We start from the raw sequence: 223,327 nt of genomic DNA, 5'->3' as shown, positions 1-223,327 counted from the left end.
AAGACCGCGCCGGCGATGCCGCGACTGGTGGGCACGTGGATGCCGCGCGTCTCGACCCCGTCGGCATAGAGGGTGAACAGCTCCTCGGCCTTCTCGTCGTAGACGAAGAGGCTGGCCCGCTCGGCGTTCAGGAGGCCCGTGGTCGCGTGCATGATCCGCTCGATCAGCACCTCCAGCAGCAGTTCGCCGGCCAGGTCCTGGGTGACCTCCAGGATCTGCTGCTCCTCGCGCAGCGACGCCAGCATGAGGCCGAAGCCGCGGTTGATCTGGGCGTACTCGTCGGCGGTCAGGACGGCCACATCGGCGTCGTCGAGGCGCCCTCGCTCGACCTGGCGCATCGCCTCAACCAGTCGGGCGGCCGACCGGGAGACTTCGTTGGAGGTCAGCACGGCCATGGCCACAGCGCCCATGATGCAGACGGTCACCACCGCACCGCTCCAGATGTAGAGCTGGGTGAGTTCGCCGGCCGGCAGGACGAACCCGTGCCCCGCGACCATCCGGTCGAACTTGTAGAGGAACGACCCGGCCGCGAAGATCAGCGGCAGCGCGCAGACGAAGACCGCCAGGAACAGCAGCTTGCTGCGCAGTGGCACCTCGATCAGCGCCGCCTGCTGCTCGGCGGGGATCAGGCCGCCCAGTTCGCGCGACAGCCGCTGGACGATGGGCTCGATGGTCCGGCTGACCGCGAAGTACTCGAAGATCGCGTGCGCCGGCGAGGCGAACACCAGGATCAGCACCGCCAGCCCGATCTGCTGCCAGTTGGCGACCCCCGCTCCCATCAAGGTGTTCATCACGTAGACGGCTATGAACAGCGACAAGGTCGCCATGGGACCGTGCAGGACGGTGACCCGGACCGCCGAAATCTGGGGTAGGTTCAGCGCGCGCACCACCGCGGCGGCCAGAACCGCATCCGGCGGGCGCTCACCCCGGTCCAGGGCGCTGAGCACCGGAGCCAGCGGCTTGAGGTGCCACCGGATCACCACCACGTCGATCGACGTGAAGAACGCGGTGGCGAAGGGCACGCAGATCCAGAACTTCAGCCACTGCATGGGCGTGAACTCAAGCCCGAGAAGGCCCAGGCCCATCGACACGGTGACCGCGGTGCCGGTCGCCAGCATGTAGATCCAGATCAAACGCCAGAAGAGCGCCCGGCCGGAATCCACGGCGCGGGCGGGCGACCCCTCGAAAGGCGGCGCCGCTGCGGTCACCCGCGCTCCAGCCCTGATGCGTCCACCCCAAGGCGCATCGCCCGCACGCTCCGTACTCTGCGTTCCCCGATCCGCGGCACTCTAGCCCGCGTTCGTCGCAACCGACAAACTGCGTTACGCAGAACCTCAGTCGTGGAAGGGGTCGCGCATCAGGATGGTGTCGTCCCGCTGCGGGCTGGTCGAAAGCAAGGCGACCGGCGCCCCGATCAGTTCCTCGATGCGCCGGACATACTTCACGGCGCTGGCCGGCAGATCCTTCCACGAGCGGGCGCCTTGCGTGGTCTCGCTCCAGCCCTCCATCTCTTCGTAGACGGGCTCCAGCTGGCCCTGGGCCTTCAGGCCGGCCGGCAGATAGCCGATGTCCTGGCCGTTCAGCCGGTAGCCCGTGCAGATTTTGAGGGTGGGCAGGCCGTCCAGCACATCCAGCTTCGTCAGCGCGATGCCCGAGATGCCGTTCAGCGCCACCGACTGGCGCACGAGGGCGGCGTCGAACCAGCCGCAACGGCGCGAGCGGCCGGTGACGGTGCCGAACTCGCGGCCCACCGTGCCCAGGTGCTGGCCCACTTCGTCGAACAGCTCGGTCGGGAACGGGCCCTCGCCGACCCGCGTGGTGTAGGCCTTGACGATGCCCAGCACGTAGCCGGGCCCCTTGGGCCCCAGGCCCGAGCCCGCGGCGGCCTGGCCGGCCACGGTGTTGGACGAGGTCACATACGGATAGGTGCCGTGGTCGACGTCCAGCAGGGCCCCCTGCGCGCCCTCGAACAGCACGCGCTTGCCCGACTTCACGATGCCGTCGAGCTTCAGCCATGCCGGCTGGGCGAAGGCCAGGATCTTGGGCGCGAGGTCCTCCAGCTCGGCCAGCAGGGCTGCGGCGTCCACCGGCGGCAGGCCCAGGCCCGCCCGCAACGGCGCGTGGTGCGCGAGCAGGCGGTCGATCTTGGCCTCCAGCGCCTCGCGGTCGGCCAGGTCGGCGACGCGGATCGCGCGGCGGCCCACCTTGTCCTCGTAGGCGGGACCGATGCCGCGGCCCGTGGTGCCGATCTTGTTCGTCGCGGCCGCCTCGCGCGCCTGGTCCAGGTCGCGGTGGATGGGCAGGATCAGGCAGGCGTTGTCGGCCAGCACCAGCAGCTCGGGGCCGATCTTGATGCCCTGGGCGCCGATGCCCTCGATCTCCTTCAGCAGGTGCCAGGGATCGACCACCACGCCGTTGCCGATGATCGAGAGCTTGCCCTGGACCACGCCCGAGGGGAGCAGGCTGAGCTTGTAGGTCTGATTGCCCACCACCAGCGTGTGGCCCGCGTTGTGGCCGCCCTGGAAGCGCACGACCACGTCGGCGCGGTTGGAAAGCCAGTCGACGAGCTTGCCCTTGCCCTCGTCGCCCCACTGGGCGCCGATCACGGTGACGTTGGCCATCTGGATACGATCTCCCGACCTGCCCGGAGAACACATCGCGGCCCTTCGACAGGTGCTCGACCGGATGCGGAGATCGATTGTAGCGCGGGCGGACGCCCGGCGCGGCGCCGATGTAGACGAACTGGCCCTCGCCCTCAAGGGCCCTGTCTTGCTATCAGCCGATCATGGACATTCCGCGCTTTCACCTGGCCTTCCCGGTTCGCGATCTGGGCGAGGCTCGCGCCTTCTACGGCGACCTTTTGGGCTGCCCCGAGGGTCGATCCAGCGACGAGTGGGTCGACTTCGACTTCTATGGCCATCAGATCGTGGCGCACCTGTCGCCGGACGAGGTGGGGCACAAGGCCACCAATGCGGTCGACGGCCACGACGTTCCGGTCCGCCACTTCGGCGCGATCCTGACACTGCCGCAATGGGAGGCGCTGGCCGCCAAGCTGAAGGCTGAGGGCACGGCGTTCGTGATCGAGCCCAACATCCGCTTCAAAGGCCAGCCGGGCGAGCAGGCGACGATGTTCTTCCTCGACCCCTCCGGCAACGCGCTGGAGTTCAAGGCCTTCGCCGACGACAGCATGGTGTTCGCGAAATGAGTGAGCTGGCCATTTCCTTCGCCGACGTCGAGGCCGCCGCCGAACGCCTGAAGGGCGTCGCGGTCGAGACCCCGCTGATCGAGAGCCCGGCGCTGAATGAGCGCCTGGGCCTGCGGGTGCTCCTGAAGCTCGAGACGCTGCAGCGCGTGGGCGCGTTCAAGTTCCGCGGCGCCTACAACCGCCTGGTGCAGCTGAGCGAGGCCGAGCGGAAGGTCGGCGTCGTCGCCTTCTCGTCGGGCAACCACGCCCAGGGCGTGGCGCTGGCGGCGAAGCTCCTTGGCATGCCCGCGCTGATCGTGATGCCGGCCGATGCGCCGAAGGTGAAGGCCGACGCCACCCGGGGCTACGGCGCCGAGGTGAAGTTCTACGACCGCCTCACGGAGAGCCGCGAGAAGATCGCCGCCGCCATCGCCGCCGAGCGCGGCGCGGTGATGGTCCCGGCCTTCGACGACCCGCACATCATCGCAGGACAGGGCACCGCCGGACTTGAGCTGGTTCGGCAGGCCGCCGCGCGCGGCGTCGACAAGCTGGACGTGGTGATCACGCCCTGCAGCGGCGGCGGCCTGCTGGCCGGCGTGGCCACGGCGGTGAAGGCGCTGTCGCCCTCGACGGCGCTGATCGGCGCGGAACCCGCGGGCTACGACGACACCCTGAAGTCGCTGCAGGCCGGCGTACGCACGCCGATGACGCCCACGCACCGCACGTTGTGTGACGCGCTGGAGACCCCCTGCCCCGGCGAACTCACATTTCCGATCGTGCATCGCCACGTTTCCGACGTGGCCGTGGTGACCGACGCCGAGGTGGCCGAGGCTGTGCGCTATGCGTTCTCGGTGCTGAAGCTGGTGGTCGAGCCCGGCGGGGCCGCCGGCCTGGCCGCTCTGCTGGCCGGCAAGGTCAACATGTCAGGCGGCAAGACCGTGGGCCTGGTGCTGTCGGGCGGCAACATCGACCCCGACCAGATGGGCCAGATGCTGCGGGGCGAACTGTAGGCGACGCCAGCCTGTTTCGAGCCCGGGGCGCGACTCAGCCGCGATCGCGCTAGACTGGCGCCATGAGCGTTGGTCCGACCCCACCGGTCGGTGGCCCGCCCCCGGGGCCGCTCGCGACCGGTCATGCCGTCTCGGCGGCCGCAGCCGCCACGCCGCTGGCGCAGGCGCCGGACCCTGTCGCCCCCCTCATGCAGCGCGCCGTGGAGGCCGCACGCGCCGACGGGGCGATCCGCCAGTCGGGCCAGGGGCCGCTGCTGGCCGACCTGAGCCGGGCGCTCGAGTCACCGCATCTGCCGGCCAACCTGAAGGCCGCGATCCGGCAGCTGCTCGCGTTCGGCCTGAACGCCGGCGCGCCGCCCGACGCCGCCGCGCTGCGGGCGGCGGTCGCCCGCTCGGGTCTGTTCCTCGAGGCGCGACTGGCGCAGACCCCGACGGCTCCGCCCTACGACATGAAGGCCGCCCTGCTGGCGCTCTCGCAGGCGCTCACCGCAGCGGGCGCGACCAGCCCGGGGCGACCCGCCCGGGCCACCGCAGCCCCGCCCACGCGCGGCGGCGCCGTCGCCGGCCAGGCGGCTCGCGCAGCCATCCTGAAGGCCGACGATCCGCCCGAACAACAGCTGGCCATCCTGCGCGACGAGACCGACCAGGCCCTGGCGCGCCAGACCCTGCATCAGCTGACCTCGCTGCCCGACGACTCCGGCCAGCGCTGGATGTTCGAGCTGCCGATGATGACGCCGCAGGGCGCGGCGGTGGCCCAGTTCGCCATAGAGCGCGACGACCCAGGGCCGGGCGGCGGGCCCGACGCGGCCCCTGCGTGGCGCGCCCGCTTCGCGCTTGACATTCCGCCGCTGGGGCCGGTGCTGGTCCACGTCCGGCTGCAGGGCGAGCGCAGCACTGCGGTGCTGTGGGTCGACCGTGCGGAGAGCCTGGCGCACCTGCGCGAACAGGCGCCGCGGCTCGCGCAGGCGCTGTCGGGCGACGTGGTCATCCATCCGGGCGCCCCGCCCAGTGCGCCGACACCGGCGCCCGGCGCCCTGGTGGACCGCAGCTCATGACCGACGAGACCTCGCGCCCGCTGGCCGTGGCCCTGCGCTACGACGCCCCCGACGCGCCCCGGGTGGTTGCCGTGGGCCGCGGCGAACTCGGCCAGCGGATCATCGACACTGCCCGCGAGCACGGCGTGCCTGTGGAAGCCAACCCGGCCCTGGCCGAGGCGCTGTCGACCATCGAGCTCGACACCGCGATCCCCGAGGCCCTCTACGAGGCCGTCGCGGTGGTGATCGCCTTCATCCTGCAGGCCGCCCGCGAGCCGCGCGGCGCGGCGCCGATGCACCGCTAGTCGAAGGTCGACGCCATCGAACCCGGGCGCAACTGGCGATACATCTCGGCCCAAGGCGCTATGAACATCACGAGGAAGCCAACGTAGGCGACGCTGATGACTGCGGAGGACACGAGCCTCGCCGCCGCAGACATCTGCGAGATCTGGCCCAGGATCGCCAGGCCCGCGTTCGGCTGGGTGGTCGAACCGGCCGCGAGGCCACCTAAGATGACGCCGAACAGCACGACGAACACGACGAGGGCCGCGATCCCCAGCGCGAGGCTGACGAGGAAGAACGCAAGGGCGTGGCCTTTGGTGAAGCGCCACGACGCCAGAACCCGAAGGCGGTTCTCGGCAAAGCTCATCACCGTCGCCATCGACAGCCGCAGCGACGCCCACACGAGCGCCCATAGCAACACCGGAACCAAGACGATCATCACGATGCCCACGGCCAGGGCGCCACCCTCTCCCGCCGCCTCCCCGACCAAACCGATGCCCAGCCCGATGACCATTGCGCACACGATGTAACCCACGAACCACAGCAAGGTCGCCAGCACGGCCGACAGGGCGACCCACAGTTCGCGCATGCCCAGCCGCAGGTAGAAGAACCGCCGCTCCTCGGGATACAGCACGGCCCGGACGACCGCGGTGTAGACCGCCAGGAAGAGCACGAGGCTGAACAGGAGCGACAGCCAATAGGCCGGGCCGAAGGCGCCCGCCGGAATGGTCGCGGCGCCGTTTCCGGCCGCGAGCGCATCATAGTAAGCGGACGTGTCGTCCCAGTTCACGAACATCGACACCGCGCTGACCGCGAGATACGCAGCGCACCACGCCGCAAAGGCCAGGGGCTCGCGCCCGATGAGGCGGAATCCCGCGCCGAGCGCTTCGCCCACTGAGATCTTCTGGTTCATGCATCCCCCCGGAACTGCCGGGACGATGGCAAGGGTTTGGCTTCAGGACAACTCCCGGTCAGCCAAACGCTGTGACTCGCGTCTTTCGATCTGCCAGAGGCCTACAGCCGGTCCTCAGGCAGGGGCTGGCGGGGGTCGAGCCGGGGGGTGGTCATGCGGGCCAGCTTGGGCTTCAGCCAGTTCTCGAAGTCGTCCACGAACCGATAGACCACAGGCACCAGCACCAGCGACAGCACCGTCGAGGTGATCAAGCCGCCGATCACGGCGACCGCCATCGGCTGGCGGAACTCGGCGCCCTTCTCCAGCGCGAAGGCCGTGGGCAGCATGCCGGCGGCCATGGCGAAGGTGGTCATGACGATCGGGCGTGCCCGTTCGCGGCAGGCCTCGATGATAGCGTCGTGCTGGCTCATGCCTTCGCGCTCGCGCTCGATGGCGTACTCGACCAGCAGGATCGAGTTCTTCGCCGCCAGACCCAGCAGCATCAGGAACCCGATCAGCGACGGGATCGACAGCGAGAGGTTGAAGGCCAGCAGGCCGGCGAAAGCGCCGCCCACCGCCGTCGGCAGGGCCGACAGGATGATGATCGGCTTGAAGAAGCTGCGGAACAGCAGGACCAGCACGCCATAGATCATCGAGACGCCGGTGAAGATCGCCATCCCGAAGCCGCCGAACAGCTCGGCCATGGCTTCAGCCGTGCCGATCGAGGCCGGCCGCACGCCCTCGGGCAGCTTCTTCATGATCGGCAGGTTGTTCACCGCCTTCTGCGCCTGGCCCAGCTGATAGCCGCCGTTGAGTTCGGCCTGGATGGTGATCCGGCGTTCCCGATTCAGTCGGTCGATCCGCGCTGGGCCGGCCTTGAAGTCGATGTCGGCGACGCTCTCCAGCGTGGTGACGCCGCCGGACGCCGTCGGCACGCGCAGCGCCTTCAGCCGCTCCAGGTCGGTCCGGGCGTCTTCGGGCAGGCGGACGCGGATGGGGATGCGCCGTTCGCCCTCGTTGAACTTGGCGACGTTGGCGTCGATGTCGCCGACGGTCGCGATGCGCACGATGTTGGCGATGGCGTCCGACGACACGCCCAGGCGAGCCGCCTCGTCCGGCTTGGGTCGGATCACGATCTCGGGGCCCACAGGCGGCGTCGACTGCTTGGGGTCGGCCACCTCGGGCAGCGAACGCATCTGGCGCTCCAGCTCCAGGGCCGCGGCCTCCAGGTTGTCGGGGTTGGTGCCGGTCAGGATCTGTTGGAAGCCGGCCCCGCCCTCGAAGTCGAGGAAGCCCAGGCGCACATCGGGAATTTTGCGCAGTTCCTCACGCAGCCGGTCGCGGATCTCGGCGCCGGGGACGCTGCGGTCCTCCCGTAGAAGGATCGTCGCGGTGCCCTTGCGCAGGTCGCCGCCGCCGCTGGCGCCCGAGCCCGGGCCGAAGCTGGACACGGTCGAGCCGATCTGGATGAAGACGGCGGTGACCTCGGGCTGGTCCTTGAACAGGTTGTTGATCCGCTGGGCGGTCGCTTCCATGTCCGCGACGGTCGCACCGGGCGGGCCCTGGATGTCGACGTACATGTAGTCAGGGTCGCCCGCGGGCTGGAACCCAGCCGGCAACAGCGGCACCAGGGCCAGCGACCCGATGAAGAACACGCCGCCGATGATCGCCGAGATGATCCGGTGGGCCAGCGCCCACTCCAGGGCGTTGCGGTAGAAGCCCTCGAACGGCTTGCGCGGATGCGGATCGGGCGTCGCCTTCAGGAAGTAGGCGGCCATCAGCGGGGTGACGAGGCGCGCCACCACCAGTGAGAACAGCACCGCCACCGAAACGGTCAGGCCGAACTCGCGGAAGAACTGGCCGGGGATGCCCGGCATGAACGACACCGGCGTGAACACCACGACGATCGAGAAGGTGGTCGCCACAACGGCCAGACCGATGGCGTCGGCGCCTTCCAGCGCGGCCTGGAACGGTCGCTGACCGCGCGCCACCCGTTTCTCGATGTTCTCGATCTCGACGATGGCGTCGTCGACCAGGATGCCGATGACCAGGGTGAGCGCCAGCAGCGTCACCATGTTCAGCGAGAAGTCGGCCAGCTTCATGACCAGGAAGGTCGGGATCAGCGAGATGGGCATGGCCAGCGCGGTGATCGCCGTCGCCCGCCAGTCGCGCAGGAAGAACAGCACCACCAGGGCCGCCAGCAGCATGCCCTCGCCCAGCACGTTCTTGGTGGCCTGGAAGCTGGCGCGCGTCTCAGTGACCGACGAGAAGATCGTGGAGAACTTGACCGCCGGATAGGCCTTCTCCAGCTCTGCCACCTTCTTGAGGACCGCGTCCTCGGTGTCGACGTCACTGGCCTCCTTGGTCTTGGCGACCTGGAAGCCCACGACAGGGCGGCCGTTGAGGCGCGCGAAGCCGCGCACGTCCGAGGCGCCATCGCCGATCTCGGCCACGTCGGCCAGCCGCACGAACTGGCCGCCGCCGGTGGGGATCGTCATGTCGCGCAGCTTGGCCACCGTATCGACCGTCCCCAGCACGCGGACCGTCTGCTCGCGACCGCCGATGGAGACCCGGCCGCCGGGCGCATCGACCTGGAAGCCGCGCAGCGCGTTGTTCACCTGACTGGCCGTCAGGCCGCGGGCGGCCATGCGGTCCGGGTCGATGATGATGTTGATTTCGCGCGCCACGCCGCCCACGCGGGAGACCTGCGAGACGCCCTTGGCCGCCTGCAGCGTGCGGGCCACCGTGTCGTCGACGAACCAGGACAGCTCGTCGTCGCTCATGGTCGGCGCCTCGACGGCCATCGTCATGATGGGCGCCGCGTCGTCGATCTCGAGCTGGTTGACCTGGGGCTCGTCGATGTCGCGCGGCAGCTGCGCGCGGGTCTGCGCCACCTTCGACCGGATCTCGTCGGTCTTCTTCTGGAGGTTCGTCCCGATCTCGAACTGCACCGAGGTGGTCGAGACGCCCTGGGTCACCACCGACTGGATGTTGCGCACCCCGGTGACGCTGGCCACCGCGTCCTCGACGGGACGAGTGATCTGGGTCTCCATTTCCCCCGGCGCGGCGCCGGCCTGGGTGACCGTCACCGCGATCACCGGGAACTGGATGTTCGGGTACATCTTCACCGCGAGCGCCTGGTAGGCGATCAGGCCGGCCATGATCAGGCCGATGAAGAGCACCGCGACGGGGATCGGGTTGCGGATCGCCCAGGCGGAGATCGCGAAATGGCGAGGCTGTTCGCTCATTTGGCGACCGCGGTCTTGGCGGCGGGTTGCGCCGGGGCGTCAGAGGGGCGGACCAGGTCGCCGTCCAGGAACAGGGCTCCGGCGTTGGCGATGATCCGGGTGCCCGCGGGCGGGCCCTTGAGGATCTGGACCACGCCGCCGCCGCGGGCGCCGGTCTGCACGGGCACGCGCTTCACCTTGTTGTCCGGGCCCACGACCATCACCTTGGCGCCGTCGGCGTCGTAGCGAATGGCCGCTTCGGGCGCGCCGAGCACATTGGCCGACGCGTCGTTGAACACCGCGCGACCGAAGCCGCCGGCGCGGATGTCGCTGCGGACCGGGAGCGTGATGCGCACCTCGCCCAGCTTGGTCTGCGGGTCGATCTGCGGGCTGATCAGACGCACCCGGCCGTTGGCCACCGCGCCCGAGGGCAGAGTGACGGTGGCCTGCTGGCCCACGCGGATGCGCGACAGGTCGTCCTCGGCCACGTCGGCCGAGAGCTCGATCTGGCCGTCACGGGCGATGCGGAACCAGGGCGTGGCGCTGGGCGTCGAGATATCGCCGGGGCGCGCGTTCTTTTCGAGGATGACGCCCGAGACCGGCGCCGAGACCGACAGCTTCTGTCGCTGGGTGGTCAGCGCGCGCAGGTTGGCGCGGGCGACCTCGGCCTGGAAGCGGCGCGAAGCGATCTGTTCCTGGCTGATGACCCCCTGGTTGTCGAGGTCCTTGACCCGCTGGGCCTGGTCCTCGGCCTGAGCGGCCTGGGCGCGGGCCTGGGCGACCTGGGCGTCCAGCAGGGCCGGATCGATCACCGCCAGCGTCTGGCCGGCGCGCACATAGTCCCCCACGTCGGCGAGCACGCGCGTGACGCGGTAGCCCGAGACCTCTGGGGCGACGGCGGCCTCTTCGCGGGGCACCAGGTCGCCAGACGCGGCCAGCGATCCGACGATGGCGCGCGGGCCGATGGTGACGACCGTGACGGCGCGAGCGCGCTGGGCCTCGGTCTGCTTCTCGGGGGGCTTCTTGCAGCCGGCCACGGCGAGCATGGCCGAGAGGATGGCGACAACGCCAACGGAGGAGGGGGCGAGCTTCATGGCGCGTCTCATTTTGCGGCGTAGGCCTGGGCGGGCCAGCCGCCGCCAATGGCCTTCATGGCCTGGACGGAGCGGCGGAGCGCCTGGACCTGGGCCGAGGTGAGCTGGGCGCGCACGCTGCGCCAAGCCTGCTCGGCCGAGAGGGTGGAGGAAAGATCGGTGAGCCCGCGGCCGTAGCCAGTGCGGGCGGCTTCATAGGCGCGCCGGGCGCGGGCCTCGCCTTCGGTGAGCAGCGCCACGCGGCGGCGGTCAGCGTCCAGGCTGACCAGCGCGCTTTCCGTTTCCTGGAAGGCGGTCTGGACAGTCTTCTCGTAGGCAGTGACGGCCTGCTCGGTGCGGGCGTTCTGGACCTTCAGGTCCGACAGCAGCCGCGGGAGCGACAGCACCGGCTGCATCACCGAGCCGGCGATCGACCAGTTCTGGGTCTCGGAAGAGAAGCCCGGCTGCTCGATGCGCGACCACCCGATGCCGGGCGAGAACGTGAAGGACGGGAAGAAGGCCAGGCCCGCCAGCTTCTGCTGGGCCGCGGCCGAGCGCAGGGCGGCCTGCGCCTGACGCACGTCGGGCCGGCGCTGCAGCAGCTCGCTGGGCAGCACCTGGGGCACGGCCGGGGCCTGGCCGACTTCGGGCGTGGCGTTGATGTTGGCCGTCGGCTCGACGATACGGCCCGCGAGGATCAGGATCGCGCGCTTCTGCACCTGCAGTTGGGCTTCCAGCGCCGCGACCTGGGCTCTGGCCTGCGAGAGGTCGCCCGCGATGCGATCGGGCTCGGTCCCGGCGGCGAGGCCCCGCTCGGCGCGCTTGGAGGCGATCTCGTAGAGGTCCTGCTGGATCCGCGTCGTCTCGCGGGCGTCGGCCAGCTGGATGGCCAGGCCCTTGGCCTCGAACCAGCTGTCGGCCGTCTCGGCGGCGAGCTGGGCCCGCGCCACCTCATAGGCGTAGCGGACGCGGTCGACCTCGGCGTTGGCGGCGCGGTAGGCCACGAACCCGCGCCCCCAAGGATCGACTTCCCAGTTCACGGTGAAGGCGGACTGGTATTGCTTGGACACGCCGGCCGTCGAAAAGCCCGGGATGTTCGCCGCCGTGCCGCCGATCTGGTCGGTATCCGTGCGGCGCCCCTGCAGGGTTGCGTCTCCCTGGGGCAGGTACTGCAGGATGGACCCGGTGCGTTGGGCCTTGACCTCGTCGAGGCGCGAGCGGGCGGTGCGGATGTCGGGGTTGCGGGCCAGCGCCTGCTCGATCAGGGCGGTCAGCTCTGCATCGTTGTAGGCGGTCCACCAGGTATCCAACGCCAGCGCGCCTGGAGGCGGCGCGGCGGCCGATGCTCCGGCCGGCGCTTCGAAGGCGGCGGGCAGGCGCAGATCAGGGTCCCGCGGGCTGGCGCAACCGGCGAGCGCGAGGGTGGCCATGACGGCAAGGTAGCCAGGGCGACGAAGCATGGGGTTCAGGGTTCTGCAGATCGGCGTTGTTGAACAGGACTCGCACGCCCGGCGCAATTGAAGCGTGGGCCCATATTCCGGATGTCGCCTCCGCCGGCGACTCTTGCGGCCACCGTGCGACGGCCCGTCTCGCTCAAACTCTGTATGATGTAAAGTGTTTTCTCTGTAATGTACGGACCAGCATGACGAAGGATACGACGGTCGGGGTGGACCCCAAGCGCAGCATCGACCTGCTGTGGGGCGACGCCGAGCCCGGCCGCCGCGGACCCAAGCCTCGCCACTCGGTGGACAAGGTGGTCGAAGCTGCGATCGCGGTCGCCGACGCCGAAGGACTGACCGCCATCTCCGTACGCCGGATCGCCCTGGAGCTCGGCGTGTCGGCGATGTCGATCTACACCTACGTCCCCTCGAAGGCCGAGTTGGTCGAACTCATGTTCGACCGTGTTCTCGGCGAGATGGCTGCGCCGCCTTCGGCGGACGTGGGCTGGCGCGAGGCGCTCACGGACGTGGCCCGCGAACGCTGGCGGATGAGCGAACGCCACCCGTGGATGCTGGACCTGGCCATGCACCGCCCGCCCCTGGGGCCCAATCTGGTGCGCCGCCACGAGTCGGCGCTGGGCGCGCTCGACAGCACGGGCCTGGACGACCTGACCAAGGACCTGGTCATCGACGTGCTGCACAACTTCCTGCTGGGAGCCCTGAAACAGGCGCGCGACGCCCGCGAGGCCGAGCAGTTGAGCGGGCTGACCGACGAGCAATGGTTCGCCGTGGCCGAGCCCGCCATCACGGCGCGGTTGGATCCGGCGCGCTTCCCTCACCTGCTTCGCCTCAGCGAGGCCTGGCGGGCGGCGGACAAAAGCGTGGTCGCCGATCCGCTGTGGCGCTTCGGCTTCGGTCTGAACGTGGTGCTGGACGGCATCGAGGCGTTGATCGCGGCGCGTCGGGCCGCAGCCTAGCCGAAGGGCCGCGAACCTCTTACGGTCGCGGGAACATCCCCCCATTCCCGAGTACATGCATGCATAAGCTTTTCCTGAGCGCGGCGGTCATGGTCCTGGCCGCCAGCTCGGTCTCGGCCGCGCCCTCGGTCATCGATGCGCAACGGGTGTTGCGCGACACGCAAGTGCTTTCCTCCGACGCCTATGAGGGCCGCGCGCCCGCCAGCGAGGGCGAGAAGAAGACCGTCTCCTATCTGGTCGAGCAGATGAAGGCCGCGGGCCTGCAGCCCGCCGGCGATCCGCTCCCGGGCGGCGGCCGCGCGTGGACCCAGGACGTGCCGCTGGCCCGCTTCGCCACCAAGGGCCCGATCGCCGTCAGCGCCAATGTCGGCGGGACGGTGGAGACCTGGACCCAGGGCGAGCAGATCGCCATCCGCGCCGCCCAGACGGGGATCGATCGGTTGACCATCAAGGACGCCCCCGTCGTGTTCGTGGGCTATGGCGTCAAGGCGCCCGAGCGCAACTGGGACGACTTCAAGGGCATGGACCTGAAGGGCAAGGTCGCCCTGGTCCTGGTCAACGACCCTGACTTCGAAACGGGGTCTGGCGACTTCGGCGGCAAGGCCATGACCTACTATGGCCGCTGGACCTACAAGTACGAGGAGGCCGCGCGCCAGGGCGCTGTGGGCTTCCTGGTCATCCATGAGACGGCGCCCGCCGCCTACGGCTGGGCGACGGTCAAGAACTCCAACACCAACGAGATCTTCGACGTCATCCGCAAGACCCCCTCAGAGGCGCACGCCCCGCTGGAGGGCTGGGTGCAGCGCGACGTGGCCGCGGGCCTGCTGAGGGCCGCCGGCTTCGATTTCGACGCCCTGAAGAAGCAGGCCCAGACGCGCGCGTTCAAGCCGGTGGAGCTGAAGGGCGTCACCTTCTCGGCCGACTACGCGGTCGACGTGCAGAAGGTGGTCTCGAAGAACGTCGTGGGCGCGGTGATCGGGAGCAGGCGCCCGAACGAGCGCGTCTTCTACACCGCCCACTGGGATCACCTGGGCGTGGGCCAGCCCGACGCCAAGGGCGACACGATCTACAACGGCGCGCTCGACAACGCCTCGGGCACGGCGATGCTGCTGGAACTTGGCCGCGCCTTCGCCAAGGGCCCAAAGCCGCAGCGGACGATCGTGTTCCTGTCGGTGACCGCCGAGGAGAAGGGCCTGCTGGGCTCGGAATACTACGCCCGCAACCCGCTCTATCCGCTGGGCACGACGGTGGGCGTTCTCAACATGGACGGCGTGGGCCCGACCGGCCTGGCGCGCGACTTCACGACGTCGGGCAACGCGCCACTGACCCTGCAGGACGAGTTGATCGCGGTGGGCAAGACCCACGACCGATACTTCACGCCCGACCCGCGGCCGGAGGCCGGCAGCTTCTTCCGTTCGGACCACTTCCCGTTCGCGAAGGTGGGCGTGCCGGCCATCAGCTTCGGCGGCGGCCAGGATCTGGTGACCGGAGGCAAGGCGGCCGGCCTCGCCAATCGCACCGCCTACACCGCCGACAAGTACCACCAGCCGGCCGACGAATTCGACCCGGCCTGGGACCCCAAGGGCTTCGAAGCCGACGGCGCGCTGTTGTTCGACCTGGGCCAGAAACTGGCGAACAGCCGCATCTGGCCCGATTGGAAAGAAGGCGCCGAGTTCAAGGCCGAGCGCGACAAGACGAAGTCGCAGCGGAAGTAGGAACTCCCCTCCCCCGAGGGCAGTGAGAAGGGGGGAGGACGAAACGGAACATGTTGAGAACCTGCACGACAACCGCTACCTAAACGACGGCAACTTCGGAGACGGCACATGGCCGGCGCAGGCAGGATCCGGTGCGGGATCGGCGGATGGACGTTCGAGCCTTGGCGGGGGGTATTCTATCCCGCCAAGTGGCCGCAGGCGCGCGAGCTGGAGTACGCCAGCCGCCACCTGACCTCGATCGAGATCAACGGGACCTACTACTCGTCGTTCAAGCCCGACAGCTGGGCCAAGTGGCGCGCCTCGACGCCCGAGGGCTTCAAGTTCTCGGTCAAGGCCTCGCGCTTCTGCACGAACCGCAAGGTGCTGGCTGACGGCAAGGCCAGCATGGACATCTTCCTGGGCCAGGGTCTGACCGAGCTGGGCGACCGGCTGGGGCCGATCCTGTGGCAGTTCATGCCGACCAAGAAGTTCGACTACGACGACTTCGCGGGCTTCATCGACCTGTTGCCGGAGAAGGTGGGCGACCTGCCGGCGCGGCATGTGCTCGAGGTGCGCAACGGCACCTTCAACGACCCCAAGTTCATCGGCCTGTGCCGCGATCGGGGCGTGGCGATCTGCAACTCTGACAATGAGAACTACCCCTTCATTCCCGACATCACCGCCGACTTCGTCTACCTGCGCCTGCTCTCGGCCAATGACGAGATCCCGACGGGCTACGAGGCCAAGGATCTCGACCTGTGGGCCGGTCGATTCCAGAGCTATGCGCGAGGCGAAGTGCCGGGAGATTTCACGCCGGTGGACCGCACCGGTCCTCCAGAGGGGCCTCGCGACGTCTATGCCTATGTGATCCACGAGGGGAAGGTGCGCGCCCCGGCCGCCGCGATGGAGTTCATCCGGCGGGTCGATCCCGACTTCGAGATCCCCTCCGACTGAGCCGCCTAGTGCGCCGCCGTCAGGTCGTCGCCGACCGCGGGCCGCGGCAGGTCGGGCGCCTCGCCGGGCTCGGGATCGAAGGGGGCGACGATCTCGCAGCGCACGCCGGCCGCCAGAAACCGGATGGCGACGTTGCCGCCCAGTTCGTGCGCGAGCCCACGTTCCAGCAGCCGCGCGCCAAAGCCGCGGGTGGCCGGCGGGGTCACCCGTGGGCCGTCCCTCTCGCGCCACTCCAGCCGCAGCATCGGAGGATCGGACGTCTCGTCCAGCCGCCACGCGATCTCAACGCGCCCCACGTCGACCGACAGCGCGCCGTACTTCACCGCGTTGGTGGCCAGTTCGTGCACGCCCATGGCCAACGCCAGCGCCATCTTGGGTGAGATCCGCAGGTCCGGACCCGAAAGCGTCACGCGGCCCGGCCCGTGCGGCGTCATGGTGCGGGTGAGGATCGTCGTGAGCGAGGCGCCGGCCCAGCGCTCGCGGGTCAGGATGTCGTGGGTCCAGGCCAGCGCCATCAGGCGGTTCTCGAAGTCGGCCAGCGGTCCGGCCCCGCCCGCGCGGCCCAGGCTCTGACGAGCCACCGACTGGACGGTGGCCAGCATGTTCTTCACCCGATGATTCAGCTCGTGGATCAGAAGCTGCTGGCGTTCCTCGGCGCGCCGACGCTCGCCCACCTCGCGCCGCAGCTTGGCCTCGGCCAGCTTGGACGGGGTGACATCGAGCGTGACGCCCACCACGCGGCCTGGCGCGCCGTCGGCGCGGCGGTCGACAACCGCACAGCTGGAGCGGAGCCAGCGATGGCGACCGTCGGCGGCGGCGACGCGGAACTCGAAGGACGCCTCGTCGCGGTCGACCAGCCCCCGCAGGGTGGCCATCACCCGTCCGATGTCCTCGTCGACGACGAAGGCGCGCCAGTCCGCAACGGCCTCGTCGGCTCCTTCCACGGCGGACAGCCCGATCAAGGCGCGGGCGGCCGACACATCCAGCCAACGCATCGCCCCGCCCGTCCGCCATTCCCAGGTGGCCGCGCGCGCGGCCTGATGTGCGAGCCGCAGGGTTTCGTTGGCGGCGCGGAGGCGGCGCTCGTTACGACGCAGAGAACGCTCGCTGCGTTCGCGCTGAGTCACGTCGCGCAGGATGAAGATCATGCCGCTGGCGATCGGAAGGCCGACGATCTCGACCCACTCGTCGCTGCCGCCGGGCCGCTCGGCCACGAACTCGACCGCGGCATTGTCACGCAGCGCGCTGCGCAGGCGCAGCTCCAGGGTCTGGTCCTGCAGGCCGGCGAGCACCTCGCCCAGCGGCCGGCCGACGGCCTCGCCTGAATTCGCGCCCAGGAACCGCGCGGCGGCGGCGTCGCAGAAGCTGAGCACGGCGGACCGGTCACAGGAGAAGAGGCCGTCGAGGCTGGCGCCCCGCAGCAGAGCCTCGCCGATTTCCGTCGCGAGGCTGCCCGGATCGCCGGGCGAACGAATTTCGGCCGCCATCAGCTCCTCGATGCGGCCCCCCGACCCAGAGTCAGGATGACGCAACGCGCGTCGCGGCGCTGGACGGCGCAGTGTCGCAGGGCCCCCGCCATTGACGCCCCCTGCGTCATGGGGCCGCATGCTGGGTAAAACGGAGGAAGACTGCCGCCATGACCGAATTCACCCTCGACGACCTGATGTTCAAGCCGGGCCTGATGAAGGGCCAGCGCATCCTGATCACCGGCGGCGGCACCGGGCTGGGCAAGGTGATGGCCGAAGGCTGCTCGATGCTGGGCGCCGACGTCATCATCTGGGGCCGGCGCGGCAATGTGATCGAAGAGACGGCCAAGGAGCTCTCGGACCATGCCGCCAAGGTGGGCGGCGGGACGGTCACCGGCATGGCCTGCGACATCCGGGTTCCGGAGGCGATCCACGACGCCATGGATCAGGTCTGGGCGGGCGGCGCGCTGACCGGCCTCGTCAACAACGCCGCCGGCAACTTCATCAGCCGCACCGAAGACCTGTCCCCCCGTGGCTTTGACGCCATCGCCAACATCGTCTTCCGCGGTTCGTTCTTCGTGACCCTGGACGCAGGGAAGCGCTGGCTGGCCGAGGGCAAACACGGCTCGGTGGTCTCGATCCTGACCACCTGGGTCTGGCATGGCGGGCCGTTCACGGTGCCCAGCGCCATGTCGAAGGCCGGCCTGAACGTGATGACCCAGTCGCTCGCCGTCGAATGGGGCGGTCGTGGCATCCGCTTCAACGCCATCGCGCCGGGGCCCTTCCCGACCGAGGGCGCCTGGGCGCGCCTGAACCCCGGTGGCGGCGTCGGCGCCGATGGCGAGAAGCCCGACCCGACCATCCCGCTGGACCGCAATGGTGAGATGCGCGAGCTGGCGAACCTGGCGGTCTATCTGCTGGATCCGGGGTCGGCCTATGTGAACGGCCAGACCATCGCCATCGACGGCGGCGGCCACCTGAAGGGCGGCGGCGGCTTCGGGCGCCTGTCGGAGTGGGGCGACGCCGAGTGGGCGGCCGCACGCGACGCCATCAAGGGCGCCAACGAGAAGGACCGGGCGCAACGCACGGTCTAGCGGCGCGACCGCAAACGAAAAGGCGCCCCAGGGAGGTGGGGCGCCTTGATGTTCTTTGTTGATTTCAGCCGGGTCTTGCGCCCGGCCGCCACCGCCAGGGCTGGTGCTTACGCACCACCGGGGAAGCGCATCGGGATCTTCACGTCGCCCGACTTGTCGCCCATCGGCATGGCCGCGGCCACGCACAGGGCGGCCTTGTCGAAGCCCTTGCCCGGCGCGCTGTCCGAGAGAACGGTGCAGCCGTCCAGCTTGCCGCCGTTCGCAGTGCACTGAAGCATCACGGTCGCGGCGTCCTTGGTGTTCGCATTCTTAACAAGGCATTTAGCCATGTTCTCTTGGAACGACGCGGCGCTGACGCCCGACGCCAAAGCCAAACTCAGAACAACACCACCGAAAAGAGAGACAGCTTTCTGCATCCCCACCTCCTGTTGAAGAAACGATGGTGAGAGGAATACCCGGCGGCGGTGAATCATCTCTAAATTTCTCACCAAAGTGGGAAAAGTGAGAATCCGTTAGGGACCTTCGTTCATTGTGAACAGGCTCGCGGAGCCTCTCCCGAGTGAGAAAAAGAACTTCGGGGGATCCCTCGCATGAAACGCTTTCGACTGGATGACCTGCCGTTGCTGGTGAAGGTCGGCTTCGCGCCCGCGCTCGCGCTGGTGATGATGGCCGTGCTCGCGGCCGGAACGGTGGTGCTGCAGCAAAGCCAGACGCGGGAGCTAGAACGCGTCGTTCAGACCGACATGCCAAACAGCCTGCGGATGCAGAAGATCTCGGAACGGATCACGGCCGTTCACGGAGATCTTTATTTCCTGCTCACCCACCAGGCGGCATCCATCGAAGCCGAGAAGATCCCGGAGCAGAGCAAGGCTCTGATGGCCGAAGTCGACAAGATCGCCAAGGACGTAGGCGTGGCTCGCGCAGCGGCGCCAGCCTCGCAGCGCCCCGCCTACGACAAGCTGATCAAGGACCTGAAGGAAACCCGCGAGGCCCTCGACATCATCGTGGCCATGATGAGCGCTGACTTCGCGTCGGCCGCCGGCTTCGCCGCGCCGTTCGAAGACCAGTATGCCAAGATGACCGGCAACCTGCAGGCCATCGTGGCGCAGGCCCAGGCCGAGACCGACAAGAAGGCGCAGGCCGCCAGCGACGCCGCGAAGGCCGCGCAGATGGCCACGATCGGAGCCGCCCTGGCGACCTTGCTGGTCGTGGGCGCGATCGCCGCGTTCCTCGTTCTCAACATGAAGAAGGCGGTGCAACGCATCGCCGGCGCCACCGAGCGCCTGTCGCGCGGCGATAACGACGTCGATGTCGAGAAGCTCGAACGCAAGGACGAGCTGGGCGCGATCGTGAAGTCTCTGGCCGTCTTCCGCGAGAACCAGCTTCACCTCGAGCAGATGCGCGCCGAGCAGGAACAACAGCGTGCAGCCGCCGAGGCCGCGCGCCGCGAGAACGCCGCCCTCGCCGAAGCTTCGGCCGAGGAACAGGGGCGCGTGGTCAACTCGCTGGCCACCGGCCTGGAACGCCTCGCCATGGGCGACCTTACGGTGCGCCTCCGGGAGTCGTTCCCGGGCGGCTACGAGAAGCTGCGCAACGACTTCAACGACGCGGCCGACAAGCTGGAAGTCGCGCTGGCCGCGATCGCCAACTCGACCTACGCCATCCGCTCGGGCGGCGGCGAGATCGCCTCGGCCACCGACGACCTGTCGCGCCGGACCGAGCAGCAGGCGGCAACCCTGGAGCAGACCGCCGCCGCGCTGGACGAGATCACCGTCACGGTCCAGCGCTCGGCGCAGGGCGCCAACCAGAGCCGCGAAGCCGTGGCTTCGGCCAAGGCCGAGGCTGAGCGTTCGGGCGACGTGGTGAGCCGCGCCGTCGCCTCGATGACCGAAATCGAGCGCTCGGCCCGCGAGATCAGCCAGATCATCGGCGTCGTGGACGAGATCGCCTTCCAGACCAACCTGCTGGCGCTGAACGCCGGCGTCGAAGCGGCGCGCGCCGGCGACGCGGGCAAGGGCTTCGCGGTCGTGGCCTCGGAAGTCCGGGCCCTGGCGCAGCGGTCGGCGGAATCCGCCAAGCAGATCAAGGGCCTCATCTCGACGTCCACCTCGCAGGTGGCGGAGGGCGTGAGCCTGGTCGGCGAGACCGGCGAGGCCCTGCACCGGATCATCAGCCACGTGGACGAAATCTCGAAGCTGGTCAGCGAAATCGCCCAGTCGGCCAAGGAGGAAGCCACCGGCATCGCGGAGGTGAACACCGCCGTGAACCAGATGGACCAGGTCACTCAGCAGAACGCGGCCATGGTGGAAGAGACCACCGCGGCCTCGCGCATGCTGGCCGGCCAGACCGAAGAGCTGTTCGGCCTCGTGCAGCGCTTCCAGGTCAACGCCTCGACCCATCAGGCCGAACGCCCGGTCGCCCGCGAGGCGGCTCCGGCCCCCGCGCCGCGCGCCAGCGGGGGAAGCGCGGGCAGCTTCCGGACCCAGGGCAACGCGGCGGTCGCCGAGGACAACTGGACCGAGTTCTGACGGTCAAGAGGACCCGGACGCGGGCGTGGGACCATACACGCTCGATTTCGGAGGGCCGGCGTACGGGACCATACGTGCGCCGGCCCTTTCGCATCCGGAGGCCGCGCGGCGACGCGCGGCCTTTCCGTTTGCGGAAACCATCCTTGGCCTTCTAGAATGACACCCGTCACGTTTTGAGTTGCGTCGGGAAGAGAATGTCTCAGGTCGCCTATCTTCCTGCGGGCAAGCGGGAGCAGACGAAGGTCCAGAACCGCCAGGCCATCCTGGACGCGGCGCGAGAGGTGTTCGGCGAGCTGGGCTACGAAGCCGCGACCGTGCGCGACATCATCCGCCGCACCGGCCTCGCGGCCGGGACGTTCTACAACTACTACCGTTCCAAGGAGGAGGTGTTCGCGGCTCTTGCCGACGACGGCGCCCGCCGGTTCGCCCCGATCCTGAAGGCCCTGCGCAGCAAGGGTGGCCCGCTGGATGGTTTCGTCCGCGAGGCCATCGTGGCCTACTTCGAGTTCATGGCCGACGAGCACGTGAGCTGGATGGCGCGTCGGCCGGCCGGCGAAATGCAGCCGCATATCCAGGGCGAGACGCCCGAGATGGCCGCTGTCTTCAACGAGGTGAAGGACGCGCTGGAGCACGCCATCAACGAGGGCCGCGGGCCCTTGGGCGACACCGAATACATGACCGCCGCCTGCATCGGCGTGGCCCGCGAGGTCTGCGACAAGATGCTGATGCGCCGCCCGATCGACGTGGGCGCGGCCGCCGACTTCACGGTCGAGATGATCCTGGGCGGCCTGCGCGGCCTGCCCGGCGCGAAGTGCTGACGCCGCCTTCCGTCCCCTTGCGGAACGCCATCTACGGTATCGGCTCCGCCCTCACGGAGTAGCCGCATGCGCGCCCTGGTCGTCGAGAAACTCCTGCCGGACTACGGCGGCTGCGTGGTCAAGGACATCCCCACCCCCGAGCCCGGCCCCGGCCAGGTGCGCATCAGGGTGCGCGCGGCCGCGGTGAACTTCCCCGACCTCATGCAGACGCGCGGCGAGCACCAGCACAAGCCCGAGATCCCATTTGTGGGCGGCATGGAGCTGGCGGGCGACGTGGACGCCTTGGGCGAAGGCGTGACAGGCTTTGCGATCGGCGACGCGGTCTGCTCCGGCGGCCGCGGCGGCTTCGCCGAGTACGCCATCCTGCCGGCGGCGACCCTCCGGAAGAAGCCTGCGAAGCTGAGCTACGGCGAGGCCGCGGGCTATCCGGTGGCCTACCTGACCGCCTACGTGGCGCTGAACCGCGTCGCCAATGTCCAGCCGGGAGAGTGGGTGCTGGTGCATGGCGCGGCCGGCGGCGTCGGCCTGGCCGCGGTCGACTACGCCAAACTCCTGGGCGCGAAAGTGATCGCCGCCTCGGCGTCGGACGACAAGCTGGCGACCATCGAGAAGGAATACGACGTCGACGCCACCGTGAACGTCACCCGCGGCTTCCGCGAGCGGGTGAAGGAGCTCACCGGCGGCCGCGGAGCTGACGTGATCTACGACCCCGTGGGCGGCGACGTGTTCGACGAGAGCATCCGCTGCATCGCCTTCGGCGGCCGCATCCTCTCCATCGGCTTCACCAGCGGCCGGCTGCCGACGCTTCCGGTCAACATCGCGCTGATCAAGGGCTTCTCGGTCCACGGCGTGCGCGCCGGCGAGTACGGCCGCCAGTTCCCGGACAAGGGCCGCGAAAACAACGAGGCGATCTGGAAGCTGGCCGAGGAGGGCAAGGTCCGCCCACGCGTCGACCACGAGTACCCGCTGACCGAATGGCGCGAGGCTTTCGAGACGCTGGCCCAGCGCAAGGTGGTGGGCAAGACGATCATCCGGCCGGATCTCTAGGGAACCGGAAAGCCCGTCAGATCCCAGGTCGCCTTGCGGCCGCCAGGCAGCACGATGATCGCATCATGGGCGTGGATGTAGTCGCGCAGCTCGGCTTGCCGCGCTGGCTCGAGTTGGTTGGCGAAGGCGCGCGCCCAGGGCTTCAGGGGTCGCAGGTCGATCATCACAGGGGTTGCCGGCGGGCCATCGGGGAACAGCGGGGCCAGGAACGGCGCGTCCTCCAGCCAGGCGAAACCCTCGCCCACCGGGATCACGTCGACGCCGTAAGCCTCCATCCCACCCGCGATGGCGAACTCGTGGGCGAAATTGCCGATGGTGTAGGCCCCGCCCGGGCTGCGGCCGCGGTACATGTGCCAGCTGCCGAACTTGAACATCACCTTGGGCAGAACGCCGGCCTTCGCCGCGCGGCGATAGTTCTCCAGGAACGTCCGCTTGAAGAGCGCCTCGCGCTCGGTGTTGTTGTAAAGGCCCACCCGCTCGCCGGCGTTGGCGCGGCGGTTGTACGAATAGATCTCGGCGCTGGTGATCAGGCCGGTGAACAGCCGGTCGGCGCGCGAACCGGGCTCGGGATCATAGGCCGCCTCCAGCGCCTGCAGCCGCGCAAGCGTGGTCGGATCGTCGTGCAGGAAGGCGCCCTGGTTGGCGCGGGTCTCCTTGCTCTTGGCCTCCTGGTATAGCTCCTGGGCCGTGGAGCGGGTCTGGGGGGGCGCCAGGCCAACCAGCTCCTCCAGATAGCGGGTCGCCCCCTGGGCCTGCTCCAGGCCCCACAGCACAGGATCGCCGGGTCGCGAGCCCTTGCTCACCTCGGCCAGCAGCCGCAGGTCGTCATCCGAGGCGAAGCCGATGTGCGACGGATAGCGCCTGGCCAGCGCCGCGATCTTGCCGAGGTCGCCCTTCATGCCGTTGACCGCGTCGATGGCCAGCGGGTCCTGCTCGACCGCCAGATAGCGGAAGCCCCGTTCGCGCTGCAGCCGGTTGAACAGGGCGCCGGCGAACCGCGGGGTGTCGCGGTCGTGATGGTTCTCGCCCATCAGCAGAAACTGGGCCCGCTCGGTCTGAGCCAGGAGGAAGTCCGCGCCCGGCCCCTTGATCCCTTCCGCCGTGAGCTCGAACGCCCGGGTATTGGCCGCCAGCAGCGCGCGGGTGTCAGTGGGCGTCTGGGCCAGGGCCGGCGCGGCCAGCCCCAGCACCGCGGCCAGGATCAGAAGGAATCGCATCGCCATCTCCGGCTTTTCCGGGCGTGACTATGGAAGCCGCGGCTGCGACGGCAAGCGGGCTTGGGCCGCGGGCCGACTTGCGTCAGGATCGGACCATGACGATCGAGAATGAAGATCAGCTCGACAAGCTGAAGGCCGCCGGACGCCTCGTGGCGCGTACCCTGAAGGCGATGGGCGAGGCGCTGGAGCCCGGCATGACCACCCGCGAGCTGGACCAGCTGGGCCGAGCGATGCTGGAGGCCGGCGGCGCCCGCTCGGCGCCCGAGCTCACCTACGACTTCCCCGGCGCCACCTGCATCTCGGTGGGGCCCGACGTGGCGCACGGCATCCCGGGAGACCGGGTGATCCAGGCCGGCGACCTGATCAACATCGACGTCTCGGCCGAGCTGGACGGCTTCTTCGGCGACACGGGGGCCTCGTTCGCCGTGCCGCCGGTGACCAAGCGGGTCGAGCGCCTGTGCCGCGACGGTCGGCGCGCGTTGTGGACCGGCATCCGCGCCGTGCGCCCAGGCGCCGACCTCAACGCCCCCGGCCGCGAGATCGAGGCCTTTGCGCGCCGCAACGGCTACAGCCTGGTCCGGAACCTCGCCAGCCACGGGGTCGGCGCCTCGCTGCACGAGGAGCCCACCGAGATCGCCACCTGGGTCGACCGTTCTGACCGCCGCAAGATCACCGAAGGCCTGGTCTTCACCCTGGAGCCGTTCCTGTCGCTGGGCGCGGACTGGGTCGATGAGGTGGGCGACGGCTGGACCCTTCGGCCTCCCGGCGGCGAACCCACGGTCCAGTACGAGCACACGCTGGTGGCTACCCGTCGCGGACCGCTGGTGATGACTCTGGCGGAGTAGCCGGCCCGAGGTGGTTGACAGCCCCCCGCCCTTCCACTATCCACCGCCGCTCGATTTTCGACCCGGAGCTTTCCTCGTGAAGCGCACTTTCCAACCGTCTCGCCTGGTGCGTGCGCGCCGTCACGGCTTCCGCCTGCGCATGTCCACGAAGAATGGTCAGAAGATCCTGGCGCGCCGTCGCGCCAAGGGCCGCAAGCGCCTGAGCGCCTAAGCTCAAGCGTTGCCCTAAGGTGTCCGGGTGACGGACGCCAAACCGACCATTTCCAGATTGACCAAGCGCAGCGAGTTCCTCGCCTGCGCCAAAGCCCCCTCGCATGCGAAGGGGGCTGTCGTCGTTCAGGCGCGCCCGCGCGGCGACGATGACCCCCGGGTGCGGGTCGGGTTTACCGCCACCAAGCGCATCGGAGGCGCCGTCGAGCGCAACCGGGCCAAGCGTCGGATGCGTGAGGCGGCGCGCCTCATGCTGCCCCTCCACGGGGCTCCCGGCGTCGACTATGTGATCATCGCCAGGGGCGGCGCCATCAGCCGGCCGTGGGACCGTCTCCTTGACGATGTGAAAACCGCGCTGATAAGGCTCGCCCCCGACCGTGCGGCTCACCACCTGTAGCCCGGCCTCGCCCTTCTCTCCGACGGAAACCTGCGTTCCATGCGCGACGACAACACCCGCAACACGATCATCTTCTTCGTGGCGGCGGCGCTCCTGCTTCTGGTCTACCAGATCTTCGTCATCGAGCCGCAGACCAAGCGGGCCATGGAGGAGCGCGCGCGCCAGGCGCCCGCCGCCGCCGTCTCGACCGCCGCGCCCAATGCGCCGCAGATGTCACAGGTGGTCACTCGTGAGGCCGCCGTGGCCGCCACGGCCCGTGTGCCGATCGACACGCCGGCCTTGAAAGGCTCGCTGTCGCTGCGCGGCGCGCGCCTCGACGATCTCTATCTGGTCCAGTACCGCCAGACGCTCGACAAGAACTCGCCGCCGGTCGAGCTGCTGCGGCCCGACGGCACGCAGTACGCCATGTTCGCCGAGCTGGGCTGGGTGGGCGCCAATGTCGTCGGCATGCCTGGGCCGAACACGCTCTGGACGCTGGCCAGCGGCTCGAAGCTCGCGCCCGGCCAGCCCGTAACCCTGACCTACGCCAATGGCCAGGGCCTGACCTTCACGCGGGTGATTTCGGTCGACGACAAGTACATGTTCACGGTCGCCGACACCGTGGCCAACACGTCGGGCATGCCGGTCACGCTGCGCCCCTATGGATCGGTCCAGCGCCAGGGCGTGCCGCCCAGCCTGGGCAAGAACGGGGTGATCCACGAGGGCGGCGCCGGCTGGCTGGAAGGCAAGCGCCGGCCGCTCAAGTACGCCAAGTGGCAGAAAGACGGCTCGAGCCCGACCTACACATCCACGGGCGGCTGGGTCGGCATCACCGACCACTACTGGCTGACGGCGCTGATCCCCGATCAGAAGAGCCAGATCGACGGCCAGTTCCGCCTGACCAAGGCCCCCACCGCCAACATTCTCGACGCCAAGTTCGACGGCCAGGTGCGCACCATCGCCGCAGGTCGCCAGATCACTGAGACCACCCGAATCTTCGCCGGCGCCAAACAGCGCCCGGTGCTGGAGGCCTACCAGGACAACCTGGGCATCGCCCACCTGGACGAGGCGCTGGACTGGGGCATGTTCTGGTTCCTGACCCGCCCGATCTTCGGGCTGCTGTCGTGGCTGTACGGCTACGTCGGCAACTTCGGCCTGGCCATCCTGGCGCTTACCGTCATCGTGCGTCTCGTCTTCTTCCCGCTCGCCAACAAGCAGTACGAGTCGATGACGAAGATGAAGAAGGTGCAGCCGGCGATGGAGGAGCTGCGCGCCAAGTACAAGGACGACCCGCAGAAACAGCAGCAGGAGCTGCTGGCGCTGTATCAGCGCGAGAAGGTCAACCCGCTGGCCGGCTGTCTGCCGATCTTCCTGCAGATTCCGGTGTTCTTCGCGCTCTTCAAGGTGCTGCAGCTCGAGATCGACATGCGGCACGCGCCGTTCGTCGGCTACATCAAGGACCTGTCGGCGCCCGACCCGACGACGGTGTTCAACCTGTTCGGCCTTATCCCCTGGGATCCGGGCACGCTGCCGCTGATGGGCAGCCTGTTCGCCTACGGTTCGCCCCCCGGCTTCCTGCACATCGGCGTGCTGCCGATCCTGTACGGCTTCACCACCTGGCTCACGACCTCGATGAGCCCGCCGGCGCCCGATCCGGTGCAGCAGCGGATCTTCCAGTTCATGCCGCTGCTCTTCACCTTCATCATGGCTCAGTTCGCCATCGGCCTGCTGGTCTACTACACGTGGTCGAACTGCCTGACGGTGCTGCAGCAGTACGTGATCATGCGCCGGTTCAAGGTGGACAACCCGATCGACCAGATCATCCGCAAGGTGACGGGTAAGCCCAAGCCCGAGGGCGTGGGGTGACCGACGCCCTCGCGCCCGAGCCGACGTTCGACGACGAGGCGCTGGAGGCGGCGCGGGTGTTCTTCGCGCACCCGGTGACCTTCATGATGGGCGCGGTGGCCATGACCGGCCTGCCGCCCGCCGACCTGCCCGAGGTGGCGTTCGCCGGCCGCTCCAACGTGGGCAAGAGCTCACTCATCAACGCCGTCACCGGCCGCACCCACCTGGCGCGCGCCTCGACCGCGCCCGGCCGCACCCGCGAGATCAACTTCTTCGTGGCCGACGAGACTCTGCGGCTGGTCGACCTGCCCGGTTACGGTTTCGCCAAGGTGGGCCGCGGCGAGAAGAACAAGTTCCAGAACCTGGGTCGCGCCTATCTGCGCGGGCGCCCGAACCTGAAGCGCGCCTACCTGCTGATCGATAGCCGCCACGGACTGAAGGACGTCGACCTGGAGGCCATGGAGGCGTTCGACCTCGCCGCCGTAAGCTATCAGATCGTGCTGACCAAGACCGACAAGCTGCGCAGTCAGCGCGACGTCAACCAGGTGGTGGCCGAGACCCTTCGAAAGATCGCCAAGCGCCCGGCAGCCTTCCCGCGGGTCGCCGCCACGTCCTCCGAGAAGGGCACGGGCATCCCCGAACTCCGCGCCGAGATCCTGGCGGCGTGCGAGGTTTGATCCCGCCTTCCCACTGGGTGGGAAAGGACGTTTCCGTCCCCAACGTCACCGCGTTAACTGACGGCTGAACACCGGGATCCGCCTCATGATCGACATGTCCGCCCGCCCCGTCTTCGACGAGGACCTGAACCTCTTCCGCGACCAGGTGCGGAAGTTCTACGAGCGTGAACTGACCCCCAACCTCGACCGCTGGGAGAGCGAGGGGATCATCGGTCGCGAGTTCTGGCTGGCCTGCGGCGAAGCGGGGCTGCTGTGCCCCGGCGTGCCGGCCGAGTACGGCGGCCTGGGTCTCGACTTCCGCTACAACGCGGTGATCTCGGAGGAGCTGTTCTACGCAGGCTCCACGGCCGGCATCACGCTGCAGAGCGACATTGTCGCCGACTACATCGTCAACTACGGCTCGGAAGAGCAGAAGCGCGAGTGGCTGCCCAAGATGGTCTCGGGCGAGGCCATCACCGCCATCGCCATGACCGAGCCCGGCACCGGGTCCGACCTGCAGGCCGTGCGCACGACCGCGATCCGCGACGGGAACCACTATGTCGTCAACGGCTCGAAGATCTACATCACCAACGGCCAGCACGCCGACCTGATCATCGTCGTAGCGAAGACCGACCCGACCCAGGGCGGCAAGGGCATCTCGCTGATCCTGGTGGAAGCCAGCCGCGAGGGATTCAAGCGCGGGCGCAACCTCGACAAGATCGGCCAGCACGCCGCTGACACCTCGGAACTGTTCTTCGAGGACGTGCGCGTGCCGGTGACCAACTGCCTGGGCCAGGAGGGCAAGGGCTTCGCCCAGCTGATGACCCAGCTGCCGCAGGAGCGCCTGGGCATCGCGGCGCAGGCGCAGGCCGCCGCCCAGCGGGCGTTCGACGAGGGGGTGAAGTTCACCAAGGAGCGCAAGGCGTTCGGCCAGACGGTCTTCGATTTCCAGAACACCCGCTTCACCCTGGCGGGCCTCAAGGCCAGGCTGCAGGCGGGGTGGGCGCACCTGGACTGGGCGATCGCGCGCCACCTGGAAGGCAAGCTGACCGCCGCCGAAGCCTCGGCCGCCAAGCTGTTCCACACTGAGTTGCAATGGGAGGTCTGCGACGCCGCCCTGCAGCTGCACGGCGGCGCGGGCTATATGAACGAGTATCCCATCGCGCGCCTGTGGCGGGACGCCCGCGTCCAGCGGATATACGGCGGGACGTCCGAGATCATGAAGGAAGTCGTGGCCCGCACGATCTGACGGCCCGACGCAACAAGCGCGGCCGTTCGGGCGTTGTCCCCCCATGGTCAGGCCATGGGGATGTCCCGCATGAACACGTCCTTCGCCCCCGGGCGCGACATCGGCGCTCGCGACACGGGCCACCGCTCGAACCGGCTGCTGGCGGCGCTCGCGCCCCGAGACCTGGAGGTGCTCAAACCCCACCTGGAGCCCGTGGCGCTGAAGCGGGGCCAGGTGCTGTTCGAGCCCGGGGACGACGTGGTCACCACCTATTTCCCCTGCCACCGGACGATGGCCTCGCTGCTGATCGTCACCCGCGACGGCCGCGAGGTTGAGGCCGCCACCATCGGCCGCGAAGGCGCCGTCGGCGGGATCGTCAGCGAGGGCCACAAGCCTGCCTACGGGCGCGCCGTGGTGCAGCTTCCCGGCGACGCCTACGCCATCTCCACCAGCCACCTGGAGGCGGCCAAGACCGGCTCGCCGCGGTTCGGCGACCTGTTCTCCCGCTATGCCGACAGCCTGCTCGCCCAGATGATGCAGGGGGTGGCCTGCAACGCCCTGCACCGCGTGGATGAGCGGTGCGCCCGCTGGCTGCTGGCCGTCCACGACCGCGCCGGCCACGGCGTCATACACCTGACCCACGAGTCGCTGGCCGAGATGCTGGGCGTTCAACGTTCGACGGTCACCACGGTCACCGGCGAGCTCCAGGCCCGCGGCCTCATCCGTACACATCGCGGGCGCGTTGAAGTGGTGGACCGCCGCGGCCTCGAGCGGGTCGCCTGCGAGTGCTACGCCGCGGTGGAGCAGCACTTCGCGACGCTGCTGCCCGAGGTGGCCGAGTAGGCGTCCTGGCTAGCGCCGGGCCACCTCGCCGCCCTTCATCACGAACACCGGCTTCTCCAGCACCGTGACGTCGGCCAGAGGATCGCCCTGGACGCCGACGAGGTCGCCCCAGAAGCCCTTGGCCACCTGGCCCACGTCGTTCTGCCAGCCCAGGGCCTCAGCCGAATTCACTGTGGCCGACTGGATCGCCTGGAGCGGCGTCGCGCCGAAGCGGACCATCACCTCGAACTGCTTGGCGTTCAGGCCGTGCGGATACACGCCCGCGTCGCTGGAGAAGATCATCCGCGCGCCGGCCTTCAGCGCCTTGCGGTAGTTCTCGCGCTGGATCCCGCCGATCTCGCGGTCCTTGCGCAGGTTGTCCTCCAGCTCGCCGTTCTTCTTGCCCTCGGCCTGGGTGTAGTCGGTGTTGTAGATGTCGAAGCCCAGCCAGGTCCCCTTCTGGACGGCCAGCTTGATGCCTTCGTCGTCGATCAGGCTGACGTGCTCGATCGTGTCGATACCCGCGCGGATCGCGTCCTTGATGCCGGGCGCGCCGTGAGCGTGGGCGGCCACCTTCATTCCGGCCATGTGCGCCTCGTCGGCAATGGCCTTCATCTCCTCCAGGGTCAGCTGCTGGGCCCCGGGCTCGTCGCCGCGGGAGAAGACGCCGCCGGTCGCGCAGATCTTGATCGACCGGGCGCCGTACTTGCGCTGGGTCCGCACCATCTTGCGGCCCTCGTCGGGACTGTCGACCAGCGCCGGGCTCTTCTGCTCCATCGACGGCGGGAAGTAGGTCTCATCGCAGTGGCCGCCGGTGGCGCCCAGAGCGTAGCCCGACGCCATGATCCGGGGTCCCGCGATCCACCCCTCGTCGATCGCCTCGCGCAGGCCCACGTCGGCGTAGAAGGCCGTGCCGACGTTGCGCACCGTGGTGAAGCCCGCCTCCAGCGTGGTCTTGGCGTTGGCCACGCCGACCGCCGTCCAGAAGCTGTCGGTGAACTCGTAGGGTCGGTAGCCGCCGTACTTTCCGGCGCTGGTCAGATGGACGTGCATGTCGATCAGGCCGGGCAGCAGGGTCACGCCCGGCAGGTCCACACGCTGAGCGCCCGGAGGGACCGCATCGCCCGCCTTGCCCACCGAGGCGACGCGGCCATCGGTGATCAGGATCAGGGGCTTTTCGACATACTTGCCGGTCTTGACGTCCAGGAGCCGCTCAGCGCTCACGGCCACCGTCCCGGCCTGGGCGACCCCCGCGACCAGCATCGCGGCCAGCGCCGCCCCCACCCCCAAACAACGCATCGCCAACTCCCTGGATTGCCGCGCCTGGACTAACACGCCCATGCGCCCGTGACAGCGGGGGCCCCGTCCGCTATCGGACGCCCGGGTTTCTCTGGCGGGACGGCGACGTTGAGCGAAGACACGGAAGAGCAAGGTTGGGCGACGGCGAAGACGCTGGCCGAGTCCCTGCCGTTCATCCAGATCTACGACCGCGAGATCGTGGTCATCAAATACGGCGGCCACGCCATGGGCGAGGAGTCGGTGGCCAAGCTGTTCGCCGCCGACGTGGTGCTGCTGAAGATGCTGGGCGTCCATCCCGTGGTGGTGCACGGCGGCGGCCCGCAGATCTCGGCCTGGCTCGAGAAGGCGGGCGTGAAGTCCACTTTCGTCGACGGCCTGCGCGTCACCGACCAGGCGACCATGGAAGTGGCCGAGATGGTGCTGTCGGGCGCCATCAACAAGGAAATCGCCAGCTGGATCACCCAGGCGGGCTCCGAGGCCGACGTGCGCGGCGTGGGCCTGTCGGGCAAGGACGCCAAGCTGATCACCGTCGAGAAGGTCACGCGCACCACGCGGGCCGCCGACAGCGTCGAGGAGAAGATCGTCGACCTGGGCTTCGTGGGCGAACCCAAGCACATCGACACCACCCTGATCGAGGCCCTGATCAAGGCCGAGCACGACTACATCCCGGTGGTCGCCCCCATCGGCGTGGACGACAACGGCCAGACCTTCAACATCAACGCCGACACCGTGGCCGGCGCCCTGGCCGGCGCGCTGGGCGCCAAGCGGATGCTCCTGCTCACCGACGTGCCGGGCGTGCTCGACGCCAACAAGCAGCGCGTGGCCCAGATGACCATCGCCGAGGCGCGCGGCGCCATCGCCGACCGGGTCGCCACCGGCGGCATGATCCCCAAGCTGGAGACCGCCATCGCCGCCGTGGAATCCGGCGTCGAGGCCGTGGTCATCCTGGACGGCCGCCGCCCCCACGCCATGCTGGTCGAGCTCTTCACCGAGCACGGGTCGGGGACGATGGTGAAGCCGTGAGCGCAGCGAACTGGCTGACCTCCCCCGCGAAGCGGCGGGAGGGGGACCGACCGCCGAAGCCGCGCAGCGGCTGTAGAGCGGTTGGTGGAGGGGGCGGGCTCCCTCCACTGAGCCAGCGTGCGCAGATCGAACTGCGGAGCCTGAGGCCCGCCCCCTCCACCATCGGCTCTTCGCTCCGCTCGGCCGCCGGTCCCCCTCCCGCCGTTTCACGGGGGAGGTAAGGATGGCGGCCGACCTGAGCCACGTCGACACCTGGCTGTTCGACCTGGACAACACGCTCTACCCGGCGGAATCCGGCTTCATGGCCGAGATCGTCGACCGGATGACCGACTTCGTGGAGCGGGTGACCGGCCTGCCGCGCGAAGAGGCCTTCAGGCTGCAGAAGGTCTACCTGGCCGAGCACGGGCTGACCCTGAAGGGCATGATGCTGAACCACGGCGTCGATCCCAAGGAATTCCACGCCATCTTCCACGACATGTCGCTGGACGCCCTGGCCCACGACGCCGACCTGCTCAGCGCCCTGGAGCGGCTGCCAGGCCGCCGGTTGATCTTCACCAACGCCGACGACATCCATGCCGAGCGCGTGCTGAAGCACCTGGGTCTGGGCCACCTGTTCGACGATGTCTTCCACATCGGGACCGCCGACTACGAACCCAAGCCCAGCCTGAAGGCCTTCGAGCGCATGGGCGCGCTGCACGGCATCGAGCCCGCGACCACCTGCTTCTTCGAGGACTCCGAGCGCAACCTCGCGCCCGCCCACGACCTGGGCATGACCACCGTGCTGGTCGGGCCCTGGGCCCCCCAGTCCACCGCCGCCTTCGTCCACCACCGCACCGCCAAGCTCGCGCCGTTCCTCATGGACGCGCAGCTCAAGCCCGCCGCCTGAGGAAACCGATGTCCGAAGACCTGAAGTCCGTGATCGAGGCCGCCTGGGAGGCGCGCGACGGCATCAACATGTCCACCACCGGCCAGGTGCGCGACGCCGTGCACGAGACCATCGAGCTGCTCGACGCCGGCAAGGTGCGGGTGGCCCAGCGCGACGCCGACGGGACCTGGACCACGAACCAGTGGGCCAAGCAGGCGATCCTGCTGTTCTTCCGCCTGACCGCGAACCGCCTGATCGACGCCGACGCGCCGCATCCCTACTGGGACAAGGTCCCGCTCAAGTTCACCGGGTGGGACGCCCAGCGCTTCGAGGCCGCGGGCTTCCGCGCCGTGCCCGGCTGCATCGTGCGCAAGGGCGCGTTCGTCGCCCGCAACGTCGTGATGACGCCGTCGTTCGTGAACATCGGGGCCTATGTCGACGAAGGCACGATGGTCGACACCTGGGCCACGGTCGGCTCGTGCGCCCAGATCGGGAAGAACTGCCACATCTCGGGCGGCGCCGGCATCGGCGGCGTGCTGGAGCCGCTGCAGGCCAACCCGACCATCATCGAGGACAATTGCTTCATCGGCGCCCGCGCCGAGGTGGCCGAGGGCGTGATCGTGCGCGAGGGCTCGGTGCTGTCGATGGGCACCTTCATCACCTCCACCACGCCCATCATCGACCGCCGCACGGGCGAGGTCCGCACCGGCGAGGTGCCGCCCTACTCCGTGGTGGTCTCCGGCAGCCGCCCCAACCCCCACGACCCGACCCTGCCGTCCACCTACTGCGCGGTGATCATGAAGCAGGTGGACGAACGCACGCGGTCGAAGACGAGCATCAACGAGCTGTTGCGGGAGTAGCCGCGTCGGCGGCCGCGGGAGCCAACCTACCCCTCCGGATACGGCGTGCCGTCGTTGTGGCGGTAGAAGCTCTCTCCCGGCCGGGCGTCCATGTCGATGTCGGGATAGTGGCAGGCGTCTGTGGCCGGGCGGCGGGAGCCGATCTCCAGGTAGACGGCGTCGCGGTCGCTCAGGTTCTGCAGGCAGTGGGCGTTGGCGTCGCCGGCCTTCCAGGCCGCCACGTCGCCGGGTCGCAGGATGTGGGGGCCGTCGTCCTCCATCAGGGTGACCTCGCCCTCCAGGACGTAGACCAGCTCGTCTTCCTCGGAGTGCCAGTGCCGCTGGCTGGACCACTTGCCCGGCGGAAGGCGCACCAGGTTCACGCCGAAGTCGGTGAGGCCGGCCGCGTCGCCCAGCTTGTTCCACGCAGCCCCCAGGCAGATGTCCGTGTAGGGGGGCGGATAGTTGCAGCCGCTGCGGACCTCCAGGCTTGGGATGTCGATCTTGGGCATCAGCGCTTGCGGCCTCCATCCAGCTCGTAGGGCGTTCCGTCGCGGTGGCGATAGACGTCGTCGGGGGTCACGATCATGTCGAGGTCGGGGTAGTCGCCGCCGTCCACGCCCGGCATCCGCGACCCGATCTCCAGCAGAACGGCCTCGGCGTCGGAACGGTTCTGGATGTGGTGGCCGTTGGGGACGCCGGCCTTGAACCCGGCGCAGTCGCCGGCGCGCAACACCGTCTCGCCCTCGTCCTCGACCAGTACGACCTCGCCGGAGACGACGAATAGGAACTCGTCCTCGTGGCTGTGCCAGTGGCGCTGGCTGGTCCAGACGCCGGGCGCCAGGCGCATCAGGTTGACGCCGAACTGGGTGAGTCCCGCCACGTCGCCCAACTTCCAGCGCATGCGCTCGCGGCACGGCGCGTCGAACGGCGGCGGGTAGGCGCTGCCAAAGCGTGTCGGCGCCTTGTCGATATCGATCTTGGGCATGATCCCCTCGCCACTCTCGTGATTGCCAGATATGGCGGGGTCATGCCGTCCGAAAGCCCCCGCAACAGCCGTCCCATCGACGCCGTCGAGCTGACCCGCGACCTGATCCGCCGCCCCTCGGTGACGCCCGCCGATGCAGGTGCGATGGCGATCGTCGAGGAGATCCTGGTGAGCCTGGGCTTCACGACGCGGCGGATGAAGTTCGGCGAGATCGAGAACCTCTACGCCCGCTACGGGACCGCCCGCCCCAACCTCTGCTTCGCCGGCCATACCGACGTGGTGCCGGTGGGCGACGCGGCCGCCTGGTCGAAGGACGCCTTCGCCGCCGAGATCCAGGACGGCATCCTGATCGGACGCGGCTCGGTCGACATGAAGAGCGCCATCGCCGCCTTCGCCGCAGCGACCTCCGACGCCATCTCGGCAGGGACGGTGACGGGCTCGATCTCGTTCCTGATCACCGGCGACGAGGAAGGCGTGGCGACCGACGGCACCGTCAAGGTGGTTGAAGCTCTGGCCGCCGAGGGCGAGGTCATCGACCATTGCATCGTGGGCGAACCCACCTCGGCCGAGACCTTCGGCGACATGGTCAAGGTGGGCCGGCGCGGCTCGATCAACGCCGAGATTGTCGTGGAAGGCGTCCAGGGCCACGTGGCCTATCCGCACCGGGCGGCCAACCCGGCTCGGCCACTGATCAAGATGCTGACCGCGCTGCAGGAGCGGAAGCTGGACGAGGGCTATCCCGAGTTCCAGCCGTCGAACCTGGAAGTGACGATGATCGAGATGCCGAACACGGCGACGAACGTCATCCCGGGGGTGGCGCGGGCCCGGCTGAACATCCGCTTCAACCCCAACCACACGGGCAAGCAGCTGGCCGACTGGTTCGACCTGGAGGCTTGGCGCGCCTCGGTCGACTTCGGCGGCAAGATCACCGTCACCTCGTCCATCAGCGGCGAGGCCTTCCTCACCGAGCGCGGCGACTTCACCCAGCTGGTGGCTGACGCCGTCGCCGACGTGACCGGGGCTGCGCCCGAACTCTCCACCAGCGGCGGCACCAGCGACGCTCGCTTCATCCGCGCGCTGTGCCCGGTGATCGAAGTGGGCCTGGTCGGCAAGACCATGCACCAGGTGGACGAGCGCGCGCCGGTGGACGAGATCCGCCGCCTGCAGCAGGTCTATTCGCGGATCATCGCCCGCTACTTCGCCTGAGATCTCAGGCCGCGCCGAAGCAGTCCACGACCTCGCCGATCCAGTCCCGGAGGCGATCCTTGGACTCAAGCGGGGTGTCGCCGTTGCGCACGACGATGAGGTCGCGGTCGGGGCAGACGATGATGAACTGTCCGGCGTAGCCGTTGGCCGAGAACGAGCCGGGCCCGCCGATCCCCAGCCACCAGTGCGCGCCATAGGGGCCGTCGGTCACGCCTTCCTGCTGGAAGGTGGGCGTGCGCGCATAGTCGACCCAGCCCTCAGGCAGAAGACGCCGGCCGTCCCAGGCCCCGTCGCGCAGGTAGAGCAGCCCGAAGCGGGCGAAGTCACGCGGCGTGCAGAAGCAGTAGGATGAGCCGATGAACGTGCCGGCGGCGTCGAACTTGGGCGTGGCGCTGTCCATGCCCAGCGGCTCGAACAGGCGCGAGCGCATATAGGCCGCGAAGTCGCCGCCCTGGGCCTGGGCGGCCAGCCGGGCGACGATGTTGCTGGTCCCGCTGGCGTAGCTCCAGAACGACCCCGGCGGGTGGGCCAACGGCCGGCTGGCCGCATAGGCGGCCGCGTCCGCCTTGCCCGAGCCGTAGAGCATCTCCAGCACGTCCGAGACCGAACCGGGGACATAGTCCTCGACGAAGGCAAGCCCGCTCGACATCCGCAGCAGTTGGTCCAGCGTGATCGCGGCGCGCGGATCGTCAGCGCCTTTCCACTCGGGAACGTCAGCCGGCGCGTGGATATCTAGGCGACCGTCCAGCACCAGCATGCCCACCAGGGCCTGGGTCATGCTCTTGGCCATCGACCAAGACGGCTGTGTGGTCTCGGGCGTCGCCCCGAAGCCGTAGCGTTCGTAGGTCAGCCTGCCGCCCTGGATCGCCAGCAGCGCATAGGTCTTGCCCAGCGGCCCGTCGGGCGCGGCGTCGAACGCCCGGGCCAGCAGGGCCTCCAGCCGCGCGGCGTCGCGCGCCCGGGCCTCGCCCGTCGGCCACGCGCGTGTCGGCCAGGGTGTTCCCGGGGACTGGAGCGGAAGCGGCGGGAGGCCCGTCTGCATCAACGGTTGCCGCCGATCAGGTCGCCGAGACCGCCCAGGACCGACCCCTCGCCCTGGTTGCCGCCCGTTCCGCCCGCCGCCGCCAGCATCCGGCCGGCGAGACGCGAGAACGGCAGCGACTGGATCCAGACCTTCCCGGGCCCGGTCAGCCGGGCGTAGAACAGGCCCTCGCCGCCGAAGAACATGCTCTTCACGCCGCGCACCATCTCCAGGTCGAAATCGACGCTCGGCGTGTAGGCGGCGAGGCAGCCGGTATCGACGTGCAGCACTTCGCCCGGCGCCAGCTCGCGCTCGACCAGTGTGCCGCCCATCTGGACGAACACCCATCCGTCGCCGTCGAGCTTCTGCATGATGAAGCCTTCGCCGCCGAACAGACCGGTCATGATCCGGCGCTGGAAGGCGACGCCGATCTGCACGCCGCGCGCGGCGGCCAGGAAACTGTCCTTCTGGCAGATGAGCGTGCCGCCCACGCTGTCCAGCTTGATCGGCAGGATGGCTCCGGGCGTCGGCGAGGCGAAGGCCACCTTAGCCTTGCCGCGGCCCTGGTGGGTGAAGACCGTCGTGAACAGGCTCTCGCCGGTGATGAGCCGCTTGCCGGCGCCCAGCAGCGCGCCCATGAAGCCGCCGCCCTGGCCGCCGGACCCGTCGCCGAACATCGTGGTCATCTCGACCGAGGCGTCCTTCCAGACGAACGACCCGGCCTCTGCCACCGCGCTCTCGCCGGGATCCAGCTCGATCTCGACGAACTGCAGTTCCTGGCCCTTGATCTCGAAGTCGATGTCGTCAGACACGGCGGCGTTTCGGCTGTGGTGGCTCCAGGGGCCTTGGGACATGGGGGGTAAGTCTCCGGTTGAATCGGAGATGTTCTAGCGCGCCCTCGGCCGCGAGGGCATGACATCTTCTTCACAGACGCCGACGGATGCGCCCGACGGTTGATTGACGCCGCTCAACCTGCATGCGCCCCATTCCGCGGGGGCTTCACATGACGAAGAACGCGACGTTCCGGCCCTTCCACGCCTGGGATCGATCCTTCTTCCTGGGCTTCGTGGCGGTCTGCTGGCTGGGGGTGATCATGGGTTTCGCGCCCGCAGTCGCCGGTCGCCTGCAGGGCCAGGCCGACTATCCCGCACCAATCGTGCTGCACCTTCACGCCGCCGCCTTCGTGGGATGGTTGGTGCTGCTGACGAGCCAGGCAGCCCTGGTGCGCATCGGCCGGGTCGCCACCCACCAGGCCATGGGCTGGATCGGCGTCGTGCTCGTTCCCGTGATGGCAGTCACGGCCCTCGTCTCCGAAGTCTACAGCCAGCGCTTCTATGCGGACCGTGATCCCGAGAACCTCAAGTTCTTCATCATCCCGATCTACTACGTCGCGGCCTTCACCGTTCTGGCCACCGTGGCCCTGTTCAGCCGCCGTGATCCGCCGGCCCACAAGCGGCTCATCCTGCTGGCGACCGCTGTGATCGTCGGCGCCGCATACACGCGCTGGTGGGGAGAAGGTCTCGCCGCCGTGGCCGGCGCCGGATTCTGGGGCAAGATCGTGGAGACCTACACCGGCGCGAACCTCATCATTCTCGCGGCCCTCACCTACGACGCGCTGACGCGACGGAGGTTGCACGGCGTCTACCAGATGGCTGTCCCCGCCATCTTCGCCGCCGAGCTCGCAGTCTCGTTCATCTACCATACGCCCGGCTGGCCGATCCTGGCGCGGCGGCTCATCGGCCTCTGATCACCCGTAGCTGACGCCCGTCAGATACAGCCCCTCGGCCGGGGCGACGGGGCCGCAGGCCTTGCGGTCCCGTGCGGCCAGGGCGGCCTCCACATCGGCCTTCGTCCAGCGGCCCACGCCCACCTCGGCGAGAGTGCCGGTCATCGAGCGGACCTGCCGGTGCAGGAACGAGCGCGAGGCGAACTCCAGCAGCACCTCGTCGCCCTCGCGGCGGACATTGGCGACGTCCAGGGTCTTCATCGGCGACTTGGCTTGGCAGGCGAGGTCGCGGAAGGTCGTGAAGTCGTGGTGGCCCACCAACACCTGGGCCGCCTCATGCATGGCCTGGGCGTCCAGCGGCTTCTTCACGTGCCAGACTCGCCCCTGGTCCAGCGCGGGCGGGCTCATGCGGTTGAGGATGCGGTAGAGATACCGTCGCCCGGTCGCCGAAAAGCGGCTGTGCCAGTCGCCCACCGCCACCTCCGCCGACAGCACAGACACGGGGTCTGGCATCAGGTGGAAGTTGAGCGCGTTGCGCACGGTCTCGGCCGGCCAGTCCTTGGTCAGGTCGACATGCACCACCTGACCTGTGGCGTGGACGCCGGTGTCGGTGCGCCCTGCGGCGCCCACCCGCAGGTCCTCGCCGCAGAACTTCTTCACCGCCCGCTCGAGCGAGCCCTGCACGCTGGGCAGGTCGGCCTGGGCCTGGAAGCCGTGGAACGGCCGGCCGTCATACTCGATCAGAAGGCGGTAGCGGGGCATCAGCCGAGCTTGGTCCCGGCGGGCGCCGGCGTGCCCCGCAGGAAGACGTCGGCGTCCTGCGGGCCCTTGCCCTCGCGCTGCACCTTCAGCAGCCGCACCGCGCCCTCGCCCGTCCCCACCAGCAGGCGGTCGTCCAGGGTGACGCCGGGCGTCCCGGTCGCGTCCTCGTAGGTCGAGAGCAACGCCTTGACCCGCACGGGGCCCTTGTCGGTCGGCAGCTCGAACCAGGCGCCCGGGAACGGCGACATGCCGCGGATCTTGCGGTCCAGAACCCGGCCCTCCTTGGCCCAGTCCAGGCGCGCGAACTTGGGGCTGATCTTCTTGGCGTACGTGACGCCCTCCGCGGCCTGCGGCACGGCGACGGCGCGGCCCTCGGCGATATCGGCCAGGGTCTCGACGATCAGCTTGGCGCCGGCCGCGGCCAACCGATCGTGCAGGGTCGCAGCGGTGTCTAGGGGGCCAATGCGGACCGTCGCGGTCGACAGCACCGGGCCTTCGTCCAGGCCTTCGGTCATCCGCATGACCTGGACCCCGGTCACCGTGTCGCCGGCCATGATCGCCCGCTGGATCGGCGCTGCGCCCCGCCAGCGCGGCAGCAGCGAGCCGTGGAGGTTGTACGAACCCAGCGTCGGAGCCTCGAGCACGGCGCCCGGCAGGATCTGGCCGAACGCCACGACGACCGCAGCGTCAAGGTGCAGGGCGGCGAAGGCGGCGATCTCGGCGGGGTCGCGCATCGAGACCGGCGTGCGCACCGGGATGCCGTGCGCCTCCGCGAACGCATGAACCGACGAGGGCTTCAGCTCGTGGCCCCTGCCGCGGGGCGCGGGCGGCTGGGAGTAGACGCACGCCACCTCGTGCCCGGCCTCGACGATGGCGGCGAGGGCCGAGACGGCGAAATCGGGCGTACCGAGGAAGGCCAGGCGCATGGGCTGCGTCTTAGCGGTCGGGGCGCGGGAAGGGAACTTCGCGGCAAGCGGGACCGTTGGATGCCCGACACATGGGAGCTCTCAGATGATCCGTACGCTGATGATCGCCGCGGCCGCCGCCTTCGCCCTGTCGGCCTGCAGCGAGGCCGAACGCCGCGACACCGGCAACGACGTGGAAGCCGCCGCCGACAAGATCGCCGCCGAGGCCAAGGACGCCGCCAGCAGTCCGGAACTCAAGGAAGTGGGCGCCGAGATCAAGGACGCCGCGGGCGACGCCGGCAAGGTGCTCAAGGAAACCGCCAAGGGCGCCGTCGAAGGCGCAAAGGAAGGCGCGGCGAAGGTCGAGGCCGAGAGCAAGGACGCGGCGAAGTAGACTCCCCTCCCCTCCGGGGAGGGACAGGCGGCGCAGCCGCCAGGGTGGGAAAGTGTGGGCCGGAGTGCTGACGTCCGTGTGGATCGTCGCTTCCCCACCCGTCTCGCTGCGCTCGCCACCCTCCCCGGAGGGGAGGGAACGGCGGGAGCTACGCCGCCCGAACCAGCTTCTTGACCTTCTTGACCGCCTGTTCGCGCTTCAGCCGCGAGAGGTAGTCGATGAAGAGGACGCCCTCGAGGTGGTCCATCTCGTGCTGGATGCAGACCGCGTAGAGGCCTTCGGCGTCTTCCTCGACCTGTTCGCCCTGGTAGTTCAGGTAGCGCAGCTTGACCCGCGCCGGGCGTTCCACCTCGTCGTAAATCTCGGGCACCGAGAGGCAGCCTTCCTCGTAGGGAGCTGTCTCCTCCGACTTCCAGACGATCTCGGGGTTCACGAAGTACTGCGGCGCCTTCTCCTCGCCCTCGCGGGAGAGGTCCATGACGATCACCCGCTTGGGCACGCCGATCTGCACGGCGGCCAGGCCGATGCCCGGGGCGTCGTACATGGTCTCCAGCATGTCATCCATGAGCGCACGCAGCTCGTCGTCGACCTTGTCGACGGGCTGCGACACCTGCTTCAGCACGGGGTGCGGGACGGTCAGGATCTCTCGGATGGCCATGGCGGGGAGGTAAGGACCTCGTTCCTGGGCGTCAAGGCGGACCGTCCACGGGATGATGAGGCGCCAGCCGCGAGCGAGTGCGCTAGCGACTTCCGAGCAGCCCGCGCGTCGCGTCTGCGGCGGCCCGGACGCGCGAACCGTCGTGGAGGGCTTCGTTCTTGGCAAGGTGGGCGAACATCTGGATGCCAAAGCTGCCGTCGAGGTCATCCACGATACGCTTCTTCCAGGGGCGGCGGATGATCTGGGTGGTCAGTCGCCGCGTTACCCGAGGCTGGCGCATGATGTGGTCAGCCAAGCGCCAGGCCCGCTCCAAGAGTCCGGCGCGAGGCAGAATCTCGTTCACCAAGCCGTAGTCCAGCGCCAGCGCAGCGTCGATCCTTTGGCCGGTAATCAGGGCATAGGCTGCCCGCTTCACGCCCAGAAGCTCGATCAGGCAGCTGTGGATTCCGTCACCGGGCGCCGATCCCATATTGAAGTGCGGATCGAAGATCACCGCCTCCTCGGCGCACAGCGTCAGGTCGCACATCAGGCAGATTTCGGCGTGTGCGCCCGAGCCGTTCAGCACGCCAATGGTGGGTATTTCAAGGTCGTTGATCAGGGCGCTTACGTTGGTGCGGCCGTCCTTGTAGGCGTACTCATAGGTCCAGTGCCGCAGATCCTGATGCTCCAGCTCGAAGCCGTCGGGATCTATGGCCATCATGAAGTCGTCGCCCGACCCGGTAAGGATCAGTAGCTCGTTGTCCGGGTCTGAGCCGACCGTTTTCAGCATCTGACCCAGCGCACGATGGTTCTCGACGCTGAGCTGGATCGAGCCGCCTTGAGTATGGGCCTCGACCAGCAACACGCCGTCGCTCCTGCGCTGCATAAGGAAGTGATCCTTGAAGCGGTGGCTATACTCGGCGAAGTCGGGTGTGGACACGAAGGAACTGAGCGACATTCAGGCCTCCTGATGCAGGCGGTCGATGTCGGTCAGGCAGGACCAGTCCTTGCCGTCCCAGCCGCGCTTCACGGCCCCCGCAAGCTTCGCTTGCAGAGCCCGGGCGGTGGAGAGCTCGAGGTCCACGTCGCGACCGGCGGCGATCATGAGTTCAACGTCTTTCAGGCCGCCCGTGACCGTGAAACCCACGTCGTCGAAGTCACGGGCGGTGATCTTGTCGATATACTCGCGCGTGGCCTCGTGGCCGAAAAACCCGAACAGCATCATCCGCAGTAGTTCAGGCGCCACGCCCGATCGCTCGCCCAGAGCCAGCGTCTGGCCGATCAGGTCCAGCCCGGACGCACCGAGAAAATTGGCGATGAGCTTCGCGGCGTTGGCCTGGCGGGCGAAAGCGCCGCCCGGCAGTATCCCCGAGGCGTAGGCGGCGACCACCGGGCGCGCCCTTTCGATGACCCGGGCATCGCCGGCGAGGATGGTCGTCAGTTGGGCGGCCTCGGCAGCATTTGTTCGGCCGACTACCGGCCCGGCGACATAGAATGAGCCCTGGGCTTCATGGTCCTGCGCCAGCCGATCGGCGAGCCCTGGCGAGATGGTGCTTGTCCCGACATGGATCGCGCCCTTGGACAGCCCCGCGAGGATACCGGACGGCCCGCTGACGACGGCATTGACCACCGCATCATCGGCTAGGCTGGAGATCACAATGTCGGCTTGATGGACGGCGGCCTCAGGCGTGGGGGCACACCTCGCTCCCCTGGCGACGAGCGCCGCCGCCTTGTCGGCCGTACGGTTCCAGACCGTAAGCGGAAACCCGGCGCGCTGAATGTTCGCCGCCATGGCGACACCCATCTTGCCAAGCCCTAGAAACGCCACCTTGGGCAACGCCGTCGACATACGGAGATCTCCTGCGCCCGGCGCGGGGTACAATTTCCCCTCATATCCGTGCATTTTGCACGTATATGCGATGGCGACGACAGGTCAAGAATTTGTGTGTAAATTGCACGGATGATGAGCTGGGCCGACGAACTGCACGACATCCTTCTCCAGGTTAGCGGGGTTATGAACCGCTCGGATGTCGATGCCCGCTTCCTCACGCGCGCCGGCGTCAAACTCGACCGTGCACTGTTTCCGCTGCTGACGCGCATCGGTTCGGCCGGGCCGCTCGGCGCAGTCGAGCTAGCAGGCCTGGTGGGTCGCGATCACTCGACGGTAAGCCGGCAGGTGAGCCGGCTTGAAGAACTCGGCCTAATCCAACGAACGCCCTCACCCGCCGACGGGCGGATTCGCCTGCTGAGTCCCACCGCCTCCGGAAAGCAGATGCTGGCCGAGTTTGCACGGACGCGGCGAAGGCTGACGGAAGAGTACTTCGCGGACTGGAGCGACCACGAGCAGGCTGAACTCCTCCGATTGCTCAGGAAGATGGCGACCGGTATCGATCGGGCGGCCGGCCCCGACGGTTCTGGAGCCTAGCCGGGCGGACCACGTCGCGCCTACTCGCCCGCGTGCAACCGCACCGGCGGCACGGGTTCGTCCGCCGAAAGCTTGGCCAGCGGCCGGACGGCGGCCTCGAGCGCCTCCAGGCTGGGCACGTCGCGGCCTTCGTGGTCAACCTTCAGGTCCTCGAAGCGGCGGGCCTGGGTCAGCACCTGGGTCTCCAGCGAACCCACGAACTGGTTGTACTTGCTGACCGCGGTCTCCAGCGCCTTGCCCACCGAGCCGGCGTGCGCGCCCATCACGGCGATGCGCTTGTAGAGCTCGCGGCCCAGGTCGGCGATCTTGCGGGCGTTGGCCGCCTGCTCTTCGACGCGCCAGCCGTAGGCCACGGCCTTGCACAGCGCGAACAGCGTCGACGGCGTCACGATCACCACGCGGCGGTCCATCGCCTCGGTCATCAGGTCGGGCGCGCGGTCCAGGGCCGCGGCCAGCGCCGAGTCCAGCGGGACGAACATGGCGACGAAGTCGGGCGAGTTGTCGAACTGGTCCCAATAGGCCTTGGCCGAAAGCCCCTGGGTGTGGCTGCGCACGCTCTGCACGTGGCGCAGGCCGATCAGGTCGCGGGCCGCCTCGTCGGGGGCGTCCTGCAACTCAAGGAAGGCGTTCAGCGAGCACTTGGCGTCGATCACGAACACCCCGCCGCCCGGCATCTTCACCACCACATCCGGCCGCCGGCGGCCCTCCTCGGTGTCGGTGGACGCCTGTTCCTCGAAGTCGAAGCGGCCCGACAGGCCCGCCGCCTCGAGCACGTTGCGGAGCGTCTGCTCGCCCCAGCGCCCCTGCACGCCGGCGCCGCGCCGCAGCGCCGCCGACAGCTTGCGCGCCTCGTCCTGGGTGGCGGCCGAGGCGGCCAGCATCTGGGCGATCTGTTCCTTCAGGCCGCCCTGCTCCTCGGCCCGCTGCTTTTCGACGGCGGTGACCTGCTCCTGGAACTTCTGCAGGCTCTCGGCGACCGGCTTCAGCTGGGCCTCCAGCCGCGCCTGGGCCAGCTGCTCGCGGTTGCGAACCGCCTCTTCGTTCCGGCGCAGGAGCTCCTCGGCCACATTCGTCGCCGACTGGGTCAGTTGGGCCCGCACCAGTTCGCCCTGCTCGGCCATCAGCCTCATCTTGAGCTCGGCGTGGGCGGCGCGAGTGCGCTCGCGCAGCGCCCAGGCGAGGGCGCCGGCAGCGATCAGCACGCAGATGATCGACAGGAAGAGAAGTCCGTTCATGGTGCGTTCCTACCGCACCGTGTGAGTCGGCGGAAGGTTGATCCGCCACGTGCCTTTCGGCCGCCCTGACGCCGCCCTCTTCCGTCCCCCTGGCCACGCGCCAGGTTCGATGCGACGGTGCGCGCCGGTATTCGAGGGGGGAAGCGTAACGATGACCAACGGGGCCGTTGCGCCGACAACCAGGGCCGCTTTCGGGCCGCTGATCGTCCCACTGCTCGCGCTGGCGGTGTTCATCAACTACGTCGACCGCGGCAACCTCGCGACCGCCGCGCCGCTGATCAAGGGCGAGCTCGGCCTCGACGCTACACAGATCGGCCTGCTGATCTCGGCCTTCTTCTGGGCCTATACGCCGGGGCTGGTGCTGGCCGGCTGGCTGGCCGACCGTTTCAACGCCTACCTGACCCTGGCCGCGGGCCTCGCGCTCTGGTCGATCGCCACGCTGATGACGGGTTTCGCCAGCGGCTTCGCGGCGCTGCTCCTGCTGCGGCTGGTGCTAGGCGTGGGCGAGGCCGCGGCCTTCCCCTGCAGCTCGGCGCTCTTGGCCCGCCACGTGGACGCCTCGCGACTGGGCGCCGCCAACGGCCTGATCATCGTGGGCCTGTCGCTGGGTCCGGCGGTCGGCATCTTCTTTGGCGGCCACCTCATGGAGCAGCTGGGCTGGCGCGGGGTCTTCATCCTGTTCGGCGCGGTGTCGCTCCTGTGGCTGCTCCCCTGGATGATCGCCACCCGCCATCTGTCGGGCGCGGCCGCCCAGCCGACCACCCACGACGGCCCCTCGTTCGCCGCCATCCTGAAGCGACCCGAGCTGTGGGGCGCGAGCCTGGGGCACTTCTCGGTCAACTTCGGCTTCTACTTCATCGTCTCGTGGATGCCGCTCTACCTGGTCCAGGCCCAGGGCTACACGGTGGGGCAGATGGCCAACATCGGCGGCGCGCTCTACCTGGCCTACGCGGCCGCCTCGTTCGTCAGCGGCTGGATCTCGGACCGCTGGATCGCCTCGGGCGCGACGCCCAACCGGGTGCGCAAGACGTTCTTCGTGGGCACCCACGCGGTGGCCGCCACCGGCCTCCTGGTCGGCGCGCTGGCCCCGCCGCAGATCGCGGTGGCCAGCCTGTTCGTCGTCGCCATCGGCCTGGGCGCGGTGGGCCCGCACATCTTCGCCACCGGCCAGACGCTGGCCGGGCCCAAGGCCGCGGGCAAATGGGTGGGCATCCAGAACGGTTGGGCCAACTTCGCCGGCATCCTGGGGCCGATCTTCACCGGCGTCATCGTCGACCGCACCGGGGCCTGGGAAGGCGCCTTTCTGCTGGCCGCGGGCTTCACGGTGATCGGCGTGGTGGCGTGGTCGGTGATGATCCGGAAGATCGAGCCGATCGTGTGGGACGCTAGGCCGGGCGCCTAGCCCGCATCGCCTGGGCGATGGTTCCGTCGTCCAGCCAGTCCAGTTCGCCGCCCACCGGCACGCCCCGCGCCAGCATGGTGATGCTCACGTCGCACCCCGCGAGCCGGTCGGCGAGGTAGTGGGCCGTGGTCTGGCCATCGACGGTGGCGGGCAGCGCCAGGATCACTTCCTTCACGCCCTGCTGGCCGGCGCGGTCGACCAGCGGCGCAACGCGCAGCGCCTCAGGCCCCACGCCATCCAGCGCCGAGAGCAGCCCGCCCAACACGTGGTAGCGGCCCCGGAACGCCGAGGCTCGCTCCATGGCCCAGAGCGCGCCCACCTCCTCGACCACGCAGATCAGCGTGCCGTCGCGGGCCGGTTCGGCGCAGATGGCGCACGGGTCCTGGGTGTCCAGACTGCCGCAGAGGCTGCAGGTCTTCACCCGCGCCGCCGCCTCGGCCATGGCGTCCGTCAGCGGCAGCAGCAGCTGGTCGCGCCGCTTCAGCAGCGCCAGCGCCGCGCGCCTGGCCGACCGCGGCCCCAGGCCCGGCAGCTTCGCCAGGAGGCCGATCAGCCGTTCGATCTCGGGGCCGGCGGAGGCGGCCATTAGGCGGACGTCTTCGCTTTGGGCGAGGCGAGCCGCATCAGAACTTGGGCATGCCGGGGATGTTCAGCCCTGCCAGCGGCCCCGCCGCCTCACGCATCACGTCGGCCTGCTTCTCATCCAGCTTGCGCTTGGCGTCGGCGTGGGCGGCGACCATCAGGTCGGCCACCACTTCGCCCTCGCCGGGCGCCATCAGGCTCTCGTCCAGCTCGACGCGCGCCAGCTCGCCCGTGCCTTTCAGCGTCAGCCTGACCATGCCGCCGCCTGAGGTGCCCTGCACTTCCAGCGCGGCGATCTTCTCCTGCGCCTCGGCCATGCGCTGCTGCATGGCCTGGGCCTGCTTCATGATCGAACCTAGGTCTTTCACGGGGCGATACTCACTTCAAAAGGTGCGTGCAGGGATGTTGACCATGTCGGCCGCCATCACCGGGAAGCTTCGACGTCCTGACGATGTAGTGCGCCGGGCCTCCAATTTCAGATCCGCCGCGGTCAGTCCTCATCCTCGGCCTCCTCGGGCGGAGCGGCCTCGGCGGGCTGCGGCTGCGACAGCTGGCGGACGCCGACGATTTCCGTTCCAGGGAACGCCTGCATCACGCTCTGCACGAACGGGTGTTGCTCGACCTCCGCGCGGACCTCACGCTCCTCGCGCTTCTGCTTTTCCCACAGGCTTTCGGCGCCGCCGCCGCCCTGGGTCGAGAGCAGCCAGCGCTCGCCGGTCCACTCCTTCAGCCGGGTGACCAGCCGTTGCGCCAGGTCGGGCGGCGAACCCGGGCCCGGCTCGTACTCTATGGCTCCGGGCCGGAAGCTGATTGGGCGGATGAACCGCTCCACGTCCAGCTTGAGCCGGATGTCGCGGCGCCGGTCGATCAGGGCCAGCATGTCCTCGAAGGTCTTCAGGTTGGCCGCCGGCTCGGTCGACGGCATCGGCGCTGTCATCTGCCGCGCCACCGCGTTGGTCGCCAGCCCGCCCTGCCGCGACGCGGGGCCCCCGCCACCGCCGCCCGAGGGGCCGGCCGCCGGGCCGCCGCCGCTGACGGGCTCGCCCGACTGCAGCCGCTTCAAGGCCTCTTCCGGCCCAGGCAGGTCGGCCGCGTAGGCCAGCCGGATCAGCGCCATGTCGACCGCCGCCGCCGCGTCGGGCGCGCGGCGAACCTCCTCGTACGCCTTCAAGGTCAGCTGCCATACCCGCGACAGCATGCCGGCCGACACGGCCGCGCCGACCGCCGCCAGCCGCAGCGCCTGCTCCTTCGGCATCACCAGGGCGTTGGGTCCGATGGCCTTGGCGACCGAAGCGCCATGGGTGTGATCAAGCAGGTCCATCACCACCTGATCGGGGTTCGCGCCGTAGCCGTAGAGCTGGCGGAAGGTCTCGATGGCGGCGCCGGCCTCGCCGCGCATCACCTGCTCGAACAGGGTGATCGTCTGCGCCCGGTCGGCCAGGCCCAGCATGTCGCGGATCGACGCCGCCGAGACCGTCTGGCCCGGATCGGCCTGGACGATCGCCTGGTCCAGCATCGACTGGCCGTCGCGGACCGAACCCTCCGCGGCGCGGGCGATCAGCATCAGGCCCTCGGCCTCGACGCGAGCGCCCTCGTTCTCGCAGATCATCTCCAGGTTCTTGACCAGCACCTCCGGCTCGACCCGGCGCAGGTCGAACCGCTGGGTGCGCGAGAGGATCGTCACCGGAACCTTGCGGATCTCGGTGGTGGCGAAGATGAACTTGGCGTGCGGCGGCGGCTCCTCCAGCGTCTTCAGGAGCGCGTTGAACGCCCCCGTCGACAGCATGTGGACCTCGTCGATTATGTAGACCTTGTAGCGGGCCTCCACCGGGGCGTAGCGCACGCCCTCCAGCAGCTCGCGGATGTCGCCCACGCCGGTGCGGCTGGCGGCGTCGAGCTCCAGCACGTCCATGTGCCGGCCCTCGATGATCGAGCGGCAGTGGCGGCCCTCTTCGCGCAGCTCCAGCGAGGGCTCGCGGATCGTGTCGGTCTCGTAGTTCAGGGCCCGGGCCAGCAGGCGCGCGGTCGTGGTCTTCCCCACCCCGCGGACGCCGGTCAGCATGAAGGCGTGCGCGATCCGCCCGGTGGCGAAGGCGTTGCGCAGGGTGCGGACCATGGCCTCCTGGCCGTAGAGGTCCTCGAACGCCCGCGGCCGGTACTTCCGCGCAATGACGGTGTAGGCCGCGCCTTCGTCCTCGACGGGCGTCCGGGCGGGAGGCGCGACCGGCGCGCCGCCGAACATGTCCTGGGCGTTCGGATCCGGTTCGTGCGGAAGTTCAGAATCGTCGCGGTCGAAGTCGTCGCCCATGCCGCCATCTAACGGGACGGCAGGCGGCGGGCAAAGCGATAGCGCCAGAAAATGTGGGGAAGGTTGGGTGGAGACCGAACGACAACCCGAAGCGTGATTCGTTGTGGCTGCTGCCTTCCGGCCCTGACCAGGTTGGCGAGGCGCTCGTCCGCCGCCGATCTCCGAGGCGGCATATGGCGGATCGGAGGCCTGGGGGCAAGAGGCGGCCGCTTTCGCCGCAGGGGGGTGTCGCTAGTGCCCACCTTCGACCCAGGGCACGCCCGCCGCGCGGAAAGCCTCGGCCAGCGCCGCCTCGAGGTCCAGCGCCTCCCAGCGGCGCATCGGGTTCAGGTGGGCCACCAGGTCGGGCAACAGCTGCTGGCCGAACCGCCGCGCCGCCCCGCTGGCCTTGTAGCCGGCCTTGTGCTGGTCGAACCGCAGGTCGGGGTCGCGCGAGGTCTGGCCGACGTAGAGGCCCCAGGGATCGGACCGCCGCGGATCACGCAGCAGCACGACATAGACCGAATGCCCCGCGCCGCGGGTCTTGCGCGTCGTCGCCGTCAGCGACCGGGCCGCCCGCATCGCCTCGGTCATCCAGGACGGGCCCTCGTGGAACATGGCCAAGCCTAGGCGGCGGCCGGGCCGGCCTTCAAGCCGGTCACACGTTGGGACGCCCCGCAAAGCGGGCGCCGCCCTTGTTCGCCCGGCGTCAATCGGCGATCCGCGCATTCCTCCGCCTGCGGGGGCGCACGACGAGCACGTCGCGGGTCTCGGGGCTTCCGAACTGAGGGTCTTCAGGCCTGCGCCAGCTCGGCGCGATAGGCGTCGCGCCAGGCCTTGAACGTCTCGAACGGGAACTTGATGGGCACGCCTTCGAGGGCCGCTTCCAGCATCTCGAGGTGCGCCTCCCACCCGGCGCAGGCGCGGCCGGCGTCTTCGCCCTCAGGCACGCGCAACGTCAGGGTGAGCACGGTCCCGTCGCCATCGGGCGCCAACTGCCAGCGCACGGGACGCGTGGGCTCGCCCGGGCCGCTCCACGAGTATTCGAGAAGCCGCCCGGGCGCGTAGGCCGTGACCGTGCTGTCCACGATCGTCCCGCTGTCGGCGAAATCCAGCCGCACCGCGCCGCCCAGCCGAGGCTCGATCGCGCCCGGGGCGAGCCACAGCGGGAGCCGCGCGGCGTCGGTCAGCATCGACCAGACCGACACCGTGAGGTGGTCGAAACGACGGCGCATCAGGGCCTGCACCTGCCCATCCACGCGCGAGAAGGCCGCCTTCACGTGCTCTTCGTCCGACATCCAACGCTCCATCGACCCACCGCGCCAGCGTGGTGCTCGCGATGCTGACGGGCGTTGATCTGCATCAACGTCGGCCGATCGTCAGTAGCCCGCGGTTCGTCCCGTCGGCTGTCCGTCGACGATCTGGTCCAGGTATTCGCTGAGGCCATATCCCACCAGGTCGCCGCAGCGGTACTCGGTCATCCCCTCGGTGATGCGCGTCTGCAGGGTCTGGCCGTCGGGCGTCGTGCGCCGATTGCGCAGCGGAATCAGCGACACCACCTGCCCCGTGACCTCATAGGCCTTGCCGCCCTCGGTCTTCACCTTGGCCCTGAGCGCGGTCTGATAGCCGTGCTCGTCCCAGTCGCTGTCGATCACGCATTCCGAGATCAGGTCGTAGACTCCGTCGCGGAACACCATCCCGCCCTGTCGCGCGCCGCCCTTCCCGTCGCCGATGACGGACAGCATCATCCCGAAGTCGCGACCGAAGTTCATCGGACACCAACGGTACCAGTCGATGGCCTGCCAGTGACGAGGGCCCCACGACTTGTCGCGCAGGCCGTGGCCGTCGATCTCGAACCGCTCCTCGCCCACGGTGATCACGCCGCGCGCCGCGCAGTGCTGCTCGTAATGGGCCTTGGCGAAGGACTTCTCGGGGTCGATCTCGATCGGCGAGCCGTCCTCCTTCACGGTCTCCCCGCCGTACATCGGCGAGACGCCCTCGTAGTCCAGGTCCACCGTGCAGGGCAGGGTCGGGTTGTCGCGGAACGCCTGCTTGGGATCGGCCATCTCGAAGGGCCGTTCCAGCAGGAGCGCCTTGCCCGAATAGGTGACCTTCAGCCTCTTGAAGGGCTCGACCACGTCGACCTTGAGGCCGCCGGCGTCCATCGCCGTGTTGCCGCTGATGGCGGGACGTCCGAACATGAACGCCACCCGTCCGTCCGGCAGATAGATGCAGACGCTGATCTCGGCGTAGTTCTCGTTCGGCCGGTTACCGATGCGGAACCAGCCGCCCGTCTTCTTCCCGGGGTCGAAGACGTTGAAGTACATGCTTTCATTGTAATTTCCGGCGTCGCCGGGGTCGTGCGGATACTCGTCCTGCGGCTCCAGGCGGGTCTTGAACCCGGTGGGTGGCTTGGCCATGGGCGGCTCCTTTCGCGTCGCGGTCTGCGAACGCTACCCACCCTGACGTGGAGGCCGCCAAGCGCCTTGAGATGGCGCAAGGCGGCCCTCCAAAGCTACTTCGCCTTCGCCGCGTCCTGCTCGGCCAGGAACTTGTCGATGTCGGCGGCCGAATGGCGTTCCGGCAGCGCACGGTTGATCACCCGGCCGCGCTTCACCGCCTCGCGCCGGCCGATCAGGTCGGTCCAGCGCTGGACGTTCTTGTAGCTCTGGGTGTCCAGGAACTCGCCGGCCTCATAGGCCCCGCCCTTGGCCAACAGGCCGTACCAGGGCCAGACCATCATGTCGGCGATGGTGTACTCGGACCCGCCCAGGTACTCGGCCTCGGCCAGGCGGCGGTCCAGCACGTCGAGCTGGCGCTTGGCCTCCATGGCGAAGCGGTCGATGGCGTACTCGATCTTGAACGGCGCGTAGGCGTAGAAGTGGCCGAAGCCGCCGCCCAGGTAGGGCGCCGAGCCCATCAGCCACATCACCCACGACATCACCTCGGCCCGCGCCGCCGGCTCGGTGGGCAGGAATGCGCCGAACTTCTCGGCCAGGTGCAGCAGGATCGCGCCCGACTCGAACACGCGGAACGGCTTGTCGGGGTTCGAACGGTCCAGCAGCGCCGGGATCTTGGAGTTCGGGTTGATCTCCACGAAGCCCGAGCCGAACTGGTCGCCCTGGCCGATGTTGATCATCCAGGCGTCATACTCCGCGCCCTTGTGTCCGAGTGCGAGCAGCTCCTCGAACATCACCGTCACCTTCACGCCGTTGGGCGTGCCCAGCGAATAGAGCTGGAACGGGTGTTCGCCCACCGGCAGCACCTTGTCGTGCGTCGGCCCGGCGATCGGGCGATTGATGTTGGCGAAGCGGCCGCCGCTGCCCTTGTTCCACTGCCAAACCTTGGGAGGCGTGTAGTCCGCCGGGTGGTTGGGCGGCGGTTTCGCGGCGTCGTCGGCCATGGTCAGGCTCCGTTTCCTCTGGTCGTCTTCAACTTGGGGGTCGTGCGGCCGTTTGGCGAGACCCTAGCCCGCGAACCGGCGGTTCAGCTTGCGCATCCCGCCGATCCAGCGGCCGTAGTCGTTGGTCTTGTTGCGCATGTAGGTCAGCACCTCGGGGTGCGGCAGGATCAGGAACTCTTCCTTTTCCAGCGACTGGACCACCACGTCGGCCAGGAACTCAGGCTCCATCATGCCGTCGATCGAGGCCACCCCGTCCGGGTTGCCCGCAGTCATCGCCGTCTTCACCGCCTGGGGGCACAGAACGCTGACCTTGATGCCCTGGTCGCCGTGGGTGATCGCGAGCCATTCGGCCAGGCCCACAGCCGCGTGCTTGGTCACGGCGTAGGGCGCCGAGCCGATCTGGCTGAGCAGGCCCGCCGCCGAGGCGGTGTTCATCAGGTAGCCGCCGCCGCGCGCCGCCATCAGCGGCACCAGATGGCGCGCCGCCCAGACATGGGCCATGACGTTGATGTCCCAGATCCGCTGCCAGTCCGCATCGGGCGTCTCGGCCCCGCCGCCGACGCCGATGCCGGCGTTGGAGCAGAACAGGTCGATGGGGCCGACCTCGGCCTCCACCGTGTCGATCAGCGCGCGGATGTCGGCTTCCTTCGAGACGTCGGTCCTGAACGCGCGGCCGCCCACCATCTCGGCGGTCGCCCTGGCGCCCGGCTCGTCGCGGTCTGCGCAGATGATGGCCTTGGCGCCTTCCTTGGCGAAGCGGACGCACAGGGCGCGCCCGATCCCGCTGGCCGCGCCGGTCACCACCACGATCCGGTCCTTCAGTTCCATCCCCGTCCTCCAAACAAGCGTTTGAAGCACCTTAGCCGCCCGCCGCCGCACGGACACCCCCAAAGCATGCACGCGCCGCTGGCGAACCGCGGCGTCGACGTCCAGCGGCGCAACCTGATCTGGCTGGCCGTGCGCGTGGGCGGCGGCGGCCCCTGGACGCGCAGCGGGGCCGCCAAACAGCGGGTCGCGGCCGAACAGCACGTGTCCAACCGCTGAACCACGTGACGAGACGGCTCAGGCGCCATTAGAAAGGCGGCCATGCCGCTTCAGTCCTTCCAGAACACCTTCGCCGGCAACCCGCTCGATCGGGCGTCCGATCGCCGCACCGACGCCGAATGGCTCGCCGGACAGCTGGCCTCGTCCGAATCCCTGGGCGTCGCCCTGTGGAACGGCAAGCCGCTGGTCGAGAAGACCAAGGACGGGGGCATGCAGATCGCCTACCTGCCCGCCAGGATGGCCGACGAACTCGCCGGCGGCCGCGAGCGGCTGCTGTTCCTGGGGCTCTGGCAGGAGACGGCGGTGTTCGCCGTCGACCTCGAGGGCACGGCCGATCCCGCGCAGGGCCCGGTCCAGGGTCTGGGCGAATTCAAGGAGCTCCGCACCATCGCCGCGCAGCTGCCTGCCACCGACGCTGCGATCCTGGCCACCGCCAAGTCGATGTTCGAATGGCGCCGCCGCCACCAGTACTGCGCCGCCTGCGGCCAGCCATCCGAGACGATGGACGGGGGCTGGAAGCGCCAGTGTCCGTCCTGCCAGGTCGAGCACTTCCCGCGCACCGACCCGGTGGTGATCATGCTGGCCGTCCATGGCGAGCGCTGCATGGTCGGCCGCCAGGAGATCTGGCCCAAGGGAATGTTCTCGGCGCTGGCGGGCTTCCTGGAGCCTGGCGAGTCCATCGAGGAGGCGTGCGCCCGCGAGCTGGCCGAGGAAGCCGGGCTCAAGACCGTGCGCGTCCGCTATCACTCGACCCAGCCGTGGCCCTACCCGTCGTCGCTGATGATCGGCCTGATCGCCGAGGTGGAGGACGAGGACGCCACGCCCGACCAGACCGAACTCTCGGAAGTGCGCTGGTTCAGCCGCGAGGAGGCCCGCGCCCTGGTGCGCGGCGAGATCCCCGACACCTTCTGCCCTCAGCCGATGGCCATCGCCCACCAGCTGATCAAGGCCTGGGCGTTCGAGGAATAAAGGGCGCGCCGTCGCGGGTGCACACGACGGCGCTGCCCCGCCCCTTCACCGCCGATGGGTGGCGGACTCCGAGCGATGAAGGGACTTTGTCGACCCGGCTAGATCAGCGCGATCGCGCGACGCCGGCGCAGCAAGGCGCCGGTTCCAGCAAAGCCCAGGATCATCATCGCCCAGGTGGCCGGCTCGGGCACGACCGTGTCGGGGACGTCGAAGGTGATGTTGTCGATCACTTCGATGAGCCCGACGTTCACCGCCCCGCCGCCTGTGAAGACGCTCCCCGCGGCGTTGGTGAAGGCGAGGGTGAAGTTGTCAAACGACCCGAAGTTGAAGCCGATCGTCTGATCCATCACGTCGTTGCGGTTCATGATGACGAAGGTCTGACCCACCATCGCCGCGCCCAGGAAGACGGTCAGCACCGCGCGGTCGCCCGGATTGGTGAAGAACGGGTCGTCGTTGCCGAAGTCCATCGACAGGAATGAGTGCGGGCCGTCCGAGAAGACGCCCTTGATGAAGTTCCCGTTGCTGTCGTTACGCGCCAGAAGGCCTTGGCCGTCGCTCTGTACGCCGTAGTTCCCCAGTTCAAGGCCAGCGCCCAGGTCGGTGAAGAACTGAAGGCCCGAATAGTCGGCGGACGCGAAGCCCTCGCCCAGCACGCCGGGCGCATCAGATTCGAAGTCCAGAGTGACCAGCGCAGCCTGAGCCGGATTGGCCATCACGAAGGCTGCGGCCGCTGCGGCCGCTGCAGATAGTCTGAGTTTCATTGTGGCAGCTCCAGAAGGGTTTTCGTTCGTGCTCAGGGGTAGGCGTGCACCCATCGCCCTGACGGACTCCCCGTGGGGTGCGATCTCCAACGCTCACTCACGCTCGCGCGCCGTCCGCACGCGGGCGCTCCCCCGCGCACAGGGCGCGACGGAAGGGGTGATCTCTGTTCTGAGACGCCGAACGACCCCTACGCCTCACCCCCAGGTCGTTCAGGGGATCAACCAGCAGTGGCGCTCGAAAGTTTCCGGGGTCGGCAATGAAGCCCCTGCGACCAGCTGCCGCAGGCAGCGAGGGCGAGGGCTACCGGCTGCGGAACGGATCCGCCGGATAGACGCCCAGAATCTCGAAGCGCTCGGAGAAGAAGCCCAGTTCGTCGAAGGCGCGAGCCAGATTCAGGTCCTCGGGGCGGCCGTCGACCTCGGCGTAGAAGAACGTGGCCGTGAAGGCGCCGTTCTCCATGTAGCTCTCGAGCTTGGTCATGTTGACGCCATTGGTCGCGAACCCGCCCAGGGCCTTGTAGAGCGCGGCCGGCAGGTTCTTCACCCGGAATATGAAGCTTGTCACGCAAGGCTGGGTGAACGGCGGCGCAGGCGGAGTCTTGTCGGCCGTCATCACGAGGAAGCGGGTGGTGTTGTGGTGCTCGTCCTCGATGTCGCGCGCCAGGATGTTCAGGCCGTAGACCTGGGCGGCCAGCGCCGGGGACACCGCGCCGCGAGTGGGGTCGGGGTTCTCAGCCAGGTGCTTGGCGGCCCCGGCGGTGTCGCCCGCGGCCTCGGTCTTCAGCCCCATCGACCGCAGCGTGCGGCGGCACTGACCCAGCGCGATCGGCATCGAAACCGCCGTCTTTACCTGGTCGAGCGTCACGCCGGGGTTGGCCATCAGGTGGAAGTGAATCGGCTTGAACCGCTCGCCGATGATCTTCAGGCCGGACGACGGCAGCAGGTGGTGCACATCGGCCACCCGGCCCGCGATCGAGTTCTCCACCGGGATCATGCCCAGTTGGCAGTCGCCGGACCGCACGGCCTCGAACGCCTCCTCGAAGGTGGCGTGGCCCACAGGCTCCATGTCGGGAAACGCCGCCATGCAGGCCTCATGGCTGTTGGCGCCCAGCTCGCCCTGGAAGGCGATGCGTCCCGTGCTCATGAAAGTGTCCTTGCGTGGGCGCGCGCCCGTTCGAGATCAGAAGGGTTGTCGACGGAGATGGGGGCGTCGTCGGCGACGGCGGCCCAGATCGAGAGGCCCAGCTCCATGGCCCGAAGCTGCTCCAGCTTCTCGCGAGTCTCCAGCGGCGACGGCGGCGCGGCGTTGAACGCGGCAAGGGCTGCGCGGCGGTAGCCGTAGATGCCCACATGCCGCCAGACCGGCTGGTCACCGTAGAGGGTGGAGCGCGTGAAGTAGAGGGCGCGGCCATTCGCCGCCAGCACCGCCTTCACCACGTCGGGGTTCGACCGGTCCGCGGGCGAGGATTCCGGCGCCACGACGGTCGCGATGTCGCACTCGGCGCGTTCTGCCAGCAGACCTGCGCAGGCGCTCAGCACCGACGGCGCGACGAAGGGCATGTCGCCCTGCAGATTGATGATCGCATCGTGGACGCCCGCAGGGTCCAGCACCGCCAGCGCCGCAAGAATCCGGTCCGAACCCGAGGGCAGATCGGGGTCGGTCAGCACGGCGCGGCCCCCAGCCGCTTCGACGGCCGCGACGATCTCAGGATCGCCTGCGGCCACCGCCACGGGGCCCACGGCGGCCGCCTCAGCCTGGCGCAGAACGCGGACGATCATCGGTACGCCGGCGATGTCCGCCAGGGGCTTCCCCGGCAGGCGAGTCGCGGCCATGCGCGCGGGGATGAGGACGATCGGGTTCATGCGGCGGTCTGGAGGTTGCGCGAGCGCCGGTAGCGTGTAAGAGAGCCGCACGCAATAAGGGGCGGGATTCCCGCGCGTCCGCGGGCATTGATCCGTGGCCGATGAGAGGCGTGACTAGGGGACTATGAGCGACCTGACGTTCAACAAGATCGCCGGCGCCGTCCTGGCGACGGGCCTGGCCATCGTCGGCCTGGGACAACTGTCGGCCGGCGTATTCGCGCCTGAGAAGGTGACCAAGCCCGGCTACGCCGTGGAAGTCGCTTTGGAGGGTGGCGACGCCGCCGCCGGGCCTGAGCTGCCGCCCGACTGGGGGACGGTCCTGCCAGCCGCCGATGTCGCCGCGGGCGAGGCCACCTTCGCCAAGTGCAAGTCGTGCCACAACATCGAGAACGGCGGCGCCAACGGCACCGGCCCGAACCTGTGGGCCGTCGTGGGCCACAAGCCGGGCGCCCATCCGGGCTTCTCGTACTCGTCCGGCATGGCCACGTTCGCCGCGGCCAACCCGCAGTGGACCTACGACCAGCTCAACGAATTCATCAAGGCGCCGCAGAAGCACATCGCGGGCACCAAGATGACCTTCGTCGGCATCAAGAAGACCGACGAGCGCATCAACCTGATCGCCTACCTGGCGACGAAGGGCGGCACGCTGGCCACGCCGGCGCCCGATCCGTCGCGTCAGCCCGGCGCCGCTGCGGCCCCGGCCGCCGAAGGCGCTGCGGCTCCGGCCGCCGCCGCGGGCGAGCCCACCGCGACCGGCTCCACGGCCAACCCGACCGCTCCCGGCGGCGGCCCGGCCGGCCAGGCTCCGGCGTCCCCGGGCGCCAAGCCCGCCGCTACGCCGACCCCGGCGCCGGCCGCGCCCGCGAAGAAGTAGTCTCGCGAGCATCGCAATTCGGAATGGCCGGGCTCAGTCCCGGCCATTTTCGTTTTTGGGGCGGTGGCGCGCCAGCGCCGATTTTGAACCACGATCCACACGAACGTGGGGCGACCCTCCGAAGTGGTGCGCGGGGCAGACCTCATTCGTGTCGTTCGTGTTGTTCGTGGTCAGTAAGACAACGCCTGCGACGCGCAGAGCGGGAGGCCCCTTACCCGGTCAGACCCGTCGATACGCCGTCGGCTGGCCGGAACCGGCCGCATCGATTCGGGTGATGGCTTCAGCGAGAGGCTCGACCACGGTGGCCATGTGATAGCCGTTGGCGTGGACGATCTGACCGTCCCCGACACCCATTGCCACGTGGCCCTTCCAGAACACCAGGTCGCCGCGGCCGAAGGCGTCCGCCTCGATCGGCGCGCCCAGCGCCTGCTGCTGGTCGGTGTCGCGGGGGCAGGCATGGCCGCAGGCGAACAACGCCTGCTGTACGAGCCCTGAGCAGTCCAGGCCCAGGCTCTCGCGGCCGCCCCACAGATAGGGCGCGCCCACGAAGCGCTCGGCCACAGCCGCCCAGTCGTCCTCGAACATGCCGATCGGCTCGAGGTGCGCGGCCGTCATCCAGCCGGCCCCGGCCACCTTCGCCAGCTTGCCCTCGACGACGTCCACCGCCACCAGGCTGTTGATCGAATACGGGCCCGAGGCGCGCGACTTGATGCTGTTCTCAGCGAACGCGTAGGTGCGCAGCGCCGAGATGCGATGCGTCGGCAGCGCGCCGGCCGGGCCCATCGCCGCGGCCTCGACGAAACCCACGTAGCCGTCGCGTGCCGCCTGGCCGAACAGCCACGCGCCCTCCTCCTCGAGCACCTCGAACCGCTCGCCGAACAGCAGCTGGTCCATCTGCTCGGCGTTGGCGTCTGGCGCCGAGCGGATGCCGGTGGCGGCGGCCGTGCAGCTCATGGCCTTGGGGTCCAGATAGACCTCGGCTTCGATCACGCCTTCCAGGCTGCGGGCGGCGATGCCGTCGCGCCAGGGGGTGATGCGGGGATCGTGCTTCATGCGAAACGCTCGCGGATCATGCGGTAGAGGCCGCGGATGGCCTGGGCTTCCCCGCCCGACGGGAATCCGGGGCGCCCGCGGGGGTTCCAGGCGAAGATATCGAGGTGGACCCAGGGGCCCTTGGGCGCGAACCGCTGCAAGAAGAGCGCGGCGGTCACCGATCCGGCCTGCGCCCAGCCGTCGGGGTCGTTCTTGATCTCGGCGACGTCGCTGTCCAGCGCGTCGGCATAGGGTTTCCAGAGCGGCAGCCGCCAGACCGGATCGTTCTCGGACCTGGCGGCGGCCTCGATCTGGCCGGCCAGCTCATCGTCGTCGGTGAAATAGGGCGGAAGCTGCGGGCCCAGCGCGATGCGCGCAGCCCCGGTCAGAGTGGCCATGTCGATGGTCAGCGCCGGCTCCAGCTCGCAGGCGCGGGTCAGGGCGTCGGCCAGGATCAGGCGGCCCTCGGCGTCGGTGTTGCCCACCTCGATCGACAGGCCCTTGCGCGAGGCCAGGATGTCGCCCGGCCGCATGGCGTCGCCCGAGATGGCGTTCTCGACCACCGGCAGCAGGACCGACAGTCTCACCGGCAGCCTGGCGGCCATCACCATCCGCCCCAACGCCAGGGCGTGGGCGGCGCCGCCCATGTCCTTCTTCATGTTGCGCATGCCGGCCGACGGCTTGATATCGAGACCGCCGGTATCGAACACCACGCCCTTGCCGACGAGGCACACCAGCGGCTTGTCGCTGGCGCCCCAACTGATCTCGATGAACCGCGGCGCCCGGTGCGGATCGGCCGCCCGGCCGACGGCGTGGACAGCCGGATAGTTGGCTTCCAGCAGGCCTTCGCCCTCGATCACCGTGATCTGGGCGGCGTGCTGCTCGGCGATCTCGCGGGCGATGCTCTCGATCTGCCGCGGGCCCATGTCGTTGGCCGGCGTGTTGACCATGTCGCGGGCCAGGGCGCAGGCGTGCGCGATCTGGCGCGCCTCAGCCACGTCGGCGCCCTCGGCGAGCAGCCGGGGCCTCTCGCCCTTGGCGGGCTTGTAGCGATCGAACCGGTAGCTCCCCAGCGCGAAGGCCAGAGCGATCTGGTCGGCGCTGATCTCTTCGGGGGATTCGGCGATGCGATAGACACCCGGGGGGAGCTTTGCGGGCAGACCCCGAAAGGGGCTCGTATCGTTCGGATTGGGGCCCAGACCCATCAGGACACGCCCCGGCGTCCCGTCGGCGGCAGGGACCAGCAGCACCTGCCCGGCCTTCCCCTTGAACTCGGCGGACTTGGCCAGGGCGGCGGCGAAGGCGTCAGCGTCCAGCGCGGCCGCGCAGCCGGCCTCGCTCAGCGCGTGCACGGGCGTGACCGGCCCGTCCCAGGTTTCGAGGATTACGTCCGACATCATGGACGAGCCTGTCGCGATATCTGGTGAGTCCGCAAGCTAGAGTCCAACGCCGTGCATCAGCGCCGACTGGGGCAGCGCGACCAGGGCGCCGGCCGCGATGGCCACGCCGTAGGGGGCAGCCCCACCGGGCTCGGACAGTTTCACCAGCCAGCGCGGGCCAATCATCACCATCGGGCGGAAGGCGGCGGTGCGCAGCGACATCAGCGCCATGGCCAGCATTCCGCCGGTCAGGGCCGTCCAGAGGACGAAATCCATCACCGCGGGCCAGCCCATCCACAGGGCGGCGGCGGCGAACATCTTAGCGTCGCCCCCGCCGATCCAGCGCAGGGCGAACATCGCCATGCCGGCCGCCAGCACGGCGACACCGATGCCCACGTGCAGACCGATCGTCGAGAGCGGCAGTCCCGCGGCCAACGCCGTCACCGGGAACAGGCCGATGATGGTCAGCGAGATCCAGTTGGGGATCGTGTACGAGACCAGGTCCTTGATGGCGCCCGTCAGCAGCAGGCCTGCGAAGGCGGCGACGAGCGCTGGGACCACGAAAGACAGCATGGGCGAACCTCTTGGGGCGGCATTTTCGCCCCCACCCATGAACGGAGCGTTGCAGCAACGCTTGAATCCGAAAGGGCCCCGGCGTTTCCGCCGGGGCCCCTCGGGTCGTCTCTGACTGGCGTCGCCTTACGAAGCGGTCGCGGCGGTCACGTCCGTCTTGATCTTGTCGAAGGCGCCTTCCAGCGCGGTGCCGACGCCTTGCAGCGAGGCCACCAGCACGACGGCGATCAGGGCGGCGATCAGGCCATACTCGATGGCGGTGGCGCCGGATTCGTCCTTCAGGAAGCGGGTCACGAACTTCGACATGGGGTCATCTCCTTGGTTTCTGCGAGCAGACTATGAGGGGGCTTCAAGCTCGATTGCCTGCTCGCCCCTAAGAACATGACCAATGTCGCGAGGCGCGTTTAAGTTGGCATGAATTCAGATGCCTAAAATATCTACATCATTATTCGAAATTCATAATTAACGCTCGGAAACCATAACTTCGAAAACTTTGACTTCGCTGCAAAATTCTAGGACTCTGTACGCGCCAGGATCCAGGTCTTGCCACCGCCCCGGACCCACGCCAATCCCAGAAGTCCCACGCCCAGCAACACCAGCAAGGTCGCGAAGCCGCCCTGCTGGGTGCCCGAAACCCGGGTGCCCAGGTTGACCAGGGTGGGCGCCAGCCAGGCGGTGGCCACTCCCGACAGCGCATAGACCCCGAAGAACGCCCCCGTCTGGTCGGGCGGCGTCAGGCGGGTCAGCAAGGTTCGGCTCGAGGCGTATTGCGCTGTGATGAAGATCGCATTCGAGAAGCCCACCAGCACGAAGACCACGTCGGGCCAAGTCTGGAACACCGGCCCGTCCCAAAGGGGAGGATAGGCGGACGCGTCGTAGGGCCAGAAAAAGAGGATGGTGTCGGGCGACATCCCCAGAAACGCCGTCAGCCCCACCATCGACATCGCGATCTCGATGGCGACCGCGTTCTTCGGGCCCACCGCGGCGTCCAGCCAGCGGCCCACAAACCCGCCCAGCACCGCGAACATCGAGAGCAGGATGCCATACGCCAGCATCTCGAGCGCGCCCCACTTCATCACCCCCACGGCGAAGACGCCGGCGTAGACCAGCACACCGTTCATCCCGTCCACGAAGAACATCCGCGCGCCGACATAGACCGCCGCGTCGCGGTGATGGCTGACCGTCCGCAGCATCCGCCAGAGCTCGGCCGCCCCCTGCGCAAAGGCGCGGGTGATCGGCGTGCCGGTGCGCGGCGCGTCGGGGGTCCAGATGAACAGCGGGATCGACCCGAACAGCAGAAGGCCGGCCGCCAGCCATGCGACCACCCGCTCGGGTTCATGGGTCGCGGGATCCAGGCCGAACAGCGGCGTCTTGGGCACCCAGCCCCAGTCCACCGTCCCGGGCAGCGCGAACGCCCAGGCGGTGAACATCAGCGCCAGCACCGAGAACAGGTTGCCCAGCGAGAGCGCCAGGCCTGAGGCCTTGTGCGCCGCATGCATCCCCGCCGCCCGGATCAGCAGCGAGTTATGCAGGATCTCGTTATAGGCGAAGAGCACCTGCACGGTCATCGCGAACAGCATCGTGGTGGCCACCGACAGGCCGGTCCCGTCGGGCTTGGCCCACCACAGCGCCGCCGTCAGCGGGATCATCAGACCGACGATCAGCGCCAACCCGCCCTTGCGTCCGCCCAGCTTGTCGATCGAGGCGCCGATGAACGGCGCCGTCGCCATCACGGCCCAGCCGGACCACTGCTGCCACTGGGAGATGATCTCCTGGCCCTTCACCGGGTCGCCGATCATCGAACCGGCCACGTAGGGCATGAAGATGTAGATCGTGATCAGGATGACGAAGGGGTCGCGGCCCCCCTCGAAGACCGCCCACGACAGCGCGCCCCTGTTCAGCTTCCCATCCGTCGCAGGCGCGCGGACTTCCTCGGCGGCGTCGGTCACTGGCGTCTCTCCCCCGGCCGCTCTGTCGACGGCTTCGCAACCACCGTAGCGGCCTAGGGTAGGTTGTCGACGGTTAGCTAGCGTCGGATGCCCGCGGGTGCTAGCCCAGCTTCGCGTCGGCGGCCGCGAGCGCCTGTTCGACATCGGCCTTCACGCCCTGCGCCGCCAGCGCCTCGCACAGCGCGGTCAGGCACAGACGGACGTGCCAGGGGGTGGCCGATGCGCCCATAAGGCCGATACGCCAGACCTTGCCCTTCAGCGGCCCCAGGCCGGCGCCGAGTTCGAGGTCCCAACGCTTCAGCACGTGGGCGCGAACCGCCGCCTCGTCGACGCCATCGGGCACGATCACCGTGTTCAGCTGCGGCAGCCGCCACTTCGCGTCGACCAGGAACCTGAGCCCCGCCGCCTCGATCCCGGCGGCCAGGGCCTCGTGCATGCGCGCGTGACGCACCGAGGCCGCCTGCACGCCCTCCTCGAAGATCGCCACCAGCGACTCGTGGAGGCCATAGAGGGCGTTGATCGGCGCCGTGTGGTGATAGGTCCGCCCGCCGTCGCCGCCCCAGTAGGCCATGATCAGGTTGAAATCGAGGAGCCAGTTCCGGACCTTTTCCTTGCGGCCGGTGATCGCCGCCTGCGCCCGCTTGGAGATCGCCACCGGCGACAGTCCGGGCGGCGCCGACAGGCACTTCTGGGTGCCGGAGTAGACGAAGTCGGCGTCCCACGCGGCCACGTCCACCGCGACGCCGCCCAGCGAGGTCACGCAGTCCACCACCGACAGCGCGCCGTGCTTGCGGGCCAGGCCGCACAGCGCCGCCGCATCGCTGCGCGCGCCGGTCGAGGTCTCGGCATGCACGAACGCCAGCACCTTGGTCGGCGCCTCCGCCAGCGCGGTCTCGACCCGCGCCGGGTCCACCGGCTGGCCCCAGTCGTGATCCACCGTCACCACGGTTGCGCCCGCGCGGCCGGCCATGTCGGCCATACGCCCGCCGAACGCCCCGTTGACCGCCACCACGCAGCGATCGCCGGGCTCCAGCAGGTTCATCATCGCCGCCTCCATACCGGCGGTGCCGGGCGCGGGCAGCGGAATGCACGCATGGTCGGGGGCGTTGAACAGTCGCGACAGCGCCGCCTTGGTGTCCTCCATGAACGTCTGGAACTCGGGATCCAGGTGCCCGATCGTCGGACGCGCCAGAGCGGCCAGCACACGCGGACTGACATCGGAGGGACCCGGACCCATCAGGATCCGGCGCGGTGGTTGGAAGCTTTGCATGGCGGCGATCTCTAGAGAATGTGAGCCTGTCGGCGCAACCTTCGATCAGGCGACGAGACGATCGATCAGCGCCGTCTTCCGTCCCGCGTCCAGGCCCAGGACATCGCGCAGGTAGCCGTCCACCGAGCCGTTGCGCTCAATCATCGAACCGAAGGCCGCCTCCAGATAGTCCGGGCCCACTGACACCCGCGCCAGGAGTTCGTCGTCGCCCACCTCGCGACCGGCCGCCGAGCTGGCCAGCTTCCGTAGCCCGGGCAGGCGCGGACCCAGCAGCGCATTGGTGGCCAGGAAGTCGCCCATCAGGTCGTCCTCACGCACGCCGACGGCCCAGTGGGTCAGCGCTGCCAGGAGGCCGGTGCGGTCCTTGCCCGACGCGCAGTGGATCAGCACCGGGCCGTCGTCGGGGGCGACGAGGGCCTGGAAGTAACGCCGGAAGAGATCGATGTGCCGCGCTTCATACGCCGCGCGCGCGTAGAAGCCTCGTGAGCGGGCCCGATGCGCCTCGACGTCCAGGTGCATGGGGAAGCCCTGGTTCGGGGTCGGGCTGGGATGCAGAAACGCTTCCTCGATATCGTTCTCGATCACCTCGGCTCCGAAGCCGTTCCAGCGGCGGCAGGGCTCGACCGCGCGCTCGACGGCCCGGCGGAGGTCCACCACGGCGCGGATCCCGCAGCCCGCCAGAACCTCGAGGTCGGCATCGCTGGCGTGCGCCAGGTGCGCGGATCGGAAGAGCCGGCCCAGCCTCAGCCGCCCGCCCCGGGCCTCATAGCCGCCGAAGTCCCGGAAACTGCCGACGCCCTCCAGCGCAACCAGACGCGAGGTCGCCGGCGAGGTCATCTAGGCCAACAGGCGGTCGTGCAGCCGGCCGCGCAGGTCGGCGTCCAGGCCCAGCACGTCGTCGAGATAGCCATCGAGCGAACCGTGCTCGTCGCACATCACCTTGAAGGCCATGTCCAGGTATTCGGCCTCGACCCTCATGGCCACCATCAGGGCCTCGTCGGACGCCGTGCGGCCCGTCTGTTCGCGCACCACGTCACGCATCTGGGGCAGCCGGCGCTCCAGCCGCTCGGGATCGTTGGTCAGCAGGTAGTCCTCGCGGATGTCGTCGTCGTGCACGCCCGCCACGTGGTGGGTCAGCGCGCAGATGATCCCGGTGCGATCCTTGCCCGCCGCGCAGTGCACCAGGACCGGCCCCTCGTGCTCGACCAGCGCCCGGAAGTAGCGGCGGTAGAGGTCGATGTGCCGCCTCTGGTGCGGCAGGTGGCGATAGTACTCGAGCATGTAGTTGCGGAACGAGGCCGCGGTCAGGTCGGACGTCTGGATGAACGTCGCCCACTCGTCGGCGCTCTCCTGGCCGATGTCGTTCTCGATCACCTGGGCGCCAAAGCCGGCCCAGCGGCGCGACGGCTCGCGCTCGCGTTCATTCGCACGCCGCAGGTCGACGATCACCGACAGTCCCAGGCCGGCCAGCTTCTCCAGATCGGCGTCGGTGGCGCGCGACTGGCTGGCCGAGCGATACAGCAGCCCCCGCTTCAGCCGCCGCTGGCCGGCGGCGTAATCTCCGAAGTCGCGGAAGTTGTCGATGGCCTCGAAGGGGATGCGGCGGGTCATGCCGGCGTCATACCGGTCTTCCACGGATTTTTCGAGACAGCCGTAGGGGAAGGTCAAGACGCGCCCTTCTCCCCCTGCGGGAGTAGGTGGGCCGCGAAGCGGCTCGGATGAGGGGTCGCGCGAACCTGGCAGCCGCGATGCCGCGTCAGCGCCGATAAGATTGACCACGAACCACACGAACCACACGAACAGAGTTTGATGCTGTTGAGGCCGTGCGAACCCTGTGCATGTTCGTGTGGTTCGTGTGGTTCGTGGTCAAAAACGACAGCGCCTGCGGCGCGCGCTGATCTGACAAGTCCGGCGCGTCCACTCATACGTCACACTGCGCGCGACAGTGCAGGCGGTAAGGAGATCAGTCGGGCAAATCGCCGAGCTTCAGTCCGATACGGAACAGGCTGTAGCCGTCGCGCGCCACGTCCTCGCCGACCTGGTCATTGACGTCGGTCTCGTCCCGCACCCGGCTTTCGCGCCAGTCGGCCTCGGCCGCGCCCGCGGGGAACGGCCGGTCCTCGCGCACCACCAGCCGGTAGGTCGGATGGCGCAGGTGAACGAGGAACCGGTAGCGCGTCACCGGAACGGCGGCTCGTCGAAGCTGCGGAGTTTGCGCGAGTGCAGGCGGCTGCCTTCCTTGCGGAGCAGGTCGATGGCCGCCAGGCCGATCTGCAAGTGCTGGCCGATGGCGCGGTCGTAGAAGGCGTTGGCCTGGCCCGGCAGCTTGATCTCGCCGTGCAGCGGCTTGTCCGAGATGCAGAGCAGCGTCCCATAGGGCACCCGGAACCGGTAGCCCTGGGCCGCGATGGTGGCGCTTTCCATGTCGATCGCCACCGCCCGGCTCTGATTGAACCGCAGCGCGCTGGACGAATACTTGAGTTCCCAGTTGCGGTCGTCGGTGGAGACCACCGTGCCGGTCCGCAGCCGCTGCTTCAGCACATCGCCCGTCTCGCCGGTTACCTGCTCGGCCGCCGCGTTCAGGGCCAGCTGGATTTCGGCCAGCGGCGGGATCGGGATCTCGGGCGGCAGCACGCGGTCCAGCACGTGGTCGTCGCGCAGGTAGGCGTGCGCGAGCACATAGTCGCCGATCTTCTGGCTGCCGCGCAGGCCGCCGCAGTGGCCGATCATCAGCCACGCCTGGGGCCGCAGCACCGCCAGGTGGTCGCACACCGTCTTGGCGTTCGACGGACCCACACCGATGTTCACCAGCGTGATCCCGGCTCGACCGGGCGCCATCAGGTGATAGGCCGGCATCTGGTGCTTGCGCCACGTGCCGGCCGCCACCGCGGCCTCCGGATTGGGCGTATCGGGGGTGACGTAGACGTGCCCCGCCGCCGACAGCGCCGTGTAGGGGCCGCCAGACTGCAGCTGCTTGCAGGCCCAGGCCACGAACTCGTCCACATAGCGGTGATAGTTCGTGAACAGGATGAACTGCTGGGTGTGGTCGGCGGGCGCCCCCGTGTAGTGGGTCAGTCGGGCCAGCGAGAAATCGGTTCGCAGGCCGTCGAACAGGGCCAGGGGCCGCGGTTCGTCCTCAAGTCCGATCCAGGCGCCGTCGACGATCTCGTCGCCGATGTAGGCCAGCTCGGTCGTCGGGAAATGCCGGGCGATCTCCACCGAGCTGACGTCGGCCATCGCCATGTCGGCCGGATCCAGCACGTAGGGGAACGGGATCTCCTGGTTCGACCGCCCGACCTCGAGCGTGACGTCGAACCCTTCCTGCAGCAGCGTCAGCTGCTCGATCAGGTAGTCGCGGTACAGGTCGGGCCGCGTCACGGTGATCGCATATCGGCCAGGCGCCGGAATCCGCGCATAGGCGCGGCTGGTCCGCGGATACGGCAAGCCGGGCGGCCAGGTCAGGCGCAGTTCGGGATAGACGAAGGCCCCGCCGCGCCGCAGCGCGTCGTCGGGAGGCGGACCGCCCGCGAGAAAGGACTTCAGGGAGGTTCGGAGAGAGTCGACGCTATGGCGGTACTCAGTCTCCAGCCGATCAACGATGCCGGCTGCGTCTTGCTTCTTCATCACGCGGCTTATAGCGCCGCTCCGTGACGGTTGCGACTCGCCACGCTGGACGAAGCGCCGCTTCCCGGCGACAAAGACCCCTCAATTCCTCAGGACCGAGCATGAATCGTCTCTTCACCGCCTTCATCGTGGGCGCCATGGTCCTCGGTGTCCTCGTGGGCTGGGTCCTCAACACTGCCCTGCCGGCCGCCGAGGCTGCGGCGTGGGCGGGCAACCTCCAGATCATCACCGACATCTTCCTGCGGCTGATCAAGATGATCATCGCACCGCTGGTGTTCACCACCCTGGTGGCCGGCATCGCCCACATGGGCGACGCCTCCGAGGTGGGCCGCATCGGGGTCAAGACCATCGGCTGGTTCATCGTGGCCTCGGTCGTTTCGCTCACGCTGGGCCTGGTCATGGTCCACATCCTGCAGCCGGGCTCGGGGCTCAACCTGGCGCTGCCGACCGACGGCGCGGCGGCGGCCGGCGTCGACGTGGGCAAGTTCACGCTCCGCGAGTTCGTCACCCACCTGGTCCCCGCGTCGATCTTCGACGCCATGGCCCGCAACGAGATCCTGCAGATCGTGGTGTTCTCGGTGTTCGTCGGCACGGCGGTCTCGGCCATCGACGATAAGGCGCCCCAGGTGCTGGCTGTCGTCGAGCAGGGCGCCCAGATCATGCTGAAGGTGACCGGCTACGTCATGAAGACCGCGCCGTTCGCGATCTTCGCCGCCCTCGCCGCCTCCATCGCCACCAAGGGCATCGAGGTGCTGTTCACCTACGCCAAGTTCGTCGGCGGCTTCTACCTGTCGCTGGGCATCCTGTGGGGCCTGCTGATCCTGGCCGGCGTCGTCATCGTGGGGCCCCGGATCCTGAAGCTGGTCGCCCAGATCCGTGCGCCGACCCTGCTGGCCTTCTCCACCGCCTCGTCCGAGGCCGCCTACCCGCGCACCCTGGAAGAGCTGCAGAAGTGGGGCGTGAGCCGCAAGGTGGCCAGCTTTGTCCTGCCGCTGGGCTACTCGTTCAATCTCGACGGCTCGATGATGTACTGCACCTTCGCGACGCTGTTCATCGCCCAGGTCTACGGGATCGAGATGACGGTAGCGCAGCAGTTCACGATGCTGGGCCTGCTGATGGTGACGTCCAAGGGCATGGCCGGCGTGCCGCGGGCCTCGCTGGTGGTGATCGCGGCCACGCTCACCTACTTCGACCTCCCCGAGGCGGGCATCGCCCTCATCCTGGCTGTCGACCACCTGCTCGACATGGGCCGCTCGGCCACCAACGTCGTCGGCAACTCGATCGCCTCGGCCGTGGTCGCCAAGTGGGAAAAGCAGATCGATGTCCCTGCTGAGGAGCCGACCCCGGCGCGCGCATAGACCTCCTCTCGCCCCGCGAAGCGGAGAGGAGTCTCCAGGGCTACTCATTTTGAGCGGAGACGGCCGGCGCGTCGGAAATCACCGTGCGCCGACCGGCGCGCGCGCCCCGCGTCCTAACGGCCGGTAACCCTATCCCTCAACGCGGAATTAGCCCCGTTCACGGATGGTCGGCAGCGAGAGAGAAGCCGTTCCAGAGCATCCGTGGCGCAACTGTCCGAAAGACTTTCCGAGCTGGCCGCCCGCGTGGCCGAGCTGGAGGCCGAGCGAGAGCTGACGCTTCGGCTTGCGCAGACGGATTCGCTGACCGGGCTGGTCAATCGCGGCGCCTTCACCTCCGGTCTATGCGAGCGCCTGGACGAGGCCCGGGCGGCCGGCGGCCAGGTGGCCCTGTTCGTGATTGACCTCGACCGCTTCAAGAGCCTGAACGACAGCCTGGGCCACCACGCCGGCGACATGCTGCTGGCCGAGCTGGGCCACCGCCTGAGCGAGGACGCCCTCCCCGGCGAACTGGTGGCCCGCCTCGGCGGCGACGAGTTCGCCGTCATCTCCAGCACGACCGATGTCGCCGCCCGCGCCGAACGGCTGCTCCAGACGCTGGGCCAGCAGCATGTCATCTATGGCCGCACGGTCGCCTCGGGCGGCTCGGTGGGCGTCGCCGTCTTCCCCCGCGACGCCAGCGACGCCGTCGACCTGCAGCGCTTCGCCGACATGGCGCTCTATCGCGCGAAATCCGGCGGGGGTCGGCGGTGGCACTGCTTCGATTCCGACCTGCGCGCCGCCTCCGAGGCGCGCCGCACGCTCGAGGCCGAGCTGCGCCGCGCCATCCCGGCCGGCGAGATCGAGCCCTGGTTCCAGCCCATCGTCGACGCCATGACCGCCCGCATGGTGGGGGTCGAGGTTCTGGCCCGTTGGCGCCATCCGCAGAAGGGCCTGCTGGCGCCGGGCGCCTTCGTGCCCATGGCCGAGGAGCTGGGCTTGATCCGCACCATCGACGAGGCCGTCTTCGAGGCCGCCTGCGCCACCACGGCGCCGTGGGTGGCCGACGGGCTGATCGAGGTGGTGTCGGTCAATGTCTCGCCGCGCGACCTGTTGGACCCCGGCTTCTCGCGCAAGCTGATCGGCCGCCTGGGCAAGACCGCGCTGCCGGCCACGGCCCTGACGGTCGAGATCACCGAGACCTTCCTGCTGCAGGACCTGGCGCTGGCGCGGCGTCACATCGAGCGGCTGGCCGCGCGCGGCGTGAACGTGGCGCTGGACGACTTCGGCACCGGCTATTCCAACCTGCGCGCCCTGATGCACCTGCCGATCCAGACGGTGAAGCTGGACCGCTCGCTGATCGACGACGTCGGCCGCGACGCGCGCGTCTCCAAGCTGGTGGCCGCCATGCTGCACGCCGCCCGCTCGCTGGGCGTCCGCATCGTGGCCGAGGGCGTCGAGCACGAGAGCCAGGCGCTGTTCCTGCGCTCGGCCGGCTGCGAGCGCATGCAGGGCTATTTCTTCGCCAGGCCGATGCCGGCCGACGCCATGGAAGCCATGCTCCGCGAAGCCAACGGCCCCGCCCTGCCGCTGGCGGTGGCGAGCTAGCCGCCACCACACCCCGGCTCAGAGCCCCAGCTGGCGGGCGATGATGTTCTTCTGGATCTCGTTCGTGCCGCCGTAGATCGTCTGGGCGCGGGTGAAGAAGTAGCTGGCCGTGCCCGGCGCGGCGAAGGCCGGGATGTCCTCCAGCCCGGCGCGCCAGTCCGCGCGCTCGCGATCGGCGAAGAAGGGCTGGGCGTACAGGCCGGCCAGCTCCAGGTAGCGCTCGGTGATCGTCTGGGCCGTCTCGGTCGCGGCGATCTTGATGATCGAGGCCTCGTCGCCGGGCGCCTCGCCGTTGGTCAGCGGCGCCAGCGCGCGCAGCGTCGTCATCTCCAGGCACATCAGGTCGATCTCGGCCTCGGCCGTGCGACGCCGCAGACCCGAGCCCTCCCGCGCCAGCTCGTCGCCCCAGGGCGCGTCGGCCGAGGCCTCGCGCAGCGCCTCCAGTTGGCGCCGCTTGCCGGCCACGTGGGCGTACGAGGTCCGCTCATGGTTCAAGAGGTGCCGCGCATAGGTCCAGCCCAGGCCCTCGTCGCCGATGCGGTTCTCGACCGGCACGCGGACGCCGGTGAACGTGATGCTGTTCAGGTGGTGGCCGCCGTCGATGGTGATGATCGGCTTCACCTCGATCCCCGGCGTGGTCATGTCCATGCAGAGGAAGGTGATGCCCGCCTGCTTCTTGCCCTCGTCCGAGGTCCGCACCAGGCAGAAGATCCAGTCGGCGTAGTGGCCGTTGCTGGTCCAGGTCTTCTCGCCGTCCACGATGTAGTGGTCGCCGTCGCGCACGGCGCGGGTGCGCAGCGACGCGAGGTCCGAGCCGGCGTCCGGTTCCGAGTAACCCTGAGCCCAGAAAGTGCGCGACGACAGGATGTCGTCCAGCCAGCGGTCCTTCTGCGCCTGCGTGCCGAAGGTGTAGATGACGGGCGCCACGTACAGCAGCCCCATGGGCGACACGTTGGGCGCGCCGGCGCGTTCCAGCTCCTCGTCGAAGATGAAACGTTCGGCCACGGTCCAGCCGGTGCCCCCGTAGGCCTTCGGCCATCCCGGCGCGAGCCAGCCCTTGGCGCTCAGCGCCCGTTCCGAGGCGACAAGGTCGGCCTTGTCCAGCGTCTGGCCGTTGGCGAGCTTGGCCAGGATGTCCTGCGGGTACTCGGTCTGGAAGTACGCCCGGATGGTCGCCCGGAACGCCTCGTCCGCTTCGCTGGGTTCAAGGTTCACGCCGATCTCCCGTCCATCCGCAAGGTTGCGCGACTTGAGCCCACTCGCCCTTGCGTCAGGCCAGCGCGAACTGCCCGGCGCTTGCCGGTGGCCGGGCCAGGTCTTCGCCAGGCCGCTAAGCCACCCCCAGCTTCCCGCGCTCACCGTCGCGGGGCCTCGCCAGGTCTTCCGCCGTCAGGAAGTCCGTCAGGTCCTCGGGCTCCAGGAAGGGCCGGATTTCCATCATCGCCGGGGTGTCGCTCAAGGCGGGCGAGCGCTTGGCCCATTCCACGGCCTCGTCCATGTCCTTGACCTCCCAGATATGGAAGCCGGCGATCACGTCCTTGGTCTCGGTGAACGGCCCGTCGATGACGGCGCGCCGCGGGCCGTCGACCGCGACGCGCTTGGATTGCCGGGTCGGCTTGAGACCGGCCGCGGCCACCAGGACGCCGGCCGCGGCCAGATCCTCCATGAATCTGTCCATGGCCTCCCAGGCCTCGGGCGAGGGCGGCGCGCCCGCTTCACTGGCCGCGTCGGCGAACCCGAACACCATCACCCGCATCGCTTGTCTCCCTCGAACCTGTTTGCGTCTCGCTGGGACGACGAACCGGGGCGTTCGCAAGCCGACATCCTTGCCGCAGATTCTTTGCGCGTGCTCCCCAACCCCGGGCCCGCGAGCTAAGGAGGCCCCATGTCCGCCACCCCACCCCCTGGCGCCCGGGTCTCGCCGTCCACGGCGCGCAATCGCGCGCCGATCCTTGAGGTGCTGGCCCCGCGCCTGCCCGCCCTTGGCCTCGTGCTGGAGATCGCCGCCGGGGCCGGCGAGCATGCCGTCCACAACGCCGCCGCCCTGCCCCACCTGCAGTGGCGACCCACCGACCCGGACGCCGAGGCTCTGGCCAGCATCGCCGCCTGGCGCGATCACGCCGCTCTCCCGAATCTCCTGCCGCCCCTGCGTCTCGACGCATCCGACCCGGACAATTGGCCGGTCGCCCAGGCCGACGCGATCGTGAACATCAACATGATCCACATCTCGCCCTGGTCGGCGACACAGGGCCTGATGGCGGGCGCCGCGCGCGTGCTGCCGCCGGGCGGGCTGCTCTACCTCTACGGTCCCTACCTGGAGGCCGGCGTCGAGACCGCGCCCAGCAACCTGGCCTTCGACCAGAGCCTGAAGGATCGCAACTCCGCCTGGGGTTTGCGCCGCCTGGAAGAGGTCGCCGCGCTCGCCTCCGAGTGCGGCCTCAGGCTGACCGAACGGCTTGCGATGCCCGCCAACAACCTCTCGGTATTCTTCCGGAAGACCTAACCCAGCGCCTTCTTCGCCGCGGCCTCGACTGCCTCGCGCGGGATCAGGCGGATGGTCGAGCTCGCCTTGGCCAGCACCTTGCCCTCGGGGTCCACCAGCCGGCCCTCGGCGAAGCAGGTGGCGCGTCCGCGCCGCTCGATCCAGCCCTCGGCGGTCACGCGCCCCGGCCGCGCGGGGGCGAAATAGCTGACCTTCAGCTCCAGCGACATCGGGGTCATCTCAGGCATCAGCGAGATGGAGGCGTGCGCCATGGCCGCATCGATCCAGCCGCACACGAAACCGCCCTGCGCCACGCCGCCCGAGTGGCACATCTGCGGGCCAACCTCGTACTCGATAACCGCCTTGCCGCCCTCCAGGCTGACCACCCGCACCTGGCCCAAGGTCGACTGCAGCGTGGCGGCGACGGCGTCGGACATCTGGTTCTCTCCCGCATACGCGTACGCTCTTCCATACGCGTACGACTGATCCCATATGGTGGCCTAAGTTTAGAACCACTTCGCAAGGACCATGAAGAACCACCTTCGCACCTTCACCCTGCTCGCGGCCATGACGGCCCTGTTCCTGGGCGTCGGCTATCTCATCGGCGGGGCTACCGGCATGTTGATCGCCTTCGTGCTGGCGGCCGGCATGAACATGTTCAGCTACTGGAACGCCGACAAGATCGTGCTCTCCATGTACCGGGCCACCGAGGTGGACGCCTCGCACCCTGAGCCGCTGGTCCGCACCTATGTGAACGACGTGCTGGAGCTGGCGGCCCGCGCCAACATGCCGGCGCCCAAGGTCTATGTGATCGACCAGGACCAGCCGAACGCGTTCGCCACCGGCCGCGATCCGGCGCACGCCGCCGTGGCCGCCACGCGCGGCCTGCTGGGCATGCTGGACCGTCGCGAAATCCGCGGCGTGATGGCCCACGAACTGGCGCACGTGAAGCATCGCGACACTCTGACCATGACCATCACCGCCACCATCGCCGGCGCGATCGGCATGCTGGCCAACTTCGCGTTCCTGTTCGGCGGCCGCGACGAGGAAGGCCGCCCCACCGGCATTCTGGGCATGCTGGTGATGATGATCGTGGCGCCGATGGCGGCGGCCCTTGTGCAGATGGCCATCAGCCGCGGCCGCGAGTACGAGGCCGACCGCGAAGGCGCCGAGATGGCGGGCGATCCCCAGGCGCTGGCCTCGGCCCTGCAGAAGATCGACGCCTACGCCCGCGGCGGCTACTTCAATGCCGACGCCGAGCGCAATCCGGCCACGGCCCACATGTTCATCATCAACCCGCTGGCCGGCAGCGGCACGGACAACCTGTTCTCGACCCACCCGGCCACCGAGAACCGCGTCCGCGCGTTGTTGAAGATGGGCGAGCGGCCGGCGGTGAGCCGGGCGCGCCGCAGCGCCGTGCCCCTGACGGGCTCCCGCCGCCCCGGACCCTGGAGCTAGCGGGCTACTCCATCGCAGCCAGCGGCCGCGCCTTTTCGGCGCCGGAGATCAGAGCCCGGGCCTCGGCCGAGGCTCGGGTCGCGTCGATCCGGCCGTCGGCGATCTCGTCGGCCAGGCCCATGAGCTTCGGACCCGTCACCGATCCGGACTGAGCCTCCTCGGTCACCCGCACGCCACCGCCCTTGGCGATCGCCTGGTCCCAGGCGCCCCGCACGTCGGCCCAGTAGCCCTTGGTCTTGGCCCAATAGTCGTCCGCGGCGGCCACGTTGTAGGCGTTGAACCGCTCGTAGGTGTTGATCACCACCTCGTGCACGTAGGTCACCGGCTTGCCATCGCGCACGCCCACCTTCGCGTTGTCCTGCTCGTGAACCCAACCGCTTGGCGTCAGGGCATGGCGATTCACCCCGACGTACCAAGTGTAGACGGGGTGGCGCACGGCGTCGCGCCGGGCCAGGGGGCGCAGGGTCTGGTCGCTCTGCCAACGGGCCACACCGTGATCGTACGCCCATTTGCCGACGCCGCCGTAGCGGGGCGAGTCGTCGGTCTGCCATACCGTCTGGGACCAGGCGCCTTTGCGTTGGCCCGCCGGCACGGCCTTCTGGATCCAGCGTCCGGCGCTCTCATAGACCACCACCTTTGCCGGCTCGTACGTCCAGTCCTGACGCCAGTGCTTGACGATGACGGGCTTCCTGTCCTCGCCCTCGATGACCAGCATGTGCTGGAGGCTGATGAAGTCACCGCGATCCTCGACCACGCGCACCACCTCGTGGCCGCCGCTCCTCTTCGGCTCCAGCGGCTTGTAGTCGGGCACGAACGCCGCCGTCTCGCGCATATCGAAGCGCACCTTGTAGTCGCCGGCCATCGCCAGGATCGACTGCCGGTCCTGCTCGGGCGGCCTGCCGGCGGCCAGAGCGGGTGCGGCGGTGGTGATCGCAATGGCGAAGCTGAGGCAGGTTCGGCGCATCATCATAGACGTGTCCTCCGTCAGAAGTCGTAGGTGAGCGAGAGCGAGACGTTGCGCCCGGGCTGGGTGTAGGCGTCGCGGCTGGCTGCCGTCGACGAAAGGCCCCGCGCGTCGTTCCAGTAGGCGTATTTCGCGTCGCCGAGATTGAAGACGCCGGCCCGCGCGGTCAGGCCGTCGACCACACGCCAGAAGGCGGTGACGTCGACCACGGTCGAGGCGGTCGGGCGGAAGCAGGTCGGCGTGCAGGTCACCGCCACGCGATCGGCGTCCTTGCGCTCGGTGCGCACCACGGTCAGTTCGCCGCCGAACCGTCCTTCGGCGTCGCGATAGCTGACGCCGGCGGTGACCTTTACGGGGTCGACCGAGTCCAGCGGGGCCTTGTTCGGATTGTAGCTGTCGCCCTTGGCGTATGAGGCGCCCAGGAAGGCGCCCAGGCCGTTCTCCAGCCGCAGTCGCGCGCGGCCCTCGATCCCGTGGATCTTCACCTTGCTGAAGTTCACGTACTGGAAGACGCCAGGGTTGGCGGGCGTGAAGGCCCCCGCCACCTGCAGCTGCTCGATGAAGTCTCTGTACTCGCCTGAGAACCCCGTAACCTCGACCGACCACATCGGAGACACCCATCGGGCCCCCAGTTCGAACGCCTCGCTGGTCTCCGGCTTCAGGTCCGGATTGGGCAGCGAGAGGTAGTTCTGGATCGGGTTGGCGAAGACGTTGTTCACCTGGGCCGGCGCCGGCGCCTTGAAACCCCAGGCATAGTTGGCGAACAGCCGCGTCCGTTCGGTCGGCTTGAACACAACGCCCAGCTTCGGCGAGACCCGACCGTCCGATGAGTCGGCCGGCGCGAAGTTCGGCAGCAGCGGGTCGGTCTCCGGGTTCAGATCGTAGTGGTCGTAGCGGATGGCGGGGTAGATCATCAGCCGGCCGTCGGCGAAGGCGATCTCGTCCTGCACGAACGCGCCCACCAGCGTATAGTCGGTGAGCGGGAAGGCCCGGGTCGGGAACAGCTCGCCGGCTGGCGGGACAGTCCCGTCTCGCACGCCCGTCTGGCGGGTCTTCGAGGCGTCGACGCCGTAGATCAACCGGTGTTCCACACCGCCCAGCGCGAACCTGCTCTCCAGCTGCGCGGCCACGCCATAGACGCGGTTATTGAAGGTGTTCAGCCGGGTGCGGTCTGCCGAGACATTGCGGTCCTCGCCGGTGAACTGCACCGACTTCGAGTCCTGCCAGTAGGCCGACCACAGGATGCGGTCGACGGAGCTGCCCTCCAAGGTCAGGCGCTGGTCCAGGGTCACACGTCGGCGCGAGATGTCGTCGGCCGCCTTCAGCGCCAGCACGCTGGTCGCGGCCAGCGGCGGCTTGGCGATCCCGCTCAGCACCGTCGTCTTGATATCGCGATCGAAGTGCTCGGCGCTCAACCGGATGCGATTGTTGTCCGAGGGCTCATAGACCACCTTGCCCAGCACCGAGCGGGTCAGGACGTCCTGTGGGTTGGCCTTCGTGCGGTCGGTGTCGGCCGAACTGTTGCGGCCTTGCGTCTCGGTCTCGTGGCCTTCGCGGTAGGTGTAGGCGATCATCGCCGAGACCTGCCCCCGGCGTCCGGCCAACACCGTCGCGCCGCCGACGCTGCCGTCGGCCGAACCGTAGACGCCGCGCACCCGGCCCCCGAAGCTGGCGGGCCCCTCGAGGAAGTCGGCCGGATCCTTGGTGGTGAAGCTGACCGCGCCGGCGACACCGTCGCTGCCATAGAGCGCCGAGGCGGGACCCCGTAGAATCTCCACCGACTTCATCAGGTCGAGGTCCTGATAGTCGCCGCGACCCGCCGCCTGCGCGCCGAACGTGAACCCGTCGGGCACACGCACGCCGTCGACCTGGATCAGCACCCGATTGCCTTCCAGGCCGCGGATGTTGAACCCGGCGTTGCCGTCGCGGCCTGTCGCGCCCAGCGCCGCTCCGAACCGCGTCGGGCTGGACCGGGCCGAGACGCCGGGCTCCAGCTTCACAACGTCGCGGATGTCGGCCGCCAGCCGGTCTTCCAGGTCCTCGGCAGAGATCACGCTGACCGTCGCCGGGACCTCGCTCTGGGGCTTCTCGGTGCGGGCGCCCAGCACGGTCACAGGGTCGACCGAGGCGGCCTCGCCCTCCTCGTCTGCAAGGGCCGGCATGGCAGCGAGCACGAACGCCGAGGCGAAGCCGAACAGGGCAGGGCGCATGAGGGGCCGATCTCCTAGCTGATCCGGCTGCGCTCTTATTGCGACTGCTTCTGAGAATCAATCTCAATTTGTATCGAGACATGTTGCAGGTGCGACAATTTGGCGGCGACACGATTTCGCCGCCATAGGGCAGGCTACCTCCTGCGGGTTGAATCGCGCTGCAGTCCGATCGGGTGGAACTCCCAAGAGACCTTGGTTCGGCTCAACCTCCGCGTTTGGCAGGGTGCATCCAAACTCGGGAACTTCGTCGTTCCATAGAAGATTGGTTATCGAGTTGAGCACGCCCATGACGACTCTGAAGCACACCCTCGATATCGATGCGCCGCCCGGCGAGGTCTGGCGGGTTCTGACCACGCCCGAGTTGATTCGCGAGTGGGCGGCCGCCTACCAGGACGGCCTGCACATCCGCACGTCCTGGCGCGAAGGCGACGAAGTCACGTGGAAGGAGGCTGATGGCCGCACGCGCGCCCGGGGCGCCGTCACCGCGATCCGCCCCGAGAAACTGCTGAAGTTCGAGTACACCGAGGGCGCCGTGGCGCCCGAAGGGCGCTCGTTCTGCGACACCTTCGAGATCACCCAGAACGGCCGGATGACCCGGCTCGACTTCACGACCGGCCCCTACGTGGCCAGCGAGGCGCGGGTCCTCGAACGCCAGGCCGAGGAGGCCATCCGCGAGATCAAGAGCCTCGCCGAAGAATCCGCCCAGATCCACGGCGTCCGCTAAGGACGCCCCCTTCTCTCGGACCGGGAGAAGGGGATGCCGTATTTCGCGCCTAGAAGACCTCGCCCACCATCTCCTCGCTCCTGGCCCAGAGCGCCTTGGCGCGCTCTGCGTCGATAGCATACGGGCGGACGCCGCCGCGCAGGCTGTCGTCATCGACCACCTCGGCCACGTGGCAGTCCTCGCAGTAGCGGCCGCCCACAGCCTCGGCCGGGGCCACCACGCCTGCCCACACCGAGGTCGAGGCCCCCTGCGGGATGGTCTTCCAGCGGAACGCCGGGGCCCCGCCGGCCGGCGTCGCTTGGGTCGCGGCGGTCAACATCTGCTGGCGCACCTCTTCGGTCATGTAGCGGCCAAGCTCGGTCTGTATGCCCCCAGGATGCACAGCGGTCGCACGGACACCGCGGTCCCTGTTGCGCCGATCGAACTCCACCGCGAACAGCACGTTGGCAGTCTTCGAGCGGCCGTAGGCGATGAACTCGGCATAGGGCGTGCGGTCGAAGTTCGGGTCGTCCAGGTCGATGTCCGAGAATCGGTGGCCGGCCGAGGAGAGATTCACCAGCCGCGAGCCTGGCGCGAACAGCGAGGCGATCCGGTTCACGAACACGAAGTGGCCCAGGTGGTTGGTTCCGAACTGGGTCTCGAAGCCATCGACCGTCTTGCCGAAGGGAGTGGCCATGACGCCGGCGTTGGCGATGACCAGATCGAACGGCTTGCCCGCCGCGACCAGCCTGTCGGCCGCCGCCCGGGCGCTGGCCAGCGACGCCAGGTCCAGTTCGATCAGCTCGAGGCCGGGAATGCCTGCGGTCGCCGCCTTCGCCTTGTTCAGGTCGCGGGCCGCGCCGGTCACCTGCGCGCCATGCGCCGCCAACACGCGGGCCGTCTCGACGCCCAGGCCCGCCGACACGCCGGTGACCAGAACGCGCTTGCCGGTCAGGTCGACGCCCTCCAGCACCTCGTCTGTCGTGCTGTCGTGTCCGAAGGTCTTGCTCATGATGGTTCTCCACATCGTGACGCCGCCAGGGCCGCGCCGTTGTCCGTGAAGTTGGCGGCGCCCGCCAGCGGACGCGCGCCCGATCGCCTCGAACCGTTGCCTGATCCTCTCACCGATGTCCTTCGTGCGCGCGCGGCCCTTGCGCATCCAGGCATCCGATCCGATCATCGGAGCATGGCCGACCTGCTCGAACCCCTGCGCGCGACAGCGCTGCGCCACGCCACCGCCACCCGCAATGCGACCCCGCTGCCAGGCCTGTTCATCCATCGGGCCGAGGCGCCTTCAGGCCTGGCGTCGGGCGTCTATGAGCCGATGGTCTGCCTGGTGCTTCAGGGCGCCAAGGAGGTGCTGATCGGCGACCAGGTGCTGCGCTACGATCCGCAGGGCTACTTCATAGCCTCGCTCGACTTGCCGGCCGCGGGCCGGATCATCGAGGCCAGCCGCGAGCAACCCTATCTGGCGGTCAGCCTGCGCCTGTCGCGCGATGTGCTGGCCTCGCTCCTGCCCAGCGTCCCCGCCCCGCCCGAACGGCCGGATGTCCGGGCCCAGGCGTTCGCGGTCAGCCCTGTCACCCGCGACCTCGTCGATCCGTGGACCCGGCTGATCGCCCTGCTCGACACCCCCGCCGATCTGCCTGTCCTGGCGCCGCTGATCGAGCGCGAGATCCTGTACCGCCTGCTCCAGGGGCCGCAGGGCCCTGTGCTGCGCCAGATCGCCACCGGCGACAGCCGCCTGTCCCGTGTCCGCCGCGCCGTCGAGTGGATCCGCACCCACTTCGACCGGCCCATGCGCGTGGAAGACCTGGCCGACCTGGCGGGCATGAGCGCCGCCTCGTTCCACCGCCACTTCAAGGCGGCCACGGCCATGAGCCCGCTGCAGTTCCAGAAGACGCTCCGCCTCCAGCACGCCCGCAGCCTGCTGATCGCAAGTCGCGACGTCAGCCGCGCCGGCTACGCCGTGGGCTATGAAAGCGCCTCGCAGTTCAGCCGCGAATATGCGCGCCATTTCGGCGCGCCGCCGGCCCGCGACGCCGTGCGCTTGCGTGGCGAAACCGCGCCCCTCGAAGCCCTGACCTGACCGGGTTGACGCCACGGGCGGCTTGGCAGGGCCGACGCGGATGGGGCAAGGTCCGCCGCGATGCCTGACGAACGCAAGAGAGACCGCTACGCCATCCGCCCGGACAAGTCCGGTTTCACGGTCTTCGTCATCTGGACCAGCGAGCCGGCGATCGTCGGGGGCGCGCCCCAGGTGGGCCTGTCCGAGGAAGACGCCCGCCACACGCTGGGCCTGCTCAACGAACAGTCCCGGCGGGGCGACTCCTCGATGCGTCGCAATCCCTGAGGCGTGCGCTCAGCCCAGCGCCGCCAACTCGGCCTTCTGCTTCCTCGTCAGCCCGTCACAGATGAGCCGGTAGCTGGCCTCAGCCAGCCGCAGGATCTCATCGGCCGGCACGTCGCTGTCCAGGTCGATGCTGATCCAGAACCGCCGGTCCAGGTGCGAGCGGTGGCCGACGCCCGCGTACTGCTCGCGCAGGATCTCGGCGAGGTGGGGATCGCATTTGACGATCACGTTCTGGGGCCCGCGCGCCGCCAGGATCGCGAACATCTTGCCCATCACCTTGTAGAGAATCACCAGCGGCTCGCGGCCGCGCGAGGCGGTCATCGGCTCGCCCACCGCCCCCGGCAGCGCCTCCAGCCGCGCCTGCAGCGCCCGCGTCTGTGGACCCAGTTCCATGGCCGGAGCCTAGGACCGGGTTCAGGCCTTGGCCAGTTGCTCACCCATCAACCGGTGCAGCAGATTGATGGCCTTCAGCGGCCGGATCATCACCTTGAAGTGGGAGATCCGCTGGCCGTCCGGCGTGCATTCGATCAGGTCGACGCCGTTGATCGTGATCCCCTGAATCTCTGTCTCGAACTCCAGCACCACGCCGGAATCGTTCGCCCATTCACGGGTGTAGCGGAAGCCCTCGCCCCCGAGCACCGACAGCGCCCCGACCAGATACTTGAACGTGATCTCGCGCCCGCGCTGCGGCGTATGCACCACCGGGCTCTCGAAGACCGCGTCTTCATCCAGCAGCGCCCAGAGCGCCTTGGTGTCATGACTCTCCATATAGGCGCGCCAGCCGTCGATCGCAGGCAAGGTCATGCGATGTTCCCCCAGAGGCCAAAGACAATCAGGCCCAGGCTGACCGCATAGAGCGCCCAACCCGGATGGCGGCCGCGCGTGCCCCAGAAGTTGCCGACCACGGCGAACAGATACGACGATCCGACCAGCAGGCCCACCGCCAGCTTGGCCTGCGGCGCTACCGCCGTGACGGCCACCACCACCAGGGCTGCCCCGCCCAGCAGCCAGTTGAACGTGGAGTACTGCAGCAGCGCCGCCGTCAGCCGCCGGATCACCGGCGACAGCCGCGTCTGCGCGGTCACCGGCGCCACCATCAGCTTCTGGGTCAGCACGCCGTGGACCACCGCCACGCCGCCGCCGATAACCCCGGCCCAGAGGAGGGCCCAGTCCTGAATCTGCATCACCATACACACATGTATGGTGATGGCGCTTGGCGAGTCAATACACTCGTGTATGGTTTGTTCGATGACCCCAAAGCGGCTCTCCCGAAACGCGTGGTTGCGCCACGGCCTTCTCACGCTGGCGGGCGAGGGGCACAACGGGCTGAAGGTGGGCGCTATGGCCGCGGGCCTGGGCGTCTCGCGCGGCAGCTTCTACTGGCACTTCGCCGACATCGACGACTTCCGCACGCAGCTACTGGCCGCCTGGCGGAAGGCCACGACCGATCAGGTGATCCACGACCTCGACGCTCGCGCCGCCGGCGCTGGCGGCTTGCAGCGGCTGCTCCAGCGCACCATGCGCCCGGGCCGCAGCCTCGAGCGCGCCGTCCGCGCCTGGGCCGCCGAAGACCCGCAGGTCGCCGCCGCCCTCGCCGAGGTCGACAGTCGCCGCCTGGCCCGGGTCGAGACCCTGCTCACCGACGCCGGCGTCCCCGCCGACCGCGCCGCCCCCCGCGCCGCGTTCCTCTATTGGGCCTACCTGGGCCAGTCGGTCGTCATGGACCCGCGCCACAACGCCATCCCGCCCGAGGCGATCGATGACATCGCCACCCTTTTCGAGAGTTAGCGCCTTACTCCTTCAACATTGAAAGACCCAGTCGCGGAGGTCCGAGACGCCCTTCGGCTCTACCCGCGCAGCCCCGCCGCGACCGCCCGGTTCGCCTCGTTCTCGGCGCGCCGCCGCGCGATCTCCTCCGGCGTCAGAACGTCCAGGTTCATGTAGTCCCGCTTCCAGCCCGCGACCGGCCACGTCAGCGGCGTCTGCACGGTCGTCCGCGGCGCCGTCGCGCTCGCCAGGAGCGCCAGCGCCATCTCGATCACCAGGTCCTGCGAGCCGGCGTCACGCGGCAATCCTGCGGCGTTGCCCAGCGGCATATCCGAGAACAGGAACCGGGGCGCGCCCACGTGCTCCACGACGTCCCTCGCCGCGCCCACCACCACGGTGGCGACGCCCGCCGCCTCCAAGGTCCGCGCCACCAAGGTCATCGACTGGTGGCAGACGGGACAGTTGGCCACCAGAACGGCCGCGTCCGCGCCGTCCTCCCGGACCCGGGCCAGCACCTGCGGCGCGTCGACCTCCAGGGTGTGCCGCTGGCTGCGGTTGGTGGGCACGCCGTGAAAGCGCGCCGCCACCCCGCCGATCCGTCCGGCCGCCGCCGCCCTCTGCAACGCGGGCAACGGGAACCAGCAGTTCTGGTCGTCGGAAAGGTGCGCCTGGTCCACCGCCACGTGGCTGACCCGCAGGTCGTGCGCGACGTTCACGTCCCCCGACCACACGTCATAGAACTTGGCCGCCGCGTTGTAGGCCGCCCCCGGCCCCTGGTCGCCCAGCTCGGGCCGATAAGGCGCCGCCGTCGTCAGCAGCGCCACCCGCGCATCGGCCAGGCTTCGCCCCAAGGGCGCGAAGGGCGTCTCCTCGTAGGCCGCATAGCGGTAGGGCGGATAGCCCAGCGCCCCGTACCAGGCATGGGTGCGCGCGATGTACGCGATGGGCGGCTCGGGGGACGACATGCGCCCAGCCTATCACCAAACGCTCCCCCGGAAGGGGAGCGCCGGCTCGGCCCCTACTTCACCAACGCGTCGTAGATCCAGGCGCGGTTCTTCCGCTGATACTCCTGCGCGAGTTCGCGGGCCTGGATCATGAAGATCATGAAGGTCTCGTTCTTCGGGTCGACCCAGAACTCGGTCCCGGCGATGCCCCACCACGAGAACGTCCCGTTCCCCGGCCGCTGCAGCTTGTCGTCGTTGACCAGGCTGAACCCGAGACCGAAGCCCATCCCCGGGCCGGGGAAGAACACGCCGGCGCGGCGGATCTCGGGCGTCGTCTCGTCCTGGCGCATGCGCATCAGCGTCTCCTTCTTCAGGATCCGCACGCCCTTGTACTCGCCGTCGCCGGCCAGCATCAGCGCGAAGCGCAGATAGTCCTCCGCCGTCGACGAGAGCCCGCCGCCCGCTGACTGCATCACCGGCGGCTTGGTGTAGTCGTAGTACATGAAGGGGACGGCCGTCTTCGGCTCGGCGAACCGCGCCGCCTTGGACGCCGGCTGGAAGAAGCCCGTGTCGGTCATGCCCAGCGGGCCCGTCACCCGCTCCCGAACCAGGGCGTCCAGCGGCTTGCCGCCCGCCACCTCCACCACCGCGCCCAGCACGTCGGTCGAGCGCGAATAGTTCCACGCGGTCCCCGGCTCGGCCTTCAGCGGCAGCGCCGCGATCAGCCTGGCGTACTCGCGATTGTTCACGTCATTGCGGTTCTCGCCGCCCGCGGCCCAGGCCTTGGCGATCGGCGCGTTCGGCTGGATGAAGCCGTAGATCAGGCCCGACGTGTGGCTCATCAGGTGGCGCACCAGCATCGGCCGGGTCGCCGGGACGCTGGTCCCGTCGGCCTGCCACACCTTCAGATCCTTGTATTCCGGCAGGTACTTCGAGACCGGCGCGTCGATGTCCAGCTTGCCCTCTTCCACCAGGGTCATGGCCACGACCGACACGATCGGCTTGGTCATCGAGAAGATCCGCCAGATGGTCTCGGCGTCGGGCGTCTTCGTCTGGCCCGGCCCCTGCACGCCGAAGCCCTCCTGGAACGCCACCTTCCCTTTGCGGCCCACCAGGAGGTACGCGCCGGCGATCTTGCCGCTGGCGACGTCAGCCTTCAGCGCCTGTCGCGCCACATCCAGCTTAGCCGGATCGAACCCCAGCGCCGCGGCGTCGCCCATCACCAAAGACGACGCCTTGGCGTCCACGGCCTTGGCCGCGACCGCCGGCGATCCCGCGGCCACGGCCGCCGCCAACGCCCCGGCCAACAGCCCGGCCTTTAGAAGCCCCGCCATGTTTCCCCCTCATGCTCTCGAGCGCCAACGTAGCTCGCGCCCCTACATGTCTCCAAGATTTCAGGACGTCGCCGCCCTGTGCGGAACCGGCCTGCCGCCGCACGCCCCTTGGCCTCGCCGCCCGCCGTCGCCACACTCACGGGCGATGACCGCGCCGATTCTGCAGGACCTGGCCAGACAGTACGGGCTCAAGCCGGCGTCCGCACTCGACCCCCTGGTCGAGCCGCGCGACGGGCCGCTGCCGTTTTCCCCTGCGGCCGCGGCGCCCGACTTCGTGGTCATCGACGTCGAGACCGCCTGCCATCGGGCCTCCAGCATCTGCCAGATCGGCATCGTCGGCTTCGCGGGCGGTCGCGAAGTGTTCGCCTACGAGACCCTGGTCAATCCGCAAGACGCCTTCAGCCCGTTCAGCACGCGGCTGCACGGGATCGGGCCGCAGCACGTGGCCGACCAGCCCAGCTTCCCGCGCCTCTACGGCACGCTGCTCGAACACCTGGGCGGCCGCGTCACCGTGGCCCACTCCAACTTCGACCAGGGCGCACTCTCGGCCGCCTGCCGGATCGCCGGCCTGCCAATGATCCGCAGCCGCTGGCTCGACAGCGTGAAGGTCGCCCGTCACGCCTGGCCCGACCTGCCGACCCACCGCCTGAACGCGCTGGCCAGCCATCTCGACCTCGAGCACAAGCACCATGACGCCCTGAGCGACGCCAGGGTCGCCGGCTGGGTGGTTGTGCGCGCCATGGAGACGACCGGCCTCGACCTCGCTGGCTACCTGGCCGCGCCCTGGCGGGGCCAGACCTCGCGGGGGAGTCGAAAGCCCCGCCCCCGGCCGGCCGCCGAAGGGCCCCTCGCCGGCGAGAAGGTCGCGATCATCGCCTCGCCGCACGATACCGATCTACCCGCCCGCATCGCCGCCGCGGGCGGTCGCGTCATGGCTGGCGTCGGCCGCACCACCACGCTGCTGGTCATCGCAGGCGACCGGCCTTTCTCCTCGGGCGTCCGCGTCAGCGCAGACTTCCTCAAGGCCGAGGCCCTCGCCGCCGACGGCGGGAGCATCAGCATCGTCACGGCCGACGAGTTGCGCGACCGTATCGCAGCGGCGGCATAGCCCCAAGCCGATCGGGCGTTCGAGACCGCCGCGTCCTCCCGGCCGCGGCGTCCCGATCAGAAGTCGCGGGCGATCCGCAGGGCGAGGGTGCGGGGACGTAGAGGCGTCGCCTGGGCCTGGAGCCGGAGGGTGAACGGATTACCGAACGCCAGGGTGTCGCCGCGGCTGCCGAGGACGTTGTCCAGCGCCAGCCGAAGGCTGTAGTCGCCGGAGCGCACTGTCGCGGAAAGACGCAGCTCGCCATAGCCTCCCATGGCCGCAGCGTTCCGCGTGTCCATGTTGAGCCGCGAGCGTCCCGTGTAGGCATAGCTGGCGGCCATATCGAGGTCGCGGTCGCCGGCGAGGGCCACGCGATAGGTCGCCGACGCTGCGAAGGTGAGGTCGGGCACGCCGGGCAGGCCGGCGCCGGAGCGTCCCGGCGACCCTGGGGCCGGGCGCAGCAGGTCAGGGTCCTGCCAGACCAGGTTTCCCGCTAGCGACAGCCGGCCACGCTCGAAGCTGCCTTCGATCTCGACACCTCGACTGCGACCGTCGCCAAGGTTGGCGGTGAAGGGCAGTCCCGAGGGCAGGACGAGATCGGCCTGGATGTCGGTCCAGTCGGCCTGGAACGCGGCGGCGCGCACCGCCAGGCCGTCCCGACGCCAACGCAGGCCGGCTTCGTAGCTCCAAAGCTCATCGCCGACGTAGCGCCGCAGCGGCTGGGTGTCGCCAAGGCTTGAACCGAACACCTGCAGGGCCTCCCCGCTGGTGTTGAACCCGGCCGTCCGATAGCCCTCCGCCGCCAGCACATACAGGGTCAGGCCGGGCGCCGGTCGATAGGCCGCCAGCAGCTTCGGGGCGAAGCCCGTGTCGTGCGACACGCCGGTAAAGCCGCGGATCGGGACGCCGAGAGTTATGTCGGAGCGTGTGCGCAGGCGGGCGGCGTACAGACGCCCCCCGACGGTCAGAGTCACGTCACGGGCGACGTCGTAGGAAACCTCGCCGAAGGCCGCGCCTTCCCGCAAGCGGTCGCGACGCACCTCCGCATACGCTGGCGCGGGGTCGGCCGGACGAACCTCGCTGTCGAGGCGCTGGTCGCCGATCGCGTTGAAGACGCCGGCGGTCAGCCGCAGGCGCCGCCCATTCGACGACGAGACGCGGACCTCGGTCACCAGACTCCGGATCTCGTTGCCGTCTTCGAAGGTCGACGGACGACCGCCGGCCGCCACGAGGGTCGGCGGGGCCCGGGTGGCGTCGTAGACCGTGCCGACCTCATGATCGAGGGCGCCGATGCTGGCCGTGAGCTCGCCCCAGCCCGGCGACCAGCGCGCCGTGGCGAACACGGCCAGGAAGTCGTTGTCATGGGGCTCGGCGACCGTGGTCGTCCGCACCCGGGGGCCGTCGGCGGCGTTGACGTAGTGGGCGTCGCGGGTGGTGATCGCCTGATCCACAAGGGTCGCCTCCAGGACCAGGTCGTCCTGGGCGCGCCAAAGACCCGAGACGCGCAGGCCCCGCCGCGTCGAACGATCCACGTCGGTGCGTCCCTGTCGGGGATTGTCGAGGTAACCGCCGACGACCTCGTACCAGGCGACGGCGCGCGCGGCGCCTCGGCCACCCGCGAGCGGCAGATTCCAGACGCCCTCGGCCAGCCCGGATGGCGCGCCATGGGCCGTGACCGAGGCGCCCAGCGTCATCCGCCCCGACACCAGCGCCGTATCAGGCGCCCTCGGGACCAGTTGCAGGATGCCGCCGATCGAGCCGGCGCCATAAAGAGATCCCTGGGGGCCTCGCAACACCTCGACGCGGGCCAGATCGATCAGCGGCAGGTCGGGGTTCGGCGCATTGTAGGTAAGCCGAAGGTCCCCGAGATACAGACCGACCGTCGACTGCGTGTGTCCGGTCAGCGGCCCATCGGAGAGACCCCGCAGCAGGACCTTGTCCCGCCCCGGTCCCAGATTGGTGACAGTCACACCCGCCGCCAGCAGCGTCAGGTCGCGCACGTCGGCGACCCCACGCCGCTCCAGCTCGGCTCCCGAAGTCGCCGTCAGGCCGTAGGGCGAGGCCGACAGCAGAGTCTCGGTCTTGTCGGCCGTGACCACCACCTCGCCCACCTCGGTCGGCGCCTGCGGCGGCGGCTCGGCCGGCCGTTGCGCGCGCGAAGATGGACGGGCGCGGATGACCACGGTTCGCGGGTCCGGCCGGAAGGCGACACAGTCCGAGCCGTCCAGCAGTCGCGCCAGCGCCTGGTCCAGATCCATGCGGCCGGCGACGGCGGCCCGCCCACCACAGCGCGCGCCGGGCGCGAAGCCCATGGAAACACCGGCCTGCCGGGCGAGCGCCATCAAGGCCCCCTGGCGGGGCTGCTCCGGAATGGCGATCGACAGGGCGGTCTCTCGCGCCAGGGCGGTTTCCGGCACGGTTCCAAGGGCGACAAGAACTCCGGCCAGGCCCAGGGTCCGGCGGCGACTTTGCATGCGGGCAGCCGACTCAGCGCGCCTGGCGACGCAGGCTCAATCGGACACTATCGGGAAGCCGTTCGGCCTGCACGGGCAGGAACGCAGAAAGGGCCCGCAGCATCGCATCCTCACTGCCGACGGCGAGGGTCGCGGTGACGGGAAGGCCGGCGGCGTCAGGCGCCACGGTGATGGGCGTCGCGACATAGCGATTCAGGGTTGCGACCACGTCTCCAAGCGGCTCGCCGCGGAAGACCAGGCGGCCCTCGGTCCAGGCCAGCACGGCGTCGGGATCGGCCGCCGTCACCAGATCGCCGCGTCCACCCTCGCGGTGCGAAAGCGCCTGCCCCGCCGTCAGGCGGGCGAGCGGCTGCGCCTGCGGCGCCGCAGCGGGTCGCACCTCGACGACGCCCCGACGGACCGTGACGCGCACGACGCCGCCGTGCCGCAGGACGTTGAACTCGGTGCCCACCACCCGGATCTCGCGGTCGCCCGCCTGGATCAGGAAGGGGCGGCCCGGGTCCTTCGCCACGTCGAACACCGCTTCGGCGGCGTCGGCCATGACCACCCGCCGCTCGCTGCGCCCAAGCCGCGCGGTCAGCCGCGATCCGCCATTCAGCGTGATGTGGCTTCCATCCGACAGCGCGAAGACCTGCCGCTGGCCGGCCGCGGTCTCGAAAGTCTGGGTGCGGGGCATGCTCGTCCAGAGCATGGCGCCGAGGAAGATCACCGCGATCAGGCTGGCGGCGATCGCGCCCAGCCAGGGCAGCGGACGCCGTGCCGCGCGCGGCTTCAGGGTCACCACCGTTGGCGCGGGCGTCACCTGGTCCAGGTCGGACCAGACCTGCTCTACGGCCTCGTAGGCCGCCAGATGCTCAGGAGATTCCGCCAGCCAGGCCTCGAAGGCCAGCCAGTCGTCGCCGTCGGCTTCGTCGGACGACAGCCGGACATGCCACGCCACCGCACGGTCGCGCACGGTCTCCCCAAGCGGCGGGGTGTCGGACGGCAGGTTGTCGGATGGCGCGCTCATGGCGTGACGAAGGTCTCCTCAGCCATAGACGCCGCCGCGCGGTCAGGTCCGCAAATCATCGTTCGACCTCGGCCATCAGCGTGCGCAGCGCGGTCATGATGTACTTCTCCACCGAGCTGCGGGAGACGCCCAGGCGCTGGGCCACCTCGGCGTGGCTGAGCCCGTCGAACTTGTGCAGCCGGAACGCGGCGGCCACCTGCGGCGGCAGGCGCTCGACACCGTCCAACAGCCTCTGCAGTCGCTGGCGCGAGGCCACCGCCTCGTCGGCGGGCGGGTCGGGCGCAGCCGGCTCGGCGCCTTCACCGACGCTCTCACGGTTCCAGGCGTCATCGCGGGCGGCCTGTCGCCGCTGCTGCTTCGCCCGGTCCAGCATCAGGTTGGACCCGACGCGATAGAGGAAGGCGTCGGCGCTGCGGAGGTTTTCCGGAGGCTCCATGTCGCGGATCTTGAGGAACAGATCCTGGACCACATCCTCCGCCATGGCCGCCGAACCGGTGCGCAGGGTGAAGAACCGCACAAGGTCCGGCCGCTTTCGCAGGTAGGCGGCGATCAGCGGCGGCGGATCGGCCATGTGGTCGCAAGGCGTCCCGGTTCCAACGAAGTCCGACTGTTCCGGTATTTGCGCCGCCTGCGCAATCGACCCCTTCGCCGCGCCCCGGAAAAAAGATTCAGCGGCGATTGAGGAGGTCCATCCGCGGCGTCGTCAGCTCATCGGGGGCCGACGCCTGGAGGCCAGACTTGAGCGAACCGTTGCGTAACACCGAGCTGCCGCCGCCCGTCCAGCCGCCTCTGCAGGTCAGGGCGCAGATGGTGGTCGCCAATGCCTCCCATCCGCAGAGGCCGGACTTCGAGCGCTTCATCGAAGCGCGTTTCGAGCGGGCCTTCAGGGCCCGCGTCCCGCGCCACTATCCCCTGGTGACGGGTCTGCGCGCGCCCGATGGAACGGTGCTGGCCGCCGCCGGCGTGCGGTTCGCCGAGGCCGATCCTCTGTTCCTCGAGCGCTATCTGGACAGTCCGGTCGAACAGGCTGTCGCCGACGCGTTCGGTCGCCCCGTGGCGCGCGAGAGCATCGTGGAGATCGGGTCGCTGGCGTCCGATTCCCCCGCCGCCTCGCTGCAGCTGTTCAATGCACTGGCGACCTGGCTGGCTTCAGTCTGCGGCCGACGCTTCGCCGTCGCCACCGCCCGGCCGGATCTGCAGCGCCTGCTGGGCCGGGCGGGCTTCGGCCTGCGCCCCCTGGGCGACGCTGACCCGGCCCGCCTGGGCGAAGGCGCCCACGACTGGGGCAGCTACTATGACAACGCGCCGCGGGTGTTCGCCGGCGAGATCGGGGTTTCCAGCGCCCTGCCACAGCTTCGCGAACGCCTGCGCGCCCGGTCGACGGCCCGCGCGATCCGACGCCTGCGGGCGGTGGCCCCGTGAGCCGGGTTCTGTCGGCGATCGCCGACCACGCCCGGACATCCCCCGACGCCGCAGCCCTCGTGGGCGAGGGCGTCCAATTCACTTGGGTCGAACTCGGGCAGGAGATCGCGCGGACCGAGGTCTGGCTGCGTGAACGGCTCCGCGGATCGGCTCCGGGCGCCCCGGTCGGCGTCGCGCTCGACAACGGCCCGGCCTGGGTCGTCGTCGACCTGGCGCTGATGGCGCTGGGCCGGCCCAGCGTGCCCCTGCCGCCCTTCTTCACGCCCGAACAGCGCATGCACGCCCTCACCGACGCAGGCGCATGCCTGCTGGTGCGGCCCCCCGCCACGGCGACATCCCCCATCCTCGCCGTGGCGGGCTCGGCCATCGCAGCGGACGACCTGGCCCTGCCGCCGCGCACGCTGCACCCCGGCACGGCCAAGGTGACCTACACTTCCGGCTCCACCGGCGCGCCCAAGGGGGTCTGTCTCTCGCTGGCGCAGATGGAGGCCGTGGCCGCCTCGCTGGTCGAGGTGATCGGACGCGAGTTTGCGGGCCGGCACCTGGCGGTGCTGCCGCTGGGCGTGCTGCTCGAGAATGTCGCCGGCCTCTATCCGACCCTCCTGGCGGGCGGCTGCTACGAGGCGCGGGGGCTGGCCGACTTGGGCTTCGCCGACGGCCTGCGCCCCGATATCGCCCGCCTCGCCGAGGTAGTCGGGGACGCGGGCGCCAACAGCCTGATCCTCGTGCCGGAACTGCTGCGCGCGCTGACGGCATGCCTGGCGATCACCGGGCGGCGGCTGCCGGCCCTGAAGCTCGTCGCCGTGGGCGGCGCCAAGGTCGCGCGACAGCTCATCCTCGAGGCGCGGGCCGTCGGCCTTCCGGCCTTCGAGGGCTATGGCCTCAGCGAGTGCGCATCGGTGGTCGCGCTGAATACGCCGCATGCGGACCGGCCGGGCGCAGTCGGCCGCGTCCTGCCACATCTATCGGTCAGTCTCGCGGCGGATGGCGAGGTGCTGATCGGCCCGGCGCCCTTCCTGGGCTATGTGGGCGGGCCGCCGCACACCGGGGCGCTCGCCACCGGCGACCTCGGCGCGATCGACGCCGACGGCTTCCTGTCGATCACGGGCCGCAAATCGAACCTGATCATCACCGCCTTCGGCCGCAACGTGGCTCCGGAGTGGGTGGAGAGCGAACTCCTCGCGCAGCCCGAGATCGCCCAGGCGGCGGTCTTCGGCGAAGGCGCGGCGGAACTCTGCGCGGTGCTTGTCCCCTCGCGGGCCGATATCCCGCCCGCCGCCCTCCAGGCCGCCGTGGCCCGCGCCAACGACAGCCTGCCGGCCTACGCCCGCGTCGGCCGCTGGCGCGGCTCGGCCCCGTTCGATCCCGGCCGGGGCGAGCTGACCGGCAACGGTCGACCCCGCCGCGCAGTGCTGCGCGAAACCCACCACGCCTTCATCGATCAACAGACCTGAGGCAATGCCGATGTCCTTCTTCGAGCGGCTCGAGCGGGAAACCTCCGCCGAGCGCCTGGCCCTCTATTCCGTTCCGCAGCTGGTGGACGGCGTCGCCGGCCGGATCACCCGGGAAACCTACCTGGCCTACCTGGCCGAGGCCTATCACCACGTCAGCCAAACGGTGCCGCTGCTGACCGCCGCGCGCGATCGGATGGACGCGGCCCATGCGCCGTTCCGCGCCGCGCTCGACGAGTACATCGACGAGGAGACCGGCCACGAGAAGTGGGTGCTGAACGACATCGCCCGCGCCGGCGGCGACGCCGAGGCGGTGCGCGCCGGCGCCCCGCGCCCGGCCACCGAACTGATGGTCGCCTACGCCCACGACTACGTCGCGCGGGTCAATCCCATGGGCATGTTCGGCATGGTCTACGTGCTGGAAGGCACCAGCATCGCGCTGGCCACCCACGGCGCCGGCGCGGTGTCCAAGGCGTTGGGGCTCGGTCCCGAGTGCTTCAGCTATCTCAGCTCCCACGGATCGCTCGACCAGGAACACATGAAGTTCTTCGCCGGGCTCATGGACACCGTCGAAGACCCCGCGGACCAGGCCGCCATCCTGCATGTCGCCAAGCGGATCTTCGTGCTGTTCGCCGACATGTTCCGATCCATCCCCCACGAAGCGAGGCTCGCCCATGCGGTTTAAGGGTCAACGCATCGTCGTCACCGGCGGCGCTGGCGAGATCGGCGGCCGCATCGTCGAGCAGTTGCTCCGCGAGGGCGCGACCGTCGCCGTCCTGGACCGCCAGCCGCCCCAGGGCCTTCAGGCCCGCCATATCGCCTGCGACCTCTCCGACCCGCAGGGTCTGGAGGCGGTCGCCGCCATGCTGGCGGCCGAACCTTGGGACGCACTGATCAACCTGGCGGGCGTCCAGTACTTCGGTCCGATGGAGCGCGAGGCGCCGGAGAGCCTCCGGCGCACGCTGGCGATCAACCTGCTGGCGCCCATGCGGCTGGCCCAGGCGGTGACGCCCGGAATGCGGGCCCGCGGACGCGGCCAGATCGTCAACATCGGCTCGATCTTCGGGTCGATCAACTTCGCCCACTTCGCCAGCTATTCCAGCTCCAAGGCCGGCCTTCGCGCCTTCAGCCAGGCGCTGCGCCGCGAGCTCGCAGGCAGCGGCGTGGACGTCACCTACGTGGCCCCGCGGGCAGTGAAGACGGGCTTCAACAGCGCCAAGGTCCTGGAGTTCGCGGCCCTGACCAAAATGGCCATGGACCCGCCCGACCAGGTGGCGGCCCGCATCGTCGACGCCGTCGCCGCACGCCAGCGCGACGTCTACCTCGGCTTCCCCGAGGCCCTGTTCGTCCGCCTCAACGCCCTGTTCCCCGCCGTGGTCGATCGCGCGCTCGCCGCCGCCGACCGGCGTGTCGCCCAACTCTTCGCCTGATCCAAAGGACTGCTCCCCATGCGCAAGACGCTCATCGCCTTCACCGCCGTGGCCCTGTTGTCGGGCCCGGCCCTCGCCCAGCCCGCCGGGCTGGACGGACGCATCGACGCCCTCGCCCGCAGCTGGGACCATGTGAACTACGAGACGAAGGGGCCCGGCAAGGTGGACCAGCTCGCCGCCATCGCCGCCCAGGCCGACGCGCTGGCCAAGCAGTATCCCGGTCGCGCCGAACCCCTGATCTGGAAGGGCATCGCCCTCAGCACGGAAGCCGGCGCCAAGGGCGGCATGGGGGCGCTGGGCCTCGCCAAGGAGGCCAAGGCCAACCTCGAACGAGCCGAGAAGATCGACCCCAATGCCCTGAACGGCTCGATCTACACCAGCCTGGGCTCGCTCTATTATCAGGTCCCCGGCTTCCCCATCGGTTTCGGCGACAAGGATAAGGCGCGCGCCTATCTCAAGAAGGCTCTGGCCGCCAATCCAAACGGGGTCGATTCCAACTACTTCTACGCCGACTTCCTGTTCCACGAAGGCCAGTATGCCGAGGCGGAGCGGGCCCTGCAGAAGGCCCTGGCCGCGCCGGCGCGTCCGGGCCGCGAGGTCGCCGACAAGGGACGCCATGCCGAGGCCGCCGCCCTGCTGGCCCAGGTCCGCGCCAAGCGCGGCTAGCCTCGCGGACCGCAAGACCGGGCGGGGTGCTGGCGTCCCCCGCCCATGAGTCCGCCTGGCGCCGTTGACCGGCCCGTCGGATTGCCCCACCTCCAGCCGATGACCGAACTGACCCGCCTCACCGGCCCGATGGCCGCCCCCGCCAGCGGCCGCGATCCCCAGTCGATGGTGATCCTGCTCCACGGCTACGGCTCGAACGGGGCCGACCTGATGGGGCTCGTCCCCTACTGGCGCGCGATCCTACCCGACACGGTCTTCATGGCGCCCAACGCCCCGGACATCTGCCCCGGCGCGCCCGGCGGCTATCAGTGGTGGTCGCTCACCGACCTCGGTCGCGAAGCCCGCGCCGCGGGCGTGCGGCAGGCGGCGCCGCGGGTGAACGCCTTCATCGACATGCACCGCGCCGCCTACGACCTGCCCAACCGCAAGGTGGCGCTGGTCGGCTTCAGCCAGGGGACGATGATGGCCCTGCACGTCGGCCCCCGGCGGCCCGAAGTCCTCGCCGGCATCGTCGGCTATTCCGGCATGCTGGCCGACCCCGACGCCCTGCAGAGCGAGATCCAGACCCGCCCGCCCCTGCTTCTGGTCCATGGCGACGCCGACCCCATGGTGCCGTTCGCGGCCATGGGCCAGGCCCAGGCCGAGTGCCAGCGCCTGGGCTTCGACGTCGCCACCCACGCCTCGCCCGGCCTTGGCCACAGCATCGACGAGGCCGGCCTGCGCCTGGGCGGTGAGTTCCTGGCCCGCGTTCTGGCCGGCGCCGGCTAGGGTCTCGGACCCGTCCTAGCCCGGCCAGATCGCCGCCGCGTTGGCGCCCAGCACGCGGGCCTGCCGCTCCGGGCTCAGGCCCACGATCGAACCGCGGATCAGCTCTGCAGCGTCCATGCGCGAGTCGACGTGCGGGAAGTCGCTGCCCCACAGGATGCGGTCTTCGCCCACCAGCTCCAGCATTGCGCCCACGGTCCGTTCCTCGGGCTCGGCCACGAAGTAGACGTTGCGGCGCAGGTAGTCGCCGGGCCGCAGCGCCAGCGGGGACGAGGCCTTGAAGAAGTGGTGCTTCTCGTCAAGCCGGTCCATCAGATAGGCTGCGAACCCGCAGCCCGCCTCCACGCACACCACCTTCAGCGCCGGGAAGCGGTCGAACAGGCCGTCCAGAACCATCGAGGCCACCGCCGGGATCAGCTGCCCCGTCGCCCCCAGGCCGAAGCCGAAGATCGGGCCGGGCGCGGTCTCCAGCCACGACGCGAACGGCCGCGCCGAGCCCCCGAACCGTACGATCACATGCAGGCAGCCGGGCACGCCCGCCTCTTCGCACAGCCGCCAGATCGGATCGAAGTGCGCCTGCCCCGGTCGCTGGCCCGAGACGATCTCGGGGGGCACGAACACGCCGCCGAACCCCAGCGCCAGACAGCGGGCCAGCTCGGCCGCCGCCGCCGCCACGTCGCGCCAGTTGATCAGCGCCATGGGAACCACGCGTGGCCCCGCCTGCTGGCGATACTCGGCCTGCCAGGTGTTGTAGGCCCGGCAGTAGGCGTTCGCGAGGTCCATGTCCTCGGTGGGAAACGGCAGGATCCCGATCGTCGGGAACAGCACGCACCGGTCCACGCCCCAGTCGTCCATCAGGGCTAGGCGCGCCGCCGGCTCATAGCTCGCGGGCGGGCAGCCGTCGGCATAGCGAAGCTTGCCGCTGAACAGCTCCTCGCGCGGGATATGCGCCCCGCCCAGCCCGGCCAGGACGCCGGACAGCACCACCTGCTCGCCGATGATCAGGTGCTCGATCCCGTCGCGCTCTTCGATCCGGATCGCCCGGTCGCGGAACCGCGGCTCCAGGTAGCGCCGCCACAGATCGGCAGGCTCCATCACGTGGGAATCGCAATCGACGACCACCGCCATGCCCCGGCCCCCTCTTCGCTTAAGCCTCAGCCTCGCCGACTGCCCCGGGGGGAGGTCAAGCCGCAAGCGCCCGCCCCGGCCCGAGATGGAGATCGGCGCTAGGTCTGCCGGTTCAGGGCCCGCAGCAGCTCCAGTTTCGAATGCACGCCGAGCTTCTGGTAGGCTGACGCAAGCTGATTGCGGACGGTCGCTGGGCTGACTCCCTGGCGTCGCGAGATGTCGCGCTGTGACAGCCCTTCAGCGTAGAGCCGGACCACGCGCGTCTCCGCCGGCGTCAGACCAAAGGCGCCGACCTGCCTCGAGACGGCGAACAGCCGCCGATCATTGGCGCGCCGGGCCGTGAATTCGTATTCGCCGATGAAGAGCGCGCTGCTGTTCCCGGTCACCAGATCGTGCAGTTCCGGCGGGAAGAGCGGCCCTCTCCATCCCGGCGAGGCCTCCCTGAGCGCGAGGCAGAAATCCTCGCCCGCTGCGTGGACCAGGCCTTGCTGATCGGTGATCGCGTAGTTCTCGTGCCCTGACAGTCCCGCCCCGCCGCCCGCCACCGCCGCGCGGTAGTGGTGGGCCAGCTGCGCCTGTCGCCAGGCCGCCACCATGTGCGGGGCCAGGTGCTCAAGCAGAGCCGTCTCGTCCTGGTGGAATGGGGCGGCGGCGTTGGATCGGAACAGGCAAATGATCTCCGCCAGGTCGGTGATCGGATTGTGCTCGACGATCATCATCGCGTGCTCGACGCCGCCCGGGCTGGAGAATTCGCGGTGAATGGCGGTCTGGCGGAAATCGGCGGGGGGCCGAATGACGTCCTCGTTCCGGAGCGCCGTGCCCGGCCGAGCGACGGCCGCCGCCCTGAGGAAGTCCTCCGCCTGCCAGCGCGCCGCATACGTCAGCAGCCATTCGACCGGCCGATCGAGGGCGGTCAGGCTCAGCATCTCGTTCGTCGAATGGACGCCCGAACCCCACACGGCCGACGAAAACGGAACCAGCGTCGCGATCCCACGGAGGGTCGTCTCCTTGAAGGTCTCGATCGGTTCGCGCAATGCGGCCCGGTAGACCTCGGAGACAGCGTCCTGAACACGTCTTGGTACGCTTAGAGTCACCCTGAAAGGCAGCTGGACGCCCTGTCCGCTGTCAAGTTTTCAGGGCCCGGAATGTCCGTCATTCAGACCCAGGCGGCGCGCGACGTGCCCATTTTGGGGACGAGCCTCCCGACGCCCGGCGGCGCGCGGCAAAATGAACCCGATCCTCAAGCGCATAGGACGTCCGTACTATTGAGATGAGATCACCCCGGTGAGCAGGATTGTTCCGTGCGCTCCCATAGAGCGCGCGAAGGGGTGCAAAATGAAGTCCAAAGTCTTGCTTGCGGCAGGCGCCGCATTTTTTGTCATGGGATCGGCGGCTCAGGCCCAGACGGTCGACTTCGCCGGCGTCGCTGGCGGCGTCGTCACCGACGGCGTCAACAGCGAAAGCATCGGAGCGCCGGGGACGGCCTATCTCAACAACGCCGGCGTCGGGGGAAGCCTCCAAGCCGCCGCGGTCGTCGATTCGACCACCGTGTACTTCCGCAGCGGCGCGGCGGTCTCGGGGGTGGACGCCATCGCCAACGTCTCGACCGGGGTCGACATCCTGCTGTCGAACAACTCGCAGTCGGAATACTACCTTGACGACTTCGCCTCGACGATCATCCCGGCGGGGTTCGGCTTCTTCCTGCAGGACCGTAGCGCTGGCGGGGCGAGCGACATCTTCATGGACTACGGCCATGCGGCCGGCTCCAACTTCTCGGCCCTGAAGGACCTGGTGCCCGCCAATGTGAACTTCGCCGGCGCGAACTTCGACTTCGTGGTGAGCTCGGTCGAAGATGACAGCGTTCTCTACAGCGTGTTCGGCGAGATCGGCTTGAGGTTCAACGGCAGTGGCGACCTGATCGCCTCGTTCAATCTTACCGAGGCGCAGTCGAAGCTCACGACGTTCGAGACGCAGCTCGACGAAGCCGGCGCCAAGGCGTTCCGCTGGGGCGCTCAGGATATCGTCGTCCCGCTCAGCTCGCTGCCCATCTTCAACCCGAACGACGTCAAGCAGATCCGCTACCGCGCAAATGTTCAGACGTTCACGCGCTATGGCTGCCTGGCTGACGGGGTGACCTGCCTGGTGTCGTACGCCGCGTTCGGCGACCCCATCGGCCGCGGCGGCGGCCTCGACGATCTGGCCGCGGTGGAGACGCGTGGCGGGTTCAACCTGCAATACGCCAGCCTGGACGCCGGACTGTTTGACGGCCTCAAGTTCGACGACGTCGAGCTTTCGCGCGCCGATCTCTACCGCCCGCTGGACACCGCGGTTCCGGAGCCGGCGACGTGGGCCATGATGATCGCCGGGTTCGGCCTTGCCGGGGCCGCCTTGAGGAGACGTCGTCTCGCGTACGCCTAGGGCGATGGACCATCCTGACGAAGCCGAGCGCGCGAGCTTCGCGTACAGGGCGTTCCTCAGCTACAGCCACCGCGACAAGGTGATGACCCAGAGGCTTCATAAGTCTCTGGAGACCTATCGCATTCCATCGAAGCTGGTCGGGACGCGCACGCCTGTCGGTGTGACGCCCCGACGGCTGCGCCCGATCTTCCGTGATCGGGAGGAACTGCCCGCGTCCGGGGACCTGGGCGCGGAACTGAGCGCCGCGCTCCGTTCGTCGATGTTCCTGGTGGTGATCTGCTCGCCGGCGTCGGCCCGATCGCGTTGGGTCAACGAAGAGGTCCGACAGTTCAAGCTGCTGAACGGCGACCACCGGGTCCTGGCGGTGGTGGTCGCGGGCGAGCCCAATGCGTCGGATCACCCGGGTCGCGAGGCCGAGGAGTGCTTTCCGCCAGCGCTCCGCTATCGACTCACCGCCGACGGCCAGGTCTCGGACATTCCCGCAGAACCGATCGCGGCCGACGTGCGGCGCGAGGGCGATGGCTACCGGCTGGCGGTCCAGAAGCTGGTGGCGGGCCTCACCGGTGTGAAACTCGACGAACTGGTGCGGCGGGAGACGCAGCGCCGGATCGCGCAGATGACGGCGGTGGCGACGGGCGCCATTGCGGGCATGGTCGTCACGGGAGGGCTCGCATTCTACGCCAACGCCGCGCGCATCGAGGCCGACCGCCAGCGAACGATTGCCGAGCGGCAGCGGGTGATCGCAGAGCAGGAGTCGCGGGCCGCGCGGGCCGCCTCGGACTTCCTTGTCGGCACGTTCGAGCTGTCAAATCCGGCGACCGAGAATCCTCAGACCATCACGGCCCTGACCATCCTGGACCGCAGCGCCGAGCGGGCGCGGCGCGAGTTGGCCTCGCAGCCGGTGATTCAATCGCGACTGCTGGCCACCCTGGGCCGCGCGTACAACAACCTGGGCCTCCACGAACAGGCGACCGCGGCCTTCGAAGCCGGCATGCCGGCGATCCTGAAGTCCGGCCCGGATGGGGCCGAGGCGCTGCTCGTCCTTGCCACAACCAACGTCCGCAGAGGGCGGCTGGACGAGGCGACGAAGATTCTGGCGCGCGCCAACGCCCTGCTGGGACCCGATCCCAACGCGCATCGGCTCCTGCGGGCCAGCGTCGCGCTCACCGAGGGCCGGATCTGGACCTCGCGCTCCAACGTGCCCGCCGGCGTCGCGGCGTTCGACCGCGCGTTGGCGCATTATCGGGCGGTTCCCGATGCGCCGCGCATGTCCCTCGCCACCGCCTTGAACAACCGAGGTCTCCTGCTGTCGGACGACGGCCAGTACGCCGCCGCCAAGGCCTCGCTGTCGGAAGCCCTGGCCCTGGTGCAGGCGGAACTCGGTCCCGACCACCTCTCGACGGGCAAGGCCTGGTCGTCGCTGGCCCAGAACTCCTACAACGCCGGGGATCTCGCCGCCGCGAGCGTCCAGATCGCGAACGCCCTCAGGATCCAGCGCGCGGTCCTGGACGACCGCAACCCGCTCCTCGCCGACACCCTGTCGATGCGGGGTCAGATCCTCCACGGTCGCGGCGAACTTGGCGAATCCGAGCGGTCGCTGACCGAGGCGGTCGGGATCTATCGCCGCGCCTTCGGCGGGCCCCATTTCCTCATCGGCATCGCCGAAGTCTATCTGGCGCTCATCCAGTCCGAGAGAGGCCGGACCGAGGCGGCGCTTCGGACTCTGGACGACGCCAAGGCCAATTACGACGCCAGCTATGGCAAGCTGCATCCCAACCACGGCGACCTCCTCGTCAACCGGGCCCAGATCCTGGCGCGCGCGGGACGACGCGCCGAAGCGCGCCGCGACTGCGCGGCCGGCATCGCGATCCTCGTGGAGACGCTGGGCAAGGACGCCAGCTTCACCCGCTCCCTTTCAGAGACCTGCCGAAAGATCGACCAGCGGGGCGCCTAGACCCCGCCCGCGGCGTCGTCCGCGAAGCCGTCCGGGTCACGACCCGGCCTTCGCGGCCCGCTTCCATCCCGGCCGCTTGCGCAGCCGCACCCGCTGGGCGTTCAGCCGCGCGATCGCCTTGCGCGCGACCCGAACCGCATCGTCAGACACGCCCGCCGCCGCCGCGATCTTCACCGCCTGGTCCAGGTAGTAGTCCTCCCGGTCCTCGCACGCATACGCCACGAACTGTGCGAACTGCGGCCGGTCGCGACACCAGCTGTACAGGGTCCCCTGCGACGGCATCCCGGGCAGCCGGCTCAGGCTGCGCAGCGAATGCCCGCCCGTGATCGCCGCCAGGATGGCCTCCTGCAGGTCCTCGGTCAGCAACAGTCGTTTCCGTCCCCGCCGCCGCCATCCGCCGATCGCCACCTGCAGCATCGCCTCGAACGCGGGGTTCTCGCGCCGCCACCTGGCCAACACCGACAGCGACGGGAACGCCGGATCGGATCGCAGGATCTCCCTCAGCGTCTCCTCGCCCTTCCACAGCCGCACATAGATCCGCTCGCCGATCGCGGCGTCGTACTCGCGATACGCCCGCCCCCGCCGCTTCGCCGCCGCCGCGGCCAGCTGCGCCCGCACCTGCGCCACCGCCTCGGCGAACGCCGGCGACTGCGCCAGCCACGACCTGAACACCGCCCGGCTCGGCATCGCCGGATCGCGCAGCAGCGCCTCGATCGGACGCCCCGCCCGCGCCTGCGCCAGGAACGCCGCCGCCACTGTCTCGTTGAACGCCAGCCCGCGCCGCGCAAACTCGCCCCGACTCCGCGCCGCCCGCACCTCGGCCGCGAACTCGGGATCGGCCCGCATCCACCCCGTCACGCTCTCCGGACAAGGCCACCCCTCGTCCCGGCACATGTGCTTCAACGCCTCCCCCGCCGCGAGACGCGCCAACAGCTCTGCCCGCAGGCCGGGACGGTATCGGTCAGGAAGGGACATGGCGGGGATGCAAGAACACATAGGGAACAATCAAGGCCGCGATGGCCAGCGTGACCCCGCCTCGTCCGGCCTGCAGCGCGCAACACGGCCCGCGGCCGCGCCCGATTGCCAAGCTTGCAACAGTCTGCGCAAGTTGTGCTGGGGGAAACAACGCGGCGTGGAGGAGTTCCGGCTGCGCCCCCGTGTTGGCGAGTGAGGCGTGAACCCGGCGATCACCTCACCATCATGGCTGGGGGGCCGTCATGCCGTACGTGAGCTTCGCGCCGAACACGCTCTTCTCAAGGGCGATGTTCGACTTCGACTTCTCGGGCCTGTCGAACTTCTTCTTCAGCGGACCCATCCGGATATCGGTCTCCGACGGGTTCACGGTGGCGGACTACGACGCCCGGCGGGTGAACGACATCGACCTGACGACCGATCCTCTCTCGCCCGAGATCCCTTGGCCGGCCGAGGTCAAGGCCGGCATCTACGACACGTTCGGCGTCATCGGCGCCTTCGCCGGAATCCAGTACTCGACCCTGACCGACTACGATTCCGTCACGGGTGGCACGGGAGACCCGCTCATCGCCTCGCCTGCCGCAGTCGGCCTGGCCTCCGACATCAACATCGCCTTGATGAGCGCCACCGAAGATCGGCTGTCGGGCGTCAGCGCCCTGAACGGCGACTCCAGCTTCGGGTATCTCGGAGCGCGCGGCGACATATTCATCAACTTTACAGGGACCGCGTTCGCCGACGAAGGCGTCACCTTCGCCGACTTCACCAAGAGCCGGCAGGTGCTGATGCACGAAATCCTGCATTCGCTCGGGATGTCTCACCCGTTCGGCGGCGATCCGGACGGTCCTCTGAGCGCCGATTTCGGCGCGCTGGCCTCGGCGGGGTTCAACAGACTGGGATTCTCCATCGACAGTCCTCAGGACCTCAATCGGGAGTACTTCACCATCATGTCGTACGATGACGAGAGCAATATCTCGTTCATCAACGCCTATACCCCGATGATCATCGACATCATTGCCTTGCAGGACGTCTATGGAGAGGGCGTCGGAACTCACGGAACAGGCAACGATACGATCACGGCAGGCACGGTCGGCTACCGCAGCTACTTCGACAAGGGCGGCAACGACACCATTGATCTGTCTCTATACAACGGCGCCTACGTCAATCTCGGCACGACCATCACCGGGGCGCGACACCTGGTCGGCCTCGTCACCAACATTGCAGACGCCAATCGGATCGTGAACGACGTCGCCCCGGAGAGCCTTCGGTGGCTCTACGGCGAGTACGAAAACGTCCTCGGCTCGGCCGGCGGGGATCTCCTCATCGGAAACAGCCTGGGGAACACGCTGTTGGGCGGCGCGGGCAGCGACGTGATCCAGGGCGGCCCTGGCCGAAACTACCTGCGCGGCGACGACGGCAACGACTCGATCACGGGCGGAACGGGCTTCGACGACATCAACGGCAACATGGGCAATGACACGGCCGCAGGCGGCGTCGGCGACGACTGGGTGGTGGGCGGCAAGGACAACGACAGCCTGACGGGCGACGCCGGAAACGACCTTGTCTACGGCAACCTCGGCGCCGACACCTGCTTTGGCGGCGACGGGGCGGACACCGTCCGCGGCGGCCAGGGGGAGGACGTGCTGCAGGGCGGCGCAGGCGCCGACTACCTGTCGGGCGACCGCGAGAATGACACGCTGACGGGCGGCGGCGGCGCCGACATCTTCCACAGCCACAGCGAAGCCGGCGTCGACCGCATCACCGACTTCAACCGGGGTGAGGGCGACCAGATCCAGCTGCTGGCCGGGTCGACCTACAGCGTCGCCCAGGTGGGCGTCGACACAGTCATCACCATCGGCGGCGCCGGCGCCCAGTTGATCCTGGCCGGCGTCAGCATGTCGTCGCTGACGGGGGCGTGGATCACGGCCTGAGGCCGGACGCCTCGCGGCCGTCAGGTTTGGAAGACACAATGGCTGACAGCTCAATCCAGCCGAGGCTGAACGGCCTCCGGGACCTGGCGGTCGCGAACGTCCTGTGGCGCGGGCGCGCGTCGCGCAGGATGCTCTTCGCCTCGATCGGACTGATGTACGCCTTCGGTCTACTGTTACTCCCACTCAGCCTCGCCGAGGTCGTTGCGAGGCCAGGCACTCCTGCAGCGCTGGTCCTAAGGGGCCTCAACGTCATGATCGGTCTCGTGATGGGCGCCTTCTTCCTCGGCGCCATGGTGCGCCGCCTGCACGACCGCGGAAAGGCGGCTTGGTGGTTGCTGCTCTTCGTGGGCCCCCACGCCGCCCTGGTCTTTCTCGCGACACGCTTCCTCCCGACAACGACCCCCTCAATGCCGCCGCTCCTTATCGTCGGCATGGTCATCGACATGGCGCTGCTGTTCTGGTGGATGTCCGAGACCTTTTTTCTGAGAGGCGCCCTGGGCCCCAACCGCTTCGGACCCGACCCGCTGGCCGAGCGGCCATCACCAGCCACCGCCGCCACCTCGGACGCGAGTCCTTAGGCTCGACCTATCCGCTCCCCCCACCAATCATTCACCGTCGAACGCAGGGGATCGGCGGCGGCGCTTCAAGCATCTATCTCGTGGTCCCGAGCCTGCGTGCCGGGTCCGGTCAGTCCGCCGACACCGGCCTCCGGCCGGCCGCCCCGCGGCGAGCGCTGCGCGCTCGTCCTTGAGGTGAGGAGCGGTCGCGCGCCAGCGCGAGCGATCGGTCCGGGGGACCGATCGCAGCGACGAACGGATCCGGCAGGCTCCAATCCGCCCATGAGATCGAAGCCTTCCTGTCTCCAGGAGAGGAGCGTGACCCCATGCGCTCGTCCACTCTGCGCCAGGAGCGGCCGTTGGCCCCTGGGCCGAGAGGTGGGGGACCTATCGCCCTATCAAGTCCGACCGGGTGATTTGACCTGCCTTTGCCGGTCCTTCACTGTGGTGACGGGTGGTGACACAAGATGGCGGGCGTGACGGACGACGGCACGCCTCGGCGGCGGCGGGTAAGGGCCGGGCCTGCGCCGACCACACCAGACCCCATCGAAATCGCCATGGAGGCTGAGGCTTCCGGCGCGGCCCCTGTGGGCGTCGCTCAAGAGGTTCTTCGCAAACAGAGCACGCTGCTTTCAAGGCAGAGCACACTCACGGGCTGGCAGATCGCGAGCGAGCGGGCGGCGTTCGCGCTTCGGATCCTGACCATCGCGGTCGGTCTGACGGCCGTGCTGGGGCTTGCGCTGATGGCGTGGAGCGCCTCGCGCGATGAAAGCATCGTGGTCCAGCCCTTCAGCGCGCCGCCCACTTACGCGCAGCGGGGACTGGACGGCCGGGTGCTCGCCCAGCTGTTCACGGACCAGATCGTGGCCATCCGAGCGCAGTCGGCCCAAGGCTTTTTTGCTCAGCCCAGCCTGCGCGGTGCGACCGACGAGATCCGTATCGAGATTCCGCAGACCGGGGTGTCGCTTGGCGAGGTACAGCGCCTGCTGACCGTCTGGCTAGGACGGCAGAAAGAGATCTCCGGCACGCTCAGCGAGGAAACGCCGGGGCTCGTGACCCTGACGGTGCGGGTCGAGGGCCATCCGGCGGTTCGGCTCGAGGGGCGGCCGAGCGAGCTCGACGCGCTGATAGGCCAGGCTGCGGAACGCAGTTTCGCCATCGCTGACCCCCTGCAATGGGTATTGGCGCTTCGGCTTACTGGCCGTCCGGACGAAGCGCTGGCGCACGCTGGGGCTTATGCCCGCGCCATCGGACGCGACCACACAGATTCGGGCGTCGCCCACACCTTCTGGGCCGCTGATGAGCCTGATCCGTACGTGCGACTGCGGCGGATTCAGGAAACCGTGCGGACCAATCCAACCCTGATGACCGCGCACCTCACTCTGGCCCGGACATATAGCCGGCTAGGCCAGGAAGGCGCAGCGTTCGAGACGGCGCAGGCGACGCTGGCGCTTCGCGATCGGGACCAGCCCCGGCGCTATAGCGGTAGCGGCCTCCAGCAGATGCGCGCCGAGTCAGTGCAGCTTATGGCGACACTGCGTGGCGACTATGCGGCGGTCCTGGATGTCCCGCTCGCGGATCTGGCCCCCCGCGCCCTGGCTGCCGCACGCGGGCATGATGGGCTGAATGCGGCAAGATGGGCCAGCAGCGGCCAGGACGACGGCTCCATCGTACCTGTCGCGGCGGCTATCGTCGCCGTCTTCCGTGCCAACGCAATGCGCGATTGGCCGGCCCTGGCTGTCGCGCTGGATGCTCATGCGACAGCCAGGGCCGACTGGCTGGCGGCGTCAGCGGGTCCCGGCCAGCCGCCCCGTTCGCAGGTCGCCTACTACCGCGCCTTGGCCGCGTCTGAAGCGGAGCGGGTCACAGGGCCGCTGCGCGCCATCGCCATGGCCCGGGTTGGTCGGGTCGAGGAGGCCCGTGCGGTCGCGGCAGAGACGCCGCTGGACTGCGGCCCATGCCTGCGCGCCCGGGCGGAGGTCGAGGCAGCAGCCAGGAACTGGACCGCTGCGGACAGATGGTACGCCAAGGCGGCCGTTCTGGGTCCACAACTGCCGCTCACCGACACAGAGTGGGCCGAATCCCTGCTCGCGCGGGGAGACACCAGAGCCGCAATCATAAAGTTGAAGTCCGCCGCCGAGAATGGGCCGCGGTACGCCGATCCCCTCGAACTGTGGGGCGAGGCTCTGCTGGCGCAGGGCGACACCCGAGCCGCGGTTCGCAAGTTCGACGCCGCGGCCAAGCTCGCTCCCCGCTGGGGCCGCCTGCACCTGAAGTGGGGCGAGGCGCTGGCCAAGCTAGGCAAAACCAACGAGGCCCGCGTGAAATGGCGCGCCGCCGCGACGATGGACCTGTCTCCGGCCGACCGGGCCGCGTTGAAGGCGCATGGGGTCTGAGATGGCGCGCGCACCGGGCAACACGCCAAGACGGACACGGGTGAGAGCCGGGCCCGCGCCGACCACACCCGATCCTATCGAAATGGCCATGGAGGCCGAGGCCAAGGGCGTTGCGCCGGAAGGCGTCGCGCACGAGCTTCTAAGCAAGCAGAGTGCTTTGATCGGCTGGCAGATCGCCAGCGAGCGGGCCGGGTTCGCGCTGAAGGTGCTGACGGGGGCCGCAGGTCTCACCGCGGCGGGCTTGCTGGCGTCGATGGCGTGGCAGGCCAGCCGGGCGGACGGGCTGGTGGTCGCACCGTTCTCCACCCCGCCCAGCCTCGCGGCGCGGGGCATGACCGGCGAGGCCGTAGCCGCCCAGCTGATCGACCAGCTCGCCCTTATAGAGCCCTTCACCCGCGGCGCCTCGGAGGATTCGCGGCAGGTCTCCAGCGACTGGAAGCCCGCCTTCTCGGTGCAGATCCCGCAGACCGGGATCTCCCTCGACCAGCTACAGGCGTGGCTGCGCACCCAGCTGGGCCATGAGCACAGGATCGCCGGCGAGGTAGCGCTGCTGGACGACGGGCGGCTACGTCTGACGGCCCGCTCGGAGGCGACGCCGCTGCCGCCGGTCGTCGGCCGCGCCGACGAGCTGTCGGCGATGGTGCAGGCGGTCGCCGAGGCCATCTACGAGCGGGACCAACCGAACGCCTATGGCGTCTTCCTCGACAGCAAGGGGCGGCACGATGACCTAGCGCGCTTCGCCCGAGGCCGCTCCCAATCACGCGACGTCCGCACGCGGGCCTACGGCTACACGGGCCTGGGCGTGTCGCTGTTCGCGAAAGACACACTGGGGGCCAGGGAAGCTTTCCAGAGGTCGCTCGACGTCTTCCCAACCCGGATGGCCCGGCAGAACTTGGCGAGCATCGAGGAACAGCTGGGCCGAACCGACGCCGCCATGCGACTCGACCGCGACGACCTGCACGCGCTCAAAGAGCGGCTCTACGACAACCTCAGCGAGCGTCGGCGGCGGGAGCAGGTCAAAATCGTTGGTGGCTTTGTCGCAGAGGACGTTGGCGACTATGCGGGGGCGCTTGCCCTCTTCCGAGGCGGCTTCGCGACCCCGCGGGCGGGATTCCGTGAGAACATCGCCGCAACCCAGCTCGCCGCTCTGCATGAGATCACCGGGGCGCGGCGAGAGCTCAACCGCTTCGAGCCCCTGTCCGCCGCCGATATCCTGAGGCGCCGCGGCCCTGCGGCGCGTGTCGCCGAGGCGGCCGGGGACTCGTCGATGGCGCTGGCGGAATGGGACGCCTACGTGGCCGCCAGGACCCAGAACGCACCGGGCTTCGTAAACCACCGAGCAACGGCGCGGCGGGCGGAGGCGCTGACGCGCCTGGGCCGAACCGGTGAAGCGGCGGCTCTGGTCGCCGCAACGCCGCTGGACTGCGAACCCTGCGTGCAGGCCCGCGGCGCCGTCGCTGCGGCCCTGGGCCGGCGCGCCGAGGCCGACCACTGGTACGGCGAGGCGGTGCGGATGGCGCCGCTGTCGCCGTTCGCCGCCGAGGCCTGGGGCCGCGCCCGGCTGGCCCGCGGCGACCCCGACGGCGCGGCGGACGCGTTCCGCGTCGCCGTCGGCCGCGGCCCGCGCTGGGCCGACCCGGTCGAGGGCGAAGGCGAGGCGCTGCTGGCGAAGGGGGACGCCCGGGGCGCCGCAGCCAAGTTCGCAGCCGCCGCCAAACTCGCCCCTCGATGGGGGAGGCTGCACCTGAAGTGGGGCGAGGCGCTGGCGAAACTGGGCAAGGCCGACGAGGCCCGGGCGAAGCGGCGCGCTGCGGCGGCCATGGACCTGACACCGGCCGAACGGGCCGAACTGGCTGCTCTCTCCCGAGAGCGGACGATCTAGACGTCCGCTCAGGGGCGGAAGCGGTCCTTGGCTCCAAGCCCCCCGCAAGCGGACATGACGAGGGTCCGCAACGAGTCAGGAGCGCCCCCTCCCCCTCACTCCGCCGGCAGCTGCGCCCCCGCCTCTGCCCGCTTCGCCTGCATCGCGTCGAACGAGGCCCACACCCCATCCCCGCCGTGCCACTGACCCTTCGTCGCGGCCTTGGAGTATTCCGTGCTGCGCGCCTCGAAGAAGTTCGCGTGTTCCACGCCGCTCAGCATGCTCTGCAGCCAGGGGAGCGGGTTTTCCTTCACGCCGTAGACTTCGGGCAGCTGCAACTGCTTCAGGCGCCAGTCGGCGATGAAGCGGATGTAGCGCTTGATGTCCTCGGGCGTCATGCCCGTCACTTCGCCGGCGGAGAACGCCAGATCGATGAACTTGTCCTCCAGACCGACGACGGTCTTGCAACAATCGACGATATCGTCCGCCACCGCCTTGGTGACGCAGCCCGTCTCCTTGTTGAAGGCGTGGTACAGCTTGATGATGCCTTCGCAGTGCAGGCTCTCGTCGCGGACCGACCAGCTGACGATCTGGCCCATGCCCTTCATCTTGTTGTGGCGCGGGAAGTTCATCAGCATGGCGAAGCTGGCGAACAGCTGCAGGCCCTCGGTGAATCCGCCGAACATGGCCAGCGTTCTGGCGATATCGGCGTTCGTTTCGACGCCGAACTGCTGCATGTAGTCGTGCTTGTCGCGCAGTTCCTTGTAGTCGAGGAACGCGGTGAACTCGCTGTCCGGCATGCCGATCGTCTCGAGCAGCAGCGCGTAGGCGGCGATATGGATCGTCTCCATGTTGGAGAACGACGCCAGCATCATCTTCACTTCCGTCGGTTTGAAGACGCGGCTGTAGCGCTCCATGTAGTTGTCGTTCACCTCGACGTCCGACTGGGTGAAGAAGCGGAAGATCTGGGTGAGCAGGTTGCGCTCGCGGTCGGTGAGGTTCACCGCCCAGTCCTTCAGGTCCTCGCCCAGCGGCACCTCTTCGGGCATCCAGTGGACCTGCTGCTGCTTCTTCCAGAAGTCGTAGGCCCACGGGTAGCGGAACGGCTTGTAAGCGTAGGACGGGGTCAGCAGGCCCGGAAGCTGCTGGATGTTGGAAGACGCCATCGAACCCACCCTCGTCGTCGAATCAGGAGCCCCTCTCCCGTTAAGACAAAGGTAAGCCTGTTCCGCGCCGCGTGCAGCCGCAGTTTCGTCGCAGGCGGTGGATAATCTTGCTACAGATTGTGGACCAAGGATGACTGACCGCTACATCTTGTATTCCGCCGTAGGCTCGGGCGGGGTGGCCGTCGAGGCGGCGCTGACGCTGATGGGCCAGCCCTATGAGCTGGTCGAGGCGCCCACCTACGATCCTCACCAGGCGGCGGCCGGCGACGCGGTCCTGCCCGCGAACCCCCTGCGCCAGGTGCCCGCGCTGGTCTTCCCGTCCGGGGAGGTGATGACCGAGAGCGCCGCGATCCTGGTGCGGCTGGGGGAATTGCACCCCGAGGTCGGCCTCGCGCCCGCCGCCGACGATCCGCGCCGCTCGGCCTTCCTGCGCTGGATGGGCTTCGTCAGCTCCGCGATCTACGCCCACTACTGGCTGAAGGACGATCCGATGCGGCTGGTGTCGGACCCGGCGCAGGCGGCCGTCGTCGAGCAGCGCCTGAACGACCGCATCGCCGAATGCTGGGGCGTCATGGAGGCCGGGACCGCGCCGGGCCGCTACATCCTGGGCGAGGCGATGACCGTGCTCGACCTCTATGTGACGGTGGTCAGCCGTTTCCGCCCGCGCCGCCAGCGGTTCTACGATGTCGCCCCACGGCTGGGCGAAGTGGCGCGCCGCGTCGACGCCGACCCGCGCCTCGCGGCGTTCTGGCCGCAGCGGTATCCGTTCGACGCGGGCTGGGACCGGCTTTAGACGAAGCGGACGCTGCGCGCGCGGCGCAGGCCCGCGCCGGCTGCCCCGAAGCCCAGGATCATCAGCGCCCAGGTCCCAGGCTCAGGCACCAGGCCCCGCTCCTGATCGAGGAACAGGCGCGGCGCGTGGTCACCGACCGCCGACCAGTAGATGAACGGGTTGTCGCCGTCGATACGCATCAGGGCCAAGCCATAGTTGTCGGCCGCACCGGACAGCCACGCGTTCGCGAGGCTCGTGATCTCGGCGTAGTGAATGTCCGGCCCCGTGTTCAGCGGGTGCAGATAGATCGTATCGACCGGTGCGGCCGCCAGAAGCGGGCGGGTGTTGTAGGTCACGGTGTTCGGATCCCATGCTTCCAGCACCTGGAAGAGGCCGAACGTCGCCTCCTGCTGATTGAAGCGGTGTTCCAGCGCGATGATGGCGTGGTCGTAAGCGCCCGACACGCCTGTCAGGTCGAATTGGATCAGCCCATAGTTGAAGGCGGCGTCGGAGTAATTGACCGTCAGGAAGCCACCATTGCAGTCCCCGTTGGCGCAAGTGCTGTCCGCCGAGTTTGCCGCGACGGCGGCCGTGGCGCTGGCATTGAGCACGACCGGCGCAGCCAAGGCCGAGCCGGTAACAAACGACAGCGCGGCGATGGCGGCGGCGAAGGCGAATTTGCGGAACAGGCCCATGGTCAAAGCTCCCCGAACAACTGGGACGGACGATGACCGCGACGGGGTTGTGGATCAACCGTGTTCGCGTGCCGCGCGAACATTTCGGCGCACTACTTCTGCGGACGGAAGCTGAACGTGAAGGCGGCGACGGTGTCGTCTCGGGTGCGCTGGCCGAAGGCCATGTGCCGGCCCTTCACCTCGCGGTGGATGACGCCGAACGAGCTCTGAGTGTCGCCCTTGCGCCAGCCGACGCCCACCTGGACGTCGCCGACGAGGGCGCCGGTGGGGTCGGTGGTCCAGCCGCCGCGGTCCCAGCCGTTCTCGCCCCTCAGCATGTTGAGGCCCACGGCCCGGCCGCTGGCGGCGGCGAACAGGTACCAGCGGCCCGCGTCGCCCAGGCGGGCGCCGTCCTCGACCCCCATGTCGCGCAGCCGGTCCATCGCCTGCTGCTCGCGCGACTTCGACACCGTCAGCATGGCGCCGCCTTCGGCCTGGCCGCCGCGGCTTCCGACCCCCAGGCCGGCGTGCGGGGCGACGTCGAACTCCAGCCCGCTCTCGGACCGGAAGCTGAGGGCGCCCGGCCAGTTGCGCACCAGGGTCACGTCGATGCGGTCGTCGGAAAGCCAGGCGGGCGTGCGCACGTCCCGGTCCGTCTCGACCCGGACCGTGAAGGCGGCGCGGTTGAGAAGATCCGCCGTGATGTCGGGAACAAGGGTCTGGGCGCTCGCCTGGCCCGCGGCCCCGGCGGCGATCGTCAGCGCGATGGCGGCGCAGGCCACCCGACGCATGCACATCTCCCGATCCCCCACCCGCGCGGCGGGGTCCCGTACCCACACTTCCACGATTGGAGCGGGCCACAAGCCGATAATCGCGCCACGCGAATTGCGGCGTCGTTAACCGCCCCGCGACCGGGCGCCGCAGCCTTGCCTACTGGCAGGCCAGGCACTCTTCGTAGTCGGTCGGGCCCTGGGCCTGTATCTCGACCACAGCCGCCTCGTCGCCCCCGGCATGCGCCGCCCGCTGCACCGACTTGGAGCGCAAGTAATACAGAGACTTACAACCACGCTCCCAAGCCGTCCAATGCAGCATATGCAGATCCCATTTCTCAACGTCCCCTGGTAGGAACAAGTTGACTGACTGGGATTGACAGATATCGGGCGTCCGGTCAGCGGCCAATTCTACCACCCAGCGCTGGTCGATCTCAAAGGCTGTTTTGAAAACGTCCTTGTCGTCCTGGCTCAGGAAGTCCAGATGCTGGACCGAACCTTCGTTCTGGAGAATGGAGTCCCAGGTGGCCGAGGTGTTCTGGCCGGCCGCATCGAGCACCTTCTCGAGGAAGGGGTTCTTCACGGCGAACGTGCCCGACAGGGTCTTGTGCGTGTAGACGTTGGCCGGGATCGGCTCGATGCCGGCGCTGGTGCCGCCGCAGATGATCGAGATCGAGGCGGTCGGGGCGATCGCCAGCTTGTGGCTGAAGCGCTCCATCACGCCACGCTCGGCGGCGTCCGGGCACGGACCACGCTCGGCGGCCAGCTTGCGCGAGGCGGCGTCGCACTGGCGTCGCAGCGTCTTGAAGAGGCGCATGTTCCAGCTCTTCGCCATCGCGCTCTCGAACGGCACGTTCTGGCTCTGGAGGAACGAGTGGAAGCCCATCAGGCCGAGCCCGACGGACCGTTCCCTACGGGCTGCGTAGACGGCGTGCTTCATCTCGGGCGGCGCGCGCGTGATGAAGTCTTCCAGCACATTGTCGAGGAAGCGCATGACGTCCTCGATGAACGTCGGATGGTCGCGCCACTCCAGGAAGGTCTCGGCGTTGACCGAGCTCAGGCAGCAGACCGCAGTCCGCTCCAGGCCCTGATGGTCCTTGCCGGTGTGCAGCATGATCTCGCTGCAGAGGTTCGACTGGCGCACCGACAGGCCCAGCTCGCGCTGGTGCTGCGGCATGGCGCGGTTCACGGTGTCTGAGAAGATCAGGTAGGGCTCGCCGGTCTGCAGGCGGATCTCGAGGATCTTCTGCCAGAGCGAACGCGCGTCGACCTCACGGAGCACCTCGTTGTTCTTCGGGCTGCGCAGGCCGAACATGGCGCCGTCGCGGACCGCCTCCATGAACTCGTCGGTGATGTTGATGCCGTGGTGGAGGTTCAGGGACTTGCGGTTGAAGTCGCCCGACGGCTTCCGGATCTCGAGGAACTCCTCGATCTCGGGATGGTGGATGTCGAGATAGACCGCCGCCGAACCGCGGCGCAGCGAGCCCTGGCTGATCGCGAGAGTCAGCGAGTCCATCACGCGGATGAAGGGGATAATGCCGCTGGTCTGGCCCGCGCCCTTCACCTTCTCGCCGATCGAGCGGACGCCGCCCCAATAGGTGCCGATGCCACCGCCGTTCGAGGCCAGCGCCACGTTCTCGTTCCAGACGCTCTGGATGCCTTCCAGCGAATCCGGCACGGCGTTGAGGAAGCAGGAAATGGGCAGGCCCCGGCCTGCGCCGCCATTCGACAGCACCGGCGTGGCCGGCATGAACCAGAGCTGGGAGATGTAGTCGTAGATGCGCTGGGCGTGGTCGGCGTCGTCGGCGTAGGCCGTCGCGACCCGGGCGAACATGTCCTGGTAGCTCTCGCCTGGGAGGAGGTAGCGATCCTCCAGCGTGGTCTTTCCGAAGTCGGTCAGCAGCGCGTCGCGCGAACGGTCGACTTCGACCTTTCGGACCAGCTGCAGCTGCGGTCGATCCGCTCGGGCTGCAACCCGTTCAGAAGTCTCGGCAATCCCAACCTTGGCCGCTTCACTCATGTCCCGCCTAAGCCCCTCGAAGGAAGGCTCTACGGCCCTCCGCCCTACATATAGTGGTTCTACCCCCGAACCAGTCCACATATGGGGCACTGACACCGTCGACTCGTCAATGAGGCGGACCCCGCCGCACACAGACTTTTTCGCTAATGAGACGTTAACGCGCACCCCCTCGCTCTCGGCGGAATCCGTTACGCGAAACGCGGACTCACGGAACTGTGAACACCCACTAGGTCAATGGCCAAACCATCGCGATCAGCGATGTTCCCACCACCAGGACGATGAGAGAGAGCGGCGCGCCGAGGCGCGGATAGTCGATGAACCGATAGCCGCCCGGGGCCATGACCAGCGTGTTGCACTGATGCCCAATGGGCGTGAGGAAGTCGCAGGCGGCGCCCATCGCAACCGCCATCAGGAACGGATCGGGCCGCAAGCCCAGTAGCTGGGCCAGGCTGGCCCCGATGGGCGCCACGATCAGCACCGTCGCGGCGTTGTTCAGGAACGGTGTGGCCGCCATCGCGACGGCCATGACGGCCGCCAGCGCCAGGACGGGCGACTGTCCGCGGAACAGATCGGCCATCGTCTGGGCGATCAGCTCCGATCCTCCGGTCGCCCGGATCGCGTCCGAAACAGGGATCAGGCAGGCGATCAGAACCAGCAACGGCCCGTCCAGGGCCGCGTAGGCTTCGCGCATGCGGATGGCGCCCACCGCCACCATCAGCGCTGCGGCGCCGAAGAACGCGATCGCCACCGGAGACACCTTCAGGGCCACCAGGATCATGGCCCCGGCCAGGATCGCCGCCGGCGCCAGGGCATGGCGGATCCCGCCCAGTCGCACCGCCCGCTCGGCCAATGGCAGCAGGCCCAGGGTCTTCAGCACGCCGGGCAGCGCACGCTCGGCGCCCTGGAGCACCACCACATCGCCGCTGCGCAGCCGAACCGTGTTGAGCTCGGTGGTCATCCGATATCCGGCGCGGCTGACAGCCAGCAGGTTCACACCGTAGGCGCCGTGCAGGTCGGCCTGGCGCGCCGACTGACCGATCAGTATCGACTCGGCGCCCAGCACCGCCTCGACGACCCGGACCTCCTCGGTCGGGGCCTCCATGGCGATGGGCCGGTCCGAGCGGGTTAGCTTCAGTCTCAGCCGCGTGATCAGGGCGTCCAATTCGGCGTGGTCGCCCTCCAGCAGCAGGATGTCGCCGGGCTTGAGCCGGGTGTTGGCGTGCGGCGCGGCCCTGCGCTGGCCGTCGCGGAGCAGCGCCAGAACGGTGACGTCGCCGCCGGCAAGCCGGTCCAGCTTGCCTATGGTCGTGGCGCCAGGGTCCCAGGTCTCCGGCACCTGCACCTCGGTCATATAGGGATTGGCGGCCAGGGCCGCGTCCATCGTCTCGGGCGTCGGCCGCTGGGCCGGCAGCAGACGGAACGCCAGCGCCAGGAACACAAGTCCGACCGCCGTAACCCCCAGGCCGACGGGCGCGTAGTCGTACATCTCGAACGGCTTGCCCAGGATTTCCTCGCGCACCTGGCTCACGATGATGTTGGGTGAGGTGCCGACGAGGGTGACCGTGCCGCCGAGCAGCGCCCCGAACGACATCGGCATCAGGAGCCGCGATGGCGGCGTGCCGGTCCGCTTCGCCACCGACAGCGCGATGGGCATCATGATCGCCAGGGCGCCGACGTTCTTTGTGACCATCGACAGCACGGTCACCGCGCCGGCGAACAGCAACACCTGGGACGTGGCGCCCTTCAGGTGCGGGAGCAGCGGTCGCAGAACGAGTTCGACCACCCCCGACTTGGCGAACGCGGCGCTGACCACGAGCGCGCATGCGATGATCACCGTGATGTCGTTCTTGAAGCCGTCGAAAGCCGACTTGGCCGGTACGATGTTCAGGGTGACACCGACAAGCAGCGCCATGACGGCGATCACGTCATAGCGCCACCGGCCCCAGATGAAGCCGATGATGGTCACGCCCATCAGGCCAAAGGCCAGGGCTTGCTGCAGCGTCATTGTCCCTCGCCCGTCACCGGCTCGAAGGAGCTAAACGCCAAGCTGGGCCGGAGGTGGCGCCGCGGGAGAAAGTTCGGACGCTCGGCCGGCGAGGATAGGCAAGACTCTGATCGCCGATTTGCAGGACCGAAGATCGTCCGCAACGCGCGCCGCGGGGGCGTCCCGTCAGCGGCGCGGCCCCGCGATGGCCCATGGCCCAAATGCGGCGGATGTGCCCAAGTGGGATGGCGCGGATGCGCGCCGGTTCCCTGAGGAGTTAAACAACTGTCTGCGCAGGGAGCGGCTTCACCCGTCTGGCGGCCTGAGCACTTGCGCCTCGCGATCGACGCGGCAAGCGTCGCGCTGTGGTCGTGGCAGGTGGAGACCGACCGGTTCAAGATGGACGAGCGCGCCTTTGGCCTATGGGGTCTGGCCTGGGCCGACAAGGTGGCCTTCGAAGAATTGTCCGCCCATATCCACCCCGCCGATCGTGATCGCGTCCGCGCCGCCTTCACGGCGACCCGTTCCGTGACGGGCGCTTACGAGATCGACTTCCGCATCCTGCTGGGCGACGAGGTGCGTTGGATCTCCGCGCGCGGTCAGGGCGCGGACGAAGGCATCCTCGATGGCGTGATGTTCGGCATTTTCCTGGATGTCACCGGGCGCAAGCAGGCGGAGGAAGGCCACGAGCTGCTTGCTGGCGAGATGAGCCATCGAGTCAAGAACCTGCTCGCCATCGCCACCGGGCTGACGCGGATCACATCACAGTCCACGAACTCGATCGCCGAAATGGCCGAGGCCCTCACGCAACGCCTGACCGCGCTGGGACGGGCGCACGACCTTGTGCGTCCTTTGCCCGGTCACGAAGGCAAGGCGGCGCTGCTGGGCGACCTGTTCTCCGTGCTGCTCGCGCCCTACGACGATCCAGGCGCGTTCGCCGGACGTATCCGTGTGGCGGTTCCCCGGATGGGCGTCGGAGAGCGGACGGCCACCACCCTCGCGCTGGTCATCCATGAAATGGCGACCAACTCGGTGAAGCACGGCGCCCTGTCGACCGGCGCCGGCGTGCTCGACGTCTCCAGCACCACCGACGGGAGCGATGTCTCCGTGGTGTGGGCCGAAACCGGCGGTCCGGCGATCTCGGGGCCTCCGGACATGCTGGGCTTCGGCAGCAAGTTGATCTCCCGCAGCATCGCGCACGATCTGGGCGGCGTCCTGTCATACGACTGGCAGGAGACGGGTCTTGTCGCCACCCTGCGCATGCGAAAAGACAGGCTGGCGGCCTGAGGGCGACGGCCCGCGTCGGTCGCACCTCGGGAGGACGTTCGGGTCAGGCGTCAAGGTTGAGGAGCGCCGGGTCACCCCCCTGGGCCGCGATGTTGACGGACACGGCCCGTTCGACCGCGAAACGCAGCAGCGCATGCGGGCCGCCGGCCTTGGGGCCCGTACCCGACAGGCCTTCGCCGCCGAAGGGCTGGACGCCCACCACCGCGCCGATCATCGAGCGGTTCACATAGGCGTTGCCGGCCGGGACCGTGCGTTGGACATCTTCGGCGAAGGCTTCGATGCGGCTGTGCACACCCAGCGTCAGGCCGTAGCGGGCCTCAACCAGCGGGGCTGCGGCCTCGTCGAGCTTGGCGGGATCATAGCGGACCACGTGCAGGATGGGGCCAAACACCTCCTTGGCCAGGAACGAGGCGTCGGGGATCTCGGCGAGGGTCGGCGCGAAGAAGTGACCGCCCTCGGGCGTCGGCAGGCGGCCCAACACCTTGGCGTCGCTCTCCAGGCGCGCGAGGTGGGCGTCCAGCGCCGCCTTGGCTTCGGCGTCGATGACCGGGCCGATGTCCGTGCGCGGGTCGGCGGGGTCGCCCACCACCAGCGTCTGCATGGCGCCCTTCAGGCCGTCGATGAGCAGGTCGGCGGTATCGTCGGGCACGAACAGCATCCGCAGCGCCGAGCAGCGCTGGCCCGCCGAGCCGAAGCCCGAGGTCAGCACGTCGTCGATCACCTGCTCGCGCAGCGCGGTGGTGTCGACGAACATGGCGTTGAGGCCGCCGGTCTCGGCGACAAAGGGAACAATGGGGCCATTCCGCGCCGCGAGACTGCGGTTGATCGCCCAGGCCGTCTCGGTCCCGCCCGTGAAGGCCACGCCGTCGCAGCCCGCGTGCGCCGTCAGCGCGGCGCCCACCGTCGCGCCGTCGCCGGGCAGCAGGTGCAGCAGGTCGGCCGGCACGCCCGCGGCGTGGAACAGCCTCACCGCCTCGGTCGCGATCAACGGCGTCTGCTCGGCCGGCTTGGCCAGGACGCCGTTGCCGGCGGCCAGGGCGGCGGCGATCTGACCGGTGAAGATCGCCAGCGGGAAGTTCCAGGGGCTGATGCAGACGAACACGCCGCGACCGTGCAGGCTGAGCTGGTTGGTCTCGCCCACGGGCCCGCGCAGGGTTTCCCGGCTCGCGAACTGCCGCTCGGCAAGGTGGGCGTAGTAGCGGCAGAAGTCGGCCGCCTCGCGCACCTCTGCGATGGCGTCGGCCATGGTCTTCCCGGCCTCCAGCACGCAGATGGCGATCAGGCGTTCGCGGTGCGTCTCGAGCGCGTCGCCCATGGCGCGCAGCACCTTGGCGCGGCCCTCGCCGCCCCGCAGGTCCCAGGCCGGCTGCGCCTTGCGGGCGGCGGCGAAGGCGACGTCGATGTGCTCGGGCCGGGCGAACACCACCTCGCCCACCGGATCGCCGTTGGCCGGATTGCGGACCACCGCGTCGGTGGGCAGCTCGACCGCCGACAGGCCCGCGCCGACCGGACCGGCCCAGTGCGAGGCGGCGGCTTCGCGCTTCACTGCTTCGACCAGGGTCTCGCGGACGTCGGCGATGGACAGGTCCAGGCCCCCGGAGTTGCGGCGGCTGGGGCCGTAGAGGTCGCGGGGCAGCGGGATGCGCGGGTGCGGGCCGGCGCCCGCGGCCTCGACCACGGCGATCGGGTCGACGACCACCTTGTCCACGGGAGTCTTCTCGTCGAGCAACGCGTGGACGAAGGAGGTGTTGGCGCCGTTCTCCAGCAGGCGGCGAACCAGATAGGGCAGCAGGTCCTCGTGGCTGCCGACGGGCGCGTAGACCCGCAAGGGGAAGTCGCCGTAGCGTTCGTGGGCGGCGGCATAGAGCGCCTCGCCCATGCCGTGCAGCCGTTGGAACTCGGGCGAGAGACCCATCTGGCTGGCCATCAGGCGCACCGCCGCCAGGGTATGGGCGTTGTGGGTGGCGAACTGGCCGTAGAGGTGCGGCGCGGCCCCCAGCAGGGCGCGGGCGCAGACCAGGTAGCTGACGTCGGTCGCGGCCTTGGTCGTGTAGACGGGATAGCCCTCGAGGCCCGCCACCTGGGCGCGCTTGATCTCCGAGTCCCAGTAGGCGCCCTTGACCAGGCGCACCATCAGCCGACGGCCGCTGGCGCGGGCGATGTTGGCCACCGCCTCGATCGTCTGCGGCGCGCGCTTCTGGTAGGCCTGAACAGCCAGCCCAAGGCCGCGCCAGGCGCCGAGGGCGGGCTCGCGGGCCAGCCAGTCCAGGATCTCCAGCGAGATCGCCAGCCGGTCGGCTTCCTCGGCGTCGAGCGTGAGGTTGATGTTCACCCCGGCCGCCAGCTCGGCGAGCCGCTTGATACGCGGATAGAGATCCGTGAACACCCGCTGCGACTGGCGCGCTTCGTAGCGCGGCGACAGCGCCGACAGTTTTACCGAGACGCCGTGCCCCCGCTCGGGCCCCTGGTCGGCGGCGTGGCGGCCGACCACGAGGATGGCGTCGGCATACGCCTTCTCGTAGCGGTCGGCGTCGGCGTCGGTGCGGGCGCCTTCGCCCAGCATGTCGAACGAGCAAACGAAGTTGTCGCCCTTGGCGCGGCGGATCGCCTTCTCGATGGTGGCGCCCAGCACGAACTGCTCGCCCATGATGCGCACGGCGGCGCCAACGGCGCGACGGATCACCGGTTCGCCTAGCCGGCCAGCCAGCTTCTTGATGAATCCGGGCAGGTCGGCGCGCGCCGCGTCATCGGGATCAATCAGCTTGCCGGTGAGCATCAGGCTCCAGGTCGAGGCGTTGACCAGCACGGAGTCCGACTTCCCGGCGTGGCTGGCCCAGTCGGCCGAGGCGATCTTCTCGGCGATCAGCTTGTCCCGCGTTTGCTCGTCCGGCGTACGCAACAAGGCTTCGGCCAGGCACATCAGCGCCAGGCCCTCGCGGGTCGACAGGCTGAATTCCTGGAGGAAACTCTCGACCACGCCCTGGCGATTGGCGGTCTTGCGCGCCGCGCGCACCAGCGCCTCGGCCTCGGTCTGCACGGCTTCACGATCCTGCTGGCTCAACGGACGGGCCGCCAGGGCCGCGGCCAGCGCCGTACGTTCGTCGGTGAACTTGCCGTCGTCCAGGTGATCGAACGCCATCTGTGAGCCTCTCGTTTGAGCGCGTCCGGAGTAATCTACACTTCTCCGAATGTGCTACGTTAGATTTGCGAGTTCGCCGAACGATCGCGCCTGAGGACGAAGAATGCCGAATGCTCTACGCCTGGACGACACCGATCGCCGTCTACTCCGGATGCTGCAGGCCGATGGGCGGATATCGAACGCCGATCTGGCGGAGCGATGCAACCTGTCGCCGTCGGCCTGTTCCGACCGCGTCCGGCGCCTGCGGGAGAGCGGCTACATCATGGGCTTCGCCGCCCTCGTCGACCCCCAGATGGTCGAACGCGGGGTGCTCATCTTCGTGGAGGTGGTGCTGGACCGCACGACACCCGAGGTGTTCGAGACGTTCGCCGCCGCCGCGCGCCGCGCGCCGGATGTCCTGGAGTGCCACATGGTGGCGGGCGGCTTCGACTATCTGATCAAGAGCCGGGTGCGCGATCTGGCCGCGTGGCGGAAGTTCCTGGAGGACGTTCTGGTCCGGATCCCCGGCGTGCGGGAGACACGGACCTATGCGGTGCTCGAGGAAGTGAAGTCGACGACCCAGCTCCCAATCTGAGCGCGCGCTCCATTCCTCGCGGGGAAACGAAAAGAGCCCGGCCTCTCGGCCGGGCTCCAATCTTCAACGCTGTGGATCGACTTAGAAGTTGATGTCGATCGTCGAGCGGCGGTTCAGCGGTTCCTTCACGCCGTCGCCGGTGGCGACCGCGAGTTGGGTTTCGCCCTTCCAGTCGACCGACAGGGCCGTCTGGTTGACGCCCGAACCGACCAGCGCGTCGGCCACGGCCTTCGCACGGCGTTCCGAGAGACGAACGTTGTAGGCGGGCGAACCCGAGCTGTCCGTGTGGCCGACGACCACGACGCGGGTGGCGTTGCCGCCCTTGGCGTAGTTGGCCGCGTCGTTGATCACCGCCTGGGCTTCCGGCGTGATCACGTACTGATCAAACGGGAAGTAAACGATGAACTGCTTGGCCTCGTAGGCCGGCGGCGGCGGCGGAGGCGGCGGCGGCGGCGGGGGAGGCGGCGGGGGCGGAGGCGGGGGCGGCGGGGGCGGCGGCGGCGGCGCTTCCGGAGCGGCGAACAGGTAGCGCAGGCCCAGCGTCACCGACTGGTCGCGATACTCGCCCGAGAACACGCCCGGCTGCAGGTTGCTGGTGCCCACCGACGTGAAGTCCACGTCCGAACCACCGAGGTAGCGGTAGGTCAGGTCGACGCTCAGCTGCTCGGTGGCCTTCCAGGCCAGACCGGCGATCAGCTGGTAGGCGAACGCCGTGTCGCTGTCGTCGATCGTCAGGTTCTGGATCGCCGGGTTGGTCGCCGAAATGGCGCCCGGGATGTTCGAGAACTGGCCGACCGCATCCACCTTCACGTGGTTGGCGCCGATGCCGCCGCCGATGAACGGGTTGAGCACCGAACCGGGCAGGATGTCGTAGATGATGTTGCCCATCACGGTCCACGACGTCACGTCGCCGTCGGGGCCGCCGCAGGCCGGGGCGGCCGCGGTGCGGGTCACGCCGGGGGTGCAGAGGCCGACAACCGCCTGGTTGTTGATCCCGCGGATCGACTCGACGTCGCCACCGCGGTAGCCGACTTCCAGTTCGACGCGCCAGTGATCGTTCAGTTGATAGCCGAGACGGGCGAAGCCGGCCCAGTCATCTTCCTGATTGATTTCCCAGGCGTAGGGCTGGCCATTCGCGGCGTTGTTCGACGACGTCGTGTCGAACTCGACCGGCCAGTGGTAGCCAAGATCGACGGCGCCGTACCAGCCTTCTTGCGCGGAGGCGGCGGTCGCGGCGCAGGCCGCTGCCATCGCAGCCCCAGCCAGGAGTTTAAACTTCATAATCAGAGCCCTCTCGTTGCCCTCAGGTGGTGCGGCCGTTTGACCCAGCCGCCGTTATAACAGGGACCAACCGTTGCGAAAGTGTCGCTACGGCCACACCCCGGACGCTTTTCTGGCGAGCCTCTCCAAGCTCTACCAGGACGCGGGGCGACAAGTCGCCCGCAATTGACCGGATTTGCAGGGATGCGCAACGCGGTGTCGAGCATCCGTGCGGCGAGACAGACCGCTTCGCGGTCACGCTTCGCCCCTTAGACCTCGATGATGCTGCGGCGTACAGGTCAATCCGTACGTCGAGTTCTGACCGAAGTCCTTGGGTTTGTTTGTAAAGCGGCGGCTTGGTCGCAGGAGCCTCGCGTCGAAGATTCGTACGCGACGCCGCCTCCTTCATCCTTGCCGAAACCGCCATAAGAAAATCCCCGAGCGCCAGCGTTCGTCCGGCGTCCGCATGCAAACGGACACAAGTCACGCTTGGTTCCGCCGCCATGAACCCCCGATGAATTTTTTCGATCGCCGTGTTTCCGGCGCCGGTTGGACGCACTTGGGCCCGGTGCAGAACCCCGAGGTCACTCTTCCCGTTCCCGCTGGAATCGGCGGGAGCGGCCGCCCAGGGACTCGGGCCGGTTCAGCGCCTTGCGGAATTCGTCGCGTCGCTCGTGGATCGAGGCGATCACCAGGCCCATGGGCACGCCGATCTCCACCAGGACGGCCTCGGAGAGTTGCAGGCTGGCCTCGACCGTCTCGGGCACGGCGTCGGTGGCGCCCAGGTCGTAGAGTCTCTGCGCGTGGCGCGCGTCGCGCGCGCGGGCCACAATGGTGAGGTCCGGTCGCAGTTCCCGCGCCACGGCCACGATGGCCTCCACGCCTTCCGGATCATCCATGGTGACCACCAGCGCCGGCGCATCGGCCAGGCCGCATCGCATCAGGAACTCGGCCCGAGCCGCGTCGCCGAAGTAGATCTGTTCTCCGGCGCGGCGGCCCTGTTCCACCAGCCGGGGATCGAGTTCGGCCGCCACCCAGGCCAGCTCATGCCGCTTGAGCATGTCGCCCACCAGTCGACCGACCCGCCCATAACCCACCACCAGCACCCGCGGCTCTGCTGGCCGCTCGCCTTCGGCCTCCTGCGGCAGCTCGGCAGGCGTCACCTTGCGGCCGCCAAGGCGCAGGCTGAGCTGCGCCAGGAACGGGATCGAGAACATCGACAGCGTCGCCGCCACCAGCGCCGTCTGGCCGCTCGTGCGGTCGACGATGCCCTGGTCCATCGCCTGTCCCAGGATCACGAAGGCGAACTCGCCGGCCCCGGCCAGCAGCAGCGCCGCCTCGATCGCGCTGCGGCTCTTTAGCCGGAACAGCCGCGCGAGGCCGAAGACGATCGCGATGTTGAGTGTCACCAGCCCGACCGCCGAGCCGAGGATCACCAGGGGCCGCTCCAGCAGCAGCGGCACGTTCAGTCCGATCCCCACCGAAATGAAGAACAGCCCCAGAAGGAGGCCCTTGAACGGCTCGACCCGGGTCTGGACCTCGTGGCGGAACTCGGTTTCGGCCAGCAGCAGGCCCGCGACGAAGGCGCCCAGGGCCATGGACAGGCCGGTCAGGGCGCTCACCATCCCCGCGCCGATGACCACCAGCAGACAGGCGGCGACGAACAACTCCTCGCTCTTGGCGCGCGCCACCGAGCGCAGCATGGGCCGCAGCAGGATGCGCCCGAACAGGAACAGCGCCGCCATCCCCAGCACCGCCGGCAACAGCGACCAGAGCATGGTGGGCGACCAGGGCTCGTCCGAGCGCCGGCCCATCAGCGTCAGCGTGATCAGGATCGGGGCGACGGCCAGGTCCTGGAACAGCAGCACCGAGAACGTGGCGCGGCCGGCCATGGAGTGCTGGCGCTTCTGTTCGGCCAGAATCGGCATGACGATCGCCGTCGACGAGAGCGCCAGCGCCGCGCCGATGGCGATGGCCGCGCCCGGCGGCTGGCCCACCGCGTAGGCCGCGAGCGCGGTGGCCGTCAGGCACAGCAGCACCTGCAGCGCGCCCAGCCCGAACACGTAGCGACGCAGGCTGCGCAGGCGCTCCCAAGACAGCTCCAGCCCGATGGCGAACAGCAGGAAGACGACACCGAACTCGGCCAGCTGCGCCAGCTCGTCCGGATTTTCGATCGTGAAGGCGCCCAGCCACTGCACCTCGTGCGCCAGGCTGCCCAGGCCGTAGGGCCCCAGCACCACGCCGGCGCCCAGGAAGCCAAGGATCGGACTGATCCGCCATTGGCGGAAAATCGGGACGACCACACCTGCCGTGGCGAGGAAGAGAACGACATCCTTGTACGCGCCGGGCTGAACGTGGCCTTCCATCAGGTCTCCGATTTGACTGTGCCGGCACTATGCATCACGGCGGCCTCTTGCGGAATCCCGCGACGGGTTTAGGACCGCGCCCGTGGGAGCGTCGTCGACCAGACATGCGAGAGCCGAGCGCCGGGCGATGATCGCCCTGGTGGCGGTGTTCACGCTGCTGGTTCAGACGCTCATGCCGGCATTCGCGGCCGCAGGGCCGATGCCCGATGGCGGCGGCGTCATCTGCACCACCATGGGACTGCAGACCGCACCCAGCGATTCGGCCCCGCCCGCGGTAGATCACAGCTGCAAGCACTGCGTCTGCCCGGCGCCCGCCGCGGAGGCCCCACCCCCCGCCCTCGTCGCGCGGGTCGCCTATGTGGAAGGCCACGCCCCGATCGCGCCCACACCCCGCGGCCTCGTTCCGCAGGCCCGGGCGCCCCCGCGGCCGCCCGGCCAGGGTCCACCGCTTCCGAACGCCTGATCGATCCGTCGGCGCGCGAGCCCTCGCGCGCCCGTCTCATCACGTTCGGAAAGCCAGAAATCCATGTCTCTCTCTACCCGCGCGCTCGGTCGCGCGCTGCTGCTGGGCGCGTGCGCCTGGCCCGCTCTCGCGCTGGCCGACGAGGCCGCGCCCAACACCGTCGACAGCGTCATCGTCACGGGCGCACGCAATCCGGAGGACCCGCCCGTGGTCCAGGATGCGCGCAAGCGGCTGTCGGAAACCCCTGGCGCCGTTTCGGTCATCTCTCAGGAAAGCTACCGGAGCCGCTTCGCCGTCGGCCTCGACGACGTCCTGCGCGACGCGCCGGGCGGCTACGCCCAGAAGAAGTGGGGCGGCGACATCCGCATCTCGATCCGCGGGTCGGGGCTCGGCAACGCCAACCACAACCGCGGACTTCTGATCGCCCAGGACGGCGTGCCTCTGAACGAGGCCGACGGCTTCGGCGACAGCCAGATCGCCGATCCCCTGAACACGCGCTTCACCGAAGTCTATCGGGGCGGCAACGCCCTGAGGTTCGGCGGCGCACTGCTGGGCGGCGCCATCAACATGGTCACGCCGAACGGCCGCAACGCCGGGTTCGACAACCGCGTCCGCATCGACGGCGGCAGCTTCGGTCTGCACCGCGAGCATCTGGCGGCGGCCCGCGTGTTCGGCGACTGGGACGTCTACGTCGCGGCCACCAACCAGCGGGGCCAGGGCTGGCGGTCCCAGAGCCAGCAGAACATCCAGTTCGGCGCGCTCAACATCGGCCGCAGCTTCGGCGAGGACCGCGAGGTCCGGCTGGTGATCAACGGCTCAAACATCAACCAGGAGATCCCGGGCGCGCTCACCCGGACCCAGTTCGACGCCGATGCCCGACAACCCGCGCCCGGCAACTACGCCAACGACCAGGGCCGCAATTCGCGCGGCGTGCGCACCTCGCTGCGGACCACCTGGCGGCTGAACGAGTCGACCGTGTTCGAAGGCGCGGTCTACGGCGTCTGGAAGGATCTCGACCATCCGATCTTCCAGGTCATCGACCAGGAGAGCCGAAACTACGGCGCCTTTGGACGTCTGGACTGGGACGGCGAGATCGGTGGAAAGCGGGCCGACGCCTATGCCGGCCTTTGGCTCCGCTCGGGCGACCTGGACTCCAACTTCTACGTCAATGTGAAGGGCGCCCGGGGCGCGCCGACGTCGCGCACCCGCCAGAACGCGGACGCCGTGGACGTCTTCGCCGAAGGCCGGGTGTTCGTCACAGAGCAGCTGGCCCTCGTGACGGGCGGAACCTGGGGCCGGGCCGAGCGCGACTATCAGCAGTACCGGGTCCCCGGCGTGGCCTCGACCTTCGACCTTAAGGCGTCCAAGGACTACGAGTGGTTCGCGCCGCGGATCGGGGTCCTCTGGGAGGACAAAACCGGCACGCAGGTGTTCGGCAACGTGACCCGATCGGTGGAACCGCCGAACCATGGGTCGCTCTCACCGACCGGGACCGGCTTCGCGCCGGTGAAGCCGCAGGAGGCCTGGACCGCCGAGTTCGGCGCCCGGGGCCGTCGCGGGCCGCTGACCTGGGACGTCACGGTCTACCGCGCCTGGCTCGACAAGGAGCTGCTGCAGTTCACCGTCGCGCCAGGGATCCCGGCCTCGACCTTCAACGCCGACGAGACGGTCCACCAGGGCATCGAAGCGGCGCTGGACTGGGAGATCGCCAAAGGCCTGCGCCTGCGCCAGACCTACACCTACTCGGACTTCCGCTTCCGAGACGATGTGCAATACGGCGACAACCGCCTGCCGATCGCGCCCAAGCACTTCTACCGCGCCGAGCTGCGCTACCAGCACCCGGCCGGCTGGTTCATCGCCCCGTCGGTGGAGTGGTCGGCGTCGGACATCTGGGTCGACTACAGGAACACCACCCAGGCGCCCTCCTATGCCGTCTGGAACGTGGGCGCCGGCTATGCCGTCAACGAGCGGATCAGCCTGTTCCTCGACGTCCGGAACCTGGGCGACAAGGACTACATCTCCAACGTCCAGGCCCAGATCGCGGCGAAGGCGGCCAGCGCCGCCTACTGGCCCGGCGACGGCCGCTCGGTGTTCGGCGGCATCACCCTCGACTTCTGACCCAAACGGCCGGCGCGCAAGCGCCGGCCTCATCCCTTGAGGAGACGACGTCATGACGACTGAGATTCAACCCAACTCCCATCCGACCTCCGACACGCGCCGCGGCTGGATGACCCGCCTGGCGCTCGGCGCCGGGGTCGCGGCGCTGGCCTCGACGGCCGGCGCACAGGCCCAGTCGGGCAAGAAGACCGTGGGCGTGATCCTCTACCCCGACTTCGAAGTGCTGGACGTGTTCGGTCCGGTCGAGATGTGGGCCAACGTCCCGAACATGAAGGTGATCTTCGTGGCCCAGAAGGCCGGGCCCGTGCGCTCGGCTCAGGGCGTGTCGGCCGTCGCCGACTACGGCTTCGACACCTCGCCTGCCCTGGACATCATGATGGTTCCGGGCGGCATCGGCACCCTGCCGGAGCTGAAGAACGAAGGGCTGCTGCAGTTCATTCGCGAGCAGGACAAGCGCACCGAGCTGACGACCTCTGTCTGCACGGGATCGGCGCTGCTGGCGAAAGCCGGGCTGCTGAAGGGCCGCCGCGCCACGTCGAACAAGAAGTTTTTGTCGATCGCGCAGTCCCAGGACTCCAGCGTGACCTGGGTGAAGCACGCGCGATGGGTAGAGGACGGCAAGTACGTCACGTCTTCCGGCGTCTCGGCCGGGACCGACATGGCCCTGGCCGTGATCGCGCGGTTCCACGGCAAGGACGCCGCCCGCCGGCTCGCCCGCACGCTGGAGTACCAGTGGAGCGAAGATCCCAACAACGATCCGTTCGCGATCGGGTGAGGTCGTCGATGTCCGCACGGTCCGCCCCGGCCCCGCTGGGGTCCGAACTCCACCGCGCCTTCGTAGGCTTCGTGGCGTGGTGGAGGCGCATCGGCAGCGCGCTGGACCACTGTCGCCACAATTGCGCCCCTGGCCATCATCTATCCGCTGACGAGCGCTTCGTTCGTCATTGCTCTTGCCGTCGACTTCGCCATACCGCGGGCGCGCAGCGCCTCCACGCCTCACGAGATCACACCATGACCTATCGGGTTCTCCTGCCGCTCACCTTCGTCCTGGCCATCGCCTCGCCCGCCCTGGCCGCCCCCAAGGTCGAGGCCGCCTGGAGCCGGCCGGCCGCCCAAGGGGCCACGGGCGGCGGGTTCATGACCCTGGCCAACCCCGACAAGGCGGCCGACGCCCTGGTCGCCGCCGACTCGCCCGTCGCCCGCGAGGTGCAGATCCACCAATCCAGCATGAAGAACGGCATCGCCTCCATGCAGCGTCTGGAGCGTGTGCCCGTGGCGGCCGGCGGACGTGTCACCTTCGCGCCCGGCGGATACCACTTGATGCTGATGGGTCTGACGCAGGCGCTGAAGGCCGGCGACACCATTCCCGTCACGCTCACATTCGCCAGCGGCGCCAAGGTCAAGGCGTCGTTCGTCGTCGGCATGGGACCGCCTGTCGCAGCTCATCAGCACCACTGAGTTCCTGACAGAAATGTAACGGGCGTTACCGCCGGACCTGCGCACAAGGTCCGGCCAACATACCCATCCCGAACGAGACGAGTTCCATGAAAACCGCCTGGCTCGCCGCCTCCGCCGCCGCCTTGCTTCTGGCCGGCGCTCCCCCGTCCGCCTACGCCGCAGACGGCGCTGCGACCGCCCAGCAAGCGCCAGCCCGCGACCTGACCAAGGCGCCGCGCATGGGTCCGTGGGGCTTCGACATGGCGGGGCGCGACATCACGCTGACGCCCGGCCAGTCGCTGTTCGGCTACGCCAACGGCGGCTACATGAAGTCGCTTGAGATCCCGCCCGACCGCAACGCTTTCGGCGCCTACAATGTGCTGGACGACCTCTCGAAGGCGCGGCTGCAGGCCGTGATCGACAAGGCGGCCGCCAGCAATGCCAAGGACGGTCCCGAAGCCAAGGTCGGCGCGCTCTATCGCAGCTTCATGGACGAAGCCCGGCTCGAGGCCCTGGGCGCAACACCGCTGGCCGGCGACCTGGCCAAGATCCGTAAGGCCCGTAACCACGACGACGTCGCCCGGCTGATGGGCGCCACCGCGATGGGTTTCGGACAGAGCTTCTTCGGCCCCTTCGTCTACGACGACGCGAAGGACCCGCTGAAGTACACGGTCTACCTGGGCCAGGGCGGCATCACCCTGCCCGACCGCGACTACTATCTCGAGGCGCGTTTTGAGAAGGAGCGCGCCGCCTATCAGGCCTATGTCGCCCGGATGCTCACGCTGGCCGGCTGGCCCGAACCCGAGGCCCACGCCAAGGCCATCCTGGCCATGGAGACCGAGGTGGCCAAGGCGTCCTGGAGCAAGGTCGAGCAGCGCGACGACGACAAGACCTACAATCCCTACGCCGTCGCCGACCTGCCCAAGCTGGCGCCCGGCTTCAACTGGAGCGCCTTCCTGAGCGGCGCCGAGTTGTCGAACGCCAAGCGCGTCGTCGTGTCCGAGAACACAGCCTTCCCGAAAATCGCCGCGATCTACAGCAATACCGACATCGACACGCTGAAGGCCTGGCTCGCCTTCACAACCATCGACCAAGCCGCGAGCTACCTTTCCAAGGACTTCGACCAGGCCAAATTCGAGTTCCGCAGCAAGACGCTGTCCGGCACGCCGGCCCAGCAGCCGCGCTGGAAGCGGGCGGTGAACCTGGTGGACGGTAATCTGGGGGAGGCCGTCGGCAAGCTGTACGTCGACGCCTACTTCCCGGCTAAGGACAAGGCGGCCATGGAAGCCCTGGTCGGCGACCTCAAGAAAGCAATGGGCGCGCGCATCCAGAAGCTCGACTGGATGAGCCCGGAGACCAAGACCAAAGCCGCCGAGAAGCTGGGCAAGTTCACGGTCAAGATCGGCTATCCCGACAAATGGCGCGACTACGCCAAGCTGGAGATCAGGGACGGCGACCTGTACGGCAACGTCCAGCGGGCCTCGGCTTTCGACTGGCGCTTCCGGGCGGCGCGGCTGAACCAGCCGGTCGACCGCAGCGAGTGGGGGATGACCCCGGCCACGATCAACGCCTACTACTCTTCGACGAAGAACGAGATCGTCTTCCCGGCCGCCATCCTGCAGCCGCCCTTCTTCGACCCGGACGGCGACGCCGCGATCAACTACGGCGCCATTGGCGGGGTCATCGGCCACGAGATCACGCACGGATTCGACGACCAGGGCCGCAAGTCGGACGGCGACGGGCGTCTGGCCGAATGGTGGACCAAGGACGACGAGGCCAAGTTCATGGCCCAGGCCGAGCGGCTGGGCGCGCAGTACTCGGCGACCGAGATCCTGCCCGGCGCCAAGATCAACGGCGAGCTGACCATGGGCGAGAACATCGCCGACCTGGGCGGCCTGCTGCTGGCGCTCGAGGCCTACAAGATCTCGCTGCAGGGCAAGCCCGCCCCGGTGATCGACGGCATGACCGGCGAACAGCGCGTGTTCCTGGGCTGGGCCCAGGTTTGGCGCGCCAAGTACCGCGACGACTTCATGAAGCAGATCCTGGTCAGCGACCCACACTCGCCGCCGCTGGCCCGCGTCGATCTGCCGGTTCGCAACATCGACGCCTTCTACGACGCCTTCGGCGTGAAGCCCGGCGACCCGATGTACCTTCCGCCCGAGAAGCGCGTCCGGATCTGGTAGCGCCTTCGCGCGACCCAGTGGGAGGCGTCCGGGCCACCTTGGCCATGGAGGCGGCTCGATTCCCGCGATACGTCAGGGTCGATGCTGTCGCGAATGCAATTCAAGGGCGTCTGGCGTGACTACCAGGCCCGCATCCTGGACGAGATGGGCGACCACCTCGCCAACAGGCGTCTGCACATCGTCGCCGCACCAGGCGCCGGCAAGACGATGCTGGGGCTCGAGATCGTACGCCGTCTGGGCCGTCGGGCGCTGGTCTTCGCACCCACCGTGGCGATCCGCGACCAGTGGGCCGATCGGCTGACGCCGCTGTTCCTCGACGCGCGGCCGGCCGCCCATGAGGTCTCGCATCAGCTGTCCGCGCCGCGCATCCTGACGCTGGCCACCTATCAGGGCCTGGACGCCTTCCGCCGGGCCGACGAGATCGAGGAGCTGGCGGCCGCACTCAACGCCGCCGGTCCCCTCACACTCGTCCTGGACGAAGCCCACCATCTTCGGCGGGAGTGGTGGACCGGCATCGAGAAGCTGATCGCATGTCTGACCGACGTTCAGGTCGTGGCGCTTACCGCCACCCCGCCCTACGACGCCGCCTTCGCCGAGTGGGCGCGTTATGAGGCGATCTGCGGGCCGATCGACCTGGAGATCGGCATCCCAGAACTCGTGCGCAACGGCGACCTCTGCCCGCACCAGGACCACGTCCTCCTGTCTCAGCCGACCCACGAGGGGTTGCGGCTGCTGGAGGCGCGACGCCGGGAGATCGCCCAGCTTCAGGCCGACCTGCGGGCGGACGACGCTCTGCTGGACGAGCTCGAGCGTCATGCCTGGCTGACGGATCCCGAGGCGCACGCCGAAGCGATCCTGGAAGCGCCTGAAATGCTGTCTTCCGTCCTGCTGCAACTGGCCGGTGCGGGCCGTCGCCTCCCTTCTGCCCCGCTCAGACTGCTGGGCGTATCGGCGCGGGACCTTCCTCAGCCGTCGTTTGCCTGGCTGGAGACGTTTCTCGACGGCTTGACGGGTAGCCATGCCAAGGTCTTCGACATCGGCGCCGATCGGGTGAAGGCGTTGCGCCAGCGGCTCCAAACGCATGGGCTGGTGGAGGGCGGACGGGTCCGGCTGCGCGCGACCCGGTCCATCTTCCAGCTCATGACATCCAACCTCGCCAAGCTCGAGAGCGTCGCCGAGATCGCGCGCGCCGAGGAACAGGCTCTGGGCGGAGCCCTGCGGATGGTTGTGCTGTCGGATCACGTCCGCGCCGGCGAGCTGCCCCCGTCCCGGGACGGCGAGTTTCGACCGTCGCGACTGGGCGTGGTGCCGATCTTCGAACACCTTCGCCGCCGCGGCGCCGGCGCAGGGCGCATCGGCGTTCTGACGGGCGCCCTGGTAATCCTTCCCCGAACGGCCCTGCCTGATCTGGACGAACTGGCGGCCGAGCAGGGCCTCGATGCCTCGGCGTGGAAGGCCTTCGATATTCCCGCTTGCCCCGATCACGTGCGCGTGGAGCTCGGAGCGGCCGCAAGCGTGAGCCTCGTCCACCTTGTCACCGCGTTGTTCACCCGCGGCGCCGTGCGGATCCTCGTGGGGACGCAATCGCTTCTCGGCGAAGGCTGGGACGCACCGGCCCTCAACAGCTTGGTCCTGGCCAGCAATACGGCCTCGTTCATGCTGTCGAACCAGATGCGCGGGCGCGCGATCCGCGTCGACCCCGCCAGCCCGCAGAAGGTCGCCAACATCTGGCACCTGGCCACTGTCGAGCCTTCCCAAGGCCTGTTCGCCGAGGCCGTCGAGCGCCTGGAGTGGGGCCACCTGGCCGACGAAGGTGGTGGCGGCCTGACGGATGGCGCGCTGCTGGCGCGGCGATTTCGCGCCTTCGAAGGCATCTCCGGCGGAGAGTCGACCCTGATCGAGAGCGGTATCGGGCGGTTGGGCGTCGACCTGGCCGATGATATGCGCGCGTCGAACCATCGGACGCTGGCGCTTGCGGCGGACCGCGCGGGGACCGCGCGACGCTGGTCAGCATCCCTCGGAGCAGGCGGGCCACGAGCCAGGGTCCGGGAAACGGCGGCGCCCAACTACGCTCCGCGAGCGCTCGCCTGGACCGATACCCTGCAGGCCCTGATCTGGAGCGCCGCCAGCGCGGCGGCGTTCGCGGTCTTCGACGAATTGCGGGGCTGGGACTCGTTCGAAGGCCTCGGCCAGTTCGGGATGATCGCGGCGGGCGCCGCCGGACTGGCCAGCCTGCCGGGCTTGGCGAAGGCGCTGCGGCTGTTCTGGCGCAACGGTACGGTCGAACGCAGCCTGCATCAGGTGGGCCTGGTTGTGCTGTGGAGCCTCTTCCATGCCGGCGCTGTCACCGAGACAGAGCTGCGCGGCGCCCGCTTTCAGATCCGCGCCAGCCTGGACGGGCGCAAGGACATCGTCCTGCAAGGTGTCAGCCGCAGCACCGAGCGCCTGGTGATGCAGGCCATCTCCGAGGTCCTGGGACCGGTCCAGAATCCCCGCTACCTCCTCGCCCGACGGAGCCGTCTGGGCTGGCGCCTCCGCACCGACTATCACGCCGTTCCCATGGCGCTGGGTGCGAAGAAGGCGTCAGCCGAACGCTTCGCACAGCTCTGGAATCAGCATGTCGGCGCGTCCGACCTCGTCTACGCCCGGACACCGCAGGGCCGCCGCACGCTGCTTCGCGCCCGAGCGAAATCGCTGGCGGCGGGGTTCCAGCGATCGGTCGACCGTCGCTCAGCCTGGACCTAGGATTTTTGGCGATTCCGTCAAAAGCGGGCTCGCCACAAAAAGAATCGGCCTGCAGCGGGGGATAATCGCTGCAGGCCGCCTTGAGCAGTCGCTCTGATTGAGCGGGCGTTTCCTCCCCGAAACGCCGGAGACTTCAGGACTAGGCGCCTTCTTGTCTCTCGCCAGATGACAAAACGGCAATTTTCTGCCCGAGTCAACGGGCCAAAACCCCCTTCACGGCATGTCCGGGGCGAAATTTCGCGGCGGGAGGAAAATTTTACGCCGTCTTTTTACATTTGCGTCAAAATATCCTCGACCTGAGCGTGTCGCAGGGGGCGCACTTCACGTCAAAGACGAAGTCCGGCTTGGAAACCGTCACCGGCCCCAGACCGGCGGCGCTCAGCGCCAGACTCGCATCCGCGACCTGCGCCGAATCGACCAGCAAACCGTTCGGACGTCGTGTGGCGCCGGCGGCGACCAGCCCCTCGACCACCGCCGCCTCGGCCTTGTCGCCCCGCGTGGGCCACGCCAGCGTCGCGCTGCGCAGCGCGCCGGCCCGCGCCTCGACGATCCGCAACAGTCGCTCGGCCTGCGTCAGCGCTTCGGGGCTCCATTCGGCGCCCAGATTCGCCGCCAGCTGCGCCTGGCTCTTCAGCATGACGCCGTCGCTCAGCACCTTGAGCCCATTGGCCACCAGGGTCGCGCCCGTCGTGGTGATGTCGACCACCAGTTCGGCGGCGCCCGTCGCCGGCGCCCCCTCGGTCGCGCCCCCCGATTCGACGATCCGATAGTCGGCCACGCCGTGGCGGGCGAAGAAGCTGCGGGTCTGGGCCAGGTACTTGGTCGCCACCCGCATTCGCCGGCCCGTGCGGGCCAGGAAATCGTGGGCCACCTCTTCGAGGTCGGCCATCGTGTCGACGTCCAGCCAGCTCTTGGGCACCGCCGTCACCAGGTCGGCGCGGCCGAAGCCCAGCGGGCGCAACAGCAGGACCCTCGCGTCCAGGTCGTCGCCGCGCTCGCGCAGCAGATCCTCGCCGGTGACGCCCAGGTGCACGTCGCCGGCGTCCAGCGCCTCGGCGATGTCGGCGGCCGACAGGAACCGCACCTGAGCGCCCGGCAGCCCCTTAAGGCTGGCCACATAGCCACGCGCGCCGCCGGTGACGTCCAGCTTCAGGCCGCAGTCGACCAGCCAGCCCTCGACCTGCTCCTTCAGGCGTCCCTTGGAAGGGATCGCAATGACCAGCCCGCTCATTGTTCGGCTCCCGCCCAGGCCCGCCACGGCCGGACCATGCAGCCCACGGCACGGGCCTGGCCCGCTCCGCCCAGCCGCGCCAGCAATCCGTCGTAGCGCCCGCCCACGGCCACCGGCAGATCCGCGCCCAGAGCCGCGCTCCGCACCTCGAACGTCAGGCCGTCATAGTAGTCGAAGGCGTGCCCCAGCGCGGGGGTGAAGCGCATTCGGTCGGCAGGCGCCACGAGGGCCAGGTCGATCAGCCGCTGCTCCCACCCGGCCAGAGCCGCCTTCAGCGCCCCGTCGTTGGCGCCCGCCAGTTTGCGCATCCGGGCGAAGGCGTATGCGGGCTCGTCGTCGATCGCCATGAAGGCGCGCACCGCATCCGCCTGGGCCTGCGTCAGCGCCGGAGCCTGCGCAGCCTCGGCCTTGCGGACCAGCCGGGCCGCGATCTCGGCCGGGCCCCGTCCGCCCACCGGCTCCACGCCGGCCAGCGCCCAGACCTCCTCCAGCAGCGCGCCGGCCTGGGCCTCGGACAGGCCGGCCAGCAGGCCCGAAAGCGTGCCGACGCCGTCGGCCGAAGCCTCGCCCGTCCGCGACAGCTCGGCCCAGAGCAGACGCGGTCGGCCCGCAACGCGCTTCAGCCGGCCGCTGAGGCTCTCGGGAAGGTCCAGGCTTTCCACGAAGGCGCCGAACAGCGCCACGTCGCCCAGCCACAGCGAAAGGTCGTCGCGCCCGCCGGCCGCGGCGGACCGCCAGGCTAGCCCGGCGATCTCGGCGTCGGCCGCTTCCACGGCCCCGCCGCCCGGCGAGAACATCTCCAGCCCGATCTGCACGAACTCCTCGGGCCGGTCGGCGCCGGACGAGGCTCGGAACGCCGCACCCTGGTACCAGTAGAGCCCGGCCGCGCGGCCGCTCTCGATGTGCTGGCGCGCGATGGCGACCGTGAAGTCGGGGCGCAGGCAGCTTTCCGCCCCGCCCTCGGCCTGGACCACGAACAGCCGCGCGCGCATGGCCTCGCCGGCCAGGTCGAGTAGCAGGTTCAGGGGCTGCAGCAGCGGCGCGTCGGCCCGTTCGGCCCCGGACGTTTCCAGGGGCGCACGGACGGCGGCCAGCACCGCGGACGGAACGGCAGGCTCGACGCGCATCAACCGCCCGCCAGGATGCGTTGCAGCGCCGCCACCAGCTCGCCGCGCGGAATGGTCTGCTGGCCCGGCCGCTGACCGCGCCACTCGGCGTTGTCGGCCACCTTCGACGCCAGCTCGCGCCCGAGATCCAGATCCTTCACCGTCACCGTGCCGGCGGCCAGTTCGTCATCCCCGACAATGATGGCCGCGGGCGACAGCCTGCGGTCGGCGTACTTCATCTGCGCCTTCATGCCCGATGCGCCGAGATAGACCTCGGCCGGGATACCCGCGGCGCGGACTTCCCGGGCCACGGCGAAGTAGTCGGCCATGCGATCCTGCGAGAACGCGATCACCACGACCGGCCCGCGCGCCGCAGTCGCCAGGTCCTTGCCCGCCGCCTTCAGCGCCGAGGCCAGGCGCGAGACGCCGAACGAGAAGCCGGTGGCGGGCGTCCGCTCGCCGGTGAACCGCGCCACGAGGTCGTCATAGCGCCCGCCGCCGCCGATCGAGCCGAACCGCATCGGCTGGCCCTTCTCGTCCAGGGTGGACAGCAGCAGCTCGGCCTCGAAGACCGCGCCCGTGTAGTACTCCAGCCCGCGCACCACGGCCGGGTCGAAGGTCGCCCGGTCGGCGCCGACGCCCAGGCCCGCGAGCGCCGCGTCGATGGCCGCCAGTTCCGCCAGGCCCTCGTCGCCCTCGGCCGAGCCGCCCACGACATCGGCCAGCTTGGCGAGGGTCGAGGCCCGGTCGCCCGCGCCGGCCGCGGTGAAGGCCAGCACCCGCTCGGCGGCCGAGGCGTTCAGGCCGGCGCCCTTGGTGAAGTCGCCGCTCTCGTCCTTGCGGCCCTCGCCCAGCAGCAGGCGCACGCCTTCGGGCCCCAGGCGGTCCAGCTTGTCCACCGCCCGCAACACGGCCAGCTTCTGGCCCTCGTCGGTGACGCCGGCGGCGCTCATCAGGCCGTTCAGGAGCTTGCGGTTGTTGATCTTGATCAGCGCCGAGCCGGCCGGCAGGCCCGCGGCCTCCAGGCCCTCGACAGCCATGGCGATGATCTCGGCGTCGGCCTCCGGACGCGCCGAGCCCACCGTGTCGGCGTCGCACTGGACGAACTCCCGGAAGCGGCCCGGGCCGGGCTTCTCGTTGCGCCAGACGGGCCCGAAGGCATAGCGGCGGAACGGCTTGGGCAGGGTCTCCCAGTTCTGCGCCGCGAACCGGGCCAGCGGCGCGGTCAGATCGTAGCGCAGGGCCATCCACTGCTCGTCGTCATCCTGCAGCGCGAAGACGCCCTCGTTGGGACGGTCGGCGTCCGGCAGGAACTTGCCCAGCGCGTCGGCGTATTCGAACGCGCCGGTCTCCAGCGGCTCGAAGCCCCAGCGCTCGTAGACGCCGCTGACGGCGGTCAGGATCGCCCGCTCGGCGACCACGTCGCGGGCGCGACGGTCGTTGAATCCGCGGGGGGCTCGGGCTTCGGGTCGGCTGGGGGCATCGGCGCTCATGGCCGCGCGCTTACCGGCTGCGGCGTCCGCACTCAAGAAAAGGTCTGGGGAAAGGTCGTTCATCGGTCGTCTCGCTTCGGGAGAAGGGCGACGGACGAAGCTGGAAGAAGATCGAGCCCCGTCCGGATCGGCGGGGCTCGGGAGGGGTTCGCGTCAGGCCGCGCGCACCCGCTCCGAACCCGCCGGGGTCGGATGGTGGTGGCCGTGATGGTGCGCGATCCGCGTCATGACGGCGGCGCTATAGTACAGGCCGGCCTCGGAGTCACGGCCGCGCCCCGGCGTCGACGGCCACCAGGCCTCGGTAGGCCCGCCAGCTGGCAAGGCCCAGCCAGGGGAACACCACGACCAGGGCCATGAAACCCGTGGCGGCCGAGGCGAGCACCAGGGTCGCCACGATCGCCGCCCAGAGCAGCATGGGGCCCGGATTCTGCATGACGACCCGGACGCTGGTCACGGTCGCCATGAAGACGTCGAAGCGCCGTTCCAGCAGCATCGGCGCCGACACCACCACCAGGGTGTAGGCGACGAACGCGATCGCCCCGCCGATCACGCCGCCGATCGCCAGCATCCGCCGGCCATCCCCGGTCTTGAACGCGAAGTCGAGGAACTCCGGCAGCGTGGCGTGAAGCTGGTAGGTGGAGAGGCCGTAGACCACCTGCGCCGCCTGGATCCAGAACGAGAAGACCAGGAACAGGGCCAGTCCCAGGAAGAACGCATCCTGCCGCAGGGCGGAGCGCACCACGAAGATCTGCGCCAGCCGCGGACGTTCGCCCGCTTCCAGCCGGCGACCAGCCTCGTAGGGGCCCATCGCCAGGATCGGCGCGATCAGGACCAGTCCCAACGTCAGGATCACCACCTGAAACGCGAGGCCCGACGCGTATAGCGCGAAGGTCACCAGCGACAGCAGCGAAGCGATGAAGCCGCCGTACACGAAGCAGGGGCCCGGCGCCTTCCACAGGTCCGCCCACCCGCCGCCGAGCCAGCGCAGCGGTGCGCCATAGCCCACACGGTTCACGTCCGGCAGCCGCCCTGGCGCGCTCATCGCCGCCCTCCCTGCGGGCGCGCTGGCTCGCGCGCCTCTGCGTTGTTCGACGGCAAGCGTGGCCACGGCGCAGGGGCGGCGCTTTGCGCGAGATCAAACCTCCGAGGTTGAGGAAGCGGCCGCCGTCGCCCCCGCATCATCTCATCCAGAAGCCTCTAGGCTCGCTCCGCCAGCCAGCCTAAAACGCGGCCCATGCGAGAGATCACCCATTTCATCGACGGCGCGGCGTTCGCAGGCGCTTCGGGTCGCTACGGCGACGTGTTCAACCCCAACACCGGCGAGGTGCAGGCCCGAGTGCAGCTGGCGACGCCGGCCGAGGTGGATCGCGCCGTGCAGTCAGCGGTCCGGGCTCAGCAGACCTGGGCGCTGGTGAATCCGCAGCGGCGGGCGCGGGTGATGTTCGAGTTCAAGCGCCTGGTCGAGCGCGACATGGACGTGCTGGCCGAGATCCTGTCGTCCGAGCACGGCAAGGTCATCGCCGACTCGAAGGGCGACATCCAGCGCGGCCTGGAGGTGATCGAGTTCGCTTGCGGCATCCCGCATGCGCTGAAGGGCGAGTACACCGAGGGCGCGGGCCCCGGGATCGACGTCTACTCGATGCGCCAGCCCCTTGGCGTGGCCGCGGGCATCACCCCGTTCAACTTCCCGGCGATGATCCCGATGTGGATGTTCGGCATCGCCATCGCGGTGGGCAATACCTTCATCCTGAAGCCCAGCGAGAAGGATCCGACGGTTCCGGTGAAGCTCGCCGAGCTGATGATGGAAGCGGGCGCCCCGAGCGGCGTCCTCAATGTGATCCACGGCGACAAGACCGCCGTCGACGCGATCCTGGACCATCCCGACATCAAGGCCGTCAGCTTCGTCGGCAGCTCGGACATCGCTCACTATGTCTACTCGCGCGGCACGGCCAACGCGAAGCGGGTCCAGGCCATGGGCGGGGCGAAGAACCACGGCCTCATCCTGCCCGACGCCGACCTCGAGCAGGCGACGAAGGACATCATCGGCGCGGCCTATGGCTCGGCCGGGGAGCGGTGCATGGCGCTGCCTGTCGTGGTGCCGGTGGGCAAGAAGACGGCCGATGAAGTGCGTGAGCGCGTGCTCGCGGAGCTGGACACGCTGAAGGTCGGTCTCTCCACCGACGCCGCGGCCCAGTACGGCCCGGTCGTGAGCCAGGCCCACAAGCAGAAGATCAGCGACTACATCCAGCTGGGCGTGGACGAAGGCGCCGAGCTCGTGGTCGACGGCCGCGGCTTCCAGCTGCAGGGCTACGAACAGGGCTTCTTCATGGGCCCCAGCCTGTTCGACAAGGTGAAGCCCACGATGAAGACCTATCAGGAAGAGATCTTCGGTCCCGTCCTGCAGATCGTCCGGGCCGAGACCTTCGAGGAGGCGCTGGCCCTGCCGTCCAACCATCAATACGGAAACGGCGTCGCCATCTTCACCCGCAACGGCCGCGCCGCCCGCGAGTTCGCCGCCCGCGTGAACGTCGGCATGGTGGGGATCAACGTGCCGATCCCCGTGCCCGTCGCCTACCACACCTTTGGCGGCTGGAAGCGCAGCGCGTTCGGCGACGCCAACCAGCACGGCATGGAGGGCGTGCGCTTCTACACCAAGGTCAAGACCATCACCGCCCGCTGGCCGGAAGGCTCGGTCGAGGACTCGGCCTTCGTCATCCCGACGATGAAATAGGCGCTACCTCTCCATCAGGAGAAGGAATCTGCGCTGATCCGCGCGGCGAGCTCCTTGAGGAGCTTGGCCGCCAGGGTCGCGGTCATGCCGTTCACGTCCCGGCCCGGGTTCAGCTCGACGATGTCGCCGCCGATCACCGGGCCCGGCGTCTCCCAGATCACCCGCAGCACCTCGCGCGTCGTGAGCCCGCCGGGCTCATGGTGCGAGACGCCGGGCGCGTAGGCTGGGTCCAGGCCGTCGAGGTCGATGGAGATGTAGGTCGGCCCCGTCGGCAACGACGCCATCCCCGCTGCGTACGTCTCGGGAGAGAACACCCTCACCCCGAACCGCTTCGCCTGGGCGAGGAGATGTGCGTTGGGCGTTCGGATGCCCAGCTGGGTCAGTCCCGCCGCCAGCCCGCGCTCCATGATCCGCGCGAACGGCGAGGCGTGGCTGAGCGGGTCGCCCTCGAAGTCGTCGTAGAGGTCGGAATGGGCGTCGATGTGCACGATCTGCGGCGGCGCGAGACCGGCCGCGGCGATCCCGGCCAGCACCGGGTAGGTCACAGCATGGTCGCCCCCCAGCACCACCGCCGGCCCCGCCCGGAACGCCCCTGCCACCGCCGCCACCATGCGGTCGAAGTCGCCCTCATCCTCGCAGAGCGGAGCGTCGCCCAGGTCGGCCAGCACGGCGTCCATCTGGGCCCCGTTGGTGGCGGTCAGGTGCGAGTGGGCCGAATGCAGCGCGGCGCGGATCACGGCCGGCGCGGCCGCCGCACCCCGCAGGAACGACGAGTGGCGATCGGTCGGCAGCCCCAGCAGCCCGACGCGGCTCATGGCTTCACGAACACGCCCTGCCCGGTGGGCAGGGGCAGAATGTGGAGTCCACGCTGGGCGAACCAGGCCTTCTCCGCGTCGTGCTGCGCGCGCGAGACCTCCCAGCAGTAGTCGTCGAACAGGATCACGCCGCCCGACGGGATACGATCGAACACCAGGTCCAGCGCGGCGATCTCGGCCGTGGAGTTGTTTAGGTCCATGTGCAGGAACGCGATCTGCTCGGGCAACTCACCGGCCTGAAGGACTTCTGGCACCCGGCCCTTGATCACCTTGATGTTCGGATAGGCGGCGAACCGGGCCTGCACTTCTTCGAAGCTGAACGTGCCCTCGTAGGCCCGCGCATTGTTGTCGCGCCAGTTGGGGTCCAGCTGGTCCTCAGGAATGCCCTCGAAGGTGTCGTAGAGCCACCAGGTCCGCGGTATGTCCTGGAATTCCAGGTAGTCGGCTAGGAAGAGCGTGGTGTGCCCGCGGAACACCCCCAGCTCCATGAAATCGCCGGGGACCTTGGCCACCTGTTGAACCGCCCACAGCGCCGTCTGCAGGTTCCAATGCCAGTTGGGGATTGGCAGCAGGTTCTCGTGCCGCGCCGCCGTCTGCATGAAGCGCACATCTTCCATGAACGGCAGGAGCTTCATCCACGTCGCCAAGCCATCCGAGACGAAGGCCGACTTCTGGAACGACTTCAGCGCGCCCATCAGGTCCAGCAAGACGTTCGTGCGCACGGTCGGGTTGGCCACAATGCCCCGCCGCACGCGGATGTCGAGCCGAGACGGCACCGTCTGCAGCGCCGAGCGCAACAGCTGGTGAGCGCGCGCATGCGAACCGCGGCGCGCCAGGGCCTCGGCGATATCCGGGGTTTCTCCGACAGTCAGGTCTTCCAGGATCGTCTGCGGCAAGGTCGAGAACTCCTTCGTAACGCCGGGCTGCACAAGGCGTGCTCGGTAGCAGGGCGCGGAAGGGTTGGCGACCGGCGGAGGCTCCCGTTCCTTGCGCCGGGGCCACGACGCAGATAGGCCGGACGCCATGGCCTCCGCCCTGCAAGCTGCCTACGACGCGCGTGTCCGCGAAGGCCTGATCCGGCCCGATCCCGCGCAGGCCGCCGCGCTCCTGCCGCTGATCCGCCTGGAGCTGGATCTGGCCGAGGACGAGCCCGAAGGCGGCATCCTGGCCATGCTGCGCCGCCGTCACTACGAGCCCCCGCGCGGCGTCTACCTCATCGGACCCGTCGGCCGCGGCAAGTCGATGCTGATGGACCTGTTCTACGAGACGGCCACCGGCTTCAAGAAGCGTCGCACCCACTTCCATGTCTTCATGGGCGAGGTTCACCGGCTCATCGACGCCTGGCGCAAGGGCGACCGTGATGCGCGCAAGAAGCGCTTCGGCCAATTCAAGGGCGACGATCCGATCCCGCCCGTGGCCGACGTGATCGCGAGCGAGGCGCGGCTGCTCTGCTTCGACGAGTTCCAGGTCACCGACATCGCCGACGCGATGATCCTGGGGCGGCTGTTCGAGGCCCTGTTCGGCCATGGCGTCGTGCTGGTCGCCACCTCCAACCGGCTGCCCGACGACCTCTATCTGAACGGCATCAACCGCCAGCTCTTCCTGCCCTTCATCGATCTCCTGAAGCGGAAGGCCGAGGTCGTGGTGATCGCGGGCCCGCACGACTATCGCCTCGACCGTCTGCGGGCGGCCGGCACGTGGTTCTCGCCCCCGGATGCGGACAACCGCAGAGCTTTCGACGCGCTCTGGAAGGAGATGCTCGGCCCCGAGGCCGAGGATGGCGAGGCCATCGAGGTGCTGGGCCGCAAGCTCAGCTTCCCGCGCGCCGCCGGCGGCCTGCTGCGCGCCACGTTCGACGATCTGTGCAAGGCGGCCCTGGGGCCCAACGACTACATCGCCATCGCCCAGCGCTTCCACACCGTCTTCCTGGAGGGCCTGCCCAAGCTGTCGCCGGCGCAGCGACAGGAGGCGCGGCGGCTGGTGATCCTGATCGACGCCCTCTACGAGGCCCGGACCCGACTGATCGTGCTGGCCGACGCCGAGCCCACGAAGCTCTACCCCGAGGGCGACGGCGCCTTCGAGTTCGAGCGCACCGCCTCGCGCCTGCAGGAGATGCGCTCGGCCAGCTGGCTCGAGGAACGCTGATGGTCGACTTCGCCCGCTTTGACGCCCGCCACTATCCCACCCTCGGGGTCCGCGAGGGCTACGCCGCCTGGGCGCCGACATACGAGGACACGGTCGTGGACCTCATGGACCTGCGCCTGCTGGAACGGCTGCAGATCCAGTGGCGCGCCGCCGGCCGGGTGCTGGACCTGGCTTGCGGGACAGGCCGGATCGGCGCCTGGCTGCGCGCCAAGGGCGTGCAGCGGATCGACGGCGTCGACCTGACCCCGCAGATGCTGGCCCAGGCCCGGGAAAAGGGCGTGTACGAGGGCCTGACCGTCGGCGACATCACCGACACCGGGATCCCCTCGGACCGCTACAACCTCATCACGCAGTCACTGGCCGACGAGCACCTGCCCGACCTCGGTCCGCTGTATGCCGAAGCCTTCCGCCTGGCGCGGCCGGGCGGCGGTTTCGTGCTGGTGGGCTATCATCCCTGGTTCCTGATGAGCGGCATTCCGACCCACTTCGATCGTGCGCCCGGCGAGCCGGTGGCGATCGAAAGCCACGTCCATCTCTTCTCCGACCACGTCCGCGCGGCGCTCGGCGCGGGGTGGCGCCTAGCCACACTGGAGGAAGGCGTCATCGACGACGCCTGGGTGGCCCGGAAGGCCAAGTGGGACCAATACCGCGACCGCCCGGTCAGCTTCGCCTTCGTCTGGCTCAAGCCCTGAGGCTCTCCACCAGCTCGCGGGCATAGGGCCGCAGCTCGGCCTCGGCCCGCACGACGATGGTGAGTTCCCGCAGCGCCCAGTCGTCGGCCAGATCGATCACCGCCAGCGACATGGTCCTGGCCGCCCGACCCGCGGTCGTCTGCGGAACCACGCCGACCCCGACGCCGGCCTCCACCAGCCGGCACACCGCATCGAAGCTGCGGAGCTGCACCCGCGCCTTCAACGGCCGGCCCTCACGCGCCGCCTTGCTGACCAGGAAGCGCTGAAGAGAGCTGGAGCGCTCGAGGCCCACGACGTCGTATTCCAGAACCTCGGCGAAACTGACCCGGTCGCGCGCGGCCAGGGGATGGCCCGGCGCCGCCACCACCACGAACCGGTCGGAGCGGAACGGGTAAGTCTGCAGGGCGCCCACGTCGACCGTGCCGGCGACGATCCCCACGTCGCCGACGCCTTCGGCGATAAGGCCCACGATCTCGTCCGAGAGCCGCTCCTCCAGGTCGACGCTCATGTGCGGATGGGCGGCCAGGAACGAGCTCAGCGCCTCAGGCAGGAATTCGGTGAGGGCGTTGGTGTTGGCCAGCAGCTTCACCTCGCCCGACAGGCCGCCGGCGAAGGCCGACAGATCCTCGCGCATCCGCGCCGCCTGGCTAAGCATGTTACGGGCGTGCTTCAGCAGCATCCGGCCCGCGGCGGTCGGCGTCACGCCCTGGCGCGAGCGGATCAGCAACGCGGCGCCCAGGGTCGCCTCCATGTTGCGGATCCGGGTCGAGGCGGCGGCCAGCGCCAGGGCGCTCTTCTCGGCGCCCGCCGTGATCGAGCCTTCGTCCACCACGTCGCAGAACAGCCGCAGGTCAGTGAGATCGAACCGCATTCCTTCGCCTTTCGCGAAGGATCCCTAGCGCAACGACGCATTGCGCCGAAGCGAAATCGCGGCAGATTTCGCCCTGCTGTGGGTTATCCGCGCACCATTGGGCGAAGCTCACGCGTAACATGATCGCAGAGCGGGACCGCGGCGCGTTGACACACCCGAAGCGACGCCTAAAACCGACAGGGCTGAGGGCATTGGGGGCCTGTTACACATGACATCCGTTCCACGCGGTCCGGCCGACCGGCCCATGTCGCCGCATCTGCAGATATGGCGCTGGCACGTCACCATGCTGACGTCGATCCTCCACCGGGTGACCGGGGTAGGCATCTACCTGGGCGGGCTGATCGTCGCCGTCTGGGCGATCTCGCTGGCTAGCGGCCCCGAGGCCTACGGGACCTTCAAGGCGCTGCTGGGGTCGCCGCTGGGCAAGCTGGTGATGTTCGGGATGAGCGCCTCGGCGTTCTACCACCTGGGCAACGGCGTCCGGCACCTGATCTGGGACCTGGGCTACGGGCTCGACAAGGAACAGGCCAACAGCTCGGCCTTCGTGGTCTTCGGCTTCGCCATCGCCGCCACCCTCGCGGTCTGGGGCATCGCCTACATGACGGGAGCGCTCTGATGTCGTTCCGCACGCCGCTTTCCACAGCCCGCGGGCTGGGCTCCGCCAAGCACGGTGTCGGCCACTGGCTCTCCGAACGCGTCGCCGCCGTGGCGCTTGTCCCGCTGGTGATCTGGGGCGCCTTCGCCGTGATCCGGCTGGCCGCGCTCGACTACTATGGCGCCGTCGCCTGGATCAGCGAGCCGGTCAACGCGACCCTGATGATCCTCACCATCGCGGTCTCCTTCATGCACATGCAGTCGGGCCTGCGCGTGGTCATCGAGGACTACGTCTACACCCACCTGAACAAGGCGGCCTGCCTGCTGGCCAACCTGTTCATCTGCGGCCTCTTCGGAGCGCTCGCGGTCTTTTCCATCCTCAAGGTCGCGCTGGGGGGCGCCTAACCCATGGCGACGTACGAATTCATCGACCACAAGTTCGACGTTGTCGTGGTCGGCGCCGGCGGCTCAGGCCTGCGCGCGGCGCTGGGCTGTGCGCAGGCCGGCCTCAAGACGGCCTGCATCACCAAGGTCTTCCCGACCCGCTCGCACACCGTTGCGGCTCAAGGGGGGATTTCTGCATCCCTGGGCAACATGGGCGAGGATGACTGGCGCTGGCACATGTACGACACCGTCAAGGGGTCGGACTGGCTGGGCGACCAGGACGCCATCGAGTACCTGTGCCGCAACGCGCCCGCCGCCGTCTACGAGCTCGAGCACTGGGGCGTGCCGTTCAGCCGCACGGCCGACGGCAAGATCTATCAGCGCGCCTTCGGCGGCATGACCAAGAACTACGGCGAGGCCCCGATCCAGCGCACCTGCGCCGCGGCCGACCGCACCGGTCACGCCATGCTGCACACGATGTACGGCCAGTCCCTGGCCAACGACACCGAGTTCTTCATCGAGTACTTCGCCCTCGACCTGATCATGGACGAGGGCGTGTGCCGGGGCGTCACGGCGTGGAAGCTGGACGACGGCACCCTGCACCGCTTCCAGGCCCAGCTGGTGATCCTGGCCACCGGCGGCTACGGCCGCGCCTACTTCTCGGCCACCTCGGCGCACACCTGCACCGGCGACGGCGGCGGGATGACGCTGCGGGCGGGCCTACCGCTGCAGGACATGGAGTTCGTGCAGTTCCACCCGACCGGGATCTACGGCTCCGGCTGCCTGATCACCGAAGGCGCCCGCGGCGAAGGCGGCTACCTGACCAACTCCGAGGGCGAGCGGTTCATGGAGCGCTATGCGCCCACTGTGAAGGACCTGGCGCCCCGCGACATGGTCAGCCGCGCTATGACCATGGAAATCCGCGAAGGCCGCGGCGTGGGTCCGAAGAAGGATCACATCTTCCTGCACCTCGACCACCTGGATCCCAAGATCCTGGCCGAGCGGCTGCCGGGGATTTCCGAGAGCGCCAAGATCTTCGCCGGCGTGGACGTGACCAAGGAGCCGATCCCGGTCCTGCCCACGGTGCACTACAACATGGGCGGCATCCCCACGAACTTCTACTCAGAGGTCGTGACCAAGGCGGGGAAGAATCCCGACCAGGTCGTGCCGGGGCTGATGGCCGTGGGCGAGGCGGCCTGCGTGTCGGTCCACGGCGCGAACCGGCTGGGCAGCAACAGCCTGATCGACCTCGTGGTGTTCGGCCGGTCGGCCGCGCTGCGGGCCGCCGATATCCTGAAGGCGGGGGCGACCCAGCCCGAGCTGAAGCCCGCGATGACCGACGGCCACCTGGCGCGGCTGGACAAGTTCCGCCACGCCTCGGGCGGCACCAGCACGGCGTCGCTGCGGCTGGAGATGCAGATGGCCATGCAGGAGGACGCGGCGGTCTACCGAACGTCCGAAGCCCTGGCCTCGGGCGTCAAGCGGATGGACGCGGTCAACGCCAAGCGCGGCGACCTCAAGGTCACCGACCGCTCGATGGTCTGGAATTCGGACCTCATGGAGACGCTGGAGCTCGACAACCTGATCGGCCAGGCGGTCGTGACGGTGACGGGCGCGCATAACCGCACCGAAAGCCGCGGCGCCCATGCGCACGAGGACTTCCCGGATCGCAACGACAAGACGTGGATGAAGCACACCCTCAGCTGGTTCGACGACGCCACGGGCAAGGTGAAGATCGATTACCGCCCGGTCCACGACTACACGATGACCAACGAGATCGCGCCGTTCCCGCCCAAGGCGCGGGTCTACTAGGAAGGGATGAAGACAGATGGTCCAGCTCACCCTTCCCAAGAACTCGAAGATCAAGCCGACGGGTAAGCACTACCCGGCCCCGGCCGGCGCTTCGAAGGTCAAGACCTTCAAGGTCTATCGCTACGACCCCGACAGCGGCGAGAACCCGCGCTGGGACACCTACGACGTCGACACCAGCCAGTGCGGCCCGATGGTGCTCGACATCCTGATCCACATCAAAAACAACATCGACCCGACGCTGACCTTCCGCCGCTCATGCCGCGAAGGCATCTGCGGCTCGTGCGCCATGAACATCGACGGGCGCAACGCGCTCGCCTGCATCCAGGGCCACGAGGAGTGCTCGGGCAACAAGATCGCGATCAGCCCGCTGCCGCACATGCCGGTGGTCAAGGACCTGATCCCGGACCTGACGCTGTTCTACGCCCAGTACGCCTCGATCCAGCCCTGGCTGCAGACCGAGACGCCCGAGCCGCAGAAGGAATGGAAGCAGTCGCCGGAAGACCGCGAGAAGCTGGACGGCCTCTACGAGTGCATCCTGTGCGCCTGCTGCTCGACCAGCTGCCCCAGCTACTGGTGGAACCAGGAGAAGTACCTGGGCCCAGCGGCCCTGCTGCACGCCTACCGCTGGATCATCGACAGCCGCGACGAGCAGACCGGCGCGCGCCTGGACGAGCTGGAAGATCCCTTCAAGCTCTACCGCTGCCACACCATCATGAACTGCGCCCAGGTGTGCCCCAAGGGCCTGAACCCCGCCAAGGCCATCGCCGAGGTGAAGCTGATGCTGGCCGACCGCGTGGTGTGATCTGACGCTCAGCCGTCCGGCTCCTCACTCCTGGCTTCGCGACAGTGCCATAACCTCAGGATGAGGATGCTGGCGGCCGAGATCTCGTAGCGCAGCTCATAGTCGCCCACGACAATCCGGCGGACCTCACGCGGTGCGTAAGCGTCCAGGCGCTCGCCGATACGGGGATAGTCCACCAGACGGTCCGGCGCGCGCGCCAGCTGTCGAACCACCCGGGCGGCCGCATCCGGGGCCACCGGTCGCAGGTGCTCGTAGAGTCGGGCAAGGTCGGACGACGCCCTGCCGGTCCAGCGGACCTTCACGCGGCCGGGAGCGGCAGAGGCGTGTCTGTCTCCAGGCTGTCGGCCCACGCGACGATGGCCTGATGGTCGATCAGGCGGCCGGCGTCCACGTCGGCGAGGGCTTCGAGCGTCATTCGGTGACGCTCCTCTTCGAGGTCGACCCAGGCCGCCAGGGCCTGCTTGACCACCCAGCCTCGCGAGCGCTCAAGGCGTGCCGCCATGGCATCGACCTTCTCCGCCAAGTGCGTCGGGACATGCGCAGTCAGAACCCGAGTCTCGCTCATCACGCCTCGCAATCACTTCGACTAAGGAATAATCATAGTCAATCGGCACAGCAAGCCGGAGGCTACCCCCGGTTCGCCGGGAACAGAGCGCCGAGCCCGGTGATCACATCCTCGATGAGCTGGGGCTGGCCGGGGCGGGCGGCGCTGAGGCCGGCGGCGCCATGGGCCGCGGCCCAGACGGCCAGGGTGATCTTGTCGATCGGCGCGCCGTCGCGCCCCAGCGCCTCGGCGACTTCCTCCACCACGTGATGCAGGCGGCTAAGCGCCGCGTCGCGCGCCTCGGCGACGACCGGCGCCTCGGCGATGTCGGGATCGAACATCAGGGCGAACATCGCGGGCTCGGTTTGGGCGTACTCGAAGTACCCGATGGCCCAGGCCCTCAGGCGGGCCCCATCTGCGGCTTCGCGATCGGCATTCTCGAGGCTCCGCCGCAACTCCCCGAACCCCAGCGCCGCCAGCTCGGCCAGCAGGGCGCGCTTGTTCTCGTAGTGGTGATACATCGAGGCCGGCGTGAAGCCGGCGCGGGCCGCCAGGGCGCGCAGGTTCAGCTTCTTGAGCCCGCCCTCCTCCAGCATCTCGCGCGCCTCGCGCAGGAGACGTCCGGGCAGGTCGCCCGCGTGGTATCGGCGTCCTTCGATGGTCACGGGCTGAGTGTAGGCGCGATCCCTGCGCCCCCTCCACCACTTCGTGGTCCCCCTCCCCCATTGGCATCGGGGAGGAACTGCGGATCGATGGCCCCAAGTCCCTCACCCGCTTGCGGGGGAGGTGGCAGCGAAGCTGACGGAGGGGGCGTTGGATCAGTTCCGGTAGGGGATCACCACCGGCAGCGTTTCATAGCCCTTCACGAAGACCGAGTGGGTGCGCAGCGGTTCGCGGACCAGGCGGATTTCGGGGAAGCGGGCCAGGATCTCTTCCCAGATGATCGTGAGCTGCAGTTCGGCCAGGCGGTTGCCAACGCAGCGGTGGATGCCGAAGCCGAACGACAGGTGATTGCGGGGCCGCTCGCGCTCGATGTTGTAGCGGTTCGGGTCCTCGATCTGGGCCTCGTCGCGGTTGCCCGAGACGTACCACATGACCACCCGATCGCCGGCCTTGATGGTCTTGCCGCCCAGCTCGAAGTCGCGGGTCGCGGTGCGGGCCATATGGGCCAGCGGCGTCTGCCAGCGGATGGTCTCTGAAACCATGTTCGGGATCAGGGCCGGGTTGGCGCGCAGCTTGTCGTACTGGTCGGGGTTCTTGTTCAGCGCATAGACGCTGCCCGAGATGGTGTTCCGGGTGGTGTCGTTGCCGCCGATGATCAACAGCACGACGTTGGAGTGGTAGTCGGTCGCCGAGAGGTTCCGGGTGGCCTCGGCGTGGGCCATCATCGACACCAGGTCGAACTTGGGCGGCGCGTTCACCCGTTCGGCCCAAAGTTCGTCAAAGGCGGCGAAGCACGCGTCGGCCTGCTCGCGCTTGTGCTCCCAGCTCTTCGCCGGCCCGAAGCCCGGCGCGTTGGTGAACATATCGGACCAGAACGTGAGCTCGCGGCGCTTGGCCTGCGGATAGTCGAAGAGTGTGGCCAGCGTCATGGCCGTCAGTTCCTTCGACACCAGGTCGACCCAGTCGAACTCCTGGCCGATCGGGAGGCTGTCAAGGATCTTGCCGGCCTCGGCGCGGATGATCGGCGCCATGGCCTGCAGGTTGTGGGGCGCCACGGCCGGGCTGACCGTCTTGCGCTGGATGTCGTGGCCCGGCGGGTCCATGGCGATGAAGCTGTTGCCGCGCGGGCGCTTCTCGGACTCGGCCTTGGCTTCCAGCGACTGGAGCACGATGCCGTCGGCCGACGAGAACACCTCGTGATTGGTGTCGACGGCCATGATGTCCTGGTAGCGGGTGACCGACCAGAAGCCGTCGTATTCGTCGCCGCGGGGCGTCCAGTGAACCGGCGATTCCTTGCGCAGCCGTTCGAAGACCGGCCACATGGCGTCGTTGACGAAGAGGTCGGTCTGGGCCGGGTTCAGCGCCTCGATCGGCGTGGCCCACGCCTCGGCGGCGGCGGCTTCACGGAACTCGAGCGATCCGTCGTCCATGGCTGGTCCTCCCGGGCGCCGACGGCCCTTTGCAGACAGGACGCCTATCCAAACAGTGTTCGGCAAGCCCTTGTACGAACCGGCGAGGCGCGGTGGCGCATCAGCGCCGATGAGATTGACCACGAACCACACGAACCAGAGCCCCCCGACGCTGAGCCGAACGGAGTTCGTGTGGTTCGTGTGGTTCGTGGTTGCACAAATTGAGGGCCTGCGGCGCGCGCGGCGTCTCTGCGCTCGCGTTGGCCCTGGCGTTGGATTTGCCCTCCGTAGGGTGAGCGGGCAAAGAGAGGCAGTCGGTGGATGACGTTTCGCCATTGAAGTTGACGCCAGTGTCACTTTTGGGCATCGGAGAAGTATGAGCGGGTCGGGCGGACATGTGGTGATCGTGGGCGCGGGTCATGCCGGTGGCACGGCCGCGGCGTTGCTGCGCCAGTACGGCTTCGAGGGCCCGATCACGATGGTCGGCGACGAGCCGATCCCGCCCTATCAGCGCCCGCCGCTCAGCAAGGCCTGGCTGAAGGGCGAAGCCGACGCCGACTCGCTGGCCCTGAAGCCGCTCGAGTTCTACGCCGAGAACGGGATCGACTTCCGCCCCTCGGTCTCGGCCACGGCCATCGACCGGGGGAGCAAGACCGTCACGCTGTCGGATGGCTCCAGCCTCGCCTACGAGCACCTGATCCTGGCCACCGGCGCGCGCGCCATCGCGCTCCCGATCCCGGGCGCGGACCTGAAGGGCATCCTGTTCCTGCGCACTGCGGCGCACGCCGAGGCGCTGAAGGCCACCGTCGGCCCGGGCAAGACCCTGGCCGTCGTGGGCGGCGGTTACATCGGCCTGGAAGTGGCGGCGTCAGGCCGGGCGCTGGGCGCCGAAGTCGTGGTGCTGGAACGCGAAGCGCGCATCCTGGCGCGCGTGGCCTGCGAGGCGCTGTCGGACTTCTTCACCGGCTATCACCAGAAGCACGGCGTCCGCTTCGAGCTGGGCGCCAGCGTGACCGCCTTCGAGGGTCAGGATGGCCATGTCACCGGCGTGAAGCTGGCCGACGGCCGGATCATCGCCTGCGACGCGGTCGTGGTCGGCGTGGGCGCCACCCCCAACGACGAACTGGCCAGGGACGCGGGCCTGGAGTGCGCGCGCGGCGTGGTGGTCGATCTCGACGCCCGCAGCGTGACCGATCCGGCCATCTTCGCCATCGGCGACGTGGCCCACCGGCCGATGCCGATCTACGATCGCATGTTCCGCATGGAGAGCGTGCCCAACGCGCTGGAGCAGGCCAAGCAGGCCGCCAGCGCCATCGTGGGCAAGCCGCGCCCCGCCGGGGAATGCCCCTGGCAGTGGAGCGACCAGTACGACCTGAAGCTCCAGATCGCTGGCTATGCCTTCGACGTCGATGAGGTTCTGATCCGCGGCGAACCGGCCAGCGGCAAGTTCGCGGTGTTCCATCTGAAGGGCGACCAGGTCCAGTCGGTCGAGGCGATCAACGCCCCGCCCGAATTCATGATGGGGAAACTTCTCATTCTTAACCGCAAGCCCGTGGATAAGGCGAAGCTTGCGGACACTTCCGTTTCCATGAAAGAGGTCACCGTCTGAAAACAGGCGGTTAGTTACTCTTCGATTTTCAGGGGCGCCCATGGCCAAGATCACCTACGTCGAGCACAACGGGACCGAGCACGTCATCGACGTGAAGACCGGCCTTTCCGTCATGGAAGGCGCCGTGAAGAACAACATCCCGGGCATCGACGCCGACTGCGGCGGCGCCTGCGCATGCGCCACGTGCCACGTCTATGTTGACGAAGCCTGGCTGTCGAAGACGGGCGACCGCTCGGCGATGGAGGACTCGATGCTCGACTTCGCCGAAGGCGTCGAGCCCAACAGCCGTCTGTCGTGCCAGATCAAGGTGTCGGACGAGTTGGACGGCCTGCGCGTGACGATGCCCGAGAGCCAGCACTAGAGGCTCGATGCGAGGACCCGCGGCGGCAGCCGGCCTGATGGCCGCGCTGCTGGCGGGATGCCAGCACGGGGCGACTTCCGTCGTGCACGAGAAAGACCCCGCAGCCTGCGCCGAGATCGCGAAGGGCATGACGTTGCACGTCGCCCTCATCCGCCGACATCGCGACGGCGCCTGCAGCGTCAGGGTCGAGCACAACTCGTCGCGGCCGCGCCGAACCGCACTCTCCACGACAGTCGTTATGGCTGGGGGGGAGCCCCCTACCCGTGAATCACCACCGGCAGGGTCTCGTAGCCCTTCACGAAGCTGGAGCGGACACGGCGGGGCTCGCCGACCACCTCGATGTGGCGGAAGCGCTTGAGGATCTCTTCCCAGACGATCTTGAGCTGGAGCTCGGCCAGGCGGTTGCCCACGCAGCGGTGGATGCCGAAGCCGAACGACAGGTGCTGGCGCGGGCGCTCGCGGTCGATGAGCAGGACGTCGGGGTTGTCGATGACGCTGTCGTCGCGGTTGCCCGAGACGTACCACATGACCACCTTGTCGCCCTTCCTGATGGGCTGGCCGGCGATCTCGGTGTCTTCGCGGGCGGTCCGGCGCATGTGGGCCAGCGGCGTCTGCCAGCGGATGATCTCGGGGACCATGTTGGGGATCAGGCCGGGGTTGGCGCGCAGCTTGTCGAACTCGCCGGGGAACTTGTTCAGGGCGTAGAGGCCGCCGCTGATCGAGTTGCGGGTGGTGTCATTGCCGCCGACGATCAGCAGGATGACGTTCCCGAGGTACTCGTCCGGCGTCATGTTCCGGGTGGCCTCGGAATGGGCCATCATCGAGACGAGGTCGCCCTTGGGCGGCGCGTTCACCCGCTCGTTCCAGAGGTCGGTGAAGTAGGCCAGGCACTTCATCAGCTCTTCCTGGCGCTCCTCCTCGGTCTCCACCAGGCCGCCCTTGATCGGCAGGGTGGTGGCGATGTCGGACCAGTGGGTGAGCTTGCGGCGCTCTTCGAACGGGAAGTCGAACAGCGTGGCCAGCATCTGGGTGGTGAGTTCGATCGAGACGCGGTCGACCCAGTCGAAGGTCTGGCCCACGGGCAGTTCATCAAGGATGCGGCCGGCCCGCTCGCGAATGATCGGCTCCATCAGCGCAAGGTTGGCGGGGGCCACGATGGGGCTGACCGTCTTGCGCTGAATGTCGTGCTTGGGCGGGTCCATGGCGATGAAACTGGGGCGGCGCAGGTCGGGCCGCGCATCGCGGATGGTGATGCCCCCCAGGGCCGCTTCGGACGAGAACACCTGGTGGTTGGTGTCGACGGCCATGATGTCGTTGTAGCGGGTTACGGACCAGTACGGACCAAACTCGGAGTCCTTGCACCAGTGGACCGGCGCCTCGGCGCGGAGGCGCTCGAAATAGGGCCAGTGGCGGTCGGTGCGGAAGAGCTCGGGATCGCCGGGGTTCAGGTCTTCCAGCGGCAGCGCATAAGCCTCGGCCCGCGCCTGATCCCGAAGGGTGTTCGCACCGTCCGCCATCGCATGTCCTCCTCGCCTTTGTCGCTACCATGGACCCAACGGGCGAGTTCGCCAAACGCGGTATGCGGTGCGCGACGCTGGGGAAGCTGCGCTAGGCTTGCGGCATGGATGCTTTGCGGGTGCGGATCGAGACGAACCTGGCGGGGTTCGAGCGGGTGGCGCTGGACCCCACGGGCCGCCGGCGCGCGGCCGTGGCCATCGTCCTGAATCCGACCGAGACGGGGCCGGCCTACCTGCTCACCCGCCGGGCGCTGCATATGCGCCGGGGCGCCGGGAACTACGCCCTGCCCGGCGGCAATGTGGACATGGGCGAGGACGCCATCGACGCGGCGCGTCGCGAGACCGAGGAGGAGGTGGGCGTGCGCCTGCCGCGCGAGGCGGCGCTGGGCCTGCTGGACGATTTCCTGACGCTCGGCGGGCATGTGGTGACGCCGGTGGTGTTCTGGACGCCGACGCCGGTGACCCTGATCCCGAACCCTCAGGAGGTGCACGCCGCGTGGTTCGTGCCGCTGAGCGACCTGGACCATCCCCGCGCGCCCAAGCGGGTGAAGAACCCGGCCGGCGGGCCGCCCTTGCTGCGGATGTACGCGCGGGGCGGCTGGGTGAACGCGCCCACCGCCGCCTGGCTGTGGCAGTTCCGCGAGGTCTGCCTGCACGGCCGCCCGTGCCGCACCGACGCCATCGGGCAGCCCAGCTGGACCGCCCGATAGCGCCGGCCAGGATCTAGGCGATCGCCGTGCGGCGTCGACGCAGGCCCGCGCCCGCGAGCCCGAAGCCCATGATCATCAGGGCCCAGGTCGCCGGCTCCGGCACCGCCGCGCCGAAGCCCGCGGCGCGGATCAGGTCCAGCTCGGGCGCGCCGGTGATGCGGACCGCCTTCAGCGTGTCGCCGGCGCCGAAGCCGTAGTCGCTGAGGTCGAGGGAGGTGACGAACAGCTCGGCGCCGAACGGGCCGCCGCCGCCGTAGAAGTAGCTCTTGCTCACCCCGGTCGCGACCGCCTGGCCGGGACCCAGGTTGATCGGGGCGAAGAAGTTGATCCCGTCGAGCGAGAGCTCGAGCGTGATCGAGTCGCTGGTCGAGTAGCGGGCGGTGACGATGCCCAGGTCGAAGCCCGCGTCGTTGTCGACGCCGCCCGTGTAGCCGATCGTGTAGGTGGGCCGGCCGCCGAGGCCGATGTTGGCGATGCCGGTCTCGAAGCTGGCGCCCGTGAGATAGCCCGGGTTGCCCGGATCGGCGTTGCCGGTGTTCAGCCAGTTGGTGGCCGAGAACGCGCCGCCGTCGCTTTCCAGCAGCGTGTCGCCGAATTCGGTGTCGTCGAATTCGTAGGCGCCCAGCGTGATCGCCTGCGCCTGGCCAGCGAACGCCAGCGCAGCCGCGGTCGCACCCAGTGCGAGTGTACGAGAGAGTTTCATGTCAGCACCCCAAAGCCCATGACCAACGAATGCGTTGGCGCAGTTGGGGAGGAGTGAGGCCGAACCTCAGTTCGGCGAACAGCGACACCCCGCCCCGAACGGTAAACCCGGCGGCGAGGCGATTTGTTTCAGCGAACCGACTCGTTGACCTGAGCTTTTGCGCGTGAGGCCGGCACGACCGGGATTTCGTGGTCCTCCAACGGGGCCATCCAGCGCTTCCGCGCCATCGCCGCCTCCAGATAGGGCGCGAGGTCGGCGGCCTTCTTCGCCTCGCGCTCGGCGGCCTGGGCCTTGAAGGCCGGCATCACCTCGGCGGCGAACAGCTCCAGCGACTGACAGATGTGGTCGTGGCGGTTGCGGCCGGCCTGCTGGAGGAACACCACCTGATCGACGCCCGAGGCCTGGAAGGCTGCGATGTGCTCGCGGATATCGGCGGGCGTGCCGATGCCGTTGGCGTTGTGCTTGGCGGCGTTGCGGGCGGCGATGATCTCGTCATCGGACGCGGCTCGGCTCTTCTGGAAGTCCTCGAACAGGGTCGAGCGGCCGGGCAGCACGTCGTGCGCCACCAGGGCGTTGACGGCGTAGGAGAAGAATTCGAAGCCCTCCTGCCCGCGCCGGATCGCCTCGTCGCGGTCGGGGTGGACCGAGAAGTTCGACACCATGGCCAGGTTGGCGTTCACGAAGTGGCCGATCGGGCGGCATTCCTCGGACTTGATGATGCCGTAGTAGATGTCGGACCAGGTTTTCGCCTCCTCGGGATCGAGAAACGAGAAGGCCAGGGCGCCGACGCCGTTCTGGGCCGCCACCTTGATGGTGTCGCGGTTGGTGCAGGCCATCCACATCGGCGGGTGCGGCTTCTGCATCGGCTTGGGCAGCACGTTGCGGCAGGGGAAGGAGAAGCCGCGGCCCTCGTAGCCGGGATAAGGCTCCATCACCATCATGTTGGCGATCTGCTCGGCGGCCTCCAGCGCCAGCGCCCGCTTCTCGCGCGCCGGGATGCCGAAGCCGCCCAGCTCGAGCCGGGTCGCCCCCTCGCCGATCCCGAACTCGAGGCGGCCGTGACTGATGATGTCCAGCGTCGCCAGGCCCTCCGCGGTGCGGGCGGGGTGGTTGTAGTTGGGGATCACCTGGCGGATGCCGTGCCCCAGGCGGATGTTCTTCGTCAGCGCCGCACAGGCGGCCAGGAACACCTCGGGCGCCGAGGAGTGCGAGTACTCCTCCAGGAAGTGGTGCTCGACCTCCCAGGCGTAGTCGTAGCCCAGCCGGTCGGCCAGCTGCACCTGCTCGAGCGCGTCGTGGAACAGCCGGGCCTCGTCGCCGGGGTTCCAGGGCTTGGGCAGCTGGTGCTCGTAGAAGATCCCGAAGCGCATCGCCTGTCCTCCCGCCCGCCGGCTGTTTCGCCGATCATCTGCCGGCCACCTTCCCGCCGCCACCCCACGGAAGGCAAGCCGTTCCTGCACGACAGAGGGACCGCCCCTCATTCACAGGCGCCCCGACTCGGCGGCCTGATTCGCGCCCGATGGCGCACCCCTACGCGGATCTGTTGAAGGACCGGGATATCCGGGTCCTGTGGAGCGGCCTGTCGCTGTCGGCGGTGGGCAGCGAGCTGTTCCGCGTGGGCGCGATCTGGCTGGCGGCCGAAATGGCGGGCGCCAACGCGTCCCTCATGGTGACGGCGCAGGCCGCCGCAATGCTGACGGTGAGCCTGGTGTCAGGGCCGCTGATCGAGATGGTCCCACGCCGCACGTTCCTGGTCGTGGGCGAGATCGTCTCGGCCGTGGGCGCCGGCCTGGTCGTGCTCGCCGGCCTGACCTGGGGCCTCAGCCTGCCCATGCTGGTGGCCTCGAGCGCGGCCTTGAGCGCCATCGGGGTCATGGCGCGGCCGGTGTTCCTGTCCAGCCTGCCGCGGGTGGCGCCCGGCAAGGTGCGCGAGGTGAACGGGCTGTTCGATTCCAGCGTCCGGATCGCCCAGGCGGCCGGGCCGTTCCTGGCGGCGCTGGCGCTGAAGGTGATGGCGCCGATCCACCTGCTCACCGTCAACGCGGTCACCTTCCTGGCCTCGGCCCTGGCGGTGGCGATGATGGGCCGCCGGCTGGAGAGCGAGACACGCGCGCCGGCCGCCGGTCCGGACGTCCTGCGCAGGCTGGCGCGCGGCGTTCACGCGGCGAGCGCCTGCCCCGGCGTGTGGAGCGTGCTGATCGCCACCGGCGTGCGCGGCGGGGGCTATGCGTTGGGCTACACGGTGGCCGTGCCGTTGCTGTTCGTCCAGGGCGGCGTCGGGCTGCCCGGACTGGCGATCGTGATGGGCGTGGGCGCCACGACCGAGATCGTCTCGACGCCCCTGCTGGTGCTGACCCACCCGAAGCGGCCGCTGAGGCGGCTGTTCCAGGGCTATGTGATGATCGGGGCCAGCCTGTCGGTGATGGGCGCGGTCGCCATCGTGCTGGCCGGGGCGCCGACAGCGTGGCTGGTGGCAGGTCTGGCCGCGGCCGCGGCGCTGATGGGCGTGGGCAACAGTATCGCGACGCTGCAGATCACCACCTTCTTCGCCACTCGCCTCGCCAGCGACGACTACGCCGCGGTCCTGCGCCTGCGCATGGTGACGATCATCGGTTCGATGATGGCCGCCACCGCCGCCGGTCCCTGGATCCTGCGGGCGCTCGGCCCCGCCAACACCATTCTCGTCTGCGGCCTGGTCGCGACGATTGCCGGCCTGACGGGCATGCTGGGCGGGCCAGCGCGGCGATTGGGGCCCGGATTCGCCGAGCCCGGCCCGAAAGCCGTCTGACACGGGCTCCAGGGGTAGCGAGACCGCCGCGAAGCTGGTTTCGTGCGGCCAGCAAGGAATACGCGCCATGGCCTACGACCGCGACAACCGACCGGACCTGTCCAACCACTGGATGCCGTTCACCGCCAACCGCCAGTTCAAGGCGGCGCCGCGGCTGCTGGTGGCGGCAAAGGGCATGTACTACCGCTCGGAGGACGGTCGGGAGGTGCTCGACGGCACCTCGGGCCTCTGGTGCGTCAACGCCGGCCATGCGCGTCCCGAGATCGCCGCGGCGGTGAACCAGCAGCTGATGAGCCTGGACTACGCGCCCTCGTTCCAGATGGGCCACCCGATCAGCTTCGACTTCGCCCAGGCGCTGGCGGGGATCGCCCCAGCCGGGCTCGACCGCATCTTCTTCACCAACTCGGGCTCGGAGTCGGCCGACACGGCGATCAAGATGGCCATCGCCTATCACCGGGCGCGGGGCCAGGGTCACCGGAGCAAGATCGTCGGGCGCGAGAAGGGCTATCACGGCGTGGGCTTCGGCGGCATCTCGGCCGGCGGGCTGGTCAACAACCGGCGCATCTATCCGCTGCTGCCGTCGGACCACATTCGCCACACCCTGGACGTCGAACGGAACGCCTTCTCCAAGGGCCTGCCAGAGCACGGCGCCGAACGGGCCGATGACCTGGAGCAGCTGGTCGCGCTGCACGGCGACACCCTGGCGGCCGTGATCATCGAACCCGTGGCCGGGTCGGCGGGGGTCATCGTGCCGCCCAGGGGCTACATTGAGCGGCTGCGCGCGCTCTGCGACAAGCACGGCGTGCTGCTGATCTTCGACGAGGTGATCACCGGCTTCGGGCGGCTGGGCGCCCCGTTCGCCAGCCACTGGTTCGGCGTCACCCCCGACATCATGACGACGGCCAAGGGCATCACCAACGGCGTGATCCCGATGGGGGCGGTGTTCGCCAGGCGCGAGGTGCATGATGCGGTGGTCAACGGATCCGAGACCGCCATGGAGTTCTTCCACGGCTACACCTACTCGGGCCATCCGGTGTCCTGCGCGGCGGGCCTGGCGACGCTGGACATCTATCGCCGCGAGGGACTGTTCGAACGCGCGACCGAGCTGGGCGACACCTGGGCCGAGGCCGTGCACAGTCTTCGCGACGCGCCGTATGTCACAGACATCCGAAACCTGGGCCTGATGGCCGGCATCGATCTGGAGCCGAAGCCTGGAGAGCCCGTCGGCGCCCGCGGCTACGCGGCGATGGTGGCGGCCTTCGAGGCCGGCATCCTGATCCGCGCCACCGGCGACACGCTGGCGATGTCGCCGCCGCTGATCGTCTCCAAGGCCGAGATCGACCGGCTGGTCACCGTGCTGCGCAAGGTCATTTCGGCGCTCGACTGACCGCCTTGGCGATCGCCGCCACCAGCGGCGAGTTCGGAAGGTCGCGGCCGTCCACGCTGTCGACCGCGCGCACGCCGACCAGGCTGTTGGTGATGAACATCGGCGCGCCTGCGATTCGGCCGAGGTTGGTGAAAACCTCCTGCAGCGGCAGGCCCAGGGCGTGACAGGCGGCGATCACCTGGCGGCGCATGATCCCGTCCAGCACGCCGCATTCCAGGCTGGGGGTGAACACCTCGTCGTGGCGCACCCAGAAGATGTTGGCCGCCGCCGCGCAGGCCACCTCGCCTGCGGTGTTCAGCATCAGCGCCTCCTCGGCGCCGGCCTCGCGGGCCTCGGCGCGGGCGAGAACGTTGTCGATGTAGGACAGGGTCTTCAGGCGCGCGGCCGGCGAGCGATCGTTGCGGCGCACCCGCGCGGTGGCCAGCCTCACGCCCCCCTTCGGCAGGGGGGCGACCGCTACGGTGACGGTCAGGACCGGCTGCGGCGTCTCGGGAGGATCGAGGCCCCGGGCCCCTGAGCCTGCGCTCCAGTTCAGCCGCACGGCGGCGCGCGGCGGACTGGCCACGGCGTCCAGCGCGACCAGCGCGGCGCGGCGCATCGCCTCCCCGTCGGGCGCGGGCAGGCGCAGGGCGCGGCAGCCCCGGGCCATGCGCTCGACGTGGTCGTCCCAGTGCTCAAGCCGATCGTTCGCCCACAGCACCGTCTCGAACAGGCCGTGGCCGAGGGTGAAGCCGCGATCGTCGAGGGCGATCTCAGTCATGCAGGCTCCGTCAGCGCCCGCAGGATGGCGCCAATCTTGGCCGTGGTCTCGGCGACTTCGGCGTGTGGATCGCTGTCGGCGACGATCCCGCCCCCGGCGCGCGCTTCGAACGTCCACCCTGCCGCCGTTTCGAGCAGCGCCACCGTCCGGATCAGCACGCTGGCCTCCAGCGCCCCGTCGACGCCGGCCCAGAACAGGCTGCCGCAGTACGGACCGCGCGGGGTCTCATAGTCGGCGATCACCTTCATGGCCTGCAGCTTGGGCGCGCCGGTGACCGACCCGGGCGGGAAGGCGGCCAGGAACGCCTCCCAGGCCGAGCGGCCGGGCGCCAGGCGCGCGCGGACCCTGGAGACGAGATGATGGACGTTCGCGTAGCTGCGCAGTCCCCACAGCTCGGGCACGCGCACCGTGCCGGGCACGCTGACGCGCGCCAGGTCATTGCGCATCAGGTCCACGATCATCAGGTTCTCGGCGCGATCCTTTTCGCTGGCGGTCAGCTCGGCGGCGAGGGCGGCGTCGGCGGCCGGATCGGCGCCGCGCCGGCGGGTGCCCTTGATCGGATCGGTTTCGGCCCAGAGGCCATCGACCTGCGGGCGAACCGACAGGAACCGCTCGGGCGAGTTGGAGACCAGCGCACGGCCCGGCAGGCGCAGGTAGGCCGCGTAACCAGCGGCGCTCTGGTGGGCCAGCCGGCGGAAGAGGTCGAAGGGCGTCGCGCCGGCGGCGAGCGACCCGCGCCACGGCCGGGCCAGGTTGGCCTGGAACATCTCGCCGGCCGCGATGCGGCCCACGGTCTCGTGAACGGCGGCGGCATGCTGGTCGTCGGCCTTGCCCACGACGATCGCCCCGGCGAGCGCACCAAGGCGTGGCGCGGGTCTCGGCATGTCCAGCCAGCTCAGCGCGAAGTCGGCGGCCGCGGCCGCGGCGCGCAGGTCGGCCCCGCGACCGATGGCGAGCGCGCGGCGCTGGCTCGCATGGAAGGCCAGCAGCGCCGGATAGCGGATCAGGGTCAGGTCCGGCCAATCGCCGCCGCGAGCCTGCGGGGCTGTGGCCTCCAGCTGCGCCGAGAACTCGTAGGCCGCCAGGCCCACCACGCCGCCCTGGAAAGGGGGGTCGTCGGCCAGGGACGCGAACTCGCCCAGAAGGCCGGGCAGATCGGCCCCCTGCTCCGCCACGACGTCGGGCGCGCGCAGCACATAGCTCCAGCCGTCGGCCGACAGCAGGACGCAGGCGTAGGTCTCATCGGCGAAGGCCGCAGCCACCTCGACCGGGTCGGCCCAGGCGGTGGCGCGCATGGCGACGCAGGCGAGGTCGCGGCGGGTTGGGTCGGACGCTTTGGCGGGGCGGCTCCACATTCATCGCGGCCTATAGCGCATCCGCGCGCTGTTGACCTGCCGCCTCGTAAAGCGCGCGTGATGGGCCAAACAAGAGGGAGGACACCGTCGATGGCCTACGAGACGATCCTGTACGAGGTCGACGGCCCGGTGCTGACGATCACGCTGAACCGGCCCGACAAGCTGAACGCCTACACCGCGGTCATGGGCGCCGAACTGCAGCAGGCGTTCGAGCGAGCCGACGCGGACGACGACGTGCGGGTGGTGATCGTGACCGGGTCGGGGCGCGGATTCTGCGCCGGCGCCGACATATCCGGCGGCTCGGGCGCCTTCGACACCAAGGCGGAGGGCTCGGTCGCCTTCGCCGCGCCCAACGCCCCGCGGCAGAGCGGCGGCGGGTTCGTGGGCGCCATCTTCCACTGCCGCAAACCCTCGATCGCCGCGATCAACGGCGCGGCCGTGGGCGTGGGCGCAACGCTGACTCTGCCGATGGATATCCGCATCGCCGCCGAGGGCGCCAAGATCGGCTTCGTCTTCGCGCGCCGCGGGCTGGTGCCGGAGGCCGGCAGCGCCTGGTTCCTGCCCCAGCTCGTGGGCCTGCCCACCGCGCTCAAGTGGTGCTTGACCGGCAGCCTGCTATCGGCGGCCGAGGCGCAGGCCGGCGGCCTGCTGGCCGAGGTGGTCCCGCCCGACCAGCTGCTGCCCCGGGCGCGCGAGCTGGCGCTGCTGATCGCCGAGAACACCGCGCCGGTGTCGATCGCGCTGGCGCGTCAGATGCTGTGGAAGTTCGCCGGCGAGGACAGTCCGGACGGAGCGCTGGCGATCGACGGCCACCTGTCGATGGTGCTGGGCGCGGGTCCGGACGTGAAGGAGGGAGTCGCCGCTTTCCTCGAGAAGCGCCCGCCCAAGTTCCCTGGCAAGGTATCCACCGACATGCCCGAGGCGTGGACGAAGCTCGTGTAATCCCGAGGCCGCGCCGCGCGCGCCGCAGGCGCTGTCTTGTTTGTCCACGAACCACACGAACGGGACGCGCCATGGCGGCCCTGAGGCTCGCCGCGAGGCCGCCTTCTCCCGCGAGGGGAGAAGGGGCTCACGCGTGTGGTCGTTAGAACGTCTGGCCGACCTTCACGCCGATCGTGCGGGGGCGGATCGGGATCGTGTAGACCCGCGAGCACACCGATGCGGCGCACTGGACGAAGCGGTCGTTCTGGCCGTCGTCGTCGAACAGGTTCTTGGCGTAGGCTTCGACCCGCCAGCTCCCGCTGTCCACGCCGATCGCGAAGTCGAACGTGGTGGAAGCCGGCAGCTTGCCGATCACGGCGCGGTCGGCGGTCCGAAGATCCGGGAACGCCGAGCCGGTGTGGACCAGAGCACCCTGGACGTGGGCGTCCATGTCGTTCCACGTCCACTCGTAGCGGGCCGTCAGGTTGCCCTTGAACTTGGCGGTGACCGGCAGGGAGATTCCCTTCGGCGCCTCGATCGGAGACGTGGGCGACGGCCGGTAGTCCTGGTTGAGCTCGGCGTCCGTGTAGGCCATCCCGCCGTTCAGCGTGAAGCCGTCGGCGACCAGCCAGCTGATGTCGGACTCGACGCCCTTCATCTTGGCCTTGCCGCCGTTGCGGATCTCGGTGAGGCCGTTCGCGCCCAGGAACGAGAACTGATAGTCGTTCCACTTCTCGAAGAAGATCGCGCCGTTCCACCGCAGGCGGTTGTCCAGCCAGCTGGTCTTCCAGCCGACCTCGCGGTTCTTGAGGAAGTCGGCGTCGTAGGGCGGCAGCGTGCCGCGGCGGTTGATGCCGCCCGGCCGGAAACCCGTCGACAGGGTCGCATAGACCATGTGGTCGTCGGTCACCTTGTAGGTGGCGTTGATCCGGTAGGTGTGGCCGTCGCCCTTTGTGGTCTTGTCCACGTTGGTGCAGGGCCCGCCCTTCACAATCGCGGTGGGATTGAAGCAGGCCGCGACCCCGGTCCGGGACGAGAAGTCCTTGTCGAAGCCGAAGAAGCCCTCGAGCGAGTTCTTGTACTTGAAGAAGCGGATGCCGCCGGTGATGGCGAACTTGTCGGTGATGTCGAACGTGCCGTCGACGAAGGCGGCGTAGTCGCGGTCGGTCCGCAGCTGCTTGGTCAGCCACAGGGTGTCGGGCCACCCGGGCACCTCGATGAGGTCCTGCAGCTTGTCGATCCGGTAGCGCTGTTCGATGTTGTGGGTCTGCTTCTGATAGAACAGGCCCGCCACGACCTTGAAGCGGTTCTCGGCCGGGCTGGCGATCCGGAACTCGTGGCTGGTCTTCTTGAAGTAGTCGCGGCCCTGGATGTACTGCGACGTGTTGATGAAGTTGCCCGCGTTGTCGGTGGTGTAAGCCCCGTAGCCGGCGGTCACATCGTAGAAGTAGCTGTAGTCGGAATAGTCGCTGTCGGTGTCGATCCACCGGCGCATGTGGGCCCCGGCGTACAGGATGTCGAAGTTGGCGACCTTGCCTTCGATGGTCAGCGCGGCCTGGGCCCACTTGTCGTCCGAACCCTCGGGGTAGTAGCGGCGGACCTTGAGGTCGCCCAGGGTCGGGTCGGCCGCGAAGCCGCCGTCGGCCTCGGTGCGCTGGCCCATCAGGGCGGGCGTGACCGTCCAGTTGTCGTCCAGGTCGATCTTCAGCGCCGCGCGGGCGCCGTAGGTGTCGACCTCGTTGTAGTCGTTCTCGACCTGGCTGGCGTTATTCACGCGGATGTTGCCGGTCGGGAAGACGAACGAGCCGGGGATGTTGTCGATGTAACCGGCGTCGTGCTGGGCCCAGGCCACCAGACGCACCGCGGCGCGATCGCCCAGCGGCTGGTTGATCATGCCCTCGGCCGCATAGCCGATATCGCCATGGGCGACGCTGTTGACCTCGAGGTCGTACATCGCCTCGAAGCCCTGGGTGGACGGCTTGTTGGTGATGATGCGGATCGTGCCCGCCTGCGAGCTGGCGCCGTACAGCGTGCCCTGCGGACCGGCCAGCACCTCGACGCGGGCGATGTCGTAGACGTGGACGTCCAGCGGCCCGGTGATCGTCGTCACCGGCTGTTCGTCGAGATAGACGCCGACGCTGGGCAGCGGGCCCGAGTGGTTGTTGTTCTCGCCCGAGGCGACGCCGCGCATGTAGAAGTTCGAGAAGCCCGGAGCGCCGGTGGGCGCGGTCACGCTGGGCATGAAGCGCACGTAGTCGTTGGTGTCCGAGACCTGCAGCGCCTCGAGGCGGTCGTTGCCGATCGCTTGGATGCTGATCGGCACATCCTGAAGATTCTCAGACCGCTTCTGAGCGGTGACGACCAGTTCCTCCAACTGGGCTTCGCCGGTCTGGGCCAGGGCCGGCCCGGCGACCGCCGTCAGCATGGTTGTCGTCAGCAAGGCCATCGACCAGTGCGCGGCGCGCCGCGACGTTCGATCCGTCATAGTCACAATCCCCCAACAAACAGAGTTCGCGCCTCAGGGTTCAAGGCGCATCCGGGTACGCGTCGAGCACCGGGCCCAGCGCCGCCTTGAGCGGGCCGAGCCAGGGCTCGTAGTTCCGCCAGTGGTCGGCGGCGTCGGTGAAGATCGGCCGGCGCACCTGCTCGGAGCTGGCGGTGCGCACGGCGCGATCGTTGTCGTAGAAGCGCAGGCAGGCGTCCTCGAACGGCAGGCCGCAGTGGTCGAGCAGCGCTCGGGTCTGACCTTCGGGATCGGCGACCATGCGCTCATAGATCACGCGATGGACCCGGCCGGGCAGAATTGCGTCGAAGTGCGCCATTAGCGCGACGTAGTCGCTGTAGTACCGGCCGATGTCGGTCAGATCGTAGGTGAACCCCTGACCGCGGGCGAAGTGCTGCTTGAAGCCCGAGAAGCAGCAACCCAGCGGATGGCGCCGCGCATCGATGATCTTCGCGTTCGGCAGGATCAGGTGGATCAGCCCGACGTGGGTCCAGTTGTTGGGCATCTTGTCGATGAACAGCGGCCGGCCCAGCTTGCGGTGCACCTGGGCGCGATCGAGGTACTCCCCGCCCAGGGCCGCGAGATCGTCGGGCGACAACTCGGCCAGGACCTCGGGGTAGCGGCTCTCGGACGCCCGGCGCGCCTTCCCGCCCAGGCGACGGACCAGGGCGATGATGTCGGGCAGTTCCTGGGTGCCCTCGACGCGCGAGTGGCTGGCGAGGATCTGCTCCACCAGCGTGGACCCCGACCGCGGCAGGCCGACGACGAAGATCGGGTCGGGGGCCGGGCAGCCCTGGCCCGCCCGGGCGGCGAACAGCTCGGGCGTCAGGACCGTCTTCGCCCGCTGCACCTGGCCGGTGATCTCGGACGCCTCATAGGCCAGCGACTCGCGGCGCAGCGCGTTGCCGCGCAGATAGTGGCCGAAGCTGGCCTCATAGTCGGCGCGGTCCTCGCGCGCCTTGCCCAGCGCAAACTCCAGGTGGAACCGGTCCTCCTCGCCCAGGTCGGCGCGACGCAGCTCCATCTCCATCGCCAGGATGTCGGCGTCGTCGAAGCGCACGGTCTTGAGATTGGCCAGGCTCCACCAGGCCTCGCCGAACTGCGGCGCGATCGCCACGCAGCGGCGGTAGGACTCGATGGCCTCGGCCTGCCGACCCACCGTCTTCAGCGCGTGGCCATAGCTCATCCAGACCTTCGCCTGACCGGGCTGGTCCTTCAGCACGCCGCCGTAAAGCTCGATCGCCTGGTCGTACTCGCCGATCTTGGCCAGCGCGGCGGCCTTGAGGTTGCGGTAGCCGGGATTGCGCGGGTCGTCGGCCAGCAGGCGGTCGATCTGGGCTATGGCCGCCTCGGACCGGTTCTGGCGGTAGAGGACGGTGGCGTAGTTGTGCCGCGCCGCTGTGAAGCCGGGCGCCAGCTCGACGCAGCGCGCCAGCAGGTTCTCGGCGTCGTCGTAACGGCCCAGCCGCATGGCCGTCTCGGCCAGCATGCGGATCGCGGCGACATCGGTCGGCCGGGCCTTCAGCACCGCCCGGAGGGTGTGCTCGGCGACCCGCAGGTCGTTGTCGCAGAGCGCTCGGGCGGCCTGAACCAGCGCCGGATCGCCCACCGAGGCGCGGACGCCGCGCAGGTCGACGGCTTCGGCGGCCTCGGTCTCGCCCTGGCGACGAAGGGCGGCGGCCAGCAGGCGCAGCGCCCCGGGGTGCTCGCCCACCGACTTCAGGATTTCGCGGGCCTGGGCCTCGGCCGCCACGGCGTCCGCCGCCAGCAGGCGCGCGGCGTGCTCGAGGGCGACCTCGAGGGTTCCGACCGTCTCTGCCGCCGCGCCAGCCACGGGGTCTCCGAAGTGAAATATTGCAGGGCGATGAACGGATGATGCGCTGACGGTGTCAACTCAAGGGCGGGCGCCCGACACACCCCAGAAGCCCCCCTGTGGCGGATAGAGCACGCCCCGCTCGACGCGACAGCCGCCCGCCCGGTCGTCCACAAGCCACCAGGGACCGTCCAGATCGACGGCGTCCGCCTGCGCGCCGATCCACATGGCGGGCGCTATGGACAGCGAACTCGACACCATGCAGCCGGCCAGGACGCCCAGCCCCAGCTCGCGCGCCCGATCGGCCATCGCCAGGGCCGCGGTCAACCCTCCAGCCTTGTCCAGCTTCACATTGATGACCTGGTAGCGGTCCGCCACCCGGGCCACATCGTCGGCCGTGTGGACCGCCTCGTCGGCGCAGATCGGCGCCGGGTAGGACAGCCCCGCCAGGCCCGCATCCTCGCCCGCCGGCAACGGCTGCTCGACCATCATCACAGGCAGGCGCGCGATGGTGTCGGCCATCGCCTTCAGCACCGACAGCGTCCACCCCTCGTTCGGATCGACGATCAGACGCGCGCCCGGCGCGGCCGCTGCGACGGCGTGCAGCCGCTCGGCCGGTTGGTCGGCGTCCAGCTTCACCTTCAGCAACGGCGCGTCCGAGGCCTGCGCCGCAGCCGCGGTCATGGCGGCGATGGTGTCCAGGCTGATCGTCACCGCCGTCGCCATCGGGCCGGGCGCCGCGCGGCCCAGCCGCTCGGCCACATCGCCCAGACCCAGCCGCGCCTCCAGGTCCCAGAGCGCGCAGTCCAGCGCATTGCGCGCGGCCCCGGCCGGGAGCCCGTCAACCACCGCCCGCGCCGACTCTCCCGTCGCCAGGCGCGCGCCCGCCATCATCAGCTGTTCATGGACCGACGCTGGGGTTTCGCCATAGCGCGAATAGGGCACGCATTCGCCGAAACCGGCCTGTCCCTCGGCCCGCAGTCCGGCGACGACGACCTCGGCATGGGTCTTCACGCCGCGCGAGATGCGGAATGGCGCGCGCAGCCTCAGCCGCTCGCTGTGAACGCCAAGCTCCAGGCTCATACGGGCCGATCCGGCGCCGGCTCTCGCGCGCGTCGACAGGCGCCACAACCCATGATTACCATCGTCCGCAAAGCCGCCACCGGGAGCCCGGCCATGACCGCAGAAGCCATCCAATCCCGCAAGCTCGATATCGGGGTGGTTCTCCAGACGACGTTCCAGGTGCTGGGCCGCAACCTCGCGACCTTCACGATCCTGGGGCTGGTGCTGGCGGGGTTGCCTCAACTGCTGTTGGCCCTTGTGCAGGTGGGCTGGGTCAGCAGCAACATGGAAGAGCTCTCCCGCGGCAACATCACGATGGGTCCCGGCCTGATCGCCAGCGCCGGGATGGGATCGTTGGCCGCCATCATTACGACGGCCATCCTGCAGGGGGCGCTGATCTACGCCACGGTCCAGGACCTGAACGGCCAGAAGCCGAACATCGCCGAGGCCCTGGCCAACGGTCTACGCAGCTTCCTCCCGGTGATCGTCGTCAGCATACTGTTCGCGCTCGCCGTGGGCTTCGGCATGATCCTCTTGCTGGTCCCGGGCATCATGATCGCCTGCGCATGGTGCGTGGCGATCCCGTCGCTGGTCGCCGACCGCACCGGCATCTTCGGGTCGTTCAGCCGCGCCGCAGACCTCACCCGCGGCAACCGCTGGGCCATCTTCGGGCTGTTTGTCGTGCTGCTCGTGATCCTGATCGTCGTCAGCGCGATCGCCAGCGCGATCACCGCGGCGGCGCTGTTCGCCAACCCCGACGCCCTGACAAACCCGCTTCAGGCGGCGCTGAATCCCGTGAACATCGGCATCAGTGTCATTCAGCAGACCGTCTCGTCGATCCTGGGCGCCACCCTGATTGCGGTGCTGTACGTCGAACTTCGCCGCCTGCGCGACGGCGCTGGTCCGCAGTGGCTGGCCGAGATCTTCAGCTAGCCGCAACGTCCCGTTAGTCGACGTCGAACTTGTCCTTACGGCGGCGGCCGAACAGCAGGCGGCTCTCCAGGCGCGCGCGCAGGGCGGCGTAATAGGCGTTGAGGAAGGTCCGGTCGGCGATGTCGCCGCCGTCCCAACCGATCTTGGCGCGGATGCGCGCGGCCACCTCGGTCATCGCCTTGCGATCGCCCACGCGGATCACATCCTCCAGGACGTGCAGCTCCTTGATGCCATAGGCGTCGAGCTGGGGCCCGGTGAAGGCGATGCCGCTGGAGGCGGTGCGCTCGGTGTCGGCGAGGTCGGACTGCAGGCGGACCTTCGGCTGCTTCACCACCATCGTGCCGGCGGCCAGGTCGCCCAGCCGGCGACGGTCGCGGTTGAACAGCGGGAACAGCACCAGCACGCCGCCCCAGATCGCGCCCAGTCCGACCAGCGCCGCGTCCACCCCCTCGCCCTGGGCCAGGAAGAAGGTCAGCGGCAGGAACACCTCGACCTCGCGCATGGCGTTGCGCGCGAACACGGCGTCGGCGGTCAGCGCCCCGCCGTCGGCGGTGATCACCCGCAGGCCCATGGCCCGCTTGCCCGGCGTCGCCGCCCGCTGCCGGGCCTCGAACCAGAAGAAGTAGAAGTTGCGGCCCAGGAACATGCCCAGGAGCCAGACGATCGCCACGACCTCGTTCATCCAGGTGACGCGCGTCGCGAAGGCCACGATCAGCAGGACGATCGTAAGCACGCCCAGCACGCCGGTGATGATCAGGAAGTCGAGGAGCAGGGCCAACCCACGCTCGGCGTACGTTCCCACCCGCAGCCGCAGGTCCACCCCTTCCGGCGTCACCAGCTCGCGCCAGCCGTCGAAGGGCTCGCGCGGCGGCTTCCTGGCCTTCGCCGGCTTGGCGGCCTGCAGGGGCTTTCCGACCGCCGTCATGCCGGGACCTTGGTGCGGGGCCAGTAGAAATAGGCCAGCCAGCCCGCCAGCATGACGCCGGCGATCGCATAGCGGGCGATGTCGTTGGTGACGAGCTGGCGGGCGAAGCCTTCCAGGACGCCGGCTACCGCCAGCATGCAGACCACGCCAGCCATGGCGGTGGCGGCCCGGCGGCCCGCTTCCGCGGCGGCGTCGACCCGGCTGCGCGCACCCGGGAAGGCCACCGCCCACCCGATCGAGAACCCGGCGGCGCCGGCGATCACGATGGCGAACAGCTCGGTCGTGCCGTGGATCATCAGCCAGCCGATCTCCTCTGCCACCAGCCCGCGCGAGGCGAACAGGGCCACGAACGCCCCGAGCATCCCGCCGGTCATCAGCATCAGCGCCGCGGTCGGCAGGCAGAGCAGGAAACCCAGCGCGAAGGCGAACAGCGCCACCTGGGCGTTGTGGGTGAAGAGGAAGGTGGCGAAGGCGCCCAGGCCGTCGGCCGCATCGGGCTTGTCGTACAGGGTCTCGCGCAGCGACGCGGTCGTCGCCATCGGATCGCGCCCCCCGGCCAGCTCGGGATCCACGAAGCTGAAGAACCAGCCGGCGTCGCGCAGCACCAGCACGTAGGCCGCCACGGTCCCGACCGCCATCAGCAGGAACGACACCACCGTCTCGCGCCAGAGCGCCTGTATCGAGGCCGGCCAGTCGCGAACGAAGAACCGCGCCACCCGCTGCGGCCACCGCGTCCGCGCGCCGTAGACGAAGAAGTAGGCCCGGGTGCAAAGGGTCTCGAGATAGGCCGTCAGGCTCTGGTCCAGCGAGATCGAACGGGCCACCGACAGCGAAGACAGCGCCTGGCGATAGAGCAGCGGAAGTTCCAGGAGCTCGTCGCGCTTGAGCCGCTCGACGCCCTGCGTCTCGGCCTTGTTGAGCAGGGTCTCGAGGCGTCGCCAGTCCTGTTCCCGCTCGGCGCGGAAGCGCCAGCTCTTGAGCTGCAGTTCGGCCATCAGACCAGTCCCCGCCGCTTCACATCCAGGTAGCCGTTCAGCAGCGCCGGACCCAGGCCATCGGCGGGCGCGTCGACGATCTGGGCGCCCAGGCGTTTCAGGCGACCGATTACGCCTTCGCGCTGCCTGACCAGCCGCTCGGCGATCACGGCGCGGGAGACGTCGTCGGGCGTCTCCGGCGCGCGGCTGACGAGGCTGTCGAGCTCCTCGTCGCGGAACACCACGAACAGCACCAGGTGCGTGCGCATCAGGCGGGCCACGTTTTCGACCATCAGCTCGGCCGACGTGGCGTCGGCGAAATCGGTGAAGACGACCACCATCGCGCGGCGATCCAGACGGCCGGCCAGAGCCGTGAGACCCAGGGTGAAGTTGGTCTCTTCCGCGGAATAGTCGATCTGGGCGCACATCCGCTGCAGCAGCGGGAAGGCCGCCGGGCCCGAGGCCAGACCGCTGGCCAGGCGCGGCCGCGAGTCGAAGGCGAATAGGCCCACGCGGTCGCCCATCCGCAGACTGACGAAGGCCAGCAACAGGGCCGCGTTGATCGCCCGGTCGATGCGCGGCAGCCCGGCCGCGGGCGCGCTCATCAGCCGGCCGGTGTCCAGCGCCAGCAGGATATGGTGGTTGCGCTCGGTGCGGTACTCGCGCCCGATCAGCTTGGCGTGCCGGGCCGACTGCTTCCAGTCGATGTCGCCCAGGTCCATGCCGGTCTGGAACTCCTTCAGCGCATGGAAGTCCGAGCCCTCGCCGGCGTCGGTCAGCGGCTTGGCGCCAAGCGGCGCATCGCGGGCGAAAAGGCGCAGGGCCTGCTCCTTGACGCCGGCCACGTCGGGCGTGATCGCCAATGGCGGAAGCGCCGGCTCATGCCGTTGCAGCCAGACCAGGCCCAGAGGCCCGCGCCACCGCGCCCACAATCCCTCGATCAGGCCCTCGCCCCGGCGCAAGGGGTCCAGCCGCACATCGGCCTCGGCGCGGCCCTCATGGGTGCGCACGACCTGGCGGTCGGGAACCGCGGTCAGACGGGCGTTGACGCCCACCGCCAGCTCGATCTCGCGCGGGCCGCCCTTGGCGAAGGCGGCGGTGAGTCGCGCTGTCTCGGGCCGTCCGACCCCCACCACGCGCGGCGCGGCCATGGCCAGATCCAGCCCGCGCGGTGAGACCGCCAGCAGGGCGTCCGCCAGCATCAGACCGATGGCCAGCACGATCCACGCCGCCGCCGCGGTCCACAGGCCGGGCGCGACCAGAGCGACGCCCAGGGCCGGAGCGGCCCCTGCGGCCATCAGCGCGATCGCGCGGCGGGTGGGGTAGAGTCGCAAAGCGGCCGCTACCGGGGAGCCGCGGCCAGGTCGACGAGCGTCTGCAGAATCTGGTCGGGCCGGCGGCCGTCGATCTCGGCTGAGGGCGACAGGATCACCCGGTGGCGCAGCGCCGGGAGCGCCAGCGCCTTCACGTCGTCGGGGATCACATAGTCACGCCCGTCCAGCGCCGCGCGGGCCCGCGCCGATAGCGCCAGCTGGGCCGCCGCGCGGGGCGAGGCGCCGCTGGAGAGGTCGGGCGTCTCGCGGGTGGAGCGCACCAGGTCCAGCACATAGCCCACGATCTCGTCGGTCAGACGCACGGCCGCGACCGCCTCGTGCGCCTCGGCGAGCTGCTTGGCGGTGGCGACGCGTCCCACGCCGCGGTCGGCCGGGTCGGCGTGACCGCTCTGAGCGCCGTACTCGGCGACGATCCGGCGCTCTTCCTCGCGACCGGGATATCCCAGGGTCTGCTTGAAGAGGAACCGGTCAAGCTGGGCTTCGGGGAGCGGATAGGTGCCCTGCTGCTCCAGCGGGTTCTGCGTGGCGACGACCATGAAGCTGGGCGACAGCGCACGCGACTTGCCGTCGATAGTGACGCGACGCTCCTGCATGGCCTCCAGCAACGCGGCCTGGGTCTTGGGCGGCGTGCGGTTGATCTCGTCGGCCAGCAGGAGCTCGCAGAACAGCGGCCCTTCGGTCAGCGAGAAGGTCGAAGTCTGGAAGTTGAAGACGTTGGACCCGATGATGTCGGCGGGCATCAGGTCGGGGGTGAACTGTATGCGGCCGAAGTCCAGCCCCAGCGTGCGCGCGAAGCTCTGCGCCAGGTAGGTCTTGGCCACCCCGGGCGGGCCCTCCAGCAGCACGTGGCCGCGGGCGAACAGCGCCGTCAGCAGCAGGTCTATGGTGTCGTGCTGGCCCACGATGGCCTTGCCGACCTCGGCCCTGACCTGGTCGGCCAGCACCTTCACCTCAGCGACGTTCACGCGTCATCTCCCCTCGCCAGTCGTACAGTTTGCGCGCGACGGCCAGCAGGTCGTCGCGGGTCTTGGCCTTATCGGCCTCGGCGGCCAACTCGCCGGGCGAGGTCGCCCCGCGGCGTTCCGCCAGATGTTCCAGCCAGTGCTCGTCGGCCGCATGCCCGCCGCCGGCGCGCGTAACGAGGCCGCGGATCAGGGCGGCATAGGCCGGAGCCAGCTCGTGCTCGCGCCGGGCCATCCGCACCAGGTCGGCCGAATTGTCCACCAGCGCCCGGGCGCCCAGCGCGAAGGCGCGCTCGCGCCGCCGCGGCTGGCCGAAGCGGGCCAGGGCGTGGACGCCCATCAGCAGGCCCGCCGCCGCGCCGATCAGGGTGGCCGCCAGCCATGGCGGCTCCAGCATGGTGCGCCAGATGCCGCGGCTCCGCTCGTAGCCGTTCAGGGTGACGTCGAAGGTGATCGGCCGCTCGCCTTGCCGCGCGGTCTCGAAGATCGCGGCGGCGGCGCGGGCCGTGTCGCGGCTGGACAGGCCGTGGTTGTTGATCAGGTCGGGGTCGGCCAGCACCCAGATGCTGGGGGTCTTGCGGGAATAGGCCAGGACCATGCGCCCCTGCCCGTCCACCAGGGCCGGCGCCCAGCCCTCGCCCGAGAGCGTCTGGAGCCGGTCGATGGGCCCGAGCGGCAGGGTCTGCCCCGCGAACGGCCCTTCGCCGCGCAGCGTCCAGCGGTAGACGCCCTTTGGATGGGCGATGCGGGTCGTCTTGGCGTAGGCCCCGAGCATCGGCTCGAACCCGTCGCCGTCCACGATGGTGGTCACCTTGCGCACGAAGCCCTTGCGGATCGGGTCGGGCGCCGCGACCCACTTGGGCAGCACGATCAGGGTGAGCGGCCCCTTCGGATAGGCCTGCAGTTCTTCGGGGCTCAGGCTGGCGTCGGGCGTCAGCACCACGACCGCCTCCTGGGGCCGCGTGGGCCGGATGCGGCTGACCACCGCCGGCGCGCCAAGAGCCTTCAGCAGAATGGGCGCTCCGGCAAAGCCGATGGCCGATTTCGACAGCGCGTGCGCGCGGCCATCGTTGCCGGAGCGCAGGTCGGGCGCGAAGGCCGACAGCACCGCCAGGCCCGCCATCGCCACCAGGCCCACCAGCACCAGGGCGATGATCACCTTGGGCGAGAACGCGGGGCCCGGAGCCGGCTGGTCGGCGACGGCGCTCATCGCCAGCCCTCGGCAAAGGCGAAGGCCTGGTAGTCCGCGCGCGCAACCGAGAAGGCGTCGGCGTCCGCGGGCCGCCCGCCGAAGAACGTTCGCTCGACCGCCTGGGCCAGCCGGGCGAAAGCGGCGCGGGCGTCCTCGGGCAGCACCTTGAGGGTGGCGATGTCGCGGCTGGTCAGGGCCGGCTGCACCACGCCCGGCCGGCGCGTCACCAGGTCGTCGATCGACCGGAACAGGAGGATGTGGATCGCCTCGTCGAACCGCCCGTCCGCGGCCAGCCGGTCGGCGTCTTCCAGCAGCGCCTGGGCCCTGCCCGCGTCAGGCCGCCAATCGGTGATCGGCACCACGGTCTTCTTGCCCCGGAACCAGCTCTCGGGCGCGATCTCGCGGACGACGAAATAGATGATCAGCAGCGCGCCGACCGCCAGGCCGCCCCAGAACAGCACCTGCAACACCGGAGCGATCGCGGCGATGAACTGTATCAGCGGCTCCAGCCAGTCGGGCGGCGTCTGATCCGGCGTCGCCGCGAAGTCGAACTGGACGCCGGGCGTGTTCAGGAGCGCCTTATGGGCTGCGGCGAACTTCGCCTCAGCCGCCGGGCCACCCCCTACCGCAACGCTATCCCCCTGCACGCACACTCCCCAGTTGCGGCAGACCCTAGACGAGCCCGCGCCGCTCGCAAGCCTGTCGAATGCGGCTAGGTTCAGGCGTCTCGTGCGCAGGAGGACGACCGATGAATGTGCTGATCCTGCTTGCTGGTCTCGCCGCGGTGCTGACCGCGCCGGGGCGAACCGACGCCGACCGCGCGCGCGACGCCATGCGCAGGCCCGCCGAGGTGGTGGCGTTCGCCCAGGTGCGGCCCGGCTGGAAGGTGGCCGAATACACGCCCGGCGGCGGCTACTTCACCCGCGTGCTGTCGCCAGCCGTGGGGGCGAAGGGCCGCGTCTACACCTATCCGCCGGACGAAATCGTCAAGCTGCTGCCCGGCCATCTCACCGACGCCCGGGCCAACGCGGCGGCCGCGCCGCTCAGGAACGTGACGGTCCTCACGGGCGCCACGACAGCGTTCGCCGCGCCCGAGCCGTTGGACCTGGTGTTCACGGCGCAGAACTACCACGACCTGCACACCCGATACGCCGTGGCCGGCGCGCCGGCGGCGTTCAACGCGGCGGTGTTCAGGGCGCTGAAACGGGGTGGCCGCTATGTGATCGTCGACCATCGGGGCGACCAGCCCGACCAGCTCCATCGCATCGACCCGGCCCAGGTCCGCCGCGAGGTCGAGGCCGCGGGGTTCGTGTTCGAGGCCGCGAGCGACGTCCTGGCCAACCCCACCGATCCTCGGAGCGCCAGCGTCTTCGACCCGTCCATCCGCGGCCGGACCGACCAGTTCGCGTTGCGCTTCCGCAAACCCTGAGGCGCGCTGCGCCTTGACCCTCCGCCATTTCGCGGTGAGGTGGGCGCATGACCACCGCCGACTTCATCCGCGGCCTGCCCAAGGCCGAACTGCACCTGCATATCGAGGGCAGCCTCGAGCCCGAGCTGATGTTCGAACTGGGCAAACGGAACGGGATCGCACTGCCCTTCAAGTCGGTGGAAGACGTGCGCGCCGCCTACGCCTTCTCGAACCTGCAGGACTTCCTCGACATCTACTACCAGGGCGCGGGCGTGCTCATCACGGAGGACGACTTCAAGGATCTGGCGCTGGCCTACTTCCGGCGCGTGGCGGCCGACGGCTGCAAGCACGTCGAGCTGTTCTTCGACCCCCAGACCCACACCGACCGCGGCGTGCCGTTCAGGGTGGTGATCGAGGGGCTGCTGGCCGGGATGAAGGAGGCCGAGACCAGCCTGGGCGTCACGTCCAGCCTGATCCTCTGCTACCTGCGGCACCTGGACGAGGACGCCGCGTTCGCCACGCTGAAGGATGCCGAACCCTATCTCGACAGGATCATGGGCGTGGGCCTGGATTCGTCCGAAGTCGGCCATCCGCCGTCGAAGTTCGCCCGGGTGTTCAAGGCCTCGCGCGAGCGCGGCCTGAAGCTGGTGGCCCACGCCGGCGAGGAGGGCCCGCCCGCGTACGTCTGGGAAGCCCTGGATCTCCTGGGCGTCGACCGGATCGACCACGGCAACCGGGCGCTGGAAGACGCCGCCCTCGTGAAGCGCCTTGTCGCGGAGGGCATGACGCTGACCGTCTGTCCGCTCTCGAACCTCAAGCTCTGCGTCGTCCACGATCTGAAGGCGCACCCGCTCAAGAAGATGCTGGGCCTGGGCCTGAAGGCGACGCTGAACTCGGACGACCCGGCCTATTTCGGCGGCTACCTCGGCGCAAACTGGACCCAGACCTCCGACGCCCTAGGCCTGACGAAGGACGAACTGGTCACCCTGGCGAAGAACAGCTTCACCGGCTCGTTCCTGCCGCCGCAGACCATCGCCCGCCACCTGGCCGACATCGACGCCTACGTCGCCAAGGGGTCCTGACGGCCTAGGCGGCCAGGGCCTGGACGATCCGAGGGCCCCACATGAAGGCCGCCGCCCCGAAAACACCCACTGCGGTGATCGCGGTGAGCACCATCAGAACGCCGGCCGCAACCGCCTTGCCGGTCGGCCCCGCGCCGTCGCGGATCCGCAGGTAGGCCTCTACGCCCGCCAGCGGCACAAGGTAGGCGGCGAAGCTCAGGAAGACGTCGAACGGGCCCTCGAGGTTGTCACCCATGCCGACCGGCCCCTGATTCAGGATCGTCCAGGCCATGTAGCCCAGGCGCATGAACCAGACGCCGTTGGCGACCATGAAGGTGCGCATCGCCCAGCGCCGGTGCGCCGCGATGTCCCGCGCCACAGCGGTCTTCCAAGCCATCGCGCCGAAGCCGAAGATCAGCAGGGCGTTGAGGGTGATCGCGATCTCGCCCACCAGGGTGGTGGTCGCGTGGCGCACCCAGACCAGGTAGAGCCCGCCCAGGCTGATCGCGAAGGCCGTGGCCAGGAAGACGCGGCCGTTCCAGCGGTGGAACCCGCGCGCCCGCGCCCGGATCTGCGGGACCAACTGCAGCGCGCCGCCGAAGCTCATCACCGCGGCCATCATCACATGGGCGCCGAAGACCAGGTTGCCCACGGTGTCGCCCGGTTCGTAGCCCTTCAGCGCCCGGTCGGCCCAGGCGGCGATATTTCCTTGGGCCGCCGGCCAGGCGTAGCTGGCCAGGATGTAGGTGACGAACGCCCACTGGCCGATCAGCGCGGTCGCCAGCCAGGCGCCGGCGGTGACGGTCAGGACCTTGTCAGGCGCCGGGCGCAAAATCGGCCCGGCGGTCGCGGCTTGCACCATTCGCGCCTCTTCACTTCAGGAGGCCACAGGGTATGTGTGAGGCCCCTCCCGCGCCCATGACCGCAGCAATCAGATCGATGACCTCCGGGCTCATCGCCTCCGACGCGTCGGCCTTCTCCCGGGCGTTCAAGCGCTGGACGGGCGAGCGGCCTGGCGCCCACAGCCGCCGCTAGTCGTCGTCGAACGCGTAGAAGTAGCCGACGAAGGTCTCGCCCTCAGCGCCGCGCAGGCCGTAGAGCGCGCGCGCCGGTTCGTTATCGATCTCGGTCGCCACCCAGGCGCCCTCGCACCCGTGCTCCAGCCCCCAGGCGGTCAGCTCGTCCAGCAGGCGGCTGGCGATCCTCTCCCGCTGCCGGGCCGGCGTTACGCCCAGGTTGTCGATGTAGAGTTCGGTGGGCTTGTCGGGGTGATACTGGATCATGCCCCGGGTCTGCCCCACCACCACGCCGTCCGACACGGCCACGATCATCATATGCCCGGGCGCGGCCAGATAGGCGGCGAGTTTCGCCGGGTCGATGTCGTCGTCGAAGACGTCCTCGGCCACCCGCTCCAGGACTGCGGCGTCGCCCGGCCCGATGCGCAGAGTTTCGACGTTCATCGGGGGAGCTTAGGGGTTGCAGACCCCCCCTGAACAGCGTCTACCCTCAAAGTTGAACGGCACGTCACGATGCCGGGGAGGCCAAGTCATGATCCGCTTCACCACCGCCCTGCTGGCTGCAACCGCACTGGCCGGCGCCGCCCACGCCAAGACGATCGCCGTCGCGCCGGGGCCCGACGCGCAGGAGCGCATCCAGACCGCGCTGCTGGACGCCAAGCCCGGCGATGTGGTGGCGCTGGGCGCCGGTCGCTTCGAGCTGACCGACGGCCTGTCGCTGGACGTGGACAACGTGACGGTGAAGGGCGCGGGCCCCGAGGCCACGGTGCTGTCGTTCAAGGGCCAGAAGGGCGCGGGTGAGGGCCTCCTCATCACCTCCGACAAGGTCACGGTCCGCGACTTCGGCGTCGAGGACACCAAGGGCGACGGGGTGAAATCCAAGGGCGCCGACCAGATCAGCTTCATCAACCTGCGGGTCGAGTGGACCGGCGGGCCGAAGGAGACCAACGGGGCCTACGGCGTCTATCCGGTCGCCTCCACGAACGTTCTGGTCGACCGGGTGGTGGTGCGCGGCGCCTCCGACGCCGGGATCTATGTGGGCCAGTCCAGGAACATCATCGTCAAGCGCAGCCGCGCCGAGTTCAACGTCGCCGGCATCGAGATCGAGAACTCGATGAACGCCGACGTGTTCGACAATGTCGCCACCCGCAACACCGGCGGCATCCTGGTGTTCGACCTGCCCAACCTGCCGCAGATGGGCGGCCACTCGACGCGCCTGTTCCGCAACAAGGTCGTCCAGAACGACACGCCCAACTTCGCCCCCAAGGGCAACATCGTCGCCAACGTGCCGATGGGCACCGGCGTGATGATCATGGCGAACCGCAACGTCCACGTGTTCGAGAACGACATCGACGGCAACGCATCGAGCGGCGTCATCCTGGTCAGCTACACGCAGAGCTTCGACGACAAGTCCTACAACCCGCTGCCCCGCGACGTGGTCGTTCGGAACAACCGGATCGGCAAGAACGGCTTCGATCCCAAGTTCGCCGGCGGCGGGCTCATCAAGATGATGCTCAAGTCCGACATCCCGCCGATCGTGTGGGACGGGGTCACCAGCTTCCCCGGCACGACCGAGCCGGTGCGGGTCCGCCTGCTGGACGGCCCGGTGCTGAATCTGCGCCTGCCGGGCCCGGGTCAGGTGGAGAAGGCCAATCCGGCGGTGACGGCCACGACGGTGATCCCCGATCCGACGCCCGAGATGGCCGAGCCCAAGCCCGTGGTCCTGCCGAAGGCGCAGGCCGATCTCGGAGCCTAACCCTTGAAGCGCCTGGCCGCCGTCCTGGCCGCGATCGCCTGCCTGGGCGCTGCGCCCGATCCGCAGGCGGTGGCGCTGGACGCCCTGCTGGCGGAGGCCCCCGCGCCGAAGCTGGCCGACTACCGGCTGTTCCGGGATGAGGCCGGCCGCACGCCGAACGGCGGCCTGACGCCCTATGCGCTGAACACCCCGCTGTTCACCGACTACGCGGAGAAGTTCCGCTTTCTCTACCTGCCGCCGGGGACCAAGGCGAAGTACCGGGCCGACGGCGTGCTGGACTTCCCCGTCGGCGCGACGCTGGTGAAGACCTTCGCCTATCCGGCGGACTTCCGGCGGCCGAGCGAGAACGTCCGCTACCTCGAGACCCGCCTCCTGATCCGTAAGCGCGACGGCTGGGTCGCCCAGACCTACGTCTGGAACGCCGCCCAGACCGAGGCGGTGCTGAAGCGCGCCGGCGCGCGCCTGGACGTCAGCTTCGTCGACAGCCGGGGCCAGACCCGCCACGTCGACTACGCCGTTCCCAACCAGAACCAGTGCAAGGAGTGTCACCAGCTCGACAAGGCGGTGACGCCGATCGGGCCCAAGGCGCGCAACCTCAACGGCGACTTCGCTTACGAGACGGGGCGCGAGAACCAGCTGGCGCACTGGTCGCGAACCGGCGTCCTGTCGGGCGCTCCGAAGCCGGCGGCCGCGCCCCGGACCGCGCGCTGGGACGACCCGGCCGAGCCCGTCGAGGCCCGCGCCCGCGCCTACCTCGACGCCAACTGCGCCCACTGTCACGGGCCCCGGGCCATCGCGTCGAACTCAGGTCTCTTCCTGGGGGTGGAAGAGCAACGTCCGCCGCAACTGGGCGTCGGTAAGGGGCCAGTGGCGGCGGGCCGTGGGTCGGGCAACCTCAAGGTCGGGATCGAGCCCGGCCGCCCGGACGCCTCGATCCTGGTCTACCGCATGGCCTCGAACGAGCCCGGCGTGATGATGCCCGAGCTCGGCCGCACCCTGACGCACGACGAGGGACTGGCGCTGGTCCGCGACTGGATCGCCGGCATGAAGCCGCAATGAGCGCCCCCGCGTGAGCCTCGCGCGGCGGACCGTCCTGGGCGCCGCCCTGTCGGCCTGCGCGGCCCCGGCGCTCGCTCAGGTCGTCACCGACTCCGCGCCCGCCGCCACCGACCCCGCCGCCTGGACCGCTTACGAGACCCGCCTGCGCGCCCGCCTCGACGACATCGGCGGCGGCCGCGCCGACCCGGCCACCGGCCGGGCGATGCTGGACCTGACCAACCGCATCCGCCGCGACGCCGGTTCGCCGCCGGTTATCTGGCACGACGAGCTGGCCGCCTCCGCCCTCGCCCACGCCGGCGACCTGGCCCAGCGGTCCTACGTCGAGCACCTCTCGCCCGAGGGCTTCGACCCCAGCCACCGGCTCTGGCTGCTGGGCCGCACGACCATCGGCTCGCCGTCCGAAAACATCGCCTACCACCGCGGCCCGCCGACCAGCGCCGGCCAGATGCTGCAGCGCCTGAAGGGCAGCACCGGTCACTGGAAGAACCTGCTGCGCCCCACCCACACCCACGCCGGCTACGCCTTCGTCACCCGCGGCGAACGCTACTGGCTGGTGGGCCTCTACGCGCGGCCCCTCGCGGCGCTCTCCGAGCCGCTGCCGTTCCGGGCCCAGGGCCCGGCCATCCGCCGCGCCCTGACCAGCCTCTCCAGCGAACACCGCCCGCGCCTGGCGATCCCGCAAGGCAGCCGATTGGGCAAGGTCGCAGGCGCGCCGCCCGTCATGCAGATCACGGCCCTGCGCCCGGCCGACGACGGCCGCTATGACATCGTCGGCGGCCCCATCTTCATCGCCGCGGAAGCGGGATGAAGGCGCGTCAGCCGCGGTGGCGCGTCAGCGCCGTACTCTCGTATGGCTTCGAAGATCAGCGCGAGCGGGAGGCGGACGGCGGCCGAGTTGTCATCTCGACCTCCTGCCCCCCTTGCCTAGAGGAGCGAGGTTCAGCTCTGTACGCGCTTGCAGAAAGGCTCGTTTGCCGTCCGTGACGGAAGGCCGGTATCTCGCACCGAAACCTGCATTCCCGGAGCCTGCCTTGGCCGACCTGTTCTCTCCCCTGACCCTGGCCCGTGGCCCCGCGCTGAAGAACCGCTTCATGCTGGCGCCGCTCACCAACACGCAGAGCCACCCGGACGGGACGCTGTCGGACGCCGAGTTCAACTGGCTGACCCTGCGGGCCAAGGGCGGCTTCGGCCTCACCATGACCTGCGCCGCCCACGTCCAGGCCGTCGGCCAGGGCTTTCCCGGCCAGCTTGGGGTGTTCGGCGACCAGCATCTCGAGGGGCTCACCCGGCTCGCCGCCGAGATCAGGCGTCACAACAGCGTGTCCTCGGTCCAGCTCCACCATGCCGGGAACCGCTCGCCCAAGGACCTCGTCGGCACGCCGGTGAGCGCGTCCGACGATCCCGAGACGGGCGCCCGCGGCCTGTCACTGGCCGAGGTCGAGCAGCTGGTGGAAGACTTCGTCGCCGCCGCCGTCCGATCCGAGAAGGCCGGATTCGACGGCGTCGAGATCCACGGCGCCCACGGCTACATCCTGGCCCAGTTCCTCTCGCCCGAGATCAACAGGCGCGACGACCGCTACGGCGGCTCGGTCGAGAACCGCGCGCGGATCATCCACGAGATCATCGACGGCGTGCGCGCGCGCACCCGCCCCGACTTCCAGCTGGGCCTGCGCCTGTCGCCCGAGCGGTTCGGCCTGAAGCTGGCCGAGATCATCGAGATCGCCCGCAGGATCCTCGCGGACGGCAAGATCGACTATCTCGACATGTCGCTGTGGGATGTCTTCAAGGAGCCGGTCGAGGAAGAGTTCAAGGGCAAGAGCCTGATGAGCTACTTCACCGAGCTGCCGCGCGGCGGCGTCCGCCTGGGCGTGGCCGGCAAGGTCACCTCGCCCGCCATCGCCGCCGAGATGCTGGAGAAGGGCGCCGACTTCGTGCTGATCGGGCGCGCGGCCATCCTGCACCACGACTTCCCGGAACGGTCCCGCGACGCGGCGTTCACGCCGGTGGCGCTACCGGTGACGGCCGAATACCTGGCCAATGAGGGCCTTAGCCCGGCCTTCGTCCAGTACATGTCGGCGTGGCCGGGCTTTGTTCAGGCGGCGTGAGCCGCGCCGCCCCCGTCCGGTCCAGTACGCCACGCCCAGCGTGATGGCGGCATAGGCGCCGTAGGCGGCAACGACGACCTCCGGTTTGAGGATCGGACGCATCGGAAAATTCCTCTTCGACGCCGCGGCTTTTGCGACGGCGCGTCGAGGCTGGACACTCCGGAGCGGCGCCTACGGGCCGATACCGTGGGATCGCACCCTAGGGATCGATACGGAGGCGGTCGGGTTCGGGCGCCGCCAGCGCCGCGGGCTTCGGCCCGCCCGTCGCCCAGTCCAGCAGTTCCACCGGGTGGACGATCGGCGCGGCCAGCGCCGGGGCCAGCTGGGTCATGCAGCCCACGTTGCCCGCGGCCACCACGGCCGCGCCGGTGGCGGCGATGTTGGCGGCCTTGCGATCGCGCAGGCGGGTGGCCAGCTCGACCTGCAGGATGTTGTAGACCCCCGCCGAGCCACAGCAGAGGTGACCCTCGGCGGGCAGACGCACGTCGAAGCCCGCGTCGGCCAGCAGCTTCGGCGGCGCGGTCTTGATCTGCTGTCCGTGCTGCAGCGAGCAGGCCGCGTGATAGGCCACCGCGATCCCCGGCGGCCGGGCCACCGGCGGCAGGCCGGCCTCGGCCACGAACTCCAGGATGTCCTTCGCCGGGACATCCTGGCCCACCAGGTGGCGGTAGTCCTTCAGCATGGTCCCGCAGCCGGCCGCCGTGGTGACGATGGCGTCCACCTTCCCCGCCCGGCCCCAGGCGGAGAGGTTGGCCCGCGCCATGGCCCTGGCCTCGTCGGGGCGGCCCAGGTGCTGCGAAAGCGCGCCGCAGCAGCCCTCGCCCTCGGCCAGCACGACCTCGTAGCCACAGCGCGCGAGCAACCGCGTCGCCGCCGCGCGCACCTGCGGCGCGACAACGGACTCCACGCAGCCCTGCAGCAGGATCACGCGTCCCCGGCGCGTGACCGGCGCCGACGTCGTGCCCTCGGCTGCCTGTCTCGGCGCGGGCAGCAGGCGCAGCATCGCGGCCAGCGGCTTCAACCCCGTGCGCTCCAGGGTCGGCTCCAATGGCCGGGCCAGCCGGCCCAGTCCCATGGCCAGCCTCAGCCGTTTCGGATGCGGCAACACCCACGCCAGCGCCATCCGCAACAACCGCTCGGGCAGGGGCCGCACATGGTGCGCCTCGATGTGCGCCCGGGCGTGGTCGATCAGTTGCGCGTAGTCGACGCCGGACGGACAGGTGGTGGTGCAGGCCAGGCACGACAGGCAGCGGTCGACGTGGGTCACCGTCGCCGGCGCCGGCGGGCCGCCGTGCTCCAGCATCTCGCGGATCAGCTCGATCCGGCCCCGCGGACTGTCGCGCTCGTCGCCCAGCAGCACGTAGGTCGGACAGGTCGCCGTGCAGAAGCCGCAGTGCACGCACTTGCGGATCGCCGCGGCGCTGGCGGCGGTTTCCGGGTCGGCCAGTTGATCGGGGGTGAAGGCGGTCCTCACGCCGCGCCCTCCATCCGGCCGGGGTTCAGCACGCCCAGCGGATCGAAGGCGGCCTTCACGCGGCCCTGCAGTTCGCCCAGCGCGCCCTCGCGCGGCCCGAACGCCTCGGCGCCGCGCAGGCACAGCGCATGCCCGCCCAGGCCCCGCGCCACGCTGCGCACCTTGTCCGCCGGCTCTTCCGTGAGCAGCCAGGCCAGCCCGCCGCCCCAGTCATAGAGCGCATCGCCAGGCAGAGCGTGCGGTCCCTTCCAGCCCTGGGCCGGCGGCAGGCTGAGGCGCCAAAGCGGCCGGGGATCGCCCGCGAACGCCTCAACCTCGCGAACCTGACCCCAGAACTCGCGGGAGTGCTCGCCCTCCAACTCGTCGATCCGTCCGAAACTCGACAGAGCCGCCACCAGGGCCTGGGCGCGGGCCTCCACTGACGCTTCGAACCCCTCCAGGCGAAGCGCCGTCACCGGCATCTCGGCTTTCAGCGGTCGCGAGCGCGCCGCGAAGGTCGGCAGGTGAGCCGCGCCCGAGACCTCGAACGGCCCGTTCAGCGCCGCCTGCATCGCCTCGGCCGCCCGCACGTCGGCCAGGCCGAACAGCAGCAGCGTGAGCTCGGTGCGCGGCGCCGGCAGCACCTTGATGGTCAGCTCGGTGAAGATCGCGAGCGTTCCCCACGACCCGGCCATCAGCTTCATCAGGTCGTAGCCGGTGACGTTCTTCACCACCTTGCCGCCGGCCTTGAACACCTCGCCCCGGCCCGACACGGCCTCGAACCCCAGGAGATGGTCGCGCGCCGCGCCGGCCCGGATGCGCCGGGGCCCGGACAGGTTGGCCCCGATCACCCCGCCCAGGGTCGGCTCGCCCCGCGCGCCAAGCAGGCGCGTCCAGCGCGGAGGCTCGAACGCCAGCATCTGGCCCCGGCTGGCGCAGATCTTCTCCAGGTCGGCGATGCGCACGCCGGGCTGGGCGGTCAGCACCAGCTCATCCGGGGAATAGTCGACGATGCGGTCCAGCCGCTGGGTCGACAGCACCATGTCGATGGGGTCCATGGCCCCGATCGCCCGCTTGGTGCCGGCGCCGACCACCTCGATGTGGCGCGCGTGCGCCCCGGCCTCGGCCACGATGGCCTGGACCTCTTCGGGGGTCGTGGGCTTGAGGGGGCGAACCTGGTCCAGCATCAGAAGCGCGGCAGCTCCGGAAAGGCCAGCTTGCCCTTGTGCACGTGCACGCGGCCCAGCTCGGCGCAGCGGTGCAGCACCGGGAACACCTTGCCGGGATTGAGCAGCAGGCCGGGGTCGAAGGCGCATTTCACCCGCTGCTGGCAGGCCAGGTCCGTCTCGTCGAACATCTCGCCCACCAGGTCGCGCTTCTCGACGCCCACCCCGTGCTCGCCGGTCAGCACGCCGCCCACTGCCACGCACAGCTTGAGGATGTCGGCCCCGAACGCCTCGGCCTTCTCCAGCTGACCGGGGATGTCGGCGTCGTAGAGGATCAACGGGTGCAGGTTGCCGTCGCCCGCGTGGAAGACGTTGGCCACGCCCAGCCCGTACTGCGCCGACAGCTCGGTGATCCGGGTCAGCACCTGCGGCAGCGCCTTGCGGGGGATCGTGCCGTCCATGCAGAAGTAGTCGGGCGCGATGCGGCCCACCGCCGGGAACGCGGCCTTGCGCCCCGCCCAGAACGACAGCCGCTGGGCCTCGCTCTCGGAGGTCTTCACGAAGTCGGCCCCGCGCTGGGCGGCCAGCATGCGGACGTGGCTCGCCAGTTCGGCGCACTCGGCCTCGGGCCCGTCCAGCTCGCAGATCAGCAGCGCGGCGGCGTCCACCGGATAGCCCGCCCCCACGAACGCCTCGGCCGCCCGGATTGCCGGGTTGTCCATCATCTCCAGCCCGGCCGGGATCACGCCCGCGGCGATGATGTCGCCGACGCAGGCGCCGGCCTGCTCCACCGACGGGAACCCCAGCAGCAGCGCCCGCGCCGTTTCCGGCTTGGGCAGGATGCGCACCGTCACCTCGGTGACCACGCCCAGCAGCCCCTCGGATCCCGTGACCAACCCCAGCAGGTCATAACCTTCGGCGTCCATCGCCTTGCCGCCGAACCGGACGATCTCGCCGCTCATCAGCACCAGTTCGCAGCCCAGCAGGTTGTTGGTGGTCAGCCCGTACTTGAGGCAGTGCACCCCGCCCGAGTTCTCGGCCACGTTGCCGCCGATGGTGCAGGCGATCTGGCTCGAAGGATCGGGGGCATAGTAGAAGCCGCGCCCTTCGACGGCGCCCGTGATGGCCAGGTTCGTCACCCCCGGCTGCACCACCGCGCAGCGGTTGGCGTAGTCCACCTCCAGGACGCGGTTGAACTTCGACAGGCCCAGCACCACCCCGTCGGCCAGCGGCAGCGCGCCGCCCGACAGCGACGTGCCCGCGCCGCGCGGCACCACCTTCACCCCGTTGGCCTGGCACCAGCGCAGGATCTCCGAGACCTGCGCCGTGGTCTCGGGCAGCACCACCGCCAGAGGCTGCTGCCGATAGGCCGAAAGGCCGTCGCTCTCGAACGGGACCAGGCCCGCCGGTTCCGACACTACGCCCTCGCCGGGCACGATGCGCCGCAGCGCACGCACGATCTCGGCCTTGCGGGCGATCAGCGCATCGTCGGGCGCGGGCATCTTCATGAGCGCGACGGTAGGCGCAGAATCTCCCACCACAAAGCCGTCATCCGGTTATGCTCCCGGACCGTAGGAAGGGGCATGGACAAGTCCATCCAGGATGCGGACCGCGCGATCGCCGACGAAGCCCGGCGGCTCGCGGCGTTGCGCGCCCTGGACGTGTTGGACACCGAGCCCGAGGCGATCTTCGACAACCTGACGGCGCTCGCAGCCCAGACGTTCCAGACCCCGGTCGCGCTGGTGTCGCTGATCGACGCCGAGCGCCAGTGGTTCAAGTCGTGCGTGGGCATGGACGGGGGCGAGACGCCGCGCGACGTGGCGTTCTGCGATCACACGATCCGCCAGGCGCGAACGATGCTGATTCCCGACGCCACGGCCGACCCGCGCTTCCGCGACAACCCGCTGGTCACCGGAGAGCCGTTCGTCCGCTTCTATGCCGGCGCGCCTCTGACCAGCCCCGACGGCTTCCGGCTCGGCAGCTTCTGCGTCATCGACTACCGGCCGCGCCACGACTTCGGCGAGGCCCAGTGCGCCCAGCTGGAGGCGATGGCCGCCGCCGTCTCGTCGGCGATGACGCTGCGCCGCGACCTCAAGGCCTATGTGTCGATGGAGCGCGAGCTGCACGACGCCCAGGCCCGCATCCGCCGCCACGAGGCCGAGCTGGCCTTCCTGGTCGAGAACTCGGCCGACGTGATCCTGCGGCTGGATCCCAGTTCGAAGATCACCTGGGCCTCGCCCAGCGTCCGGCGCTACGGATATGCCCCGCGCGACCTGATCGGCGTCCCCGCCGGCAGTTTCGTGCACCCCGACGATCGCCCCCGGCTGGCCGAGCGGCGGCCGGCCAGGTTCGCAGCCCTCGGCGATCTGGACGGCAGCCGGCGCGAGTACCGCATCCGCCACAAGTCGGGCGACTGGACGTGGATCGAGGAGAGCCCGACCGTCATCCGCGACGCCTCGGGCGCGGCGGTCGAGCTGGTGAACATCCTGCGCGACATCGAGGACCGCAAGCGGGCCGAGCGCGCGGCCGGCGACATCCAGGCCGGCATGCTGCTGCCCCGCGCCGCGCTGGCGGCGCTGTCGGGCCGGGCCGAGGTGGACGCCGTGCTCGAGCCCGCCCGCAGCGTCGGCGGCGACCTCTATGACGCCTTCAAGGTGGGCGACGACCATCTCGCGTTCCTGGTCGGCGACGTGACCGGCAAGGGCGTCGGCGCCTCGCTGTTCATGGCGCTGGCCAAGGCCCTGTCGCACAGCCTCATCACCCGCAAGGCCGACCGGCTGGGCGACGCCTTCCGCGCCATTGAGGCCGAGCTGGAGCGCAACAACGGCGAGGCCATGGCCATGTCGCTGCTGGCGGGCGTGCTGAACCTGGACACCGGCGCCTTGGCCCTCTGCAGCGCGGGGCACGAGAACCCGCTGGTGGTGAACGCCGACGGGACGGTGGCCGCGCTGGAAATCGACGGCGGGCCGCCGCTCTGCGCCGGCGCGGGCTTCGCCTATCAGGCCGAACTGACCCGGCTGGAGCCCGGCGCGACGCTGGTCGCCTTCACCGACGGCGTCACCGAGGCGCAGGACCGGTCGCGGCAGCTGTTCGGCCAGGCGCGCCTGCGCCAGGCGCTGGCCGAGGCGCCCCGCGACGGCCCGCTCTCGGCGCTGACCGACAGCCTGGTGGCCCGCGTCCGCGCCTTCGAAGCCGGCGGCGACCCCAGCGACGACCTCGCGATCCTGGCGCTCCGCCGGCCGTTGTTGGGGGGCCCGCCCTACCCGTCGTAGAAGAACGGCGGATGCAGCCCTACGACCCTGCGCTCGCGCTCGGCGCCGGCATGGGCGCGCGCCACGGCCTCCGGCGACAGATGGTTGGCGTCCCGGGTCGGCAGGATTCGCTGAGCGATGTCTCGGCGGCCATAGTGCGCCTGCAGGAAGAACCGGCCCCGATCGGCGCCCAGCTTCGTCGGCATCCGCCGGTGCCAGACATCGGACACGAAGAAGCCCGCGTCGCCGGCCCTCACGATGAAGGGCACGACGCCCCGGCCTTCGTAGGTCAGGTCGCTGTCCATGGTGCGGTCCTGCGGCGGCGGCCTGCCCGACAGGTGACTGCCCGGGATCACGCCCGTGGGCCCATCCTCCAGCGCACAGTCCTGCAGATAGATGTGGACGCCGACGGCGAATACCGGATGCGGGATGTCCGCCGGCCAGCGCACGCCATCGGGCAGCGGCACGTGCGGCCCGGCGTCGATGTGCCAGTTCTGCCCGCCGTGGCCGCCCGGTTGTCCCGCCGGGTTGCGCCAGGCCGTGTTGGCGATCACGTGGCAGTCCTCGCCCAGCAGCGGCTCGATCACGGCCAGCAGCTTCGGATTCGCCACCGCCTTCTGCGCCGCGGCGCTGCGGTTCAGCATCGCATAGCGGAACATGTCTCGGTCCTCGGGCGGCGCGCCGCTGCGCTGGTCCTCGGGCTCGGTGTCGTAGACCCGCGCCACATCGGCCGCGAGCTCGGCCACCTCGTCCGGCGACAACAGCCCCCGGACGATCGTGTAGCCCTCACGCTCCAGCTGCTCGGTCGCCTCTCCCGCCGGCTCCGTGCGATATTCCAGATAGGGCCGGCCTCTCCGGATCATGCCGTCCTCCCTTGTTGTCGGGAGGACCGTAGCGCGCCTACTTCCCCTCGAACACCGGGGTGCGCTTCTCGTTGAAGCTGCCGACGCCTTCGCGGCGGTCCTGGGTGGTGAAGAGCTGGTTGTAGATCGACAGCTCCAGGTCCATGGCGCGCTTCAGATCCAGGTCCTGGCCTTCGTGCACCACCCGCTTGGCGCCGCGCACCGACAGCGGCGCCTTGCTGGCGATCACCCGGGCGACGCCCAGCACCGTGTCCATCAGCGCTTCGGGCGCCACCACGCCGCTCACCAGGCCCCACTCCAGCGCCTGCGCGGCGCTGAACGGCTGGGCCGTCGTCAGCAGTTCGATGGCCCGACGGGGACCGACCGCCCGCGTCAGCAGCTGCGTCCCGCCCAGGCCCGGCAGGATGCCCAGGCCCGCTTCCGGCAGGCCGAACCGCGCGCCCTCGGCGGCGTAGGCGAAGTCGCAGGCCAGCGTCATCTCGCAGCCGCCGCCCATGGCCGCGCCCTGCACCGCGGCGATCACCGGAACCGGACAGGCCAGCTGGGCGCGGATCATGGCCTCGAACAGCCGGTGCTGCTCGGCCCACGTCTCGTCGCTCATGCCGTTGCGCTCCTTGAGGTCGGCGCCGGCCTGGAAATGCTTGCCCTCGCCGCTCAGGATCACGCAGCGCAGGCCGTCCGCCGAGCGCAACTGGCTCCAGATGTCCAGCAGCTCGCGGCCCATCTGGGTCGAGAGTGCATTGGCCACCTCCGGCCGGGCGAAGGTGATGACGGTGATCCCGGCCTCGGGCTCGCTCACCTTGATCGTCTCGTAGGCCATCGTCTTACCCTCTGCGCGCCGCAGGCGCTGTCCAGTTGAACCACGAACCACACGAACCACACCAACCCGCGATCTACCCGCACGCCGCGCTGATCGGCAGGCCCCGTTCGTGTGGTTCGTGTGGTTCGTGGTCAATTTCTTTCGGCGCTGGCGCGCCAACAGACCTCGCGTCAGAAGCTCTTCGGCTGGCCCAGCACGTGGGTGGCCACGTGGCTGAGGATCAGGTTCGTGGAGATCGGCGCCACCTGGTAGAGGCGCGTTTCGCGGAACTTTCGCTCGATGTCGTACTCCTCGGCGAAGCCGAAGCCGCCGTGGGTCTGGATGGCCATGTCGGCGGCGAACCAGCTGGCCTCGGAGGCCACGAGCTTGGCCATGTTGGCCTCGGTGCCGCACGGCTCGCCGGCCTCGAACAGGGCGGCGGCCTTGTCGACCATCAGGCTGGCGCTGGTCATCTGGACGTAGGCCCGCGCGAGCGGGAACTGCACGCCCTGGTTCTCGCCGATCGGGCGACCGAACACCACGCGGTCCTTGGCGTACTGGCTGGCCCGGTCGATGAAGAACTTGGCGTCGCCGATGCACTCCGACGCGATCAGGATCCGCTCGGCGTTCATGCCGTCCAGGATGTATTTGAAGCCCTTGCCCTCCTCGCCGACGAGATTCTCGGCGGGCACCTCGAGATCCTCGAACAACAGCTCGGTGGTGGCGTGGTTCAGCATGGTTCGGACCGGCGTGATGGTCAGGCCGTTCCCCTTCGCCGTCCGCATGTCGACCAGCAGCACGCTCATCCCGGCCGAGGTTTTGGCCTCGTCACGCGGGCTGGTCCGGCAGAGCAGCACCATCAGGTCGGAATGCTCGGCCCGGCTGATCCACAGCTTCCGGCCATTCACGACGTACTTGTCGCCGACCTTCCGGGCGAAGGTGGTGATGCGGGTGGTGTCAGTGCCGGCGTCGGGCTCGGTCACGCCGAACGCCTGCAGCCGCAGCTCGCCCGTGGCGATCTTCGGCAGGTAGGCCTGCTTCTGCGCCGGCGTCCCGTGCCGCAGCACCGTGCCCATGGTGTACATCTGGGCGTGGCAGGCGCCGCCGTTGCAGCCCGAGCGATGGATCTCCTCCAGCACCGCGTTGGCGGCCGCGAGGCCAAGGCCCGAGCCCCCGTACTCCTCGGGTATCAGCACCGAGAGGAACCCCGCCTCGGTCAGGGCCTGGACGAACGCGGTCGGGTACGCCCGCTCACGGTCCAGCTCGCGCCAGTAGGCGCCGGGGAAGCGCGCGCACAGCTTGCGCACCGCCTCACGGATCTCGGGAAAGGTTTCCTGGCTCACCCTCGCTCTCTGCCACGGGAACGCTGCGTGAGCCTAGACCACCGCACCGCCTCTAAGCAGATGACACCAGACCGTCCCGCCGCCATCCTCGCCAAAACAAGGGGAGGCGGACGATGGCGCTCAGCTACGTCCATGGGGCCAGCACGCAGCCATTGATCGGCAAGACGATCGGGGCGCTGTTCGACGAGACCTGCGCGGCCTGGCCCGACAATGTCGCACTGGTCTCGCGCCATCAGGGCGTCCGCTGGACCTATGCCCAGCTGAAGGACCGGGTCGACGCGTTCGCGGCCGGCCTTCTGGCGCTGGGGCTGGAGCCGGGCGACCGGGTGGGGATCTGGGCGCCCAACTGCGCCGAATGGACGATCACCCAGTTCGCCACAGCGAAGGCGGGGATGATCCTGGTCAACATCAACCCGGCCTATCGCCTGAGCGAAGCCGAGTACGCCATCAACAAGGTGGGCTGCCGCGCCCTGGTCATCGCGGTGCGCCATAAGACCAGCGAATACTTGGCCATGGTGCGCCAGCTGCGCGAAGCCCACCGGCTGCCGACCGTCGAGGCGGTGATCACCATCGGCGACGACCCGCACCGCGGCTGCCAGTCCTTCCCCCACATCGAAGGCACCGCCAAGCGCGCCGACCGCGCCCGCCTGGCCGAAATCGGGCCGACCCTGCAGTTCGACGACCCGATCAACATCCAGTTCACCAGCGGCACCACCGGCTTCCCGAAAGGCGCCACGCTCAGCCACCACAACATCCTGAACAACGGCTTCTTCACCGGCGAGGCGATGCGCCTCCAGCCGGGCGAGGCGGTCTGCATCCCGGTGCCGCTATACCACTGCTTCGGCATGGTCATCGGCAACCTGGGCTGCGTCACCCACGGGGCCACGATGGTCTATCCCAGCGAGGGATTCGACCCGGCGGCGGCGCTCGAGGCCGTCGCGGCCGAGCGCTGCGTGGCCCTGTTCGGCGTGCCGACCATGTTCATCGCCATGCTCGCGCTGCCCGGATTCGCCGACCATGACCTGAGCTCGCTGCGCACCGGCGCCATGGGCGGGTCGCCGTGTCCTATCGAAGTCATGCGCCAGGTGATCGAGCGCATGAACATGGTCCAGGTGACCAACGTCTACGGCATGACCGAAACCTCGCCCGTCAGCTGGCAGACGAGCGCCGACGACAGCCTGGAACGCCGGGTCTCTACGGTCGGGCGGGTGCACCCGCACCTGGAGGTGAAGGTGGTCGACTCCGAGGGCCGGGTGACCCCGCGGGGCGAACCGGGCGAGTTCTGCACCCGCGGCTACTCGGTGATGCTGGGCTACTGGGACGATCCCGAGAGGACGGCCGAGGCGATCGACAGCGGCGGCTGGATGCACACCGGCGACCTGGGCGTGATCGACGACGAGGGCTACGGCAACGTCGTGGGCCGGATCAAGGACATGGTCATCCGCGGCGGCGAGAACATCTATCCGCGCGAGATCGAGGAGTTCCTCTACCGCCACCCGGCGATCCAGGACGTCCAGGTGATCGGGGTCCCCGATCCCAGGTATGGCGAGGAGATCTGCGCCTGGATCGTGCTGAAGCCCGGCGAAACGCTGGAGGACGAAGCGGTGCGCGAGTTCTGCCGCGGCCAGATCGCCCACTATAAGATTCCGCGCCACATCAAGTTCGTCGACGGCTTCCCCACCACGGTCACCGGCAAGGTTCAGAAGTTCGCCATGCGCGAGACGATGATCGCCGAGCTCGGCCTTGTCCTCCAGCAGACGGCCTAGGCGGCGCATGCCGCTCAAAGGGACATTCGACCGCCGGAGCTTCCTGCTGGGTCTCGCCGGCGCGGCCGCCGCGCCCAGCGCGCTCGCACAGACCGACTGGACCCCGCCCGCGCCGGATCGCGAGCTGATGGTCCCGGTGCGCGGCGGCAAGATCTATGTGCGCGTGAACGGCGACCTGAAGGCGCCCAAGGTGCCTGTCGTCTGCATCCACGGCGGCCCGGGGGGCAGCCACCTCTACTTCCTGCCGTCGTTGACTATGACCGACGACCGCGCCGTGATCCTCTACGACCAGCTGGATTCCGGCCAATCCGACCGCCCGGGCGATCCGGCCAACTGGACCGTCGAGCGGTTCGTCTCCGAGGTCGACGCCATCCGCGCCGCGCTCGACCTGCCCCGCCTGCATCTTGTGGGCCATTCGTGGGGCTCGACCGTGGCGCTGGAATACGCCGCCCGCCAGCCCGGCGGCCTGAAGAGTCTGACCCTCGGCAGCCCCCTGATCTCGACCGCGAGTTGGACGCGCAGCACGCTGGCGCAGCTCGCGAAACTCCCGCCGGACGTGGTCGCGACCATCAATCGTCTGGAAGCCGCTGGTGACACCGCCAATCCCGAGTACGGCAAGGCGATGGCCGTCTTCTACCGCCAGTACGCCACACGCCGACCGCCGCCGGCCTACCTGCGCGCCTATGCCCAGAACAAAAGCGTGGGCCTGAGCGAGCGGTTGTACCAGACCATGTGGGGCCCGGGCGAAATCCGCGCGACCGGCAGCCTCAAGACCTACGACGGCGAGCCGCTGCTGCCGCGCGTGACCCAGCCGACCTTGGTGGTCACCGGTGAGTACGACGAGATGACCGCCGACGTTCTGAAGCCGCTGGTGGCCCGCATGCCGGCGGCGGCGCTGGTGGTGGTGGCGGACGCCGGACACGCCATGCCCGCCACCCACGCCGAGGATTACGTCCGCGCGGTCCGTACGCACTTGCGCCGCAACGACTAGCGGCGCACGTCCCCCAGGCGGACAGCGTTCCTAGGCCACGACGTTCGCGTCGTGCAGCCTGGCGATCTCGCCGCTGCTCAGGCCCAGCACCTCGGCCAGCACCTCGTCGGTGTGCTGGCCCAGCTTCGGCGCCGGCGCCACCGGCCGGCGGACGTCCTGCGGGATCGTGCCCATCGCCCCCGGCGCCGGATAGGTCAGCCCCGAGGGATGCGTCACCGACTCGAACATCGGATTGTCCTTGAAGAGGCGGGGATCGTTCAGCGCCGCCTCCATGGTCTGGTAGCTGCCCCAGGTGACGCCCCCGGCGTCGAAGGCCGGCGTCAGCTCGGCCGCCGTCTTCGCCGCGAACGCCTGCTCGAACAGCGGATACAGCCGCGCTCGGTGCGTGAACCGCAGGCCCTCGTCCTTGGCGAACGAGACGCCCAGGTCGGCCTCGACCGCCGCCACGCCCGCGCCGATGCCCAGCACGTCCAGCGCCTTCTCCCACTGCTTCGGCGTGATGCAGAGCAGCATCAGCTTCTCGCCGTCCCTGGTGGTGAAGTCGCGGCCGAAGGCGCCGAACACGTCGTTGCCCATCCGCGGCCGCTGATGCCCCGTCAGCATCGTCTCGGCCGAGAAGCCCAGGTTGGCCATGGTGGCCGCGCCGATATCGCTCAGCGGCGCGCGGATCTCGCGCCCGCCCATGCCGCGCATCCGCGCCAGCAGCGCCGAGACCATCGAGAACGCGCAGTAGGCGCCGGTCAGCAGGTCCCAGGCGGCCAGCACATGGTTCACCGGCCGCTCGTCGCCCACAGGCCCGGTCATCAGCGGCAGGCCCAGCGCCGAGTTGATCGTGTAGTCCATGCCCTGCGAGCCATCGGCCCAGCCCATGACGCGGACGCAGATGAGGTCGTCCCGCAGGGCCTTCAGCTTATCGTAGGAGAGGAAGCCCTCGACCGGGAAGTTGGTCACGAACAGGCCGCCGTCCTCGCCGGGCGCCGCGGCCAGCCGCTGGGCGATCTCGCGGCCCTGGGGGCTGGCAAGGTCGATGGCCACCGACTTCTTGCCCTTGTTCAGGCCTTCCCAGTAGAGGCTCGATCCGTTGTCCGCGAGCGGCCAGCGGCGGAAGTCGGGCCCCCCGCCGATGTTGTCGAACCGGATCACCTCGGCGCCCATCTGGGCGAGGTAGAGCCCGCAGGTGGGCGCGGCCACGAAAGCCGAGCCCTCGACCACGCGGAGGCCTTTCAGGAGGTCGTACATCTCATCCCTCTCATCCCTCCCCTTTATGGGAAGGGTCGATGCGCGTCGGCGCATCGGGGTGGGGAAACCGGAATGCCGTTGGGGAGGTCAAGGTCTCCCCACCCGGCTCGCTTCGCTCGCCGCCCTCCCCATGAAGGGGAGGGATGGCGCCTACGAGACCAGCTTCCCGACCTCTTCGACCTCCTGCGGCGTCAGGCGCCACTCCGCCGTCGCCGCGTTGGTCTTCACCTGCTCCACGGTCGTGGCGCCGGCGATCACCGAGCTCACCACCTCGTGGCCCAGCAGCCAGGCGAAGGCGAGTTCCAGGATCGTATGCCCACGCTCCTTCGCCCACGCCTCCAAGGCCTCGACCTTGTCGAAGTTGGAGTCGCTCATGGCCGCCTGGCCCCGCGCGCCCCAGGCCTCCAGCCGGGTGCCCTCGGGCGGGGCCTCGCCGCGGCGGTACTTCCCGCTCAACAGGCCCGAGGCCAGCGGGAAGAACGGCAGGAAGCCCAGGCCGAAGTGTTCGCACGCCGGCAGCACCTCGCGCTCCACGTCACGCTCCAGCAGCGAATAGAGGTTCTGGGCCGAGACGAAGCGGGTTCCGCCCGCCGCCGTCCAGTCGGCGTCGGCGATCTGCCAGCCGGTGTAGTTCGAGTTGCCGAGGTAGCGGACCTTGCCCTGCGACACGAGGTCGTCCAGCGCCCGCAGCGTCTCGTCGACGGGGGTGTCCGGGTCGGGCTGGTGGTGCTGATAGAGGTCGATGTAGTCCGTGCCCAGCCGGCGCAGGCTGTCCTCCACCGCCTGCATGATCCACTTGCGTGCGCCGCCCTGCTTCTTGGGGTCGCCGCCGATCCGCATGCCGAACTTGGTGGCCAGCACGATGTCGTGGCGGCGCTTGCCTAGCGCCTTCCCCAGGAACTCCTCCGACTTGGTCCCGCCGTAGATGTCGGCGGTGTCGAAGAGCGTGATGCCGGCGTCGATGGCCGCGTCCACGACGGCCTGCGTCTGATCGGCGTCGATGCGCATGCCGAAGTTGTTGCAGCCCAGCCCCACGACGCTGACCTTCAGGCCCGAATTTCCCAGCCGGCGAACCTTCATCGCCCGTCCTCCCTGTCTGATGTCTGTCCGCCCAACCTACCGGGGGAAGCGCTTCCAGCGCCAGCCACGCAGCGGCGGTTCTTCAGAAACCCTACCGCGATCTTCACTGTGTTTCTTGGCGAGTTCGCAAGGCGGTCGTCGTTAACTCCCCGGCATAACAAAAGAAGTGTTGGCCGGATCAGCGCATGCGCGTCGTCACCATCGTCAGTCTCGCAGCTTCCGCCGTCCTGGGTCTGGGCGCCCTCGTGGTCGCGAAGGTGATGCTGCCCAACGCCGCCGCGAAGAGCCCCATCGTGCAGGCGCAGGTCCAGGGCGAGCCGATGGTCGTGACCAGCCGCGCCATCAAGTATGGCGAGAAGCTCCAGGCCTCGATGCTGACGGTGATCAAGGCCCCGAAGGACGCGATCCCCGAGGGCGCGTTCACGACGGTGGGCGCCGTGCTGGCGGCCGACCGGGGCGGCGCCCCCGTGGCCCTGACGCCGCTGGCGGCGCGGGAGCCCCTGCTGCCCATGAAGATCTCTGGCCCCGGTTCGCGGCCGATCGTGTCGGCGGCCATCGCCGAGGGCATGCGCGCCTATACGCTGAAGGTGGACGACGCCAGCGGCGTGGGCGGCCACGCGCTGCCCGGCGACCACGTCGACGTGGTGCTGCTGCGCGACCTGACCCCCAGCGGCCCCGAGCGCAATTTCATCTCGTACGTCGTGGTCCAGAACGCCCGCGTGCTGGGCATGGACCTCAACGCCGACCCCACGTCGGACAAGCCGGCCAGCCCCAACACGGCCACCATCGAGGTGTCTGTCGAGGACTCGCAGAAGCTCTCGCTGGCCTCGACCCTGGGCAACCTGTCGCTGGCGCTGCGCCGCAACGGGGCCGCCGAGATCGCCGCGGCAAAGCCGCTGCGCACGAACGACTTCCTCTCGGGCGGCCGCTCGTCGGCGCCGCGCGCGGTGCGGACCGCGTCGGCCGGCCCGGCGCGCAGCTACGCCATCCTGATCGTCGAAGGCGAGCCCTCGAAGCGCAGCAGCGGCGGCGGCGGCCGCAGCCGCGCCCCTGCGGCGGCTCCGGCGCCTGCTGCGCCGAGCAGCCCCGCGCCCGGCCAGCCCGCGTCGAACGCCTCGGGCGTGAGCTGAGCCCGATGACCATGCAGGCCTTCCCCATGTCACGCACCCTGTCCGGGGCGCTCGCCGCCGTCGCGCTCGCCACCGTGACCTGTGGCGCATTGCTGCCCGTAGCGCCGGCCGCCGCCCAGACGCTCGGCAGCGAACCGGTCATGCGCCGCACGATCCACGTGCCACGCGACAAGTCGCTGCAGTTCCGCCTGCCCGGCCCGGCCTCGAAGATCGTGATCGCCCAGCCCGAGATCGCCAAGGTCACGGCCACGTCGGAGTCCAGCTTCTACGTCCAGGGCATGGAGTTCGGCTCGACCAACATGCTGGTCTACGGGCGCGGCGGCGGGCTGTCGGAAGTGATCGACATCCGCGTCGGCTACGACGCCGAGGGCCTGCAGCAGGATCTCAAGGCCGCCTATCCGACCGAAGCCATCCTGGTGAAGAACCTGGGCGAGATGCTGCTGCTGAGCGGCGACATCTCGACCGCCGGCGTGCAGGCCGGGGCCGAGAAGCTGGCCGAGAAGTACGCGCCCGACTCGGTGCTCTCACGCCTGACCGTGCGCAACTCGCAGCAGGTGATCCTCGAGGTCCGCATCCTGGAAGCCAGCCGGTCCGGCCTGAAGGACATCGGCGTCGACCTGAACGTCTTCAACAGCTCGTTCGGCGTGGTCACCGGCTCGGGTCTCATCGGCGCTCTGACGCCGCCGCATGGCGTGGTCAGCACGAACGGCGGCTGGAACGCGGCCAACATCAACACCACGCTGCAGGCGCTGGAGGAGAAGGGCCTGGTGCGGGCGCTCGCCAAGCCGAACCTGGTGGCGATCTCGGGCGAGAAGGCGACCTTCCTGGCCGGCGGCGAGTTCCCGTTCCCGGTACCGCAGGACCTCAACACCATCGCGATCGAGTTCAAGCCCTACGGCGTGAAGCTGAACTTCACGCCGACCGTGAAGGAGAACGGCTGGATCCGCATCGCGGTCGAGCCCGAGGTCAGCGAGCTGGACTACGGCAACGCCCTCACGCTGCGCGACCTGACCGTCCCGGGCCTCACCGTCCGGCGCGCCTCGACCACGCTCGACCTGCGTCCGGGCGACACCTTCGCCATGGCCGGCATGTTCCAGCGCAACAACCGCAACTCGGTCCAGCAGACCCCGGGCCTCGGATCGGTTCCGGTGCTGGGCGCCCTGTTCCGGTCGGCGCAGTGGAAGCGGGCCGAAACCGAGTTGCTCATCATCGTGACGCCGCGGCTGGCGACACCTGCGGATCGCGCGATCCCGGCGGTCGACGAGCTGCCCGGCCGCGAGGCCACCCAGTCCGAACTGTTCCTCTACGGCAAGACCAAGGGGCGCGAGTCCAGCCCGAACGCCGGCGCGCGGCCCGCCACGAAGTGACCCCATCCATGTTGCGTCCCAAGTCCGGTTCCACCCCCACTGTCGAGATCGCAGGCCGCCGCATCCTGGGCCTGGGCGCAGGCTTCGACGCCTACGCCAAGGGGCCCCTCGCCGGCGCGACGCTGGACCACGGCTCGGTTTCTCAGCTGGAGAGCCTGCGGGTCGGCGCCTACGACCTCGTGCTGATCGACGCCGACGCCTCGGAAGACCACGCGCTGGCCGCGGCGGTGAAGGCGCTGTCGGGCATGCGCAACGCGCCGCCGCTGCTGATGCTGGGCCGGAGCCTGCCCGCCGGCCTGGTGCGCAACGTTCTGCGCATGGAGGCCGCCGACATCCTCGAGGCGCCGTTCACGTCCGAGCAGCTGGCCTCGGCGGTCAAGGCGCTGCTGTCCGAGGCCGCCCCGGCCGCCGCCGCGGCGATGGCCAGCGGAACCGACTCGCGGTGCTGGGGCGTCAGCGGCGCCGTCGGCGGGTCGGGCGCGACCACCATCGCCATCGAGATCGCCTATGCCCTGGCGGCCCAGTCGGGCAAGGAACACTCGGTCTGCCTTGTGGACCTCAACCTCGCCGATGGCGCCGCCGCCGCCTACCTGGGCTGCACGCCCACCACCCGCCTCGCCGACTTCGGCCAGGCCGCCGACCGCATCGACGCGGCCATGCTGCACGCCTTCGTCACCCCAGTGTCCAAGGGCCTCGACCTGATCGCCGGCGTCCGCGACGCCACGGCCTTCGACGCCGTGAGCCGCGAGGCGATCCTGCGCATGCTGGAAGTCGCCTGCGAATGCTACGAGTGGGTCATCCTGGACATCCCGCGTCATCGCCGCCCCTGGACCCTCGAGGCCCTGGCGGGCTGCGACGAGGTGCTGGTGATCTCGGAACTGACCGTGCCGGCCCTGCTGGCGGCGCGCGCCTATTCCGACGAAATCGAGGACGGCCTGGGCACCGGTCTGCGCCCGCGCATCGTGCTGAACCGCCTGGCCAGCCGCATGTTCGGGCCGGCGCCGTCGATGACCGAGTCCGAGAAGGCCCTGCAGCGCAAGGCCGAGGCGGGCATCAGCTCCGACTGGGAGGCCGCCGCCGCCTCGGTGAACCTGGGCGGCCCCATCGCCCAGCACCGGCCCAAGTCCAAGATCGTCAAGGACATCCAGACCCTGGTCACCCAGCTGGCGGCACAGCCGCCACGGCGTGACACCGCCAAGGCAGCCTGACGATGGGCCGGTTCAGCCTCGCGCGGCCCGCCGCCCAGCCCGCGCCGCAGCAGCCCGTCGCCGCCCCGGCGCCGGTCGCCGCGCCGGTCGCCAAGGTCGAGCCCAAGACCGCCAAGGCCCCGCCGCGCGACCCCAACCTCGACCTGCGCCTTCGCCTGCACGCCAAGCTCATCGACGAACTCGACCTCGCCAAGCTGGACAAGCTGGAAGAGGGCGAGCTGCGCCGCCAGGTCCTGGGCCAGGTGAACGAGTTCGCCCGCGCCGAGCGGATGGCGCTGAACGCCAAGGAACTGGACGTCCTGGGCGCCTCGATCTTCGACGAGATGGTGGGGCTGGGGCCGATCGAGCCGCTGCTCAAGGACGAGTCGATCAACGACATCCTGATCAACGGCCCCTTCCAGGTTTACGTCGAGCGCCGCGGCGAGCTGGAGCTCACGCCCATCCGCTTCCGCGACAACGACCACCTGCTGCGGATCGTCAACCGCATCGTCGCCGGCGTCGGCCGCCGGATCGACGAGAGCCAGCCGATGGTCGACGCCCGCCTCCCCGACGGCAGCCGCGTGAACGCCGCCATCCCGCCCATCGCCATCGACGGCTGCTCGGTCTCGATCCGGAAGTTCTCCAAGAAGCCGCTGACGCTCGAGAAGCTGGTCGAGTTCGGAGCCATGACGCCGGCCATGGCCGAGTTCCTCCATGGCGCGGTGAAGAGCCGGGTCTCGACGGTGATCTCGGGCGGCACCGGTTCGGGCAAGACGACGCTGCTCAACGCGCTCTCGGCCGCCATCAGCCACGGCGAGCGCCTGATCACCATCGAGGACGCCGCCGAGCTGCAGCTGCAGCAGCCGCACGTGGTGCGCATGGAGACCCGCCCGCCCAACATCGAGGGCAAGGGCGAAATCCGCCAGCGCGAGCTGGTCAAGAACGCCCTGCGGATGCGCCCGGACCGCGTGATCCTGGGCGAGGTGCGTTCCGAAGAGGCCTTCGACATGCTGCAGGCCATGAACACGGGCCACGAGGGCTCGATGGCCACGATCCACTCGAACAACCCGCGCGAGGCCGTAAGCCGCCTGGAGCAGATGGTGGCCATGGGCGGCCTCAACATCGGCGCCGAGGCCGTGCGCTACCAGATCGCCTCGGCCGTCGGGATGGTGGTGCAGGTCAACCGCCTGTCGGACGGCAAGCGCAAGGTCACCCACGTCAGCGAGATCGTGGGGATGGAAGGCAACGTCGTGCAGATGCAGGACATCTTCCTGTTCCACCGCACCCACACCGACGCCGACGGCACGGTCCACGGCGAGCACCGCGCCACCGGCCTGCGCCCCCGCTGCCTCGACGAGATGCTCCGCCGGGGCATCCCGTACGACACCGCCAACTTCGACCCGAACAAGACGCTCTGATGCTCCCGGCCTTCGAGATCGACGCCAAGTTCATCGTCATGCTGATGATCGGCGCGGCCGTGTTCGCGCTGGTCCAGGGCCTGACCGGCGTCTTCACCGTCGCCACGCAGAAGCGCCAGGTAAACCGGCGCCTGCAGGTGGGCGAGAAGGTCGAGGGGATCTCGGCCCTGGTGGTCGAGCTGCGCAAGCAGCGGGGCCTGACCGCGTCCGGCGCCCGCTCCGAGAACCTGCGCTGGCTCTCGAACATGATCGTCGCCTCGGGTCTGCCCTACGACCAGCGCAAGTGGCTCACCTACGTCGGCGCCTCGGCGCTGATCTGCGGCGTCGGCGGCTATGTGCTGCTGAAGACACCGCTGGCCGTGCCCGGCGGCATGGTGCTGGGCGGCGTGCTGATCCCGCTGGGCGTGCTCAAGTGGAAGGCCGGCAAGCGCAACGCCGCGCTGGGCTTCCAGCTGCCGCAGGCGCTGGACATCATCGTCCGCTCGCTCGAGGCCGGCCACCCGGTGCCCGCCGCCGTGGCCCTGGTGGGCCGCGAGATGAGCGACCCGATCGGCACCGAGTTCGGCATGGCCGCCGACGAGATCGCCTATGGCGCCACCCTGGAGCAGGCGGTCGAGCGGATGGCCGAGCGCTGCCAGCACGCCGACGTCGACCTCTTCGCCGCCACCGTGCGCCTGCAGGAGAAGACCGGCGGCAACCTGACCGGCCTGCTCAAGCTCAACGCCAACACCGTGCGCGACCGCCACAAGATGCGCCTGAAGATCAAGGCCGCGTCCTCGGAAGGCCGCGCCTCGGCGATGATCCTCACCGCCGCGCCGTTCGTGGCGCTGGGCATGATCATCATGATGGCCCCCAACTTCTACGGCGAGGTCATCGACGAGCCCCTGGTGAAGTACGGCCTGGCCGGCCTCGGCTTCTGGGTCTTCCTCGGCAACATGATCATGCGGCGCATGATCGACATGCGGCTCTGATCCGATGGCGCTCGACACCATCATCTACATCGCGGGCCTGGTGCTCACCCTGGGCGCCCTGGCCGGGCTGGGCTGGATCGGCTTCGGCGAGCTTCGCGTCCGCGCCCTGCGCCGCGGCCGCCTGGCCGGGGCCGCCAGCGGAGGTCGGCCGACGGTCGTCGAGAAGCCCGGCGGCGAGCTCGGCGCCCGGGTCCTTGGCGCGGTGCAGCGCCTGGGCCAGCAGAGCGCGGTGCGCGACCCGGCCAAGGTGTCGCTGCTGCGGTCCCGCCTTATGCAGGCCGGCTTCTACAGCCGCGAGGCGCCGGTGATCTTCCTGGGGATCAAGGCCGCCTGCGTCGCCGCCGCGACCGTGGCGGTGATGCTGACCCTACCCATGCTGATCGGCCAAAAAAACGGCAACATGGGCGCCCTGCTACTGGCCGTCGGCGTCTCGGTCGCCGCGCTCTACGGCCCGGACCAGGTGCTGAAGCAGCGCAAGACCACGCGGGAACGCGAGTATTCCGAGGGCTTTCCCGACCTGCTCGACCTGCTGGTCGCCTCGGTCGAGGCGGGCCTTTCGCTGGACGCCGCGGTCAGCCGCGTGACGGAAGAGCTGGAGCGGCGCTATCCGACCCTAACCGTTCACCTGCGCTTCCTGGTGCTGGAGCTGCGCGCCGGCCGCGCCCGCAAGGACGCCTGGAGCGCCTTCGCCGACCGCCTGGGCATCGACGACGCCCGCGCGCTGGCCACCATGCTGCGCCAGGCCGAAGAGATGGGCACCAGCCTGGGCGAAACCCTGTCGGTGTTCTCGGCCGACATGCGCTCGAAGCGGATGCTGCGGGCCGAGGAGAAGGCCCTGGGCCTTTCGGCCAAGCTGACCGTGCCCCTGATCCTCTTCATCTTCCCGTCGCTGCTGGGCGCCCTGATGCTCCCCGCCGCCGTCCGCCTGGTGAAGGTGTTCTCCAATGGCGGGCTCGGGGGCTGATCCGACCGCGGCCGCGTTGCCCGCCTCCTCGGCGTCACGCACGATCGTGAAACGAACGCGCGCCTCGGCCGAGTAGATGTAGCTCAGCTTGCGCCACACCTCCTCGGCTTCGTACCGCGTGGGGTATGGACCGGCGACCTCCGACCAGCTGCGCGCGGTGAAGGTCATGTCCACGTAGCGGCCTCCGATCACCCAGTACGATCCCTCGTCGGCCGGATCCCATTTCGTGTTCATGGCGCCGCCTACTGCCCCTGGCCGAGGCTGAACCCCGGCACGCCGTCGAAGGTGCAGAGGTGCTCGGTCTTGATGAAGTCGACGCCGGCGTCGGCCGCTCGCGCAGAGAGTCCCACGATGTCGCTGAGGGTGACCGGTCCGCCCCCGTTCATGAACCGGCAACGCCAGTGGTCGGTGCAGAAGGTCTCGGGCAGGCCGTCCGGCCAGACCTTGACCCCGCGGTTCGTGATCATCTTCAGCGACAGCGGCCCGTTCTGGATGCTGGACAGCTTCTGCGCCAGCGCATCCGGCGCCCCGTCGAACTGGACGAAGAGGTCGACGCCGACGGTCTGCTTGTGCGCCGGCGGACGCGGCTTGGGCGCGGGCAGGGCGAAGGGCTTCGCGGCCCCGTAGGAGACGGGCGCCAGACGCTGCGGCTTGCAGCCGAGGCGCTCGATCACGCTCTGTGCGAACGCCTGCGTTCCGACCTTCTGCGCCGACTGGCCCGACTGGAACACGTCGGCGGTGTGGACGCCCGCCTCCAGCGTGGCCAGCCAGGCGTTGTGCACTCGTTCGGCCGCCTGGGGCTGGCCGATGTGGTTCAGCATCATGACCCCCGCCAGCATCAGGCCCGAGGGGTTGGCCGCGTCCAGTCCGGCCAGCGTGGGCGCCGAGCCGTGGATGGCCTCGAACATCGCGACGTTCTGGCCGACGTTCGCCGAGCCGGCCAGGCCCACCGAGCCCGCGATCTCCGCCGCTATGTCCGACAGGATGTCGCCGTAGAGGTTGGGCGTCACGATGACGTCGAACGTTTCCGGCGCGTCGGCCAGCCGCGCCGCGCCGATATCCACGATCCAGTGGTCCTTCTCCAGCTCGGGGTATTCGAGGCCGATCTCGTCGAAGACCTCGTGGAAGAGGCCGTCGGTCAGCTTCATGATGTTGTCCTTGGTGAAGCAGCTGACCTTGCGGCGGCCGTTCGCGCGGGCATACTCGAACGCGTAGCGCACGATCCGCTCGCAGCCCGGCCGGCTCACCAGTTTCAGGCACTGGAAGACCTGATCGGTCTGGCGATGCTCGATTCCGGCGTAGAGGTCCTCCTCATTCTCGCGCACGATCACCACGTCCATGTTCGGGTGCCGCGTCGCGACGAAGGGCGCGTAGGCCGTCGTCGGCCGCACATTGGCGAACAGGCCCAGCGACTTGCGGATCGTCACGTTCAGCGACTTGAAGCCGCCGCCCTGCGGCGTGGTGATCGGCGCCTTCAGGAACACCCGCGTGCGCCGCAGGCTTTCCCACGCGTCCGGCGCGATGCCGGCGCTGAAGCCGCGGGCGTAGACGGACTGGCCGATCTCGATGGTTTCGATGTCGAGGCGCGCGCCTGCGGCCTGCAGCACATCCAGGGTCGCCTGCATGATCTCGGGCCCGATTCCGTCGCCATGGGCCACGGTGATGGGGGTGAAAGCCGTCGGGTTGGACATGGGTGTCTCCTTGTTCCGCCGTCCTTTGGTCTGCCCCCGGGGATTTGGAAACTTGATGTTATCAATGCTTGTGATTACGATTCATCATCATGGCCCGCCTCGTGAACCTGGATCTCGACCTTGTGCGAACCCTGGTCGCCGTCGCCGAAACCCGGAACTTCACCCGTGCGGCCGAGCGCCTGGGCCGTACGCAGTCGGCCGTAAGCCTGCAGGTGCGCCGGCTCGAGGACCGCCTCGGCCGGGCGCTGCTCTCGCGCGATCCGCGCCACGTGGCGCTCACGGCGGAAGGGGAGTCCTTCCTGCCCGAGGCGCGGCGGTTGCTGCGGCTGAACGACGACATCGTCGGCCGCCTGACCGAGGCCGACGTCGAGGGCGAGGTGCGGCTGGGTTCCCCCGAGGACTTCGCCACGGTCCACCTGCCCGCCATCCTGGGCGAGTTCGCCCAGGCCCACCCCCGCGTGTCGCTCAGCGTCACGTGCGACCTGACGCTTCACCTGCTGGACGAATTGCGGGACGGCGCTCTCGATCTGGCGCTGGTCAAGCGCGAGCCGTCAGGCCCGGACCTGGGCGTGCGGGTCTGGCGCGAGGGCCTTGTCTGGGTCGCCGGCGACCCGGGCGTCCTGGATCGCGCCGAGCGCGCGCCGCTGGTGGTGGCGCCCAGCCCCTGTGTCTACCGCCGGCGTGCGATCGGCACGCTGGAGCAGGCCGGGCGGGCCTGGCGCATCGCCTATACAAGTCCGTCGCTGGCCGGCCAGCACGCCGCCTTGCGCGCAGGCCTGGGCGTCACGGTCCTGCCGCGCGACATGACCCCGCCCGACCTGACGATCCTGGGCCCCGAGACCGGGTTGCCGACGCTTGCGGACACCGAGATCGCGCTGATGCGCGCGGCCACAGCGGTGCCCCGCGCCGCCGAGCGCCTGGCCGAGTTCATCCTGTCGTCCCTCGACCGCCGCCACGCCATGGCCGAAGGGGCAGGCTGAGCCCGGGATCGTGGCATGCCCCCCTGACGCGACGCTAGAGAGCCAGCGGCCGATAGGGCCCCAGGATCAGCTGCTCGAACACCCCGATCCCGTGCTGGTCGGGTTGGCCCGGGACCGAGAGCGTGGCCTTGCTGATCGCCTGGATGTGCAGGTTGCTCATGTCGTTGCTATCGAAGTTGGCGCAGTCGATGTCCTCGCGGGCCACCGCCAGCTCGCCCTTGAGCGCGCCGTGGCGCCACTCGCCCCCATAGCCGATGCCGCGCATCAGGAACGTGTTGCCCGTAGGCTCGATCGTCACCGTCGCCGCGCCCTGCTCCATCGGGATCGTCAGGACCCCGCGCTTCGCATGCCGGGTCCCCGGAACCAGCTCGGTCTCCATCGTGGCCGCCTCGGTGTGATGGCCGCCCTCGGGCCCCGCCCCGTCGGGCAGGATCACCGCGCGCGTGTTCCAGGGCTTGCCGTCGCCATCGGCGTTGATGTGGAAGAACACGGAGCGGTCCTCGAAATTGATCGGCGACCACTGCCAGAAGAACTGGGCCATCATGCCGCCCGGCGTCGGCTGCGGATCGGGCGCGCCGACCGGCCGGATGCCCCAGGAACGGTCGCGCGTGCCCACCCAGCCCGAGATCGCGATCCGCTCGCCGTCGACCTCGACCCAGCCCGAGGCCCGCACGTTCTGCGTCAGCCGCGTGTAGTCCATGAACAGGCGCGGGCCGTTGCGCCGCACGAACCGGGGCTCCTCGATCGGGAAGCTGCGCCCCTCGAAGGTGATCTCGCCCGCGATGCCCTCGGTTCCGGTCACCGTCACCTTCAGGACCTGCAGCGGCTCGACGATGTCGATGGCGATCGGCCCCACGCGGATATCCATCCGCTCCATGCCCAGCACGCGGCTGGCGTGCAGGCACCGTTCCTTGCCGTCCTTCACGATGGCGATGTGCGCGTCGGCCACGTTGAGGGCCGGATAGACCCCGAACGCAACGGCGACGAACGCCGACCCGTCCGGCGCATAGGCGTTGAAGAAGTAGCGGTCGTAGAAGTTGCGGTCCGAGCCGGCATAGGCGATCGGCTCCGGCGTCTGGTGAATCGGATAGTCGTCGCCCTTGGTCAGCACGCCGGTCTCTCCCTGATGAAGTTGACGCGCGGTCATGCTTGCGGCCCGTCGCGTCGAGGTGTCTGCTCGCACCCACGATAAGGACAAACTGGAGGCGTCGTCCCCGGTGACCTCGCGTCACTCGGACGGCGAAATTTGTGAATGAGCGTCATGACCGCCGCCGACCACCGGATTCCTCAGGAACACGCCAACAACCTGGCCGACCCCGCCGCCTACGCCGACCGGCGCATCCATGACACCTATCGCTGGCTGCGGAAGAACGAGCCGTTCGGCGTGGCCGAGATCGAGGGCGTCGATCCGTTCTGGGTGGCCACCCGGCACGACGACATCCTGGAGATCAGCCGCCAGAACGACCTGTTCCACAACGGCGATCGCAACCCGGTCCTGACCAGCCAGGCGGCCGACCGCAAGGTGCGCGAGATGATGGGGGGCAGTCCGCACCTGCTGCGCACGCTCATCCACATGGATGCCCCCGACCACCTCAAGTACCGCCTGCTCACCCAGGCCTGGTTCATGCCGCAGAACCTGAAGCGGCTGGAGGATCGCGTCCGCGTCATCGCGCGGGCCGCGGTCGAGCGCATGGCCGCCAAGGGCGGCGAGTGCGATTTCGTCAACGAGGTCGCGCTGCACTACCCCCTGCACGTGATCATGGAGATCCTGGGCGTTCCCGAGAGCGACGAGCCCAGGATGCTCAAGCTGACCCAGGAGCTGTTCGGCGCCACCGACCCCGAGCTGGGCCGCAAGAGCGCCGACGCGGACAAGCCGATGGAAGAGCGGCAGATGGACTTCGGCGTCATCACCGACTTCTTCGAATACTTCCGCAAGCTGTCCGAGGCGCGCCGCGCCAACCCAACCGACGACCTCGCCTCGGCGATCGCCAACAGCCAGGTCGACGGCAATCCGATCTCGGACCTCGAGGCAATGAGCTACTACATCATCGTCGCGACGGCCGGCCACGACACGACCAGCTCGTCCACCGCCGGCGCCCTGTGGGCCCTGGCCGAGAACCCGGCCGAGTTGCGCAAGGTCAAGGCCGACCTCTCGCTCTGCGCCGGGCTGGTGGACGAATCGATCCGCTGGACCACGCCGGTGAAGACCTTCATGCGCACCGCCACGGCCGACACCCAGGTGCGCGGCCGCAATGTGAAGCAGGGCGACTGGCTGATGCTCTGCTACGCCTCGGGTAACCGCGACGAGGATGTCTTCGACGCGCCCGACACCTTCCAGGTCGACCGCAAGCCCAACAGGCACCTGGCGTTCGGCTACGGCGCTCACCTCTGCCTTGGCCAGCACCTGGCCAAGATGGAGATGCGCATCCTCTGGGAGGAACTGATCCCCCGCCTCGAATCCGTCGAGATCAGCGGCGAACCGGCGATGAGCCAGTCCTTCTTCGTGAACGGTCCCAAGCGCCTGCCGATCCGCTTCAAGATGGCCTGATGGCCCACCCTCTGGAGCCGCGGCTGGCGGCGTACATCGCCGGACGAATGCCGGATGCGAGCGGCGTCGCCGTCTCGGCGCTCGAACGCATCTCGGGCGGGGCCAGCCGCGAGACCTACCGCTTCCTGCTGAGCTGGAACGAGGACGCGACCGCGCGCACCCGCAGGATGATCCTGCGCCGAGATCCGCCGGCCAGCCTGATCGACACTGAGCGGCGGGTGGAGTTCGAGGCCTATCGCGCGTTCCGCGGCTCGGCCGTCCCGGTGCCCGAAATGCTGTGGCTGGAGGAAGGGTCCGACGCGCTGGACCACCCCTTCTTCGTCGCCGAGGAGATCGCGGGCTTCCAGGCCTCGCCACAGGTCCTGTTCGCCAGCGCGACCCCGGATGTCCTGGCCAGAGTGGCCGATCGCAAGTGGACGATCCTGGGCGAGATCGCCAAGGCCGATCCCGAAGCCGTCGGCCTCACCCCCTGGATGGAAAGCCCGCCCCTCGACGGCTGCTGGCGGCGCGAGCTCGACCACTGGGAAGCCCTGATCGACAAGGACCAGGCCGAGCCTCTGCCCGTCACCCGGGCCGCCATCCGCTGGTTGCGGGCCAACCCGCCGCCGCCCGCCCAGAAGCTCAGCGTGGTCCACGGCGACTTCCGGACTGGCAACTTCCTCTACGACGCGGCCGGCGAAATTCACGGCGTGCTGGACTGGGAAATGGCCCACCTGGGCGATCCGCTGGAAGACCTCGGCTGGTCGCTGCAGCCTGTCTGGCGTTTCGGGACCGGCCGCGCCGGGGGCCTCGCCGCCCAGGCCGAGGCGGTGGCGATCTGGGAGCGCGCCAGCGGCCTCAAGGCCGACCCGGCCGCGCTGCACTGGTGGATTCTCTTCAACTGCGTGAAGGGTCAGGGGATCTGGGTGGGCTCGGCCGCCGCCTTCAATCGCGGGGGCAACAAGGCGCCAATCATGATCTACCCCGCCTGGTGGCTGATCAACGCTCAGCACCGCGCCATGCTGCAGGTGATGGGCCGCCTATGAACCCACCCGTCCCGCCCGTGCTGGCCGAACTGGCCGCCCTGATGATCCGCAACGCTGCGCCCAACGCGCCGCCCGCCGAGCGCGCCAGCGACCTCGGCCTCACTGCCGCGCTGCTCGGCCTGGCCGCCGAGGTCTGGGACCGCCAGGCCGCGATCCTGGTCGAAGAGAACCGCGCCATCCGTGCGTTGCTGGCCGAGACGGGCGAGGACGCCGACCTGCGCATCTCCGCCCTCCAGGCCGAGAACAACCGCCTTCGCGCCGCGATCATCGACGCCCACGCCGCCGCCGAAGCCGCCGGCGACACCGCCCGCCAGGACGCGATCTGGGCGGAACTGGTCGCCTCGACGGAACGCCGAAAGCTCTCGACCGCGCCGGTTTAGCCGCAGCTCCCGAACATTGGTCGTCGTGGGGTTGTGGACGCGAACTAGGCCTCCACCGCCTCGACCAACCCCCGCGCCTTCGCCTCGGCCGGCGTGAAGAACACCAGTCCGTCGCCCCAGTCGTGGGTCACCACGCCGGCCGGCGGCCTGGCCCCCTCGCCGCACAGGAACGACAGTTCCTTGTCGGCCAGCACGCCCCAGCGGGCGAACGCCTGCTCCGGCGTGGGGTCGGGCCGGCCGTCCGCGAGGATGCCCGGCGACGCGGCTTCAAGCGCCGCCTCGTAGTCTTCATAGGGCACCCAGCCCGCCGCCGTATGTTCGCCGCCCGGTCCCCGGAAGATCACGGTCGGCAGGGCGTAGCGGTCGTGGCCCTCGGAGTGCTTCAGTTCGCCGTTCATGGGGCTGTCGTGCTTCAGGTTGCGCACCCAGTCGTTGGGCTCGCGCGTCTCCTGCCAGTCCGCACGATAGGCCGCCGCCACCTCGGGCAGTTGATAGTCCGCCAGCCAGCGGGCGACATCCAGCCCTGGCACGCCCACGGCCGCGGCGGCGAACTCGTCGGGGGTCTGGGGGCCCAGCCCGAAGACGAAGATCTGCTCGCGGAACCGGCGCAGCACCGCATCGGCCACGTCCTGTCCCTGCCGCTCGGCCGCCTTCACCGCCTGGCCCAGCGGGTCGGTCGAGCGCAGCATCAGCTTCATCGGGTTGGGATAAGGCATGTCGGTCAGGCGCCAGACCCGCTTCCAGTAGGCCCGCATCGGCTCGGCGGCGCTGACCCGGTCCCAGCCCGCCTTGCCGGTGGAGGCGTCGCCCACCAGCCCGCCCATCACCTTGCGCCAGGCCAGGTTATGCCCATGCCGCCAGGCCAGCCGGCGCAGCAGGGGCTCGGCGCCCCAGGCCGTCGAGCAGACGGCGTCGGTGTATTCCACGACCTCGACGCGTTCCATGGACTGATCCTCCGCTGTTTGCGCCAACCGTCGGCCAAAACTGCGCCCACGTAAATCGCGCGGAAACCCCGCCGCGCTCTTCATGGGGGGCGACAAGGGAACGAAGACCATGGCGGCGACCAAACCAAAGCCTGTCGATGCACGCAGCGTCGAGGAGAAGCTGATGGACGGTCACTACGACCGCCTGCTCGCCGACTTCGAAGCCCAGATCGAAGACGCCGCCGCCACCCTGCGCCGCGCCTACGAAGCGATGAAGGCCGAGAACACGCTACGGAGTTAGTTCTCTTTTTGTTCAACCTCTGCCAGACTGCCTTTCCCACGTAGTGGGAGAGGGGGACCGCCCGCCGAGCCGCAGGCGAAGAGCGGGGGGTGGAGAGGGCGCGCGGCCGGCATGGCGTACCGGATGTCGATCCGAATGCGGAATCGGTCAAAGACTCTCCGTAAGGACATGACCGAGCCTGAGATCATGCTCTGGTCTCGCCTCAAGACCCGCGGCGAGGATAAGCCGATCTTCCGTCGGCAGTACGCCTTCGTCTCGATGATCTTCGACTTCTACTGCCCGGCGGCGAAGCTTGCGGTGGAGATCGACGGCTCCACCCATTGGGACGATGAGAAGCAGGCGAGGGACGAGGCCCGCGATCGCTGGCTGAAGTCCCAGGGGATCGAGGTGCTGCGTGTCGGCGCAGGTTCGGTCTATGGCAATCTCAGCAGTGTCGCGGATGCCGTCATCGTCCGGGCGGCGGAGCGGATTCGCAGCCCAGAGGTCTGAGCGGCGGCATGCCCTCTCCACCACCCGCTCTTCGGCGGGCGGTCCCCCTCTCCCACTGCGTGGGAAAGGCAGATTGCTAGGTCACCGGCGTCAGCCAGGTGCGCGCCTCGCTCAGGATGAACCGCTTCGCCTGGGCCATGGCGAAGTTCGCGGCGCCGGACGCGTCGGCCCGCAGCCGCGCGCGATAGGTCTCGTAGGCGGCCAGGCTCTCGAACGAGATCAGCGCCAGGGCCACGTTGTTGGTCCCCTCGTGCGGCAGGAAATAGCCAAGCAGGTCGCCCCCGCACGCCGGGATGATGGTGAGCCAGTTGCGGGCGTAGGCCTCGAACTCGGCCGCCTGGAACGGATCGATGACATAGCGGATGCAGCAGGTGACGGTCATGGGACGGCTCCGGTTTCGTTGACCCTGAACTAGCCGTCGGCCCGCCCGCGACGGTTCGGCCGCGGCCGAAGCGTCCCGCCCCGCGCCGCGCTATGGTCGGCCCATGAAGCTCGGCCCCGACATCACCCGGATCGCCGCCCTGCTGGGCGAGCCGGCCCGCGCCAACATGCTTTCGGCCCTGTGGGCGGGCAGGCCTGGACCGCCGGCGAACTGGCCCGAGAGGCCGGCGTCACGCCCCAGACGGCCAGTTCGCACCTGGCCCAGTTGGAGGCCGGCGGCCTGATCCGCCGCCGCTGCGAAGGCCGCCACAACTACTTCGTCCTCGCCGGGCAGGACGTGGCCGACGTGATGGAACAGCTGGCCCTGCTGGCCGGCCGCGCGGGCCACATGCGCACCCGCCCCGGCCCACGCGACCCGGCCCTGCGCAAGGCGCGCGTCTGCTACAACCACCTGGCCGGCGACGCGGGCGTGGCCATGCTGGACGCCCTGATCGCCCAGGGCCGCATCGCCGACCGCGAGGGCTCGCTGGTCATCACCGAGGCTGGCCGCGCCTTCGCCCGCGACTTCGGCGTCTGCCTGGAGACCGCGGGCCGGCGCCCGCTCTGCAAGGCCTGCCTGGACTGGAGCGTGCGCCGCAGCCACCTGGCCGGCCAGTTCGGCATCGGCCTGCTGGACCGCATCTATGCCCTGGGCTGGGCCCGCCGCGTCGAGGGAACCCGCATCGTCGCCTTCTCCGCCCCCGGCCAGCACGCCTTCGAGCAGACCTTCGGGCGGATGGGCAGGCCGGCAGCCGCAGCGCAGGATTAGGCTTTCGTTCACCCTGCTCATCCGCGGCGAGCCTGCGCGCGTATAAGGGGTATGAACCATGCCCCGCCACGATCCTGGGCCTCCGCCCAACACGACCTCAGCCTTCCGCGCTGGGCCTTCGTGGCGTGGCTGACGCACTGCCGTCAGGCCGACGCGCCGCGGCCGGCGCTGACGCTGGCGCCCGCCGGCGACATCGAAGCCAGCCTCCGCGCGCGGCTGCTGCGCGAAGTGGCGCCGCAGGCCTAGACTCCCAGGCGCTTCAAGGTCTGCTTGTCGAACCCGCCGGGGAAGTACTTCACCAGGGCCATCATGAAGTCGGTGTTGTCGTTCGTCGCGTGCGCGAACAGCGTCAGGCACGCGCGGAACTTCCGGTCGTCGGGCCGGCCGAAGATCTGGAACGCCGTCCGGCCCTGAACCCCGTTGACGGCCGCCACGCAGCTGCGCAGGCGCGGGCCCAGGATCGGGTGCTCCAAATAGGCCTTCGCCTCGCCCAGGCTGATGATCCCGTACGTCCGCGACATCGCGCTCTCGCCCAGGCCCAAGAGCTGGGGCAGGACGAACCACATCCAGTGGGTCTGCTTCAGGCCCGCGCGAAGCTCGGCCAACGCCGCCTCGTAGGTCGTCCCCGACCCGGCCGGCGCGTCCTGCGCCCGCACATATCGCCCTAGGTCATAGTCGTCGCCCATCGCCGCATTCCAGCACGTGACAACGGCCGCGGTCTCGTCTTTCCTGCGGCGCTGCTATTTCGCAGCCCAGACCAAACCGATTTTTCGAAGGGGACGGATTTTTCAGATGCCATCACGCATGTTGCCGGAGCCCACGCCGGAGACCCGCCATTTCTGGGAAGGCGCACTGAAGGGCGAACTCCTTCTGCAGCGCAATCGAGACACCCAGGAAGCCTATTTCCCACCCCGTCCCTTCTGCCCGAAGACCGGCTCGCGCGACATTGAGGTCTTCAAGGCGAGCGGTCGGGCCGTGCTGTGGTCCTATGTGATCAACCACCGCCCCCGTCCCGACATGGGGACCGAGCCCTACGCCATCGCGGTCGTGAAGCTGGAGGAAGGCCCCACCATGATGACCAACATCGTGGGCTGCCCGCAGACGCCCGAGGCGCTGCAACTCGACATGCCCCTGGAGGTCGTCTTCGAGAAGATGAGCGACACCATCGCCCTGCCCTTCTTCAAGCCGGCGGGAGCCTGATCGCATGAAACCCGGATCTGTCGCGGTCGTCGGGGCCGCTGAAACCACCAAGATGGGCGTCATCCCGGACCTGTCCGTGATCGGCCTGCACGCCGACGCCGCGCTGAACGCAATGGCCGACGCGGGCCTGAAGCCGTCCGACATCGACGGCGTCGCCACCGCCGGCGTCAGCCCCACCGAGCTGGCCTGGTACCTGGGCATCAAGCCGAACTACGCCGACGGCACGTCGGTGGGCGGCTGCTCGTTCATGCTGCACGTGCGCCACGCCGCGGCGGCCATCGCGGCCGGCCACGCAAAGACCATCCTGGTCACCCACGGGGAGTCGGGGAAGAGCCGCGTCGGCGCCGGCCGCTTCGGCGCCTCGCCCTCCAGCCTCGCCGGCCAGTTCGAGATGCCCTACGGCCCGGTGGGCCCGCCCAGCATGTTCACGGTCCCGGTGCTGCGCTACCTGAAAACCCGCGGCTATACCCAGGAAGACCTGGCGCACGTCGCCGTCGTCCAGCGCGAGTGGGCGGCGAAGAACCCGCGGGCCACCTTCAAGGACCCGATCACCGTCGACGACGTGATGAACTCGCGGATGATCGCCTATCCGTTCCGCATCCTGATGTGCTGCCTCGTCACCGACGGCGGCGGCGCCCTGATCCTCACCTCGGCCGACCGGGCCAAGGACTTCCCGCAGAAGCCGGTCTACGTGCTGGGCACCGGCGAGAGCGTCGAGACCCCGCTGGTCAGCCAGATGTATGACTCGAACTCGTCCACCGCCTTCCGCATCAGCGGCAAGGCGGCGTTCGAGGAAGCGGGCATCAGGCACGCCGACGTCGACCACCTGATGATCTACGACGCCTTCGCCCACCTGCCGCTCTACGGGCTGGAGGACCTGGGCTTCGTGAAGCCGGGCGAGGCGGCGGCCTTCATCCGCGAGGGCAACACCCGCGCGGGCGGCAAGCTGCCGCTCAACACCAACGGCGGCGGCCTCAGCTACATGCACTCGGGCATGTACGGCATGTACGCTCTGCAGGAGAGCGTGCGGCAGATGCGCGGGATCGCTCCCGCCCAGGTGCCGGGCGCCAAGATCAGCGTCTGCCAGGGCGTCGGCGGCATGTTCGGCGCCGCCGGCACGGTGATCTTCGGCAACGAGGCGCCGTAGGCGTCAGTGCGGCCTCAGCGCCCCCTCCACCGCTTCGCGGTCCCCCTCCCCCATGGTTATGGGGGAGGAACTGATGCGGATCGATCGGCCCAAGTTCCTCGCCCGCGCGGCGGGGGAGGGGGACCCGAAGGGTGGAGGGGGCGCTGGGCCGGCGCGATCGTCGCGAGTCTGCTGCTCCCGACCTGCGCCTTTGCCGCCGAGACGCTCACGCTCACCGGCGTCATGACCGGCGCCGATCACCAGACCTACCGCGAGGTTCCGTTCCGGGTTCCGGCCGGGACCACCGCGGTCACCGTCCAGTTCAGCTACACCGGCAAGGACGAGAGATCGGTGATCGACCTGGGGCTCCGCGATCCTCAGCGCCTGCGCGGCTGGAGCGGCGGGAACAAGTCGCGGTTCACGCTGACCGAGACCTGGGCCACGCCCTCGTACCTGCCCGGCCCGCTGCCGGCCGGCGAGTGGAAGCTGATCCTGGGCGTTCCCAACCTGCGCAAGGACGCGCGGGCCGAATACACGGCGACCATCACCCTGGACGACAGCCCGGTGTTCCACGGCTTCGCCGAGGCGCCGCTGAAGGCCGGCCCCGGCTGGTACCGCGGCGACCTGCACGTCCACACCCAGCACTCCGATGGCGGCTGTCCGTCGCAGACCGGCCGCCGGGTCCCCTGCCCCACGTTCCGGACCCTGGACGCGGCCGTCGCGCGCGGCCTCGATTTCGTGGCGGTCACCGACCACAACACCCCGTCCCACTTCCAGGATCTGGCCGAGCTCCAGGGGGCCTATGACGCCCTGGTCGTCATCCCCGGCCGCGAGATCACCACCTTCCAGGGCCACGCGAACGTCCTGGGCATGACCGCCCCGCTGGACTTCCAGCTGGGCGGCCCGCGCGCGCCGGATGTGGCCGCGATCCTGAACCAGGTCGACAAGGCCGGCGGCCTGTTCTCGATCAACCACCCCGGCCTGCCCTCGGGCGAGGCCTGCATGGGCTGCGGCTGGACGGCGAAGACGGACGACGCCCGCGTGCCCGCGATCGAGGTGGTGAATGGCGTGGGCGCCACCGGCCCGCTGTCGGGCATCCCCTTCTGGGAGAAGCGGCTGAGCGCAGGCCATCGGGTCACCGCCGTGGGCGGCTCCGACAACCACGACGCCAGCCTCGCGGGCCTGCGCGGCGTGGGGACGCCCGCCACCGTCGTGCGCGCCGACAACCTCTCTCAGGACGCCATCCTGGCCGCGATCCGCGCCGGCCACGTCTTCGTCGACACACAGGGAACCCGCGATCGCCTGCTCGACGTCACCGCCCGCGCGGGCGGCGTCACGGCCGGCATGGGCGACGTCCTGGCCTTGGAAAAGGGCGCCCTGGTCCGGCTGCACATCAAGGTGAAGGGCGCAGCGGGCGGCCAGATCGTGGTCCGCAGCGACGAGCCGAAGTTCGTCCCGCCGCCCATTCCCATCGACAGCGCCGACCTCACCACCGACGTCGCCTTCGGCGTCGACGGCAAGCGCCACTGGGTCAGGGTGGACGTCCTCGGCCCCGACGGCGCCCTCTGGCTCCTCGGCAATCCCATCTACCTGCGCTGATCCTGCCCTTCCCATGCAATGGGAAGAGGGGACCGCCCGCCGAGGCCGCAGGCCGAAGAGCGGGGGTGGGAAGGGCAAGCGGCCGGCAGGGCGGATGGTCCTTCCGCCCGTAGGCTCAGCAGATCAGCTGGCGGCAGTCTTGGATGAGGCTCTCGCACTCTCCACCCCCCGCTCTTCGGCGGGCGGTCCCCCTCTCCCACAGCGTGGGAAAGGAAGGGCGTTAGGCGGACTGCCCTCGCGCGCCGCAGGCGCTGTCTTGGTTGTCCACGAACCACACGAACCACACGAACATGTTCAAGCGTCCGAGACCGCGTGATCACGCGCTGCGTTCGTGTGGTTCGTGTGGTTCGTGGACGAATCCATTCGGCGCTGACGCGCCACGGCGGCCCGGAAGTCTGCTACGCCGCCGCCTCTTCGGCCGGTCCCTCGGCGCCCGCCATGGCGTGCAGAATGGCTTCGATCAGCGCGTCGGCGCGGATGGGCTTGGAGAGGTGGGCGTCGGCCCCCGCCTCGAGGCTGGACTTCACATGCTCGTCCAGCGCGTTGGCGGTCAGCATGATCACCGGCGTCCGCGGCAGGCCCTGCTCGCGCTCCCAGGCGCGCAGCTGGATCGTCGCCGACAGGCCGTCCAGTTCGGGCATCTGCATGTCCATCAGCACCACGTCGAACCGGCTCGCCTGCAGCGCCTCCAGCGCCAGCCTGCCGTTCTCCACGATCACCGGCTCGATCCCCACAGAGTCCAGCACCAGCTGCACGACCTTCTGGTTGGTCGGATGGTCCTCAGCCAGCAGCACCCGAGCGCCCGAGATGTCGAAGCCCTCGAAGGCGTCCTCCTCGACCTCGACCGCCTCGCCGTCCACCGGCTCCAGCGGGGTCATGACCGAGAAGATCGAGCCCTTGCCGGGATCCGAGGCCACAGAGATCGTGCCGCCCATCAGCTCGACCAGCGAACGGCTGATCGCCAGCCCCAGGCCCGTGCCGCCGAAGCGCCGCCGGATCGACGCGTCGGCCTGCTCGAAGCGGCGGAACAGGCGCTCGCGCACCTCGTCGTCGAAGCCGATGCCCGTGTCGGCGACGGTGAAGCAGACGGCGCCGCCGGCCGCCTCGACCTCCAGGCGCACTTCGCCCGCCTCGGTGAACTTCACCGCATTGGACAGCAGGTTCGACAGCACCTGGGTCAGGCGCACGGTGTCGCCGGCGAACCGGCGGTCGGCTTCGGGCGCGACGACCCAGCTGAACGCCAGTCCCTTGGTCTCGGCCGAGGCGCGATGCAGCTCGGCGATCCGACTGACCAGGGTGGTCATCGAGAACTCGTCGCGGCTGAGCTTGATCTCGCCCGCCTCGATCTTCGAGAAGTCGAGGATGTCGGTCAGCACCCGCTCCAGCAGGCGGCCCGACGACACGATCAGCTCGGCCAGCTCCTTGCCCTTGGGCGTCGCCTGCTCACGCGCAAGGGTCTCGGAAATGGCGATCACCCCGTTGAGCGGGGTGCGCAGCTCGTGGCTCATGTTGGCCAGGAACCGCGACTTCTCGGCGTTGGCGCGCTCCAGCTGCGCGGTGCGCTCCTGCACCCGGTCCTCCAGCGAGGCCATGATGCCCTCGGCCTTCTCGCGGTCGGCGCGCAGCGCGCGGGCCAGCACGCCGATCTCGTCGTTGCGGGCTTCCTCCTCGCTCACGTCGGGCCGCGTCGCCTCGCCCGCCTCGCACGAGTCCGCCAGGCGCTGCAGCGGCCAGACGATGGCGCGCCGGGCCACGAACACCACCAGCAGCGTCTGCATCGCCGCGAAGATCGCGCCCACCACCAGCAGCCAAGAGGCCGATCGCGCGGCCGAGGCCGCCACCTGGGCCTTGGGATAGGTCAGCATCAGAAACCAGTCGGGCCCGGCCAGTTGGCCGAACGCCACGATCTGCTGGCCGTCGGGACTGTCGATCACGCCGCTGGTCTTGCCGGTCTTGTGGACGGCGCCCACCAGGGCCTTCAGGTGCAACTCGCGCTCGTACCGAGCGACCGCCTTCTCCGAGGCCTTGCCCGGCGTCGTAAAGCCGGGATAGGCGATCAGTTCGCCCTTGCCCGTCACCAGCAGCGTCGAGGCGCCCGGCAGCGAGGTCTTCACCGCATTGGCCAGGAACCCGGTCAGCTCGATCGACGAGCCGAACGCGCCGACGTAGCGGTTGTTGATATAGGCAGGCGTCAGGCATGCCGTCGCCAGGCGCTCGCCGACCTTGTCCTGGATCAGCCGCTGCAGATTCGTACAGCGCGTCAGCCGCCGCGGGTTGTTCGCCGGGTTCGTCAGCGAAGACATCTCCTCCTTGGAGATGTCGAGGTCCGCCGGCGCATCGTGGCGATAGAACATCAGCCTGTCGGGCCGCTCGGGGCCGTAGACCACCAGCCGCGCATGCGGGGGGATGAAGAAGTAGAAGTTGTCGTAGTCCTTGCGCGCCGCCTGGCCGAAGGTCGCCACCAGGCGGAACGACGTGACCAGCGCCTTCTTCTGGTCCATCGGCAGGTTCTTGGCGTCACTGATGAACGCGCCCATACCGTAGAGGTAAGAGCCGTTGATCATTGTGCCGTCGAAGTACTTGTCCCGGCTCCGCCGGGTGCCGTCCGGCCGCATCGGAAAGTACTCTTCCGCCATGCGATGGGTCTCGGCGTCCGAGATGTGATTCACCCGCCGCTCCAGCTCCTCGCCGGCGGCCTGGTGTAGGGCGGTCAGGTTGGAGAAGCGGCGTTCGACGTTGCTTGTGCGCTCGCGGACGTAGTCCTGCAGGAACGCGATCTGGCGCTGCTCAAGCTCGCGCTTGAACACCAGGAACGCCCCCAGCGTCCCCAGGATCGTCACGATCAGCGACATGACGCCGACGCTGACCAGAAACCTGCGAGAAAGAGATCTCATCGCCCGACCGGGCCTCCCAAGCGTCGGGCATCCTTGATGCTTTTATGTTTAAGCGGGGTAACCGGACCGCGCTATTCGGCCAATCGTCGCACATTGTTCTGTCGAACACTGTGGCTGGAGCAGCGAGTTCCTCCCCCGATGTCCGGGGAGGAACTTGGCGCGCCTTCCCTGGCGTGGCTTGATGCGCCCCAGGGGGAGACCACGCATGACCACGTACCGCATCGGCGTCATCGGCCTGGGCCAGCGGATCGCGCACGTGCTGGCGGCGATGAAGGAGGTTGGCTGGAGCTTCGTGCTTGAGGCCTATGCCGACCCGGCCCCGATCGGCGCGCCGATTCTTGAGGCCGCCGACATCCGGATGGGCCGCCCATGCGCCGATCCCGCCGAGCTCATCGCCCGCGGACCCTACGACCTCCTGATGCTGGGCGCGCCCAACCATCTGCACTTCGAGCATCTGATGCTGGTGATGCAGACGGGCTGGCCGATCTTCGCCGAGAAGCCGATCGTGCGCACCGAGGACGAGACCGAGGCGCTGGCCCGCCGCCTCGCCCAGCCTGCGCCCCCGATCTACGTGGGTCTGGTCATGCGCTCGCTGCCGATCGTGCGCGAGGTGATCAGCCGGATCGATGATGGCGAGCTCGGCGAGCTGGTCTCCATCGACGCCACCGAGCACCTCGGGCCCGAGCACGGCGCCTACCTCGCCCGCAACTGGCGGCGCAAGCAGGCCTGGGGCGGGAGCTACCTGCTGGACAAGGTGGTCCACGACTTCGACGTCTTCGGCCGCTTCGTCGGCGCCCGGCCCGAGCGGGTGGCCAGCTTCGGCGGGCGCCGCATCTTCAGGTCGGATCGCGGCGAGGTGGCGCGCGTCTACGAGGACGGGTCCGACGCTTATGCCTACCGCGACGCCGGGTGGAACGCCTCGAACGACGCCTTCCAGTCCGACATGGACGTCACCGACCATCAGGTGGCGCTGGTCGAGTACGAGAACCAGGTGCGGCTGTCGTTCCACGCCAACAGCCACAGCTCGCTCACCGAGCGGCGCTGGTACGTGGCCGGGACCGACGGGACCCTGATCGCCGATCTGGTCCGCAACAAGCTGATGGTCCGCCGCGCCCTGTTCCGCGGAAGACCCGAGAAGGTGGAATACGGCGGCGTCACCGCCGACGCCCACAACGGCGCCGACCAGGCCATGGCCCTGGACCTGCTGGCCGCCCTGGAAGCCCGCGCCGCCTTCCCGGTCACACCCTACGAGTCGATGGAGGCCGGCCTGACCGTCATGGCCATCGACCGGGCCATGGAGACCCGCCAGGTCGTCGACTGCGCCCCCATGTGGGCGAGGTACGATGCGGCGTGCAAAGCATAGTCTCTCCTTTCCCACGCAGTGGGAGAGGGGGACCACGGGCCGAGCGCAGCGAAGAGCGCGTGGTGGAGAGGGCATGCGGCCGGCAGCGCCGCTTAATCATCCACCCTAGGGCTCAGCACGTCAGGCGTGGCGTCGGTGAAGCGGCATGCCCTCTCCACCACGCGCTCTACGGCCTTCGGCCTCGGCGTGCGGTCCCCCTCTCCCACTGCGTGGGAAAGGAAGGCGCCCTTACGGATTCAACACCGCCGCGCCCAGCAGGTGCTGCAGCTTCATCTCGCGCGGGTACGGCGGGTGGCGGTATTGCCGGAAACCCTCGGCGTAGCTGACGCCGAAGTCGTGGCCGACCTTGCGGGTCCAGGCGTCCATGTCGCCCACGAAGTCGGAGATGCCGTGCTGGCGGGCCACCCAGGCGACCTGGCTGCGATGCTCGGCCACCATCGCCCGCTTGACGTCGTAGTGCCGGCCGACATCGACGCCGAACTCGCGCTTCAGCGGGTTGCCGTCGCGGTCGCGGCCGCCGATGGCGTCGGTGAAGTAGAGCGGCGGGATGCCCGGCAGCGCGGGCGCGGCGCCGGTTCGGTAGTTGGCCACCGGAGCGGCGAAGCAGGCGTCGCGCACCAGCACGCTGATCGCCTCGTGGTCGGGGTGATAGTCGGCGGGCGAGGCGGTGATCACCACATCCGGCGTGGTTTCGCGCAACAGCTCCGTGACCTTCCGGCGCGAGGCGTCGTCGTTGAAGACGCCCAGGTCGGGGAAGCCCAGGCACCGATGCTGGGCGCCGATCCGCCCCGCCGCCGCCGCCGCCTCGGTCAACCGTGTGCGGCCGGTCTCGTTGGGCGGCAGGTCGGCCGAGCCGCCCTCGCCGGCCGTCGCCGTCACCATCGTCACCGCGTGCCCCAGCGACGCCAGGATGGCCAGCGTGCCGCCGGCCAGGATCTCCAGGTCGTCGGGGTGGGCGTGGACAGCGACAATCTTGGCCATCAGCGATCGAACTTCGTGGACAGGACAAGCGAGGTGTTGGTCCGCTCGACGCCCTTCACGGCGCCGATCTCGTCGATGACGGCGTCCATGTCGGCGACCCCCGCGGCCTCAACCGTAGCGATCATATCGAACGGCCCGCTAACAGACTGTAGACGCCGCACGCCGGGCATCCGCCTGAGGGCGGCCGTCACCGCCGCCGCCTGTTTCGGCTCGACCGTCAGCATGATGAACGCATGCACCCGGCCGGCCTCGTAGG

General features: G+C 69.3%; 209 protein-coding genes and 1 other RNA gene (2 of these 210 running past the window's edge). 100 read left to right on the top strand and 110 right to left on the bottom strand.

The window, feature by feature from the left end; genetic code table 11:
- Together EPN98_RS10250 and EPN98_RS10245 are read right to left on the bottom strand one after the other, a co-directional pair.
- Window positions 1–1,208, bottom strand: the start of a protein-coding gene (locus EPN98_RS10250; RefSeq protein ID WP_293362588.1) for an adenylate/guanylate cyclase domain-containing protein. It extends 1,486 nt beyond the left edge of the window; only the first 1,208 of its 2,694 coding nucleotides appear in the window; it begins with the start codon at window positions 1,206–1,208; its stop codon lies off the left edge, out of view.
- A 126-nt stretch (window positions 1,209–1,334) separates the two neighbouring features.
- Entirely contained in the window at window positions 1,335–2,621 is a 1,287-nt protein-coding gene (locus tag EPN98_RS10245) for an adenylosuccinate synthase (protein ID WP_293362587.1), read from the bottom strand.
- Window positions 2,622–2,785: 164 nt separating this feature from the next.
- Here EPN98_RS10245 and EPN98_RS10240 point away from each other — a divergent pair, with 164 nt between their 5' ends.
- The 4 genes from EPN98_RS10240 to EPN98_RS10225 all read left to right on the top strand — a co-directional run bounded on the left by EPN98_RS10240 (window position 2,786) and on the right by EPN98_RS10225 (window position 5,533).
- Entirely contained in the window at window positions 2,786–3,205 is a 420-nt protein-coding gene (locus EPN98_RS10240; RefSeq protein ID WP_293362586.1) for a VOC family protein, read from the top strand.
- A gap of 5 nt (window positions 3,206–3,210) precedes the next feature.
- Window positions 3,211–4,194, top strand: coding sequence for a threonine/serine dehydratase (locus EPN98_RS10235; RefSeq protein ID WP_293362634.1), 984 nt, complete (start codon window positions 3,211–3,213; stop codon window positions 4,192–4,194).
- A 62-nt stretch (window positions 4,195–4,256) separates the two neighbouring features.
- On the top strand, window positions 4,257–5,249 hold the full coding sequence (locus EPN98_RS10230; protein ID WP_293362585.1) for a flagellar hook-length control protein FliK: 993 nt from the start codon (window positions 4,257–4,259) through the stop codon (window positions 5,247–5,249).
- Entirely contained in the window at window positions 5,246–5,533 is a 288-nt protein-coding gene (locus EPN98_RS10225; protein ID WP_293362584.1) for an EscU/YscU/HrcU family type III secretion system export apparatus switch protein, read from the top strand. Before EPN98_RS10230 ends, EPN98_RS10225 begins: the two co-directional genes overlap by 4 nt.
- Here EPN98_RS10225 and EPN98_RS10220 read toward each other — a convergent pair.
- The 4 genes from EPN98_RS10220 to EPN98_RS10205 all read right to left on the bottom strand — a co-directional run bounded on the left by EPN98_RS10220 (window position 5,530) and on the right by EPN98_RS10205 (window position 12,162).
- Complete coding sequence (locus tag EPN98_RS10220) at window positions 5,530–6,423, bottom strand: hypothetical protein (RefSeq protein WP_293362583.1); 894 nt, start codon at window positions 6,421–6,423, stop codon at window positions 5,530–5,532. The genes EPN98_RS10225 and EPN98_RS10220 overlap by 4 nt on opposite strands.
- Before the next feature lie 101 nt (window positions 6,424–6,524).
- Window positions 6,525–9,650 carry an efflux RND transporter permease subunit gene (locus EPN98_RS10215; protein ID WP_293362582.1) on the bottom strand — a complete coding sequence of 1,042 codons (3,126 nt, stop codon included), beginning with the start codon at window positions 9,648–9,650 and terminating at the stop codon, window positions 6,525–6,527.
- Window positions 9,647–10,723 carry an efflux RND transporter periplasmic adaptor subunit gene (locus tag EPN98_RS10210; protein WP_293362581.1) on the bottom strand — a complete coding sequence of 359 codons (1,077 nt, stop codon included), beginning with the start codon at window positions 10,721–10,723 and terminating at the stop codon, window positions 9,647–9,649. Before EPN98_RS10210 ends, EPN98_RS10215 begins: the two co-directional genes overlap by 4 nt.
- Window positions 10,724–10,731: 8 nt before the next feature.
- A complete protein-coding gene (locus tag EPN98_RS10205; RefSeq protein WP_293362580.1) occupies window positions 10,732–12,162 on the bottom strand; it encodes an efflux transporter outer membrane subunit in 1,431 nt (476 codons plus the stop codon).
- 182 nt (window positions 12,163–12,344) lie between these two features.
- On the opposite strand from EPN98_RS10205, the gene EPN98_RS10200 reads away from it, so the two are divergent.
- The 3 genes from EPN98_RS10200 (at window position 12,345) to EPN98_RS10190 (ending at window position 15,766) form a co-directional block, all read left to right on the top strand.
- On the top strand, window positions 12,345–13,118 hold the full coding sequence (locus EPN98_RS10200; protein WP_293362579.1) for a TetR/AcrR family transcriptional regulator: 774 nt from the start codon (window positions 12,345–12,347) through the stop codon (window positions 13,116–13,118).
- 59 nt (window positions 13,119–13,177) lie between these two features.
- Window positions 13,178–14,833 (top strand): M28 family metallopeptidase, encoded by a 1,656-nt coding sequence (locus tag EPN98_RS10195; RefSeq protein WP_293362578.1) that lies wholly within the window; start codon window positions 13,178–13,180, stop codon window positions 14,831–14,833.
- 108 nt (window positions 14,834–14,941) lie between these two features.
- Window positions 14,942–15,766 (top strand): DUF72 domain-containing protein, encoded by an 825-nt coding sequence (locus EPN98_RS10190; RefSeq protein ID WP_293362577.1) that lies wholly within the window; start codon window positions 14,942–14,944, stop codon window positions 15,764–15,766.
- 5 nt (window positions 15,767–15,771) lie between these two features.
- On the opposite strand, the gene EPN98_RS10185 is transcribed toward EPN98_RS10190, so the two are convergent.
- Window positions 15,772–17,253 carry an HWE histidine kinase domain-containing protein gene (locus EPN98_RS10185; protein WP_293362576.1) on the bottom strand — a complete coding sequence of 494 codons (1,482 nt, stop codon included), beginning with the start codon at window positions 17,251–17,253 and terminating at the stop codon, window positions 15,772–15,774.
- Between the two features lie 149 nt (window positions 17,254–17,402).
- Between EPN98_RS10185 and EPN98_RS10180 the strand changes: the two genes are divergently transcribed.
- Entirely contained in the window at window positions 17,403–18,326 is a 924-nt protein-coding gene (locus EPN98_RS10180) for an SDR family oxidoreductase (RefSeq protein WP_293362575.1), read from the top strand.
- Between the two features lie 107 nt (window positions 18,327–18,433).
- Here EPN98_RS10180 and EPN98_RS10175 read toward each other — a convergent pair whose 3' ends face one another.
- Entirely contained in the window at window positions 18,434–18,742 is a 309-nt protein-coding gene (locus tag EPN98_RS10175; RefSeq protein WP_293362574.1) for a hypothetical protein, read from the bottom strand.
- Window positions 18,743–18,916: 174 nt separating this feature from the next.
- Here EPN98_RS10175 and EPN98_RS10170 point away from each other — a divergent pair, with 174 nt between their 5' ends.
- From EPN98_RS10170 to EPN98_RS10160, 3 genes are all read left to right on the top strand, one after another.
- Window positions 18,917–20,854 (top strand): methyl-accepting chemotaxis protein, encoded by a 1,938-nt coding sequence (locus EPN98_RS10170; protein ID WP_293362573.1) that lies wholly within the window; start codon window positions 18,917–18,919, stop codon window positions 20,852–20,854.
- 194 nt (window positions 20,855–21,048) lie between these two features.
- Complete coding sequence (locus EPN98_RS10165; RefSeq protein ID WP_293362572.1) at window positions 21,049–21,672, top strand: TetR/AcrR family transcriptional regulator; 624 nt, start codon at window positions 21,049–21,051, stop codon at window positions 21,670–21,672.
- Window positions 21,673–21,738: 66 nt separating this feature from the next.
- Window positions 21,739–22,719: an NADPH:quinone oxidoreductase family protein gene (locus tag EPN98_RS10160; protein ID WP_293362571.1), complete on the top strand. Its 981-nt coding sequence runs from the start codon at window positions 21,739–21,741 to the stop codon at window positions 22,717–22,719.
- On the opposite strand, the gene EPN98_RS10155 is transcribed toward EPN98_RS10160, so the two are convergent.
- Window positions 22,716–23,936, bottom strand: coding sequence for a hypothetical protein (locus tag EPN98_RS10155; protein WP_293362570.1), 1,221 nt, complete (start codon window positions 23,934–23,936; stop codon window positions 22,716–22,718). The two genes, EPN98_RS10160 and EPN98_RS10155, sit on opposite strands and share 4 nt — an antisense overlap.
- A gap of 95 nt (window positions 23,937–24,031) precedes the next feature.
- Between EPN98_RS10155 and map the strand changes: the two genes are divergently transcribed.
- The 7 genes from map to EPN98_RS10120 all read left to right on the top strand — a co-directional run bounded on the left by map (window position 24,032) and on the right by EPN98_RS10120 (window position 29,939).
- Window positions 24,032–24,781, top strand: a complete 750-nt coding sequence (gene map, locus EPN98_RS10150; protein WP_293362569.1) for a type I methionyl aminopeptidase — start codon at window positions 24,032–24,034, stop codon at window positions 24,779–24,781.
- Window positions 24,782–24,857: 76 nt separating this feature from the next.
- Window positions 24,858–24,992: a 50S ribosomal protein L34 gene (gene rpmH, locus EPN98_RS10145; RefSeq protein WP_068877158.1), complete on the top strand. Its 135-nt coding sequence runs from the start codon at window positions 24,858–24,860 to the stop codon at window positions 24,990–24,992.
- Window positions 24,993–25,019: 27 nt separating this feature from the next.
- Complete coding sequence (gene rnpA / locus EPN98_RS10140) at window positions 25,020–25,388, top strand: ribonuclease P protein component (RefSeq protein WP_293362568.1); 369 nt, start codon at window positions 25,020–25,022, stop codon at window positions 25,386–25,388.
- A gap of 39 nt (window positions 25,389–25,427) precedes the next feature.
- Window positions 25,428–27,233 carry a membrane protein insertase YidC gene (yidC, locus tag EPN98_RS10135; RefSeq protein ID WP_293362567.1) on the top strand — a complete coding sequence of 602 codons (1,806 nt, stop codon included), beginning with the start codon at window positions 25,428–25,430 and terminating at the stop codon, window positions 27,231–27,233.
- 56 nt (window positions 27,234–27,289) lie between these two features.
- Window positions 27,290–27,889, top strand: coding sequence for a ribosome biogenesis GTP-binding protein YihA/YsxC (gene yihA, locus EPN98_RS10130; RefSeq protein ID WP_293362633.1), 600 nt, complete (start codon window positions 27,290–27,292; stop codon window positions 27,887–27,889).
- Between the two features lie 85 nt (window positions 27,890–27,974).
- The gene (locus EPN98_RS10125; protein WP_293362566.1) at window positions 27,975–29,117 is read left to right on the top strand and encodes an acyl-CoA dehydrogenase family protein; all 1,143 of its coding nucleotides are present in this window, start codon (window positions 27,975–27,977) and stop codon (window positions 29,115–29,117) included.
- Window positions 29,118–29,186: 69 nt separating this feature from the next.
- The gene (locus EPN98_RS10120) at window positions 29,187–29,939 is read left to right on the top strand and encodes a Crp/Fnr family transcriptional regulator (RefSeq protein WP_293362565.1); all 753 of its coding nucleotides are present in this window, start codon (window positions 29,187–29,189) and stop codon (window positions 29,937–29,939) included.
- A 9-nt stretch (window positions 29,940–29,948) separates the two neighbouring features.
- Here the strand turns inward: EPN98_RS10120 and EPN98_RS10115 are convergent, their stop codons facing one another.
- Entirely contained in the window at window positions 29,949–31,181 is a 1,233-nt protein-coding gene (locus EPN98_RS10115; protein ID WP_293362632.1) for an amidohydrolase family protein, read from the bottom strand.
- A 144-nt stretch (window positions 31,182–31,325) separates the two neighbouring features.
- Between EPN98_RS10115 and argB the strand changes: the two genes are divergently transcribed.
- The 3 genes from argB to dapD all read left to right on the top strand — a co-directional run bounded on the left by argB (window position 31,326) and on the right by dapD (window position 33,965).
- A complete protein-coding gene (gene argB, locus EPN98_RS10110; protein WP_293362564.1) occupies window positions 31,326–32,240 on the top strand; it encodes an acetylglutamate kinase in 915 nt (304 codons plus the stop codon).
- 223 nt (window positions 32,241–32,463) lie between these two features.
- The gene (locus EPN98_RS10105; RefSeq protein ID WP_293362563.1) at window positions 32,464–33,126 is read left to right on the top strand and encodes a pyrimidine 5'-nucleotidase; all 663 of its coding nucleotides are present in this window, start codon (window positions 32,464–32,466) and stop codon (window positions 33,124–33,126) included.
- An 8-nt stretch (window positions 33,127–33,134) separates the two neighbouring features.
- On the top strand, window positions 33,135–33,965 hold the full coding sequence (gene dapD, locus EPN98_RS10100) for a 2,3,4,5-tetrahydropyridine-2,6-dicarboxylate N-succinyltransferase (protein ID WP_293362562.1): 831 nt from the start codon (window positions 33,135–33,137) through the stop codon (window positions 33,963–33,965).
- Window positions 33,966–33,991: 26 nt separating this feature from the next.
- Here dapD and EPN98_RS10095 read toward each other — a convergent pair whose 3' ends face one another.
- On the bottom strand, window positions 33,992–34,456 hold the full coding sequence (locus EPN98_RS10095) for a cupin domain-containing protein (protein ID WP_293362561.1): 465 nt from the start codon (window positions 34,454–34,456) through the stop codon (window positions 33,992–33,994).
- A complete protein-coding gene (locus tag EPN98_RS10090) occupies window positions 34,456–34,932 on the bottom strand; it encodes a cupin domain-containing protein (protein ID WP_293362560.1) in 477 nt (158 codons plus the stop codon). The genes EPN98_RS10095 and EPN98_RS10090 overlap by 1 nt, the downstream gene beginning before the upstream one ends.
- A gap of 42 nt (window positions 34,933–34,974) precedes the next feature.
- Here EPN98_RS10090 and dapE point away from each other — a divergent pair, with 42 nt between their 5' ends.
- Window positions 34,975–36,138 (top strand): succinyl-diaminopimelate desuccinylase, encoded by a 1,164-nt coding sequence (dapE, locus tag EPN98_RS10085; protein WP_293362559.1) that lies wholly within the window; start codon window positions 34,975–34,977, stop codon window positions 36,136–36,138.
- A 4-nt stretch (window positions 36,139–36,142) separates the two neighbouring features.
- Here the strand turns inward: dapE and EPN98_RS10080 are convergent, their stop codons facing one another.
- Window positions 36,143–37,180, bottom strand: a complete 1,038-nt coding sequence (locus EPN98_RS10080) for a serine hydrolase (protein ID WP_293362558.1) — start codon at window positions 37,178–37,180, stop codon at window positions 36,143–36,145.
- Window positions 37,180–38,013 (bottom strand): TIGR00266 family protein, encoded by an 834-nt coding sequence (locus EPN98_RS10075; protein WP_293362557.1) that lies wholly within the window; start codon window positions 38,011–38,013, stop codon window positions 37,180–37,182. The genes EPN98_RS10080 and EPN98_RS10075 overlap by 1 nt, the downstream gene beginning before the upstream one ends.
- 149 nt (window positions 38,014–38,162) lie before the next feature.
- Here EPN98_RS10075 and EPN98_RS10070 point away from each other — a divergent pair, with 149 nt between their 5' ends.
- Entirely contained in the window at window positions 38,163–38,906 is a 744-nt protein-coding gene (locus tag EPN98_RS10070) for a hypothetical protein (RefSeq protein WP_293362556.1), read from the top strand.
- Here the strand turns inward: EPN98_RS10070 and truA are convergent, their stop codons facing one another.
- Window positions 38,907–39,647, bottom strand: a complete 741-nt coding sequence (gene truA, locus EPN98_RS10065; protein ID WP_293362555.1) for a tRNA pseudouridine(38-40) synthase TruA — start codon at window positions 39,645–39,647, stop codon at window positions 38,907–38,909.
- On the bottom strand, window positions 39,647–40,573 hold the full coding sequence (fmt, locus tag EPN98_RS10060; protein ID WP_293362554.1) for a methionyl-tRNA formyltransferase: 927 nt from the start codon (window positions 40,571–40,573) through the stop codon (window positions 39,647–39,649). The genes truA and fmt overlap by 1 nt, the downstream gene beginning before the upstream one ends.
- Window positions 40,574–40,658: 85 nt before the next feature.
- On the opposite strand from fmt, the gene EPN98_RS10055 reads away from it, so the two are divergent.
- A complete protein-coding gene (locus EPN98_RS10055; protein ID WP_293362553.1) occupies window positions 40,659–40,946 on the top strand; it encodes a hypothetical protein in 288 nt (95 codons plus the stop codon).
- Between the two features lie 148 nt (window positions 40,947–41,094).
- Here EPN98_RS10055 and EPN98_RS10050 read toward each other — a convergent pair whose 3' ends face one another.
- From EPN98_RS10050 to EPN98_RS10040, 3 genes are all read right to left on the bottom strand, one after another.
- Window positions 41,095–41,604: a peptide deformylase gene (locus EPN98_RS10050; RefSeq protein WP_293362552.1), complete on the bottom strand. Its 510-nt coding sequence runs from the start codon at window positions 41,602–41,604 to the stop codon at window positions 41,095–41,097.
- A gap of 82 nt (window positions 41,605–41,686) precedes the next feature.
- The gene (locus EPN98_RS10045) at window positions 41,687–42,541 is read right to left on the bottom strand and encodes an enoyl-CoA hydratase/isomerase family protein (protein ID WP_293362551.1); all 855 of its coding nucleotides are present in this window, start codon (window positions 42,539–42,541) and stop codon (window positions 41,687–41,689) included.
- Window positions 42,542–43,465, bottom strand: a complete 924-nt coding sequence (locus tag EPN98_RS10040) for an NAD(P)-dependent oxidoreductase (RefSeq protein WP_293362550.1) — start codon at window positions 43,463–43,465, stop codon at window positions 42,542–42,544.
- 78 nt (window positions 43,466–43,543) lie between these two features.
- Between EPN98_RS10040 and EPN98_RS10035 the strand changes: the two genes are divergently transcribed.
- Complete coding sequence (locus tag EPN98_RS10035; RefSeq protein WP_293362549.1) at window positions 43,544–44,008, top strand: MarR family transcriptional regulator; 465 nt, start codon at window positions 43,544–43,546, stop codon at window positions 44,006–44,008.
- Window positions 44,009–44,028: 20 nt separating this feature from the next.
- Here the strand turns inward: EPN98_RS10035 and EPN98_RS10030 are convergent, their stop codons facing one another.
- On the bottom strand, window positions 44,029–45,243 hold the full coding sequence (locus tag EPN98_RS10030) for a DNA recombination protein RmuC (RefSeq protein ID WP_293362548.1): 1,215 nt from the start codon (window positions 45,241–45,243) through the stop codon (window positions 44,029–44,031).
- Between the two features lie 151 nt (window positions 45,244–45,394).
- Between EPN98_RS10030 and EPN98_RS10025 the strand changes: the two genes are divergently transcribed.
- Entirely contained in the window at window positions 45,395–46,645 is a 1,251-nt protein-coding gene (locus EPN98_RS10025; RefSeq protein ID WP_293362547.1) for an MFS transporter, read from the top strand.
- Here the strand turns inward: EPN98_RS10025 and recR are convergent.
- From recR to EPN98_RS09980, 9 genes are all read right to left on the bottom strand, one after another.
- A complete protein-coding gene (gene recR / locus EPN98_RS10020; RefSeq protein WP_293362546.1) occupies window positions 46,629–47,231 on the bottom strand; it encodes a recombination mediator RecR in 603 nt (200 codons plus the stop codon). The two genes, EPN98_RS10025 and recR, sit on opposite strands and share 17 nt — an antisense overlap.
- A 37-nt stretch (window positions 47,232–47,268) precedes the next feature.
- The gene (locus EPN98_RS10015; RefSeq protein WP_293362545.1) at window positions 47,269–47,595 is read right to left on the bottom strand and encodes a YbaB/EbfC family nucleoid-associated protein; all 327 of its coding nucleotides are present in this window, start codon (window positions 47,593–47,595) and stop codon (window positions 47,269–47,271) included.
- 122 nt (window positions 47,596–47,717) lie between these two features.
- Window positions 47,718–49,469 (bottom strand): DNA polymerase III subunit gamma/tau, encoded by a 1,752-nt coding sequence (locus EPN98_RS10010; protein WP_293362631.1) that lies wholly within the window; start codon window positions 49,467–49,469, stop codon window positions 47,718–47,720.
- A 131-nt stretch (window positions 49,470–49,600) separates the two neighbouring features.
- Window positions 49,601–49,699, bottom strand: an RNA gene (ffs, locus tag EPN98_RS10005) — signal recognition particle sRNA small type.
- 67 nt (window positions 49,700–49,766) lie between these two features.
- Complete coding sequence (locus EPN98_RS10000) at window positions 49,767–50,132, bottom strand: hypothetical protein (RefSeq protein WP_293362544.1); 366 nt, start codon at window positions 50,130–50,132, stop codon at window positions 49,767–49,769.
- Between the two features lie 176 nt (window positions 50,133–50,308).
- Entirely contained in the window at window positions 50,309–50,812 is a 504-nt protein-coding gene (locus EPN98_RS09995) for an SRPBCC family protein (RefSeq protein WP_293362543.1), read from the bottom strand.
- Between the two features lie 81 nt (window positions 50,813–50,893).
- Window positions 50,894–51,934 carry a hypothetical protein gene (locus tag EPN98_RS09990; RefSeq protein ID WP_293362542.1) on the bottom strand — a complete coding sequence of 347 codons (1,041 nt, stop codon included), beginning with the start codon at window positions 51,932–51,934 and terminating at the stop codon, window positions 50,894–50,896.
- A 95-nt stretch (window positions 51,935–52,029) separates the two neighbouring features.
- Entirely contained in the window at window positions 52,030–52,917 is an 888-nt protein-coding gene (yghU, locus tag EPN98_RS09985; protein ID WP_293362541.1) for a glutathione-dependent disulfide-bond oxidoreductase, read from the bottom strand.
- Window positions 52,918–52,980: 63 nt separating this feature from the next.
- The gene (locus EPN98_RS09980; protein ID WP_293362540.1) at window positions 52,981–53,745 is read right to left on the bottom strand and encodes an SDR family oxidoreductase; all 765 of its coding nucleotides are present in this window, start codon (window positions 53,743–53,745) and stop codon (window positions 52,981–52,983) included.
- 66 nt (window positions 53,746–53,811) lie between these two features.
- Here EPN98_RS09980 and EPN98_RS09975 point away from each other — a divergent pair, with 66 nt between their 5' ends.
- Together EPN98_RS09975 and nudC are read left to right on the top strand one after the other, a co-directional pair.
- The gene (locus EPN98_RS09975; protein WP_293362539.1) at window positions 53,812–53,961 is read left to right on the top strand and encodes a hypothetical protein; all 150 of its coding nucleotides are present in this window, start codon (window positions 53,812–53,814) and stop codon (window positions 53,959–53,961) included.
- Between the two features lie 42 nt (window positions 53,962–54,003).
- Window positions 54,004–54,930, top strand: coding sequence for an NAD(+) diphosphatase (gene nudC, locus EPN98_RS09970; RefSeq protein WP_293362538.1), 927 nt, complete (start codon window positions 54,004–54,006; stop codon window positions 54,928–54,930).
- Between the two features lie 98 nt (window positions 54,931–55,028).
- Here nudC and EPN98_RS09965 read toward each other — a convergent pair whose 3' ends face one another.
- The 3 genes from EPN98_RS09965 to EPN98_RS09955 form a co-directional block, all read right to left on the bottom strand.
- Window positions 55,029–55,691, bottom strand: a complete 663-nt coding sequence (locus tag EPN98_RS09965; protein ID WP_293362537.1) for a PEPxxWA-CTERM sorting domain-containing protein — start codon at window positions 55,689–55,691, stop codon at window positions 55,029–55,031.
- Window positions 55,692–55,992: 301 nt separating this feature from the next.
- Window positions 55,993–56,835, bottom strand: coding sequence for a prephenate dehydratase (locus EPN98_RS09960; RefSeq protein ID WP_293362536.1), 843 nt, complete (start codon window positions 56,833–56,835; stop codon window positions 55,993–55,995).
- The gene (locus EPN98_RS09955; protein WP_293362535.1) at window positions 56,832–57,554 is read right to left on the bottom strand and encodes a 3-deoxy-manno-octulosonate cytidylyltransferase; all 723 of its coding nucleotides are present in this window, start codon (window positions 57,552–57,554) and stop codon (window positions 56,832–56,834) included. The genes EPN98_RS09960 and EPN98_RS09955 overlap by 4 nt, the downstream gene beginning before the upstream one ends.
- Before the next feature lie 124 nt (window positions 57,555–57,678).
- Here EPN98_RS09955 and EPN98_RS09950 point away from each other — a divergent pair, with 124 nt between their 5' ends.
- Complete coding sequence (locus EPN98_RS09950; RefSeq protein WP_293362534.1) at window positions 57,679–58,428, top strand: cytochrome c family protein; 750 nt, start codon at window positions 57,679–57,681, stop codon at window positions 58,426–58,428.
- 219 nt (window positions 58,429–58,647) lie between these two features.
- Here the strand turns inward: EPN98_RS09950 and EPN98_RS09945 are convergent, their stop codons facing one another.
- The 10 genes from EPN98_RS09945 to EPN98_RS09900 all read right to left on the bottom strand — a co-directional run bounded on the left by EPN98_RS09945 (window position 58,648) and on the right by EPN98_RS09900 (window position 68,258).
- The gene (locus EPN98_RS09945) at window positions 58,648–59,481 is read right to left on the bottom strand and encodes an NlpC/P60 family protein (RefSeq protein ID WP_293362533.1); all 834 of its coding nucleotides are present in this window, start codon (window positions 59,479–59,481) and stop codon (window positions 58,648–58,650) included.
- Window positions 59,478–60,857, bottom strand: a complete 1,380-nt coding sequence (locus EPN98_RS09940) for a M17 family metallopeptidase (protein WP_293362630.1) — start codon at window positions 60,855–60,857, stop codon at window positions 59,478–59,480. The genes EPN98_RS09945 and EPN98_RS09940 overlap by 4 nt, the downstream gene beginning before the upstream one ends.
- 39 nt (window positions 60,858–60,896) lie before the next feature.
- A complete protein-coding gene (locus EPN98_RS09935; protein WP_293362532.1) occupies window positions 60,897–61,412 on the bottom strand; it encodes a prepilin peptidase in 516 nt (171 codons plus the stop codon).
- 126 nt (window positions 61,413–61,538) lie between these two features.
- The gene (locus EPN98_RS09930) at window positions 61,539–61,718 is read right to left on the bottom strand and encodes a Flp family type IVb pilin (protein ID WP_293362531.1); all 180 of its coding nucleotides are present in this window, start codon (window positions 61,716–61,718) and stop codon (window positions 61,539–61,541) included.
- 206 nt (window positions 61,719–61,924) lie between these two features.
- On the bottom strand, window positions 61,925–63,361 hold the full coding sequence (locus tag EPN98_RS09925) for an MFS transporter (protein ID WP_293362530.1): 1,437 nt from the start codon (window positions 63,359–63,361) through the stop codon (window positions 61,925–61,927).
- Between the two features lie 100 nt (window positions 63,362–63,461).
- Entirely contained in the window at window positions 63,462–64,631 is a 1,170-nt protein-coding gene (locus tag EPN98_RS09920) for an alanine--glyoxylate aminotransferase family protein (RefSeq protein ID WP_293362529.1), read from the bottom strand.
- Window positions 64,632–64,676: 45 nt separating this feature from the next.
- A complete protein-coding gene (locus tag EPN98_RS09915) occupies window positions 64,677–65,468 on the bottom strand; it encodes a tyrosine-protein phosphatase (RefSeq protein WP_293362528.1) in 792 nt (263 codons plus the stop codon).
- Entirely contained in the window at window positions 65,469–66,242 is a 774-nt protein-coding gene (locus EPN98_RS09910; RefSeq protein WP_293362629.1) for a tyrosine-protein phosphatase, read from the bottom strand.
- Between the two features lie 352 nt (window positions 66,243–66,594).
- Window positions 66,595–66,813 carry a hypothetical protein gene (locus EPN98_RS09905; RefSeq protein WP_293362527.1) on the bottom strand — a complete coding sequence of 73 codons (219 nt, stop codon included), beginning with the start codon at window positions 66,811–66,813 and terminating at the stop codon, window positions 66,595–66,597.
- Window positions 66,810–68,258 (bottom strand): AMP nucleosidase, encoded by a 1,449-nt coding sequence (locus EPN98_RS09900; protein WP_293362526.1) that lies wholly within the window; start codon window positions 68,256–68,258, stop codon window positions 66,810–66,812. The genes EPN98_RS09905 and EPN98_RS09900 overlap by 4 nt, the downstream gene beginning before the upstream one ends.
- A 98-nt stretch (window positions 68,259–68,356) precedes the next feature.
- Between EPN98_RS09900 and EPN98_RS09895 the strand changes: the two genes are divergently transcribed.
- Entirely contained in the window at window positions 68,357–69,613 is a 1,257-nt protein-coding gene (locus tag EPN98_RS09895; protein ID WP_293362525.1) for a dicarboxylate/amino acid:cation symporter, read from the top strand.
- 201 nt (window positions 69,614–69,814) lie between these two features.
- On the top strand, window positions 69,815–71,197 hold the full coding sequence (locus EPN98_RS09890; RefSeq protein ID WP_293362524.1) for a bifunctional diguanylate cyclase/phosphodiesterase: 1,383 nt from the start codon (window positions 69,815–69,817) through the stop codon (window positions 71,195–71,197).
- Window positions 71,198–71,215: 18 nt separating this feature from the next.
- Here the strand turns inward: EPN98_RS09890 and EPN98_RS09885 are convergent, their stop codons facing one another.
- On the bottom strand, window positions 71,216–72,412 hold the full coding sequence (locus EPN98_RS09885; protein ID WP_293362523.1) for an acyl-CoA dehydrogenase family protein: 1,197 nt from the start codon (window positions 72,410–72,412) through the stop codon (window positions 71,216–71,218).
- Window positions 72,413–72,527: 115 nt separating this feature from the next.
- Window positions 72,528–72,953 carry a YciI family protein gene (locus EPN98_RS09880; RefSeq protein WP_293362522.1) on the bottom strand — a complete coding sequence of 142 codons (426 nt, stop codon included), beginning with the start codon at window positions 72,951–72,953 and terminating at the stop codon, window positions 72,528–72,530.
- A 129-nt stretch (window positions 72,954–73,082) separates the two neighbouring features.
- Here EPN98_RS09880 and EPN98_RS09875 point away from each other — a divergent pair, with 129 nt between their 5' ends.
- Window positions 73,083–73,700: a DUF938 domain-containing protein gene (locus EPN98_RS09875; RefSeq protein ID WP_293362521.1), complete on the top strand. Its 618-nt coding sequence runs from the start codon at window positions 73,083–73,085 to the stop codon at window positions 73,698–73,700.
- Here the strand turns inward: EPN98_RS09875 and EPN98_RS09870 are convergent.
- The gene (locus tag EPN98_RS09870; RefSeq protein ID WP_293362520.1) at window positions 73,697–74,116 is read right to left on the bottom strand and encodes a PaaI family thioesterase; all 420 of its coding nucleotides are present in this window, start codon (window positions 74,114–74,116) and stop codon (window positions 73,697–73,699) included. The genes EPN98_RS09875 and EPN98_RS09870 overlap by 4 nt on opposite strands.
- A gap of 91 nt (window positions 74,117–74,207) precedes the next feature.
- Here EPN98_RS09870 and htpX point away from each other — a divergent pair, with 91 nt between their 5' ends.
- Window positions 74,208–75,137, top strand: coding sequence for a zinc metalloprotease HtpX (htpX, locus tag EPN98_RS09865; RefSeq protein ID WP_293362519.1), 930 nt, complete (start codon window positions 74,208–74,210; stop codon window positions 75,135–75,137).
- A 4-nt stretch (window positions 75,138–75,141) separates the two neighbouring features.
- Here the strand turns inward: htpX and EPN98_RS09860 are convergent, their stop codons facing one another.
- Together EPN98_RS09860 and EPN98_RS09855 are read right to left on the bottom strand one after the other, a co-directional pair.
- Window positions 75,142–76,107, bottom strand: coding sequence for a DUF6607 family protein (locus EPN98_RS09860; protein WP_293362518.1), 966 nt, complete (start codon window positions 76,105–76,107; stop codon window positions 75,142–75,144).
- 14 nt (window positions 76,108–76,121) lie between these two features.
- Entirely contained in the window at window positions 76,122–78,311 is a 2,190-nt protein-coding gene (locus EPN98_RS09855; RefSeq protein ID WP_293362517.1) for a TonB-dependent hemoglobin/transferrin/lactoferrin family receptor, read from the bottom strand.
- A 286-nt stretch (window positions 78,312–78,597) separates the two neighbouring features.
- Here EPN98_RS09855 and EPN98_RS09850 point away from each other — a divergent pair, with 286 nt between their 5' ends.
- On the top strand, window positions 78,598–79,035 hold the full coding sequence (locus EPN98_RS09850; protein ID WP_293362516.1) for an SRPBCC domain-containing protein: 438 nt from the start codon (window positions 78,598–78,600) through the stop codon (window positions 79,033–79,035).
- Between the two features lie 49 nt (window positions 79,036–79,084).
- On the opposite strand, the gene EPN98_RS09845 is transcribed toward EPN98_RS09850, so the two are convergent.
- The gene (locus EPN98_RS09845) at window positions 79,085–80,026 is read right to left on the bottom strand and encodes an SDR family NAD(P)-dependent oxidoreductase (RefSeq protein WP_293362515.1); all 942 of its coding nucleotides are present in this window, start codon (window positions 80,024–80,026) and stop codon (window positions 79,085–79,087) included.
- A 174-nt stretch (window positions 80,027–80,200) separates the two neighbouring features.
- On the opposite strand from EPN98_RS09845, the gene EPN98_RS09840 reads away from it, so the two are divergent.
- Window positions 80,201–81,103: an AraC family transcriptional regulator gene (locus EPN98_RS09840; RefSeq protein WP_293362514.1), complete on the top strand. Its 903-nt coding sequence runs from the start codon at window positions 80,201–80,203 to the stop codon at window positions 81,101–81,103.
- A gap of 60 nt (window positions 81,104–81,163) precedes the next feature.
- A complete protein-coding gene (locus tag EPN98_RS09835) occupies window positions 81,164–81,367 on the top strand; it encodes a hypothetical protein (protein ID WP_293362513.1) in 204 nt (67 codons plus the stop codon).
- A 9-nt stretch (window positions 81,368–81,376) separates the two neighbouring features.
- Here the strand turns inward: EPN98_RS09835 and EPN98_RS09830 are convergent, their stop codons facing one another.
- Genes EPN98_RS09830 through EPN98_RS09820 form a run of 3 tightly spaced genes read right to left on the bottom strand, consistent with a single transcriptional unit; the run spans window position 81,377 to window position 82,557 of the window.
- Entirely contained in the window at window positions 81,377–81,760 is a 384-nt protein-coding gene (locus tag EPN98_RS09830; RefSeq protein WP_293362512.1) for an MmcQ/YjbR family DNA-binding protein, read from the bottom strand.
- A gap of 21 nt (window positions 81,761–81,781) precedes the next feature.
- Entirely contained in the window at window positions 81,782–82,171 is a 390-nt protein-coding gene (locus tag EPN98_RS09825) for a nuclear transport factor 2 family protein (RefSeq protein ID WP_293362511.1), read from the bottom strand.
- The gene (locus tag EPN98_RS09820) at window positions 82,168–82,557 is read right to left on the bottom strand and encodes a hypothetical protein (protein ID WP_293362510.1); all 390 of its coding nucleotides are present in this window, start codon (window positions 82,555–82,557) and stop codon (window positions 82,168–82,170) included. The genes EPN98_RS09825 and EPN98_RS09820 overlap by 4 nt, the downstream gene beginning before the upstream one ends.
- A 91-nt stretch (window positions 82,558–82,648) precedes the next feature.
- Here EPN98_RS09820 and EPN98_RS09815 point away from each other — a divergent pair, with 91 nt between their 5' ends.
- Complete coding sequence (locus EPN98_RS09815) at window positions 82,649–83,155, top strand: TetR/AcrR family transcriptional regulator (RefSeq protein WP_293362509.1); 507 nt, start codon at window positions 82,649–82,651, stop codon at window positions 83,153–83,155.
- A gap of 59 nt (window positions 83,156–83,214) precedes the next feature.
- On the opposite strand, the gene EPN98_RS09810 is transcribed toward EPN98_RS09815, so the two are convergent.
- Window positions 83,215–84,099: a hypothetical protein gene (locus EPN98_RS09810; RefSeq protein ID WP_293362508.1), complete on the bottom strand. Its 885-nt coding sequence runs from the start codon at window positions 84,097–84,099 to the stop codon at window positions 83,215–83,217.
- A 53-nt stretch (window positions 84,100–84,152) separates the two neighbouring features.
- Window positions 84,153–85,412, bottom strand: coding sequence for a serine hydrolase domain-containing protein (locus EPN98_RS09805; RefSeq protein WP_293362507.1), 1,260 nt, complete (start codon window positions 85,410–85,412; stop codon window positions 84,153–84,155).
- A gap of 145 nt (window positions 85,413–85,557) precedes the next feature.
- Between EPN98_RS09805 and EPN98_RS09800 the strand changes: the two genes are divergently transcribed.
- A complete protein-coding gene (locus tag EPN98_RS09800; protein WP_293362506.1) occupies window positions 85,558–86,520 on the top strand; it encodes an exonuclease domain-containing protein in 963 nt (320 codons plus the stop codon).
- A 56-nt stretch (window positions 86,521–86,576) separates the two neighbouring features.
- Here EPN98_RS09800 and EPN98_RS09795 read toward each other — a convergent pair whose 3' ends face one another.
- The 3 genes from EPN98_RS09795 to EPN98_RS09785 are packed head-to-tail and all read right to left on the bottom strand — an operon-like array spanning window position 86,577 to window position 90,553.
- Entirely contained in the window at window positions 86,577–88,973 is a 2,397-nt protein-coding gene (locus EPN98_RS09795; RefSeq protein ID WP_293362505.1) for a TonB-dependent receptor, read from the bottom strand.
- A gap of 13 nt (window positions 88,974–88,986) precedes the next feature.
- Window positions 88,987–89,982 (bottom strand): FecR domain-containing protein, encoded by a 996-nt coding sequence (locus EPN98_RS09790; protein WP_293362504.1) that lies wholly within the window; start codon window positions 89,980–89,982, stop codon window positions 88,987–88,989.
- A 55-nt stretch (window positions 89,983–90,037) separates the two neighbouring features.
- Entirely contained in the window at window positions 90,038–90,553 is a 516-nt protein-coding gene (locus tag EPN98_RS09785; RefSeq protein WP_293362503.1) for an RNA polymerase sigma factor, read from the bottom strand.
- A gap of 167 nt (window positions 90,554–90,720) precedes the next feature.
- Between EPN98_RS09785 and EPN98_RS09780 the strand changes: the two genes are divergently transcribed.
- The 6 genes from EPN98_RS09780 to EPN98_RS09755 are packed head-to-tail and all read left to right on the top strand — an operon-like array spanning window position 90,721 to window position 95,719.
- On the top strand, window positions 90,721–91,404 hold the full coding sequence (locus tag EPN98_RS09780) for a thermostable hemolysin (protein WP_293362502.1): 684 nt from the start codon (window positions 90,721–90,723) through the stop codon (window positions 91,402–91,404).
- The gene (locus EPN98_RS09775; protein ID WP_293362501.1) at window positions 91,401–92,858 is read left to right on the top strand and encodes an AMP-binding protein; all 1,458 of its coding nucleotides are present in this window, start codon (window positions 91,401–91,403) and stop codon (window positions 92,856–92,858) included. The genes EPN98_RS09780 and EPN98_RS09775 overlap by 4 nt, the downstream gene beginning before the upstream one ends.
- A gap of 10 nt (window positions 92,859–92,868) precedes the next feature.
- The gene (locus EPN98_RS09770) at window positions 92,869–93,540 is read left to right on the top strand and encodes an iron-containing redox enzyme family protein (RefSeq protein ID WP_293362500.1); all 672 of its coding nucleotides are present in this window, start codon (window positions 92,869–92,871) and stop codon (window positions 93,538–93,540) included.
- Window positions 93,530–94,285 carry an SDR family oxidoreductase gene (locus EPN98_RS09765; protein WP_293362499.1) on the top strand — a complete coding sequence of 252 codons (756 nt, stop codon included), beginning with the start codon at window positions 93,530–93,532 and terminating at the stop codon, window positions 94,283–94,285. Before EPN98_RS09770 ends, EPN98_RS09765 begins: the two co-directional genes overlap by 11 nt.
- Before the next feature lie 18 nt (window positions 94,286–94,303).
- Window positions 94,304–94,951 carry a tetratricopeptide repeat protein gene (locus EPN98_RS09760; protein WP_293362498.1) on the top strand — a complete coding sequence of 216 codons (648 nt, stop codon included), beginning with the start codon at window positions 94,304–94,306 and terminating at the stop codon, window positions 94,949–94,951.
- A gap of 45 nt (window positions 94,952–94,996) precedes the next feature.
- Window positions 94,997–95,719 carry a dienelactone hydrolase family protein gene (locus tag EPN98_RS09755; RefSeq protein WP_293362497.1) on the top strand — a complete coding sequence of 241 codons (723 nt, stop codon included), beginning with the start codon at window positions 94,997–94,999 and terminating at the stop codon, window positions 95,717–95,719.
- Between the two features lie 15 nt (window positions 95,720–95,734).
- On the opposite strand, the gene EPN98_RS09750 is transcribed toward EPN98_RS09755, so the two are convergent.
- Window positions 95,735–96,844 carry an amidohydrolase family protein gene (locus tag EPN98_RS09750; RefSeq protein WP_293362496.1) on the bottom strand — a complete coding sequence of 370 codons (1,110 nt, stop codon included), beginning with the start codon at window positions 96,842–96,844 and terminating at the stop codon, window positions 95,735–95,737.
- Between the two features lie 98 nt (window positions 96,845–96,942).
- Entirely contained in the window at window positions 96,943–97,878 is a 936-nt protein-coding gene (locus EPN98_RS09745; RefSeq protein WP_293362495.1) for a LuxR C-terminal-related transcriptional regulator, read from the bottom strand.
- Between the two features lie 301 nt (window positions 97,879–98,179).
- On the opposite strand from EPN98_RS09745, the gene EPN98_RS09740 reads away from it, so the two are divergent.
- On the top strand, window positions 98,180–99,262 hold the full coding sequence (locus EPN98_RS09740) for a PEPxxWA-CTERM sorting domain-containing protein (RefSeq protein WP_293362494.1): 1,083 nt from the start codon (window positions 98,180–98,182) through the stop codon (window positions 99,260–99,262).
- Window positions 99,263–99,266: 4 nt separating this feature from the next.
- Complete coding sequence (locus tag EPN98_RS09735; RefSeq protein ID WP_293362493.1) at window positions 99,267–101,216, top strand: toll/interleukin-1 receptor domain-containing protein; 1,950 nt, start codon at window positions 99,267–99,269, stop codon at window positions 101,214–101,216.
- A 36-nt stretch (window positions 101,217–101,252) separates the two neighbouring features.
- On the opposite strand, the gene EPN98_RS09730 is transcribed toward EPN98_RS09735, so the two are convergent.
- Window positions 101,253–102,191 (bottom strand): hypothetical protein, encoded by a 939-nt coding sequence (locus EPN98_RS09730; RefSeq protein WP_366558472.1) that lies wholly within the window; start codon window positions 102,189–102,191, stop codon window positions 101,253–101,255.
- A gap of 242 nt (window positions 102,192–102,433) precedes the next feature.
- Between EPN98_RS09730 and EPN98_RS09725 the strand changes: the two genes are divergently transcribed.
- The 4 genes from EPN98_RS09725 (at window position 102,434) to EPN98_RS09710 (ending at window position 108,951) form a co-directional block, all read left to right on the top strand.
- Entirely contained in the window at window positions 102,434–104,116 is a 1,683-nt protein-coding gene (locus EPN98_RS09725; protein WP_293362491.1) for a hypothetical protein, read from the top strand.
- Window positions 104,117–104,154: 38 nt separating this feature from the next.
- Window positions 104,155–104,694, top strand: a complete 540-nt coding sequence (locus tag EPN98_RS09720) for a DUF805 domain-containing protein (protein WP_293362490.1) — start codon at window positions 104,155–104,157, stop codon at window positions 104,692–104,694.
- A gap of 446 nt (window positions 104,695–105,140) precedes the next feature.
- Window positions 105,141–107,069, top strand: a complete 1,929-nt coding sequence (locus EPN98_RS09715; RefSeq protein WP_293362489.1) for a hypothetical protein — start codon at window positions 105,141–105,143, stop codon at window positions 107,067–107,069.
- Window position 107,070: 1 nt separating this feature from the next.
- Window positions 107,071–108,951 (top strand): hypothetical protein, encoded by a 1,881-nt coding sequence (locus EPN98_RS09710; RefSeq protein WP_293362488.1) that lies wholly within the window; start codon window positions 107,071–107,073, stop codon window positions 108,949–108,951.
- A 95-nt stretch (window positions 108,952–109,046) separates the two neighbouring features.
- On the opposite strand, the gene EPN98_RS09705 is transcribed toward EPN98_RS09710, so the two are convergent.
- Complete coding sequence (locus tag EPN98_RS09705) at window positions 109,047–110,096, bottom strand: ribonucleotide-diphosphate reductase subunit beta (protein WP_293362487.1); 1,050 nt, start codon at window positions 110,094–110,096, stop codon at window positions 109,047–109,049.
- 130 nt (window positions 110,097–110,226) lie between these two features.
- Between EPN98_RS09705 and EPN98_RS09700 the strand changes: the two genes are divergently transcribed.
- Window positions 110,227–110,889 (top strand): glutathione S-transferase family protein, encoded by a 663-nt coding sequence (locus EPN98_RS09700; protein WP_293362486.1) that lies wholly within the window; start codon window positions 110,227–110,229, stop codon window positions 110,887–110,889.
- Here the strand turns inward: EPN98_RS09700 and EPN98_RS09695 are convergent.
- From EPN98_RS09695 to EPN98_RS09680, 4 genes are all read right to left on the bottom strand, one after another.
- Window positions 110,886–111,563 carry a DNRLRE domain-containing protein gene (locus tag EPN98_RS09695; protein ID WP_293362485.1) on the bottom strand — a complete coding sequence of 226 codons (678 nt, stop codon included), beginning with the start codon at window positions 111,561–111,563 and terminating at the stop codon, window positions 110,886–110,888. The genes EPN98_RS09700 and EPN98_RS09695 overlap by 4 nt on opposite strands.
- Window positions 111,564–111,655: 92 nt before the next feature.
- On the bottom strand, window positions 111,656–112,333 hold the full coding sequence (locus EPN98_RS09690) for a lipid A-modifier LpxR family protein (RefSeq protein ID WP_293362484.1): 678 nt from the start codon (window positions 112,331–112,333) through the stop codon (window positions 111,656–111,658).
- Between the two features lie 139 nt (window positions 112,334–112,472).
- Window positions 112,473–114,332: a ribonucleoside-diphosphate reductase subunit alpha gene (locus EPN98_RS09685; protein ID WP_293362483.1), complete on the bottom strand. Its 1,860-nt coding sequence runs from the start codon at window positions 114,330–114,332 to the stop codon at window positions 112,473–112,475.
- Between the two features lie 226 nt (window positions 114,333–114,558).
- Entirely contained in the window at window positions 114,559–116,337 is a 1,779-nt protein-coding gene (locus EPN98_RS09680) for an SLC13 family permease (RefSeq protein WP_293362482.1), read from the bottom strand.
- Window positions 116,338–116,715: 378 nt separating this feature from the next.
- On the opposite strand from EPN98_RS09680, the gene EPN98_RS09675 reads away from it, so the two are divergent.
- Complete coding sequence (locus tag EPN98_RS09675; RefSeq protein ID WP_293362481.1) at window positions 116,716–117,603, top strand: HWE histidine kinase domain-containing protein; 888 nt, start codon at window positions 116,716–116,718, stop codon at window positions 117,601–117,603.
- Window positions 117,604–117,646: 43 nt separating this feature from the next.
- On the opposite strand, the gene putA is transcribed toward EPN98_RS09675, so the two are convergent.
- On the bottom strand, window positions 117,647–120,742 hold the full coding sequence (gene putA, locus EPN98_RS09670) for a bifunctional proline dehydrogenase/L-glutamate gamma-semialdehyde dehydrogenase PutA (protein WP_293362480.1): 3,096 nt from the start codon (window positions 120,740–120,742) through the stop codon (window positions 117,647–117,649).
- Between the two features lie 103 nt (window positions 120,743–120,845).
- Between putA and EPN98_RS09665 the strand changes: the two genes are divergently transcribed.
- Entirely contained in the window at window positions 120,846–121,316 is a 471-nt protein-coding gene (locus EPN98_RS09665) for a winged helix-turn-helix transcriptional regulator (RefSeq protein ID WP_293362479.1), read from the top strand.
- Between the two features lie 81 nt (window positions 121,317–121,397).
- Here the strand turns inward: EPN98_RS09665 and EPN98_RS09660 are convergent, their stop codons facing one another.
- On the bottom strand, window positions 121,398–122,597 hold the full coding sequence (locus tag EPN98_RS09660; RefSeq protein WP_293362478.1) for an outer membrane beta-barrel protein: 1,200 nt from the start codon (window positions 122,595–122,597) through the stop codon (window positions 121,398–121,400).
- A 563-nt stretch (window positions 122,598–123,160) separates the two neighbouring features.
- Window positions 123,161–124,942, bottom strand: a complete 1,782-nt coding sequence (locus EPN98_RS09655) for a cation:proton antiporter (protein WP_293362477.1) — start codon at window positions 124,940–124,942, stop codon at window positions 123,161–123,163.
- A 127-nt stretch (window positions 124,943–125,069) separates the two neighbouring features.
- Between EPN98_RS09655 and EPN98_RS09650 the strand changes: the two genes are divergently transcribed.
- From EPN98_RS09650 to EPN98_RS09625, 6 genes are all read left to right on the top strand, one after another.
- Complete coding sequence (locus EPN98_RS09650; protein ID WP_293362476.1) at window positions 125,070–125,405, top strand: DUF2946 family protein; 336 nt, start codon at window positions 125,070–125,072, stop codon at window positions 125,403–125,405.
- Between the two features lie 63 nt (window positions 125,406–125,468).
- Entirely contained in the window at window positions 125,469–127,523 is a 2,055-nt protein-coding gene (locus EPN98_RS09645) for a TonB-dependent receptor (protein WP_293362475.1), read from the top strand.
- Window positions 127,524–127,575: 52 nt separating this feature from the next.
- Window positions 127,576–128,298: a DJ-1/PfpI family protein gene (locus EPN98_RS09640; RefSeq protein ID WP_293362474.1), complete on the top strand. Its 723-nt coding sequence runs from the start codon at window positions 127,576–127,578 to the stop codon at window positions 128,296–128,298.
- 236 nt (window positions 128,299–128,534) lie between these two features.
- Complete coding sequence (locus EPN98_RS09635; protein ID WP_293362473.1) at window positions 128,535–128,981, top strand: copper chaperone PCu(A)C; 447 nt, start codon at window positions 128,535–128,537, stop codon at window positions 128,979–128,981.
- Between the two features lie 86 nt (window positions 128,982–129,067).
- Window positions 129,068–131,143, top strand: coding sequence for a M13-type metalloendopeptidase (locus EPN98_RS09630; RefSeq protein WP_293362472.1), 2,076 nt, complete (start codon window positions 129,068–129,070; stop codon window positions 131,141–131,143).
- A 93-nt stretch (window positions 131,144–131,236) separates the two neighbouring features.
- Window positions 131,237–133,888, top strand: a complete 2,652-nt coding sequence (locus EPN98_RS09625; RefSeq protein ID WP_293362471.1) for a DEAD/DEAH box helicase family protein — start codon at window positions 131,237–131,239, stop codon at window positions 133,886–133,888.
- A 280-nt stretch (window positions 133,889–134,168) separates the two neighbouring features.
- On the opposite strand, the gene hisG is transcribed toward EPN98_RS09625, so the two are convergent.
- The 4 genes from hisG to EPN98_RS09605 all read right to left on the bottom strand — a co-directional run bounded on the left by hisG (window position 134,169) and on the right by EPN98_RS09605 (window position 138,760).
- Window positions 134,169–135,119: an ATP phosphoribosyltransferase gene (gene hisG / locus EPN98_RS09620; protein WP_293362470.1), complete on the bottom strand. Its 951-nt coding sequence runs from the start codon at window positions 135,117–135,119 to the stop codon at window positions 134,169–134,171.
- Window positions 135,116–136,246, bottom strand: coding sequence for an ATP phosphoribosyltransferase regulatory subunit (locus EPN98_RS09615; RefSeq protein ID WP_293362469.1), 1,131 nt, complete (start codon window positions 136,244–136,246; stop codon window positions 135,116–135,118). The genes hisG and EPN98_RS09615 overlap by 4 nt, the downstream gene beginning before the upstream one ends.
- Complete coding sequence (hisS, locus tag EPN98_RS09610; protein ID WP_293362468.1) at window positions 136,246–137,718, bottom strand: histidine--tRNA ligase; 1,473 nt, start codon at window positions 137,716–137,718, stop codon at window positions 136,246–136,248. Before hisS ends, EPN98_RS09615 begins: the two co-directional genes overlap by 1 nt.
- A gap of 262 nt (window positions 137,719–137,980) precedes the next feature.
- Window positions 137,981–138,760, bottom strand: coding sequence for a DUF2189 domain-containing protein (locus EPN98_RS09605; RefSeq protein ID WP_293362467.1), 780 nt, complete (start codon window positions 138,758–138,760; stop codon window positions 137,981–137,983).
- Window positions 138,761–138,952: 192 nt separating this feature from the next.
- On the opposite strand from EPN98_RS09605, the gene EPN98_RS09600 reads away from it, so the two are divergent.
- Window positions 138,953–140,449 (top strand): CoA-acylating methylmalonate-semialdehyde dehydrogenase, encoded by a 1,497-nt coding sequence (locus tag EPN98_RS09600; protein ID WP_293362466.1) that lies wholly within the window; start codon window positions 138,953–138,955, stop codon window positions 140,447–140,449.
- Between the two features lie 14 nt (window positions 140,450–140,463).
- Here EPN98_RS09600 and EPN98_RS09595 read toward each other — a convergent pair whose 3' ends face one another.
- Window positions 140,464–141,264, bottom strand: coding sequence for an arginase family protein (locus tag EPN98_RS09595; RefSeq protein WP_293362465.1), 801 nt, complete (start codon window positions 141,262–141,264; stop codon window positions 140,464–140,466).
- Window positions 141,261–142,160 (bottom strand): TylF/MycF/NovP-related O-methyltransferase, encoded by a 900-nt coding sequence (locus EPN98_RS09590; protein WP_293362464.1) that lies wholly within the window; start codon window positions 142,158–142,160, stop codon window positions 141,261–141,263. The genes EPN98_RS09595 and EPN98_RS09590 overlap by 4 nt, the downstream gene beginning before the upstream one ends.
- 127 nt (window positions 142,161–142,287) lie before the next feature.
- On the opposite strand from EPN98_RS09590, the gene zapE reads away from it, so the two are divergent.
- Entirely contained in the window at window positions 142,288–143,409 is a 1,122-nt protein-coding gene (zapE, locus tag EPN98_RS09585) for a cell division protein ZapE (protein ID WP_293362463.1), read from the top strand.
- Complete coding sequence (locus tag EPN98_RS09580; protein ID WP_293362462.1) at window positions 143,409–144,101, top strand: class I SAM-dependent methyltransferase; 693 nt, start codon at window positions 143,409–143,411, stop codon at window positions 144,099–144,101. The genes zapE and EPN98_RS09580 overlap by 1 nt, the downstream gene beginning before the upstream one ends.
- Here EPN98_RS09580 and EPN98_RS09575 read toward each other — a convergent pair.
- Entirely contained in the window at window positions 144,091–144,972 is an 882-nt protein-coding gene (locus tag EPN98_RS09575; protein ID WP_293362461.1) for a LysR substrate-binding domain-containing protein, read from the bottom strand. The genes EPN98_RS09580 and EPN98_RS09575 overlap by 11 nt on opposite strands.
- 208 nt (window positions 144,973–145,180) lie before the next feature.
- Here EPN98_RS09575 and sdhC point away from each other — a divergent pair, with 208 nt between their 5' ends.
- The 4 genes from sdhC to EPN98_RS09555 are packed head-to-tail and all read left to right on the top strand — an operon-like array spanning window position 145,181 to window position 148,564.
- Window positions 145,181–145,588 (top strand): succinate dehydrogenase, cytochrome b556 subunit, encoded by a 408-nt coding sequence (sdhC, locus tag EPN98_RS09570; RefSeq protein WP_293362460.1) that lies wholly within the window; start codon window positions 145,181–145,183, stop codon window positions 145,586–145,588.
- On the top strand, window positions 145,588–145,971 hold the full coding sequence (sdhD, locus tag EPN98_RS09565) for a succinate dehydrogenase, hydrophobic membrane anchor protein (RefSeq protein ID WP_293362459.1): 384 nt from the start codon (window positions 145,588–145,590) through the stop codon (window positions 145,969–145,971). Before sdhC ends, sdhD begins: the two co-directional genes overlap by 1 nt.
- A 3-nt stretch (window positions 145,972–145,974) precedes the next feature.
- A complete protein-coding gene (gene sdhA, locus EPN98_RS09560; protein ID WP_293362458.1) occupies window positions 145,975–147,762 on the top strand; it encodes a succinate dehydrogenase flavoprotein subunit in 1,788 nt (595 codons plus the stop codon).
- Window positions 147,763–147,778: 16 nt separating this feature from the next.
- A complete protein-coding gene (locus EPN98_RS09555; RefSeq protein WP_293362457.1) occupies window positions 147,779–148,564 on the top strand; it encodes a succinate dehydrogenase iron-sulfur subunit in 786 nt (261 codons plus the stop codon).
- An 8-nt stretch (window positions 148,565–148,572) separates the two neighbouring features.
- On the opposite strand, the gene EPN98_RS09550 is transcribed toward EPN98_RS09555, so the two are convergent.
- The 4 genes from EPN98_RS09550 to EPN98_RS09535 all read right to left on the bottom strand — a co-directional run bounded on the left by EPN98_RS09550 (window position 148,573) and on the right by EPN98_RS09535 (window position 151,201).
- Window positions 148,573–148,866 (bottom strand): type II toxin-antitoxin system RelE/ParE family toxin, encoded by a 294-nt coding sequence (locus EPN98_RS09550; protein WP_293362456.1) that lies wholly within the window; start codon window positions 148,864–148,866, stop codon window positions 148,573–148,575.
- Complete coding sequence (locus EPN98_RS09545) at window positions 148,863–149,129, bottom strand: CopG family ribbon-helix-helix protein (RefSeq protein ID WP_293362455.1); 267 nt, start codon at window positions 149,127–149,129, stop codon at window positions 148,863–148,865. Before EPN98_RS09545 ends, EPN98_RS09550 begins: the two co-directional genes overlap by 4 nt.
- Before the next feature lie 62 nt (window positions 149,130–149,191).
- Window positions 149,192–149,773 (bottom strand): TetR/AcrR family transcriptional regulator, encoded by a 582-nt coding sequence (locus EPN98_RS09540; RefSeq protein ID WP_293362454.1) that lies wholly within the window; start codon window positions 149,771–149,773, stop codon window positions 149,192–149,194.
- Between the two features lie 153 nt (window positions 149,774–149,926).
- A complete protein-coding gene (locus EPN98_RS09535) occupies window positions 149,927–151,201 on the bottom strand; it encodes a cytochrome P450 (protein WP_293362453.1) in 1,275 nt (424 codons plus the stop codon).
- 355 nt (window positions 151,202–151,556) lie between these two features.
- On the opposite strand from EPN98_RS09535, the gene EPN98_RS09530 reads away from it, so the two are divergent.
- Together EPN98_RS09530 and EPN98_RS09525 are read left to right on the top strand one after the other, a co-directional pair.
- The gene (locus EPN98_RS09530) at window positions 151,557–152,789 is read left to right on the top strand and encodes an FAD-dependent oxidoreductase (protein ID WP_293362452.1); all 1,233 of its coding nucleotides are present in this window, start codon (window positions 151,557–151,559) and stop codon (window positions 152,787–152,789) included.
- A 40-nt stretch (window positions 152,790–152,829) separates the two neighbouring features.
- Window positions 152,830–153,150 (top strand): 2Fe-2S iron-sulfur cluster-binding protein, encoded by a 321-nt coding sequence (locus tag EPN98_RS09525; protein ID WP_293362451.1) that lies wholly within the window; start codon window positions 152,830–152,832, stop codon window positions 153,148–153,150.
- 257 nt (window positions 153,151–153,407) lie between these two features.
- Here the strand turns inward: EPN98_RS09525 and EPN98_RS09520 are convergent, their stop codons facing one another.
- Window positions 153,408–154,667 carry a cytochrome P450 gene (locus EPN98_RS09520; protein WP_293362450.1) on the bottom strand — a complete coding sequence of 420 codons (1,260 nt, stop codon included), beginning with the start codon at window positions 154,665–154,667 and terminating at the stop codon, window positions 153,408–153,410.
- 104 nt (window positions 154,668–154,771) lie between these two features.
- Here EPN98_RS09520 and EPN98_RS09515 point away from each other — a divergent pair, with 104 nt between their 5' ends.
- Window positions 154,772–155,377: a CoA pyrophosphatase gene (locus tag EPN98_RS09515; RefSeq protein WP_293362449.1), complete on the top strand. Its 606-nt coding sequence runs from the start codon at window positions 154,772–154,774 to the stop codon at window positions 155,375–155,377.
- 13 nt (window positions 155,378–155,390) lie between these two features.
- On the opposite strand, the gene EPN98_RS09510 is transcribed toward EPN98_RS09515, so the two are convergent.
- Together EPN98_RS09510 and EPN98_RS09505 are read right to left on the bottom strand one after the other, a co-directional pair.
- On the bottom strand, window positions 155,391–156,080 hold the full coding sequence (locus EPN98_RS09510) for a PEPxxWA-CTERM sorting domain-containing protein (RefSeq protein WP_293362448.1): 690 nt from the start codon (window positions 156,078–156,080) through the stop codon (window positions 155,391–155,393).
- A 128-nt stretch (window positions 156,081–156,208) separates the two neighbouring features.
- Complete coding sequence (locus EPN98_RS09505) at window positions 156,209–157,450, bottom strand: LLM class flavin-dependent oxidoreductase (RefSeq protein ID WP_293362447.1); 1,242 nt, start codon at window positions 157,448–157,450, stop codon at window positions 156,209–156,211.
- Window positions 157,451–157,599: 149 nt separating this feature from the next.
- Between EPN98_RS09505 and EPN98_RS09500 the strand changes: the two genes are divergently transcribed.
- Window positions 157,600–158,868 (top strand): MFS transporter, encoded by a 1,269-nt coding sequence (locus EPN98_RS09500; protein WP_293362446.1) that lies wholly within the window; start codon window positions 157,600–157,602, stop codon window positions 158,866–158,868.
- 67 nt (window positions 158,869–158,935) lie between these two features.
- Window positions 158,936–160,255, top strand: coding sequence for an aspartate aminotransferase family protein (locus tag EPN98_RS09495; RefSeq protein WP_293362445.1), 1,320 nt, complete (start codon window positions 158,936–158,938; stop codon window positions 160,253–160,255).
- Here the strand turns inward: EPN98_RS09495 and EPN98_RS09490 are convergent.
- A complete protein-coding gene (locus tag EPN98_RS09490; RefSeq protein ID WP_293362444.1) occupies window positions 160,236–161,015 on the bottom strand; it encodes an aminotransferase class IV in 780 nt (259 codons plus the stop codon). The two genes, EPN98_RS09495 and EPN98_RS09490, sit on opposite strands and share 20 nt — an antisense overlap.
- Complete coding sequence (locus tag EPN98_RS09485; protein WP_366558471.1) at window positions 161,012–162,370, bottom strand: chorismate-binding protein; 1,359 nt, start codon at window positions 162,368–162,370, stop codon at window positions 161,012–161,014. Before EPN98_RS09485 ends, EPN98_RS09490 begins: the two co-directional genes overlap by 4 nt.
- Before the next feature lie 90 nt (window positions 162,371–162,460).
- Between EPN98_RS09485 and EPN98_RS09480 the strand changes: the two genes are divergently transcribed.
- Complete coding sequence (locus EPN98_RS09480) at window positions 162,461–163,312, top strand: enoyl-CoA hydratase-related protein (RefSeq protein ID WP_293362443.1); 852 nt, start codon at window positions 162,461–162,463, stop codon at window positions 163,310–163,312.
- Between the two features lie 142 nt (window positions 163,313–163,454).
- Here EPN98_RS09480 and EPN98_RS09475 read toward each other — a convergent pair whose 3' ends face one another.
- Genes EPN98_RS09475 through dgcA form a run of 3 tightly spaced genes read right to left on the bottom strand, consistent with a single transcriptional unit; the run spans window position 163,455 to window position 168,690 of the window.
- A complete protein-coding gene (locus EPN98_RS09475) occupies window positions 163,455–165,776 on the bottom strand; it encodes a TonB-dependent receptor (RefSeq protein WP_293362442.1) in 2,322 nt (773 codons plus the stop codon).
- Window positions 165,777–165,816: 40 nt separating this feature from the next.
- Complete coding sequence (locus tag EPN98_RS09470) at window positions 165,817–167,628, bottom strand: tetratricopeptide repeat-containing sulfotransferase family protein (RefSeq protein ID WP_293362441.1); 1,812 nt, start codon at window positions 167,626–167,628, stop codon at window positions 165,817–165,819.
- A 60-nt stretch (window positions 167,629–167,688) separates the two neighbouring features.
- Complete coding sequence (gene dgcA, locus EPN98_RS09465) at window positions 167,689–168,690, bottom strand: N-acetyl-D-Glu racemase DgcA (RefSeq protein WP_293362440.1); 1,002 nt, start codon at window positions 168,688–168,690, stop codon at window positions 167,689–167,691.
- Window positions 168,691–168,783: 93 nt separating this feature from the next.
- Here dgcA and EPN98_RS09460 point away from each other — a divergent pair, with 93 nt between their 5' ends.
- On the top strand, window positions 168,784–169,602 hold the full coding sequence (locus tag EPN98_RS09460; protein WP_293362439.1) for a hypothetical protein: 819 nt from the start codon (window positions 168,784–168,786) through the stop codon (window positions 169,600–169,602).
- 13 nt (window positions 169,603–169,615) lie between these two features.
- On the opposite strand, the gene EPN98_RS09455 is transcribed toward EPN98_RS09460, so the two are convergent.
- Genes EPN98_RS09455 through EPN98_RS09430 form a run of 6 tightly spaced genes read right to left on the bottom strand, consistent with a single transcriptional unit; the run spans window position 169,616 to window position 175,636 of the window.
- The gene (locus EPN98_RS09455) at window positions 169,616–170,527 is read right to left on the bottom strand and encodes an RDD family protein (RefSeq protein WP_293362438.1); all 912 of its coding nucleotides are present in this window, start codon (window positions 170,525–170,527) and stop codon (window positions 169,616–169,618) included.
- Entirely contained in the window at window positions 170,524–171,522 is a 999-nt protein-coding gene (locus tag EPN98_RS09450) for a stage II sporulation protein M (protein ID WP_293362437.1), read from the bottom strand. Before EPN98_RS09450 ends, EPN98_RS09455 begins: the two co-directional genes overlap by 4 nt.
- Window positions 171,522–172,835, bottom strand: coding sequence for a DUF58 domain-containing protein (locus tag EPN98_RS09445; protein WP_293362436.1), 1,314 nt, complete (start codon window positions 172,833–172,835; stop codon window positions 171,522–171,524). Before EPN98_RS09445 ends, EPN98_RS09450 begins: the two co-directional genes overlap by 1 nt.
- 8 nt (window positions 172,836–172,843) lie before the next feature.
- Window positions 172,844–173,800 (bottom strand): MoxR family ATPase, encoded by a 957-nt coding sequence (locus tag EPN98_RS09440; RefSeq protein WP_293362435.1) that lies wholly within the window; start codon window positions 173,798–173,800, stop codon window positions 172,844–172,846.
- Window positions 173,787–175,007, bottom strand: a complete 1,221-nt coding sequence (locus tag EPN98_RS09435; RefSeq protein WP_293362434.1) for a hypothetical protein — start codon at window positions 175,005–175,007, stop codon at window positions 173,787–173,789. The genes EPN98_RS09440 and EPN98_RS09435 overlap by 14 nt, the downstream gene beginning before the upstream one ends.
- The gene (locus EPN98_RS09430) at window positions 175,004–175,636 is read right to left on the bottom strand and encodes a DUF4129 domain-containing protein (protein ID WP_293362433.1); all 633 of its coding nucleotides are present in this window, start codon (window positions 175,634–175,636) and stop codon (window positions 175,004–175,006) included. Before EPN98_RS09430 ends, EPN98_RS09435 begins: the two co-directional genes overlap by 4 nt.
- Window positions 175,637–175,737: 101 nt before the next feature.
- Here EPN98_RS09430 and EPN98_RS09425 point away from each other — a divergent pair, with 101 nt between their 5' ends.
- Both EPN98_RS09425 and EPN98_RS09420 read left to right on the top strand, forming a co-directional pair.
- Entirely contained in the window at window positions 175,738–176,418 is a 681-nt protein-coding gene (locus tag EPN98_RS09425) for a methyltransferase (protein ID WP_293362432.1), read from the top strand.
- A 47-nt stretch (window positions 176,419–176,465) separates the two neighbouring features.
- Window positions 176,466–177,479: an adenosine deaminase gene (locus tag EPN98_RS09420; RefSeq protein WP_293362431.1), complete on the top strand. Its 1,014-nt coding sequence runs from the start codon at window positions 176,466–176,468 to the stop codon at window positions 177,477–177,479.
- A 4-nt stretch (window positions 177,480–177,483) separates the two neighbouring features.
- On the opposite strand, the gene EPN98_RS09415 is transcribed toward EPN98_RS09420, so the two are convergent.
- Both EPN98_RS09415 and EPN98_RS09410 read right to left on the bottom strand, forming a co-directional pair.
- The gene (locus EPN98_RS09415) at window positions 177,484–178,320 is read right to left on the bottom strand and encodes a DUF2306 domain-containing protein (RefSeq protein ID WP_293362430.1); all 837 of its coding nucleotides are present in this window, start codon (window positions 178,318–178,320) and stop codon (window positions 177,484–177,486) included.
- Between the two features lie 169 nt (window positions 178,321–178,489).
- Window positions 178,490–178,918 carry a GNAT family N-acetyltransferase gene (locus tag EPN98_RS09410; RefSeq protein WP_293362429.1) on the bottom strand — a complete coding sequence of 143 codons (429 nt, stop codon included), beginning with the start codon at window positions 178,916–178,918 and terminating at the stop codon, window positions 178,490–178,492.
- An 88-nt stretch (window positions 178,919–179,006) separates the two neighbouring features.
- Between EPN98_RS09410 and EPN98_RS09405 the strand changes: the two genes are divergently transcribed.
- The 4 genes from EPN98_RS09405 (at window position 179,007) to EPN98_RS09390 (ending at window position 183,394) form a co-directional block, all read left to right on the top strand.
- A complete protein-coding gene (locus tag EPN98_RS09405; RefSeq protein ID WP_293362428.1) occupies window positions 179,007–180,230 on the top strand; it encodes a parallel beta-helix domain-containing protein in 1,224 nt (407 codons plus the stop codon).
- 3 nt (window positions 180,231–180,233) lie between these two features.
- Entirely contained in the window at window positions 180,234–181,289 is a 1,056-nt protein-coding gene (locus EPN98_RS09400; protein ID WP_293362427.1) for an SO2930 family diheme c-type cytochrome, read from the top strand.
- A 10-nt stretch (window positions 181,290–181,299) separates the two neighbouring features.
- On the top strand, window positions 181,300–182,097 hold the full coding sequence (locus EPN98_RS09395; protein ID WP_293362426.1) for a CAP domain-containing protein: 798 nt from the start codon (window positions 181,300–181,302) through the stop codon (window positions 182,095–182,097).
- Window positions 182,098–182,320: 223 nt separating this feature from the next.
- Window positions 182,321–183,394: an NADH:flavin oxidoreductase gene (locus EPN98_RS09390; RefSeq protein WP_293362425.1), complete on the top strand. Its 1,074-nt coding sequence runs from the start codon at window positions 182,321–182,323 to the stop codon at window positions 183,392–183,394.
- A gap of 199 nt (window positions 183,395–183,593) precedes the next feature.
- Here the strand turns inward: EPN98_RS09390 and glcF are convergent, their stop codons facing one another.
- From glcF to EPN98_RS09375, 3 genes are read right to left on the bottom strand one after another with little or no spacing between them, the layout of a single operon-like run.
- Window positions 183,594–184,868 carry a glycolate oxidase subunit GlcF gene (gene glcF / locus EPN98_RS09385; RefSeq protein ID WP_293362424.1) on the bottom strand — a complete coding sequence of 425 codons (1,275 nt, stop codon included), beginning with the start codon at window positions 184,866–184,868 and terminating at the stop codon, window positions 183,594–183,596.
- Window positions 184,865–186,034: a glycolate oxidase subunit GlcE gene (glcE, locus tag EPN98_RS09380; RefSeq protein WP_293362423.1), complete on the bottom strand. Its 1,170-nt coding sequence runs from the start codon at window positions 186,032–186,034 to the stop codon at window positions 184,865–184,867. The genes glcF and glcE overlap by 4 nt, the downstream gene beginning before the upstream one ends.
- Window positions 186,034–187,521, bottom strand: coding sequence for an FAD-linked oxidase C-terminal domain-containing protein (locus EPN98_RS09375; RefSeq protein ID WP_293362422.1), 1,488 nt, complete (start codon window positions 187,519–187,521; stop codon window positions 186,034–186,036). Before EPN98_RS09375 ends, glcE begins: the two co-directional genes overlap by 1 nt.
- A gap of 75 nt (window positions 187,522–187,596) precedes the next feature.
- Between EPN98_RS09375 and EPN98_RS09370 the strand changes: the two genes are divergently transcribed.
- Window positions 187,597–189,285 (top strand): SpoIIE family protein phosphatase, encoded by a 1,689-nt coding sequence (locus EPN98_RS09370; RefSeq protein WP_293362421.1) that lies wholly within the window; start codon window positions 187,597–187,599, stop codon window positions 189,283–189,285.
- Here the strand turns inward: EPN98_RS09370 and EPN98_RS09365 are convergent.
- From EPN98_RS09365 to EPN98_RS09355, 3 genes are all read right to left on the bottom strand, one after another.
- Window positions 189,273–190,127: a phytanoyl-CoA dioxygenase family protein gene (locus EPN98_RS09365; protein WP_293362420.1), complete on the bottom strand. Its 855-nt coding sequence runs from the start codon at window positions 190,125–190,127 to the stop codon at window positions 189,273–189,275. The two genes, EPN98_RS09370 and EPN98_RS09365, sit on opposite strands and share 13 nt — an antisense overlap.
- A gap of 37 nt (window positions 190,128–190,164) precedes the next feature.
- Window positions 190,165–190,947, bottom strand: coding sequence for an enoyl-CoA hydratase/isomerase family protein (locus EPN98_RS09360; RefSeq protein ID WP_293362419.1), 783 nt, complete (start codon window positions 190,945–190,947; stop codon window positions 190,165–190,167).
- Between the two features lie 170 nt (window positions 190,948–191,117).
- Window positions 191,118–192,269, bottom strand: a complete 1,152-nt coding sequence (locus tag EPN98_RS09355; RefSeq protein WP_293362418.1) for an acyl-CoA dehydrogenase family protein — start codon at window positions 192,267–192,269, stop codon at window positions 191,118–191,120.
- 113 nt (window positions 192,270–192,382) lie between these two features.
- Between EPN98_RS09355 and EPN98_RS09350 the strand changes: the two genes are divergently transcribed.
- A complete protein-coding gene (locus EPN98_RS09350; RefSeq protein WP_293362417.1) occupies window positions 192,383–194,035 on the top strand; it encodes an AMP-binding protein in 1,653 nt (550 codons plus the stop codon).
- A gap of 7 nt (window positions 194,036–194,042) precedes the next feature.
- Entirely contained in the window at window positions 194,043–195,026 is a 984-nt protein-coding gene (locus tag EPN98_RS09345; protein WP_293362416.1) for a proline iminopeptidase-family hydrolase, read from the top strand.
- Between the two features lie 30 nt (window positions 195,027–195,056).
- Here the strand turns inward: EPN98_RS09345 and EPN98_RS09340 are convergent, their stop codons facing one another.
- A complete protein-coding gene (locus tag EPN98_RS09340; RefSeq protein WP_293362415.1) occupies window positions 195,057–196,265 on the bottom strand; it encodes a CoA transferase in 1,209 nt (402 codons plus the stop codon).
- Between the two features lie 150 nt (window positions 196,266–196,415).
- Entirely contained in the window at window positions 196,416–197,345 is a 930-nt protein-coding gene (locus tag EPN98_RS09335) for an aldo/keto reductase (protein ID WP_293362414.1), read from the bottom strand.
- A gap of 185 nt (window positions 197,346–197,530) precedes the next feature.
- Here EPN98_RS09335 and cpaB point away from each other — a divergent pair, with 185 nt between their 5' ends.
- The 6 genes from cpaB to EPN98_RS09305 are packed head-to-tail and all read left to right on the top strand — an operon-like array spanning window position 197,531 to window position 204,382.
- Window positions 197,531–198,475: a Flp pilus assembly protein CpaB gene (gene cpaB / locus EPN98_RS09330; RefSeq protein WP_293362413.1), complete on the top strand. Its 945-nt coding sequence runs from the start codon at window positions 197,531–197,533 to the stop codon at window positions 198,473–198,475.
- A gap of 26 nt (window positions 198,476–198,501) precedes the next feature.
- Window positions 198,502–199,842, top strand: coding sequence for a type II and III secretion system protein family protein (locus EPN98_RS09325; RefSeq protein ID WP_293362412.1), 1,341 nt, complete (start codon window positions 198,502–198,504; stop codon window positions 199,840–199,842).
- 8 nt (window positions 199,843–199,850) lie between these two features.
- The gene (locus EPN98_RS09320) at window positions 199,851–201,050 is read left to right on the top strand and encodes a cellulose synthase operon protein YhjQ/BcsQ (protein WP_293362411.1); all 1,200 of its coding nucleotides are present in this window, start codon (window positions 199,851–199,853) and stop codon (window positions 201,048–201,050) included.
- A 2-nt stretch (window positions 201,051–201,052) separates the two neighbouring features.
- Entirely contained in the window at window positions 201,053–202,447 is a 1,395-nt protein-coding gene (locus tag EPN98_RS09315; RefSeq protein ID WP_293362410.1) for a CpaF family protein, read from the top strand.
- Window positions 202,447–203,418 (top strand): type II secretion system F family protein, encoded by a 972-nt coding sequence (locus tag EPN98_RS09310; RefSeq protein ID WP_293362409.1) that lies wholly within the window; start codon window positions 202,447–202,449, stop codon window positions 203,416–203,418. The genes EPN98_RS09315 and EPN98_RS09310 overlap by 1 nt, the downstream gene beginning before the upstream one ends.
- 4 nt (window positions 203,419–203,422) lie before the next feature.
- The gene (locus EPN98_RS09305) at window positions 203,423–204,382 is read left to right on the top strand and encodes a type II secretion system F family protein (protein ID WP_293362408.1); all 960 of its coding nucleotides are present in this window, start codon (window positions 203,423–203,425) and stop codon (window positions 204,380–204,382) included.
- Window positions 204,383–204,624: 242 nt separating this feature from the next.
- Here the strand turns inward: EPN98_RS09305 and EPN98_RS09300 are convergent, their stop codons facing one another.
- Window positions 204,625–206,073 (bottom strand): NADP-dependent isocitrate dehydrogenase, encoded by a 1,449-nt coding sequence (locus tag EPN98_RS09300; protein ID WP_293362407.1) that lies wholly within the window; start codon window positions 206,071–206,073, stop codon window positions 204,625–204,627.
- 89 nt (window positions 206,074–206,162) lie between these two features.
- Here EPN98_RS09300 and EPN98_RS09295 point away from each other — a divergent pair, with 89 nt between their 5' ends.
- Window positions 206,163–207,053, top strand: a complete 891-nt coding sequence (locus EPN98_RS09295; RefSeq protein WP_293362406.1) for a LysR substrate-binding domain-containing protein — start codon at window positions 206,163–206,165, stop codon at window positions 207,051–207,053.
- A 34-nt stretch (window positions 207,054–207,087) separates the two neighbouring features.
- On the opposite strand, the gene EPN98_RS09290 is transcribed toward EPN98_RS09295, so the two are convergent.
- On the bottom strand, window positions 207,088–208,164 hold the full coding sequence (locus tag EPN98_RS09290; RefSeq protein ID WP_293362405.1) for a hypothetical protein: 1,077 nt from the start codon (window positions 208,162–208,164) through the stop codon (window positions 207,088–207,090).
- A gap of 141 nt (window positions 208,165–208,305) precedes the next feature.
- Here EPN98_RS09290 and EPN98_RS09285 point away from each other — a divergent pair, with 141 nt between their 5' ends.
- From EPN98_RS09285 to EPN98_RS09275, 3 genes are read left to right on the top strand one after another with little or no spacing between them, the layout of a single operon-like run.
- Complete coding sequence (locus EPN98_RS09285; protein WP_293362404.1) at window positions 208,306–209,601, top strand: cytochrome P450; 1,296 nt, start codon at window positions 208,306–208,308, stop codon at window positions 209,599–209,601.
- The gene (locus EPN98_RS09280) at window positions 209,601–210,626 is read left to right on the top strand and encodes a phosphotransferase family protein (RefSeq protein WP_293362403.1); all 1,026 of its coding nucleotides are present in this window, start codon (window positions 209,601–209,603) and stop codon (window positions 210,624–210,626) included. The genes EPN98_RS09285 and EPN98_RS09280 overlap by 1 nt, the downstream gene beginning before the upstream one ends.
- A complete protein-coding gene (locus EPN98_RS09275) occupies window positions 210,623–211,006 on the top strand; it encodes a hypothetical protein (RefSeq protein ID WP_293362402.1) in 384 nt (127 codons plus the stop codon). The genes EPN98_RS09280 and EPN98_RS09275 overlap by 4 nt, the downstream gene beginning before the upstream one ends.
- 44 nt (window positions 211,007–211,050) lie before the next feature.
- Here the strand turns inward: EPN98_RS09275 and EPN98_RS09270 are convergent, their stop codons facing one another.
- Entirely contained in the window at window positions 211,051–211,950 is a 900-nt protein-coding gene (locus EPN98_RS09270; protein WP_293362401.1) for a DsbA family protein, read from the bottom strand.
- A 109-nt stretch (window positions 211,951–212,059) separates the two neighbouring features.
- Between EPN98_RS09270 and EPN98_RS09265 the strand changes: the two genes are divergently transcribed.
- Entirely contained in the window at window positions 212,060–212,230 is a 171-nt protein-coding gene (locus tag EPN98_RS09265; protein ID WP_293362400.1) for a hypothetical protein, read from the top strand.
- 111 nt (window positions 212,231–212,341) lie between these two features.
- A complete protein-coding gene (locus EPN98_RS09260; RefSeq protein ID WP_366558470.1) occupies window positions 212,342–212,719 on the top strand; it encodes a DUF559 domain-containing protein in 378 nt (125 codons plus the stop codon).
- A 76-nt stretch (window positions 212,720–212,795) separates the two neighbouring features.
- On the opposite strand, the gene EPN98_RS09255 is transcribed toward EPN98_RS09260, so the two are convergent.
- Entirely contained in the window at window positions 212,796–213,101 is a 306-nt protein-coding gene (locus EPN98_RS09255; RefSeq protein ID WP_293362398.1) for an NIPSNAP family protein, read from the bottom strand.
- Window positions 213,102–213,281: 180 nt separating this feature from the next.
- On the opposite strand from EPN98_RS09255, the gene EPN98_RS09250 reads away from it, so the two are divergent.
- The gene (locus EPN98_RS09250) at window positions 213,282–213,908 is read left to right on the top strand and encodes a helix-turn-helix transcriptional regulator (protein ID WP_293362397.1); all 627 of its coding nucleotides are present in this window, start codon (window positions 213,282–213,284) and stop codon (window positions 213,906–213,908) included.
- Between the two features lie 51 nt (window positions 213,909–213,959).
- Window positions 213,960–214,154 carry a hypothetical protein gene (locus tag EPN98_RS09245; protein ID WP_293362396.1) on the top strand — a complete coding sequence of 65 codons (195 nt, stop codon included), beginning with the start codon at window positions 213,960–213,962 and terminating at the stop codon, window positions 214,152–214,154.
- Here EPN98_RS09245 and EPN98_RS09240 read toward each other — a convergent pair.
- Window positions 214,151–214,594: a DUF1810 domain-containing protein gene (locus tag EPN98_RS09240; RefSeq protein WP_293362395.1), complete on the bottom strand. Its 444-nt coding sequence runs from the start codon at window positions 214,592–214,594 to the stop codon at window positions 214,151–214,153. The two genes, EPN98_RS09245 and EPN98_RS09240, sit on opposite strands and share 4 nt — an antisense overlap.
- A 106-nt stretch (window positions 214,595–214,700) precedes the next feature.
- Here EPN98_RS09240 and EPN98_RS09235 point away from each other — a divergent pair, with 106 nt between their 5' ends.
- The 3 genes from EPN98_RS09235 to EPN98_RS09225 all read left to right on the top strand — a co-directional run bounded on the left by EPN98_RS09235 (window position 214,701) and on the right by EPN98_RS09225 (window position 217,833).
- A complete protein-coding gene (locus EPN98_RS09235) occupies window positions 214,701–215,108 on the top strand; it encodes an OB-fold domain-containing protein (protein WP_293362394.1) in 408 nt (135 codons plus the stop codon).
- 4 nt (window positions 215,109–215,112) lie between these two features.
- Window positions 215,113–216,255: a hypothetical protein gene (locus tag EPN98_RS09230; RefSeq protein WP_293362393.1), complete on the top strand. Its 1,143-nt coding sequence runs from the start codon at window positions 215,113–215,115 to the stop codon at window positions 216,253–216,255.
- Between the two features lie 222 nt (window positions 216,256–216,477).
- A complete protein-coding gene (locus EPN98_RS09225; protein WP_293362392.1) occupies window positions 216,478–217,833 on the top strand; it encodes a CehA/McbA family metallohydrolase in 1,356 nt (451 codons plus the stop codon).
- A 398-nt stretch (window positions 217,834–218,231) separates the two neighbouring features.
- Here the strand turns inward: EPN98_RS09225 and EPN98_RS09220 are convergent, their stop codons facing one another.
- Window positions 218,232–220,727 carry an ATP-binding protein gene (locus tag EPN98_RS09220; protein ID WP_293362391.1) on the bottom strand — a complete coding sequence of 832 codons (2,496 nt, stop codon included), beginning with the start codon at window positions 220,725–220,727 and terminating at the stop codon, window positions 218,232–218,234.
- A 205-nt stretch (window positions 220,728–220,932) separates the two neighbouring features.
- On the opposite strand from EPN98_RS09220, the gene EPN98_RS09215 reads away from it, so the two are divergent.
- The gene (locus tag EPN98_RS09215; RefSeq protein ID WP_293362390.1) at window positions 220,933–222,090 is read left to right on the top strand and encodes a Gfo/Idh/MocA family oxidoreductase; all 1,158 of its coding nucleotides are present in this window, start codon (window positions 220,933–220,935) and stop codon (window positions 222,088–222,090) included.
- A 228-nt stretch (window positions 222,091–222,318) separates the two neighbouring features.
- Here EPN98_RS09215 and EPN98_RS09210 read toward each other — a convergent pair whose 3' ends face one another.
- A complete protein-coding gene (locus EPN98_RS09210; protein ID WP_293362389.1) occupies window positions 222,319–223,071 on the bottom strand; it encodes a PIG-L family deacetylase in 753 nt (250 codons plus the stop codon).
- Window positions 223,071–223,327: the 3' portion of an Lrp/AsnC family transcriptional regulator gene (locus EPN98_RS09205; RefSeq protein WP_293362388.1), read on the bottom strand. 169 nt of this gene lie beyond the right edge of the window; only the last 257 of its 426 coding nucleotides appear in the window; its start codon lies off the right edge, out of view — the gene reads right to left on this strand; its stop codon occupies window positions 223,071–223,073. Before EPN98_RS09205 ends, EPN98_RS09210 begins: the two co-directional genes overlap by 1 nt.

It is taken from the genome of Phenylobacterium sp. (assembly GCF_004299445.1).
Classification (GTDB): Bacteria; Pseudomonadota; Alphaproteobacteria; order Caulobacterales; family Caulobacteraceae; genus Phenylobacterium.
Note: the sequence above shows the minus strand (reverse complement) of the source record. Positions and strands in the feature narration are given on the sequence as shown.

What these genes read in the sequence shown, in the direction of transcription:
- EPN98_RS09315 (WP_293362410.1), top strand. Translation starts at nt 201,053, where the DNA reads ATGGGCCGGTTCAGCCTCGCGCGGCCCGCCGCCCAGCCCGCGCCGCAG.
- EPN98_RS10030 (WP_293362548.1), bottom strand. Translation starts at nt 45,243, where the DNA reads ATGAACGGACTTCTCTTCCTGTCGATCATCTGCGTGCTGATCGCTGCC.
- EPN98_RS09605 (WP_293362467.1), bottom strand. Translation starts at nt 138,760, where the DNA reads ATGAGCGCGCCAGGGCGGCTGCCGGACGTGAACCGTGTGGGCTATGGC.
- EPN98_RS09650 (WP_293362476.1), top strand. Translation starts at nt 125,070, where the DNA reads ATGATCGCCCTGGTGGCGGTGTTCACGCTGCTGGTTCAGACGCTCATG.
- nudC (WP_293362538.1), top strand. Translation starts at nt 54,004, where the DNA reads ATGCCGCTTCAGTCCTTCCAGAACACCTTCGCCGGCAACCCGCTCGAT.
- EPN98_RS10155 (WP_293362570.1), bottom strand. Translation starts at nt 23,936, where the DNA reads ATGCGATTCCTTCTGATCCTGGCCGCGGTGCTGGGGCTGGCCGCGCCG.
- EPN98_RS09915 (WP_293362528.1), bottom strand. Translation starts at nt 65,468, where the DNA reads ATGACCTCGCCGGCGACCTCGCGTCTGGTTGCGCTGGAGGGCGTCGGC.
- EPN98_RS09320 (WP_293362411.1), top strand. Translation starts at nt 199,851, where the DNA reads ATGTTGCGTCCCAAGTCCGGTTCCACCCCCACTGTCGAGATCGCAGGC.
- EPN98_RS09665 (WP_293362479.1), top strand. Translation starts at nt 120,846, where the DNA reads ATGCCGAATGCTCTACGCCTGGACGACACCGATCGCCGTCTACTCCGG.
- dapE (WP_293362559.1), top strand. Translation starts at nt 34,975, where the DNA reads ATGCCGTCCGAAAGCCCCCGCAACAGCCGTCCCATCGACGCCGTCGAG.
- EPN98_RS09230 (WP_293362393.1), top strand. Translation starts at nt 215,113, where the DNA reads ATGAAACCCGGATCTGTCGCGGTCGTCGGGGCCGCTGAAACCACCAAG.
- EPN98_RS10055 (WP_293362553.1), top strand. Translation starts at nt 40,659, where the DNA reads ATGATCCGTACGCTGATGATCGCCGCGGCCGCCGCCTTCGCCCTGTCG.
- EPN98_RS09910 (WP_293362629.1), bottom strand. Translation starts at nt 66,242, where the DNA reads ATGACCCGCCGCATCCCCTTCGAGGCCATCGACAACTTCCGCGACTTC.
- EPN98_RS10095 (WP_293362561.1), bottom strand. Translation starts at nt 34,456, where the DNA reads ATGCCCAAGATCGACATCCCAAGCCTGGAGGTCCGCAGCGGCTGCAAC.
- EPN98_RS10230 (WP_293362585.1), top strand. Translation starts at nt 4,257, where the DNA reads ATGAGCGTTGGTCCGACCCCACCGGTCGGTGGCCCGCCCCCGGGGCCG.
- EPN98_RS09920 (WP_293362529.1), bottom strand. Translation starts at nt 64,631, where the DNA reads ATGCAAAGCTTCCAACCACCGCGCCGGATCCTGATGGGTCCGGGTCCC.
- EPN98_RS09750 (WP_293362496.1), bottom strand. Translation starts at nt 96,844, where the DNA reads ATGGCGGTGGTCGTCGATTGCGATTCCCACGTGATGGAGCCTGCCGAT.
- dgcA (WP_293362440.1), bottom strand. Translation starts at nt 168,690, where the DNA reads ATGAGCCTGGAGCTTGGCGTTCACAGCGAGCGGCTGAGGCTGCGCGCG.
- EPN98_RS10245 (WP_293362587.1), bottom strand. Translation starts at nt 2,621, where the DNA reads ATGGCCAACGTCACCGTGATCGGCGCCCAGTGGGGCGACGAGGGCAAG.
- EPN98_RS09485 (WP_366558471.1), bottom strand. Translation starts at nt 162,370, where the DNA reads ATGTGGAGCCGCCCCGCCAAAGCGTCCGACCCAACCCGCCGCGACCTC.
- EPN98_RS09575 (WP_293362461.1), bottom strand. Translation starts at nt 144,972, where the DNA reads ATGCGGTTCGATCTCACTGACCTGCGGCTGTTCTGCGACGTGGTGGAC.
- EPN98_RS09545 (WP_293362455.1), bottom strand. Translation starts at nt 149,129, where the DNA reads ATGAGCGAGACTCGGGTTCTGACTGCGCATGTCCCGACGCACTTGGCG.
- EPN98_RS09520 (WP_293362450.1), bottom strand. Translation starts at nt 154,667, where the DNA reads ATGGCGGACGGTGCGAACACCCTTCGGGATCAGGCGCGGGCCGAGGCT.
- dapD (WP_293362562.1), top strand. Translation starts at nt 33,135, where the DNA reads ATGTCCGAAGACCTGAAGTCCGTGATCGAGGCCGCCTGGGAGGCGCGC.
- sdhA (WP_293362458.1), top strand. Translation starts at nt 145,975, where the DNA reads ATGGCGACGTACGAATTCATCGACCACAAGTTCGACGTTGTCGTGGTC.
- EPN98_RS10165 (WP_293362572.1), top strand. Translation starts at nt 21,049, where the DNA reads ATGTCTCAGGTCGCCTATCTTCCTGCGGGCAAGCGGGAGCAGACGAAG.
- EPN98_RS09965 (WP_293362537.1), bottom strand. Translation starts at nt 55,691, where the DNA reads ATGAAACTCAGACTATCTGCAGCGGCCGCAGCGGCCGCAGCCTTCGTG.
- EPN98_RS10225 (WP_293362584.1), top strand. Translation starts at nt 5,246, where the DNA reads ATGACCGACGAGACCTCGCGCCCGCTGGCCGTGGCCCTGCGCTACGAC.
- EPN98_RS09260 (WP_366558470.1), top strand. Translation starts at nt 212,342, where the DNA reads ATGGCGTACCGGATGTCGATCCGAATGCGGAATCGGTCAAAGACTCTC.
- EPN98_RS10160 (WP_293362571.1), top strand. Translation starts at nt 21,739, where the DNA reads ATGCGCGCCCTGGTCGTCGAGAAACTCCTGCCGGACTACGGCGGCTGC.
- EPN98_RS10180 (WP_293362575.1), top strand. Translation starts at nt 17,403, where the DNA reads ATGACCGAATTCACCCTCGACGACCTGATGTTCAAGCCGGGCCTGATG.
- EPN98_RS09405 (WP_293362428.1), top strand. Translation starts at nt 179,007, where the DNA reads ATGATCCGCTTCACCACCGCCCTGCTGGCTGCAACCGCACTGGCCGGC.
- yghU (WP_293362541.1), bottom strand. Translation starts at nt 52,917, where the DNA reads ATGGCCGACGACGCCGCGAAACCGCCGCCCAACCACCCGGCGGACTAC.
- EPN98_RS09975 (WP_293362539.1), top strand. Translation starts at nt 53,812, where the DNA reads ATGCACGCGCCGCTGGCGAACCGCGGCGTCGACGTCCAGCGGCGCAAC.
- EPN98_RS09705 (WP_293362487.1), bottom strand. Translation starts at nt 110,096, where the DNA reads ATGGCGTCTTCCAACATCCAGCAGCTTCCGGGCCTGCTGACCCCGTCC.
- htpX (WP_293362519.1), top strand. Translation starts at nt 74,208, where the DNA reads ATGAAGAACCACCTTCGCACCTTCACCCTGCTCGCGGCCATGACGGCC.
- EPN98_RS09675 (WP_293362481.1), top strand. Translation starts at nt 116,716, where the DNA reads ATGGACGAGCGCGCCTTTGGCCTATGGGGTCTGGCCTGGGCCGACAAG.
- EPN98_RS09795 (WP_293362505.1), bottom strand. Translation starts at nt 88,973, where the DNA reads ATGCAAAGTCGCCGCCGGACCCTGGGCCTGGCCGGAGTTCTTGTCGCC.
- EPN98_RS09940 (WP_293362630.1), bottom strand. Translation starts at nt 60,857, where the DNA reads ATGTCGGACGTAATCCTCGAAACCTGGGACGGGCCGGTCACGCCCGTG.
- EPN98_RS09930 (WP_293362531.1), bottom strand. Translation starts at nt 61,718, where the DNA reads ATGTCGAAGTTCGTGACCCGCTTCCTGAAGGACGAATCCGGCGCCACC.
- EPN98_RS09240 (WP_293362395.1), bottom strand. Translation starts at nt 214,594, where the DNA reads ATGGGCGACGACTATGACCTAGGGCGATATGTGCGGGCGCAGGACGCG.
- EPN98_RS09980 (WP_293362540.1), bottom strand. Translation starts at nt 53,745, where the DNA reads ATGGAACTGAAGGACCGGATCGTGGTGGTGACCGGCGCGGCCAGCGGG.
- EPN98_RS09735 (WP_293362493.1), top strand. Translation starts at nt 99,267, where the DNA reads ATGGACCATCCTGACGAAGCCGAGCGCGCGAGCTTCGCGTACAGGGCG.
- EPN98_RS09415 (WP_293362430.1), bottom strand. Translation starts at nt 178,320, where the DNA reads ATGGTGCAAGCCGCGACCGCCGGGCCGATTTTGCGCCCGGCGCCTGAC.
- EPN98_RS10045 (WP_293362551.1), bottom strand. Translation starts at nt 42,541, where the DNA reads ATGTCGCTCAGTTCCTTCGTGTCCACACCCGACTTCGCCGAGTATAGC.
- EPN98_RS09580 (WP_293362462.1), top strand. Translation starts at nt 143,409, where the DNA reads ATGGTCGACTTCGCCCGCTTTGACGCCCGCCACTATCCCACCCTCGGG.
- EPN98_RS09850 (WP_293362516.1), top strand. Translation starts at nt 78,598, where the DNA reads ATGACGACTCTGAAGCACACCCTCGATATCGATGCGCCGCCCGGCGAG.
- EPN98_RS09510 (WP_293362448.1), bottom strand. Translation starts at nt 156,080, where the DNA reads ATGAAACTCTCTCGTACACTCGCACTGGGTGCGACCGCGGCTGCGCTG.
- EPN98_RS09265 (WP_293362400.1), top strand. Translation starts at nt 212,060, where the DNA reads ATGGCGGCGACCAAACCAAAGCCTGTCGATGCACGCAGCGTCGAGGAG.
- EPN98_RS09700 (WP_293362486.1), top strand. Translation starts at nt 110,227, where the DNA reads ATGACTGACCGCTACATCTTGTATTCCGCCGTAGGCTCGGGCGGGGTG.
- EPN98_RS09680 (WP_293362482.1), bottom strand. Translation starts at nt 116,337, where the DNA reads ATGACGCTGCAGCAAGCCCTGGCCTTTGGCCTGATGGGCGTGACCATC.
- EPN98_RS10215 (WP_293362582.1), bottom strand. Translation starts at nt 9,650, where the DNA reads ATGAGCGAACAGCCTCGCCATTTCGCGATCTCCGCCTGGGCGATCCGC.
- EPN98_RS09325 (WP_293362412.1), top strand. Translation starts at nt 198,502, where the DNA reads ATGTCACGCACCCTGTCCGGGGCGCTCGCCGCCGTCGCGCTCGCCACC.
- EPN98_RS10190 (WP_293362577.1), top strand. Translation starts at nt 14,942, where the DNA reads ATGGCCGGCGCAGGCAGGATCCGGTGCGGGATCGGCGGATGGACGTTC.
- EPN98_RS09515 (WP_293362449.1), top strand. Translation starts at nt 154,772, where the DNA reads ATGGATGCTTTGCGGGTGCGGATCGAGACGAACCTGGCGGGGTTCGAG.
- EPN98_RS09755 (WP_293362497.1), top strand. Translation starts at nt 94,997, where the DNA reads ATGAGTCCGCCTGGCGCCGTTGACCGGCCCGTCGGATTGCCCCACCTC.
- EPN98_RS09625 (WP_293362471.1), top strand. Translation starts at nt 131,237, where the DNA reads ATGCAATTCAAGGGCGTCTGGCGTGACTACCAGGCCCGCATCCTGGAC.
- EPN98_RS09805 (WP_293362507.1), bottom strand. Translation starts at nt 85,412, where the DNA reads ATGGCGGGGCTTCTAAAGGCCGGGCTGTTGGCCGGGGCGTTGGCGGCG.
- EPN98_RS09350 (WP_293362417.1), top strand. Translation starts at nt 192,383, where the DNA reads ATGGCGCTCAGCTACGTCCATGGGGCCAGCACGCAGCCATTGATCGGC.
- EPN98_RS10080 (WP_293362558.1), bottom strand. Translation starts at nt 37,180, where the DNA reads ATGCAGACGGGCCTCCCGCCGCTTCCGCTCCAGTCCCCGGGAACACCC.
- EPN98_RS09455 (WP_293362438.1), bottom strand. Translation starts at nt 170,527, where the DNA reads ATGACGGCGGTCGGAAAGCCCCTGCAGGCCGCCAAGCCGGCGAAGGCC.
- EPN98_RS09765 (WP_293362499.1), top strand. Translation starts at nt 93,530, where the DNA reads ATGCGGTTTAAGGGTCAACGCATCGTCGTCACCGGCGGCGCTGGCGAG.
- EPN98_RS09220 (WP_293362391.1), bottom strand. Translation starts at nt 220,727, where the DNA reads ATGAGATCTCTTTCTCGCAGGTTTCTGGTCAGCGTCGGCGTCATGTCG.
- EPN98_RS10125 (WP_293362566.1), top strand. Translation starts at nt 27,975, where the DNA reads ATGATCGACATGTCCGCCCGCCCCGTCTTCGACGAGGACCTGAACCTC.
- EPN98_RS09305 (WP_293362408.1), top strand. Translation starts at nt 203,423, where the DNA reads ATGGCGCTCGACACCATCATCTACATCGCGGGCCTGGTGCTCACCCTG.
- hisG (WP_293362470.1), bottom strand. Translation starts at nt 135,119, where the DNA reads ATGAGCGGGCTGGTCATTGCGATCCCTTCCAAGGGACGCCTGAAGGAG.
- hisS (WP_293362468.1), bottom strand. Translation starts at nt 137,718, where the DNA reads ATGAGCGCCGATGCCCCCAGCCGACCCGAAGCCCGAGCCCCCCGCGGA.
- EPN98_RS09460 (WP_293362439.1), top strand. Translation starts at nt 168,784, where the DNA reads ATGACCGCAGAAGCCATCCAATCCCGCAAGCTCGATATCGGGGTGGTT.
- EPN98_RS09660 (WP_293362478.1), bottom strand. Translation starts at nt 122,597, where the DNA reads ATGAAGTTTAAACTCCTGGCTGGGGCTGCGATGGCAGCGGCCTGCGCC.
- EPN98_RS09420 (WP_293362431.1), top strand. Translation starts at nt 176,466, where the DNA reads ATGACCACCGCCGACTTCATCCGCGGCCTGCCCAAGGCCGAACTGCAC.
- sdhD (WP_293362459.1), top strand. Translation starts at nt 145,588, where the DNA reads ATGTCGTTCCGCACGCCGCTTTCCACAGCCCGCGGGCTGGGCTCCGCC.
- EPN98_RS09530 (WP_293362452.1), top strand. Translation starts at nt 151,557, where the DNA reads ATGAGCGGGTCGGGCGGACATGTGGTGATCGTGGGCGCGGGTCATGCC.
- EPN98_RS09690 (WP_293362484.1), bottom strand. Translation starts at nt 112,333, where the DNA reads ATGCGTCGGGTGGCCTGCGCCGCCATCGCGCTGACGATCGCCGCCGGG.
- EPN98_RS09295 (WP_293362406.1), top strand. Translation starts at nt 206,163, where the DNA reads ATGGCCCGCCTCGTGAACCTGGATCTCGACCTTGTGCGAACCCTGGTC.
- EPN98_RS10220 (WP_293362583.1), bottom strand. Translation starts at nt 6,423, where the DNA reads ATGAACCAGAAGATCTCAGTGGGCGAAGCGCTCGGCGCGGGATTCCGC.
- EPN98_RS09365 (WP_293362420.1), bottom strand. Translation starts at nt 190,127, where the DNA reads ATGATCCGGAGAGGCCGGCCCTATCTGGAATATCGCACGGAGCCGGCG.
- EPN98_RS09285 (WP_293362404.1), top strand. Translation starts at nt 208,306, where the DNA reads ATGAGCGTCATGACCGCCGCCGACCACCGGATTCCTCAGGAACACGCC.
- EPN98_RS09790 (WP_293362504.1), bottom strand. Translation starts at nt 89,982, where the DNA reads ATGAGCGCGCCATCCGACAACCTGCCGTCCGACACCCCGCCGCTTGGG.
- EPN98_RS09630 (WP_293362472.1), top strand. Translation starts at nt 129,068, where the DNA reads ATGAAAACCGCCTGGCTCGCCGCCTCCGCCGCCGCCTTGCTTCTGGCC.
- EPN98_RS10070 (WP_293362556.1), top strand. Translation starts at nt 38,163, where the DNA reads ATGACGAAGAACGCGACGTTCCGGCCCTTCCACGCCTGGGATCGATCC.
- EPN98_RS10200 (WP_293362579.1), top strand. Translation starts at nt 12,345, where the DNA reads ATGACGAAGGATACGACGGTCGGGGTGGACCCCAAGCGCAGCATCGAC.
- EPN98_RS09425 (WP_293362432.1), top strand. Translation starts at nt 175,738, where the DNA reads ATGAATGTGCTGATCCTGCTTGCTGGTCTCGCCGCGGTGCTGACCGCG.
- EPN98_RS10105 (WP_293362563.1), top strand. Translation starts at nt 32,464, where the DNA reads ATGGCGGCCGACCTGAGCCACGTCGACACCTGGCTGTTCGACCTGGAC.
- EPN98_RS09760 (WP_293362498.1), top strand. Translation starts at nt 94,304, where the DNA reads ATGCGCAAGACGCTCATCGCCTTCACCGCCGTGGCCCTGTTGTCGGGC.
- fmt (WP_293362554.1), bottom strand. Translation starts at nt 40,573, where the DNA reads ATGCGCCTGGCCTTCCTCGGTACGCCCGATTTCGCCGTCTCGGCCCTC.
- map (WP_293362569.1), top strand. Translation starts at nt 24,032, where the DNA reads ATGACGATCGAGAATGAAGATCAGCTCGACAAGCTGAAGGCCGCCGGA.
- cpaB (WP_293362413.1), top strand. Translation starts at nt 197,531, where the DNA reads ATGCGCGTCGTCACCATCGTCAGTCTCGCAGCTTCCGCCGTCCTGGGT.
- EPN98_RS09435 (WP_293362434.1), bottom strand. Translation starts at nt 175,007, where the DNA reads ATGAGCGCCGTCGCCGACCAGCCGGCTCCGGGCCCCGCGTTCTCGCCC.
- EPN98_RS10050 (WP_293362552.1), bottom strand. Translation starts at nt 41,604, where the DNA reads ATGGCCATCCGAGAGATCCTGACCGTCCCGCACCCCGTGCTGAAGCAG.
- EPN98_RS09595 (WP_293362465.1), bottom strand. Translation starts at nt 141,264, where the DNA reads ATGAGCCGCGTCGGGCTGCTGGGGCTGCCGACCGATCGCCACTCGTCG.
- EPN98_RS09640 (WP_293362474.1), top strand. Translation starts at nt 127,576, where the DNA reads ATGACGACTGAGATTCAACCCAACTCCCATCCGACCTCCGACACGCGC.
- EPN98_RS09950 (WP_293362534.1), top strand. Translation starts at nt 57,679, where the DNA reads ATGAGCGACCTGACGTTCAACAAGATCGCCGGCGCCGTCCTGGCGACG.
- EPN98_RS10205 (WP_293362580.1), bottom strand. Translation starts at nt 12,162, where the DNA reads ATGCTTCGTCGCCCTGGCTACCTTGCCGTCATGGCCACCCTCGCGCTC.
- EPN98_RS09275 (WP_293362402.1), top strand. Translation starts at nt 210,623, where the DNA reads ATGAACCCACCCGTCCCGCCCGTGCTGGCCGAACTGGCCGCCCTGATG.
- EPN98_RS09270 (WP_293362401.1), bottom strand. Translation starts at nt 211,950, where the DNA reads ATGGAACGCGTCGAGGTCGTGGAATACACCGACGCCGTCTGCTCGACG.
- EPN98_RS09875 (WP_293362521.1), top strand. Translation starts at nt 73,083, where the DNA reads ATGTCCGCCACCCCACCCCCTGGCGCCCGGGTCTCGCCGTCCACGGCG.
- EPN98_RS09300 (WP_293362407.1), bottom strand. Translation starts at nt 206,073, where the DNA reads ATGTCCAACCCGACGGCTTTCACCCCCATCACCGTGGCCCATGGCGAC.
- EPN98_RS09370 (WP_293362421.1), top strand. Translation starts at nt 187,597, where the DNA reads ATGGACAAGTCCATCCAGGATGCGGACCGCGCGATCGCCGACGAAGCC.
- EPN98_RS09835 (WP_293362513.1), top strand. Translation starts at nt 81,164, where the DNA reads ATGCCTGACGAACGCAAGAGAGACCGCTACGCCATCCGCCCGGACAAG.
- EPN98_RS09615 (WP_293362469.1), bottom strand. Translation starts at nt 136,246, where the DNA reads ATGCGCGTCGAGCCTGCCGTTCCGTCCGCGGTGCTGGCCGCCGTCCGT.
- glcE (WP_293362423.1), bottom strand. Translation starts at nt 186,034, where the DNA reads ATGCTGGACCAGGTTCGCCCCCTCAAGCCCACGACCCCCGAAGAGGTC.
- recR (WP_293362546.1), bottom strand. Translation starts at nt 47,231, where the DNA reads ATGGCCGCCTCCGCCGGCCCCGAGATCGAACGGCTGATCGGCCTCCTG.
- EPN98_RS09255 (WP_293362398.1), bottom strand. Translation starts at nt 213,101, where the DNA reads ATGACCGTCACCTGCTGCATCCGCTATGTCATCGATCCGTTCCAGGCG.
- EPN98_RS09245 (WP_293362396.1), top strand. Translation starts at nt 213,960, where the DNA reads ATGAACCATGCCCCGCCACGATCCTGGGCCTCCGCCCAACACGACCTC.
- EPN98_RS09235 (WP_293362394.1), top strand. Translation starts at nt 214,701, where the DNA reads ATGCCATCACGCATGTTGCCGGAGCCCACGCCGGAGACCCGCCATTTC.
- EPN98_RS09475 (WP_293362442.1), bottom strand. Translation starts at nt 165,776, where the DNA reads ATGACGGATCGAACGTCGCGGCGCGCCGCGCACTGGTCGATGGCCTTG.
- EPN98_RS10195 (WP_293362578.1), top strand. Translation starts at nt 13,178, where the DNA reads ATGCATAAGCTTTTCCTGAGCGCGGCGGTCATGGTCCTGGCCGCCAGC.
- EPN98_RS10210 (WP_293362581.1), bottom strand. Translation starts at nt 10,723, where the DNA reads ATGAAGCTCGCCCCCTCCTCCGTTGGCGTTGTCGCCATCCTCTCGGCC.
- sdhC (WP_293362460.1), top strand. Translation starts at nt 145,181, where the DNA reads ATGACATCCGTTCCACGCGGTCCGGCCGACCGGCCCATGTCGCCGCAT.
- EPN98_RS09810 (WP_293362508.1), bottom strand. Translation starts at nt 84,099, where the DNA reads ATGTCGTCCCCCGAGCCGCCCATCGCGTACATCGCGCGCACCCATGCC.
- EPN98_RS09880 (WP_293362522.1), bottom strand. Translation starts at nt 72,953, where the DNA reads ATGCGGGTGATGGTGTTCGGGTTCGCCGACGCGGCCAGTGAAGCGGGC.
- EPN98_RS09555 (WP_293362457.1), top strand. Translation starts at nt 147,779, where the DNA reads ATGGTCCAGCTCACCCTTCCCAAGAACTCGAAGATCAAGCCGACGGGT.
- EPN98_RS09995 (WP_293362543.1), bottom strand. Translation starts at nt 50,812, where the DNA reads ATGTCGGACGAAGAGCACGTGAAGGCGGCCTTCTCGCGCGTGGATGGG.
- EPN98_RS09340 (WP_293362415.1), bottom strand. Translation starts at nt 196,265, where the DNA reads ATGTACGACCTCCTGAAAGGCCTCCGCGTGGTCGAGGGCTCGGCTTTC.
- EPN98_RS10170 (WP_293362573.1), top strand. Translation starts at nt 18,917, where the DNA reads ATGAAACGCTTTCGACTGGATGACCTGCCGTTGCTGGTGAAGGTCGGC.
- EPN98_RS10010 (WP_293362631.1), bottom strand. Translation starts at nt 49,469, where the DNA reads ATGTTCGGCGGCGCGCCGGTCGCGCCTCCCGCCCGGACGCCCGTCGAG.
- EPN98_RS09715 (WP_293362489.1), top strand. Translation starts at nt 105,141, where the DNA reads ATGGCGGGCGTGACGGACGACGGCACGCCTCGGCGGCGGCGGGTAAGG.
- EPN98_RS09500 (WP_293362446.1), top strand. Translation starts at nt 157,600, where the DNA reads ATGGCGCACCCCTACGCGGATCTGTTGAAGGACCGGGATATCCGGGTC.
- EPN98_RS09825 (WP_293362511.1), bottom strand. Translation starts at nt 82,171, where the DNA reads ATGACCTTGCCTGCGATCGACGGCTGGCGCGCCTATATGGAGAGTCAT.
- EPN98_RS09770 (WP_293362500.1), top strand. Translation starts at nt 92,869, where the DNA reads ATGTCCTTCTTCGAGCGGCTCGAGCGGGAAACCTCCGCCGAGCGCCTG.
- EPN98_RS09360 (WP_293362419.1), bottom strand. Translation starts at nt 190,947, where the DNA reads ATGGCCTACGAGACGATCAAGGTGAGCGAGCCCGAGGCCGGGATCACC.
- EPN98_RS09215 (WP_293362390.1), top strand. Translation starts at nt 220,933, where the DNA reads ATGACCACGTACCGCATCGGCGTCATCGGCCTGGGCCAGCGGATCGCG.
- EPN98_RS09945 (WP_293362533.1), bottom strand. Translation starts at nt 59,481, where the DNA reads ATGAAGCACGATCCCCGCATCACCCCCTGGCGCGACGGCATCGCCGCC.
- EPN98_RS09870 (WP_293362520.1), bottom strand. Translation starts at nt 74,116, where the DNA reads ATGTCCGACGCCGTCGCCGCCACGCTGCAGTCGACCTTGGGCCAGGTG.
- EPN98_RS10075 (WP_293362557.1), bottom strand. Translation starts at nt 38,013, where the DNA reads ATGTCCCAAGGCCCCTGGAGCCACCACAGCCGAAACGCCGCCGTGTCT.
- zapE (WP_293362463.1), top strand. Translation starts at nt 142,288, where the DNA reads ATGGCCTCCGCCCTGCAAGCTGCCTACGACGCGCGTGTCCGCGAAGGC.
- EPN98_RS09785 (WP_293362503.1), bottom strand. Translation starts at nt 90,553, where the DNA reads ATGGCCGATCCGCCGCCGCTGATCGCCGCCTACCTGCGAAAGCGGCCG.
- EPN98_RS09280 (WP_293362403.1), top strand. Translation starts at nt 209,601, where the DNA reads ATGGCCCACCCTCTGGAGCCGCGGCTGGCGGCGTACATCGCCGGACGA.
- EPN98_RS10115 (WP_293362632.1), bottom strand. Translation starts at nt 31,181, where the DNA reads ATGCTGGTCGCGGGGGTCGCCCAGGCCGGGACGGTGGCCGTGAGCGCT.
- EPN98_RS09960 (WP_293362536.1), bottom strand. Translation starts at nt 56,835, where the DNA reads ATGAGCACGGGACGCATCGCCTTCCAGGGCGAGCTGGGCGCCAACAGC.
- EPN98_RS10240 (WP_293362586.1), top strand. Translation starts at nt 2,786, where the DNA reads ATGGACATTCCGCGCTTTCACCTGGCCTTCCCGGTTCGCGATCTGGGC.
- EPN98_RS09535 (WP_293362453.1), bottom strand. Translation starts at nt 151,201, where the DNA reads ATGGACGACGGATCGCTCGAGTTCCGTGAAGCCGCCGCCGCCGAGGCG.
- EPN98_RS09495 (WP_293362445.1), top strand. Translation starts at nt 158,936, where the DNA reads ATGGCCTACGACCGCGACAACCGACCGGACCTGTCCAACCACTGGATG.
- EPN98_RS09695 (WP_293362485.1), bottom strand. Translation starts at nt 111,563, where the DNA reads ATGGGCCTGTTCCGCAAATTCGCCTTCGCCGCCGCCATCGCCGCGCTG.
- EPN98_RS09820 (WP_293362510.1), bottom strand. Translation starts at nt 82,557, where the DNA reads ATGGTGATGCAGATTCAGGACTGGGCCCTCCTCTGGGCCGGGGTTATC.
- EPN98_RS09480 (WP_293362443.1), top strand. Translation starts at nt 162,461, where the DNA reads ATGGCCTACGAGACGATCCTGTACGAGGTCGACGGCCCGGTGCTGACG.
- EPN98_RS09710 (WP_293362488.1), top strand. Translation starts at nt 107,071, where the DNA reads ATGGCGCGCGCACCGGGCAACACGCCAAGACGGACACGGGTGAGAGCC.
- EPN98_RS09345 (WP_293362416.1), top strand. Translation starts at nt 194,043, where the DNA reads ATGCCGCTCAAAGGGACATTCGACCGCCGGAGCTTCCTGCTGGGTCTC.
- EPN98_RS09725 (WP_293362491.1), top strand. Translation starts at nt 102,434, where the DNA reads ATGCCGTACGTGAGCTTCGCGCCGAACACGCTCTTCTCAAGGGCGATG.
- EPN98_RS09800 (WP_293362506.1), top strand. Translation starts at nt 85,558, where the DNA reads ATGACCGCGCCGATTCTGCAGGACCTGGCCAGACAGTACGGGCTCAAG.
- EPN98_RS09635 (WP_293362473.1), top strand. Translation starts at nt 128,535, where the DNA reads ATGACCTATCGGGTTCTCCTGCCGCTCACCTTCGTCCTGGCCATCGCC.
- EPN98_RS09895 (WP_293362525.1), top strand. Translation starts at nt 68,357, where the DNA reads ATGAATCGTCTCTTCACCGCCTTCATCGTGGGCGCCATGGTCCTCGGT.
- EPN98_RS10185 (WP_293362576.1), bottom strand. Translation starts at nt 17,253, where the DNA reads ATGGCGGCCGAAATTCGTTCGCCCGGCGATCCGGGCAGCCTCGCGACG.
- EPN98_RS09720 (WP_293362490.1), top strand. Translation starts at nt 104,155, where the DNA reads ATGGCTGACAGCTCAATCCAGCCGAGGCTGAACGGCCTCCGGGACCTG.
- EPN98_RS09335 (WP_293362414.1), bottom strand. Translation starts at nt 197,345, where the DNA reads ATGAAGGTTCGCCGGCTGGGAAATTCGGGCCTGAAGGTCAGCGTCGTG.
- EPN98_RS09225 (WP_293362392.1), top strand. Translation starts at nt 216,478, where the DNA reads ATGACCGGCGCCGATCACCAGACCTACCGCGAGGTTCCGTTCCGGGTT.
- EPN98_RS09830 (WP_293362512.1), bottom strand. Translation starts at nt 81,760, where the DNA reads ATGGAACTGGGTCCACAGACGCGGGCGCTGCAGGCGCGGCTGGAGGCG.
- EPN98_RS09310 (WP_293362409.1), top strand. Translation starts at nt 202,447, where the DNA reads ATGCTCCCGGCCTTCGAGATCGACGCCAAGTTCATCGTCATGCTGATG.
- EPN98_RS09525 (WP_293362451.1), top strand. Translation starts at nt 152,830, where the DNA reads ATGGCCAAGATCACCTACGTCGAGCACAACGGGACCGAGCACGTCATC.
- EPN98_RS09990 (WP_293362542.1), bottom strand. Translation starts at nt 51,934, where the DNA reads ATGGCCAAGCCACCCACCGGGTTCAAGACCCGCCTGGAGCCGCAGGAC.
- EPN98_RS09855 (WP_293362517.1), bottom strand. Translation starts at nt 78,311, where the DNA reads ATGCGCCCTGCCCTGTTCGGCTTCGCCTCGGCGTTCGTGCTCGCTGCC.
- EPN98_RS09645 (WP_293362475.1), top strand. Translation starts at nt 125,469, where the DNA reads ATGTCTCTCTCTACCCGCGCGCTCGGTCGCGCGCTGCTGCTGGGCGCG.
- EPN98_RS09685 (WP_293362483.1), bottom strand. Translation starts at nt 114,332, where the DNA reads ATGAGTGAAGCGGCCAAGGTTGGGATTGCCGAGACTTCTGAACGGGTT.
- EPN98_RS09410 (WP_293362429.1), bottom strand. Translation starts at nt 178,918, where the DNA reads ATGAACGTCGAAACTCTGCGCATCGGGCCGGGCGACGCCGCAGTCCTG.
- EPN98_RS09935 (WP_293362532.1), bottom strand. Translation starts at nt 61,412, where the DNA reads ATGCTGTCTTTCGTGGTCCCAGCGCTCGTCGCCGCCTTCGCAGGCCTG.
- EPN98_RS09840 (WP_293362514.1), top strand. Translation starts at nt 80,201, where the DNA reads ATGGCCGACCTGCTCGAACCCCTGCGCGCGACAGCGCTGCGCCACGCC.
- EPN98_RS09600 (WP_293362466.1), top strand. Translation starts at nt 138,953, where the DNA reads ATGCGAGAGATCACCCATTTCATCGACGGCGCGGCGTTCGCAGGCGCT.
- EPN98_RS09450 (WP_293362437.1), bottom strand. Translation starts at nt 171,522, where the DNA reads ATGGCCGAACTGCAGCTCAAGAGCTGGCGCTTCCGCGCCGAGCGGGAA.
- EPN98_RS09490 (WP_293362444.1), bottom strand. Translation starts at nt 161,015, where the DNA reads ATGACTGAGATCGCCCTCGACGATCGCGGCTTCACCCTCGGCCACGGC.
- EPN98_RS10000 (WP_293362544.1), bottom strand. Translation starts at nt 50,132, where the DNA reads ATGTTCCACGAGGGCCCGTCCTGGATGACCGAGGCGATGCGGGCGGCC.
- EPN98_RS10090 (WP_293362560.1), bottom strand. Translation starts at nt 34,932, where the DNA reads ATGCCCAAGATCGATATCGACAAGGCGCCGACACGCTTTGGCAGCGCC.
- EPN98_RS09210 (WP_293362389.1), bottom strand. Translation starts at nt 223,071, where the DNA reads ATGGCCAAGATTGTCGCTGTCCACGCCCACCCCGACGACCTGGAGATC.
- EPN98_RS09375 (WP_293362422.1), bottom strand. Translation starts at nt 187,521, where the DNA reads ATGAAGATGCCCGCGCCCGACGATGCGCTGATCGCCCGCAAGGCCGAG.
- EPN98_RS10175 (WP_293362574.1), bottom strand. Translation starts at nt 18,742, where the DNA reads ATGCAGAAAGCTGTCTCTCTTTTCGGTGGTGTTGTTCTGAGTTTGGCT.
- EPN98_RS09845 (WP_293362515.1), bottom strand. Translation starts at nt 80,026, where the DNA reads ATGAGCAAGACCTTCGGACACGACAGCACGACAGACGAGGTGCTGGAG.
- EPN98_RS09655 (WP_293362477.1), bottom strand. Translation starts at nt 124,942, where the DNA reads ATGGAAGGCCACGTTCAGCCCGGCGCGTACAAGGATGTCGTTCTCTTC.
- EPN98_RS09505 (WP_293362447.1), bottom strand. Translation starts at nt 157,450, where the DNA reads ATGCGCTTCGGGATCTTCTACGAGCACCAGCTGCCCAAGCCCTGGAAC.
- putA (WP_293362480.1), bottom strand. Translation starts at nt 120,742, where the DNA reads ATGGCGTTCGATCACCTGGACGACGGCAAGTTCACCGACGAACGTACG.
- EPN98_RS10035 (WP_293362549.1), top strand. Translation starts at nt 43,544, where the DNA reads ATGATGAGCTGGGCCGACGAACTGCACGACATCCTTCTCCAGGTTAGC.
- yidC (WP_293362567.1), top strand. Translation starts at nt 25,428, where the DNA reads ATGCGCGACGACAACACCCGCAACACGATCATCTTCTTCGTGGCGGCG.
- EPN98_RS09860 (WP_293362518.1), bottom strand. Translation starts at nt 76,107, where the DNA reads ATGATGATGCGCCGAACCTGCCTCAGCTTCGCCATTGCGATCACCACC.
- EPN98_RS09955 (WP_293362535.1), bottom strand. Translation starts at nt 57,554, where the DNA reads ATGAACCCGATCGTCCTCATCCCCGCGCGCATGGCCGCGACTCGCCTG.
- EPN98_RS10025 (WP_293362547.1), top strand. Translation starts at nt 45,395, where the DNA reads ATGACCAACGGGGCCGTTGCGCCGACAACCAGGGCCGCTTTCGGGCCG.
- EPN98_RS09730 (WP_366558472.1), bottom strand. Translation starts at nt 102,191, where the DNA reads ATGTCCCTTCCTGACCGATACCGTCCCGGCCTGCGGGCAGAGCTGTTG.
- EPN98_RS10120 (WP_293362565.1), top strand. Translation starts at nt 29,187, where the DNA reads ATGAACACGTCCTTCGCCCCCGGGCGCGACATCGGCGCTCGCGACACG.
- EPN98_RS09740 (WP_293362494.1), top strand. Translation starts at nt 98,180, where the DNA reads ATGAAGTCCAAAGTCTTGCTTGCGGCAGGCGCCGCATTTTTTGTCATG.
- truA (WP_293362555.1), bottom strand. Translation starts at nt 39,647, where the DNA reads ATGCCCCGCTACCGCCTTCTGATCGAGTATGACGGCCGGCCGTTCCAC.